Consider the following 169180-nt stretch of genomic DNA (forward strand, 5'->3'; position numbering starts at 1 on the left):
TATTGACCGAAGAAGAAGAACATCTTCAATGGAATGGTGTGCATTCCTTCTTGGTTAATAACAAGGGAAGGTAATAGATAGTCATTCCAAATCCAGATAATATTTAAAATGGCTACTGTTACTGAAATTGGCTTTAACATCGGAAAAATGATGTGCCAAAAAATCTGCCATCTGTTCGCTCCATCAATTGTGGCTGCTTCATCTAACGACTTAGGTATTCCTTGTAACGATCCATGATATAAGAAAATCGATAAACTACTACCAAACCCGAGATACATTAAGATAATTCCAAAACGATTTAATAGTTCTATTTTACCAAATAATGATACTAGCGGAATCATAACTGATTGAAACGGAATTAACATGGCTGCGATAAAAAGGAAGAAAATCAATCCACTTATTTTTCCTTTTCGACGGTTTAAGGCATAAGCTGCCATCGATGAGAAGAAGATGATGACCACAACACCTAATACCGTAATCAGTACAGAGTTAAAGAAAGTACGGATAAAATCAAGCTCTTCAAATGCTTGAATATAATTATCAAATGTAAATACATCTGGTAACTTTAGCGTATCAGTAAAAATCTCACGTTTTGTCTTAAAAGAGTTTACTATCATTAAGTAGAAAGGGGAGAGCCAGAGTAGGCCAAGGACAACACCTACAATTTCAAGTAAATATAATTTTCTTTTTTTACTTTTCATTACATCTCGACCTCCCGTTTCTTATTAATGTAAACCTGTGTTAAAGAGATAGCGGCTACGATTAAGAAGAAAATAATCGCTTTTGCCTGTCCGTATGCATAGTTGTTCTCTGAGAACGCCGTTTTAAAAATTTCCATCGCTACCATTTGTGTTGAATTATAGGGACCACCGCCTGTTAAGCTTAAGTTTTGGTCATATAATTTAAATGTATTTGATAGAGTTAAAAACAAACTTACTGTAAATGCTGGTGCAACAAGAGGGAATGTAACATTTTTAAAACGTTGGAAGCTGTTTGCTCCATCGATCTCTGCTGCTTCTAGCAATTCTTGCGGTACACTTTCCAAATAGGAAATGTAAATGATCATGATATAACCTGCCATTTGCCAACTCATTAGAATAACCAATGCCCAAAAACCAGTAGTATCCGTAGATAACCAGCCTTTAAATGCCGCAATACCCGTTATATCTCCGATGCTTGCAAATACCTTCATGAAAATAAACTGCCAGATGAACCCAAGGATGAGTCCTCCAATTAGGTTCGGCATAAAGAAGATTGTTCGTAAAATTTTGTTAGTTTTCAGCTTTTGCGTTACGAGCAATGCTAGTGAAAGTCCAAATAGATTAATCAAAAAGATGGACACTACTGAAAATTTCACTGTAAACCATAGAGAGTTCAAAAATTCTTTATCCTGGATAAGCTTTTGATAATGTTCAACTCCTACAAACTCGGTGATCTTGATTCCGTTCCAGTTTGTAAACGAGTAATAGGTTCCAAAAATTAATGGTACGACTACAACAACACCAAGTGCCACAAGTGTAGGTGCTAAGAATAACCAATACCACAGATTCCGGTTTCGCATAGTATAATTCCTCCAATTGCTCGAAGTCCGAAAAATTTTTATTTACGTTCTTCTAAAAATAGAAAACAAAGCAACCCCATGCTGCCTTGTTTTCTATTGTAAGGTCTGATCTATTATTTTCTAGAGTCTTCCCAAGCTTTTTGAGATTCCTTCACAAGGTCATCCCAGCTCATTTCGTCACTGATGTATTTTTGAATATTAACACCAAGCTGTTGCTCTCCCCAACCAGTAGGGTAGCCCATGAATACCCAAGGAATGGTTCTTCCTTCAGTTGCATATTCATATACTGCTTTTCCTAGTGGATCAGATACTTTTGAAGCGTCAAAGCCATCGTACGCAGGGATAAATTTGAAGTCCTCTAGTACAGCTGTTTTTCCTTCTTCAGATGTATATAACCAATCTAGGAAATCTTTTGCTGCCTTTACTTCGGCATCATCTTTTTGACTATTTACAGCCCAGTACATTGGGATACCAACTGGGATTGAGTCTTCTTTGTAGCCTTCAACAGGAATTGGCAGGATGCTAACGCCACTGTTTGCAAGCTCTTCATCAATACCTGCGATTGAACCATATACCCAGTTACCTTGTTGAATCATTGCCACACGTCCAGTAGAGAATAACTCTTCTACTTGCATTGCATAATCTAAGCTTACTGTCGGTTGAACAGAATACTCATTTTGTAAATCTAATACTTTCTTAAATGCATCACCATATTTAAAGTCTACAGATTTAGCATCAAATGTTCCTAATACATTTCCTTCAAATTCAGGTGATAAGAATGCATTTGATAAATGTAAGCCTGTCACCCATTTTTCTTTACCAGGTAAGGCAAACACAGCATCTAAACCTAGTTCATCTTTCTTGCTATCTAATGTTTTAACCGCTTCTTCTAAAGCAGCGTAAGTTGTAATTTCTTCTGGATTGATTCCAGCTTTTTCAAATACTGCGGTATTGTAAATTAAGCCATAGCCTTCTTGGTTAAAAGGAAGTCCTAAGACTTTGTTATCTTGTGTAACACCTTCTAGTGTTCCTTCTAATGCTACTTTAGCTGCTGCTGTATCAGAAAGATCTGCTAAGTTATCAGTCCAGTCTGCAACGTCTTGAGGTCCGCCAATATTATAAATAGTTGGTTCTTCACCAGAAGCAAACTTTGAACGAAGTGCTGCTCCGTAATCTTCCCCGCCACCAACAGTTGTGATGTTGATCTTTACACCCTCATGTGATTCTTCATATTGCTTTGCAACTGCTTCAAATTGATCTTTAAACTCTACTTTGAATTGGAAGATATCCACTGTTGTTTTTGAACCGCTTTCACCTTTACTTGAGCCTTCTTCTTTTGAAGAACATCCTACTAAAGCAACACTTAATAGCAATAAGAGTGTCATTACTGTAGGAATCAGTTTCTTTGCTTTCATGGTAAAACCCCCATTTATTCATTTTTTAAAAGGAAGGAACCGTTGCACCGGATTTTGGCAATCGTTTGCATAATTTTAGACAATTTTGTCGAAATTAAGATTATTACCCTCTACTCTCTACACATTACCATTAAGTTATAAAAGTAGATTTCATTGAATATACTGCGTTTTACATCATTTTATTTCTTTGCACAACTTTGCGCAAGCGGTTGCATTCCTCTTACAAGATTTATATTAGCATGGGGCAAATTGAATTACAACAAAAAAGTTTAATCGTTTTCATAATTTCCATGATCTCTCCTTTTGAATGGATACTTGCAATATAGTTTTTGTTGTGATATATTTTTCGTTATAAACCAAATGACCAATTTCCTCATTTGGTCAAATTACTAAGAATGGGGTGATCTACGTTGGCGATTGATAGAAAACAACTCATCATTGAAGCTGCTACAAAATCATTCTCTTTATTCGGGTACAAGGCAACGACAATGGATCAAGTTGCAAAGCTTGCAAATGTCGGAAAAGGCACAATCTATAGCTTTTTTAAAAATAAGGAGGAATTATTCGACGAGATCACCAGTACGCTCATTCAGGACATGAAGATCGTAGCCGAGGAAGCGATGGATAAAAACAGTACCTTTTATGATAATGCACACCGGGTGCTCTTTCGATTGCTCGAATTTCGAAAATCCCATCAGTTAACAATTAAGCTTTTTCAAGAGGAAAGGGATATCGGGACGCAAGCTGTTGTTGAAGTCGTACAACGTGTTGAGGAAGCAATCATCAACTATATGAAGGGCATCATTCAAGAAGCGATCGACCGTGATGAGATTAAGCCATGCAACCCTGAAATCACTGCTTTTGTCATGTTAAAGCTGTATGTTTCGTTAATTTTTGACTGGGAACGAAATCACAAACCGCTTGAAAAAGAAGAAATATCACATTTATTTAAGCTGTATTTCTTCAATGGATTAGAAAAATAGCCATATCAAGGGTACTCAATTTGAGGACCCATTTATTTGGTCAAAAATGACCATTCGAACAAAACAGTCAATTATTTAGGAGGAATTTTATATGAAGGGATCATCCTTTTTTGCTGAATTAAAAAACATCCTTTCCAATCGAAAAATCCTTATTCCGATTTTAGCAGTGGCCTTTGTACCGGTCCTATATGCCGGAATGTTCCTTTGGGCCTTTTGGGATCCGTATGACCATATGAAGGATTTACCGGTTGCGATTGTAAATCAGGATGCTGGAGCTGATTTTGAAGGGGACGAATTACAGCTTGGACAAGAGCTGACCGATAAGCTTTCTGATAATGCCACCTTTGATTTTCATATGGTATCAAAGGAAGAAGGTTATAAAGGGCTTGAAAACAGAGATTATTATTTGCTCGTTGAGATTCCTGAAGACTTTTCAATGAATGCAACGACTTTGTTAGATAGCCAACCGCAAAAATTAGAACTTAAATATGTGCCAAACGAAAGCACAAACTTTTTATCTTCACAAATTGGAGAAACAGCGATTGAAAAAATCAAAGCTGAAATTTCAAAGAATGTCACAGCTACCTATGCTGAGACAATGTTTGATAAGGTTCAAGTTTTAGCAGACGGGTTAACTCAAGCAAGTGATGGGTCCGAGCAACTTGCTGAAGGTATAGCAAAAGTAAATGACGGCTCGAAAACATTGGAAGAAAATTTAGCCTTATTAGCTTCAAAATCTATTGAATTCACTGACGGTGTGGAAAAGGCCTCTTCCGGCGCAACCGACCTTGCTTCTGGAACAGATCAAGTAAAAGCTGGGCTTGAGGAAATCAACGGGAAACTTCCAACTTTAGTAGATGGTACAAACCAAGTTCAAGACGGAGTTGCCCTTATGAAGGAAGAACTTCCCAAACAAATTGCTGCGGGTGTTTCTGCCCAGCTTAACGAAAGTGTTAACCAAGTTGACGTTGGTCTTGATGAGCTAGAAACAAAGCTTGGCACTGGACTATCCGAACAGCTTACAAATGGAATTGCAGCTAGCTTGTCTGAAAAGTTGGCCGGTCAAATGATTGCTTCACAAACACAGCAATTGGGTCAGCTAAAAGCTGCACTTGAAAGTTCATTAGGCAGCGAGCAGGCTTCTGCAATTATTGCGCAAATGGCTCAAGGACAGCCGACGAAAGAACAATTGCAACAACAACTGGAACAACAATTAGCGGGGCAACTTAAACCAGGCATCTCATCTGGAATTGCAAGTGGATTAGATCAAGGTTTTAGCCAATTCAAAACGGGTCTTCATCAACAATTAGGTGCAGCAACAGCTGGTTTAGAAGACCAATTAAAAACACAAACAAGTCCTTCTTTTAACCAGTTATTAGCCGGACTTCAACAGGTGAATAATGGTCAAATCAGTTTACAACAAGGAATTAGCCAACTGTATAATGGCTCTGTTGCACTTAATAACGGTGCCCATGATTTAACAACTGGTATGGGCCAATTAACAAACGGCGCTGGTCAATTACAAAATGGTGCCGGACAGCTTGCAGACGGATCGAAGCAATTAGAAGAAGGTACCGTTCAACTAGCTGATGGTTCGACTGAACTTGCTGAAAAATTGTCAGAAGGTGCAGAGCAGGCAAATTCGGTTGAAGCTAACGACGAAACGTATGACATGATGGGTGATCCTGTTACGGTTAAAAAGCAGGAAATTAACACCGTGCCTAACTATGGAACAGGATTCGCACCTTATTTTATCTCACTTGGTTTATTTGTTGGCGCATTGCTAATGTCTATTGTGTTCAAACTTAAAGAACCTGTGATTCAACCTAAAAATGCATTCCGCTGGTTCTTTAGTAAATTTGGTGTATTGGCCATTATCGGGGTCGTTCAAGCAGCACTTGTCGATGTCATTTTACTAACAGGTTTAAAAATTGAGGTCGCAAGTTTGCCATTATTCTTTGTCACATCCGTGATCACAAGCTTTGTTTTCTTAACGTTAGTGCAAATGCTTGTTTCCATGATGGGTGACCCTGGACGCTTCATTGCAATTGTGGTCTTAATTTTACAATTAACAACAAGTGCTGGAACCTTCCCGCTTGAGTTAATTCCAAATGTATTACAACCACTCAACGCATTGTTGCCAATGACCTATTCCGTTCAGTCCTTTAAGGCGGTAATATCAAGCGGTGATTTTGCCTACATGTGGCATAACAACTTGATTCTCTTAACCTATACGGTAGCATTCATGGCCGTTACTATTGGGTATTTTGCTATTCAGATGAAAAAGGAAAATGTTCAGGTTGAAATGAATTAAAGGGTATGCGAAAAGCTAGGGATGCTGGTCCCTAGCTTTTCTTTGTATTATTATCAGATTTTATTTTCCTAACCTTCTCAGGTGTTAATCCAACCTACCCCTTATAAAAATTGCTAGTGTCAATACTTTCCAAGTCCTTCCCTTTAACTAGTTTTAACGTCGCAACGATCAGAAAGCTTACAATTACTAACAGAAGCCACGAACTCACTTTTCCTAGATGAACCAGACTCCAGGCTTGGGCTTGGGTTTGATTTGGATACTGCCATGCCCCAAAGAAAGTTGCGATATTTTCAGCTACCCAAATAAAAAATCCAATGAGTACAAAAGATAGCGCAAGTGGCATTCGATAACAAGTACCACCTACCTTGTATGTGACCCATGATTTCCAAAAAACAATAATAACTAAAGCTGATAACCACCAGCGTACATCAATCCAAAAATGATGGGTGAAAAAGTTTAAATATATCGCAGCTGCAAGAGGTACCACGATCAAAAATGGTGGCACTTAACTAGCTCGACATCAAGCCTCCTCCACGCCTGACAGAGATAACTTGCTACACTCGCGTACATAAATCCACTATACAAAGGCACTCCAAACACTTTGAAAAATCCTTCCTCTGGATATGACCAGGACCCCATATGTGTCTTGAAGATCTCTAAAGCCAGACCAATTAAGTGAAACAATGTTATGACTTTCAATTCATCCCGTGTTTCAAGTCCAGATCGCACCATCGCCCACTGCATCAGAAGACAGATGATAAGCAGCCAATCATACCTTGGTAGGAAAGAAGTGGGATTATTTGAGTTAAGGCCAAGGAGGCAAAAATAACAACAGGAAACAAACAAGATAGGGTCGCTCCCAACCAAACCGAATTAACTGTTTTACTGCTTTAATCATTTGCGTCTCCTTTTTTGTGGTTTAATGATCATTTCATATTGATTTTAATATAAAATTTATCGTTTTGTAATAAAATAATATTGATATGAAACAAATAAGCATTTCTCATTAGAGAAATGCTTATTTTCGCAAACTATTTAACTGAATCTTACGGGACATTTTGTAAATAATAAGAATGTAAAAATTGATATGGAGGAGGATCCTTATGCCTAAAAACCAACCTAATAAGAACACAACGCAGACAAATGTCGCGGGGACTGATCCACAAAAAGTGAAACAAGAAATTCAAAATGATGTAAGCCAAGGACAAGGTGACATCACTTCCCGCGAAGCTGGAGCATTGCGCGATTAAAAAACCACTTAAAGTGGTTTTTTCTTTCTTAGTACTATTTTACAGGCATGAACAATGACAGATATAGTTCTTCACTTTCAACGACAATTGCTGTTAATCCAGTCTTCGTTTTTGTTTCGTGCCATTCATCCTTTTCCCAAAAAGATTCATACCCCTATTAATCATCCTGCGTTTTTTATAAGTTTCATATTTAATTGATCAAGCATATCTTTTGTCATTGTTTCAAGATTGTACTGTGCCTTAAAACCCCATTCTTCCTTTGCAGCTGTGGCATCGATTGAATTTGGCCAACTCTCGGCGATAGCTTGGCGAACTGGGTCAACCTTATACTTCATCGTAAATTCAGGAATATGCTTTTTGATTTCTGCCGCAATTTGCTCAGGCGCGAAGCTCATCGCTGTTACATTGAAAGCATTCCGGTGTTTCAACTTGCACTCATCTGCCTCCATCAAATCAATGATGGCTTGAAGCGCGTCTGGCATATACATCATATCCATATACGTTCCTTCTGCGATATAAGATGTATAGCTTTTATTTTTAATTGCTTCATAGAAGATCTCCACTGCATAATCCGTCGTACCACCACCAGGTGGTGTCACATACGAAATAAGTCCTGGAAAACGTAACCCTCTTGTATCAACACCAAATTTATGGTTGTAATAATCACAGAGTAGTTCACCGGAAACCTTATTCACGCCATACATCGTGGTCGGGCGTTGAATGGTGTCCTGTGGTGTTCCGTCCTTTGGTGTTGACGGACCAAATGCACCAATAGAGCTTGGCGTAAAGAATTGGCAACGTAGTTCACGCGCAACCTCTAATGCATTCACGAGACCGCCCATATTTAAGTTCCATGCCAATAGCGGCTTTGCCTCAGCTGTTGCAGACAGCAATGCGGCCAAGTGAATTAATGTATCTGCGTCGTATTTTTTCGTAATGTCATACATGGCTTTACCGTCTGTTACATCTAGGAGTTCAAATGGACCTGAGTGAACAACATCGCAATCCACTTTCCGAATATCTGTAGCGACAACATTTCCAGCACCATACACATGACGGAGCTTTGTAACAAGCTCTGACCCAATTTGGCCAAGGGCTCCTGTAACAATAATTTTTTCCATTACGCATTCCCCCAAGATGATCATTTGATCAGCTTTTAGATAATGTTCATTTCCTTGCCTACTTTTACATAGATTGCAACCGCTTGATCTAGCATTTCCTTCGTATGTGCAGCAGTTGGCATATTACGAACCCTACCCGTTCCTTTAGGGACAGTTGGGAAGACAATCGATTTTGCATAGACGCCTTCTTCAATTAATCTCTTACTAAATTCCTGCGTTTTTACTTCATCACCAACAATAACTGGTGTAATCGGTGTTTCACTTTGGCCAATATCAAAGCCTTTTTCCTTTAACTGCTCCTTGAAGTAGTTTGCGTTATCCCATAATTTGTCGTGTAGCTCCGTACTATCCATTAAAATCTCGATTGCTTTTGTTGCAGCAACCGCATCAGCTGGTGTCACAGCAGTCGAGAATAAGAACGGTCTGCTTCGTACCTTGAGCCAATCGATTAATGCCTTCTTACCCGCTACATATCCACCAACAACCCCAATGGCTTTTGAAAGTGTACCAATTTGGAAATCTACTTTATCAGAAAGGCCGAAATGCTTAACTGTTCCAGCACCTTTTCCTAATACACCCGAACCGTGAGCATCGTCTACATATGTAATGAGATCGAACTCTTCAGCAATTTGTACGATTTCAGGTAGTTTCGCAATATCACCGTCCATGGAAAATACACCATCAGTGATAACCATTACTTTGTTATATAAGCCTGATTCTTTTGCTTCTTTAGCCTTTGCACGTAAATCATCCATATCTGAATGCTTAACACGGATAATTTTCGCCTTTGAAAGACGGCATCCATCGATGATTGATGCATGGTTAAGTTCATCAGAAAGGATCGCATCATTTTTATCCATAACAGCAGAGATTGCTGCCATATTACAGTTAAAACCAGATTGATAAGAAATGGCTGCTTCAGTATGCTTGAACTTCGCAAGTGTTTCTTCTAGCTTTATATGAAGGTCAAGAGTCCCGTTGATTGTACGAACTGCACCTGCTCCAACCCCATACTTATCGACAGCTTCTTGTGCAACTTCCTTTAGGCGCTCATCCGTAGCTAATCCTAAATAGTTGTTAGAGGAAAGGTTAATAAGCTCTTTCCCGTTAATTGTAATGATGGGTCCGTTTGCCCCTTGAAGAGGATCGATTACATTATAGAGACCTTTTTCCTTTAATTCCTCCAGATTTTCATGCAAAAATGAATCTAACACCTTCGACATGTGAATCCTCCTTTGTATGTTTAAAAAACACAAGTGTTTTTCTGAGAAACACAATATTGTTTTTATAAATCCTTTTATAACAACATTTACACTACATACTTTATCACATTATTCTTCAAATGTTTATACCCAGAGGACACTTTTTCTTACTATTATTATATTATTTGTTTGTTTTGGATTTGTGATTCAAATATATTAGAATATAATTTGCGGCACATGTGCCCGAAGTAAGAGTTTGAAACGATTGACTAACCCTCTGACTCAAACACAAAAAAAACAGAGACCACAACATGCCCCTCACAAACCGGGACTATAGATCTCTGCATTTGGCTTTAATTATTTTGAAGAAATATAAACTAGATGATTATTTTTCAAGAACAAACCATTTAAAATTTCGACTCATAACAGGAAACTGACCCTACTCTACTTAATCTTCAACCCAATGCAACCTAAACTTAGTACCACCACTTATATTCGCTAATAGCGGCAAGTCTTCATCAATTACTTTTCCTATCACATTTACTTTTGTATCTATTGGTAAGTTACGTTTTGTAATTTGAACTTCCCCTTGATATCTACCATAATCACTGTTATCCACGGTAATGGATCCCGTTGGACGTTCAACAGTGTTTTCCGCCTTTACTGGAAAATCCCCTATTAATCCATATAATCGAGACTCCGCAGCTCTAATTACATCCCTTGCAGCATCTTGCCTATTGGACAGAACACAATTAATCCGCTCTAGGATTTTTTTATCTGTTGTTACACTTTTCGCTCTAAGTTCAATCACACCTTCTTTGAGGCTTTCAAATTGTTTCTCCGACCATTCACTTATTGTCGGGTCACCAATTAGGACTTTATCGACAAATGGATTTTTCAGAAAATCCAGGTATGCTGCAAAGGCCGATAATTCTCTATGGTCCTCAATCGTTGGTAGCCCTTTGAAAAGTGGCCCTCTTTTTTCGCCGTCACCTGGAATAAAAGCCATTACCTTTATCCCTTCAGCTTTCAGCCATTGATTCCTTAAGTTGAATTCCTCTAAATCCAAGCCCGTTTCAGGACGTGGGTAAAAATTATGCCAAGCTTCAACAGAAGATAGTTGGATCCCGTATTCTTTTAATTTACTAATACCTTCAATTGTAAGGGTACTTGCATTTAAAGCAATCTTCATTTTTTTTGAAAGATTTGCAATCACTTCCTCAGAAACTCCATAATCAACCCTTACACCTGATAAACCCCAATCTTGTAAATACTCTGCATTTTCCCATGTGTACCCCAAATATTGCAGTGACTTAGGAGAAATATCGGCAAACAATTCCATATTATATTTTCTTGCCAATGAACCAAGTACTTTTAAACGGTCCGTATACAGACTAGGATCGTCCTCTGGAATATGAAGCGATGTAAAAATACTTTTAAAACCAATTTCACTCATTTTTTTAATGTATAACTCTCTTTGTTCCGTAATTTCTTCGTTTAAATACATTGATATTCCAAGCATTTGTTATCTCCTTTCGACCATCATTAATCGTGTAAATCTACTCAGAATTTAAAAAGGGGAGAAATGATGCTTCCCCCCTTAATTGATTCATTAAAACTATGACACTACCAATTCTTAAAAGTTATCATCCATTTCTTTCTTGTATCCAAAGAAGTAAGTGAATAAGAATCCTGCAGAATATGTGATTACTAGTCCCAAAAAGTAAATAAAGTATTTGTTATCAACAATTAATGGGATTAATGGTATACCCGATACTCCAATACCACCTGCCGCTGTATGCATAACCGCTTGGAATGCTCCACCGACCGCAGCACCTAAACATGCTGTAATGAATGGACGACCTAATGGTAAGGTAACACCATATAATAACGGTTCACCGATACCTAAGAAACCTGTAGGAAGACCACCTTTGATTACGTTTTTAATGCGCTTATTTTTTGTCTTTACTAAAATTGCAATGGAAGCACCAACCTGACCTGCTCCGGCCATCGCTAGAATCGGAAGTAAAGCAGTTGATCCAACAGTGTTAATTAGCTCCATATGAATTGGTGTTAAACCGTGGTGAAGACCTAGCATAACTAGAGGTAGGAAGAAACCTGCCAATAATCCACCAGCTACCACTCCTCCAACATCTAAGACTACATGAATTCCGCTTGTGATAAGATCTGAAAGTAGTCCTGCGAATGGTTGAACAGCAGCAATCGTTAAAATACCAACTGTTAAAACTGTTAATAATGGCGTTATAATAATGTCAACTGAATTCGGAACAAACCTTCTGTACCTTTTCTCGAAAAATACCATCAACCAAGCTGCAAACATCGCTCCAAACAATCCACCCCGTCCTGGAGTTAAGTTTTGTCCAAATAGAACAATTTCTGCTAAACCAGGGTGCATGGTAATGATACCAGCGATAGCTCCTAGAACAGGAGTGCCGCCAAATTCTTTAGCTGTATTCCAACCAACGACGATTGCTAAATATCCGAAAATACTTCCACCAAGAACCGTTAAAATTTGCATCCAAGTTAATGTTGGATCGACACCTGCGTTTTTAGCAAAACCGGCAATCCCGTTAATAATACCAGATGCAACCAGTCCAGGAATAAGCGGTATGAAAATGCTTCCAATTTTTCTTAACAAGTTTTTAACTGGGGTGTTATTTTTCTTTTTAAGTTCACTCTTTTTCAAACCAACAACATCATCATTATTAGCATCTATGGTTTCGCCCATCCTAATACCTGTAATTGAAGTAATGTGGTCAGAAACTTTATTTACAGTACCTGGTCCCACTACAATTTGTAGTGTGTCATCTTCAATGACTCCCATTACACCATTTAACTCTTTTAATTCTTTAATACTCGCCTTGCTATCATCCTTTAAATTAAGACGAACCCTAGTCATACAATGGGTGAAGGAACTGATATTTTCTCCACCGCCAATATGATCTAATATACCTCTTGCTAGTAACTCTTCCTTTTTCATTGTATCTCCCCCTAACTATTTTTGTATCTATTTTGTATATCTAATAAAGCCTTTTGATACGTCCAATCTGACTAAAGCTTCTTCATATGAACAATTTAATAAAATCATTACAATTGCTGGCTTCACTTGCTGATGTGCTTCTTCGAAATAGGATTGAGCTGCTTCATAATCAACACCAGTTGCTTCCATTATGATTTTCTTAGCGCGCTCTACTAATTTTTTGTTTGTCGGTTGGACATCCACCATTAAGTTTTCATATACTTTTCCAATCCCTATCATCGATGCAGTTGTAATCATATTCAATACAAGTTTTTGAGCCGTTCCAGCCTTCAACCTAGTTGAACCGGTTACAATTTCCGGACCAGATACTACTTCAATTGCTACATCTGCGATTTTACCTATTACTGAATGTTTATTATTGCTTACGCTTGCAGTTGCAGCCCCGACTTGTTTCGCATAGTTTAGAGCACCTATGACATAAGGAGTTCTTCCACTCGCTGCTATCCCAACAACTACATCCTTTTCAGTTAACGATATAGCTTTTAAATCATCGCCTCCTAAAATATCATCATCCTCTGCACCCTCAATTGCGGTTGTAATCGCTTTCTCCCCACCCGCAATAACACCACGTACTAAACCTGCATCCACCCCAAAAGTTGGCGGACATTCTGAGGCATCCAATACACCAAGACGACCACTTGTCCCTGCCCCAACATAGATTAGTCTGCCGCCATTTCTAAATGCTTCAATAGTTAAGTTGACAACGGTTTCAATTTTATCAATTTCTTGCTTGATAGCTAATGGAACCTTCTGATCCTCTTCATTCATCAACATTAATATTTCTTTAACGGACTTTTTATCTAAATCCGTGCTATTAGGGTTTCTCATTTCTGTAGTTAATTTATCTAGCATTATCTCACCCTCGTTTGAAATTTTATTTCTTGATTATATTATAACTCGGAGAAATTAAAAGTCAACATAGTTGTATATATGTGCGAAGTAAAATTTCATAAAGTGGTCACTTTTATTATGAACTTTGATCATATAAAGAAAGAGCCCTCTTACCTACGTAAGCGGACTACTTCATCTCTTGCCTCTCGATATTGATTAATCACACTTTCTCCTTTTGAATGGAAAACACTTAAATATAATGCATCAATTATTGTCAACTGTGTCATCCTAGAAGGTATGCTACCAATTCTATAATCATGCTCTACCTTAGGAGTACATAGAATAATATCCGCTTCTTTATAAAGAGGCGATTTATCTATATTCGTAATTGCAATAACTGTTGCCCCTTTTGATTTTGCAAACCTGGATAATTCCAAGACATCCTTTGTTTTCCCAGACATACTAACAGCAATAAATACAGACTCAGAGTTTAAATACGGGATTGCTGACAGCAAGTAGTGAAAATCATGTTGGTTGACACATTGATAGCCGAGTTTTGTGAACTTATAATACCCATCTAAGGCAGCAGTCGCAGAACCACCTACCCCATAAAACACCAGTTTATTCGCATTAGCTAATACGTCCACGGCCTTTTCAAATTCCTTTCGATCTAGCGAAGCTGGTGTTGCTTCAATAGCAGCCTTATTTACATAAGTTACCTTTTGAAATAAGTCATACGGTTCATCTTTTTTATGCAATATATTAAAATCAGTCAAGTTCATATCTGTTAGCGTAATATCTTTTACAAGCTCAAGTTTAAAGGATTTGAAACTTCCAATTCCGATAGATTTACAAAACCTTATGACAGTCGACTCACCAACTCCACTATTCTTTGACAAATCCTTCGTTGTCATATTAGGCACCATTTCAGGTTGTTTCAAAATATATTCGCCTATTTTTCTTTCCGCTTCTGATAATCTGCTCAAATGTTGCTCAATTCTTAACAGTAATGAACTCATTTCTGATTACACCTCTACTTAATACAATATTTTAGACAAATATAATTTGTGAAATTAAATTTCATGATCTATTCTTTTATTATAGCCGAAAAACTCTAATTTTGAATAGGACTGTCAATTAAGAATGGATTTCCCTTTAAATTTAGAGGATTTTTTAGAGCAAGTCCAGAATAATTATTGTATTCAACATAAGGAGGAACTTACCTTGAATCAAAATATTCAGAGCTACTTAGCCGAAAATAGAGAATCTCATCTGCAAGAACTCTTTGACTTACTTAAAATCCCAAGCATTAGTGCACTACCTGAACACAAAGAAGATGTTAAGCGTAATGCTGAATGGATTGCTGAGGCATTACGAAGAATTGGTATGGAAAACGTTAGTATTCATCCGACAAAGGGGCACCCCGTTGTCTATGCTGATTGGCTTCATGCAGAAGGAAAACCAACGGTATTGATTTATGGGCATTATGATGTTCAACCAGTGGACCCGCTTCATTTATGGGACAGCCCTCCGTTTGAGGCAGAAATCCGTGATGATAAAATTTTCGCCCGTGGAGCAAGTGATGACAAAGGACAAACGTTCATGCACCTTAAGGCATTAGAGACCATTCTAAAAACGGAAGGCACATTGCCACTAAACTTCAAATTCTGTATAGAAGGTGAAGAAGAAATTGGAAGCCCGAACCTTCCAGCTTTCGTTGAGGAAAATAAAGAATTGCTTGCTGCTGATGTAATTGTTATTTCAGATACAAGCATGAACGAACGTGGTAAACCAACGATTTGTTATGGAGTACGTGGACTGGCTGGCCTTCAAATTGACGTAAAAGGCTCAACTAGTGATCTACACTCCGGGCTATATGGCGGTGGTGTACATAATCCAATTAATGCGCTTGTTCAATTATTAAATTCCTTCCATAGTGAAGATGGAAAAGTAACGGTTGAAGGCTTCTATGATGATGTACTACCATTAACTGACGAAGAAAAACAAGCATATGAGGCACTTAATTTCGATGAAGAAAAACAACGTCAAGAGCTAGGTGTTCCAGCACTTTACGGGGAAAAAGGGTACAGCTACCTCGAGCGTACATGGGTCCGCCCAACCCTTGATATCAACGGAATTTATGGTGGGTTTCAGGGTGACGGCATCAAAACGGTTATTCCTTCTGAGGCACATGCAAAAATCACATGTCGTCTCGTGCCAAATCAAGACCCTGATGTTATCGTTGAACAACTGAAACAACATATTGAAAAAAATAAACCAGTGGGCGTTGAAGTCAGCTTGCAGCTTTTCGACAAAGGTGCGCCATATGTAACACCATTTGACCATCCGGCAATACAAGCAGCGAGTCGTGCTTATGAAGAGGTGTACAAGGTACCAACATCATTTACACGAGGCGGTGGATCCCTGCCAATCATCGCTACGCTAGATGAAGTTCTTCATGCGCCAATCGTGTTAATGGGCTTTGGACTTCCAACTGAGAACTTCCATGCACCAAATGAGCATTTCCACCTTGAAAACTTTGATAAAGGGTTGGAAACTCTTTGCACATACTGGTTTGAACTAGAGAAATCATTGTAAGTGAAAAGGAGGATTCCCGTTTCGGGGATCCTCCTTATTCTGTACCTAAAAACGCATGGACTTGTTTAATGCTTGGCAATGCGGTCATTGCTCCTTTTTGTGATACCGCAAGCGCTCCAGATACACTAGCAAAAGTTGCAATTTCCTTTATTTCGTCAAGAGTATAGTCTGTAATCCTTTTATCTCGTTTGCTGAACTGATAGAGCAGACCAGATACAAATGCATCTCCTGCCCCTGTTGTATCAACACTTTGCACTTTTCTTGCTTCTACAAAAGTGGACTCCCCATTGTAGAAAGCATGTACTCCATCCTTACCAAGTGTGATAAATAGTAACGGAATATTGAACTGTGCTAACTTTTCAACTCCACGTTCGATATCCGTTTCACCTGTAATGAACTCTAATTCGACTTCAGATATCTTGACAATATCCGCCTTACTTAACATCGAAGTGATTTTTTGTTTCGCTGTGTCTAAATTTTTCCAAAGCATTGTTCGTAGATTCGGATCATACGATACGATTAAGCCCTTTTCCTTGGCTAGTTGGATGGCCTTTTTTGTTGCTGATTCTACTGGGTCCTCTATTAATGAAATAGAACCGAAGTGAAACACATTATGCTCATCAAACAGAGATTCCGGTATCTCTTCTGGGGTTAAGAACCGATCTGCGCTCTTTTCAATATAGAACGAAAATTCACGTTCTCCGTCTTCGCCCAATGTGACAAATACAAGCCCGGTGCGGACTTCCTTTGAGAGGTACATCGCCCCTGTTTGGACATTGTAATTTTCCAGTGTTTGTTTTAAAAAGTTGCCAAGAACATCATCTCCGACTTTTCCGACGAACGAAGATTTCAGACCCAGTCTAGCTGCTCCCACTGCCACATTTGCTGGCGCTCCACCAGGACTCTTTAAAAACTGCATATTGTCTTGGTCAAGCGGAATAAAGTCAATCAATGCTTCACCTAAACATATAACTCCCTGCTTCATTGCTTCACTTTCCTTTGTTTAGTTTCGAATGCTCTAAATTCCATTTTTTCAACTGGAAGTGTACCATCGTATCCGCAGAAAATGTAATGGATTCATTCTCTACTTCCGGGTAGTAGCGTGCTGTAAATACTTCCGCTCCATCATTTACAAAAATCTCAACCGACGAAGTATCCAGAAAGATCTGTAGTTTGTTTATTTCGTCGATCTGACAATGGCGTGACTCAAGACTTCCATCCTTAAAGCTTTTGCGGTAGAGACTCATCTTTTGTTCTTTTTCAGAAAATATAAATCTTGCATCCCCACGAAAACGGATTTCAAAAGAACCATTCTCACACTGAATCTCTTCAAGAAGGAGTTCAAGTGAAGTCCCTTCTATCCCTTTAAGAGTTACATCAATTGTCCTTATTTGAACATCATCGTAAGATACTTCGTCTTTTCGCATTTGTTGTAATTCTTCCACTGGCTGCTGGTAAACTTGTTCACCTTTTAATGAAAGTACTCGTGGTAATGTCATCGCATGAATCCAGCCCTTTTTAATAGTCGGCTGATATTTTTCATTCTCGTCTGTAATCCCCATCCATGCAAATAACAATCTTCTTCCTTTTTCATCGACAGTCGTTTGTGGCGCGTAGAAATCAAAACCGCGGTCTAATTCTGTAAAAGTGCCATGTTTGTAGAACGGGGTGTCGTAACTTAGCTTACCTACGAAATAGCCCGCTTGGAATAGATTTTGATACAAATCGCCCTCAGGTTCAAGTCCTTGAGGAGAAACAAGCATAACATCCTTCCCATCTAACTCAAACATATCAGGACACTCCCACATATAACCAAACGACCCTAGCCCGTTCATTTCTGACCCTGTAATATCACCGTGAAAATTCCATGTTTTGAGGTCAGATGATGAATAAAGAACAACCTTTCCCTGTTCATCTACACTCTGGGCACCTAGTACCATATACCACGTATCATCTTTTTTCCATACCTTTGGGTCACGAAAATGTGCCGTATACCCTTCGGGGAGATGTATGACCGGCCCTTTTTTCTCAAATGTTATGCCGTCATCGGAGATTGCCATACATTGATATGTTTCACGGTTGTCATTCTCATCCTTTACATTACCTGTATAAAATAACACCATTTTTCCTTCGTGCTCCACAGCACTTCCTGAATAACACCCATTTTTTTCGAACCATTCACTTGGAGCAAGCGCAATGGGCTTCATCTCCCAGTTTATAAGGTCGGTAGAGGTATAATGTCCCCAGAATTTGGAACCATGGCTAGTTTCAAAAGGATTCCACTGGTAAAAAAGATGGTACACTCCTTCAAATTGAATAAACCCATTGGGATCATTTAAAAGTCCTACGGGTGGCATAATGTGAAACTGAAGACGGTACGGGTCACTTTCAACAGTATTCTTATTTTGAGCAACTTCACGACTTGCTTTTTCAATTAATTCATGCTGATTCATGATGGACTCCTTACGTAAAGAAGGCAAGTAATTACTTGCCTTCCTGCATTTTATCTGAGTAACCGAACATCCAAGTAAGTGCGAATGCAACTGCTAATGCAACCACGTTCACTAAAATATACATTAAGATTTGTCCGTTTAAATAGAGTAACGTTCCTGGAATAACGGTGATCGCCATTCCTGTAGCTTTAAGCCCGAAGATTGAAGCTAAGAAACCACCTACTCCACCACCGATAAGTCCCATAAGAAATGGTTTTCCGTAACGTAAGTTAACCCCAAAAATAGCAGGCTCTGTAATACCTAACAAAGCAGATAATGTTGACGGTAATGCTAAAGCCTTCAATTTTGTTGATCTAGTCTTTAACCCAACCGCTAATGCTGCACCAGCTTGTGCTGCTGTTGAACACGTTACAATTGCGTTGTACGGGTTAAATCCAAAGTTTTCAAGCAATTGTATTTCTAATAAGTTAAATACATGGTGAACCCCTGTAATAACGATGACCTGATTTAGCGATCCAATAATAATTCCAGCTAAACCAAACGGCCATTCAAGAACTGCAACAGTAGCATCCAATATGAGATTTTCTACTGTATGGAAAACTGGGCCAATTGCAAATAGCGCTAATGCAATCATAATTAACAGTGTCAAAAATGGAGTAACAATTAAATCTAGCGCTTCTGGAACACGCTTGCGGATCCATTTTTCTAGTTTTGCACCAACTAAACCTGCAATAAAGGCTGGTATTACGGATCCTTGGTAACCAACAACTGGAATAAACCCAAAGAACATTATTGGGTCAACTTCACCACCAGCTACACCCCAGGCATTAGGAAGTGATGGACTTACCAGCATTAACCCAAGGATAAGTCCAATTGTTGGGTTTCCACCAAATACACGGAATGTTGACCATGCAACTAGCGCTGGTAAGAAAATAAACGCTGTATCTGTTAAAATTTGTGTAAACAATATGAAGTTTTCAGAGATATCAGCCGGAGTTAGTCCAAACCATGAAAGGATTTGTTCCTGCATTACTAAGCCTCGAAGACCCATAAATAAACCAGTTGCGACTAACGCTGGAATGATTGGAACAAACACATCACCGAAGGCACGAATAGCTCGTTGTAAAGCATTTCCGCTTTTCGCAGCCTCTGTTGCTTGATCTCCTTTTGTTGTTGTTTCAATTCCAAGCTTTTCAACTTCTTCATAAATACGGTTGACGGTTCCAGTACCGAGAATGACTTGAAATTGCCCTGAATTAAAGAATGCTCCTTTAACCTTCTCGATGTTTTCAACTTTTTCTTGATTTATTTTTTCTTTATCTTGAACCATAATGCGTAATCTTGTTGCACAGTGTGCGGCAGATGCGATGTTTTCTTTTCCACCGACTGCTTCAATAATTTCCTCAGCAATCCGACGATTTTCTGACATTACAATCACCTCTAAAATGTAGTGTTTGTATGGAATCGATTACATATACATTAAAATCTTATAGCCTTTTTCGACTTCAATTTAATAATTTTATGATAATAACGGAGGTAGGTAATCGATTACATATTGTTTTAAAAAAATGTAACGAGGTGTGTAATCGATTACACACTCATTACGAGATTGATTATATACTATCTCTAATTATTAGTCTATAGTCAATTTGTTTTTTTTCAGAGGAAGTGCCTTCCTGTAAAATCTGCAACAATGTTTTAGCTGCTTCTGCTCCAGTATATTCACTTAGTAAATCAACAGTAGTTAAAGTTGGCACGACATACTTAGATAAGTCAGACGCACCCATCCCTGTAATAGCCACATCATTTGGAATATGCAATCCTTGTTCCTTTAGGTATTCCATTGCTCCGATCGCCAAACGATCTGTGACTGCCACAATAGCAGTCGGTTTTTCTGACGACTGTTCAAAGACCTCTTTTGCCATTTGATATCCTGATTCGATGGAAAACTCACCTTTTTGAATCCATTGGTCCACAACATCAATTGCATTTTCCTCTAATGCATCCAAGTATCCTGCTTTGCGCTTATAGCCAACCTCATAATCGGCCTCGTCAACACCGATAAAAGCGACTTTTTGATGGCCCTTATCGATTAATAATTGCGTGATATCCTTCGCAGCTTGAAAATTATTATTAATTACCGAAGGAACACCCTGCAGTTCTTGTCCGGTTGCGACGAAAGGTATACGTAATTTTTTAATTTCGTCTTGTAACTCCTCGCCCCTATTTGTTGCAAGAAGAATAATACCGTCCACTTGTTTACTTTTTAACAGCTTAAGATATTCAATCTCTTTCTTTGGATCAAGATTAGTATTGGTTAACAGGATTTGATAGCCATGTTCTGCAAGTTCCTCACTGATTCCATTCACTAATCGACTCGCAGTCTCTGTGCTCAGTTTTGGCAGGATGACCCCAATGACATTTGACTGCTTTGTCCGTAATGCTTTAGCGTGCTCACTTGGAATATAGCCTGTTTCGTCAATTATTTTTAAGATGCGTTTTCGAACGTCATCACTCACATACCCTGAATTGTTCAATACGCGTGAAACAGTTGCACTAGACACGTTAGCCAGCCTCGCAATTTCTTTCATTGTCACCATGACATATCCTCCATTACATTTCGTTTCCTCTCTATTTTACACAATTCTTACTAAGTCTAAAGAAATTTATGCTTTAATAAAAGTGTTTGTATGCTAAGTGTTCAAAATCCATTATAATAAATTCAAAAAACTGGTAAAGGTTGCGGGGAACATGATATGTAAGCTTGAGCAAGTTGAATACACTAGTATAAAACCACTCCTGAATGATTTAGCAAACCATCCTGTGATTAACGGTGTCATCGAGGGTAATAATTTAGGGGAGATTTACGTGGACCTTCGTGATTACCCCCAAACTGCACTCATTTGGGCGAAAAATGAAATGTTTTACTTATGTGGAAGAGTTGATAATCGAGAGTTTAACCTCGAACTAGAGGAATATATTGCCTCAGTGATAAGATTGGAAGCACTTTTCGATGAGGACACGTTAAATCTGGAGGTTTATCCAACTCATGAATGGGATGCACCGATAGAGTCTATTTTTACACGAGTTGCACTTCTGAAAGGAGAACGAGTTCCGTTTGTTTTTCAGAAGGATCGGTTTGCCTTTGATGATTACGAGGTATCGTCGGGTTACGAAATTAAAAAAGTTGATCAAACTCTCGTAGAACTCGATTCACAGCAAGTGATTAAACAGGAGATTACGAAGTTTTGGGACCTTGATTTATTTTTTCAAAAAGGAATTGGATATGCTGTTATGCAAGGCTCCACTGTTATCGGGACATGTCTATCTGTGTTTGTCTCAGGGAACGAATACGAGATTGGAATTAATACATATGATAAAAGCCACCGCGGCAAAGGCCTGGCTACGGCAATGGCGATAGCCTTTATCAAGGAATGCTTGCGACGAGGTGGCACTCCTCATTGGACAACAGAATCTTTTCGCAAGGATTCCATCGTGATCGCGAATAAACTTGGCTTCAAACAACTCGAGAATTATCCTGTTTATTACCTACCGTTTAAACAATTCGTGATTAAGTAAGAGGTACATTCGATTTGCGCATGGTTTTTTAAGGTTGGGTGTTAAAAACCATGCGTATCTTCCGTTTGCGCATGCTTTTGTCGATGACAGCTAAAACACCTCACGCGCAACTGCCATCTTCTGGGGAAAACCGCATCAAAAGTAGCTAAAAATTCCATTTTCTACTACTTGCGCATCTTTTCTACGGAATAGCACGGTAAAACCATTCGTATATTCGGTTACCCCGTGCTTTTATCTGTAATCGCTACTCAAAAACAAGCGCATCTTACAATAGGAGGATAATGCAACCTTAATAGCGACTGAAACTGTAACATTCTTCCACCTTCGCATCATAACTAAGTAAAACGCACCGTAAAACCATGAGTATGTCCAAATCTAATGCTTCGGCTTTTTTCTAATTATTAACTGGTTGAGCACCTCTGAAAGTACGAGTCCGAATGCAATAGAGCCTGAGATCATAAAAGCTCTCGCTGCCAATGGTAAGGCAGTGGAATAGTCATTCTCAACAAAATTACGCATTGCGTCGTACGCTATCCCACCTGGCACCAACGGAATAATTCCAACAATACTATAGATAATAACAGGGTTTTTGTACGTCTTTGCTAAAACATGACTGATGATTGCGACTAAAAAAGAAGCAGCTAGTGTCGCATATACGGCATCAACGCCATTTAAAAACAGATAAATATATACCATCCATCCAATCATTCCAACAAGCCCACATTTTAAAAGGGACCTTTTCGGGACATTGAAGATGATTCCAAATGTACTTGATGCAACAAAGCTTGTAATTAAATGGGAAAGCATTTTAAACTCCTTTCTTTAGAAAATCGATAGTACAACAGCGATTCCCGTACCAATCGCAAAGGCTGTTAAAAACGCTTCGGCACCCTTTGCAATTCCTGACATTAGGTGTCCTGCAATTAAATCACGTACTGCATTTGTTATTAACAATCCCGGTACTAGTGGCATAACAGAACCGATAACGATTTTATCAAGCTCCAATCCAATCCCTGTGACGATAAAAATATAAGCGACGATTCCGATTACAAAAGACGCGATAAATTCAGCGAAAAATTTAATGCGAACAATATGATGAATATACACAAAAAAAGCAAAGCCTACTCCTCCAGCGACACACGCAGGTAAGAAGTCAACCCAACTCCCTAGAAACATAATCGTAAAACATCCACTAGCTAGTGCAGACGCTAAAATTTGAATCCAGACCGGATATAATAGATCCTTTTGACTCAGATCTCGAAGTTGTTTCCTAGCCTCCGCTAATGACAGCTCGCCACCGCTGATCTTGCGGGAAATGCTATTAACAAGCACGACCTTCTCCAAATCCGTTGTTCGAGTTGAAATACGTACTAAATTGGTTTTTTCTGTCTCGCTCGTTGAAAAAATAATCCCCGTTGGCGTTACATAGCTATGAGACGTGGAAATCCCAAAGGCGGCGGCCATTCTGTTCATCGTATCCTCCACTCGATACGTTTCGGCCCCGCTCTCAAGCATAATTTTGCCTGCCAATAAGCAAACTTCAACAATTCTACTCTTCTTATCCATTTATCACCGCTCCGATGTTAATTAAGTACACCTTGGCGTATTTGCGCCCAGATTTAGGACCACAGGAAGTGGGTCTTAAAGACGTTGCCACAGGATGTGGCGTTTTTAGTCTTTGTTCTTAATGTCGAAAAGCCTCCTCTAAAAATCTGTGGCATCCGCCGGGCTTAACTTTATTCAGTAGTCTTAGGTCATCAAAACAATACCTTATACATTTATCCTTTAGAATAATGATGAAATTGTCTTTTTTTGAATAAAGTTATTTTCATATTGTAAAGCTTAAATGAAAGATACCCTCATAATCAACATTATCTTTGGTAAACATGAGATTAATGGCATTTATTCTGGTTTTATGATATATTCATCAATTATAGTACCGTTCAAAAAGAAACGAAAGAAACGCCTTTCTGATACTTTTTGAATGCTAGTAAAGGCTAACGAAAGAGGTTATGGACGTGGATAATAATAACGTTTCAAATTTCATTAGGAATATCATAATCGACGATTTAGAAACTGGGAAGCGCGACCATGTCGTGACTCGCTTTCCTCCAGAACCAAATGGGTACCTACATATCGGACACGCTAAATCAATCGTGCTAAATTTTGACTTAGCCGATGAGTTTAAGGGTAAAACAAACCTTCGTTTCGATGATACGAATCCATTAAAGGAAGATATTGAGTTTGTAAACTCCATTAAAGAAGATGTAAAATGGCTCGGCTATGACTGGGACGGTTTATTTTTTGCATCGAATTACTTTGAAGAAATGTATGACCGAGCTGTCTTATTGATTAAAAAGGGACTAGCGTATGTGGACGATTTAAGTGCTGATGAAATCCGTGAATATCGTGGGACCTTGACAGAGCCTGGAAAAGAGAGTCCATACCGTGAGCGTACAATTGAGGAAAACCTCAATTTATTTGAAAATATGCGTGCTGGAAAGTATGGAAACGGTGAAAAAGTGTTACGTGCAAAAATTGATATGAAATCACCTAACATCAATTTACGTGACCCTGTTATTTACCGAATTTCTCATACATCACATCATAATACAGGTGATCAATGGTGCATCTATCCATTGTACGCTTTTGCACATCCAATTGAAGACGCCATTGAAGGTGTGACTCACTCTATTTGTACAATCGAGTTTGAAGATCAACGACCTTTTTACAATTGGGTTGTTGAACATTGTGAAATGGAAAGTAAGCCACAACAAATCGAGTTCGGCCGTATTAATTTAACAAATACAGTGATGAGTAAGCGTAAGCTAAAACAACTAGTTGAAGAAGGCTATGTAGATGGATGGGATGACCCACGCATGCCTACAATTTCAGGGCTACGTCGAAAAGGATATACACCGGAAGCCATTCGTACCTTCTGCCGTGAGCTAGGGGTAGCAAAAAATAACGGAACAGTCGATACTCAAATGCTTGAGCACTTTGTTCGTGAGGATTTAAAACTAAAAGCACCACGTACAATGGGTATCATTAATCCGCTTAAAGTAGTCATCACTAACTATCCAGAAGGACAAGTGGAGATGCTAGATGCGGAGATTAATCCAGAGAATCCGGAAATGGGCATCAGACAAATTCCATTCTCACGCGAAATTTATATTGAGCAAGAGGATTTCATGGAAGACCCACCGAAGAAATACTTCCGTCTGTTCCCTGGTAATGAGGTGCGTTTAAAGCATGCGTACTTTATTAAATGTGAAGAGGTTATTAAGGATGAGGAAGGTAAAGTAATTGAACTTCGTTGTACGTATGACCCTGAAACAAAGAGTGGTACCGGCTTTACAGGTCGTAAGGTAAAAGGAACCATTCATTGGGTTGAAGCTACTCAAGCCGTGCCTGCAGAATTTCGTCTGTACGAGCCATTGATTCTAGATTCAGATGAGAATGCGGAAGACGCGGATAAAACGTTCCTGGATTATGTCAATCCAAACTCTCTTGAGATTTTAAATGGATTTGTTGAGCCGAACATGAAAGATGTGAAACCTCAGGATAAGTTCCAATTCTTTAGACATGGTTATTTTAATGTGGATCCAAAACACACTACAGAAGAACAAATCGTCTTTAACCGAATTGTATCCTTAAAAAGTTCGTTTAAATTATAAAAAATAAAGACTCGTGCTGCGAAAATTGCACGAGTCTTTTTTCATTATTATTTATGATTGGTACTGTACCTGATGAAGATTAGCAAAGATGCCGCCTTTTTCAAGTAACTCATCATGACCACCTTGTTCTGCAATTCCATCCTCAGTGACAACAACAATGCGATCCGCATTACGAATCGTTGCAAGTCGATGGGCAATCACAAGTGTTGTACGATTCTTGGACAGCTCTGTTAAGGCTTTTTGAATAATTTTCTCCGTTTCCGTATCTAGGGCAGATGTTGCCTCATCTAAAATTAAGATTGGTGGATTTTTCAAAAACATCCTTGCAATTGCAATCCGTTGTTTTTGGCCGCCTGAGAGCTTAAGTCCTCTTTCCCCAACCTGGGTTTCATATCCATCCGGAAGGCCTGCAATAAACTCTTCTAAATGAGCACGTTTTGCGGCTTCCTCTATTTGCTCATCCGTTGCTCCAAGCATTCCATAGGCAATATTTTCACGAAGAGTTCCAGTGAACAAGAAAACATCCTGTTGGACGATTCCAATCTGTGATCGTAATGATTGCTTTGTCATTTTCCGAATATCCATTCCGTCAATTGAAATCAATCCGCTATCAACATCATAAAAGCGCGGAATCAATGAACATATCGTAGTCTTACCGGCTCCTGATGGACCAACGAACGCCACTGTCTCACCAGCATGGATTTTGAGATCGATATTCTTTAGGACTGGTCCCTGCTTTTCATCATAACCAAAGGTTACTTGATTAAAAACAATATCACCTCGAAGCGAAGAAACGGAAACCGCATCCTTTGCATCTACAACTTCCGGCTCCATATCGAGCAACTCCGTAAATCGCTTGAAACCAGCCATGCCTTTTGGATACAACTCCAGTAAGGCACTAATTTTATCAATAGGCTTAAACAAAACATTTACATACAGCACAAAACCAACTAGTTCACCGTAAGATAGTTGACCATTAAAGCTTAGCCACGCACCAACAACTAACACGATTAACACAAATAGACGTGTCATTAGATAAATACCTGCAGACGTTGAGCCCATCACTTTGTATGCACTAAGTTTTGAGCGACGAAACTTGCGATTATCTACAGTGAAACGAGAGATTTCAAATTCCTCATTTGTAAAAGATTGAACAACTCGTGCTCCAGCAACACTGTCCTCGACTCGTGCATTAACGTCAGCAATATTCGTATACATGGACTTCCACGCGCGATTCATTCGAACGTTAGAAAAAGCTATGAGCCAAATCAAAAACGGTACAACAATAATGGCAATTAGCGCAAGCTTCACATTAATCGTAAGCATAATCCAAAATGCCCCAACAAATGTCATAACTGCAATAAATAAATCCTCAGGACCATGATGGGCTAACTCACCAATATCAAACAAGTCATTTGTGATTCGACTCATAATATGGCCTGTTTTTGTGTTATCAAAAAAACGAAACGATTGCCTTTGTACGTGTTGAAATAACTGCTGCCTCATGTCCGTTTCAATATTAATTCCAAGCTTATGTCCCCAATACCCTACAATAAATTGAAGTCCCGAACTGAGTAGATATAAAATCAATAGCCCAATACTTATCCATATAATCGCCGACCAGTTTTTCGTAGGTAGCATGGTATCGATTAAATATTGAACCGCAAGCGGAAAGGCCAGTTCTAGAATTGCAACCACAACCGCACAACTGAAATCGATTATAAACAGTTTGCGGTGCGGCTGATAATATGTAAAAAAACGCCGAATCATTCTTTCTCTCTCCTTCTATTCTCTTATGCCTACTCGAATTATAAGCCTCTTCACCTAAATTTGCCAAACTATTTTGTTACTCGAAATAGTGATCAACGTACGATTTGAATACTTACAACAGGCGAACCGTCCCACAGGTCCTTGAATAGGATATAGAAAAACGAACATGGGATGGTGATGAACTTAATGGACCTACCAACAATATTGTCTGGACCAATTCTACGTCGCGTTGAGCCTTCTCACATCTATATTTGGATTGCACTGAGCAATCGACACAAGCTTAGTGCCAAGCTTTATCATATTGAAAGTACTGAGGGTACAGAACACGAGTACCATGAGATAGATTGCGATTCTGAAACGACGACCTTTCGCGCCGGAAAACAGCTATATATTAGTCTAATTAAACTAACACCAAATGGGAGCACATTCCCGGTCAACACACTCCTTGGCTATAATCTTCATTTTCAAAAAAACGCTAAGGTTCTAGATCTTCAAGATTTCGGATTACTTGGTCATAACCTACCCCACTCCATCACTTATGGTGACCTCCGTTTTCCAAGTTTCTATATTCGAGATCCTAAACAACAACAGACCAATATTCTTTATGGTTCATGCCGAAAGCTACATGGGAAAGGAGAAGATACCCTTAGCCAAGGTGATGTAGCGGTTGAAAATAACTACCTAGACCTTGAAAATCGACCTGGCACTTTATTTCTATTAGGGGACCAAATTTATGCTGATGATGTGCCAGATCCGGTATTTCCTATTATGACTGACGCTGGTAAAAGGCTGATTGGAAAAGAGGAAAATCTTGCAGAGATCGAGCCTCGTCTCAATGAAAAACCTTTTCATACATCACTCAGCCAAACCCGCGGTAGACAATATATTATGGAACGCTTTTGTAAGTTTACCTCCTCGCATTGTCGGAATCATGCTATGACACATGGAGAATATGCCGCTCTCTATCTATTATCCTGGTCACCTGAGCTTTGGGATTCATATACAGACAATTGTACCTTCCCTACATTTAATGAAAGCAATAAGAAGAACCAGATTTATTTTATCTACGAAAACAATGAACGTAACAAAGAAGAAAATGTGTACAAAAAGGAATATGAAGAACAAGTGGAAGATGTGAAGGAGACCTATAAAACACTGTCCAAGATACGTAGGTTACTTGCAAACATTCCAACTTATATGATTTTTGATGACCATGATATAACAGATGATTGGAATATTAGTCATCACTGGAAAAATAACGTCTTTCAATCAAATCTTGGCCGACATGTTGTTGCCAATGGATTAGCGGCATACTGGTTATTCCAAGGGTGGGGCAATGACCCGGACCAATTTAATGATTCATTTTTAAAGACGATGTGGAAATATTGCAGAAGCTATGATGCCCGTTCAGCGGCACATGGTGCATGGGAGGAAATGCTTTGGAATTTTGATCAATGGAATTTCGTTGCACCAACAAATCCTACTTCTATTTTTCTCGATACACGAACACAGCGAAAGTATGATCATTCTCCCCTTCCCGTTTCCCTTGGACGTACCATCGAGGAAAAGGATCGGCCTCCACAACTTATAGGTGAGCGTGGGTGGCAGACCATCACAGACTGTTTATACACGAGTGGATGGAAAAGCGGAGAGGCACTCCTTATTATCTCCCCTGCTCCTGTCTATGGAATCGGCCTAATCGAGTCATTTCTAAATCAATATATTTACCCATTAAAAACGATTGGAGTACCTGTGACAACAGCTTTTGATTTCGAATCTTGGAAATATAACGGAGAGGGCTTTAGTGAACTCCTGTATCAGATCAAAGAGTGGAACCCGAGTCACTGCTTCATTTTATCGGGTGATGTTCACTATGCTTCTGCAGTAACTACAAATGTTGAATTTCCTGATCATGATAAACTATGCATCTACCAATTTACCAGTAGCCCGATGAACAATATGAGTTTTTCCGGAGTTCAAGGAGGGTTAATGAAGGCGATTGTAACGATTAATGCAGCAAAACGGAGGAATAAAGAGATTAACAGATATTGTGATGCGAGTTACGATATTGTTAAACAAAAAAGAAATACTCCATGTCCTGACGATTTTACTTGGAAAGAAAAAATACGATACCTCTCTTCAAACCGAGGTCCGATTATTGAAACTGATAATAATCTCGGCCATCTCGTCATCACACCTACTTTTGTCCAAAATTCCCTATTACAGGCAAAAAAAGAAATCACCTATGCACCTATCACACTGTCATAAAAATACCCCGTGCTTTTATGTAGCACGGGGTCTATTCATTATTTAACAGGTTTTTTCAAGAATCCAACTAATAAGGCTGTTATCACTGTTCCAATAATAATTGAAAGTACATATAATGCCCAGTTACCCGTTACAAACGGAATAACAAAGATTCCACCATGTGGTGCCGGAAGGCCAATACCAAACGCAAGCGTTAATGCACCTGTAATCGCAGACCCAATCACCGCAGATGGTATAACACGACCAGGGTCAGCAGCTGCAAACGGTATCGCCCCTTCTGTTATGAAGGATGCACCCATGAAATAAGCTGTTTTACCTGCCTCACGTTCTTGCTTTGTAAACTTATGTTTAAACAGTGTAGTGGCTAAGGCTAGTCCTAGTGGTGGGGTCATTCCACCCGCCATAATTGCTGCATGTGGTGCATAGTTTCCAGCATCAATCATCGCAATTCCAAAGGTAAATGCTGCCTTATTGATCGGGCCACCCATATCAATTGACATCATTCCACCTAAAATTAACCCTAGAACGACTAAATTCCCTGTACCTAATCCTTCAAGCCAGCCAGTCAATCCGTCCATTACAGATTTTAACGGGCCAACGAGTACATACATAATGGCACCTGTAATCAAGATTCCAAAGAACGGATATATTAGCACTGGTTTCAGTCCCTCAAAAGAGGATGGTAAACTTGAAAATGCTTTTTTAATTAAGAGCACAACATATCCGGCTAAGAATCCAGCAATTAATCCTCCTAAAAATCCAGCATCGCCAGTTGTCGCCATATATCCACCGATCATACCTGGAGCTAAACCTGGTCGGTCGGCAATACTCATCGCAATAAATCCAGCCAACACAGGGATCATTAATTTGAATGCATTGGCACTACCAATCGTCATCAATGCTCCTGCGATTGGATTATAAGATGGATCATTAGGGTCAGATGCATTTATTCCAAAGATAAATGAAATGGCAATTAGTAGCCCGCCTCCCACAACAAATGGAAGCATATTAGAAACACCATTCATTAAGTGCTTATAAAAACCACTTTTTTCTCCATCTTCTGTTTTTTCCTTTTTAGTCTGTTCCGCTTTGTAGATTGGCGCATCCTGGTTTACCGCTCTAGTTAATAATTCCTCTGGTTTACGAATTCCTTGAGCCACTGGTACCTGAATCACCTTCTTGCCATTAAAACGAGCCATCTCTACTTGTTTATCCGCGGCAACAATAATCACTAAAGCTCCATCAATTTCTTCCTGGGTTAACTTATTCTTCACCCCAGTAGAGCCATTTGTTTCAACTTTTAAATCAATGTTCATTTCTTTCGCTTTTGCTTTCAAAGCATCCGCAGCCATATACGTATGAGCAATACCTGTTGGACATGCAGTTACGGCAAGAACCTTTTGTTGACCTTCCGTTTTCACCTCAACCGGTGCCTCGTCTTCTTCCGACTCACTTTGCTTGTCATCAATAGCTCGAATAAGTTCCTCTGGACTTTTAACTTGCATTAACTTCTCTCGGAAACCAACATCCATTAATAGCGAAGACAAATTTGATAATGTTTCAAGATGTTCATTATTCGCCCCTTCACTCGCGGCAATCATGAAAAATAAATGACTTGGTTGTCCATCTAAGGATTCATAATCGATTCCCTTTGTAGAGCGACCAAACGCGATTGCTGGTGTTTTCACGGCAGCCGTTTTTGCATGTGGAATTGCAATCCCTTCGCCAATTCCAGTTGTACTTTGGCCTTCCCTTGTTAATATAGCTTGTTTATATTGCTCTTTATCTTGAAGCCGTCCAGCTTCATCAAGTTTTGAGACCAACTCATCAATAACATCAAGCTTTGACGTAGAAGAAAGTTCAATAATGACCGTTTCTTTCTTCAACAATTCTGTAATTCTCATACTGCATGTTCCTTTCTATAATTCATTCACTTGTACTTGTGAAATCAATTCATTAATTTTCTCTGCTGTCGCTAAACCCTCCGAATAGGCTGTAGCACTGCCAGCCGTCGCCCCAAACCGGAATGCTTTAATTACATCCTGAGTTTTCAAATATGATGCTATAAAACCAGCAACCACAGAATCTCCAGCTCCAACCGAATTAACAAGTTTTCCTTCTGGAATTGACGCATAATATACCTTTTCATTTACAAACAGCAAGCTACCCTTATCGGCCATTGAGACGATTACATGCTGTGCTCCCATTTCAATCAACTTTTTACCGTAAGGAATTGCTTCTTCGGCATTGTTTATCTCAACACCAAAAATTTCTCCTAATTCATGATGATTTGGTTTAATTAAAAACGGCTTATAAGGAAGTACCTCGACTAATAAATCCTTGGTCGCGTCCACAACAACCTTTACTTCCTTGTCTTGTAATTTCATAGTTATTTGTTGATACAATGTAGAGGGTAACGAAGAGGGAATACTTCCTGCGAGTACTAGAACGTCCCCTTTTTGTAGTTGATTAATCTTCTCTACTAGTTGCTCAAGCTTAAAAGTGGTAATGTTCGGACCAGCCCCATTTATTTCGGTTTCAATAGTTGAATGTAGTTTTACATTAATTCTTGTATCACCTTCAACGTTGACAAAATCCGTCTTGATATTCTTTTCAGTTAAGCTATCAATAATAAACTTGCCCGTAAAACCTCCAATAAACCCTAATGCAACACTGTCTAGCCCGACATTTTGCAGAACTGTGGAAACATTAATACCCTTTCCACCAGGTCTTTTCCGTTCAGTTTTAATTCGATTCAGACCTCCCACCTCAAAATCATCTAACTCGATAAAATAATCGATGGAAGGATTTAACGTAACTGTATAAATCATGTTGTCACGACCTTTATGTTGATATGTCCCTGATAGGATTCTAGTTCGCTCTTTGTTAATCCATTATCAGTTATTAACACAGCGTCCTTTAATGAAGAAACTTTAGAAAAAGAAACTTCATTAAATTTCGTGTGATCTGCTAGAATATAACATTCACTAGCTAAGCCCATTGCAGTTTGCTTAATCAATGCCTCTTCTGGGTCTGGTGTTGTATACCCATACTTTAAGTCAATCCCATTCACTCCTAAAAAGCACTTATCAAATCGATATAAGTTCAAACTTTCTAGAGCTCGGCTCCCGATTAAGGCTTTCGTTTGTGGCTTCACCACTCCACCTGTTAGGTAGGTAGTAATTCCTTTTTCAAGCAAAGGCTCAATTAAATTGACAGCGTTTGTCACAACTGTAATACCCTCATGATTAAGAAAAGGAATCAGTTCCTGAGAGGTTGTCCCCGCATCCAAATAGATTGAATCACCTTCATGAATAAGTTGTGAAGCATACTGAGCAATTGCTCGTTTTTCCTTTATGTTCTTTGATGATTTTTCTATATAACTCGGCTCCACTCGATTTCCTTGTACGAGGGAAGCACCACCATGAATCCGTTTTAATATATTCTTATCCTCAAGTTGAACTAAATCACGGCGAATTGTCGATTCAGATGAGTTCGTTCTTTCAACTAACTCTTGAAGTTTTACGACTCCATTTTCCTTAAGCAAGGAGATGATAAGCTGATGTCTTTCTGGAGTTAACATCCTGTCACTTCCTTAGTGATAGATTGTACTCTCATTATATTGAAGCCTCTTTCATAAATCAATCAAAAACATTCATTTTCGTTCACAAACAGTCACAAGTAAATTTTCCCTCTTCAATAGAAAATCCTCATGTTGTATAATAAAGACAATCGAATAAAAGGTTTTCTAGGGTTCCGTAGCATTTGCTAGTCTGGTCCGAGAGAAAACTCATAGCTATAGAGTATGTTCAATAGTTCGGTGAACCTACCAAACTTGCTATGCCACGGAGGGACAAAAGCCTGGGAGATTATACATTGTTATAATCTCTTAGGCTTTTCTTTTTTATCCGGAAACCTCAAGGAGGAGAAAAAAATGAATTTAGATTGGGTAAAGGTCTTTTTTGCGGCCTTTTTTGAAGTATTTTGGGTAATTGGATTAAAGCATGCGGATAGCTTTTGGACATGGGCGGGTACAGCGGTTGCGATTTACGTTAGTTTTTACGCTTTAATTGCTGCTGGAAAGAAATTACCTGTTGGAACGGTTTATGCGGTCTTTGTTGGACTTGGAACTGCAGGAACCGTATTATCCGAGATTTTATTTTTTAATGAACCAGTCAAAATTACAAAGCTTGTATTAATCGGGCTGCTACTTATCGGAGTTATCGGCCTTAAGCTTGTTACAAAGGAAAAAGAATCAGAAGGAGTTGAGGGATAATGGCATGGTTCTTACTAATACTTGCTGGCATTTTTGAAATGTTAGGGGTTGTGATGATTAATCGACTTCACGCTAAGAAGGATTGGCAATCTCTTGTGCTCCTTCTCGTCACATTTGGTGGTAGCTTTTTGTTCCTAAGTATGGCAATGAAAACTTTACCCATGGGAACTGCATATGCTGTATGGACTGGAATTGGTGCATCAGGTGGAGCCATTTTAGGGATGATTTTTTATGGAGAGCCAAGGGACTGGAAACGTTTCGTGTTCATTGCACTAATTATTAGCTCTGCTGTTGGACTAAAGCTTGTAGGATAAAAAGGATAAAAAGGGGCTGTTTTGTACAATTCAGCCCTAGAGTTATGAGTATATTAGTATGATCTATTTGAAGCTACATCTACTTTATTTGCATCAATCATTAAGAAAATGGCAGAAAGAATATGCATGGTCATACCAACAAATGGTATCCACCCAATGCACGATGTTATTATGCCTAGAATACTTCCTACATATGAGCCTCCGTCCTTCTTAGTAAGTACTAGGGTAATAATGTGGAGAATCAACATGATACCTAGCGGCGCCCAGAAAAAACCTATGATAATTGAAGCCCCTAAAAATGGTATTCCTAAAATTGCCTCAAGACCACCTGTCACCCACTTAAGTATTCTCGAAACAGACATCTGTTCACCTCCTACTGTTAGTATTCATTTCTATTACTAAATTAACCGTTCATGCTGTTTGCTATATGCTCGACATAATACTTCCATTTCCGAGGAAATACAACAACAGTTAATATTGAAACTTGTCTAAAAATGAGAAATAATCCTTTAAAAAATCATAAAAAAGTTGTTCTGTTGGTAGCAATTTTCTCTCTTTGGGGATAATAATCCCAACGGAACGTGTTACTTCAGGATGAACCACCGAAACTTTAACAGTAGAATGAGGTACATTTTCAATTAATGTCACTTCAGGTATAATTGTTACTCCAAGTCCTGCTGAAACCAGACCTTTTATTGCATCAATATCTTCTCCTTCAAAAGAAACTCTCGGTTGAAATCCAAGTTGATTACACGCTTTTACAATAATGTCTCGTAGAACATATCCGTTTGGAAATAATACAAATTGTTCTTCTTTTAATTGACTTAAGTTTAATGACTTATTTTTTGCTAATGGGTGGGAACGAGGTAACAATGCCACCATTTTATCAGTAAAGAGAGTGGTACCCGTTATCTTTTTTTCTTGGTTCGGCACTGGTCCTAGAAGTGCCATATCTATTTCTCCTGTTTTCACTCGCTCAACCAAAGAATAATAATTTCCCTGGGACAACGAAAACTTTACTTGCGGATGGGCATCACGAAAAGCCGATACGACTGTTGGAAGAGTATGTGCCGCTAAGCTACTTGGAAATCCTATTCGAATGGTTCCTCGTTCTGGGTCTAAATATTCTTCAATTTCTCGTTTAGCATTATCCAGGACATTTAACGCCTGCTCAACATGGTCTAAGAATACCCTTCCGATGGGAGTCAGTTTTACATTTCTTCCATCTCTTATAAATAAATCTACGCCTAGTTCGGCTTCTAAATTGAATAACTGTCTACTTACAGCGGATTGTGCTATATGCATCGAATTTGCTGCTTCTGTGACATGTTCACGTTTCGCAACTTCGATAAAATAGGTCAGTTGTCTAAGTTCCAACGGGCTTTTCCTCCATTCATCTATTTTTGGCATTAATTATATCTTTTATTAATATTGTTTAGATTAATTATTCATTATAAAATGATAAATATCAAGAATTTACAGATAAAAACCGTCCGGAGATTTTGACAAACAAAATATATAGCAAAGAAAGGGTGAATGTACACGATGGCTATGATCGAAAAGTCAATTCCTGTACCAGAGTTAAAAGAAGCGACCGATTATATGAACAAAGTATATGAGGAGGTAAAGAAGAGAAACCCTCATGAACCTGAGTTTCACCAGGCTGTAAAAGAAATCTTTCTATCCCTTGTACCTGTGTTTGCTAAGAATCCCAAATATATGAAGTATGCAATTTTAGAAAGAATCGTTGAACCAGAAAGAATGATTACATTCAGAGTACCATGGGTAGATGATCAAGGACAAATTCATGTAAATCGTGGCTATCGTGTTCAGTTTAACAGCACGCTTGGTCCATATAAAGGCGGATTGCGTTTCCATCCTTCCGTAAATACAAGTATCATTAAGTTCCTCGGATTTGAACAAATCCTTAAAAATTCCTTAACTGGACTTCCTATTGGCGGAGGTAAAGGTGGATCTGACTTTGATCCAAAAGGCAAATCAGAAAATGAAGTGATGCGTTTTACGCAAAGCTTTATGACCGAGTTAGCTAGACATATCGGTCCTGATATCGACGTACCAGCTGGAGACATCGGCGTAGGGGCTAGAGAAGTTGGTTACATGTTCGGTCAATATAAAAGGCTTCAAGGTAGCTTCGAAGCAGGCGTTCTTACCGGCAAGGGGCTCGGTTATGGTGGAAGCCTTGTTCGTACGGAAGCAACTGGTTATGGTACAGTCTACTTTGTCGAAGAGATGCTAAAAGAACAAGGTCTTTCTTTCGAAGGAAGTACTGTAGTTGTATCAGGTTCTGGTAATGTTTCAATTTATGCGATTGAGAAAGCTCAGCAACTTGGCGCAAAAGTTGTAGCATGCAGTGATTCAAATGGATATATTTATGATGAAAATGGTTTATGTCTAGAAACAATTAAACGCATTAAAGAGGTTGAACGTAAACGTATCAAGGAATATGTCTACGAGCACCCTACTGCAGAATATATGGAAGATTGTTCAGGCATCTGGTCAATTCCTTGTGATATCGCGCTACCTTGTGCAACACAAAACGAAATTGATAGTGAATCTGCACAAACTCTTATTTCAAATGGCGTAAAAGCAATTGGTGAAGGTGCTAACATGCCTTCTACATTAGAAGCAATCGATTTATTCCTCGAAAGCAAAGTTCTTTTCGGACCTGCTAAAGCTGTAAATGCTGGAGGAGTTGCCGTTTCTGCGCTAGAAATGTCACAAAACAGTATGAGATTATCTTGGTCATTTGAAGAAGTAGACAGCAAGCTACAGGATATCATGGCTTCTATCTATCGAAATAGCATGGATGCTGCCGAAGAATACGGTCATCCTGGAAACCTCGTATACGGTGCTAATATTGCCGGCTTCTTAAAAGTAGCAGATGCAATGATCGCTCAAGGGGTTATCTAATATAATACAACTTTTACGCTGTTTTCCTTGTGAAAACAGCGTTTTTTCATACCTTTACACAAAAGAAAGGCACATGCTCCTTAATTGGAACATGTGCCTTTTTACTTCTATGTCTAGCTCCAGCCTTACAAGGGCTTGCGCTTTTCTTATAATCAACCTTCTAATAATAGGTCTTCTGGGTCTTCTAATAATTCTTTTACTTTTACAAGGAATCCGACAGCGTCTTTTCCATCAATGATTCTGTGGTCATAGGATAATGCCACGTACATCATTGGACGTACTTCAACTGTGTCATTGTTGTCTACAACGACAGGACGTCTTTGGATTTTATGCATTCCTAAAATACCAACCTGCGGTGCATTGATAATCGGCGTTGAGTTCAAGGAACCAAATGTACCACCGTTTGTGATGGTGAATGTGCCACCTTGAAGATCACTTAAACCTAATTGGTTGTCTCTTGCTTTTACAGCTAAGCGTCCAATTTCAGCTTCAATTCCCGCAAAGCTTAATGTATCAGCATTGCGTACAACTGGTACAACTAAGCCTTCATCTGTGGAAACAGCTACGCCGATATCATAGAAATTCTTAAGTAGAATTTCGTTTCCTTGGATTTCAGCATTTACGTATGGGTAAGCCTTTAACGCTCCGATAACAGCCTTTGTAAAGAATGACATGAAGCCAAGCTTTACACCATGTTTTTTATAGAAAGCATCCTTACGACGAGCTCTTACATCCATAACAGCCGTCATATCGACCTCGTTGAACGTTGTAAGCATAGCAGCGGTTTGCTGAGCTTCAACAAGACGTTTTGCGATTGTTTGACGACGTCTAGACATTTTAATTCGTTCTACTCGCGGATCATCATTTACCACTGGAGCTGCCGCAGGTTGCTTTGCAGAAGGAACTGGTGTTGGTGTCGCTTGTGCTTGCTTATATGCTTCCACTCCCTCAACACGTACACGTCCTAGTGGATCCTTATATGGAACTTCACTTAAATCAATGCCAAGTTCTCTTGCTCTTTTTCGAGCTGCAGGAGAAGCAATAGCTGGCTTACCTTTTTCTGCAGATTCAACAGCAACTGTCTCTTCTTTAGCTTCTGGAGCTGGCGCCGCTTTAGGCTCTTCTGAAGGCGCAGCATCTGGAGCTGGTGCTGCCGCGCTTGATTCAGAACCATTTTCATCAAGTTTTGCGATGACTTGACCTACTTCAACATTATCGCCGGGTTGAAATAAAAATTCTTTAATAACACCTGTATGCTCACTATTAATTTCAACATTTACTTTATCTGTTTCTAATTCAGCGATTGACTCACCTTTGGTAACGAGTTCGCCTTCTTTTTTTAACCATTCAACAATTGTTCCTTCTGTTATGGACTCAGCTAATTCCGGTACTTTAATTTCGATCATTGCTGATTCCCTCCTTTGTCTGTAAGCAATGCATCTTGCATAATCCAAGCTTGTTCTTGTTTATGAATGTCTGGGTCACCTGTAGCAGGACTAGATCGCTTTGGTCTTCCCACATAATCTAATGTAATTTTTTCAGATAGAATATCCATTAGTACTGACTGAAGTGCCGGCCATGCCCCCATGTTCTTAGGCTCTTCCTGAACCCAAACTACCTCTTGTAGATTTGGATATTGGCTTACTAATTCTTCAAGTTCTTTCTTAGGGAATGGATACATTTGCTCCACTCTTGCTATATGCAACGTATCAACGTGTTCTTCAGGTAAATTTGTAACCTCGTTCGCTAAATCAATTGCTACTTTACCAGTACAAAGAAGTAAGCGTGTTACTTTGTCTTTGTTCGTTCCCATTCCTGGTTGCTCAAGTAATGGCTTAAAGCTTCCATTTGTTAAATCCTCTAATGATGAAGCTGTTTGTGGATGACGTAGTAGACTCTTTGGAGTCATTACGATCAACGGTCTTGCTTCATCCGTAGAAGCTAGTAATGATTGACGTCTTAATAAATGGAAGTATTGAGATGCACTAGTTACATTCGCAACAATCCAGTTATATTCTCCAGCACCGTTTAAGAATCGCTCAACTCTTCCGCTTGAGTGTTCTGGACCTTGTCCTTCATACCCATGAGGTAATAGCATCACAAGTCCCGACTTTTGACCCCATTTTGCATGACCAGAAGAGATGAATTGATCAATAATTGGCTGTGCTACGTTTACGAAGTCGCCGAATTGAGCTTCCCAAATGACAAGAGCATTCTCATCTTGGACACTATAGCCATATTCGAAACCGAGAACAGCCGTCTCAGAAAGTGGGCTGTTATAAATAGAGAATGATGCCTTCGCTTCTGGGATATTGTGTAATGGAATATATTTTTCATTTGTTTCAAAGTCATTTAGGGCAACATGACGATGAGCAAATGTTCCTCTTTCACTATCTTGGCCTGTTAAGCGAACCGTTTTTCCTTCCGCAAGCACAGATCCAAATGCGAGTGTTTCAGCTAATGCCCAGTCTACTTTATTCGCCTCATCTAATGCTGTTTCACGTCTTTTTAGAATACGCTCAAGCTTTGGATAAACCGATAGTGAATCAGGCCATTGTAACAGCCCCCTGTTGATGCTTCTTAATAGGTCAGCAGGTACTGTTGTATCGAATTCTGGAATAGCAGATAATGCTTTAGGCTTTTTCGGCTTGACACGCTCTTCGTTTTCCGCAAAGTCATCAAAAATGGATTGAAGACCTTGCATAAACTCATCACGCTTTTGCGTTAATTCCTCTTCTGTCAATACGTTTTCAGCTACAAGCTTATAACCGTATTTATCTGCAATCACAGGATGGTTTGCAACTTTTTTATATAATAATGGTTGTGTTACGCTTGGGTCATCCATTTCGTTATGACCAAAACGTCTATAACCAATTAAGTCAATTAAAATATCTTTTTCAAAACGCTTACGATACTCATATGCAAAGTGAATGGCTGCAAGACATGCCTCAGGATCATCTGCATTAACTCGTATGATTGGGATTTCATACCCCTTCGCAAGATCACTTGAATAACGAGTTGAACGAGAATCAGTGTTATTTGTTGTAAATCCAACCATATTGTTCGCAATAATATGAACCGTTCCACCAGTTTCGTAACCTTTTAATCTGCTTAAGTTTAATGTTTCAGCCACTACACCTTCACCAGGGAATGCAGCATCACCATGGATTAGAACACTGATTGCACTTTGCTTGTCCTGAACTGGATAACCAGCTTTTCTTGTGTTGTCTTGTGCTGCTCTAGTAATCCCCAAAACAACTGGGTTTACAAATTCCAAGTGACTTGGGTTGTTTGCGAGATTTATATGTGTTACATGCTCCTTAGGACCTTTATACGTACGATCTGCTCCTAAGTGGTACTTCACATCTCCAGACCAACCATAGTTAATTCCTCTAGAACCTTCTGAAGGAATTAAATCTTTATTTGGTGAATGGTGGAATTCAGAGAAAATGAGTTCATATGGCTTATGCAGAACATGTGCTAACACATTTAAACGGCCGCGGTGAGCCATACCGATCATAATATTGTCGGTACCATCACTACTGCCTTCTTGTATTAATCGTTCTAGCATTGGTACAAGCATATCTAACCCTTCGATTGAGAATCGCTTTTGACCGACAAATGTTTTGTGTAAAAATTTCTCAAAACCATCAACATTCATGAGTCTTTCTGCGAGTTGTTTCTTTTCCTCTGCAGTAAGCTTTAAGTCAATGCCATTTACCTCAACTTGCTGTCTCAACCACTGTCTCTCATCTTCCAGGTCAACATGCGCAAATTCAAACGCAATTGTTTGAGTATAAACAGATTTTAATTGTTCATATGCATCCCAACCATTTTTAACAGTTGGAGGTGCTTCCTCCCAAATATACGATGCTGGGATGTCCATTAAATCTTCTTTTGTTAAACCGTAGTAACCAGGTTCTAAAATGCTGGTATCTGGCATCGGTCTAGTGCGAATCGGGTATATATCTGCAGCTAGATGTCCGTATGCACGAATGTTTTTTATTAGTTTTGCTCCTGATGTAATCGTCTTGATAGTCTTCGGTGAGATACCCCCACTTACTACCTCTGCTGTTGCCGCCTGCTCGTCTGCTGGTGGTGGCCCAAGTTCCTCAAAAAGCGCTTTCACAGAAGGGTCGACTGAACTCGGATCATTCTTGTAATTTTCATACATGTCAAAGACATAACCCATATTCGGGCCATAGAATGATTCCCACACATTTTTCCTTTGTTGGTTATCCATTTTTGATTAGCCTCCATATTACATGTTGTAATATTTACATAGACAATATTGATGTTTCATAGGATTATGATGTCTACCCCTACTATACCTTATTTTCCACTGATTTCTAGTAAAATGCTTACATTGGAAAATACTCAAAAAAATACCGAAAAAACAGGCAAAATAAGAGTTTTTTAATAGTCAAAATCCTTACTAAATATGTTATTCTTATCTTATAGTCGAAATCAGAAAGTTTCCTTGATTTAAATCAAGTTTTAAAAGGAATTTTACTGTAAACAAAATATCATTAGATTTGGAATAACATAAAGTGAAACTCTATTGTAGTACATCATTCCTCTTGAAGTAAAGGAATGTAAAAAGGAATTCATTACCCTTACACTTTTGAAAAGAAAAGTCCGTTTAGACTTCGGCAAGGTAGGTAAAAAATAGTACAACAGGAGTCCGCATTTTATGGGCATTTGAAAGGAGAAAAAGTGTTCTGTATGATCAGCAGTCCACATGATCCAAGCTTTATACGTCTAGTACCTATTTTTCAAGGTTTAAATGAGGAGGAATTGGGCCTTTTACAAAAGGTTACTCAAGTCCGTGATTACCGTAAAGGGGATGTGATTTTTCGAGAAGGAGACCCTTCCGACACTCTTTATATCATTGGTGAAGGCATTATAAAAATTACAAAAGTCGCAGAGGACGGAAAGGAACAAATAGTTCGTCTTTTATTCCCAGATGATTTTTTCGGCCAATCCGCCATGCTACAATCGGAAAATCATTACGCGAATGCGGTAGCAATTAATGATACCGTTATCTATATTATTCAAAAGCAGGACTTTTTTAATACATTAGAGCGAAATCATAAAATGGCCCTTCGCTTTATGAGAGCGTTAAATGAGCGAATTTATCAGGCCGACGAGTGGATGAGCCTACTAAGCCTAATGGAAGTCGAGCAACGGTTGGCAAGCGTACTTCTTTTGTTCAATAATCGCGTTCGCTCAGAGGATGGACGATTCACTCTTCCTATAACGAAAAAAGTACTGGCGTCTCTAATCGGTACAACACCTGAAACCATTAGTCGAAAATTCGTCAAGTTTGTTTCTGAAAATCTGATTGAAATGAATGGTCAACGAGAGGTTCATATCCTCGACCTCGAGGGGTTAAAAAAGAAGGCAAAAACAATATAAATTGTTATTAACCCACTGTATAGAAGTGGGTTTTTTCTTTGAAAAGGATTTGATAATAAGGATCATTTTAATTATAAGGGATTGAATCTTCTTTCTACTAATTTCAGATTCTATGGTTTATAACCCCATAAAAAGGGCCTGACCAATCTTATGGTCGGGCCCTTTCATTATCAATATGACACGTATCGTAATGGATCAACTGCGTTTGAATGGGAGGCTTGATAAGGACCATCATAAATTTCAAAATGAAGGTGCGGCCCTTTCGAATCTCCAGTATTCCCCATATAACCTATTAAATCGCCCTTTTTCACTTGGTCATACTGGCCAACAAAGCGTTCTTGTAGGTGTGCATACAGAGTTGTCATCTGGCGTCCATTGATATAGTGAGTAATTATGACGATATTTCCATAGCTACTACTAAAGTTTGATCGTGTAACTGTACCGCTAGCGGCCGCATAAATAGGAACATTTCCTTGACGACCACCTTTCCCAATATCAATTCCATAGTGCATTCTTCCCCAACGCATTCCAAAACCAGAGGTTAATCGTCCCGTTGCTGGGTTCATAAACGCTCCATTGTCCACAACAGGCGGTGGAGATGATGGTGGAGGTGTAGAGCCTTCAGCTTCAGCCTTTTTCCGTTCTTCCTCAGCTCTTCTTTGTTGTTCCTCTAGTTCCTTTTGCCTTTTGTTCCAAGCTTCTATCTCCATTTGGATTGCCTTTTCCTGCGCAGCTAATAATTCTCCAATATTCTCCAATTCATGGAGCTCATCATGCATCTTTTGCTCCTCAACCTCCAGCTGAGCCATTACTTTATTTTGTTCTTGAATTTGTGCTTTAAGCTGGATCTCTAACTGGTCAAGTTCCTTTAACTGGGCTTCCTGCTTTGCAAGTAAGACTTTTACTTCATCTTTATTTGCTTCAAGTTGTTTAACGTCCGTTTCATGTTCGTGCATAATTTCACGGTCTGCTTGTACAAAAGCTGATACTGCACTGATCCGGTTTATGAAGTCATTAAAGGTTTTAGCACCAAGTAAAACGTCCACATATGCAACGACTCCACCACTTTGCTGAAGACTTCGCATCCGCTCTTTGATTAGCTCATCCCGCTTTTGAATCCGTTCTTCAAGAACTTTCATTTCAGCCTCAAGAAGTTCAATTTCCTCTTTTCTTTCTTGGACTTGGGCTTTTGTGTTTTCAATTTTACCTCGTGTTTCACCTACAGCAACATCAAGTCTATTAATTTCATCTTTGACAGTATCTTGTTGTTGCTTAATGTCATTTAGAGTACCCTCTTTTTGAGAGATTTCTGACTCTAGTTCTGACTTCTTACCCTGAATTTCTTTTTTTTCATTTTCTAATTTTTCATTTTCTTGAACAGCTAATGCAGTATCAGGCATAGGTATCAATAAACTTCCTAGTCCTATTGATATACCCATCCAAACCATTAGAAGTTTTTTCTTCAACTTACGGTATCCCCCTTCTACTAACCTAGCAATCTCTTATTTTCATAAGGGAAATAGTATACATCCCAAGCTATAAGTATCATATTTTGCTATATATTATCACGTTTTGTATTATAACATAAAAATTTGTCTCAAAACGTCAAAGTATTATTACAGTTTTATTTCAATAGAGTTTGAAATTACTGGCTTTTGTAAAGCTTTTCCGTGCCAATATTTTCCGCACTCCGGTTTATCTTCTTTTGTGTTGTACCCGAGTCCACGATGTGATAAATTTGAATTGCTAAAACACTTCTTATAATCGTACAATCTGACTTCATAACATTATAAAAGTAGTTTGAATTTCTTTGTCATATTTTGTATGATAAAATCGACTGAAAAAAATTTCTAAGGTTTGAAATATCTGTGTGTTTTTTCATCTTTTTATGTGAAAGTATGCACTTTTGGTTAATTTGAAGTGGATATATCAAAATTCGCATTTTATGCCTTTTTTCTGCTTTGAAAAGAGGTCTTTTTATTTTTTTAGATGCGCTACTTAAGTTATCCACTATAGATGATTCTTGGTACAATTGATTTCATTAAAAGCTAGTTTCCAGAGAGAAAAAAAGGATTATACTTATACTTATTAAAGTTTTTAAAACGGAGGTTCTACACATGTGCGGTTTTTTTGGATTTCTTCCTAATAAGGATATTGAGATAAATGATTATTCACTTATGAAGGAAGCAACAAATATTATTCATCACCGTGGACCGGATGATAACGGTTTTTTTGAAAATGAGAATGTCTTTTTTGGATTTAGACGATTAAGTATTATTGATATAGAAGGTGGACATCAACCTTTATCCTATTTAGATAATCGCTATTGGATTATCTTTAATGGTGAAATTTATAACTATTTAGAACTGAGGGAGGACCTTGTTAGAAAAGGTCATGAATTTAACACAAGTTCAGATACCGAAGTTATTATAGCTGCATATCATGAATTCAAAGAAGATGTTGTTAATCATTTACGAGGAATGTATTCCTTCTTGATTTGGGACAGCCTTGAGGAAGTACTATTCGGAGCAAGGGATCACTTTGGAATTAAACCTCTCTATTATGCACACACATCACTTGGTACTTTCTTTGGCAGTGAGAAAAAGAGTATTGACTATGTATTAAAAGACATTCAATCGTTAGAAATAAATAAAGTTGCACTACATCACTATATGACATACCAATATCCTCCTGAACCATATACAATGCACGAGGGAGTAAATAAACTGCTACCTGGACATTATTTTAAGCTAAAAAGAAGCGGCAATATGGAAGTTGAACAATACTTCACGCCGAAATTTGAGTCAAAAGAGATAGACTTTGAAGATCTGAAAAACCAAGTGTTAGAAACACTGCGTAAATCAGTTCAAATCCATATGAGAAGTGATGTTCCGGTTGGAAGTTTTTTATCAGGTGGGATTGATTCAAGTATCATTGTAGCACTCGCAAAAGAAGTTAATCCAAATATAAAAACCTTTACCGTTGGATTCGAACGAGAAGGATTTAGTGAAATTGATTTAGCAAAAGAAACTGCTGAATACATCGGTGTTGAGAATATCCATAAAGTGATTACAGCGCAAGAATTTTTGGAGGAACTACCTAAAATTGTTTGGCATCTTGACGAACCAGTAGCAGACCCTGCCGCTATACCTTTGTATTTCGTTTCAAAAGAAGCAAAAAAACATGTTACTGTCGTCTTAAGTGGAGAAGGCTCCGATGAGCTTTTTGGAGGGTATAACATTTACCGTGAACCACTTGATCTTCAAAAATTCACTAGTCTACCAAAGCCAATTCAAAGTGGCTTAAAAAGAATAGGAAAAATTATTCCTGAAGGTGTAAAGGGTAAAAGTTATCTAGAAAGAGCGAGCCAAACAATTGAAGAACGGTATGTAGGAAATGCAAAGATTTTCCTTGAAGTTGAAAAACAAAGTTTATTAAAGAATTACGATGATACTCTTACTTATGATATATATACAAAGCCGTTTTATGATGAAGTTGAAAACTACGATGATCCAACTAAGATGCAATATATCGATATGCATACATGGTTAAGAGGAGATATTTTGGTGAAAGCTGACCGGATGACAATGGCGAATTCACTAGAACTTCGTGTACCATTTTTGGATAAAGAAGTATTCGCATTGGCATCAAAAATTAAAACGGAATATAAATTAACAGAAAGTACAACAAAGTACATTTTACGCCAAGCAGCAAAAGAAATTATTCCTGACGGTGCAATGAATCGTAGAAAACTAGGGTTTCCTGTACCTATACGTCATTGGATGGCGGATGAATGGTTTAATTGGATTAATACGCTTCTAGAAGAAGAAAAAGAAAACCCATTTGTAAACACAAATTATGTAATAGGATTATTAAAAGAGCATAAAGAAGGAAGAATTGATCATTCAAGAAAAATTTGGACGGTAGTTATTTTCTTACTATGGTATGCTCTACATGTGCGAGAAACCAGTTTGGAAGAGCTTCAATCTAAATTGATGAAGGAAGTAAATGTTACTGTTTAATAGAGCCTATTCCAGAGGCTCTTCATTCTTTTGAAAAGAAAATCCACTTTTGACTATTACAATGGGATTCTTTTTTAAATGTATTGTTTAGTGATGAACCGTAAACAATAAAAAAATTCTCATTCGTATTTGATATCATCCCATAAACCTTTGAGGAGTGAACTTTGTGAGATTAAAAGAATTAACGGATAAACTGTTAATTAAACGGATAAGAAACGAACAAGATACTGAAATCACTGGTGTACAGTATGATTCTAGGAAGGTTGAATCAGGTCATCTTTTTATTTGTTTAAGAGGGTATACTGTTGACGGACATGACTTTATTGACCAAGCAATTAATCAGGGAGCAATTGCATTACTTGTAGAAGAAGAAGTAGAAGTTCCTGGCCATATTACGACTATTCAAGTTCCTGATACAAGGCGAGCAATGGCGATTATTGCTGAAACGTTTTACCAATCACCAACCGCTACGTTACAAGTAATCGGCATTACAGGTACAAATGGGAAAACGACTACATCTAATATCATTCAACATATTTTAAACCATAATCAAAAACCAAGCGGTTTAATTGGTACGATTAATATTAAGTATAGTGATGTGGTGATTGAATCAAAAAATACTACACCTGACACATTGGAATTGCAGCAGCTTTTCGATGATATGAAAAAGCAGAAGATGTCTCATGTTGTTATGGAAGTGTCTTCTCACGCATTATCACTTGGCCGTGTACGCGGAACAAACTTTAAAACTGCAATTTTCACCAATTTAACACAGGACCATCTTGATTATCATGAAAGTATGGAAGAATATGCTAACGCAAAAGGATTATTATTCTCTGGTTTAACAAACGAAAGCGTTGCAGTCCTTAATAATGATGATCCTATTTCTGAAAAGTATTCTTCAATTACATCAGCCCAGGTAATTAAGTATGGCATTGATAAGGAAACAGATGTATATGCCACAGATATTAAATTGACACCAAAAGGCACAACGTTTACGTTACACACTTTTAGGGGCAAAGCTGAAGTAACCACTAAACTCATCGGAAAGTTTAATGTTTATAATTTATTAGCTGCTATTTCAGCATGTTTGGTTGAGAACATTGAATTAGAGGCAATCATAAAAACAATTGAACAAATTGATGGGGTACCGGGCCGATTTGAAACAGTCGATGCTGGTCAAGACTTTACCGTTATCGTTGATTATGCACATACACCTGATAGTTTAGAGAATGTGTTGAAAACAGCACGTCAGCTGTCAAAAGGTAAAATTACTTGTGTAGTTGGGTGCGGAGGAAACAGAGATGCTGGAAAACGCCCAATAATGGCTAGTATTGCAGAACAGTATAGCGATTATGTCTTTTTAACAAGTGATAATCCTAGAAAAGAAGATCCTCTCCAAATCTTAAATGACATGGAAAAAGGAATGGAAGGCAAAAACTATTCCAAATTAGTTGATAGAAAGCAAGCAATTGAGGAAGCTTTATCTCGTGAGGCTACTACTAAATCAAAAGACGATTGTGTCATTATTGTAGGTAAAGGGCATGAGACCTATCAAATTATTGGGGATGTAACCAATCATTTCGATGATAGAGAGGTCGCTCGTGAGTTCCTTCAAGAGCGCATAAAACGAAAAGACGAATCAATCGTGCAGTAATTAGAGAAACTTAACTGTTGTCAGATAATCATTTCTCAAAAAGGTTTTGGATCTCATAACGGTACCAATTCATTGTTCAAAACACATCAAAGCGTGAATTCATTTGAATTCACGCTTTAACTTTTATTGCAAACATAAACCTTAAGAGTTAATTGCAAAACGAAATTCTGGATCATTTTCTCCTTTAGCCGAAAACGTTCGTTCAATATACTCTACCTCAGTATCTGACATTAATAATACGGTTGAACTTCTTGTCCCGTACCCATCCGTTTGAATAAATAACGAAGAAAGTATCCGTTCCCATTCAAGTGATACACCCGTTTTAGGCAGATGGCTGTCTTTTGGTCGATCTGTGTTTTGAAGTAAAGTAAAAAGGTTCTCTACTAAATTCTCACCTTTGATAATTTCAGCGAGGCCCTCTTTACCTTTTTCAACCTTTGGCCAGTTTGTATCTAGCAAATGGTTACTAAGGCCATGGATACCAGCCTTCACCTTAACAAGACTTTTTCCTACATTCGAATAATAATAGAGATCGTCTAAGTCTCCAACTAGAAGATTATAACCAGGATAGTCAGTATTTGTTTGTTCTAGTTGTTTCGTATAACCATCTAATTTCCCTTTATAAGTAAGAGCTTCTTTAACAAGACTTCCTCGAGATACTTTGCCTTCACTGCTCTCATTTAGGTCACGATAATTCGTTACGGCAGCAAACCGTCCAACTTTGGTAACACCCATCCAAGTTCCCTTTTTTTCAAGATCTCTTCCAGCTAGTAGATTCGGTTCATCCTCCCAGAAATGGGCCGGAGCCGTTAGCCTCTCGGTAAATTCATCCCTGTTTGCTGCAACGATCAACTTATAGACCGGATGTGCTTGATAAGCAAACACGATTAAGCACATGTAATCACCGCCCCTTTTCACAAATTATACCATCATCCTATAAGCTTAGTAATGTCTTTATTTCAAACACAAAAAACAGGGGCCTTTTGCCCCTGCCATTAACTCACTACTTCTTTTTCTAATTCACGTTTTTTTAACTCTCTTCTTAAAATCTTCCCACTGATTTTAGTTTTTGGAAGTTCCTCTAACACTTCGATTTCCCTTGGTGCAGCATGAGCAGCAAGATGCTGTTTTACAAACACACGAATGTCTTCTAATAATTCCGGAGAAGAGTTGTATCCATTCTTCAGAACGATAAATGCCTTTACAATTTCCCCTCTTATCACATCAGGCTTTCCTATAACACCAGCTTCAGCAACCGCTTCGTGTTCAATCAGTTTGCTTTCGACTTCAAACGGTCCGATTCGCTCACCTGATGAATTAATCATATCATCGCTTCGCCCTTGGAAAAACACATACCCATCCTCATCAAGAATGGCTAAGTCGCCGGAGATATACCACCCGTTAATGAAATAGGAGTTATATTTTTCTTCATTTTTCCAAACTTCTCGCATGATGGATGGCCAAGATGCCTTGATGCCTAGGTGGCCGACTTGCCCATTTGGAAGTGGATTTCCGTCATCATCTAAGATCGCTACTTCAATTCCCGGAAAAGGTCTCCCCATCGAGCCAGGTTTGATAACCTCTGAAGGAAGATTAACAATTAATTGGCCTCCAGTTTCTGTCATCCACCATGTATCATGAATTCTTTTTCCTAGTTCTTCAATCCCCCAGACAATAACCTCAGGATTTAAAGGTTCACCTACACTTAATATGTGACGTAATGAACGTAGGTTGTATTTTTCTAACACTTTATTCCCTTCAGCCTTCAACATTCTGAACGCCGTTGGAGCACTATACCAAACTGTAACTCCTGTCTTTTCAATCGTCGAGTACCAGGAATCTGCATTAAATCTACCGCCATTTACAACGATTGATGCACGATTTAGCCATGGAGCAAAGATTCCATACACTGTACCTGTTACCCAACCGGGATGTGCTGTGCACCAATATATATCATCCTCTTTTATATCGAGAACCCATTTTCCGGTTTGATATTGTTGAATCATTGCTCGATGCGCATGGACAATTCCCTTTGGTTTCCCAGTTGAGCCACTTGTATAATGGATATTAAGTCGATCATCTAAATCGAGCCATTCAACGATATCATCCTCTGACTCTGTTTCAGCCAATACCTTTACAAGTGAGATTTCATTCTCCTGACACTTTTCAGGTTCTTCAGTAATAAAAACGGTTTCCAGTGAAGGTAATTCCTGTTTCGGTACCCGTTTTACCAACTCTGAGTCAGTAATAAGATAACGACCTTCACAGTCCGCAATACGATCCCGAACCGCATCCTCCATGAACGCTTCAAATAGCGGACCCGCAACTGCTCCAAGCTTAACCGCTGCAATCATCGCGATATACATTTGCGGATTCTTTGGTAAAAAGATAAATACGATATCACCTTTTTTGACTCCGAATTTTTTCAAAACTGTCGCAAGGTGGTCAGACTTATCCTTTATCTCTTTAAATGTATAAATTTGTTCCTCTTCCTCGTTAACATAGTGGAGGGCAACCTTCTCTCCGTATCCCTCTGCTACATGTCTATCGATACACTCATAGGCCATGTTTACTTGACCTGTTTTCTTCCAACTAAATTCCTTTTCAACGTTCTCCCAAGAAAAGTGCTGGTAGACTTTCTTATAATCTTGAAGATTATAGTTTCCATCAACAGGTTTTATGGCGTTTAATTGCGTGGTTGTCAATTCACCTCTCCCCTTTCCGTTAACTAAGTAGTGCTAGTATTTCTGCTTTTAGCTGCGCTAATTTTACATCCCCACGGGATCTTGGTTTTGGCTCTTCAACTTGAATCGTTTGATAGAGTTCCCCAGGCTGTCCTTTTAAAATAACAATTCGATCACACAAATAAAGTGCTTCATCGATATCATGAGTGACTAAAATCATTGTCGATTTGTATTTCTCCCAAATCGTTAAAAGCAAGTCCTGTAACTGCATTTTAGTAAAAGCATCAAGTGCACTGAATGGCTCATCTAGGAGTAGTACTTCTGGTGCTGTAATTAGTGCCCGTGCGATTGATACTCTTTGTGCCATGCCACCAGATATATCCTTTGGATAGTGATTTTCAAAACCCTGTAATCCAACTAGTTTTACATATTCTTGTGCCTTTTCATTCTTCTGACTATCATTCTTTAGTCCAAATGAAATATTTTCTATAACCGTCAACCATGGCATTAAACGAGATTCCTGAAAAATGACACCGACCTTCTCATGAACAGACTTAATTGTGTCACCATTGATTTTCACCGTTCCTGTATAATTCGAATCTAACCCTGATAGGACACGCAGTAATGTGCTTTTTCCACATCCACTTGTACCTAGAACACCGATGATTTCACCTTGTTTTGTTTCAAAGTTAATATTCTTAAACCCCGTTGCACCATCTGAAAAGGTTCGTGAGACATTTTGAACTGCTAGCATTGTTTTTCATCCTTTCAGGCTTTCTTCGCAAAGCTGTCCTGCCAGTGAAGCGTTTTTTCCTCCGTTTTCTTTAAAATGGAGTCTGTTATCTTACCTAAAATTGCAAACAGGACAATGCTTGCAATGACCGTTTCTGGGGAGTATGAATTTTGACCAACGACGAGCAAATACCCAATCCCTTGACTTGCTCCCATTAATTCAGCCGCAACAACAAACATCCAGCCAAGCCCCAACCCACTCCGAATTCCTACTAGGAAGGACGGCAGTGACGCAGGCAGTATCACTTTTCTAATTAACTCCAGTGTGGAAAAATTATAGATCTTTCCGACCTCAATTAATTTTCGGTCAACACCCTGAATGCCAGACACAATATTTAAATAAACTGGAAAGAATACTCCGACCGCAATGAGGGTAATTTTTGAAGGTTCTGCAATTCCCATCCAAAGGATAAATAGGGGTACCCATGCCAGAGATGGAATGGAACGGAAGGCTTGAAACATTGGATCTAATAGTTGTTCAGCTATTTTAAAATAACCCACCAATGAACCAAATATGACCGCCGCAACGACCCCAATCAGAAAACCAAAAAAGATACGATATAATGTAATTCCAATATGTCCCCAGAGAGTACCATTTCCAGCAAATTCAATGATCGTCGCTAGAATGACTGTAGGCGCTGGCATTAAATGCCCTTCAAGTACACCGATATGGCTTAAATACTGCCAAACTACTAGTAAAACCACAGGTATAATACTTCCAAGTAGGATAATTTTTAAATTTCCTGACAAAGCAAACTCACGCTTCGATTTCACTTTTATTTGTCTTGCTAACGTTTCACCTTTCGTACTCATTTTTACCTCCTCCTATCCCTCGGATTGCCATTTCTAGATAAACTCTTTGCGCCATGTCTTTTGGTTTAAAACCTTCAGCCATCAGCGCATAGAGTTAAACGTTTAAAAAGGCACATTCCTCTTATTGTTTAATTACTTTTTTTGCAAATGATGGATTAATCAATTCGTCAACGATCGTATCTAACTCAACATCCTTTGAGATGATATCCTGTGCCTGGAGTACCTTTCCAGCTTCTGTTAACGCCTCAATTTGAGCATCACCTGGTACTGGATTTGAAAAATCATTCCGTTCATTTAGTTGCTTATTTGCAACCTCTATATCAATATTTGCCGATTTCGCTAAGATATCCGCTGCCTCTTCTGGATTTTCTAGCACCCAGTTACGTGCCTTTTCATAAACCTCAATAACTTTTTCAACGTATTGAGGGTATTTTTCAGCAAACTCTGAACGGACATTTAATGTCCCGTACGTATTAGAATCAGCATTTCGATAAAATAGTTTTGCACCTGTTTCTATTTCAACTCTTGCCATGTGAGGATCGAGCCCTGACCATGCATCTATCTGATTAGAAGATAAAGCTGCTGCACCATCTCCATGCTGTAAATTGACGATTTCAACATCCGATGGGCTTAATCCTTCTTCGTTTAAGGCGCGCAATAGGAATATATAAGGATCCGTTCCAATAGTTGCTGCTACCTTTTTTCCTTTTAAATCACTTACACTTTGAATATCTGAATCTTTATTTGCCACTAGTGCAGTCCATTCCGGTTTTGAATAGATATAAACAGATTCAATCGGTGCACCATTTGCTTTCGCCATTAACGCAGCTGCCCCTGCAGATGAACTGAAGTCCGCACTTCCACTGTTTAAAAATTCTAGTGCCTTGTTACTCCCTTGACTAAGAACAAACTCAACTTCAATACCTTCTTCTTCAAATACTTCTTCAGCCCAACCGAACTCTTTTAAAACTAGGCTTGTCGGTGAGTAAAATGCGTAATCCAATATAATCTTCTTTGGCTTTTCGTTCCCATCGCTAGCTTTACTTGAACTATTCGAACAACCCACAATGCCGACTAACAGCAATACTGCTATAAAAATGACACTTATTTTTTTCATTCCATTTTCCCCTTATGTTAGATTTCGCAAGCAAACGTTACAATCGTTCCTCTTAAACGCTGTGCTTCCTTATAGGTACAGCGGTTGTGAATAACATTTATGCCTGCTTCAGCTGCAATTTGTGCGGCAATTGGTGATATAACTCCTTCTTGTAGCCAGAAAATTCTCGGTTTCACCTCAGTAGCTTCTCTAGCAATTTCAATTGCTGCTTCTGGACTTCTAAATACTTGAACCACATCAATCTCAAATGGCACATCCTTTATACTTGCGTATGCCTTTTCCCCAAGAACTTCTGTCTCTCTCGGATTAACGGGAACAATCTTATAGCCTAAGCGCTGCATTTTTCGTGCCAATCGGTTACTTGGTCGTGCCGGATTGCTACTTAAGCCAACGATTGCTAATGTTTTCGCTCTTTGAGTTTCTACACCATTTATTTCCTCACGAACAATTGGTGACTGTAGAGCCCAGCGGATAACTCCTTCATCGTTAACTACAACTTCACCCTTTTCCTCACCCTTAGAAGAAAGACCAGTCGCTTCATAAAATGCATGGTCTAGATCATTTTGTAGATCCCGAACGGATTCAATTCCGACTGATAGACGGATGAGATCCTCTGTTACCCCAGTTAGTAGCAACTCTTCGGCACTTAACTGTTGGTGGGTTGTTGAAGCAGGGTGAATAATTAAGGATTTTGCATCCCCTACATTGGCTACGTGTGACCAGAGCGCGATATTGTCGATGACCTTTTTCCCTACATCACGACCACCTTTAATTCCGAAGTTCACAATTGAACCAAAGCCATTTTTCAAGTATTTTTTCGCCAATTCATAAGAAGGATGATCCTCAAGTCCCGGATAAGATACCCATTCCACTGCTGGGTGATTTTTCAGATAGTTTGCTAATTCCAATGCATTCTGATTATGTTTTTCAATTCGAAGATGCAGTGTTTCAAGTCCTTGTAAGAGATAAAATGCATTTTGTGGACTTAGACACGAACCGAAATCGCGTAAAAGCTGTACACGTAGCTTTTGACTGAAAGCAAGTGTTCCGAAATCAAATGCATATCTTACCCCATTGTAGCTTCGGTCAGGCTCTGTAAAACCAGGGAATTTTGGATTATTCCAATTGAAGCGCCCTCCATCTACAACAAGACCACCAATGGTTGTTCCATGACCACCAATCCATTTAGTAGCAGAATGGACTACAATATCAGCTCCCCATGTAATTGGTTTGCAAATATACGGTGAAGCAAAAGTATTATCAATAATGAGTGGAATCTCCGCTTCGTGTGCAACTGCTGCAACTGCCTCTACATCTAAAACCTGCAAGCTTGGGTTTCCAATAATCTCTGCATAGACCGCTTTCGTCTTCGGCGTAATTGCTCTTCTAAAATTGTCTGGATCTTCTGGATCTACAAAGTGCACCTTAATTCCGTATTTAGGTAATGTTGTAGAAAATAAATTATATGTACCACCATAGAGGTTAGTAGCTGCAACAATTTCATCACCCGCTTCAGCAATGTTCATAATAGCTAGCGCGATTGCCGCCATTCCTGATGATGTCGCTACTGCCGCAACTCCGTCTTCTAATAGTGCAATTCTTTTTTCCAATACATCTACAGTTGGATTTCCGATTCTCGAGTAAATATTTCCAGGCTCATCAAGTGCGAATAAACTCCGTGCATGCTCTGAATTATGAAAAACATAAGAACTTGTTTGGTAAATAGGAACTGCTCGAGACCCAGTTGTTGGATCCGGTGATTGTCCTCCGTGTAATAATAATGTCTCTAGGTCGTAGCTTTCAAATTGATGACTCATCTATATTCCCCCATTAATTTTATTGGAAAACTAGGAATAAAAATTACAAATCCTCGAACACTTGAAATCGTCCAAGTCATAAGAAAAACCCCCTTCAAGAAAGAAGAGGGTTTTTTCCTCCTCTTATCTCCCAGGTCTTTACACCTGATGGAATTAGCACCTTTTCAAGATTAAACTTGAAGGTTGCCGGGTTTCGTAGGGCCATGTCCCTCCACCACTCTGGATAAGAGTCTTTATTAAGTTAATGCGTTCCTGTTTTGCCTTATAAACGGATTATAGTACGGTATTTTACCAATGTCAACACTTTTTAAAATATTTTACCTTATTGGAAAATTCACTTTGAGTTAATCTTCTTCTATGAAATCTATGTAAACTCCGTACATATAAGACTTAAATTTTTTCCCTACGACTATTGCTTTTATTGTAAAAACATTGTATATTAAGAGTGTAGAAAGTTAGTGAAAAATTTCACAAACTTACTATAAAAAGCTGGCAGCTCAAGCAATTATATTTTTTTATAACATCTTGTGAAAAGTTTCACATTATAAGTTAAAAGGAGCGATTAGAAGCGATTAGAATGGGAACATTCTTAAAAGGACCTAAAATGGCAGTTATTTGGACAGTATTACGTGTATGGTTAGGTATTCAGTGGCTAGAAGCCGGTTTTCATAAACTAACTGGGGGCTTTGACGCAAGTGGCTTCCTACAAGGTGCAATGGCTAAAGCAGGTGGTGACCACCCCGCAGTAGCAGGTTGGTACGCAACATTTCTAGAAGGCTTTGCTGTTCCAAATGTGGAACTATTCAACACCCTTATTCCTTGGGGCGAAGTACTAGTTGGTCTTGGTTTAATTATTGGATTTGCAACAATTCCAGCATTACTCGCAGGTGCATTCATGAACTTAAACTTCTTACTAGCCGGAACAATTAGCACAAACCCAACACTTTACACTGTAGCAGTTATTCTCTTATTCGCAGGCGCAGCAACATACTACTACGGCGTAGACAGATTCACAGTGCCTTACCTTACAAAGCGATTTAATGAGAAAAAAGAAACAAAAACGACAGCAAACATTGCGTAAATAAAAAGTGTTCCTCCTAAAAGTTAGGGGGAACACTTTTTTCTATTCATCATCGATCTCGCCATCACCAATCTCATCTTCCTCTTCTATTTCTTCAATATCCTCGCCCTCTTCAGGTCTTTCGTCATCTCCACATCCCATTAAGAAAAACATTGGGAATGACAACAATAAGATCATTAACCACTTCTTCATTACAAAACCTCCTTTTTTCTAGACTTTCCAACCAATACCGAAATATGTAGACTAGAAATAGGAAAAGGTAAAAGTAGTCTAAAATTGGAGGTCTCTCAACATGAGAAAAATAAGATTAGGAACTAGCTCACTAGAAGTACCTGTTGTTGCGGTAGGTTGTATGAGGATTAATTCGTTGGAGAAAAAGGAAGCAGAAACGTTTGTTCAAACAGCCCTAGAAGTTGGGGCAAACTTCTTTGATCATGCTGATATCTATGGAAGTGGTGCATGTGAGGAAATTTTTGCGGATGCAATACATATGAGCGATGATGTACGAGAAAAAATTATACTTCAATCCAAATGCGGAATCCGTAAAGGAATGTTTGATTTTTCAAAAGAGCATATCATCACTTCGGTTGAAGGAATTTTAAAACGACTTAAAACGGATTATCTTGATGTTTTACTTTTACATCGCCCAGATGCACTTGTGGAACCTGAAGAGGTTGCGGAAGCCTTTGATGCACTCGAATCCTCTGGTAAGGTTCGAAACTTTGGTGTTTCCAACCAAAAACCAATGCAGATTCAACTATTGAAAAAATATGTAAAGCAGCCAATCGTTGCGAATCAACTGCAACTTAGCATTCCAAATGCACATATGATTGCAAGTGGTGTTACAGTTAATATGCAAATTGATCAATCCATTAACCGTGATAGCGATGTACTAGATTTCTGCAGATTACATGATATTACTATTCAACCTTGGTCACCATTTCAATATGGTTTTTTTGAAGGTCCTTTTCTAGGCAATGAAAAATGTCCTGAGTTAAATCAAAAAATTGATGAGATTGCCGAGAAATATGGTGTTTCTAATACGACGATTGCAATTGCCTGGCTTTTAAGACACCCTGCGAATATGCAACCAATTATTGGAACCATGAATCTCGAACGTTTAAAGGATTCTGTGAAGGCTAGTGAGGTACAACTAACAAGAGAAGATTGGTACAGTATTTTTCAGGCTGCTGGTTATTTGCTTCCATAAAGCGGAATTTGCAACTACTCACTAGAAACCAATCAAAAAAGGATTCACAAGGGAAACCAACTGTGAATCCTTCTTTTTTAATCGCGTTTTACATTTTATATACCTAGGGAAACATATTTTACTTCTAGATACTCTTCAATGCCATAATGTCCACCCTCACGACCAAGTCCACTTTGTTTGTAGCCACCAAATGGTGCTTGAGGCGTCGACGGTAGACCATCGTTTAAACCGACAATTCCGTATTCAAGACCCTCTACGATACGAATCCCTTCAGAGATATTTTCTGTAAAGACATAAGCCGCAAGTCCAAAAATGGAATTGTTTGCACGTTGAATGACTTCTTTTTCATCCTTGAAGATAGTGATTGGCGCTAGTGGACCAAAGGTTTCCTCCGTCATGCATAGCATATCGTCACTGGCATTTGATACAACAGTTGGTTCAAAAAACAGCCCATTTGCCGCTTTTCCTCCCGTTACTACTTTAGCTCCCTTTTTGATTGCATCATCTACATGAACTTGTACCTTAGCAACAGCCTCAGCATCAATAAGTGGTCCTATTTCTGTACCTTCTTCTAATCCATTCCCCATTTTTAGGTCTTTTACCTTAGCAGAGAACTTCTGAACAAATTCCTCCTCCATGTCCTTATGTACATAGATTCGATTTGAGCATACGCATGTCTGACCCGCATTACGAAATTTTGCGGCAATTACGCCGTCTACTGCTTTTTCGAGATTCGCATTTTTTGTAATAATAACTGGCGCATGACCGCCTAACTCAAGTGAAATCTTTTTGACCGTGTCTGCTGATCCTTTCATTAACAGCTTTCCAACTTCGGTTGACCCTGTAAAGGTAAGCTTTCTCACACGGTTATCCGCTAACCAAACCTCACCAATTTCCTTCGCATCTCCGGTAATAACATTAATGACTCCCTTTGGAATCCCTACTTTTTCTGCTAACTCCGCTAGTTTCAAGGCGGTAAGTGGTGTTTGTTCAGCCGGTTTCACCACAACCGTACAGCCTGCAGCAAGGGCTGGTGCCACCTTTCTTGTAATCATTGCGGCTGGAAAATTCCATGGGGTAATCGCTGCAATTACACCCACAGGCTGCTTGATGACAAATATCCGCTTGTTGCTTGTTGTCGCTGGAATTGTTTCGCCATAAACTCGCTTTCCCTCTTCTGCGTACCATGAAATAAACCCATTTGCGTATTGAACTTCTCCGAGCGCTTCTTTCAATGGCTTTCCTTGTTCAATCGTCATCGTTTTGGCTATTTCCATTTCATTTTCTTTTATCAGTTCAAACCAAGCACGAATATAGTTACCACGATCATATGCAGATAAAGCTGCCCATTTTGGAAAAGCATCGTTGGCTGCATCTACAGCTAAAGCTGCTTCATTCCTTCCACCAAACGGTACAGTCGCAACCACATCACCAGTAGCCGGATTATTCACCTCAAGAACAGAAAGGTCATTTCCGATCCATTCTCCATTGCAATACATTAAGTATTTTTGCATCAATGTTCACCTCGTTCCTATCGACGGATAGTATTTCCTTACCTTTAAAGGGGTATGAAAGAGTAGGAAAACTCCACTCATCAGCACCCTACTTATTTCACATTATTCCGTAAAACCAGTAGCTATTACAGTAACAATAATCTCGTCTTTTAAATTATCGTTAATGACTGATCCAAAAATCATATTTAAATCCTCATGTGTCGCTGATGAAATGACATCAGCTGCTTCTTGAATTTCAAATAAGCTTAAATTTCTACCGCCCGTGATATTTAAAATTACCCCACGTGCTCCACTAATGGAAGTCTCAAGTAATGGGCTATTAATTGCCTTATGGGCTGCTTCAACTGCACGTCCTTCCCCTGCTGCCATACCAATTCCCATTAATGCCGTTCCACGATGGGACATGACCGTTTTCACATCAGCGAAGTCAAGATTGATTAAACCGGGTACAGCAATTAAGTCTGATATCCCTTGAACCCCTCGAAGAAGAACATTATCAGCTTCGCGGAAAGCTTCAATCATCGGTGTTCGCTTATCAACTATCTCCAATAATTTTTCATTTGGAATAATGATTAATGTATCCACAGCTTCCTTCATTGCATCAATACCAGCGTCCGCATTAACAGCCCGTTTACGCCCTTCAAATCGGAATGGACGTGTCACTACACCGATTGTTAAGGAACCTATCTTTTTGGCGATTCTTGCTATTTCAGGTGCGGCACCAGTTCCTGTGCCTCCGCCCATACCGGCAGTTACAAAGACCATATCCGCTCCCTTTAACGCTTCCTCAATCTCCCTCTCACTTTCTTCCACTGCCCTCATACCAATTTGTGGGTTTGCACCAGCACCAAGCCCTCTTGTTAGGGATGCTCCAATTTGAATGGTTTTTTCTGCTTTAGATTGATTTAGGGCTTGTCCGTCCGTATTAACAGCAATGAACTCTACCCCTTCCACCCCTGCTTCAATCATACGGTTTACAGCATTATTGCCACCGCCCCCGACACCCACTACCTTGATTTTTGCAAATTGATCTATGTATGGTTCAAACTCTAACATGTCATTTCCTCCTTACCGTCCATTCCCTTCTTCTTAAGAGAAGTCGGATTTATACTTATATACTTCGTAGTACTACTTCTCTTTTTGTCATGAATTTCCTCTAAAAACTAAAAAGAACCTGTTCTGGCACTTTATGAGCATAATATTAAATTTGTATTACAAACTAATCATAATAAATAGTGAAAGGATATGTAAGCCATGCGAACTAGTATTGCATTACTAATAGTACTTTCTATTAGTTTCTTGTTTTCACATTCAGATGCAAATGCAAATAGAAGCGATAATACCTACGTCATTCAGGCAGGTGATACATTACCAGGGATTGCTAATAAATTTGAAACTACGGTAGATGAGTTAAAATACACGAATGGGTTACAATCCGATTTATTATTCGTTGGTCAAAAGCTTTGGGTACCCATTTCCTATGAGGTTTTGGTTGGTGACACCTTACAGGAGATTGCAACTATGTATCATTCCTCCCCTGAACAAATAAAAGCGACAAATAAGCTTTCTTCTGAGAAAGTCATCCCTGGTACGGTTCTCAAAATTGCCCCTAAAAGGCTTAACATGCAAGGGGAACATATCTTAATGACAAAAGAAGAGTTCAAGAATTGGCTTTTCAACCAAAAAATCAAGCGTAAAATAAGCCTTATTCAGCAGCATCACACATGGATTCCAGCTTATGACCGCTTCAATGGAAATAATCACTTTGAACTATTGAAGGGAATGGAAAACTTCCACAAAAACAATATGGGCTGGAAACATATCGCCCAAAACATTACGACTTTTCCAGATGGGAAAGTTGCTGTTTCAAGGCCCCTATATATGGCACCAGAAGGTACAATAGGGAAAAGGGCAAATTCTGTTGGAATTGCTATTGAACATGTTGGAAACTTCGATACCGGGCACGATAATATGACAAAAGAACAAAGCGAGACAATTATCTATGTTAATGCTGCATTAAGTATCCATTTCGGTTTGACACCTTCAGTTGATAGTATCACCTACCATCATTGGTGGAATATAAAAACCGGCGAAAGAGTATTGGATAAAGGGCCAGACTACAATGTAAAAACCTGTCCAGGAACAGGTTTCTTTGGAGGAAATTCCACAACTAGCGCCAGGAAAAACTTCTACCCGCTCATCATTCGTAAAATGGAAGAGCTCCAAAAGGAAATGAACTAAAGCAAAATCCACTCACCTATAATGGGCGAGTGGATTTTTTTTGTTACACGGTCATTGTTTCAACTTTAAAATAATCAGGCTTTTCTCTCTTGAAGTCATATATATGAGCAATGCCCTTTGAAATATGTTCATCCACAACTGCTTCTGCTGTTAAGATATCTTTATTGTTTAAAGCTTGATATATCAATCTATGTTCATCGACAATATGTTCCCAGATTGTTGTTTCTGTTGTTATCAAACGAAGCATTCTTACCCGCTTATATTGCCCGTTCATCTGATCAATTCCATGCCATATACGATCCATGCCTAATCCTTTATAAATGAGTTCGTGAAATTCGTCATCACACGTCAAAAAGTCTTTGCTGTTTCCCTCTCGTAGTGCGATTTCCTGCATGATTAAATTCTTTTCCATTTTAAATAATGTTTCAGATGTTAATCTTTCCGTTGCCTCTCGAATCACCGCTAATTCAATTGCTCGCCTCATAAATCTAGATTCCTCAATTACTTTTGAGTCTATTAAGGATACAAACGTCCCAATTTGAGGTCTTATTTCAATTAAATTTTCCTTTGCGAGTTGCATCAAGGCTTCTCTAATAGGTGTTCGACTAACATTTAGCTGGGCACCAATTTCACTTTCAGAAATAAGCATACCTGGTTTTAATGATAAATCGATAATCTTACCGTATAGATATGAATAGACAAACTCTCTTCTAGTTCCTCTATCATTTTTTCTTAATTGATTGTAATCCATCGTTACCCTCTCCTTGAACGATTCCCACCATCTCTTATTGAAAACGCTTCCTATTATATTAGTATAGTAGCATACAACTAATATACTAATCAATTTGATATTTTCATTTTTTTACAACTTCCGAAAAAAATATGGTGTTTCAAATATATTTTTCTTTACTGTATATTAAAATGTCTTCCATGAAAGATAGTGTGAATACACTTTCGAAGAGTGACTACCTTAAACTTCAAACAACTTGGTTTGCTCATCTTTTATCTAATGGCTAGAAAACTTATAGATAACAGCCACAATAAACGACCGCTCATTGGCGGTCGCTCGTTATCTTCCAATTAGTTTTTGGCGATCCTGTGCTTGAGGAGGTTCCTCCATCCAACCGTTCTTAATCATGATATTGGCACCATCCTCTGCATATAACGATATTTCAGGGAGCATAGTTGCATATTTGACACCTAAATCTTTCCTCGGGCTCGCACCCATAGCCATTCCATAGTTACCGATTCCCGCTGCAATCATTCCCGATACATGAAACATAATCAATTTTTCAGAGAAAACAGTAGCGGTTGTACTAGTAATTGAGGTATCCCATATCATTGGAGCAGGTAAATTATCCTTTTTTAAGAAGTCGCTAAAAATATCAATATGCTTTTGAGCAATTTGTGAACCCCTCACAAGATAATCTTTCACTTTCGGGTCGCGAACGGTCTGAGCAAAACCAATCATGAGCGCCTTTCCAATTGAATTCGTTTGAATATTTAAGTACAGGTGGGTTACCTCGTGCGCAATAAGGGGCCTTTTCTCCCCCAAAAACCCCGTTAAGAAGCTTTGTTTTTCTACAAAATCAACCTTTTCAGGGACCGATATATATGGTGGCTTAACATACGTACCTTGCTTTAACATCAAATCACGTAGCATATCTTGAAGCATCACACTTTCATCTAATACACGTTTATGAAATTCAACGATATCCGGACGTGTAACGATTCCTAAGGCAGCTCCACTTGAAGCCATTGCTAGAATAGACATATGACGGTAATACATCGAGATGAATGAGTCAGAAAAAAGCCTTGGTGCTTTCGGATTTACATCTCCATCTGTAAATCCAATCGGGATTGGAAACCGATTCTTTTTAAAAATATCTTCTAATATCGAGAGATGTGATTGTGAGACCTGCAAAACCTTCTCGCTAATTGGACGAATTTCTGGATCTTCTACCTTCTCTATAAAATATTTACTTACACAAAGAGCAAGTGAATCGTTCATATATTGCATCCATAAGGTGGACATTTCTGCAACTGTTAGCTGGATTTTCTCCTTATCCTTCATCTATGAAATTCCCCTTTTGATTTATAAAGTATATGTAGTATTTCCCAAAAGGAATATTTCTATTAAATTGTCTATACTTGTCCAATCAACTTGAAAAGGACCCCAGCACATAGCTGAGGTCCGAATTGTTATACGTTTAGAAACTTCACACAAACTGGATAAGGTACTGTAATATCGGAATCCACTAGGGTTAATTTTCCAGTTTCGATATTTCTAGAATAAAGAACGAGGTTACTTGACTCTTGGTTCGAACCGACAATGAATCTTTCTGTTGGGTCAAAGACAAAGTCACGTGGCCAATTACCTTCTGATGAAACCCTTTCAATTAAGGTAAGTTCACCGGTTTCCTCATTTACTTGGAAAACCGCTATACTATTATGTCCACGATTTGAAACGTAAACAAACTTTCCATCTTTAGAAATGTGTATCGCACTACCCTGGCTATTTTCAGTAAAGTCTTCAGGAATCGTTGAAATATATTGAAGTTCAGTAAAACTGCCATTGCTACTGTCATAGGAGAGAGTAATTACTTCGTTACTTAACTCTGTCATTACATAAGCATGCTTTCCGTTTGGATGAAATGCAATATGTCTTGGCCCACTTCCTGGGCGAACCTGCAAACTTTGTGCCTCTTTTAGAGCCCCATCGGTAACTTCATAGGTAATAACTTTATCTATCCCTAAATCAACAGCTACCGCATACTTTTCGTCCGGAGTAAAGCCTGAAAAATGGGTATGAGGCTTTTCCTGCCTTTCATGTGGGCCTGTACCTTCATGTGCAACTACTGATTGAGATGTTCCAATCCTTCCCGTCTCAGCATTAACTGAAATAAGTTCAATTGTACCTTTATGATAGTTGGCCGTTAATACTTGGTTATTCGCCTTATTTACACTAACATGACAAGGTGATGCACCTTCAGATACATAATGGTTTAATCGGTTTAATCCTCCATTTTGATTATCCATTTCATAAGCAGCAACACCACCAGATTCTCCGTCCTTTACAACTGAATAAAGAAAACGATTGTCCTGACTAATTGTTACATATGTAGGATTCTCCAAGGTTGCTGCGAGCCTAACATTCTCTATCTTTTGTTCGTCCGTATCCAATGTAAACGAATAAACACCTTTACTATCTCCTTTTGTATAGGTACCAACATAGCCAATAAATTTACTCATAACTCTACCCCTTTCACACTATTTCCTATTCTATCAAGCACTATAGTACCTATACTTTACCATTACCTCACAATGAAATGAAGTCCTCTGGATTTGTATTTCAAAGTTAAGCAAGGTACTATTATTGTGAGAAGACAATTTTGCATAGAGGTGTTAACATGAAACTTATAGCTTCTGACATGGACGGAACACTATTAGATGATCAAAATCAAATTAGTCCTGAAAATGTACAAGCCATTCAAAAAGCAATCGAAAAAGGGATAAAATTTGTTGTTGCAACTGGGAGATCCTATGACTCTGCCATTAAGCCACTTCAAGCCGTTGGTTTGTCATGTCCTATTATCACTTTAAATGGCGCAGCCAGTTTTGACCTAAACTCTAAACAAATTCGAGATATTCCATTACATGTTTCAGTTTGCAGAAAAATTTTAGAGGTCTGCAAGAACGCTGACATGTATGTTGAATTTTTTACTGATGACGGAATTTACTCAACAGGAAATGAACAGTTTATGGACATTATGATAAAAATGTTTAAAAACATTCATACTGAATCAACAGAGGATGAAATACGCGACATTATTGAAAGACGATTCCAAGAGGAAAAAGTTGAATATGTTAAGAACTATGAAGACCTTCTTTCTAATACAACTATTAAAATATATAAACTACTAGGCTTCTCGCTCGACGAAGACACATTAAATCAAGCATATCAGCAACTCGAACATGAATCTGGCATTGTTATTACATCATCTGGTGAATTAAATCTCGAATTCAACCACCCTGATGCACAAAAAGGGATTGCATTAGAAGCTTTAGCTAATAGCATGGGTATTGAAATGAAAGATGTGATGGCATTAGGCGACAATTTAAACGATAAAAGCATGCTGCTTTCTGCAGGTAGAGGTGTTGCAATGGGAAATGCAGTCGACGAGATAAAGAGCGTATGTACGTTTACGACGAGAACGAATAATGAAAATGGAGTTGCTTATGCAATAGAGGAAATGTTGAAAACATATAAAGAATAGGAAGGTTCGCTACTTGTGGCCCCTTCCTTTATTAATTAAGTAGCGAACTTTTGACGATCGGCAACTCGATGAATATGAACTGTTAAATAAATCTTGTCATCTAACGAAATTTCCCTGTTAAAACTTTGCTGTAAATAAGTAGCTATTTTTTCCATGCAAGCAAATGCCTCTGGAAATTTATACTGAGTTTGCTCGTAGAAAAAGTCATCGAGTGCAGGGGACACGTTTTCATGACGAACGAAGTCTGCAGCTAATAGTCGTAGATGCGATATAAAACGTTCATAGTTTACTGTGGTTTCTTCCAATTCCATATTAAAGTGATTCTCTACAATTTGTATGATTTGATTTACAATCTCCGTCATTTGAAAGACACCTGCTACATTTTTAGATGACAGTTGACTATTTACTAAATGCAAAGCAATAGAAGCAGCTTCATTTTCATCAAACCTAAAACCCGTTTCTTGTTCAATGATGTCAAGAGCCTTTAATGCAATTTGAAACTCTGGTTTATAATATTTATGGATTTCCCAAAGCATCGCATTCTTCAAATGAATCCCTTGTTTATATCTTGTTATTGCAAAACTGATATGGTCTGTTAACGCAACATATAAATAATCATCTAATTTATTGGGAAGTTGTTTTTTGGCAATATCGATAATCTTTGATGAAATATTTAAGTAGACTTCTGAAGTATCTTCTAGTAGTTTCGCAAGTTTTTCGAAAACTCCGTGTCTTTGCAAGACAAAGGTCTTTTCAATTTTTGACGTATCAATTGTATCTCCAGATTTCCTTTGAAAGGCTAATCCCTTACCCATTACAACTACTTCTTGACCTAATTCATTCATAGCCATGACTACATTATTATTCAATACCTTTTCAATTTTCACCAAATCCACCTCCTTCAACTTGCATTCAAGAATACCACTTATATCTTTCTATCACAAATAAATAATACTACTACTTTTTGGAACAAAAAAGGCTATTTACGGTAATCTCCTTCACCGTAAATAGCCTTTATTTTTTTAATCAACCTTATTCCTCAACTGGCTCTGGATTTAGAACCCCAGTCCTAATGATGCTAATTAAATATCCGATAACCCCGCCGATGATTGCTGGAACTACCCAACCCAACCCAACGGAATATAAAGGAAGAACAGCTGCAAACAAGTCATTGACTGCAGCAATTTTAACACCTGCTGCATTTAACCCATCATTAACACTTAGAAGGAAGGTAACAAGAATACTCACTTGATATACTTCCTTACGACCTTTAAATAATGGATGTAAGAAGGTTAGCGCCATTAAACAGATTGCTAAAGGATAAAGAGCAACTAACACTGGCACAGAGAAACTAATAATTGAATTCAAGCCAAAGTTAGATATAACCGCACTAAATAATGTAAAGATAACCGCCCATTGTTTGTAAGAAAGAGCCGGAACTAATTTTGTGAAATAAGATGCACAAGATGTGATAAGCCCGATACTTGTTGTTAAACATGCTGCTACAACGATTACAGCTAATATAACTTTACCGTACCATCCAAAAAAGTGTTGTGACGCAGCAGCTAAGATAGAACCGCCATTATCAAGCAAACCAAGCCCTTCAACACTAGTTGCTCCCAAGAAAGAAAGTGAAGAATAAATGACAGCTAGTAAAACTCCTGCTACTAATGCAACTTTACCAGTTGAAATCATGATCTGGCGTTTGGTAGTTGCCCCACGATCCTTCATAATATTAATAATAATGATTCCAAATACAAACGCTGCTAGAGCATCCATCGTGTTATAGCCCTCTTGGAAGCCTTTAAAGAAGCTATTCGTCATATAAGATTCTGCAGGTTCTTGAATCGCACCAATTGGATTCACAAACGCTGCTATAATAAGAATAGCAATTACTGCTAATAAAATTGGTGTTAACATTTTCCCAACAACATCAACGAGCTTACTTGATTTCAAAGAAAAATATAATGTAACTCCAAAGAAAACAATAGTAAATAATAATAATGGCCAATAGCTTGATTGATTCTCTAAGAATGGCACAATTCCAATTTCATATGCAACAGTGTTCGTTCTAGGTATTGCAAAGAAAGGACCAATTGTTAGATAGAGTGCAACGGTAAAGAAAATACCGTAAATTGGATTCACTCGGCCTGCCAAAGATTCCAAATCACTTTTACCTGAGAATGCTAAAGCTAATATACAAAGAACAGGTAACCCTACTCCTGTTATAACAAAACCGAGATTTGCTGAAAAGACATTACTTCCAGCTAACTGGCCTAATTGTGGTGGGAAAATTAAATTTCCTGCTCCAAAAAACAATGCAAATAACATGAATCCTACTGCAACTGTGTTGCTAAATGATCCTCTAGTTGACATATCTATTCCTCCTAAAACACCTTAGAAAATGTACTTTAGTTAGTATTTCCCAATCATATTATCTAAGGCTGTAAATTATTCTAGTAAATTTAGAAAATTTATAAATGCTGTTTGATAGGAACTAATATATCACATGAAAAATTCAAAATCAACACTTTTCAGAAAATAAAGTTATATCAAAATATTTTTAAATAGTTTTTGTAAGTATTGGAATATAGTTCCATATACCTATTCGTGTGCTCCTTTTCCCGATCTATCTTTAAAAAAGAGAAAAGAGGCTAATCAATTCGGTTAGGAATTAATTGGCCTCTTTAAAATAATACTTTTGAAAAAATCCACAAATCAAACGTATTTCTCAACTACAGTATTGGCCCCACCTTCGCCAAATACCATGATGACCACACATGTCATCCACCTGACTTTATTATAAATGACAACGCTTACATTTTCAAACAAAAGCATTCAACAAGTTTCGACAATTAGTTATAGCAAATTTTTTTGGTGTTGGTTCTGTCCACAGAGTCAGCTTGTTCCGAGCCTTTTATAGTTGTGTGCTTGTCTATCTCTAATCCTCTGGAATGTCCAGATCGAGAATCCAATCCAAGTAGCACTCGCAAAATATCCACCAATTATATCTGTCGGATAATGTACCCCTAAATAAATTCTGCTTATCCCTATTCCTAAAATCATTGTTCCACTAAAGAATAGAAGAACAGTACGCCCCCACCTTTTTGGAATATGGCGCCATAACAAGAATGTCGTTATTCCATAAAACGTGAAGGCATTCATTGCATGCCCACTAGGAAAGCTATAGCCTGAAATTTCAACTAACCGGTGAAAGTCTGGTCTTGCCCGCTTAAACAATGTTTTCAAGATGAAGTTCAACATGGGTGATCCCACCATCACACCGATAAACAAAACAAACTCTTGTCGATGCTTCAGTCGTTTATATAGAAACAATAAAATAAAAAGAGATACGATGATAATTACCGGAGCTGAACCAATAAACGAAAGAAGTTCCATAAATACTGTCAGGTTAATAGTTTCCAGTCCTTGTACAAGTGCAATAATTTGACTATCAACACGAACAATGTCATGACTATGTACAAAATGTGCTAATAAGCCAAATACAATCAGTGAGAAAAGGCTAAAGACAAAAGCTATCGATAACTGACTTTTTAATTTCATATTCCCACACTTCTTCCATCTTAATACTGTTAGTATTTTTTGATGGAAATTGTTTATTCATTGCAGGTGGTTTAATTTCCATAGAAATGTTCACTAGTTCCATCGCCATGGTTCTTAATAATCTCGACAAACTTTGTTGATGCCGGTGATAGCGGTACATTTTTCATATAGCAGATGCCGATGCTTCGTTTGGGGATGCTTTCTGTAAGTTGGATTTCATGCAAGATACCTTGTCCTATATATTCTAGAGAAAACTCCTTCGTGACGCAGGCAATCCCTAGATTGCTTTTAGCAAACTCCAATAATAAATCATGAGAGCCTAGTTCGAACTCAGGCGAAATTCGCAAACCTTTGGTTAACAGGAATTCCTCCACATATTTTCGTGATATTGTTTTTGGTTCAAGAAAAATCAACGGATAGTTGATCAATTCATTTATATTGACTGCCTTTCCCAAAAGGTTCTCATAATTCTTTCCACATACAAAAATGTCCTGAATATCCAAGCAAGGAATCTGCGCCAAGGTAGGATCACTGATTGGAAAGTTACATATGGCTATATCGACCTCTCCAAGTTTGAGTAAAGAAATAAGTTCCTCTGTCGTCCCATTTACAATTTTGAACTTTATATTTGGATATTCTATATGGAAGGTTTCCAAATGCTGAAGCAAAAAATATTTGGATATCGTATCCCCTACCCCAATCCTCAACTCACCCTTTGTCAAATTTTTAAATTCTAGAATCATTTCTTCGCCGATAGTAAGTAGATTCATCGCTGAATGTACATATTCGAATAATAGGTTCCCTTCGTTTGTTAAGGTAACTCCTTTTGGTATACGATTGAACAACCTAACGTCAAGCTCTCTTTCTAGCTGCATCATCGCCTGACTGACTGCAGGTTGTGTCATATAAAGGTCCTTTGCAGCTTTTGAAAAGCTACCACATTTGGCTACCATACTAAAAACCTTATATAAATCTAGTTTGCTTATCATATAAATACTCCTTATACCCAATATTAGATATATTAATTTTACTTATATCACATAATAATTGTATAGTACTATTAGATACTATTTACATTATACATATCAGCATGTAGGAGTGATTGTTTTGGAAAGAGTAGTTGGAACAGTTGTAAGGGGTTTGCGTGGCCCTATCATCAATAAAGGAGACAACATTGAGCAAATCGTTGTAGACAGTGTTTTGAAAGCGTCTGAAGTTGAAGGGTTTGCTATCCAAGATCAAGATATTGTGACAATAACTGAATCCATTGTTGCACGTGCACAAGGGAATTATGCAACAATTGACCACATTGCAAAAGACGTAGAATCCAAATTTGGAAATGACACAATCGGTGTTATTTTTCCAATCCTAAGCCGTAACCGTTTTGCTACTTGTCTTCGTGGAATTGCAAAAGGGGCAAAAAAAATCGTTCTTATGTTAAGCTATCCTTCTGATGAAGTGGGTAACCATCTAGTTGACCTTGATTTACTAGATGAAAAAGGAGTAAATCCTTGGACAGATGTATTAACTGAACAGCAATTCCGTGAACTATTCGGACACAATAAACACACTTTTACTGGCGTTGATTACATTGATTACTATAAATCAATAGTTGAAGAATATGGTGTTGAGTGTGAAGTTATCTTCTCTAACAACCCGAAAACAATTCTAGACTATACTAAGAGCGTTCTAACGTGTGACATCCACACAAGATTTCGAACAAAGAAAATACTCAAAGCAAATGGTGGAGAAGCAGTTTATAGCCTTGATAATATTCTTTCTGAGTCGATCGATGGAAGTGGCTTTAATGAAGAGTATGGGTTACTTGGCTCTAACAAGGCTACTGAAGGAAGTGTTAAGCTCTTCCCAAACAACTGCCAACCTATTGTCGATAATATCCAAGCAATCCTTAAAGAGAAAACAGGAAAAACTGTAGAAGTGATGGTTTACGGTGATGGTGCATTTAAAGATCCTATCGGGAAAATTTGGGAGCTTGCTGACCCTGTCGTTTCACCTGCCTACACAGCTGGTCTTGAAGGCACTCCTAATGAAGTAAAATTAAAATATCTTGCAGATAATAATTTTGCTGATTTAAAAGGTGAAGAACTTAAAAAGGCAATCTCTGAGTTTATCGCAAACAAAGAAGGTGACCTTGTTGGACAAATGGAAGCTCAAGGTACAACACCTAGAAGACTAACTGATTTAATTGGTTCACTCTCTGATTTAACCTCTGGTAGTGGTGATAAGGGTACTCCATTCATCTACATTCAAGGATATTTCGATAACTATACAAAATAAGTAATAGTAAGCTCCCTGTTATAGGGGAGCTTTTTTTACGAATGAATGTTTGATATTTGCAATTTGTGGTATCCTCTTACTAGATAAAAAAGAGGAAGGATGATATTTTGTTTGATTTCGTAAACATCAATTGGGAGGTACTCCTTCTAAGCGCTGGTGTAACTCTTTTAAAAATAATTGGGATTTTTATTGCGTTCTTTATTGTTAAAAAGATAGGTAATAAAGTCATTGGTCGGACCTTCACGAAATTACAAGATAAACAGAACATTTCGTTAGGACGAGCTCAAACGCTTCAGAAATTAATGGAAAATATACTTTCATATGCCTTAATTTTTATGTTGGTTGCCTCCATCTTTGGAATATTTAACATCCCTGTTGCCAGTCTGTTAGCAGGTGCTGGAATTGTTGGACTTGCAGTTGGATTTGGGGCACAAGGACTAGTGAGTGATGTTGTAACAGGTTTCTTCTTACTGCTGGAAAAGCAAATAGATGTTAATGATTATGTTACAATCGGGGCTATGGACGGGGTTGTCGAAGCCGTCGGCTTACGTACCACTCAAATTAGAGGATTCGATGGAACCTTACATTACATTCCAAATCGTGATATTACGAGTGTGAGTAACCATTCTAGAGGAAATATGCGTGCTCTTGTTGATATCGGTATTGCCTATGGTGAAGACATTGATAAAGCGATAACTGTCATGCAAGAGGCCTGCGACAAGGCTGCTGCAGGTAATCCAATGATAGTTGACGGCCCTAATGTCATTGGTGTTCAAGCAATTGGTACCTCTGACATCATCTTACGCGTGATTGCAAAAACAGTGAACGGTGAACAATGGGGAGTGGAGCGCCAACTTCGAAAAGCGATTAAAGAAGCCTTTGACGAACATAGCATTGAAATTCCATTCCCACACCAAGTGACAATTCATAAAAATGGTGAAAATCCGCAAAAAATGAGACAGGCATAATGATCGAAGGGGCATCCAACAAACTGGATGTCCCTTATCTTTTACTTATTAAAATCAACTGTTTCCGTTTTTTCTAATGTAATCATTGTTTCGCTTGGTTTGGTTTCAGCAATGATGTTACCATTTCTAAATGAATAGCGAACCTTTGCCTGTTTGCGAATTGTCTCATATTCATTTTCAGCAGACATCACAATGAAGTTTGCTGGCTTTCCTACTTCAATTCCGTAGCGATCTTCAATATGCAGTGTTTTAGCACTATTTGCCGTAATTAAGTCGATTGAATTTACAATTTGCTCATATCCCATTAATTGTGATGCATGAATCCCCATATGAAGAACTTGAAGCATATTACCAGTACCTAGTGGGTACCATGGGTCAAAAATATCATCATGACCAAAGCAAACATTTAGATTCGCTTCTAGTAGTTCTTTTACACGGGTTAGGCCCCTACGCTTTGGATACGTATCAAATCGTCCCTGCAGGTGAATATTTACCAGTGGGTTTGATACAAAATTGATATTTGAAAGCTTTAAAAGGCGAAACAACTTATATGTGTAGGCATCATTGTAAGAACCCATTGCCGTAGTATGGCTTGCTGTTGTACGCATTCCAAGTCCTCGCTCATATGCCTCTTTCGCCACTACCTCAACGAATCTTGATTGTTCATCATCAATTTCATCACAATGAATGTCGATTAAACGATCATATTTTTCTGCTAAATCAAATGCTACTTTCATTGAATCTACGCCATATTCACGCGTGAATTCAAAATGTGGGATTCCACCAACAACATCTGCACCCATTTTTAACGACTCTTCAAGCAACTCTGTCCCATTTGGGTAGGATAAGATCCCTTCTTGCGGGAACGCTACAAGCTGGATGTCCACGTAATTCTTCATTTCTTCCTTTACTTCTAGCATTGCTTTTAGTGCTGTAAGTGTTGGGTCAGTAACATCGACATGGGTACGAACATGCCCAATTCCTTGTGCAATTTGCCATTTTAATGCTGTTTTTGCACGTGTTTTTACATCCTCATGGGTTAAGGATTCTTTACGTTGTGACCAGCGTTGGATTCCCTCAAATAAAGTCCCACTCAAATTCCACTCAGGCTCACCAGCGGTTAAAGTCGTATCCAAATGGATATGCGGCTCAATGAAGGGTGGTAAAACGAGCGATCCACCCACATCGATCACTTCTTCATTTTCTGTTACTTCCTCTAGTTCTTGTGTTATTTTTTTAAATTGACCGTTTTTTATTATGAGGTTCCAAAGTCCATCTTTACCTCGTAGGGTTGCATTTTTAATAATCAACTGAAATCACCTTTGCTTCTTTTATTTTTCTTGCTTCCGCTAGTTTCATGAATACAAAATAGATGACGGCTGTCCCAAGTAAGGCATTTAGTGGTGTAATCCCTGGTGCTACTTGCGCAAATCCCATACCGACTGCCCATGCAGCAATAGAAACCCAGTTTACTTGTTTGAATGTCATTTTTTCAAAAGCAGCATACTCTCTTCGTTTCACGAAAAAGTAATCCGTTATGATGATAGCACCGATAGAAGGAATCGCCGCACCTAGTAGTGTTAAGAATCCAACAAAGTTGTTATACATCCACATTGCAAGCATTGTCCCAACTAAACCATTCACTACTACAAATACCTTTTTAGGGATCTTCGTGATATTTGCAAACCCTAAGCCTGATGCATATAGGGCATTGTCATTTGTTGTCCAAATATTTAACCCAAGAACGATAATAGCCGGTATCATTAACCCTTGTAGGAACATAACCTCTGAAATATCTCCTAATCCATAAGACATTGAGCCGATTGCACCGAATAAGAACATTAAGGAGTTTCCTAGAAAAAAGGCTATTACAGTTGCGATAACTGCTGACCGTGACGTTTTTGCAAATCGCGCAAAGTCAGGAGTTAACGTTCCTGCACTGATAAATGATCCGATACAGATCGTGAGTGCTGCTGATAGTGTAATGGATACAGTTGGTTTGTATTCCATTAGAGCACCTAGCCCACCTAAGCTATTGGTTGCTTCAACCGCAGAGTAACTACCTAGAACTGCAATTGATGGTACAGCTATAAATCCTAAAATAACCAGTGCTTTCATTCCAAAAATTGAAGTTGCTGTCATTGCCAATCCAAAAATAAAGATTAAGGCATATACATTCCAGTCCATTGCATTTGCAACCGGGACTGCAAACATTGCTACCCCAACTCCAAACCAGCCAACTTGTGTGAATCCAAGTAAAAAGGATGGTAGATAGGAACCTTTATCTCCGAACGCATACTTTGCTAAAAGATGTGTTGATAATCCAGTCTTCGATGCGATATAAGCTAGGGTACCTGTGAAAATTCCTAGTGCTAAATTCCCAGCTAACACAATTACGATAGACTCTGAAAATGTTAATCCCATCCCTATTTCTCCACCAGCAAGCATACTTGCTGAGAAGAAAGTAAGACCTAGCATGACCGATAACATTTTCCAAAACCCATTTCGACTTGATTGTGGCACTGCTTGCCATGAAAACTCTGAATCCATTTTTTTCATGAATGACTCCTCCTGAATGATCATTTTCTGATACCAGAAGCAAGCAGAAAAAAAGAGGCTAATCACCAGTTATCCTGACAATTAGCCTCTTTATCTATAAAAAGATGCACAGGAATAGTTCACACATATCCCATGTCTTTAAATAGAATCCGCCGTCCTTGTCAGCCTCTCTGGACTGAATTAAAGGTACCAGTTATTTAATTAAAATTATTATTGCAAATATATACTATTTCGTCAATAAAAATATTATGAATGTTATGGTAGAAAATCATTTCCCCGAAAATAATAAAAGCCCCTCGCGGTTAGTGATGAGCATTTACCCGATGTTACACCAACCTCCGACACACCCGCTATGTTCTTACATTCGACTGTTCTAATATTTTCTTAGTTTATCTCTCTGTGGATTTTATAACTTTGATTATTATTGTTAAGAAAGTAGAAATCGTATCCGTTTATATGACAATTGATCTGCCTGTAACCCAAAACGTTAAACAGGTGAAACCGTTCTTTTTAGATTTGCTTCCGAAGCTCTGATGCTAGAAATAGCATATCTTCCAGGAGCAGTGGGTATAGGTTTGGTCTTCTTCTAGCTGCAAGCGGATGGTAAGCGACGGTTGTTTGATATCCATTCACCTGATAGAAGTTCCCTCTCAATCCCTTAACCTCTAGCTCTGGATTATCAAAAAATGATTGAACCGCCACATTTCCGAGACAAATAATAAGCTTAGGCTTCTGCTTTTCTAGTTGTCCCTGTAGGTGGTTCATACAGATTTTCCGTGTCTTCTCTTTTTCATAGGAACCTTTTGGCTGCCTTTTTAAAATATACGTGACATAGAATTGCTCCTTATCCAGTCCTGCTTCATGAACCGCTTGTTGCAATGTCTCTCTTGTTCCACAAACGATTGGGTTTCCTTCACGGTCTTCCCGAGCACCTGGATTATCCAAAATAACCATAATCGGTGCTTCTGGGTTTCCCTCTCCCCAAATCATCCGAGAGCCTTGCTTATACAGCCCACAATCCTGGCAATTCTTATGTTCTTCAGGTGTTGGATCCTCTAGCCACATAACCGGACAAAATGAATTCACTTTCAACACACTCCCTTTTGTTTAGAATAACCAATTTGGAGTGTGAGAATTAATAAGATTTAAAGAGTGGTAATCAAAACAGCCCCGCTTAGGTGCGAGGCTGAAGGTATTTCGTACTTTATTATTGCCGTACGGTACTTTCCCGGAGAATAAACTGACTGTCGTACATCTCAAAGTAAACCCCTTTTTTCGCCAGTAGTTCTTGGTGTGATCCTGACTCAATAATTTCACCTTGATGGATAACTAAGATTCGATCAGCATTTTCAATAGTCTTCAGTCGGTGAGCGATAATAAAGCTCGTTCTCCCTTCTGTTAACCGATTAATTCCTTTTTGAATCTCGATTTCAGTAGTTGTATCTATACTTGAAGTAGCCTCATCCAGAATTAAAATATCTGAATCTGCTAGGATCGCCCGTGCAATTGCAATTAATTGGCGCTGTCCTTGGCTCAAGTTTCCCCCACCTGAAGTTATGTGAGTATGATAGCCTTTAGGAAAATGCTTAATAAATTGATGTGCAGAAGCCATTTTAGCGGATGTAACAACATCGTCATCTGTAGCTCCCAACTTTCCATATCTGATATTCTCCATGATAGTACCAGAGAATAGGAACGTGTCTTGCAATACAACCCCTATCTTCTTCCTCAATGAACTAATTTGGTAGTCGCGAATATCTCGACCATCTACCTTGAGTACACCAGCAGTCACATCATAAAAACGCGACAATAAATTAATAATCGTTGTTTTACCAGAGCCGGTAGGACCAACAAGTGCAATTTTCTCACCAGCTTTTACGCTGAAATCAATATTCTTTAAGATTGACTTACCTTCATCATATCCGAAATACACATGCGAAAACTCCACGTTACCCTTTAATGAATCGACAACTTTGGCATTCCCTTTGTCCTCGATATCCGGAGTTTCATCCATTATTTCAAATACCCGCTCTGCACCGGCAATAGCCGATTGAAACATATTTAATAGATTTGAAAGCTGATTAATTGGCCTAAAAAACTGCCGAGAATAAAGCACGAAAGCCCCAATTATTCCTACACTTGCAAAATCATAAACGGTCAATACCGCTCCAACCGCTATGACAAGTCCAAGGCCAAGATTATTTATGAAGTTGTTCACGGGACCCAAAAATCCCGACACTGTATCAGCATCCATAGCCGATTTCCGTAGACGCTCATTGATTTCCGAAAATTGTTGGTTACTTTTTTCCTCTACTCCAAATAATCGTATAACTTCACTACCTGCGATAGATTCCTCGATTACTCCATTTAATTCTCCTAAATCGCGTTGTCTTTTAATAAAATGACTACTACTATATTTAATTAGCTTTTTTGTTGTAAAGATCATTAAAGGAATCACAAGTAGCGTTACAATTGCAAGCACCCAACTAAGTGAAAACATCGCAATAGATACTCCTGTAATCGTTAAAGTCGATGAGAGAATTTGAATAACACTTTGACTTAATGCATTGTTCAAAGTATCGATGTCATTCGTCACCCTACTCATTAGATCACCGTGTGTCCGCTTGTCAAAGAATCGCAAGGAAAGTGTTTGTAGTTTATTAAATAGATTTTGTCGTAAACTACGTATTGTTTCAATCGATACTCGTACCATCATGAAGGTCTGTAGCCAAGTGAATAAGGCAATTCCTATATAAACAACTGCGAGTATCCCTAAAAAAATAACCGTACCAGCAATGTCTTTTGGAATGATATAACCATCGATAATAATACCGATTAAATAGGGTCCAACTAGCCCAAGAATTGTGGATAGGATAACAAAAATAATCGAGGTAACCAATGCCACTTTTTGTTTCTCCATTAGATCCCATATTCTTTTAATCGTACCCTTCCAATCCTTTGCTTTTTCGACAGGACCACTTAATCCTCGCGGTCCACGTACACGGTTCATCATATTGGAAGTCGACTGTGAACTCGTTTTACTCATCCATGATCAACCTCCTTTCCACTCTGTGTCGCATAAATGGCTTGATATGTTTCACTGATTTCCAGTAATTCAGCGTGTGTGCCGCTAGCCTCAATTTCTCCATCTTTCATCACCAATATTTGATCTGCATTAATGATGGAAGATATCTTTGAAGAAATAATAAATACGGTTGTATTTTTGTATGATTTCCGTAACGCATGTTGAACTGCGCTTTCAGATAAGGCATCGATTGCGGAGGTTGAGTCATCAAGCACTAATATAGTCGGCCTGCGAATAAAAGCACGAGACATTGATAGACGTTGCTTTTGGCCACCCGATAAATTAGTTGCACCTTGCATCAAGGAATGGGCAAACTTATCGTCGAATCTCGATATAAACTCACTTGCAGCTGCTGATTCAACCGCCTGCTCCAACTCACTACTTGTAGCATATTCCTTTCCGAAACGGACATTCTCTTCAATAGTCCCAGAAAACAAGGTCGCCTTTTGTGGGACGAAGCCGATACTAGCACGCAAATGTTCAAGAGGGTAATTCTTGATATTAATTCCATCAATAAGAATTTCACCTGAATCTGGGTCATAGAGGCGGGGTATAAGTTTTACTAGAGTTGATTTACCGCTTCCTGTGGTGCCGATAATTCCAATTGTTTTTCCTGACTCAGCTGTAAACGAAATATTCCGAAGTACGTTGTTTCCATTTTTACTATAACTAAAATTCACCTGTCTAAATTCTACTTCACCCTTCAGTTCACTTTTTCTAAAAGACTGAACGGGTTCAGCTATGTCAATTTTCGTTTCAAGAGTTAGAAGAATTCTCTCTGCAGAAGGAAACGAGCGTGCAATTTGCATTAATACATGACTACTACTAATCAACCCATTCATCATAATGTTAAGGTAATTAATAAATGCTAGGATGACACCCACCTGAAGTGTACCTTCATTCACCTTAATTACCCCTAACCAGAGCCCCGCAACTACTCCTAGATTGACAACGAACATCATAATTGGCATAAGCGTTAAAATAAGTTGTTCAGCAGACATCAGTCTATTCGACAGCAAACGATTCACTTTATTAAAGTTTTCCTTTTCGTACTCTTGTCGGTCAAATGCTTTAATTACACGAATCCCCGCTAACGTTTCCTGAAGCTTTGTATTTACCTTATCCATCGCTTTTTGCACCTTAGCGTACAGCTTCCCAGACTTCATTGAGAAAAAATAGATAAAAGCAATCAGAACCGGAATTGATACTAATAGAACCGGAAACAGTTCTCTTGCTGTAAACCAAACGATTATGACTGAACCGATAAATAATAAAGGTCCTCGAACAAATATACGCAAAGTCATGATAACAGCCTGCTGTAAAGTCGTAATATCGTTCGTTGTTATCGTAATTAATTTACCTGTTCCAAACGAATCGATATTCTGATTTGAAAATTGGCCTATCTTTCTAAATACATCACGGCGGATGTCCGTAGAAAAATTCACAGCTGACTTCGCTGCATAGATTGAACTACCCATTCCACCAATTAAACCAATAATTGCACACAGAAGCATGAGTAGTCCTAGTTTAATGACATATCCGTTATCTTGATTCGCAATTCCTGTATCTATCATCTTCTGCATAATATTTGGCTGGAAAAGGTCCATCACCACTTCTATACACATAAAAAGCGGTGCTAAGATTACATACCAAAGATATGGTTTAAGATACCGTATTAATTTTTTCATGGCTTTCATGAAAACTTCCCCTTACTTCTTGCTTTTCTTTTTTAATTGCTCGGTTACTCCATCAATAAAGGTAATTAACTCCGTTACCTCCTCAGGATTTCCGCGCGTTTTTTTGACAACATTTCTAACCTCTTTTTCCCATCGCTCCATTGCGGACTTAAGCTTTACAAATTCTTTGGAGTTTCTCCAAGTCATTCTCTCCTTCCACTCTTCCCAAAAATCCCCATCATGTTTTATTTCTTCCAATCTATTTAAACCACTGGTATTGATTGAATAAATTTTTTTGTTCCCATGCACATCCTGCCTTATTAAATCTTGATCTTCTAATTCTTGAAGGGCTGGGTATACTGTACCAGCACTTGCAGAATATGCACCATTTGAACGATCTTCTAATTCCTTCATAATTTGATAACCATGCATAGATTCTTGCTTTAACAGATGTAATATTGCTAACTGAACAAACCCTCTTTTTCTTCTCATTTTAGCCTCCTTATTTATATCGGTAATTATAATCGATATATCGATATTCCTCAATCGTAATCAAATAAAAAGTGGGTTCTTGAATAATTGCACACATTTTCCAAATAATACAACGGTGGGATAGCTTTCCTTGGATATTAAATATCGAAATGGTTAAGGGGGAATTAAATCTATGTTATTTCGAAGGCATGTAGTCTTTAACATTCTAATTGTTTTGTTTCCATGGCTAACATTGCTATTAATGGGGAAGCGAGATGTAAAGCGTTATTCATTTGCTGGTATCTTTATTATCTTTTTTGAGATACTCAACCATATGTATGGTTACAAACAGAAGTGGTGGAAGTTTTACGATAGACGCAGGTCATTTTTCAAGGATGAACTTCCGTTTAGCATTGGCCCTTATATGCCTTTGTCTATGTGGCTACTTAAGCTTTCATTTGGAAATTTTAAAAAGTTCATCACTCTCAATGTAGTTTTTGATGGCATCTTTGCTTTTTTCATTATGGATGTTTTTAAAAAATTTAAGATTATTAAGCTTAATAAATTATCCCGTTTACAATTTTTCTTCTATATTCATTACAAAGCATATCTTCTATATGCCTTCCAGTACGTATATGAAAAATACAAAAGATATATTTAAAACAGAGAGGCTACTTGATCCATTCAATCCAAGTAGCTTTATGTATTTTTTAGTCAGTATTATACTTAAGCCGAAAAACATTCAATCTATAAAAGACGAAAATTTTCTGTTTTAGATTATGTATATGAATCAGTTCAAATAATAAAGCGGATATTTAGGAGCATTCTGGATATATAGTTCGGAAATTGCTTCTATTTTTAAGAAAACGGGATATTATGTCGACTAGACATGGCTTTATGCGGTTATATCACCGAATCTATTATTATATCACGTTTGCTACTATGCTAATATTGTTGATATGATTATATTCAGTTAATCGAACTGAAGAGTTTAGTTACCAATAAAACATATTTGTGAATTTATTCACAAATAGTAAAAGAGGAGTTGATAGGATGGGAACTGATATCCAAGCAGATCAAAATCACGATGCAATGAGTGATGATTATTCATTGGATAGGGTACCACTTAACAAGAGAAATATGGGTTGGTTAAGTATAACAAATATCACTTTCGGAATTGCTACAGCTATTTTTTATTTTCAAATGGGAAGTGTAATGGCACTTCAATTTGGTGCTATTAATGCCATCATTTCAGCTATTTATGCGATTATCGTAGCCGGTATTCTTGGTACATTCATTGCTTACTTATCTGCAAAGTCAGGTATGAATGTCAATTTACTATCAAGGGGTGGCGGATTCGGATATATTGGCGCATCATTAACCTCCATCATTTATGCCACAAATTTCATCATGTATTGTGCACTTGAAGGTTTAATTCTAGTGGCAGCAGTCCACGAATTTATACCTACTATTCCTGAGTGGGCCTTAATTCTTTTCTTCGGAACCATTGTCATTCCATTAAACTGGTTTGGAATCAAACAATTGGATAAATTACAGAAATGGTCACTGCCTCTTTTTGGCATCTTTTTAATTGCCGCAATTATAATGGCTGCTATGACACCTTCTGTATATAATGGGAGCTTCTGGTCCTATATGCCAGAGAATGTACAAGTTGGAGGTACTGCTCTCTTGTTATGTATTGGTATGCAGCACGGCATTATGGGATTGACCCCCCTACTTGCATCTGATTACGCACGGTTCTTAAAACCTAAAGATTTGAAAATTGGGGCATTTGCAATTGGGTTCGTCCCACAAATTTTCTGTTTTGGCGTTATGGGCGGATTAGGCATTTGGTTCGGTGTCCGACTGGGTGAACCAAATCCTGGTGTGTACATTGTCACCCTTCTAGGCATGTGGGGAGCTTTATTTACAATGATTACCCAAGTTCGAATTAACGTTACGAACATATATAGTGGTTCGCTATCTCTTTCAAACTTCTTTGAAAACATGTTTCACTTTAAACCTGGAAGACGTTTTTGGGTTATTGTAACAGGAGTATCTGCCATCATTCTAATGCTTACAGATATCGTAAATCATCTCGGAACAGTTTTAACATTTCAAGGTGTCTTCTTATTGTCTTGGGCGGCAATTTTAGTTACGGATGCTGTCTTTGTTAAAAGAATATTAAAAATTGGCCCTGGGTATTATGAAGCTAGACAAAAGAATTTATTTAAATGGAATCCCGTAGGTGTAACCGCATTGTTAGTTTCAAGTGCCCTTGGGACTATCGCGGCACTCGGTTTTATGGGAACCTTTTTACAAAGTACAGCTGCATTCTTTGCAGCAATACTTGCATCTATCCTCACAATACTAGTAGCAATAGCTACCAAGGGAAAATATTATATAAAACAAGAAGCAGCGGACATTAAAAAAGAAGAATACGTTGCTTAACGGCTTTTACCCTCTACTTTATTGTAGAGGGTTTTTACTTATTACTTATCCGAATTCGTAAATTCTTCGTCAATTCTGCTCATGAATTCCTCTGCAGCGTTATATCCTTGTTGCCTTAGATACCAGTTGTTTGCGGCAGCCTCAATTAGACCTGCTACATCACGTCCAGGCTGTAACTGTATTTCAATTGATGGGATCTTCACACCCATATATTCCATTGTGTTAATCTCCTGGTCTAGATCATTATACAAGCCGTCCTTTTCCCATTTCGTTAAATGAATATCTAAGGAAATACGTGTTTCATCTTGAAATGCTTTACGTCCATACATCCGAACCACATTTAATAGGCCAATGCTTCGTAAAGCCAAGAACTCCTTTGTCTTTTCGTCATGTGTTCCTAAAATGGTTTGTGGACTTAGTTTTTTTAAAACAACAATATCATCCGCTACAAGTCGATGGCCTCTGCGAATCAGTGTATGTGCTGTCTCACTTTTCCCCACACCAGAGTTCCCACGAATAAGGATTCCTATCCCCGACACATTCATGCAAACCCCATGCACCGCAATTTGCTCAGCTAATTCCTTTATCAAAAAAGAATCTAATTTAACAATAAAATCGGAAGTTACCTCAGGTTCATTTGTAACTAACAACGGAATTCCTTGCTCTAAACAATGATGTGTTAAATAGGTGAGTCCTTCCTCACCACACGTCACAATGAAACAAGGTGGGCGATATTGAACAATATTCCCTATTCGGATTCTACGTTCTTCTTTTGTTAGCTTATGTAAATAGGTAATTTCCTTTTTTCCAAGGATTTGAACTCGTTCAGTTGGAAAAAAGTCAAAATGCCCTACGAACTCTAGACCGGGCCTATGTACCCTAGATTGTGTAATATTATGATGTAACTGGTCTTCACCAGCCAATACCTTTAATGAGAACTTACGAACCAAGTCTCCTACCGTAACCTGTTTCAACCGGCCACTCACCGCCCCATTTTGCTTATTTACATGAAATTATACTTTATCAGCAGTGAAAACGTCATCTAGATGTTACTAAAATCTCTGAAAACTAATTCTCTTTCCCCTTAGATACAGGGTTTTCGTGATAAGAAATCCAATCGCTATAACTTCCAGCATATAGTCTTACGTTCTTAAACCCCGCCATTTTTAAAGCTATATAGTTGGGAGTGGCTGTTACACCTGAACCACAATATACGATAATTTCAGCCTCTTCGTTGAGGTCTGTGAATCTCTTTTTCTGTTCTTCATTATCTTTAAATGCACCTTGATCCAATCCCTCAAGCCAACACTTATTAAGGGCTCCTGGGATATGCCCCGCGATTCGGTCAATGGGTTCAACTTCTCCAAGATAGCGGCTTTCATCTCTAGAGTCTATCAATATCGATGATGGAGACTTCTGGGCGACTATTTGTTTTACTTCCTCATAAGAAGCAAGCATATCCTCTTGAATATCCTCTACAAACAGAGCCGGTTTTACTTCAGGTACTTCGCTCGAAGTTGGATAACCCGCTTCTACCCAGCCTTTAAAGCCTTCGTTAAGAACATAAACCTTGTCATGACCTATGTATGTCAACAACCACCAAAAGCGAGAGGCAAATTGGCCCTCTCCTCCATCATAGGCAATGACTGTTGTTGTATTATCTATGCCCACCTTCTCAATCTCACGCTTAAACTGCGCCATATCCGGAAGCGGATGTCTTCCCCCGTGCTTTTTAACTGGAGCAGAAAGTTGCTTTTCTAAATCAAAATAGAATGCCCTTGGGATATGACTCTCGGTATAGAGTCTTCCTCCTTCTTCAGGGTCTCCTAATGCAAATCGGCAATCGATTATTCTTACATTCTCGTTATGTAGTTGTTCAACTACCCATTCTTTATTTACAACAAAATTCATATTACTCCCTCCTTTATTTTGTTTGGGAAAGACCTCAATAGATCTTTACTAAAAATAATCCGTACTTCTTCTAACCATTCAGCTTCTTGATAAATACAACCTTAAGGTAGTTGCCCTCCTTGAATGACTGTAAGGTTTGGAAATCCTCTGGTAAAGAAAATTCCTCTACCAATTTATATGTACTGTTACTTTCCTTAAATGCCGTATCAATAAATCCTTTGAATTTCTTCATGTCAAATGATGCACTATTTGTGGAAGCAACAATTACCCCATTTTTCTCCGTAATGGCAATCGCTTCTATCAATAGATTTTTGTAATCCTTTTCAGCACTAAATGTAAATTTTTTCGACCTTGCAAAACTAGGTGGGTCAAGAATCACCACATCAAATTTCAAATTCTTTTTACCCGCATATTTAAAATAACGAAAAACATCCTCAACAATGATGTCATGTGCTTCATAATCGATTCCATTTACACTAAATTGTTCAATGGTTTTCGGTAGACTACGATTAGCCAAATCAACACTTGTTGTCTTTGTCGCACCACCCAATGCCGCATAAACAGAAAATGCCCCTGTATATGAAAAGGTATTTAACACTGTTTTCCCTTTTGCATACTTATCACGTATGGTCTTTCTCACATTACGCTGGTCAAGAAAAACCCCTACCATTGCTTCTTCGTTAAAATAGACAGCAAAGTGAACCCCATTCTCTTTTACAATAATCGGAAATTGACCTCGCTCTCCTGCTACAAACCCATCTTCTTCTATAAACTTTCCTTCCGCACGAAACCTCTTTTTCTGGTAAATAGCTTTGTACTCAACTATATTTTGAAGCGCTGCTAGAATATCTTCAAAAAATGTATAAATTCCTTTACTGTACCAATTTATTAAGTAATACCCATCAAAGTAATCAATGGTGAGACCTCCAATTCCGTCTCCTTCTCCATTAAAAACCCGAAAGGCATTCGTATCCTTTTCAACAAAGAATGACCTTCTTTTATCTAATGCAGCTTTAATCTTCCTCTCAAAAAATCCCTGATCAATCTTCTCATTCTTATTCTTGGTTAGGACCCAGCCATATCCTTTGTTTTGCTTGCCGTAATATCCTTTTGCTATGAATTGATCCTTTTCATCGACCAGGTTAATTAATACGCCCTCTTCTATTGAATTTATCTGTTCCATCACTTGTTTTGTGATAAGGGGGTAACCGCCTTTATACTTATTAGCGTATTTTGAAGGTACCTTTATATGTAATTCTGTTTCCATTATCTTCATCCCATTCTATGGTCTTCTTTTCACCTATCATACAATTATCTTCACTAAAATCAAAGACGTCTTAGTGATTTGCTCAAGTTCACGTCCATAGAACCTCGAGGCCTTCCGCTGGAAAATTAAATAGGGCCATCCTTCGCTACCTTCAAGTAACGAGGTACTGACCCTACTTCTAATTAGTGATTACTTATTCATGGCAGAAAGAAAATCCCCAAGAAGACTGTCTAAATCAGTGTCTTCCGTGGCCTCTTCCTCATTAGGTACTTCTTGTTTTGCCGTTTCCCACTTAAAATTATCTAAATCATCATCAAAGCTGTCAACCTCACTCGTCGCAGCAACTTCATTGTGTGATACTTCGTCCTCAAGTGATGGTTGAACTTTATGTTCCTCTACTGATATTTCCTCTTGAAGGTATAAGGCTTCATCCAAATCAACCGACTTACTATTTAACGACGCAAGAAGTGCAGTTGCACGTACTGGATCCGATAGAAGCTGATGTATGATACTTCCTAGTAACGCCTCTGAATGTTCATGCTTTAACCAATTGCGTTGTGATTTACTTAATTTGTGAGGAAGTGGCACAGTAATAACTTCTCGCTCTCTTGAATAGGACTGGCCGACACCCTGCATGACATACTCCGCTATCTTACTTGAAAAGTTTCTACGCTCTGTTTCTTTTAACTTTTGGAGGTGTTTTAATAAATGATCAGGTGTATCGGATGGTACACGGAATGAAATGGCTTGGCCCCTTTTGACCTCAGTTGAGGTAGACTTTCTCATAAGATCACCTTATCTCATTTTTTAACTGGCTCTTGCGGTACTTTTTGCTTCTCCGTTTTTCTTACGAAATCTGTTATGAGCTTATAATAAGCATTGGCCATCATCCAAATACTCTCTTTTTCATCCTCAAAGAATTCGATATTGTAGCCATCAAGGTTATTGTTCAAGGTCTTCATATAGTCCTTTAACACATTTGATCCACCACCAACAAAATAGCAGATTTCAGTTTGCGAGTTTTTTAGCCATACATTACGTAGCAAGCGATATTGTTTTTTTGCTAAATCCAAGAGAATTCGATCTGTAATATCATGTACACTTGTCCGACTTCCTTTTACCATAATATGATTGCGATTATTTTTTCTTGTAATAATATCAACCACATCACGGCGACTGTCTAACTCGACTCCATGTTTAGACCGAATTTCTTCTCTGATTGCTTCTAATGATTCAGATACTCCAAGGTTAAATCCTTGCGCCTTATCATCATCGACAGTTCGATTACGAATCACTGCAATATCAGTTGATAATCCGCCAATATCCTGAATTAGGATTCGTTTATCGATTAAATCTTTATTAATTACTTTCAAGTCATTATCCATAACAAGATTAATATAAGCAGCAAATCCTTCTGGATATATTTTGACCTCATTAAATTTAATATTCACCTTTAATCCTTGATATCTTGGAGTCACGAGAAACTCTACCTGGTGAACAGAACCTGTAAGTTTTGATCGATATCCTGCATCCTTACCTTCCTTTACTTCACGAAGTGGCAGACCGGTTCCAAGTGTATAATTTGCATCAATTATATTTTTTTGACGAGGGAAAGTTGAAGAATTTTCCTCCCTAACCGCATCCAATGCCAATGTTGCAAATAACATAATTAATGTCTGGTCCTCTTCTGATTTACTACTTCCCGGGTCCAACTCTGAAGCACTACCACTCTTTGTTGCTAAATGACCGACACGATAAATAACGTTATTATCCTTTAGGGCAGGGGAGTGGACCCTGATGTGAATTCCTTCAAGTGGATCCTTGCTATTTAACTCTTCTATTCCAATGACCGGACGGTCCTCAATATCTCTTGCAATAATATTAGGTATGTTTAATTCGTGCTCTAGCTCTCCAAAGATCGCCTTAATAGAGTCATTTCCAACATCAACTGCTGCAATTCTAGACTTAGACATTCAAACATCATCCCTTCAACTTAGTAGATTATTTTTTTCTGTATCTCTTTATTTAAAGGGTAGTAGAGATTACTAGATTCCACAATGACTACTAGTAAAAAGAAATATAATTGTAAACCTGTAAACACCTTGTAAACATGTCGTTATTTGTAAACATTTCTGTATACAATGATTACAAAGGTGTACACATGTCGTCACGCCGGGTTGTATACTACTTTGTAAACAAGTAAACGGTATTGTATACAATCTGTTTACACTTTATATACACGTAAACAAAAATGTATACAGCAAAAAAAGAGAGGGTATTTCCAAATTCATAGAAATACCCTCTAGCTTTTATCCTCTATTATTACTTTATTTGCCCATTTCCTCTAATCGTATATTTGGTAGAAGTTAATGCTTGTAACCCCATTGGTCCACGAGCATGGAGCTTTTGTGTGCTTATTCCAATTTCAGCACCAAACCCAAATTCAAAACCATCTGTGAAGCGAGTTGATGCATTATGATAGACTGCTGCAGCATCGACCTCTGTTAGAAATTGCTCAACATTTTCAGTTGATTGAGAAACGATTGCTTCTGAATGTTTTGTTCCATATTGGTTAATGTGGGCAATCGCCTCGCCTACATCTTCGACTACTTTTATGGCTACCTCTAGACCTAAGAATTCCCTTTCCCAGTCTTCCTTCGTTGCAGGAACTATATCATTTCCTATCTGTTGGACTCTATCATCTCCGTGTATACGGACGCCTTCAGCCTGTAGAGTCGTGATTAACTCACCTAGATATGTGGTCGCCCAATCCCTTTGAACGAGTACATTTTCGATTGCATTACACACAGAAGGCCGTTGGGTTTTGGCATTTACCGTAATCTCGAATGCCATCTTCGCATCAGCCGTTTCATCTATATATACATGACAATTCCCTGCACCTGTTTCCAGTACTGGAACCGTAGAATTTTGAACAACTGTTTGAATTAACTTTGCCCCACCTCGTGGAATTAGCACATCCAAATACTCGTTTAACTTAAACATTTCAGATGCCGTTTCACGACTCGTATCTTCTAGTAACTGTACAGACTCAATTGGTAAACTGCTTAATTCAAGAGCATGCTGAATGACTTTTACGATTGCTTTATTCGAATGAATGGCGGTTGAACTACCACGTAATAGCACTGCATTACCAGTTTTTAAACACAGACTTGACGCATCTACGGTTACATTTGGCCTCGCTTCATAAATCATGCCGACAACACCAAGAGGTACCCGAATCTGTGTAATCTGAAGGCCATTCGGACGCTCCCACTCCTCTACCACTTGGCCGATCGGATCATTAAGTTTTGTTAACTGAATCAGAGCATCTGCTATATCATGAATCCTCTGTTCGTCTAATTTTAATCGGTCTAGTAGGGATTCGCTCATACCATTTTCTTTTCCAGCCTGTAAGTCCTTTTCATTTTCTTCCATAATAAAAGCTTGTTCCTTGATAAGTTGTTCAGAAATAATTGAGAGTGCATGATTTTTTTGTTCCGTTGTCGCTTTTGCTAAGATTTGTGCAGCCTTTTTTGCCATTTTTGCTTTTTGAATTAACTCACTCATACTCCATTCTCCTCTCTTTTTGACTTACCCAGTTATCTCTATGAATCACAACTCGTTGGTCACTGTTTACTTTAACCATCGCCTTTGTGCTTGATAGTCCTTTAATTTCTATTAATTGATCAGAAGAAAAATTCACTTTTCCTTTCCCGATAATTTCTCCCTTTAGGTTTACAACCTCTACTACGTCATTGATTTTAAAATTCCCGATTATATTTGTAACCCCTGCTGGCAGGAGACTTTTACCTTGTCGTAATATAGCCGCAACGGCTCCTTGGTCGATCTCAATTTTTCCATTTGGAATTGAATGTAATGCGAGCCACTGTTTTGATGCTTTCATTCCTGGATGTGAGGAATTACCAATATAAGTTCCATCTCCCTTTCCAGCAAGAATATCAACCAATTTATCGTCTCCTGTTCCAGACCCTATAAATACTTTAACCCCCAAGCCCAATGCAGTCCTTGCCGCCTCTATTTTCGACTTCATTCCGCCAGTCCCTACCTTAGAGCCTGGTTCCGTAGCACCACTAACTAATTCTTCATGTATTTTATCAAGGAAGTTATACCTTTTTGCATCTGGATGTGTTCGTGGATTTTGATCATAGATTCCATTGACATCCGTAAGAATTACTAAAAAGTCAGCATGGACCAGACCACTTACTAAAGCAGATAACATGTCATTATCTCCGAAGTTTAATTCTTCTAGTGATACAGAATCATTTTCATTAATAATGGGAACCACATTTCGTTTTAGTAACTCAGAAAGAGTTGCATGCGCATTGTTGTATTGATCCTTGTAGAGAAAGTTCTGCCTCGTTAACAGTAATTGTGCGACAACGACCCCATGTTTTTTAAACTCCTCCGTATATCCTCTTAATAAAAGCCCTTGGCCAACTGCCGCCGCAGCTTGTTTGCCCGCTACCGTTTTAGGGCGGGACGGATAACCAAGGTCCATAAAGCCTGCTGCAACAGCTCCAGACGAAATGAGAACGACCTCATGTCCTTTTTCCTTTAACAGTGCTATTGCGTTAACATGCTCACGTAATTTCTCAATACTGAGGCCACCATTTTGATTCGTTAAAGAGCTACTGCCAATTTTGACAACAATTCGTTTCTTCTTCACTTCATTCACCCCGGATTGATAATCAACTACAATTTCAAACAAATCCTCTGTATATAAAAAAAGGCCCTTCCATCCCTATAAAAAGGACGAAAAGACCATATAACCTTTCGTGGTACCACCTTTATTGATACTGGATGCTCCAGTACCCACTCAATAGCCTTTAACGCGGGCAACGGCTAGGTTTTGCCTAGCAGTTCAAGGGACAGGTTCAATAGCATTGCAGGCGCGTAAAATCTTTCAGCCCATGAATTTTACTCTCTTTTACCTGAGGACTATCTACTGGTTCCCTATCATTACTTCATATTTATAATAAGTGTCACTTGCCGTTTATTAGATTAGGAATATTATGAATCAATTTTATATCGATGTCAATGGATGCTTTTAAATCAAAATTACCATTTATGAGCGGTATTATTTTTTTCTAAAATCCTAATAATAAACTGCAGTGCCTTGTCCATCATATTAGTTGACATAGGTATTAACATCTATATAATAATTAGTATAAACAAGTAATAATTATAGATTTTTTAGTCAATAATGCTAATAATCTATTTTTAAATATTTTATTTGGAGGAATTTACTATGTCACTTATTGGAAAAGAAGTACAACCATTCACAGCACATGCTTATCATGCAGGTTCAGGCGATTTTATTGAGGTTTCTGAACAAAACTTAAAAGGTCAATGGAGTATTTTCTGCTTTTACCCAGCTGACTTTACTTTCGTTTGCCCTACTGAACTTGAGGATCTTCAAAATCAATATGCAACATTAAAAGAATTAGGTGTTGAAGTATATTCTGTATCTACTGATACTCACTTCACTCATAAGGCATGGCATGATCATTCTGATGCTATCAGCAAAATTGAATATATTATGATTGGTGACCCTTCTCAAAGAATTACACGTATCTTTGACGTTTTAGACGAAGAAGCTGGTCTTGCAGATCGTGGAACTTTCATCATTGATCCAGACGGTGTTGTACAAGCACTTGAAATCAATGCAGGCGGAATTGGCCGTGACGCAAGCACTCTTGTTAACAAGATTAAAGCTGCACAATACGTTCGTAACAATCCAGGTGAAGTATGCCCGGCTAAATGGGAAGAAGGCGGAGAAACACTTAAGCCAAGCCTAGACCTAGTCGGCAAAATTTAAGGGGTGCTATAAATGGTATTAGATGCTGATATTAAGCAACAATTAACTCAATATCTTCAACTATTAGAAAATGATGTACTGCTCAAAGTCAGCGCTGGATCCGATGATGTATCAAAGGACATGGTTTCACTCGTTAATGAATTGAAAACAATGTCACCGAAAATTAAAGTTGAGGATTCTCAATTAGAACGAACACCTAGCTTTAGTGTCAATCGAATTGGGGAAGATTCAGGTGTAACATTTGCTGGTATTCCCCTTGGACACGAATTTACTTCCTTTGTGTTAGCTCTTCTACAAGTTAGTGGACGAGCTCCAAAGGTTGAGCAGAAGCTAATAGATCAAATTAAAGACATTAAAGGTGAATATCACTTCGAAACTTATGTTAGCTTAAGTTGCCATAACTGTCCTGATGTTGTACAAGCACTTAACTTAATGAGCGTTCTCAATCCTGGTATTACACATACTATGATTGATGGTGCTGCATTTAAAGAAGAAGTTGAGAGCAAAGATATCATGGCTGTTCCTACCGTATTTTTAAATGGAGAGAATTTCGGCAACGGTCGTATGACCCTTGAAGAAATCCTCGCTAAAGTTGGTAGTGCTCCTGATGCTTCAGAGTTTGCTGATAAAGATCCATTTGATGTTCTTGTGGTTGGCGGCGGACCTGCTGGAGCAAGTGCAGCAGTCTATGCAGCTCGTAAAGGCATTCGTACTGGTATTGTTGCTGAACGCTTTGGCGGTCAGATTATGGATACCCTTGGCATTGAAAACTTTATCAGTGTTAAGTACACAGAAGGCCCTAAGCTAGCAGCTAGTCTTGAAGAGCATGTAAAAGAGTACGATGTAGATGTTATGAACTTACAGCGTGCCAAACGCATTGAAAAGAAAGACTATATTGAGGTTGAACTGGAGAACGGTGCTACTCTAAAAAGTAAAACCCTCATCCTTTCAACAGGTGCACGTTGGCGTAATGTTGGCGTACCTGGTGAAGTAGAGTTCAAAAACAAAGGTGTAGCCTACTGTCCACATTGTGACGGTCCATTGTTTGCAGGTAAGGACGTAGCCGTTATTGGTGGCGGAAACTCAGGTGTAGAAGCTGCCATTGACCTAGCAGGTATTGTAAAGCATGTAACAGTTCTTGAATTTAATTCTGAACTAAAGGCTGATACAGTGTTACAAGATCGTCTCTTCAGTCTTCCAAACGTTACTGTTATTAAGAATGCCCAGACAAAAGAGATTACTGGTACTGACAAAGTAAATGGAATTACGTATACTGACCGTGAATCTGGAAAAGAACATCATGTTGAACTTCAAGGTGTATTTGTCCAAATTGGTCTCGTACCAAACACAGATTGGCTTGATGGAACAATTGAACGCAACAGAATGGGTGAGATTGTTGTTGATAACCATGGTGCAACAAGTGTTCCTGGTGTATTTGCCGCTGGAGATTGTACAAATAGTCCATATAAGCAAATCATCATTTCAATGGGATCAGGTGCAACTGCATCACTAAGTGCATTTGACTATATCATCCGAAATAATTGGGATACAAATACAGATGAGTCTGGTAAGAAAACACTAGTTCATCAATAATAATTCAAAGCAACTTTACTACCTAACCAGGTGTAAAGTTGCTTTTTTCGTATTATTAGTAAAAGACACTTTTACTAATATTTTCTATTTAATTACCTTCTTCACCATGCAAATAGGTAAAATGTAAAATTTTGTAAATAATACTTGTCAAAGGTTTTTCTAGCTCTTTACAATAGAAGTAGTGACAACCTACATAAGAAAATGGAGGCTAGGGCCTTGGATTATATTAAACCTAATCAGTTAATCGAAGATGTTGCACAAACTGGTGCTTATAAAACCACCTTGAACATAAGTGATATTTTAATAAAAGGGATCTTATCTGGTGCCTTTTTGGGTTTTGCTACAACACTAGCCTTTACAGCTACAATTGAAACAAACTTGAGTATTGTAGGAGCTATAGTCTTTCCTGTCGGGTTTGTGCTTGTATTGTTATTAAGCCTCGAGCTGGTGACTGGCAACTTTGCGATGCTACCACTTGCAAGGATGAGAGGTCTTACTTCTAGTAAAAGGATGGTTTACAACTTTTTTTGGGCCTTTCTTGGAAATCTTCTAGGAAGCATTTTGTATGGAATATTATTTTATATCGTAGCAACAAAATTGGGACATATCACTCAAGGGGCGATGATTGACAAGATTATTACTGTAGCTGAAGGGAAAACTCTTGCATATAAAAGCCTTGGTGGAGATGGAATGATTGTTGTTATTACCAAAGCAATATTATGTAATTGGATGGTTACTTTAGGAGCTTTTATGGCATTTATTTCGAGTTCTACAATTGGAAAAATTGCTGCTATGTGGCTTCCTGTGTTTTTATTTTTTGCCCAAGGTTTTGAGCACGCCGTCGTAAATATGTTTGTCATTCCAACAGCTATATTTATGGGTGCAGATCTTACATTAGGTGATTGGTGGCTGTGGAATCAAATTCCTGTTACTATCGGAAACTTTATTGGTGGATTTATTTTTACTGCGTTGGCACTTCATTTAGTTAATAAGAAAAAGGTAACAAAAACCGAAGCCATAATACTTAACTACCCCCATTTGAAGGATAAAGAAATATAAATATATACAAATGGCCCTCCTATTAACTAGGGGGGCTGACTATCTTATTATCTATCAATATTAATGATCGTGATTATTACCATCTTCAGGCAAAATGGTTGGAACTTGTGACTCAGTGCCAGGTTCTACTAATAAGAACTGCCCCATCATGCCTTGATCCTCATGAAGCAATAAATGGCAGTGATACATAAGTGGAAAATTAGGGTCGGCATAGTCCCCAAACTCAACAACAATTCTCACCTTTGAACCATTGGGAACAAACACGGTATCCTTCCTTCCCTTCTCGTAATCAGAGGGAGCCTTTCCATTTATGTCCAATACTCGAAAAGCTGCATTATGAATATGGAAATTATGAGACCATCCAAAATTATTTATTTCCCATATTTCTGTTGCACCCGCTGGAACAACCTCATCAATTCGGTACATGTCCATTAATTTATCATTAATCTTATTCTCCATTGTGAGTTTAAATTGACGGACTCTTGCATCTTCTGGTACCTCAATTGGTGGGACAGTTGATAGCTTTCCGTCAATTGGAGTCGAATCTGTTAACTCTGAAGCTGCAACAATTTTCAACAATTCAAATTCCCCATTGTCTAAACCTGCATTCCCCTTATAGCTGTGAAGAATCGTTTCATCGCCAGGCTCAAATTCAACTACAATTTCTGCACGCTCACCTGGACTTAGCATTATACGATCTAATGTTACTGGCTCGTTTAGAAGCCCTGCGTCACTTCCTACAAGTTGAAACGACCTGTCATCTGAAAAACCGAAATTATAGGCCCTTGCGTTTGAGCCATTGAGAAGTCGAAAGCGAACTTGACTTGCTGTCACCTTCAGAAAAGGGTCATATGTTCCATTCACAAGTATTTCATCGCCCAATGTACCAAATATACCCTCATCATCCATTGTTAACTGCCCATCATCTGTAAACAATTTGTCTTGTATAATGAGAGGAATATCATCTACCCCGTAGGTTGAAGGCAGTTTCTTTGAATCCTCATCGTCAATAATGAACATTCCAGCCAGTCCACTATAAACATGCTCCGCAGTTTTACCGTGTAAGTGTGGATGATACCAAGTAGTAGCGGACGGCTGGTCAATTGTCCAATGCGGCGTCCAGGTTTCCCCTGCCTCAATCATTTGGTGTGGACCTCCATCCATCACCGCAGGTAATAACATACCGTGCCAATGAAGGGTCGATGTTTCATTCATATTATTAGTAACTTGAAAAGAAACTTTGTCACCTCGTGAGGCTCTTATCGTTGGGCCAAGGTAGGATCCGTTGATTCCCCGAGTGTCTGCAAGCTTACCAGGTAGTAGTTCTGTTGTTCCTTCTTGCAAGGTTAACATAAAGTTTTTGGTACCATCTGGTTCAATTGTAGGGTCCACAAGTGGTGGAATCCTTAGTGGTTGTTCAAACTCTAATTCCCCCACATTTGTCATAATTTCTTCTTTGCCACAAGCTGTTAATAGTACAAGTAACATAAGTGATACTGTAAAAAATCTATAATTTAATTTCAATTTCTCCCTCTACTTTCTTTTCTTTCAACTGGTGTTTCGAAATTTTATCTTATTCTACTATTTTACCATAGTCTTTTTTAGTTCCCGAAATTGTCATTAAATCGACACACATTTATGAGAACAACTCAAAACCTTCACGATTCATTAAATCTCTAATCAGGTGGTACTTCTTTCTAATGAAACCAACTAGTATATCTAGTAACCTCAAAGATTCTGAAAAAATTAAAGAAATACACTTGACTTATTATTAAGATAAAGGTAATATCAGAATATTAATTTTAATAATTATTCTCTTATAAAGAGTGGCAGAGGGACTGGCCCTGTGAAGCCCGGCAACCATTCATATTTTCCGTTAAATATGAACAGGTGCTAAATCCTGCAAAATACTATGTATTTTGGAAGATAAGAGAGGTATTTACTATTCAAGTATAATTATACCTCTCATTATGAGAGGTTTTTTTATTTCCTATTAAATGATGAGAGGAGGAATTACTATGTCAAATGCGATTGTTAAAGGTGCACCTGGTCATTACCGGATCGGTGAAGGAACATTAAAGGAATTGAGTTTACATTTATCTGACCTCAATATCAAGAATATTCATATCGTATGCGGAAAACGTGCATGGAACGCTGTACAGCCATACTGGCCAGAAGAAATAACGGAATTGGCTGGGACAAATTTTACCACAGTAGAAGGTCATTGCACGTTAGCAACAATTGATTCTATTTCAGAAGACTTGATAAATACTTCAGCAGATGCGGTTATAGGAATCGGTGGTGGGACTGCTCTAGATATTGCAAAAGCTTCAGCTGTAAAAGCTGGAATTAAATCCATCCTAATACCGAGTATTGCTTCAACCTGTTCAGCATGGACTCCCCTAAGCGTGTTCTATGACGAAAATGGTTCGTTCACACATTACACTGAATATCCTGTTGCGAATACCCTTGTACTAGTCGAGCCAGCCGTGATTGCCGAGGCACCAATACAATATCTACGTGCAGGTATAGGAGATACGTTAGCAAAGTATTATGAAGCTGATGCTTTAGTCTCTTCACTTTATAAGGACAGAGAACACCCTGTTTGGCTGAAAGTGTCTCAATTCTCAGCAGCTATATGTCGGGATGTACTTCTTAAGGACAGTACGGCTGCAATTGAAGCAGCTCTCAATAACACCGTTTCCGAAGAGTTAACAAGAGTTATTGAAGCTATCATCGTCACTGGTGGAATGGTAGGTGGATTTGGTGGAAAAGCAGGAAGAATTGCCGGTGCCCACACCATACATAACGCCTTAACAGTGACAAAGGAAGCTAGGAACTTTTTACATGGAGAATTAGTTTCCTATGGCATTTTGGTTCAACTTGCCCTTGAAGGAAAAAATGATGAATTGAATAAACTGTTAGATTTGTATGAGGAATGGAGTTTCCCTGCAAGCTTAAAACAATTGGGAATTAATTATAAGAATCAAGAAACTCTAGAAAAAATCATTGATAGAGCTCTCCTTCCCCAAGAATCTATACATTTCATGGATACGATTGTTACAAGTGAAAGTTTACTAGAGGCAATAAGAAAACTAGAAAACTATGAATCAATAATTAATGCTTAATCAATTTAATACTAACACCAAGAAAAGAGGAATTTTATAATGAAAAAATGGTTATTATCAATCTCAGTTTTATTACTTATTTCTATTTTAGCAGCCTGTGGAGGTAGTGATTCCAGTGGTTCTAAAGAAGAAGCAGACGGATTACTTAGTGATGGCAAGTTAGTAGTAGGAGTTACAGCCGGGCCACATGAGCAAATTACAGAAAAAGTTAAAGAACTTGCTGCAGAAGAGGATTTAGAAATTGAGGTAAAAGTTTTCACGGATTATGTTATGCCTAACGTTGCCCTAGACGAAAAGGAAATTGATATGAATAGTTTCCAAACTGAGCCTTTCTTTGAAGCTATGAAAGAAGACCGTAATCTTGACCTGGTAAAGGTGGGAGACACTGTTACGTTCCCAATGGGAATCTACTCAACAGCCGTTAAGGGCATTGAGGAACTTGAAGACGGCGCAAAAATTGGATTACCAAGTGATCCAACAAATAGTGGCCGTGCCCTTCTACTCTTTGAAAAAGCTGGGTTATTAAAATTAGATCCTGAAAAAGGCCTTAATTCAACAGTGAGAGATATTGTAGAAAACCCTAATAATTACGAATTCATTGAGCTAGATTCAGCACAAATTGCTCGCCAGTTGGATGAGCTAGATGCAGCAGCAATTAACACAAACTTTGCAATGGAGGCAGGATTTGTCCCTTCAAAAGATGCTATTTTTATAGAGTCCAAAGATTCACCTTTTGCAAACCTAGTTGCTGTTAGAGCAGAAAATAAAGACGACGAAGCTATTCAGAAGTTTTTAGATTTATACCATTCAGATGAAGTAAAAGCATATATTGAAGAAACATTCGAAGGATCTATCATCCCTTCTTGGTAATATGTTCTCAACTATGAGTGGAGCGATTTTATAGAGATCGCTCCACTCATGCTAATTTGGTTAAACGAAAAGGAGTGACCTTCCAAATGATCGAACTTAAAGGAATCTCGAAAAGCTTTATAGGGAAAAAGGGATCAATTGATGCATTAAAGGATGTATCAATTTCAGTAGAAAAAGGACAAATATACGGTGTAATTGGCTATAGTGGTGCTGGTAAAAGTACTCTTATTCGCTGTGTAAACCTATTAGAAAAGCCTGACACAGGTTCTGTACTCGTAAACGATGTTGATTTAACGAAATTATCACCTGGAAAACTTCGAGAAGCACGCGGAAAAATCGGGATGATATTCCAGGGCTTTAATCTACTAAAAACGGCTACAGTATATGAAAACATTGCACTTCCGTTAAAATTAACTGGCTTAAGTAAACAGGAAGTTGAAGAGAAAGTAACAAAATACTTAAAAATTGTTGGACTTGAGAATAAGCACCATGCCTATCCTTCTGAGTTATCGGGTGGACAAAAGCAAAGAGTAGCGATTGCTCGTGCACTTGCGCATGAACCAGAGGTACTCCTTAGTGACGAAGCTACAAGTGCCTTGGATCCTGATACAACAGAAGCAATTCTTGAATTATTATTAAAAATTAATCGTGAGCTTGGAATTACAATCTTACTTATTACCCACGAAATGAATGTCATCCAAAGAGTTTGTGACCGTGTTGCAGTAATGGAAAACGGTGAAGTAATTGAGGAAGGTAAAACAAGAGATATCTTCACATCTCCAAAACATACTACAACGAAAAAATTTGTTAATAGCCTATTCTCACATAATATCCCTAATGATATCCTGACAAGCTTAAAGGAAACGGGGCACGTTGTTTCCCTATCCTTCTTTGGAGAGTCTTCAGGAGAGCCAACCCTTGCACTAGTAAGTAAGAAATTTGATGTTTATCCAAACATCCTATCAGGCAGTATTACCCAATTAAAAGATGAATCATTTGGTCAGCTTTTGATTCACCTAAAAGGTGACTTCGCAGAAATTGAAAAAGCTGTATCATTTCTAAAACAACAACAGGTACTGGTAGAAGGAGTGGATTTAGATGAAGGAAAAAATAAACGAGTTTCTTGAACTTTGGGGTACTGACCTTTGGGACTCTACTCTCCAAACCTTTCAAATGGTGGGAATTTCCCTAGCCTTCTCTGTTATAATTGGGTTACCGTTAGGAATATTACTTGTCCTGACTCGTCCAGGAAAAGCGTTAGGCAATAAATATGTTTATCAAGTACTAAATGTCGTTATTAACATCGTTCGCTCGATTCCATTCATTATCCTACTGTTCTTTATTCTTCCTTTTACAAAGCTAATTGTAGGCACATCAATCGGTGTGAAGGGTGTAATTGTTCCATTAGTTGTATACACTGCTCCTTATATTGCTCGATTAATGGAAACTGCATTATTGGAAGTGGATCGTGGAGTCATCGAAGCATATGAAGCAATGGGAATCAAGACAAGACATATTATTTGGCATGTATTAGTTAGAGAGTCACGTTCGTCTATTGTTCTCGGATTAACGATTGCAACCATCGGATTAATCGGAGCAACGGCAATGGCAGGATTAGTTGGTGGCGGTGGGCTTGGCGACCTTGCCTATCGTTATGGACACCTACGATACGAAGTGGATGTTATGTATATAACCGTTATCCTGTTAATCATCCTTGTTCAAGGACTTCAATCAGCTGGTAATCGAATTGCAGCTCGATTGAAAAAAGACTAAAAGAAAAATAACGATAACCTAGTGGAATAGCATATGGCTACGCTAGGTTTTTTTATTGGAAACAATTCATTACTAGGCTATCAACCTTCTATGATAGTATAATAGTTTAGTAGTTTTGAGCATCAAGGAGGCTTCATGATGAAAGTAAATAAGGGAATATTGTTTGTATTATTGGGTGCAGGTTGCTATGGTTTTACACCTATTTTCGCAAAATTAGGATTTAGCTACGGTTACTCACTAGGGCAAATTAATATCGTTCAAATGATCATTTCCTCTGTGTTATTATGGTCTATCACTCTAATTAAACGCCCAAGTTTTAAAGGGCTAAGTAAAAAGAATATCCCGCAAATTATGATGACCGGTTGTTTTACCGGATTAACAAGTATCTTTTATTACGGTGCGATGCAATACTTACCAGCATCCTTAGCTATTATTTTAATGTTTCAGTTTGTTTGGATTGGTATTATTCTGGAGTGGATTTTCAGCAAAGTAAAACCTACTCCTATAACCGTCCTGTCCATCGTAACCATCTTAATCGGGGTCTTTTTCGCTTCCAATATAGTAAGTGGCAATATACAGGGATTACCAATTAAGGGCCTGCTTTTTGGGATCCTATCTGCATTCACTTATGCAGGATTTATTTTTGCTAGTGGAAAAGTCGCGGTAGATGTCGACCCGTTGACCCGAACGACTATAATGGCTACTGGGTCTACTATCTTAATACTGATCGTTTTCATCCGAGATATTCCAGCTGTATTTCCTTTAGAGACGAATCTTTTTACGACTGCAGTTGGGGTTTCACTATTTGGAGCAGTCCTTCCCCCATTATTCTATGCAGTTGGAGCCCCACAAGTTTCCGGTGGAATTGCCAATATATTAACATCGATTGAATTACCGATTGCTATTTTATCGGCTAGTATCATATTGTCAGAAACAGTAACGGAACTACAGTGGCTTGGTACAGCGATCATAATAGCAGCAATTGCAATAAATGAACTTGGTAACAAAAGGTATAATGTTCGTAGACACATTGATGTGTAGCATATTTGCTGTTACAGATTTTATGAAATTGTAACTGACCACTTTAGCTAAAAAAAACGAAACATGAAAAGGCCTAGAATCATCTTTGAAGATGTTACTAGGCCTTTTTTAAAGGTATGTCAAAAGAATCCTCTGTCTTTATATTATCTAGCATATGTTTCCTTAATGGTAGACACAGATAACGCCCCTATAACAAGAAAGACTCCTGAAATTAAGATCATCCCTGGCATTGATGAACCGAGCGCTGGGAACAATGCAAAACTTATACATGAGGCAATGATTTGTGGTAAGCAAATACTTCCATTAAAAAGACCTAGATACATCCCCATATTTTTCCCAGATAACGCATTTGTTAGCATTGTAAATGGGAATGTCATCATAGCTGCCCAAGCAATACCAATTAAGCTAAATGAGATAAATAAGGCAACCTGGTTATGCATAAAAAATACGGAACCAAAACCAATTCCACCTAATAGTAAACTAAGTGCATACCAAGTCTTGCGTTTATCATTTGCTACACGCGCCAACACTAGTGACCAAAGTACAGCTGCAATTGATTGTACAGCTGAGAGTATTCCGAACCAGTTCCCGGCTTCCTGATATGCTGGGCTAGCAGGATTAACAGTGTTCCACACGTTCTCAGCAACTGCTCCCGTACCATACGTCCATAAATACTGAAATCCCATCCAGCAAAATAATTGAACCAACGAAACAGTCCAGAATACTTTTGGAGCACGACGAAGTAACGTAAACACATTACTTTTTTCTTTTTTATCTTCATTTGTAATACCATGATAAGCAGCGTATTCTTCTGGTGTATACTCTTTTACTTTAAGTATGGTAAAGAGACTACAAATAATGAGAATAACTGCTCCCGCATAGAAGGAAATAACTACGGACTGTGGTACAACTCCTTTTGGAGCACTGTTTGAAACACCTAAAATGGTTAATAGAAATGGGAAAATACAAGCTAGCACTGCACCACTATTCGATAGAAAACTTTGTATAGAATAAGCGAAGCCTTTTTGTTCCTCATTAACCATATCACCAACCATCATTTTGAATGGTTGCATGGCTACGTTTGATGAAACATCCATAAACAAAATAGCCACTGCTCCAAAGGTAAGAGCGGCTACTGGACCAAAACCAAAGCTCCCTGCATTAGGTAATAAACACATCACAATTACTGCTACAATAGCACCTACAAGTAAATATGGGATACGGCGGCCAAGTCTTGGCATCCAGGTTCTATCTGAAAAATAACCTACAAGAGGCTGGACAATCAGTCCCGCTAGTGGCGGTAATATAAAGAAAAACCCTAATGTATGGGGATCAGCACCAATTGTTTGAAAGATACGACCCATATTTGAACTTTGCAAAGAAAATGCCATTTGAACACCCAGGAACCCAAAGCTTATCATCCATATCATATGAATCGGAAGTGTTGGTAACTGCTGTTTAATGGATCCCTCATTATTTTTATCTCGTTGACTTGCCAACTTAATAACCTCCTAAAATACTATAGGCTCTAAATACTGTTTTCTTTTTCTAAGAAAGATACCTTTTGCGCAATCGTTTGCATAAAAAGTAAAGGTTTTCAAGTGTCTTTAATAAACAATTTAGTTTCAGATTTAATAACCCTTATGAACAAACTACATTAAACACAAAAGTAATACAGCCTTAACATCTTCAATAAAAACATTTCTTTATTATAATATTGATTTAAGTTATGCGCAACCGTTTGCACTCATACTTTTTTTATTTTACGCAACTTAATTCAACCATATTAACTCTCTCTAACCTATCTTTAACCAATTTATCTGGATTTCTCCCCTCCTCTTTTATAGTTTAAATAACAATTCAAAGATTGTTCAATATTTCACAATATACTTTCTGATTTCCGTGATATTATTAATTTGTAAATGGTAAAGCATTTACTCTTCACTATAACAGTTAAGACAAAATGCAATTAGTCAAGGGAGAGATTGCACATGAAGGCTGTAGTAGTTAATTCAACTAACAGAGCAAACATTGAAGTTATTGAAAAGGAATTACGCGCACTAAAATCAGGCGAAGCTTTAGTAGACGTTGAGTATTGTGGTGTATGTCACACTGATTTACACGTTGCTGCCGGTGATTTTGGTAATGTAGATGGCCGTATCCTAGGACATGAAGGAATAGGTGTCGTATCTAAAGTTTCTGAAGATGTTACTAGCCTAAAAATTGGCGATAGAGTCAGTATTGCATGGATGTTTCAATCATGTGGTAGGTGTGAGTATTGTGTAACAGGTAGAGAAACATTTTGTCGTAATGTTAAAAACTCAGGTTATAGTGTTGATGGAGGAATGGCTGAACAATGTATCGTAACCGCTGATTACGCAGTAAAAGTACCTGATGGATTAGAACCAGCACAGGCAAGTAGTATCACGTGTGCCGGTGTTACTTGCTATAAAGCCATCAAGGTTGCTGATATTAAAGCTGGTCAATGGATTGTTATTTATGGCTGTGGTGGATTAGGTAATCTAGCCATCCAATATGCTAAACATGTATTTAACGCAAAAGTGATAGCAGTAGATATCAATGACGACAAGTTATCACTAGCAAAAGAAATAGGTGCGGATATCACGATAAACCCTATCTCCCAAGGAGATGCGGATACAATTATTCAAGAACAAACTGGTGGAGCACACGCTGCAGTGGTTACGGCAGTTTCAAAAATTGCATTTAACTCTGCAGTCAATGCTGTACGTGCTTGTGGTAAAGTCGTCGCAGTAGGTTTACCATCTGAAACAATGGATTTAAATATTCCTCGTTTGGTTCTAGACGGTATTGAGGTAGTCGGATCACTAGTTGGTACACGTAAGGATCTAGAAGAGGCTTTCCAATTTGGTGCTGAAGGTAAAGTAGTACCAGTTGTGCAAACTCGTTGTTTACATGAAGTACAAGATGTATTCGAAGAGATGGAGCAAGGTAAGATCCAAGGTCGCATGGTAATTGACTTTAAACAGCACAAGTGTAAAGCATAATCTCTTGATAAAATTACACCCATTTTATAGAGTTTAATTGGATTGAAGGCGACAAAGAAATAGTACATTCTTTGACGCCTTTTTCATTTCCTAGTTCTTGGTTTTACTATCCTAATTACTTTTTAACAAATTCAGATTTGAGTTTCATTGCTCCAAATCCTTCAATTTTGCAATCGATATTATGGTCTCCTTCTACTAAACGAATACTTTTCACTTTTGTACCCTGTTTTAATACTGACGAACTTCCTTTTACCTTGAGGTCTTTAATAACAGTTACAGTATCCCCGTCGTTTAATACATTTCCATTAGCATCCTTAATTACCTTATTGTCGTCATTTGCTTCTTCCGAGCCCAACGCCCACTCATGATTACATATTGGACATACTAGAAGTGCTCCATCTTCGTATGTGTATTCGGAATTACATTTCGGGCAATTTGGTAGAGTACTCATATTATCTCCCCCTAGTAAATTTTGGTATCTCACATACATCGTATCATACTTTCTACTCTATTATTTTCAATATAATTGGGAAAACAGAATTCTTATAGGTAATTAGTTTGGAATCGAAATACTTTTGCAATATAATTGCCACGGATGTAACTAATTTAAAACCTGCCTGTTCTTTTTCTACGGAAAATCTATGATACGATTAGTTAAAATTAGCAACTAAAGAACATGGAGGGCAAATGAATGCTTAAAAAAATGGTAGCAATTTTGGCAGGTACTGTACTCTCAGTTACAGTTAGTGCTAATGTACAAGCATCTACAATTACGGTAGAAAAAGGTGATACACTTTGGGATTTATCACGAGCAAATAACACAACCGTAAAAGATATTAAAATGGTAAATTACCTTACTTCAGATCTCATTCATCCTGGTGATGAACTAACAATAGCAAATAAAAAACAATATTCAGTTAAGCAAGGTGATACATTATGGGATATAGCAATGGCCCATCAAGTATCTGTTTCACAAATTAAAGAATGGAATCAATTACATACCGATCTCATTCATCCAGATCTAAATCTAGTAATCTTTGAAGAAGTAAAATCAACTACTGCTAGTACCAATGCTGAAAAACCTGTACAGACAAATGCAGGCTCAGTCAAGGAAAATATACATGCAGTAACAACTCCTAAAACCCAAGAGCAAGTGACAAGTAAACCAGCAGTACCCGCTGCAAAAACAGAAAAGGAAACAAGTAAACCTGAAGCGCCACCTACACCAACTAATGATGCAAGCGCAAAGGAAGTCACTGTAACAGCTACTGCTTATACAGCTTCATGTGAAGGATGTTCCGGCATTACGTCAACAGGTCTTAACCTTAAGGATAATCCAGATGCGAAGGTTATTTCAGTAGATCCGTCTGTTATCCCTCTTGGCAGCAAAGTGTATGTAGAAGGATACGGAGAAGCGATTGCTGGCGATACCGGTGGAGCGATTAAAGGAAACAAAATTGATGTCTTTATCCCATCTAAACAGGATGCAATCAATTTCGGTGTAAAACAAGTTAAAGTAACGATTTTAGACTAATAATAGATTTTGAATAACAAGACCCTTTAAAAGTAAAGGGTCTTGTACTTATATATAGAGATATAATCAAACGACAACAGCATAATATTTTATAAACGATTGGAGTTGAGCTATTCTTTGAGTAAATTTACTCCTGAAAAGTTAACAGTAGAATACTTCGATGGTACTACAGCCACCGAACCTCTTTTTCCAAGACGATATACACTTACACATTCCGATGAAACTGCACAGCTTTTTTTAACTATCGGTACTCAATATGCATGGAATAAAATCAATCCTACAAGGGATGAAGTATTAGGCGAATGGGGAGTAAGTGGAGGTTATCTTTGTTATTCTGTGTATGTATATATAGATCAAGGTGAATACGACCCAACCACTTCTGCTAAACGAAATGAAATATTTAGACGTGAACTCCCCCTTGCTTTAACTGCTATTAGATATGGTGATCGATTTTTGTTTAACGCTTTTCCCTTTTTAAATGACTCTCCTATCATTATTCACTTTAATTCCTCCTATCCCCAGTTTGCTAGGCAGGAAAATTGGGGAGCCTTTAAACGATTTGCAGTCTAAAGATCTTCTATCCAATTGTCCTGGATAAGTGTTTCTTCTCTTTGCAGTCAAACCTACCTATGGAACCCTTTAAAAAAGCTATCCCATCAACATGGAATAGCTTTTTCATTTAGAGGACAACCTGTTCTGTATCTGTGTCCTTATCCAATTTGAAGTTTACCTTCTTTCCACCATATAAAATCTCATAGTCACCAAGGAATCCTTCAATTGACACCATGCCTGCGTCATCCGTTTTAGTAGTTATATTTGTATACCAGTCACCTTTTATTAATTTCTTTAAAACCTCGTAAGCCGGTTTAGGACTGTTATCCTTTCTAATAAACCCAGCAGGAGCTCCAAGCCATGCACCGTCATCACTAAACGACCAGTTCGTAATCGATTCAACAAGAGGATGTTCAAACAAAATAGAATACATTTCCTCTACCTCTTTAGCCTGACGTTCTTCGAATTCTGGTGTAGATGGCCATTCAGGAATCTGATAATCATTCAAATCTACAATTTCTGCTGGCATTATATGGCCTGATGGCAATGTGTTTTCTGTAAAATGGAGTGGTAATCCGAACTGTGAGAAACGTTCTAATACTTCTTCTAGCTTTTCACGCCCCCAGTATCCTTGATGTTGATGTGACTGAATACCAATTGCATCAATTTGGATACCCGCGTTTAAACAACCATCTATTAAGATTTCATAATTAATAGTCGTGTTAAAGTCATTTAATAATAGAGTTGCACCTGGATTGATTTCACGTGTTTTTGCAAACATTTCTTTTATAATACCAACACGACCAAGGTCTTTACTGATTCTTGTAATGCCATTATCATACTTATCAAAGATTGGCATGATCACCACTTCATTGATTACATCCCACATATCAATGAGCCCTTTGAAGTCTAGTACATCACGTTCAATTCTAGCAAACTGTGCTTCAAGGATCTCTTCATTGCTCATATCAAGAAGCCATGGAGCAGTTAAGGTATGCCAACAAAGTGGATGTCCTTTTACAGTGACGTTTCTTTCTTTTAACCACTGAGCAGCTTCCTTTAGTTCCTTTGTTCGCGGTTTTCCTTTTTCAGGTTCAAACATCCCCCAATAGAAAGGTAATGTAGCAGCATTAAATACATCTAAGAACTTCTCCACCTTTGCTTCCTGAAACGCAAGTCTGTTTGCTGATACATTTTTATTTGCTACATCGATTACATCAAATATCCCGCTACCAAATAGGAACTTATGATTAGTCTGTTTAATTTCGATTTCCTCTCTTACGATAGGGTTTCCAGATACATCTACAAGTTTTATAGTTTTACTATTCATACGGTGTGCCAGTCGATTCGATTGCCTCATTCATTTACCTCCATTTTTTAAAAAGGTTCTTTTAAGAAAACGCTTTCTTTTATTGTCTTAATCTTAGCAAGCTTCTTCCAGCAAGAAAACAAAGTAGACTATACTTTTTGTTTAAAAAAATAAAGGTATTGTTATCCTAAATATGATTCCTATTATGCTTTAGTCCCCAAACTATCCTTTTTCCTATATCCGTTATATCTAAATATGAGTTTGTCATTCACCTATAAAATAAAGTATAGTTAGTATCTAATAAAACAATCATCTGATTAAGGTTGTGTTAACATGCGTATTAATAAATATATAAGTGAATCTGGAAAAGCATCTAGACGAGGTGCAGATAAATTAATCACCGATGGTAGAGTTACTATTAATGGTAAGCGTGCAACAATAGGTAGCCAGGTTGAACCTGGAGATGACGTTCGAGTGGATGGAAACCAAATTCGAGTGGCAAGGAATAACGTCTATATTGCCCTAAATAAGCCTGTAGGCATTACAAGCACAACAGAAAAAGGGGTTAAGGGGAATATTGTTGATTTAGTTAATCACCCATTAAGGATATTTAATATTGGGCGTCTGGATAAGGATTCGGAAGGCTTAATACTTCTTACGAACGATGGTGACATTGTTAATGAGATTCTACGCTCTGAAAATAGGCATGAGAAGGAATATATTGTTTCAGTTGATAAGACAATTACTCCGGAATTCTTAAAGAGAATGTCTGAGGGTGTCAAAATATTAGATACGAAAACTCTTCCTTGTGAAGTTGTTCAATTATCAAAGTTTGAATTTCGGATTATTTTAACACAGGGGCTAAACCGCCAAATTCGCCGCATGTGCGCGGAATTAGGATACGACGTTTACCGATTGCAAAGAATTCGAATCATGAATATTCATTTGGGAAACCTACCCCCTGGTCAATGGAGAGACTTGTCTAAGAAAGAACGAACTCAGTTATTTAGAGAACTAGACTATGAGCCAAAAGAATGGTAAAAGTGCCCAACTAGAGATGATATTCCACTTCTTAGTCTGTCTTTCCAAGAAAGAGGCATAAAAGTTCTATCCCTACTATATTTACTATGCATATAGTTAAATGTCAATTTATGTAAAATAGTTATTGCGATAGACATAGTAACTCATTACAATAAAAGAGGAAATGGGATAACCCCGTTTTCTCTTTTTAATATTTCAAGTATCCCTAAAAACTATGAAAGTGAGTTGATTTAACTTATGTCCAAAAGAATTTGAAATGAGGTATCGCGGACTCCTTGAGTATTATGGAAAGGATTTTATTGCCTACAAGAAAGAGAAACCCTCTGACAAAAAGCGCAATGAGTTTCTTCGTATCATTTCAAAATTCATGACCCACTACATAGAAGATGACTGCCCACCCTCTTGGAAACAATGTCCGGCCTCATTCTGGGAATTATTCATTTTCTCCTTTTATCCCGATCACATCAAACTTTCACCAACCGAACAAGAAGTAGAAATTTTTCTGTACCAACTAAAAGAGTTTGTTCGTTGGCTAGATAAGCGGAGTGGCACATCTTGGAGTCCAATAATCGAGCAATACTCATTAGAAGCTTTTCCAGAACTAAAAATCTGTGAACGATCCATTAATTGGATTTTCCTAAGGGGCTTTCCCCGAATTCATCATAATGATTGGAATCTTGAACAAGATCACATGTACCCAGCTACCAATATGAACACCTAAAAAAGAAAATTTACTGTAAATTTTGTAGTTCCTTTCTGGTTTCTTTACAAAACAATATTTTTGTTTGTGATAAGTGTGGAGAGCCTGAAACTATAGAAGATGCTATTCTACGCAACATTAAGGAATTTCACCTATTATTCCCTGAACGAAAGTTTAAGACCACAGATATTTATGAGTGGTGCAACGTTAATTTATCGAAAAGGAAATTTTGCAGAGTTTAAAGAAAAACTTTAATGCCTTTGGAAAAACAAGTGATTCCTATTTTACATAATTTTATATTTTTGTAATCGTCAGAGCTCCTTCGGCCACATCATCGTTTTTTCACGCGGCTCCTGTCCGAGGTTTACTCGGCTTCGGACTCAACAACGCCTTTTTACGCGGCCCCTGTCCGAAGTTTACTCAGCTTCGGACTCTACCTCGCCTTTTTCCCTGGCCCCTGTCTGAAGTCCACCCGACTTCAGACTCAACCCCACCTTTTTCCTCGACTTCTGTCCAAAGCTTACTATGCTTTAAAAGCAGATAAAATGAAGGGCCCTCAAATGTAAGGAACAAGTATTAATTAAAGTCTATCTTGTGAGATAAATCACAATCCAGCATTATTATAAATGCTATCATTATTAATAAAGATAGATAATATTCACCTAAAGTGAGGTTTTTTTCTTTACTATTCCAATATCCTCTCATAAAGGAGTGTTCTAAATGAATGAAAATAAATTGTCTGAATTAATTAGTCCTGAAGCTATCATAAACTTTGAAACTGGCGCAATTAAAGCGAGCACGTTGGATTCGATTATTAATCTACTACCTTTCGAAATGGGTTTTTGCGATGCTAACGATATTTTCCGCTGGTATTCAAATAATCCTAACCGCGTCCATGGCCGTCGTAAAGAAGCAATTGGTCGCAATGTGCTTGAGCTTCACCCAAGAATGGCTCATCACGTTGAAAAATTGTTGAATGATTTCCGTTCAGGAGCACGCGACGATTGGGAATTTTGGTTTCCAAAACGCTCCGGAGAAGAAACCGGTCAAATCTACCAAAAGTTTATGGCTGTACGGGATGAAAACGGAAAATACCTTGGATGTATGGATGTGACCGTTAATATCGACCTTTTCCAAGGAAAAGAAGGTAAACACACCCCCGAAACGATTGATGAATTTATAGCTGTGACACCTTGATAGAAAGAAGCTCTCAACCATAAAAAACACATTGAAATGAAAGTTCAATGTGTTTTTTAGTGGATGTATTTATTTAAACAAAATTCTACAGTTTATTAATGAACTTCTAGAGTAACATCAATATTCCCTCTTGTTGCTTTAGAGTAAGGACATACTTGATGTGCTTTATGAACTAGATCTTCTAACTGCTCTTTATCAACATTAGTTCCCTTTACTTGCAAAGTAACGGCTAACTTAAAACCTTGGTCTGCTTCATCTTTAGTCAAACTAACATTTGCAGTGACTTCCGATTCAAACTTTACACGTTCTTTTCTAGCAACTAATTGTAATGCACTGTCGAAACAAGCAGCATATCCAGCCGCAAATAATTGTTCTGGATTAGTTGCATTTTCCAACTTTTTAGCTCTTGGACTTCCTGGCATAGCTGTATCTAAGCTAATAACCTGATCTGATGATTGAACTCTTCCTTCTCTTCCTCCACTGGCTGTCGCAGTTGACGTAAATAAAATTTCTGACATAACTATCATCTCCTAATTAGCTCATAATCGTATTTATCATTTTCATAACGTAGGCATTTATACACTTTGGTTGATTATCCTTGTGTATGCTGGTAAGCCAAGATGCTTCTTAAACATTTACCGATTATATTTGTTCTTTACTTACTTTGGTTTTCATTTTTTTGCTTTAACTTCATTTGAAGAATACTTAATTGACTCATTAAGTTCGCATACTCTTCAAATTCTATGTTGCATGAATTAACCTGAGCAGCAATGCTTTCTATTATCGCTTGTTTTTCCTTTTTAGCTTTCGGTTGAAGAAAAATCGAGACCCTCCGTTCATCGATAGTTGAGCGTTCTTTTTTTACCCAACTATTTTCCTCCATCCTTTTAATCATTGGTGTTAAGGTTCCAGTACCTAATTTTAATCTTTCACCTAATTCCTTTACGGTAAGTCCGTCCTTTTCCCAAAGTACTAATAAGGCTAAATATTGTGGGTAGGTGAGACCAAAGGAATGAAGTACTTTTGAATATAATTTATTAAATTGACTACTCACTTCATAGATTGAGAAGCAAAGCTGATTTTCTAGAGTTAAAAAGTCTTTCAATATGCTCATCCTTTTTACAATGATAACTGCTTCTTTATTTCACTCTCTATTTTACTAGGTTCTGTAGTCGGTGCATAACGATCTACAACTTTTCCATTTTTATCGACAAGAAACTTTGTGAAATTCCACTTTATATTTTTTGAAAGAATACCGCCTTTTTGAGCTTTCAGAAACGTAAATAACGGTTCTTCTTCTTCTCCGTTCACATCGATTTTCGCAAACATAGGGAAGGTTACCCCATAATTTAACTGACAAAATTCAGTTGTTTCTCCAATGTCATCAAATTCTTGATTGTTAAATTGGCTACAGGGGAATCCTAATATCTCTAGCCCTTGCTCATTATACTTTTCATATAATTCTTGTAGCTCTTTAAATTGACCCGATAGCCCGCACTTACTAGCAGTATTCACAATAAGCAATGTTTTCCCTTCAAAGTCTTTCAATGACCTTCTTTCACCATTTGTTTTCTTTATAGTAAAGTCATAAACTGTCTTCATTATGTTACCCCCTTGTCACTAATTAAATCGATTGTGATTAAATCGTACACGATTAATAAAAAGATTTCAAGTTTAAAAGTAAGTGTTCAAAATAAAAAACCGCACCTACTTATGGTACGGTTTTCCTCATCTATCTAATCAGTTGCTCTAACCTTTTACTCGTTCAGTTTCATTTCTATAGAAATAATCTCAACAACTGTATACGGTTCACCATATCTGATTAAATAAAATTTACAAACTAGATTATTTAATCAAAGCTAATTATTCTTGAGATCAATTATTAACCCTAAGTCACTCATAAATAAAATCAAGGAATCCCATAAAAGGCAATTCTATATCCGCTTCACAATAATCGCTTCACGCATCTTCTCCAATGCTTCTTGCCCCGCTTTTCCCCTTTTTATCATAATATTTACATACAATGCATCGATTAACGTAAGCTGGGCAATTCGTGAAGACAGTGCCTCTGGGCGATAGGTAGTTTCCTCAGAAACTGTATAGAGAGGAATACTAACACCCGTACTTAATGGCGATTTTGCATGATTTGTTATCGATATTGTTTTTGCACCTGTAGATTTAACTACATTTAGAATTTGCAGAATATCTCTCGATGATCCTGAATGCGAAATGAGTATAGCACAATCTCTCTCATTCATCTGTGACGCTTCCCCAAGTTGGAAATGACTATCAAGCACCGTATTTACTTTTAAGCCCGTTCGCAAAAACTTGTGGTAGCCATCAAGTGCCACAACACTTGATCCCCCACTGCCAAAAAACTTTATGGACTCTGCAGCTAATAACGTGTCTACCGCTACTTGCAATCGTTCCTCATCCGTGATCAATAATGTTTCCTCAAGTGTTTTCATATTCGCTTGAAATACTTTGGAAGCAATGGTATCAACGGTATCTTGTACCTCAACCTTTTCATGAATATTCTCTGTAGGCGAAACGATTTCTGAAGCAAGCGCAATTTTCATTGCCTGATACCCTTTGTAGCCTAACCGCTTACAAAAACGAAAAACAGTTGAGTCTGCCACACTTAAATCCTCTGCTACTTGGTTAATGGATGAATGAATTATTCTGTTTGGGTATTTTAATATATAATCAGCAATTTTTCTTTCGGTCACACTGAATCTTGGATATAGTGTACGAATCGTCACTAAACAAGGCTTTTGTTGACTTTTCATGTACTTCTCTCCTGATAAGGGCTTTTTTTTTATTATACTAAAAAATGCTATAAGAAAAAATATTTTTTCGAAAACGGTTGCATAAAGAAATTTTTTTCTTATAATAGACATGACAGGAAAATTTATTTCGAAGAAAGTTAGGATGATAAGAAGTGCAAATCGGAATAATTGGATTAGGAAAAATGGGATATCAACTTAGTCTAAATTTATTGGATAAAAAGTATAATGTTGTGGCGTATGATGTAAATCCGGAAGCGGTGAAAAACATTTCCTCCGAAGGAGCACAGGAGGCAGATTCGATAAAAAACCTCGTAAGTCAATTAACAACACCTAGAACTGTTTGGATGATGGTTCCTGCCGGAAAAATCACTGAGGCCGTTATTGAAGAACTACTTCCCCTACTTGAAGAAGGAGACCGAATCATTGATGGCGGGAATGCTCATTATCAAGACTCGATAAAGCGCAATGAACGCTGTGCTGAAAAGGGCATTCACTTTTTCGACTGTGGCACGAGTGGCGGAGTTGATGGAGCTCGAAACGGTGCTTGTACGATGATTGGCGGAAATGCTGAGGCCTTTCTTGAAATTGAACAGATCTTCCGTGACTTAACTGTACAAAATGGATACCTCTACTCCGGTCAGGCTGGTAGTGGGCACTTTTTAAAAATGGTCCATAACGGAATAGAATATGGCATGATGCAAGCGATTGCGGAAGGCTTTGAGATTTTAGAAAAAAGTGATTTCGATTATGACTATGAAAAAGTCGCAAGAGTGTGGAATAATGGCTCAGTTATTCGCTCATGGTTAATGGAACTCACTGAAAACGCCTTCTCCAAAGATGCCAGACTCGAAGGAATAAAAGGAATTATGCAATCTTCTGGTGAAGGGAAATGGACAGTTGAAACAGCGCTTGACCTTCAAACAGCCGCTCCCGTCATTACAATGGCATTGATGATGCGCTATCGTTCCCTAGAAGCGGATACGTTTACTGGAAAGGTTGTTGCCGCCCTTCGAAATGAGTTCGGCGGACATGACATCATAAAAAATTAAATCAATTACTAACTTTATGGTTTCTGTTTTTACTTGAAAATTATTACATTCACATGAAAGGTAGTGAAACATCATGTCAGACCAGATGTTAATTCTGATTGCTTTAGCAGGAATTTTCCTTCTATTATTTTTAGTCATTCGAACAAAATTACATGCATTTGTAGCATTATTATTAGTTAGTTTACTTGTTGGGATTGCAGCAGGCATGCCATTGAATGAGGTTGTTAGCTCAATCGAACGCGGGATGGGAGGAACCCTAGGTTTCGTTGCCGTTGTTGTTGGTTTGGGTGCAATGTTTGGACAAATGCTTGAGGTCTCTGGTGGTGCAGAAAGATTAGCACAAACACTAATAAAAAAATTCGGTGAAGATAAATCGCAATGGGCACTAGGTATTACTGGTTTCCTAGTCGCGATCCCCGTTTTCTTCGATGTTGGTTTTATTATTTTAGTTCCAATTGTTTATGGGTTAGCAAAGAAAACAGGAAAGTCCTTGCTTTACTATGGAATTCCCTTATTAGCAGGTTTGGCTGTTACACATAGCTTTATCCCGCCAACTCCAGGACCAATTGCGGTTGCTGATTTAATTGGAGCAGATCTTGGTTGGGTAATTCTGTTTGGTGCAATTGCTGGTATCCCTGCAATGATCATTTCTGGTCCATTATTCGCAAAATACATTTCAAAAAAGTTACATGTTATGGTTCCAGATTATATGAACTTGGAAGATATTGAGTACGATAAAGAATTACCTAGCTTTAAATTAATATCTTTTTTAATCTTGATTCCTTTAGTATTAATTTTATTTAATACTGTTTCCGGTGTGTTATTGGAAGAAGGTCATATTATCAGAGTCATTTTAACCTTTCTTGGGCACCCTTTTGTGGCGTTAACAATAGCAACAATCTTAACTTTCATTTTCCTTGGGACAAAACGCGGTTACTCTCGTCAAGAAGTACAAGACATTGCAACGAAAGCGTTAGAGCCTGCTGGGATTATCATTCTTGTAACAGGTGCCGGTGGCGTTTTCAAACAAGTATTGATTGATTCAGGTGTAGGTGAAGTACTAGGAGAAATGATGGCTGGTTCTCCTTTACCTCCAATTTTACTTGCCTTTTTAATTGCTGCAGCTGTTCGTGTTGCACAAGGTTCAGCAACTGTATCTATGGTTACTGCAGCTGGATTAATGGCCCCACTGATTCAGATGCTGGAAATGGAAGGCCCCGTACTTGGCTTGCTCGTTATTGCTATCGCATCAGGTGCAACTGTGTTATCTCACGTCAATGACTCTGGTTTCTGGTTAGTTGGACGCTACTTCGGATTGAGTGTAAAAGATACATTAAAATCTTGGACAGTGATGGAAACGCTTATTGGATTAGTTGGCGTTAGTGTAGCACTGATTATTGGAATATTTATATAGTACTATCTTGCTAGGTAAGTCCTTCTCCTTGTGGCGGTGAAGGACTTATTTTGTTTTATCTTAAAATCTTTGGCCTTCTTTGGTGGACATGTGATCCTTTTAGTTAATTACATGTTTATATCAAATCTTTTTATATCTCCACTATACTTAAGGTTCAGTTTCTGTGCCTTTTTATCACTTTTATAAAACCACACTTATTTGTGATACGGTTCATTCCTAATAATTCGAAAGGCTCGGTATACTTGCTCCACCAATATCAATCTCATTAATTGATGGGGGAAAGTCATTTTTGAAAAGGACAATGTATCATTTGCCCGCTTCATGACACCTTTACTTAATCCAAGTGATCCACCTATTACAAATGCGATTTTGCTTTTTCCGTAGGTTGCTAGGTTTTCAATGTCACTTGCGAGTTGCTCTGACGATTTCATCTTGCCTTCAATGGCCAAAGCGACTACATGAACATCATCAGATAACTTTGCTAAAATTCGTTCTCCCTCTTTTTGCTTTACTTGCTCCATTTCCGTCTCACTTAGATTTTCAGGCGCCTTTTCATCCGCGAGCTCAATTATATCAACTTTTGCATAAGCGGTTAATCGTTTTAAATACTCATTAATTCCTTGTATTAAATATTTCTCTTTCAATTTACCAATTGTTACGATTGTGATGTTCAACTTTATCCCCACTCCACTCACATTTTACAAACACGTTATCCACATTAGTTATCCACATATCCACATTTTCTATCCACATCTTGTATGGGAATATTAGTTCCCTACAAGATATACCGCCTTATTTTGACAAAATTCACAGTTTGTTGATAAGTTTTCATCCTCTATTTTTGTCATATTTGGTGGAACCTCGTGTTCATCTACGACAATATCCAATGCCAATTCGACATGTTCATCACAACATTTAATCATTTTCTTAATCCTCCATTTATTTTATCCACAAACGTAAATGATTTTATGGGTTTAAATTTCATTTTTCCTTCATCCACATGTGTTTATCTTTACCATTTTAGCATAAAAGTTTTATCCACAAAGCTTTGAATAATTTCTATCGCTAACTAACGCATTCAAGCTATATTTACAAGCCTTTTAATCAATTTTACCCAAATTGTAAATAATTCATGACACACAAAAGGCAGGGATTCATTTCCCTGCCTCTTCCCAACTCAACCTTAAGAGTTTCTTCGTTCCATCACATTAATGCCGATACCAATTAGCACAACTCCCATTAAGGTCATGATGCTGATTGGATATAACAAATCATCCATAGATGCTCCGTAAATAGTTGCTCCTTTTAATCCTTCCATTGCATGTTTAATAGGAATAAAATCAGAAACCATTAATAAAAAATCGGAGCTTACTATTTCCAATGGCCAATATGCGCCACCGAGCATCGCCATACTAACAGCAACAAGTGAAATAATAGCATTAAAGTGCTGCGTGCTTTTAACTACACTAACTAAAAACATATTTACTGCCACAATTGAAAATACATATGGTACTAATATAAGTAGAGTTTTTTCAAATCCCCCATAAAAGTCTACCCCAACCACATACCGAAATACCACAAAAATAAGGGCAACCTGAACATAACCTGAGAGAAAACTATATATTAAATTTCCTGCATACATTTCCCACTTTTTAAGTGGTGATAGAATCATCCGATCCCATACACCCCATGTTTTCTCCTGTAAAATATGGTGAACGTTATAGGAGATTGTATAAATTACAAAGAACAAAGTAAATCCAAAAATCGTCTGCAACTGGTTATCAATAATAACAGTATCATCACTACGAAAGGAAGCAGCCTCAATTTGAAATAACGGATTCTTTTCCTTTTCCTTTAGTTCATTCATGATTGCCTCTGTATCAACACCGTCATTACTGTTTGTTAGTATCCTTTCCTCCATCAATAGGTCTCCATAGAAGGTTTGTAGATATGTCTCTATCAAACGAACATTAGGTGTTTCTGTCACAATCACAATTGTGTAAGAATCCTCTTCTAGCTTTACAGCAGTCTCGGCATCGCCCTCACTGACCATTTTCTTTGCTTCTGTTTCAGTCATTGAAATAAACTCAAAGCTTTGTGACTTAATAAGTTCCTTCCATAGGCCAGTCTCCTCGATATTCTCTATATCTGAATAAACTGGGATATTTATATTTGTATAGTTTGCGCTACCTAATAGCAATGCAAATAGTATACTCATCACGGTCATACCGATCATCAGCATGGGCTTTCTCATAAATAATCTACATTTTGCCCGTAGGATACTTATCATATGGCATCACCTCGTCTTGGAAAGCTGAAAACGGCAGCAGTTAGCATAATAAGACCAAATACAAGTAGATAGTAGATATGGTGAGAAATAGCTGAGATTTCTGTTCCTTGAAGCAACTGTAGTAAAGCGCTCATTCCTGCACCATTTGGTGTAAAATTCCCCAACATTCCAATTACAGAGGAGGTTTCACTAATGGGGGTAAAGCTCCCACCTAAAAAGGCAAAAATAGAGACCATAACATTACCAAAAAAGCTAGACACTCCTTCTGAATCAATTCGGAAATTAAGTGCCGTTAATAAAGCTCCTACGCCTCCTATTGCAAAGCATAAAGAGATATTTACTACTAAAAACCCAATCATATCCTTCCATACCACATCAAATACAATCGATGTAATACCATATAAAATCGCTTGCTGAGCAATACCAATTACTATAATCGAGATAAAAATTCCTCCAAGATAAGACCATCTAGAGGTATTTGATAAAATAATACGATTATACACATGCAATTGTTTTTCCCGATAAGCAAATGAACTTAAATGTGATGCAATAAACATAATAAACATGACGCTCATACCTACAGTATAATATTGCAGTGAATTAATAGGGTCTCTTTCCGTAACGGTTTCAATCTTTCCTAGGTTCGCACTGCTCACAGCCTCTAACTGAATCCCCGCCTTAGAAATAACAGTCATAGAAGTAAGTTGTTTTTGAAAATTAAGAAGGACATCCTCTATCACTTTAGGGGAGACTTCTTTTCCTTCGTTCTTATATAACTTCATGGAAGTTGTAGACGGTTCATCGAGTAAAGCAGCTGATAAAATATCTAGAGTATAGTATTCTGGTATCTCAATCACTGCAGAATAGCGATCATCATTTTTTATTTCATCTATCTTTTCCGGTTCTACTTTTTCTAGCTCCACGATTTCCTTTAATTCCTTATCACCAAACACTTCTTCTAACAAAATTTGAACTGGACGAAGCTGGTTTGCTCCCTGTACTAAAGCTTTCTCAGCCTCCACAGGCATTTCCACAGCTTCTACCTTTTCAATAAAAGCGGCCACATCCTTTTCTTCATCACTATGATCTATAAAAGCGACCTTAGCTGATATCGTTGATGTATTGCCCCCCATCACGCCACCTAAGGCAAATCCAAGGATGCCAATAAGGATGAGTGGCATTAGGACCAGCACAAGTAATTCTTGAGGATTCCTTAGTAACACCAATAAATCCTTTTTAATAAATGGAATAATCATCTACTCACCTCCTAATCACGTAGTGCTCTACCAGTTAAATGAAGAAAGACGTCCTCAAGTGTCGGTGCCTTCACCTCAACCGAAATCAATGAAGTACCTGTTTCTTCTGCCAGTTGAGAAATTTTTTGAAACAGATTATACTCCTTCGGAACAATTACCGTTACATCATGGTCATGTACTTTAACTTGGCGAATCGTTATATCGGCTTCTAGCAATTCAATAAACTCCTCTTTTACCCGCTCTACTTTAATAGAAATTGTATTTTCAGAGGAAAGAATATTCTTCAATTCTTCTTTTGTGCCTGATGCAATAATGTGACCTTTATCCATTATATAGATACGGTCACATAAAAACTCGACTTCCTCCATGTAATGACTCGTATATAAGACCGTCATTCCTCGTTCTTTATTAAGACGCTTCACTGTTTCTAAAATATAGTTACGAGACTGTGGATCAATGCCTACCGTCGGCTCATCCATAATGATGATTTCCGGGTTATGCAACAAGGCCACCCCGATATTCAACCTTCTTTTCATCCCCCCTGAAAATGTTTTAACGATATCCTTTCTTCGTTCAGTTAATCCAATTTGATTTAAAACCTCTTCAATACGTTGTTTAAGTTTGGCACCTTTTAATCGGTAAATCTCACCGAAAAAACGCAAATTTTCTTCTGCTGATAAATCTGTATACAAGGCTATCTCCTGTGGAACTACACCCAATATCTTACGTATATTCTGTGGCTGCTTAGTAGTGCTTTGGTTCATTAACCTCACATCACCAGAAGTCGGTACAACCAATGAAGAAAGCATCGAGATTGTCGTCGACTTTCCTGCTCCATTCGGTCCAAGAAGCCCCACAATCTCTCCCTTTTCCAAAAACATGTTTACTCCTTGTGCAGCAAACTTTTGTTTATATTTCTTCGACAGATTGATAATCTCTAACATATCCGTTCCCTCCCTTATATCTCTATCATAATCACTCATGCATCCGTACAGCACTATCTCACGTCACTTGTTTATGTAATAACCATGACCTTAGTCATGAATCCAAACAAAAAGGGCATCCTTTGGATACCCATTTGTTTATGTAAGATCATTTTTCACGGCAAAAATGGCTAGTTGAGTTCGATCCCGAAGTCCTAACTTATGCAACACCTGCGTGATATGGTTTTTGACTGTACCGACTGATAAGAATAGCTCATCGGCAATTTCCTTATTTGTTTTTCCCTCGCCTACTAATCTTGTAATATCTAACTCACGAGATGATAGTGGTAATTCTAGTTTTTTCTCCAATTTATGTAATAATCGTGGCATAACCTTTGCTACGACTTCTTCGTGAATTGGTAATCCCCCTTGAAAACAGCTGTAGACGGCATGAATTAAGGCATGTTGATCTGATGTTTTAAGTAAAAAAGCATCCGCACCATTTTTTAATGCTTGAATGGCATATTCATCGTCATTAAAGGTTGTAAGGATTAAAATCTTTACATGAGGCCAGCGTTCTTTAATCTTTCTTGTTGCTTCGATACCATTTATAATAGGCATTCGAATATCCATTAGCACAACATCAATGACATGTGCCTCCATCTTATTAATTGCTTCTTGCCCGTTCTCAGCCTCAGCTACTACTCGAATCCGGCTATCCTGTTCTAACATGAGTTTTAAACCCTGCCTTACTATCGACTGATCTTCTACAATCAACACACTCCACATGTAAGCTTCCCTCCTTACTTCTTTATAATAGGAATCATACCCTTAATTACAAACTCGTCATCCGTTTGGTAAACAGCAAGGTTACCGTCTAATTCCTCGACACGGTTTCTCATATTTGAAAGCCCAAACCCCTCTTGAAAAGGTTTCTTCTTATGAATTCGGTTTTTAACGACAAACTCCAAGTTACCATGAGCGGTTTTACCAAGAACCACCTGTACTTCACGTGAATGGGCATGGCGCATAGCATTTGTTAATCCTTCCTGAATGACCCGATACAGCACAACACTTTGTACATTTGTGAGTTGCTCTGAAAGTATTCCCTGTTTTGTTGTAAACTGAACCATGATATGGCTTTCTACCTCAAGCTTTTTTATGAGCTGTAAAATGGTTGCAATCCCTTCATGTTCCTTGTCCTTAAGCGTTCGAACTGCAAATCGTGTTTCCTCTAAACTCTCCTTCGCCAACTCCTTTAGCTCCTTGTATTGTTCCGGTCCATGCTTAATTGCGAGGATCTCTATCTGCATTAACAGTGCTGTCAGTTTATGACCTACCGAATCGTGAATATCCCTTGCGATTTTGGTTCTCTCCTGATAGCGAGCCTCCTCTTCAGTAATAAGTGCAGCCCTCTTTACCTTTCGATATTCCCCGAGCAATTCTTCGTAAAGATTTCGTTGTTCTTCACGCTTTGCCCATAACTCATTAACCTTAAGGGTAAGAATATAGAATAAGAGAAAGTAAACATAGACTGCTAGCTCCATTTTTGTCCACATCAGGACCCCAATTAAGCATACTGCTGTTAAAACCACGAGTAATTTAAATTGTGCACTATATAGTTGATTTGCTGCCATCAGGGAAACAAACATGATTAATAAATATGTATATGAGTTATTCGCTTCAACGACTCCCAGTAACACCAATAAAGCAGTAATTGCAATATATAAGTGTAGTGGTTTTGCAGTGACTCTTAGAAAAAAGTACAATGTCATCACTAATGCACAAATCAATATCGAATATGCAGTTGGCATTATTTTTTCGTAAAGAAAGAACAAACCCCAAAGAAGCATTAACCCTGTGGCTTGTATTAGAAAAGTTCTCATAGCACCCCTACTTTCCACCTACTTTCAAATTACTAGAATAGCGTGGAGACAGCAAGTATTTTCCAAAATAAAAGCTCATCTGATATAAAATCAAATGAGCCTCTTTATTGAATTCCTCTAGGTACTCTGGAGATTTAGTTGAATCCTATTATCAAAAAGCAATATTCTTTTATCTAATAAGAATACTATTATTAAACATAAGCCAACTTGGTTGGAACTTTTGGATCAGTATCAAATAAATCGAATTGTTCTCCCACAACATAACCCTTACTTTCAAGGGTTTGTTTCACCGACATACGAGCTAAGTCTTTTAAATTATTGTCTTTACTCAAGTGTGCCAAGTAGATGCGTTTTGTACGGTCTCCAATCACATCTGACATCGCTAGAGCCGCATCCTCATTCGAAACATGCCCCACATCACTTAATATACGTCGCTTGATGCTCCATGGGTAATGACCCATTTGAAGCATGGATACATCATGGTTGCTTTCAAAAATATAAGCATCGGCGTTTTCTATTGTACCTTTCACTCGATCGCTGACATAGCCTGTATCCGTAATTAACACAACTTTCTTTCCTTCATGATGGAACACATAGAACATGGGTTCAGCTGCATCATGTGATACGCCAAAGGATTCTACATCCAAATTTCCAAATGTTTTTACCGCTCCCATCTGAAACGTAAACTTCTGCTCAGTCGGAATCTCACCAATATTGCGCTCCATTGCCTGCCATGTCTTTTCATTTGCATAGATAGGAAGCTTGTACTTTCTCGCTAGAACACCAAGTCCCTTAATATGATCACTATGCTCATGTGTCACAAGAATTCCAGAAAGATGCTTAATCTCTTTATTTATTTCTTTAAATAATAGTTCTAGTTGTTTACCACTTAATCCGGCATCTACAAGCAATGAATGCTTGTCTGTTCCAACATAGAACGCATTTCCAGTGCTCCCACTTGCAAGCACACTAAAATGCAACCCCATAGTCGTTCACTCCGATTTATATATAATTTGTCCTTCAATTGCATTTACGTAAAAACTTGTCTTATCATCTATCACAAAATGCCAGGTTGGTGCCAATAGCTGTGACTCAGAATATGGAACTAGCGGGTAATATCCAATTTCCACTTTAGACACATGACTGCCTGATTTTAAATGGTTATTATTAAAAAGACTTTCTAGTGTCTCGATAGGCGTAATTAACGTCTCCATCTCATGCTCTTCAAACTCTGGAATAAAGGTTTGCTCATATGAAATGACCTCTTTATCCTCATTCAGATACAAATATATAACGCCACTTATGTTAACTGACTGTCCAAAAACCTTATAATCTCCATATTTTTGGACAAAGACAACAACCCCAGCTTCTTCATCGACACTCCACATCGTATACTTATCGCCTTCAAATATATGCTCTTTTAAGAATTGTTGAATTTTCACTTGATCTGTTAGTGATAGTTTTACAGGCTCCTGAAACTCACTTTTTAAAACTCCAACGGTCCCAATGTTTACATCTTGATTTTTAAGAGATTTCACATCGTCTTCAGTAAAAATTTTAACTTTCCCACTTATATAGCTTAATTCCTTTGGTTCCTTGGGCAATGTCTCATACGTAATCTCTTCATCTGCTAGTTTCTCGTCGATACTCGCTTCCTTTAATAGGTCAAGTTGGCTACCATCCCTTTTCTGAGCAAGCTGATATCCTAGAAAGATATTTAGAACGAGGAAGGTAATAATAAACAAAGTCTTGGTTTTACTCCAATCCATCTCTATTCCCCCCTGCATCCTCATCCCTTATCTCAGCCTTTATCCAACTACCATTATACCTGTACATCCAAATCGGTTGAAGTGAAACTAATTGGGAATTATCTTCTCTTTCTCTCAGTTCATAGGCAATCGTCACAGATTCTAGCAACTCAGGATTGAAGTTTTGCTTGCTCGTGATTGTCTCCATTACTCTCTCACCTTTAGGAAGTATCGTCTCAACGGTTTCATACTTAATGTTTAGACTAATAGATGGATGAAGATAACTTGCAATATCATTATTTTCCCATTGCTGTATGATATCTGATATCCGGCTGCTACTAAAAACAGGAATATTATCAATATATAGCTTAAAAACGGTTGTTTGATTCTCCTTATTCCAGCTAAAAAAGCGATAGTCATCCGTCCATCCAACATGTTCATTGACATAATCAATGCTCGTTTGAATTAAATCAGTAGTTTCTGACGAATTACCACTTACTCTTGTTGGGTTGAGAAACTGAATGTAGTTTTGATTATGGTAGACACGGAGCAATCTCGTTCCATCAGTATGAACTGTAGCTGTTGTAAGGTCATCTCGTTTTACACGACTTGCGTTAGTAAATAAACGTTCAATAAATGTATCAATTCCAATAACATCTATTAAGTATTCATAGCTATTTGTAGTTGTAACATCCTTCGGCAAATAAAGTGAATCTGTATCAGTTAGTGTATATTCAATTTGTTCAGGATATCTAACGGCTGTTGTATAAAAACTCCTCTTAAATTCCTTTATAAATCCACTACTAACATGCCCCTCATACACCAGGTTTTCACCAGTAGATACAAAGTACACATTCCCTTCTCCATGATTTTCTGAATTCACGTCCACCACTAGTCGGTCAAATGTAAGTAAGGAGTGATCCTTATCATTAATACTTAGAAAAGATTTGTAGAGTTGTAAGGGAATTGGATTTGGAAATTTGATTTCTACATGTCCACTTTGACTTAAAAAATTTGCTAATCCTTGATCTTGTACTTGATGAGTAATGTTTTGAACATCATTAACTTCCCAATATCTAAGTTCTTTCATCACTTTATTTAGTTCTGTTTCTTTAAAAGTGCCAAAATGCTGACCATCAATATGATACAAAATCTTGTTTGGTCTAATAATTCTTTGTGTTTCCTTTGTATTATTTGTGGTCACTTCCTCTACTAAATCATCCGTTCCTAGGAGATCTTTGTATTGAGGCTGATACGTCCACAAAGTCCACGTAAGAATAATGCTTGAAAGTACTAAGACGATTAATACGGTTGTTTTAATGGTTTCATACTTCATCCCAATCATCCTCTAGCCCCTCTTGATTTTCCTCGATTGGCAGAGTAAAGAAAACGGTTGTCCCAATTCCTTCTTCACTTTCAGCCCAAATTCGTCCCCCGTGAGCAACGACCATCTCTTTGGCTATAGCAAGCCCTAAGCCCGTTCCACCTAACTTACGGGTTCGTGCTTTATCAACTCGGTAAAAACGGTCAAAAATACGATTCACGTTTTCTTTAGGTATTCCTACCCCTTCATCACTAACACTTATAATAATTTCACCATTGGACTCCTGCACTTTAAAGGTGACTGTTCCTCCTTCTGGTGAATACTTCAATGCATTTGAAATAATATTATCCAGTACCTGTGTTATTTTGTCCTGGTCTATCTCTAGGTAAATTGCCTTACTAGAAAAATTACGAACAAATGAAACTTGCTGATCCTTGGTCATTTCAAAGCGGTCAATGATTCTATGGAAGTACTTTGTAAAATCGACCAAATCCTTTGAAAAACGGTAATCTGTACTATCAAGCTTGGATAACTGTAACAAGTCATTAACAAGCCTTATCATTCGTTCTGTTTCAGTTTGGGTTACATGTAAAAACTGCGGTGCAATTTTTTCGTCTTTCCAGGCACCATCAGCAAGTGCCTCAAGATAACTTCGCATTGTTGTTAACGGTGTGCGAAGTTCATGTGAAACGTTTGCCACAAACTCTCTTCTTTCACCTTCAATCTTTTCCTGCTCTGTCACATCATATAGAACGGCAATTAAACCATTAATGAAGCCTGATTCTTTCTTAATGACAGAAAAACTGACCTTGATAATGTATTGCTTTTTATGTGTACTAAAATCAAGAATTTCTGTATCAATATCATGTACAAGTTGCTCAAATGTATATTGTTCATCTAAGCCTAAGACAGATACAATTGATTGATCAAGAACTGTTTCACGTGGAACATCCAGCATATTTTCAGCAGGTTTATTGATTAAAATAACTCTTCCCTTTTTATCTGTTGCAATTACACCATCTGTCATATGTGCTAACACTGAAGAAAGCTTTCGTCGTTCCCCTTCAGTTGTCGCCTGTGCATCTTGAATTTTTTTAGACAAATCATTAAAGGTTAAAGCAAGTTGACCAATCTCATCATGGCCAAATACCTTTACCTTCTTTGAGTAATTCCCTCTTCCTAATTCTAATACATGCTTTCTCATCGCTGAAATTGGCCTCGTAATCGTTTGCGCAACAAAAATTCCTAGAATTGCTGTAATCGCCATTGCAATCCCTGTACCCGTAACGAAAATATCATTGATTTCTTTTACATCATCATATACATTTTCCATCTTAGCAATTAAATAGATGGCGCCAATGATATCGCCATTAGAACGAATGGGTGTCGATGAAACATACAACCGATTATAGTTATTATCATCTAGACGAGCGCCATCCAGGCTGTCACCAAGCAATAATGTACGTTTGACCAAATCTACATTCGTTTTTCGTCCAACAATACCTTGGCTATACGGATCTGAACTACCTATTACTCGACTTTTATTATCAATAACCCTAATTTCTTGAATATCCTCTGACTCATAGTCCTGCAAGATGCTTCGGATATCCTTTTCGAGTGAGGAGGTATCTTCCCTCTCCTTAATCATTTCTTGCTCAATACTAAATGCCAACATATTAACGCGTTCGTTTAGTGACACTTTAAAATTCTCTACTAATCGCAGCTCCAATTTTCCGATAAAATATACACCGATAATTTGCATTGCAATTAAGATGAGCAGTAAATAAATGAGTGCAAATTTAAAGTGAATAGATTGTAAAAAGCCTAATCTTTTCATGTTTAAAATTACTCCTGATCTGGGTTTCGCAAATAATAGCCCACCCCACGTCTTGTTACAATCCAAGTTGGGTGACTCGGGCTATCCTCAATTTTTTCTCGTAAACGGCGTACAGTTACATCCACCGTACGTACATCTCCAAAATAGTCATATCCCCACACAGTTTGTAAGAGATGCTCTCTTGTCATTACTTGACCTAAATGCTTAGCTAAATAATGGAGGAGCTCGAATTCACGGTGCGTAAGTTCAATCGTTTCACCGCGTTTGCTTACTACATACGCGTCTGGATGGATTACGAGGGAACCGACCGTAATTTCGCTTGTAGTATCTTGGCTTACTGCCTCAGATATCTGCTGATGCCTTCTTAAGTTCGCCTTCACCCTCGCTAGTAGTTCCCTCGTACTGAATGGCTTTGTCACATAATCATCTGCACCAAGCTCAAGGCCAAGTACTTTATCAATTTCAGAGTCTTTAGCTGTTAACATGACAATAGGCATATCATATTTTTTTCGGACCTCACGACAAACTTCCATACCATCCCTATGAGGAAGCATAATATCAAGAAGAATAAGATCGGGATTTACTTCCTCAACCTTTTCTAATGCCTCATTACCGTCATAGGCGCAAACCACTTTATACCCTTCCTTTTCAAGATTAAATTGTAATATATCTGCAATTGGTTTCTCATCGTCTACTACCAGAATTACTTTTTCCATCGTCTTGTCTCCTTCACTTTGAATATAACTACAGTATTGAAAGTCATCTTTATATAGTTCGAAGTGTTCTACTTATTTTGTACCTTTACTACTAACTTTAGCAGAAAAAGGGAGGTATATCATCAGATGTGCAAAAAAATGAGGTAATGTACATTCACGTATCCCTATTCCATTCTATATATTTATGAAAAAACCTTCAGCATCATGCTGAAGGTTTAGAATGTTATTTATTTTATCCAGTTAATTAGCAGTTACCCTGCTACACATTGACGTTTTATCTTATAAATATTCTAATGGATTTTTAAGCACTCCATTAATATATAATTCGAAGTGCAAGTGTGTTCCTGTGGAGTTACCAGTAGACCCCATTACACCGATCTGTTGACCTTTCGTTACTGTTTGTCCAACACTTACACTAATAGATGATAAATGAGCGTATACTGTTTTCATCCCATTGTTATGGTTAATCACAACTTTGTTACCATATCCACCTGAATAACCCGCTTCAACAACCTTTCCATTGTCGGCTGCTTTAATAGCTAAGTTGCTTGGTCTTGCAATATCAATTCCTTTATGAAGACTTCCCCATCTATATCCCACTTTACTCGAGACATAACCACCAACTGCTGGCCATGCAAGTTGTCCAGATCCTCTTGAAGGTACAACCTTTGTTCCTTTTTCAATGATTTCTGTGATTGGCTCTTTTGTTACTGTTTCATTAAGCTTATTCGTTTCTATAGTCACACCATTGACCGTTTTATATTCATAATGGACTGTCTTTTCTCCATCTTGACCTTCTTGGGTGACCTTTTTGTCGCCTTTAAACATACTCGAGTTTTCATTAACCTTTGTTTCGAACTTGATAGTTTCTTGTTTGTTTTGTTCCATTTTTACAACCACTGTTAAAAATGGTTTATACGCTGTAACATTTAACTCTTGTCCAATTTGAAGAAGTGTGTCTTCTGTCATGCCCGGATTTAGCGCTAATAATTCAGCTGTCTTCAGTTCATGGTCTACTGCAATTGAACCTAGGACATCCCCTTCTTTTACCGCGTACTTTTTCTCTTCTAGTGTACCTTTTTGTAGAAGAGTAACGGTATCAGCAGGATTATTAATTTGATCTGGTGCAATTTTTTCATCGGAAACTGAAACTTTTTCCTCAAACGTAACGTCTAATAAACGAGATTGTCCTTCAGCCAATGCTGGTAGAGGTTCTTCAGAGTCTGCTCTAGCTTCAAGCTCTTGAAGGTCTTCCTCTTTTACATATTGTAATTTTAGTTGTTTAAGAGCTGTATTTGCATCCTCTTCATCTTTTAGGTATGCTACAGGTGCTCCATCAACAGTTATTGCTTTGGCATCTGCTACAACCTCAATCTCAGATTCTAGTTTTTTTACAGTTATTGCATTATTTGATTTAGGTGAGAATGCATGTTCTTCAATAACAGATACATTATCCGCAACTAACGTTAATCCTTGATATTGTTCTTGTAAAGAATCTATTTTTTGTTTGATAACATTTTCAACAACATTCTTAGAATCCACTGTTCCAATTCTTTCGCCATCTATGTATACATGATACACGGTTTGGATTTTTGAATCAGCTGACACAGTTCCAAACACAAGTGTAGAAAGTGCAATTGAAGTTATCGCAACTCGTTTAAATAATGTCATATATTTTCTTGGTGTTTTCTTTTCTTTATTTTGGTTTGACACGGTCTTTCCTCCCTGAACATAGGTTGCTTGTCCGAATTATTCGTTCATCTCACCCTGTGAGTTGAAAAGCGTTGTCTTACAAAATACGCCAAGACGTATTCAACAGTTCGACAATAATCTCTATTTTATACCTTTTTTAATTTACCATAGAATTATAAAAATAGTACAGTAGTTTTCAAGATGTAATACAATTGTAGTATTACTGTCATATTTTTACATGAATTGTGTAGATTTTTGACATTAAATTGAGCCTTTTGTCACAAACACCTTTGAATATTGCAAAGACACATGTCGTATTTTCACAACGATAGACTTATAAGCTTTACTTATTACATAGTTAAATTGGCTTAAAACTATTAGATTTTCAATCCATAGAAAAAGACATAGCCGGATATCCAACTATGTCTTATTTCCATTAATTATAGATAGCTTGCACAACGTTTGTTTGTTTTCTGTCTGGTCCAACAGAGAATATCGTTAATGGTATGCCTGTTAACTCAGATACACGGTGAATATAGTGACGAGCGTTATCTGGTAGATCGTCTAAACTTTTTGCACCTGTAATATCCTCAGTCCAGCCTGGAATATTTTCGTAAATTGGTTCACATTCTGCAAGGACTTTTAAACTAGCTGGATATTCATTGATTATTTCTCCTCGGTAACGGTAAGCAACACAAATCTTCAGTGTCTCTATTCCTGTCAAAACATCAATTGAGTTTAATGATAAATCAGTAATACCACTTACCCGTCTTGCATGACGAACAACGACACTATCAAACCAGCCCACTCTTCGTGGACGACCTGTTGTTGTTCCATACTCACGACCAACCTCACGGATAAGATGGCCAATTTCGTTATTTAATTCTGTTGGAAACGGGCCATCTCCAACACGGGTTGTATATGCCTTTGATACACCAACAACATGATTAATTCTAGTTGGACCTACGCCTGATCCAATTGTAACTCCGCCCGCTACAGGGTTAGATGATGTAACATATGGATATGTTCCCTGATCAATATCTAACATCACCCCTTGTGCACCTTCAAATAATACACGACGTCCTTCATCTAAGGCATCATTCAGGACAACTGACGTATCACACACATATTTCGCTAATTGTTGTCCGTATTCATAATACTCATTAAGGATATCCTCCAACTTAAAGCCATTGGTCTCATAAACCTTTTCCAATAACCGATTCTTTTCAACTAGATTATAAGAGAGCCTTTCTTCAAAGACACTTTTATCTAATAAGTCGGTAATACGAATCCCCACTCTTGAAGCCTTGTCCATATAGGCAGGACCAATTCCTTTTTTTGTGGTTCCTATTTTATTTGTCCCTCTGTACTCTTCCTCTACCTCATCTAGCTTTATATGATACGGAAGAATGACATGGGCACGATTGCTGATTCGTAAATTATCTGTATTTACACCCCGTTGGTGCAGATAGTCAAGTTCTGTTACTAATGCCTGTGGATCAATTACCATCCCATTCCCGATGACACAAATTTTATCTGGATAAAAAATACCCGAAGGAATCAAATGTAACTTGTATGTCACTCCATTAAATACAATTGTATGACCCGCATTATTCCCTCCTTGATACCTTGCCACTACCTCAGCCTTTTCTGAAAGAAAGTCGGTAATTTTACCTTTTCCTTCATCTCCCCATTGTGTTCCTACAACTACGACTGCTGACATTTCTATGCACCTCCAGGGTTATTATAAAGAAATTACTGTACTCCACTCAGTATTCTATCAGTTTTTATATGTATTTCCAATAATTTACGAACATTATTTTTAAATAATTGTTTATCATTCGTTTTCAGACACAAAAAACTTACTCTGGATTTTAATTTGAGTAAAATAAAAAGACGTATCAACATCTTGATACGTCTTCGTCCTTTATTTAGAAAAATGGAGGTACATGTAATGGGCCTCCTACGCACCTGGAGGTAGATCTGCATCCTCAAACCTTCGTTCCAAGTTAACGAATTTATTGTATTCCTTTACGAATGCTAATGAAACTGTTCCAACCGGGCCGTTACGTTGTTTAGCAATAATAATTTCAATTATATTTTTATTCTCTGATTCTTTATCATAATAATCATCACGATATAAGAAAGCAACAATATCCGCATCCTGCTCGATACTTCCTGATTCACGTATATCTGACATCATAGGACGCTTGTCTTGTCTTTGCTCTACACCACGAGATAACTGTGATAAGGCAATAACAGGAACTTTCAACTCACGGGCTAAAGCTTTTAAGGAACGTGAGATTTCAGATACTTCTTGTTGACGGTTTTCACCACTCCTGCCGCTCCCTTGAATAAGCTGAAGGTAATCAATTAGAATCATTCCTAATCCACTTTCCTGCTTAAGTCGACGACATTTTGAGCGAATCTCACTAATTCGAATACCAGGAGTATCATCAATATAAATCCCTGAGTTAGATAAGCTTCCCATTGCCATCGTTAACTTGCTCCAATCCTCAGGTGTTAATGATCCTGTACGGAGGTTTTGGGCGTTAATATTGCCTTCTGCACAAAGCATCCTCATAACAAGCTGTTCGGCACCCATCTCCAGACTAAAAATTGCAACATTCTCATCTGTCTTTGTTGCCACGTTTTGAGCAATATTAAGTGCAAAGGCTGTCTTACCAACAGAAGGACGGGCTGCTACAATAATTAAATCATTTCGCTGGAATCCCGCTGTCATTCTGTCGAGTTCAGCAAACCCCGTAGGTATCCCCGTAATATCTCCTACACGATTATGAAGAGTTTCAATATTATCGTAGGTTTGAACGAGAACATCCTTAATATTTTGGAAAGCACCCGCATTCTTGCGATTTGCTACTTCCATTATATTTTTTTCGGCCTCTCCTAAAAGGGCTTCAACCTCGTCTTCTCGTGAATAACCATCTGTTGCAATCGTTGTTGCTGTACGAATTAAACGTCGTAAAATAGACTTTTCTTCTATAATCTTGGCATAATATTCAATATTTGCTGCTGTTGGTACGGAACCCGCTAAGTCACTTAAATAAGAGACTCCGCCTATTTCATCTAAAATCTTAGCATCAGCTAACTCAGAAGTAACCGTTACGAGATCGACTGGCTCACCTTTATCCGAAAGATTAAGCATCGCATCAAAGATCTTTTGGTGGGCTGTCCGATAAAAGTCTTCTGGAATCAATAATTCTGAAGCTAGAGTTAACGAGCTTGGTTCTAGAAAGATTGCACCTAAGACTGCTTGCTCTGCCTCTATATTTTGCGGAGGAATACGATCAGCAAAAATGTCACTCAACTATTCTCCACTCCCTTTACGTTATTATTGTTCACTTTTAAATAGTCTATCTATCTATTATACTTCTCTTTTATTTAAATCCAATGGAAAATGCTTGTTATTCATAATTCATGCAAAAAATAAAAAATGTGATCTTGTATATTACAAAACCACATTTTTCATTCTAGCTGTTTTCTATATCTAATTACAATGGAAATTACTGTTCTTTGACATGTACCTTTACAGTTGCTGATACCTCTTGATGTAATTTTACCGATACATTGGTATATCCTAAGGCTCTAATACCATCAGGCAAATCAAACTTACGTTTATCAATTTTTATACCATGCTTTTTCGCTAATTCATCTGCAATCTGTTTGCTAGTAACAGAACCGAATAAACGGCCACCCTCACCGGCCTTTGCCTGTAATTCAACGGTTAAAGCCTCTAGTTTTTCTTTTAATTGTTTTGACTGCGCAAGCTCCTCGGCAGCCTCTTTTGATTCTTTATTTTTCTTAGCTTCTAAAGTTTTCATATTGGCTGGTGTTGCCTCAATCGCAAGGTTTTGTTTAAGTAGAAAGTTATGTGCATACCCATCAGATACGTTCTTTACATCCCCTTTTTTCCCTTTACCTTTTACATCTTTTAAGAAAATAACCTTCATTTCTTAGTTCCTCCCTCTAAATACTCATCTATTACTAAAAGTAGTTTTTCTTCTGCCTCTTCTATTGTTGTATCCTCTAGCTGTGTAGCTGCATTTGTAAGATGCCCACCACCGCCTAACCCTTCCATAATGAGCTGTACATTAACATCACCCAAAGAACGTGCACTGATCCCCACTCGTAAGTCATGTCGAACAGAAATTACGAATGAAGCTACTACATCATTCATTGTAAGTAATGTATCTGCTGCTTGGGCAATCATCACCTGATCGTATGTTTCACTTTGGTTCCCTTTGGCAATCGCAATTCCATTTTTATAAATAAATGCTGACTCGATTAACCTTGAGCGCTTTTTAAAATAATCCATATTTTCTTTAAGGAATTTCTGAACAAGGACTGTATCAGCTCCATGTGCACGTAGATAAGATGCAGCATCAAAGGTTCTAGACCCCGTACGAAGTGTAAAGCTTTTTGTATCAACGATAATGCCTGCTAGAAGAGCTGTTGCCTCAAGCATATTAATCTTTTTCTGCTTAGGTTGATACTCTAGAAGCTCAGTCACCAATTCAGCTGTCGACGATGCATATGGTTCCATATAAACAAGTAAAGGTGATTGGATAAATTCCTCACCACGACGGTGATGGTCAATGACAACCACTTTATCAATCTTTTGTACAAGCTTCTCCTCAATCACAAGTGATGGCTTATGGGTATCGACAACGACAAGCAGGGTGTCATTTGAAGCGATTTCAAGTGCCTGCTCTGGTGTAATAAAATACGACCATAATTCCGAGTTTTCCTTCACTTCGTCTAGTAAACGTCCTACACCCGAATCGATTTCATTTGGATTTAACACAATGTATCCTTCTTTATGATTCATTTGTGCCACTTTTAGAATTCCAATTGCAGCTCCCACAGCGTCCATATCAGGGTATTTATGGCCCATTATAATGACTTTATCACTATCTGAGACTATTTCCTTTAAAGCATGTGAAATAACGCGTGCACGAACTCTAGTCCGCTTTTCCACTGGATTCGTTTTCCCACCATAAAACTTTACTTTACCATTTGGAAGTTTTAGTGCTACTTGGTCTCCACCGCGACCCAATGCAAGGTCTAAACTCGATTGTGCAGCAGCCCCTAATTCTGGAAGTGTTGAAACTCCAATTCCGACTCCTATACTCAAAGTAACCGCGACACTATCCTTCGCAGTATTTTCTCTTACATCATCCAGGATGGTGAATTTTGTTTTTTCAAGATGCGATAGAATTTCCTCATTTAACACTGCAACAAAACGTTCTGAGGAGGTTCGCTTTAAAAAAACTCCGTATCCATTTGCCCATTCATTTAAAATGGATGTTACCTTGCTATTTAATGAGCTCTTTCGTTGGTCATCCATCCCCTGAGTCACTTCATCATAATTATCTAAAAAGATAAACGCTAAAACAGTCCTCTCAGCCTCATACAATTGGACAATTTCCATTTGTTCGGTTACATCGAAGAAATAAAGCAAGCGTTCTTCTCTTTTTATAATTACCTTAAATTTCTGCTCATTTAATGTAATTGTCTCACTTTCAACTTCTTGCTGAATTAATGGAACGATTAGTTCTTCAACTTCGTATAAAGACCTCCCAACTAACGTATCGGCATCAAGGCAATTTGATAAATAGGCATTTGCCCATTCTACCTGGTACTCATCATTATAGAGCAATATACCAATTGGCATTTCCATTAGTGCCTCTTCGCCAACCTTTTTTAAGCGATAGGAGAGAGTTGATATGTAATGCTCCATTTCCTTTTTGAGATGTGAGTTTGCTTTATACAAAAAATACGTAATTAATCCAAGGAGCAGAAAACTTGCTAACCCAATCACCCAGTGAAAATAAACGAGAATTGCACTAAAAATACTTGTGATGACAAGCAATGCATATAAGGGGTAGCGAAATAACTTCCTATTGTAAAAGTCTGGCATGTAATTTTCAGCTCCTAAAGCTTTGTTTTACTTCTTTTCACTAATTCGATTTCGCAGTTGGAATCCTAAGTCAATTATACCTAAGATTCGAATAATATAAAGGAGAAATGGTGTTAAGACTGTCAGTACAACCGGTACGAATTTAGGGATTTTTTTCTGATGACAGTAAAAATAGATTAAAGACAAACCTTGAATCACCATTAATAACTGCAAAATAAAAAAGAAATTTAAAAAAGCAGTATACCCAAATGAGCCTTTTTCCATCTCAACAAAGCTAATAAGTAAAATCAATAAGTAATACCAGAGAATACTCTTTGGTAAATGTATTTCTCGGAATGGCGGGAACGGATTCATTTTCACCTGTAGTCGTATAAGAATAGGTTTAACAGCTTTAACTGTAATAAATGATAAACCCATGGCCAGAAAAACAAACATACTTGGTAGCATGTATGACGTTAATTCAATTGATTCCTCTAGCTCTTTATAAACCTGGGTATTTACTTCTCCCCCTGTTGCCCTCATTATACTCTCAACCATCGCAATTGATTCTTGAGAGCTTTCTTTTATTAATTCAGTTATATTGACTTGAAGCACAAGCATAACTGTAATATACATCAGCACAATGGAGAACAAATAAGATAAACTAGCTCCTAAAAAGAGTTCAATGCCACTTTTCCCACGGTTGATCATTTCACCTAATAAAACACCTGTAAACCCAAACATTATTGTAAGAATAATCCCCATAACAGAACCCAATAAACCTGATAATAAAAATGCAATAAGGATAAACAGCATGGACTGTTTTATCTTATATTTCACCGTAAACAGAATAAATGGTATGGGTAAAAGGAATGAAAGTACTGTTCCAAGTAGTGGTATGTATAGAGCGAGAAGTAACAGTACACTATATACTGCTAATAGCATGGAGCCTTCTGTTAATAATTTTGTATTTTTCACCTTTTCACCTCGACTTATTTGCAACATCTTTTTATTAAAAATGCGACTATTTAACAACCACCCTCTATTTTAAAGTTTTACAACCAAGTCTTCAACCTTTGGGCTCCATAGGGTGTAATACTTCATTCTTTGCTGCTTAAAATAAAACTTTTTGTTTACTTTTCCCTATTATCTATTATCATAGTAATTAAATACTAAACGTATCCACAAGGGGAGCAATTTTGCTGAGAGTGAGCGATAGAGTTCAGACCCTCCGAACCTGTTAGTTAATGCTAGCGTAGGAATGTGGATTTTCGAGAACTTATACTTTGAATGAAAGTTGTTCTCCTTTGGGGTGCGTTCTGTTTTTTTCATACACTTCAAGGGGGTTTTTTTATGAGAAATATTCGATTACAGGCAATGATTGAAGCAGCGATTTTTGCAGTATTGGCGCTAGCACTGGACATGTTTGTGCCTTCAATTAAAATTGGTCCCTCCATCTCTATATCTTTCGCAATGATACCTGTATTTATTGTCGCACTTAGATGGGGATTTAAATTTGGATTTCTTTCAGGTTTTTTATGGGGACTTCTACAAGTGATATTTGATCCATGGATCATCCATCCAATACAAGGTGCAATTGACTATTTCTTAGCTTTTTCATTCATAGGCTTCGCGGGACTATTTAAAAATACCGTTCAAGACAGCCTAAGTGAAGGAAATAAAGGGAAATCATTACTGTATATAATAATAGCCATTTTTGTCGGTAGCCTTGCTCGTTACTTCTGGCATTTCGTATCAGGGTATGTCTTCTTTGCGGAGCAATTAACAGGATTTGAAGCCATATGGTTCTCTTTAACAGCTAACGGTATTACGATGCTAGGAGCATTTGCTTTCTGTTCGATTATCATGACTTTACTAATACTTTCTTCACCACGATTCTTCGTACTAAAACAGGAGTTGCAAGGACATTTATAATCGTTCTATACTAACAAAAAAAGCGATGATCGCATTAACGATCACCGCTTTTCTTTATTATTCACCAGCTACATATGGTAATAATGCCATTTGACGAGCACGTTTGATAGCAACTGTTAATTTACGTTGATATTTTGCGCTTGTTCCAGTTACACGACGAGGTAAGATTTTACCACGCTCAGAAACGAATTTTTTAAGTAAATCTACTTCTTTGTAATCGATGTGTGTAATTCCATTAGCTGTGAAGTAACACACTTTACGACGCTTTGCACGTCCACCTTTACGTCCGCCTGCCATTTATTTTTCCTCCTTCCGATTTATGTTCTATACGATTGACTTACAAGATTAGAACGGTAGATCATCATCTGAAATATCGATAGGTTGTCCATCATTTGCAAATGGATCCTGATCTACTCTTGTAGGTCCTTGGTTTTGATTTGGGTTCTGACTCTGTCCAAATGGAGAATATCCACCTTGGCCACCGCCTTGGTTTCCACCCTGGTTGCCTCCATAGCCACCTTGGTTGCCATTATAGCCACCACCAAAGTTACCTCCAGGATTACCTCCGCCGCTACGCTGTTGGTCATTTGCATTTCTAGGTTCAAGGAATTGAACACTTTCTGCTACAACCTCCGTAACATATACACGTTTGCCATCTTGGCCTTCATAATTTCTGGTTTGAAGACGACCATCTACGCCTGCTAAGCTGCCCTTCTTAAGGAAGTTTGCAACATTTTCAGCTGGTCGGCGCCATACAACGCAATTAATGAAGTCAGCTTCTCGTTCACCCGACTGATTCGTAAATGCTCGGTTCACTGCAAGCGTAAAGGTTGCAACCGCAACTCCACTTGGGGTATATCGTAATTCAGGGTCCTTTGTAAGTCTCCCTACAAGAACGACGCGATTCATCATCAGAACCATCTCCTTAACAGGATATTAAAACAGAGTCTATACTCTAATAAATTCTTATTCTTCTTCTTTAACAACGATATGACGGATAATATCTTCACTGATTTTCGCTAAACGATCGAATTCGTTAACAGCTTCAGGGTTAGACATTACGTTAAGAATCATGTAGTAACCATCGCGGAAATCATTGATTTCATAAGCTAAACGACGCTTACCCCATTCTTTTACGTTTGTAATCTCCGCACCATTGTCAGTTAAAACGCCATTAAAACGCTCAACTAAAGCCTTTTTTGCTTCATCATCAATGTTTGGACGGATGATATACATAACTTCGTATTTTCTCATCACGTTACACCTCCTTTTGGACTAACGGCCCTTTACCTAAAAAGGGCAAGGAGCAATTATTTCAATTACTCACAGAAAGATATTATAGCACATTAAAAAATCGTAGGCAAGAGCAGTTTTAGTTTCTCACGAATGAGCTTAAATCCAACTAATGTATATTACATTACTCAACAAAAACAAAAAGCAGCCACAAAACGATTACTCATCCTTTGGCTGCTTCATTACTAAACTTACACATTAAATCGAAAATGGATAACGTCACCGTCTTGAACGATATATTCCTTCCCTTCAAGACGCACTTTACCTGCCTCACGCGCTCCATTCATTGAACCTCCAGCAAGTAAATCTTCGTACGATACCGTCTCCGCTCGGATGAAACCTCTCTCAAAGTCTGAGTGAATAATCCCTGCACACTGTGGCGCCTTCATTCCTTTTTTAAACGTCCACGCTCTTACCTCTTGTACACCTGCAGTAAAATACGTAGCAAGCCCTAATAAATGATATGCTGTACGAATCAATTGATCAAGCCCTGACTCCTCAATACCAAGCTCTTCAAGGAACATTGCCTTTTCTTCACCTTCAAGTTCCGCAATCTCAGACTCGATTTTCGCACAAACCACAATAACCTCTGCGTTATCTTTTTCTGCAAATTCACGAACCATTTTCACATATTCATTTGAAGAAGGATCTGCAACATCATCTTCACTAACATTGGCAACGTATAAAACTTGTTTACTAGTTAACAAATGCATTCCCTTTACATACTTCATTTGTTCCTCAGTAAATTCCAATGCACGTGCTGGCTGTTCATTTTCAAAGGCCTCTTTTAACTGTACAAGTACCTCGTGCTCAGCAACAGCTTCCTTATCCTTTTGTTTTGCGAGTTTTGCAACACGGTCAATACGCTTATCAACTGACTCTAAATCTGCTAATATCAACTCTAAATTAATTGTTTCAATATCAGCGATTGGATCTACCTTCCCCGATACGTGTGTAATATTGTCATCTGCAAAACAGCGGACAACATGACATATTGCATCTACTTGGCGGATATGTGATAAGAACTTATTCCCTAGACCTTCCCCTTTACTTGCACCTTTTACAATACCTGCAATATCAGTAAATTCAAAAGTAGTGGGTACAGTCTTCTTAGGTTGAACTAATTCTGTTAATTTATTTAAACGCTCATCGGGAACTTCAACAATTCCTACATTCGGATCAATTGTACAGAACGGATAATTTGCCGATTCCGCGCCTGCTTGTGTAATTGCATTAAAAAGAGTTGATTTCCCTACATTCGGAAGACCAACAATACCTGCTGTTAACGCCATTGATTTTTCCACTCCTCTTATCCGTAACATACTAACCTTCAACAATTATAGATTTTCCTATTGAAAAATACAAGCCGTTTCACTAGAAACGGCTAACATACCATATATCTAAACCTTCTCAATTCCTACAAGGCAATCATATAACGAACTCCCTAATCCATTATCTGAAACTTCGTGAGGAGTTAAACTGTTTACACTACCACCGAAGATGTGCCATTGTCCTTCATCAATACACACAATATTCGGGGACGATTCCTTTAAGATTTGTACCTTCCCTTTTATTTCACCACGTTCATTAAAAACTCTTACTATGTCATTCGGTAAAAGTCCCAAGTTTTCCGCAATATCTTTCGATACCTCAACCTTTACAGTTTGCAAACTCTCAATAAGATGATAATGCTGTGAATGGTTTGAACGTAAAGGGTGAATCGTTAATAAGGAATAAGGGTATTTTCGGGCAAGTTCTTTGTCTGTATACACAGACTCTCGAGGATATGAAAGTTGTAATCGTCCATCATACCCTTTCATCTCTCCTATAGCTGAAGTAAATTCAAATTTACCTGATGGAGTGGTAAATTGAAAATCATGCCACGGAACAAGATTAACAGGTAATGGCATATGACTGTTCTCTTTTATCGTTTCAAAAGTAATCCCTTCGTCCTGTAAAGAACCTAAACCCATTTTAATATACTCTTCTCTCGCGTAATTAAAGTCTTCTCCAAATCCAAGTCTCTTCGCTAATTCTGTCCAAATCCAGACATCTGATTTAGCTTCACCACGTGCCTCAACTAGTTTAGGACCATAGTTTACGTAATGGTGAAACATGGAGGAATAATAGATATCCTCTTCCTCAAAAACAGTTGCTGATGGAAGTACATAATCCGCTAATCTTGCTGTATCTGTCATAAACTGTTCTAGTACCACGATTGAATCAACTGAGTGAAAAGCTTCCTGTACAAGAGCGGTATTCGGCACTTGAGTTAGGGGATTTCCACATGAAACCATAATCATTTTTATTGGTGGTTCAGTAGCGGTTAATATCTTTTCAGCTTGTTCAGTCATTACAAACGCTCTTGATTCTTTCTTCTTTTCAGGAAGAGTTAAAGCTTCACTATCAAAACTTTGACCAACCTGTGTATTTCCAAAATTCGCTCCCCCACCTGGAATGCCGACATTTCCACTTACAGCAACTAGGGCGTCGATTAAACGAATCGTATTTCCACCATTTGCATAACGCTGCATCCCCAGCCCCATATAAGTTGCCGTAGGTCCTTCACTATAAACGTGAGCTAATTTTGTAATTGTTTCACGTGGAACATTAGTCAATTTTTCAACTTTTTGTATTGAAATGGAGTCAATGATTTCTACTAAATCTTCGTATCCAACTGTGTATTTTTCTAAGAAGGTTTTGTCTTGTAAATCTAGGCGTATCAGTTCCTTCATGATTCCAATTGCTAAAAATCCGTCCATGCCTGGAGTTATGGAGATATAAGAATCAGCAATCTTTGCAGTTCCATTATAAATGGGGTCAATGACAATAATCTTAACTCCCTTTTTTCTCACTTCCTGCAGATAACCAAACAAATGCATATTGGTTCTAGTAACATTTCTTCCCCAAATAATGACGTTTTTACTATTATAAATATCTTCAGGAGCATGGCTTGCTGCATTTCCGAAATCCCAATTTTGAGCTTCGATTCCGGAGCCCCAACAAATACTACCAATTAGCTCAGTCGCACCACCAAAACTGTTAAAAAAGCGGTTCGCAATCTTTGTTAATAACCCCCCATTTGCATAATCATGACTATGCAATACTGCAGTGGATCCAAATGTTTGTTTCACATCTGCAAGCTTATCTGAGATTTCAGTTAGCGCTTGTTCCCATGTTATCCTTTGGAATTCCCCATCTATTTTTTTAAGTGGATAAAGAACTCGATCATCAGAGTTTGTTCTTGCTTCTAGCATACGCCCTCTACCACAAATTTTTCCTTTTGTGATTGGATGTTCTTTATCGCCATCTATTTTTACAATCTTCCCATCTTCAACTTCAACAACAAAACCACAGTTGTCCCAGCAATTTAAAGGACATGTAGACTTATATGTGGTCATTCCCCTCATCTCCCAACGCATCTAGAAAACTATCAAACTCATATTTTCTATTATAAATCACTCTCTCAAAAACACTATAAAAATGATTCACAACGAATACGTAAATTTTACCAAAAAAGCATGAGGTTCTATTCCTCATGCTTTACTAGGATTTTTTTCACTTTCCGACTAAATTCTTTTCTCGGAATAAGTACACTATGTGCACAGCCTTCGCATTTAATTCGAATGTCCATCCCTAATCTGATGATTTTCCATTTATTTGTGCCACATGGATGAGGTTTTTTCATTTCTACAATATCATGTAATCCGTATTCTTTATCTACCATGACATTCACCCTTTTACCTTTTATAGGTTGTTCAAGATGGCTGGTGAAAATGACACAGCGAAATTCGTTGTTGGTTTGTTTTTCTATTCATTAAAACTAAACCGCCTTCGAACTTCGACACACAAGATGTACTAGTGTCAGCTTCCCCACAGAACGAGCGCCTTTTCCGACGTAGTCCTTTTCACCCTCTTCTTTGAACACACAATTATATATGTTGTATTGTAACAGGAATTCATTTTAAATTGTAGCGGTTTACGATTGGATTTAGCAAAATAACTGCTAATAAATATAAGTTTGCTATGCCATATATGGGATATAGGATCGATACAAGTGTAGCAAAACCAAACATTGTAAATGGCGCCATGAGCAAAATTAAAATGATGGCAATCATCCACAATGGCATTTTGAGTTTCTCTTTAAAACGTGTTGATAGTCCTAATAATCCTGATGCTGCTGTAGTGAATATCGCACCAAATAACAAGATAGACATGATAAAAACTGCAATATATGGGAAATTCTTTAGTATTACAAACAATGGGATTTCATAAAGCATAATTTCTTGGGCTACCTCAATTAGGGCCTCGTTATAAATAAAAGTAATAATTCCTAAAAATACTCCGCTTCCTATACTTGCAACCCAAGCCTCCCCTTTTGATTTCATTTCACTTCCAATTGCACCAAGTACAGCAACAAGTGGCAAAATATTTAATGCTGTAAATGTAAAGGCAGAGGGCCAATTACTTTGTTCTTGAAGACTGAATGAAAACTCTTTCCCACTTGATGATAAAAATATGAACAGAACTGTAATTAAAAATAGAATCAATGCTGGAATAATCGCCATGTTAATGGAAATCAAGCCATTAATGTTCCATAAAAAAACTAACACTAAAAGAATACCAAATATCAAGATTCCCCACCAAAAAGGAATATTAAATAATTCTAAAGTGGCTCCACCACCCGCTAACATGACAACAGTGGTTGAAAACAAATATAGTATTGTAATGGCGTCATAGACATATGCAACCTTTTCCCCTACAAGTTCTTGTAAAACTGGCACAAAATGTTTTGCTCTTTTTTCATAACTTATTTTCATAATAATGTAGCAACTGACAATAAATATAAAGGTAAAAAAAATGATGGCTAATCCACTTTGTTCTCCATAAAACTGCCAAATCTCTCTTCCAGAAGCATATCCTGCCCCAATTGCAGTCCCTAATATCAGAAACATCCACCTAATCCCTGCTTTAAACATATAACTCCCCCACTTCTTATCATTCCTCTATCTACTAAAACGAATTTTCATCATAGCTACTCTAAGATTCTTCTTCATCGGATGTATAGAATGTCAGATTCTTTCGTATACTGTTACTACAGTGAAAAAGGGGTGAGAACCTATGAATCTTAGAACTAAATTATTTGACCACAAGAAGAACGATTCATTTCGTATTCCACACGATCAAGAATTAGCTGACCATCAAATAGCCTTAAAAATTACTTCTATGCTCCCTACAAAAACAAACCAAGAGATCGTTATCGTTTGCATCGGAACAGACCGTTCAACAGGCGACTGTCTTGGACCATTGATAGGTACAAAAGTTTCCGAAAAAGGACTGTCCCACTTCCATGTATATGGCACATTGGACGAACCTATTCATGCAGTTAACCTTCAAGAGAAAATTGAAGGAATTAATCAGAAGTATCATAACCCCTTTATCATTGGAATCGATGCGTGTTTGGGGCGTTTAAAGAGTGTTGGGTCTGTTACCATTGGAGAAGGTCCTATCAAGCCTGGTGCAGGCGTAAATAAAGATTTAACCCCTGTGGGGGATATGCACATTACAGGCATTGTGAATGTGAGTGGATTTATGGAGTTTTTCGTCTTACAAAATACAAGATTAAGTTTAGTTATGAAAATAGCAAACACTATCGCTGGTGGTATTTGCAAAGCAGACTTTACCTATCATCGAAAATTGGAACTATCTCATCTGGATAAAGGCCGATTCACCTTATAAAAAACCTCTTCTGATTTAGAAGAGGTTTTAAAAAATAGCTTGTGTAAAATGTAAGATTGAATTCCAATAATAAGCGACTGTTACGAGAATCCCTACAACAAGAATACCCGGTAAGAGATTTGCAACTCGTATATTCGTAATACCTAGTAGGTTTGTTCCAATTGCAACAATCATTAATCCACCAGCTCCTGTCATTTCGACAATAAACGAGTCCATTAGCTCCGCTGGAACCCACTTATCAATTTGAGTAGCGAATAACGCTATCGCACCCTGATACAGGATTACTGGAACTGCAGAAAATAAAACACCAATTCCTAAAGTAGTCGTTAAAATTAAACTTGTAAATCCATCTAGAATTGACTTTGTATATAGGACACTGTGATCATTACGTAATCCGCTATCCAATGCTCCGATGATAGCCATCGCACCAATAACAAATATTAAAGTAGCTGTAACAAAACCCTTTGCAATTGTACCTTCGCCAGATGAGCCACCAACCTTCCTTTCAATCCAACTACCTAATTTGTTCAACTTATCTTCTAGCCCCCACCATTCGCCGAGGATGCCTCCAAAAACCAAACTAAAAATTACAATTAGGAATTGTTCACTTTTTAGTCCCATTTGGATACCTAATAAGCAAACAGCAAGTCCAATTCCATGCATAACTGTTGTTTTTATTTGTTCAGGAATTCGGTGTAATACCCTTCCTAGTAAGGTTCCAGCTGCAATACATAACCCGTTAACAATCGTACCTAATAGAACCATGATTCATTTCTCCTATTTTTATCTGTAATAAAAAACGCTGCACGTCCTTATTTTAAAAAGGAATAAAAACATGCAGGTTTTTTTGTTTTCTTATGAGATTTTGGGTGATTCAAGTAGTTCCAGAATTCTTTCAAGGTCATCATTTGAAAAGAACTCAATTTCTATCTTTCCCTTTTTCTTACTCTGTTTAATGGTAACCGATGTACCAAATCGTTCCCGTAAGAAAGATTCTTGTTCTTTAATAAAGATATCTTTTTCCTTTTTGGGCGGTTTGGATGTTTCACGTGGAACATTTTGATTCAGTTGGTTAATTAAATTTTCTAATTGGCGAACATTAAGTTCCTCTGCAATTACTTTTTCAACAATAGCATTCAATTTTTCTTTCTTTTTAAGTCCCAAAAGTGTACGACCATGTCCCATTGACAGTTTTCCTTCAGAGATTAAGACTTGTACATGTTTAGGTAGAGAAAGAAGACGAAGATGGTTCGCAATATGTGGTCTACTTTTTCCTACTCTCTTTGCAAGTTGTTCCTGGGTGAGTTTTAAATGGTCGAGTAAGGATTGGTAAGCAAACGCTTCTTCAATTGGCGATAAGTCCTCACGTTGTAGGTTTTCAAGTAATGCAATCTCCATCATTTGTTGCTCAGTTAATTCACGGACAACAACTGGAACTGTATTTAACTTTGCTTCTTTTGCAGCCCTAAAACGTCTTTCACCTGCAACGATCTGGAATCCCTTAATTGTTTTCCGAACAATTATAGGTTGTAAAATCCCATGTGTAAGGATTGATTCCTTTAACTCAGTAATTGCCTCCGGCTCGAATGTCTTCCTTGGTTGATAAGGATTTGGACGTAATTCATTAATTTTTATCTCTTGGACAACCTCTTCATTTCCAACTTCCATAGAAGTGAATAAAGCATTAATACCTTTACCTAATCCTTTAGCCATTTACAATCACTTCCTTTGCAAGTTCTAAGTAAACTTCCGCACCTCTTGATTTTGGATCATAAATGATGATTGGTTCGCCGTGACTTGGTGCTTCACTTAAACGAATATTCCTTGGAATAATAGTTTTATATACTTTATCTTGGAAATACTTTTTCACTTCTTCAATGACTTGGATACCTAAGTTAGTTCTTGCGTCAAGCATAGTTAAAAGAACTCCATCTATCATCAGTTCTGTATTGAGGTGTTTTTGTACTAATCGAATGGTATTTAATAGCTGGCTAAGCCCTTCGAGTGCGTAATATTCACACTGAACTGGTATTACCACAGTATCTGATGCTGTTAACGCATTTAGCGTTAATAAACCTAGTGATGGAGGGCAATCAATGATGATATAGTCATATTGATCCTTCACTTCTTCTAGTGCTCTTTTCAGACGTACTTCACGAGAAATTGTTGGGACTAATTCAATTTCTGCGCCAGCTAATTGTATTGTTGCTGGAATTATATTTAAATTTTCAACAACTGTTGGGACGGTTACATTTTTTGCTTCAACATCCTCAACAAGAACATCATAAATACATTCATCTATATTTGCTTTTTCTATGCCACATCCACTTGTTGCATTACCTTGAGGATCAATGTCAACAAGTAATACTTTTTTTCCAACATAGGCTAAGCATGCACTAAGGTTAACAGAAGTAGTCGTTTTACCTACTCCACCCTTTTGGTTAGCGATTGAGATGATTTTCCCCACGATGTCACCTACTTTCTACTATCCTACTTATTTTTTGCATAGTGAGGTCTTTATAAAGTGCTCTATTATAGCCCACGGATACTAATGTACCTCGAGAAAGTGTAGCATTCTCTTTGAAACCGTGTTCGAGTAAGTTCCTTTCAAGGCCTTAACTAAGTCAGTCACAGTTTGTGAACCTCTTTTGAACAAGTTAATTCTATCACTTTTTCTATTCTATCATGAAAAAATGATAGGGTTTATCTTTTTTAAATAAAAATTTTAACGAAAATGTTTCACGTGAAACATTTTGATTGAAAGTTGATATACTTCATATGTAAAAAGGAATCAAAAAACATTCCTCACTTTGTTAAGTAAGGAATGTTTATGTTTATTATTTATTTTTTGGAATTCGAATTGTAAATTGATAAAAATCGTCGAATTCTTCTTCTTCAGTATTTAATGAGACACCACTTTCTTCAACCATTGTTAGCGACTGGCGAATGGTATTCATAGCTATTCTCATGTCACGACTTACAGCTTTAAATTTAGGCTTAGGTCGTTTCTGTTCTCTTTCTAATTCAAGTATTTTAACGACACGATCCTCAGTTTGCTTTACATTCAACTCTTTTTCAATGATGTCGTGCATTAACTTGATTTGCTTTTCAGGGTCCTTTAGAGGGATTAGGGCTCTTGCATGACGCTCTGTTAGCTTCTTTTGCATAAGGACCTGTTGGACTTCTTCAGGCAACTTTAATAAACGTAGCTTATTTGCGATTGTCGACTGACCTTTACCCAAACGTTGAGCTAACGCTTCTTGTGTAAGATTATGTAATTCTATTAATCTAGCATACGCATACGCTTCTTCAATCGCTGACAGTTCTTCACGTTGTAAATTCTCAATTAATGCAACGGACGCTGTTTCTGCATCATTGAATTCTTTAATAATGGCCGGTATTGTCTCCCATTCTAATGTTTGAACGGCTCTCCAACGTCGTTCACCAGCTATAATTTCATACTGATTATCATCAAATTGTCTGACAACAATTGGCTGAATAATCCCATGTGTACGTATGGTTAATGCAAGTTCCCTAATTTTATCTTCTGCAAAAACAGTTCTTGGTTGATATCGGTTTGGGACAATTTCAATTATTGGAATTTGTCTTACTTCTTCATTCAGGTGTGTATCTTCATCCTCTATTGAATCATGTAATTGTGTGTCTACCACCTGTTCTTGATCCGTTTGTTGTTTGTCATCATCTTTTTCACCAATGCTAAATAACCGTGAAAATGGATGCCTCATAATTCCACCACCCCTTAGAACTCCCACTAATCAAATGCGCCTTGGCGTATTTTCGCCCGATTTTTTTGGCCCACACGAGGTGGGTCACAAAGACGTTGCCACGGGAGGTGGCATTCTTAGTCTTTGATTTTAAGTTCGAAAAATTCCCATTGAAAAATCGTGGCATTCGCCCGAGGCTTAACTTATATAGTCAGGGGTTGATCCCCTCACGTTAAATCGTTACACTTTACATCCTAATCCTAACCCACCACTTACATAGTGATATTCTATTATATAAAGCTAACAATTCTCTATTCTCTCTCTCATTCCTTCTATTATAACACGGATTTTACAAAAATCTTCTATCTTTCTACTAATTCACGAGGTTATACGAAATATACAAATTGAAATAAAATCGTCCACCAAATGGTGGAACCTATCAAAGATAAGATTACATGATTGGTGAACGATTTGGTGTACCTGGTTTACGAGGGTATTTTTTGGGTGTTGATTTTTTCTTTTCAATGATTACAATATTTCGATCACTATTCTCTAGCGGTAATAAAAAGTGATGTACATCTTTTACATTTCCACCCAGTGTTGCAATAGCCTTCTTGCCATCCTCTAGTTCTTCAGAGACGGATGCAGCCTTCATGGCAATGAAAGTTCCATTTACCTTTACTAGTGGCAAACATAATTCACTTAAGACAGACATTCTTGCAACTGCCCTTGCCATTACAATATCATAAGATTCACGAACCTCACCCTTTTGGCCGAAAGTTTCAGCCCTGTCGTGATGAAATGTCATATTCTCAAGCTGAAGGGATTTTGTGAGTTCCTGAAGGAACGTTATACGTTTTTGCAAAGAATCAACAATCGAAATCTTAAGATGTGGAAAACAAATTTTGAGTGGAATGCTTGGAAATCCTGCACCCGCTCCCACATCACAGATTGAGTAATCATTTGAAAAGTCAAAATAAAACGCTGCTGAGATAGAATCATAAAAATGCTTTAAATAGACCTCAGGCTTATCTGTAATTGCCGTAAGGTTCATTTTCTCATTCCAATCAACCAATAATTTATAATACGTTTCAAACTGATTAAGTTGGGTCGGAGAAAGGGATATCCCTTTCTCCTCCAACATTGATGTAAATAATGATATGTCCATAATAATATTTCCTTTCCTTAATCAACACGGGCAATTTTGCCTTGCTCTAAATATACGAGCAGTATCGAAATATCAGCTGGATTTACACCCGATATCCTTGAAGCCTGGGCAAGTGATAAAGGATGAACCTCCTTTAAATTTGCTCTTGCTTCATTCGCTAGACCAGAAATTGCATCATAATCAATGTTTTCCGGAATCTTTTTGTCTTCCATTCGCTTTAGTTTGTCTACTTGCTGTAAGGATTTTTGGATATATCCCTCATACTTAATCTGAATTTCAATTTGTTCTGCAACATCAGGATGTATTTCTTGATCATTAGGTACCAATAGACTGATATGCTCATACGTCATCTCTGGTCGTTTTAATAAATCACTTGCAAGTATTCCGTCCTTTAGTTCACTTCCTCCAACTGAACGGATGAGTTCCTGTACCTCAGCTGTTGGTTTAATTCTAATACCTTGCAGTCGTTCCATCTCCTGTTTAATCGCATTCTTTTTGTCGATAAATTGTCGATATCTTTCTTCAGAAATCAAACCAACTTCATGGCCTATTTCGGTTAACCGTAAATCTGCATTGTCATGACGCAGAAGTAAACGATATTCAGCACGGGACGTTAATAATCGATATGGCTCAGCAGTCCCTTTTGTTACTAGGTCATCAATAAGTACCCCTATATAAGCATCTGAGCGACTTAGAATGACCTCATCCTGATTTAGAGCACGCCGTCCTGCATTTATACCAGCCATAATCCCTTGGGCTGCAGCTTCTTCGTAACCAGACGTTCCATTAATTTGCCCTGCAGTATAAAGGTTTTTTACTTTTTTAGTTTCTAATGTTGGCCATAGCTGGGTTGGAATAATCGCGTCATATTCAATTGCGTATCCTGGTCTCATCATTTGTGCATTTTCCAGTCCTGGAACAGAGGCAATTAATTGATGTTGTACATCTTCAGGTAAGCTTGTAGAAAGTCCTTGAACATATACTTCCTGAGTATTTCTACCCTCTGGCTCTAAAAAGATTTGATGTCTAGGCTTGTCATGGAAACGAACAACCTTGTCTTCAATTGATGGACAATAACGTGGTCCACTACCCTTAATCATTCCTGAATACATCGGAGAACGATGTAAGTTAGCATCAATAATCTGATGTGTTTCAGGGCTTGTATAAGTCAACCAACATGGAAGTTGATCTGTAATATATTTAGTCGTTTCATAAGAAAAGGCTCTAGGTGTTTCATCACCTGGTTGTATTTCTGTTTTACTATAGTCAATTGTATGGCTATTTACACGCGGTGGTGTACCTGTTTTAAAACGAACTAATTGAAAACCTAATTCCTCTAGATGCTCCGATAACTCAATAGACGGCTGTTGATTATTCGGTCCACTTGAGTATTTTAATTCACCAATAATAATTTCTCCGCGTAAAAAAGTACCAGTTGTAATAATAACTGTTTTTGCTTGATATTTAGCCCCTGTTTTTGTGATAACTCCTTTACACACATCATCTTCAACAATTAAGCGTTCTACCATTCCTTGAACAAGGGTTAAATTTCTTTCATTTTCTAACGTTTTTTTCATTTCATGCTGATAGGAAAACTTGTCTGCCTGTGCTCTTAATGCACGTACTGCAGGACCTTTTCCAGTATTAAGCATCCTCATTTGAATATGTGTTTTATCGATATTTTTTGCCATTTCGCCACCTAAGGCATCGATTTCTCGAACTACCGTACCTTTTGCTGGTCCTCCGACCGATGGATTACATGGCATAAATGCAACCATATCTAGATTAATTGTTATCATAAGCGTTTTAGCACCTTGTCGGGCAGAAGCTAATCCCGCTTCACAGCCCGCATGCCCTGCACCAATAACGATAACATCATAATAACCGGCATCAAAGCTCAATGTTAATTCCTCCTCTATAAGGATGTTAAATGGCGCGAACAAAGGTCATAAACATAAATACCATGACCCATTAAGCCAACTTAATCCTTTTATACTACTTTAGTCTATTTTCCTAAACAGAATTGTGAGAATAGCTGATTAATCAGGCTCTCATGAACTGCATCTCCAATAATTTCCCCTAATAGCTCCCACGTTCTAGTCAAATCTATTTGAACCATATCAATTGGTAAATCAGACTCAGCACCCGAAATTGCTTCTTCAATTGATTTCTTTGCTTGTGTTAACAAAGCAATATGACGTGAATTAGACACATATGTTAAATCATTTGCCTCGACATTACCTTTAAAAAACAAAGAGGAAATCGCTTCTTCTAAATCATCTACACCCTCTTCTTCTAATAAAGAGGTTGTGACAATTGGATAGTTTTTAGCAAGTTGCTTGATCTTTTCCATATTTATTTTTTGAGGAAGGTCTGTTTTATTAATGATAACGATTGTTTCCATACCAGAAACAGCTTCAAATAGTCGCTCATCCTCTTCCGTAAACTCATCTCCATGGTTTAACACTAGTAAAATTAGATCAGCTTTTTTCAAAACCTCGCGTGATCGCTCTACGCCAATTCTCTCTACAATATCTTCAGTCTCACGTATACCAGCTGTATCTACAAGACGAAGCGGAACTCCTCGAACATTAACATACTCCTCAATTACATCTCGAGTTGTACCAGGAATATCAGTAACAATTGCCTTATTTTCATGAACAAGACTATTTAATAATGAGGACTTTCCAACATTCGGCCTACCTATAATAACAGTAGATAAACCTTCTCGTAAAATTTTTCCCTGGTTGGAGGTTTCTAGTAATCGTATGATTTCATCTCGTACTTTACCGCTTTTCTCAAGTAATACACGATGGGTCATTTCCTCAACATCATCGTACTCTGGGTAATCGATATTGACTTCAATATGCGCTAAGGTTTCAAGTAATTCTTGGCGCAAACGGTTTATCAGAGTCGATAATTTCCCTTCCATTTGTCCAATTGCTACATTCATCGCACGATCAGTTTTTGCACGAATAAGATCCATGACTGCTTCTGCTTGTGAAAGGTCGATACGTCCATTTAGAAATGCCCGCTTTGTAAATTCACCAGGTTCAGCAAGCCTTGCCCCATTTGAAAGAACTAATTGTAGTACTCGATTGACCGAAACTAGTCCCCCATGACAATTAATTTCTATTACGTCCTCTCTTGTGAAGGTTTTAGGTCCCTTCATCAACGTTAGCATTACTTCCTCAACGACTTGATTTGTATCTGGATCGACAATATGTCCATAATGAATCGTATGTGATTCAACCTCTTTTAAATTTTTCCCTTTAAATACTCTACTTGCTATCTCAACTGCTTCATCTCCGCTTAAACGAACAATTGCAATTGCTCCTTCTCCCATTGGAGTTGAAATGGCTGCTATTGTATCAAACTCCATTTTATCACCTTCTTATATATAAACATTCAGAATGATTTGTTCTACTTTAATACTTCTTAAAACATGTGAATAACTCGTATTGATTCTTTTATTACTAGTATGACCTATTTATCCACACCGATAACCAGTCTATGTTTTTCCCAAAACAAACTATACTCCATTTTATCTTATCAACATGTGAATAACAATAATAGAGAACTCTTAAATACATAACAAATAATTATCTTTCTTGTACTATAACAGTCGTTTAAACCATTTAAAAAAACAGGCCAAAAAAGAAGCCTAGGCAATTGCCTAGGCTTCTTTTTTCTTATTTTGCTGGAGATATTACAATATGGCGGTTTGGGTCTGAACCACTTGAAGAAGTTTTGACCTGTTTGTGATTTGCCAGTGCAGTATGGATAACCTTCCTTTCATATGAAGGCATTGGCTCCAACTTCACTTCTTGCTTCGTTCGAATTGCTTTATCTGCAAGTCGCTCTGCTAGTTGTATTAAAGTTTCTTCGCGACGGCCACGATAATTTTCAGCATCCACCATGATGTTCAGATAATGATTTGCATATCGATTTGCAACCAATTGTGTTAAATATTGAAGTGAATTTAATGTTTGGCCCCTTTTTCCAATTAAAACAGCAATTTTTTCGCCTGATAATTGGAATGTGACATTCTTTCCATTTCGAGTAACTTCTAATTTAGCAGGTACCCCCATTGATGAAACGACATTTTCTAAAAATTCCTGTGCCTTTTCAACGGGATCAATTTTCACTGTTACTTTAACAACAGCTGGCTTTGTACCAAAAATACCAAATATTCCCTTTTTACCTTCATCGATGATTTGTATATCGCTGCGGTCTCTTGTTGTGTTAAGTTGAGCTAAAGCTGATTCTACTGCTTCATCGACGTTTTGCCCTGTAGCAGTTACTTGTTTCACTTTTTGGCTCCTCCCACATTTCCAGATTTCGCTGCTCTAATATCTGGACCTTTAATTAAAATGGTTTGAACAATCATAAATATATTACCTACAACCCAGTATAATGATAAAGCAGCTGGGAAACTAATCGCGAAGACAACGATCATGATTGGCATTAACCATAACATCATTGCCATTTGAGGATTGTTTTCCATGCCCATCATCGTAATTTTTTGCTGGATAAATGTTGTTACACCTGCTACTAAAGGAAGAATAAAGTATGGATCTGATTCACCTAAATCAAACCATAAAAAATTATGCTCTGCGATTTCTGTTGTTCTCATAATCGCATGGTAAAATCCAATTAAGATTGGCATTTGGATTAATAATGGAAAACACCCTGCTAACGGATTAACACCGTGCTTTTGAAATAACTGCATGGTTTCTTGCTGCAACTTTTGTTGTGTTGCTTGATCCTTTGAGCTATATTTTTCTCGAAGTGCCTTCATCTCTGGCTGAATAGCTTGCATAGCCTTAGAACTTTTTGTTTGTTTAATCATTAATGGTAATAACGCAAAACGTATTAATAATGTAACGATAATAATTGCTAAACCATAATCACTGCCTAGTAGTTCAGCAAAGTATGTAATAAGCCAGGATAGAGGATAAACAAAATATTTATTCCATACCCCTTCACTTTCGGTGGTAATTGGTTCATTAATCTCGGTACAGCCCGATAAAAGAAGTACTATACCAATCAGCGCACTTAGTAGTAATATTCGCCTTTTCAACTACATTTCCTCCCAGTTCTAAATATCTTCAAGGTCAATATTTATCTCATAAACATATTGATTCGTGAAAAAATCAATATGTCCTTTGTATTCTACCATTTTTGTATAAAAATTTCTTTATAACGATAGAAAATTATCAACAATTTTTCTACTTCTTAAACGCCTTTGCCAGCTTTAACACATGAAGGAGACTTTTCTTCACTTCTTCATAACTCATCTCTGCCACCGGCTTCCTCGCAATAACTACATAATCTCTCTCTTTAACTAACATTTTATGTTCTAAAAAGAATTGACGGATTAGACGTTTAATGCGATTTCGTGTAACAGCGTTTCCAATCTTTTTACTAACAGATAGCCCAATTCGAAAGTGATCTTGCTCTTCCTTTTGTAAGACATATACAACAAATTGTCGATTGGCAGTAGACTTTCCTGTTTTAAACACCGTTTGAAAGTCTTGGTTCTTTTTAATACGGTATTCTTTTTTCATTTCCGAACAACTCCCGTACACAAAAACACGTTTAATTTCAATGATCCCTACCCATACATAGTATGGGCATAAGGAAAATTGAAATAAACCTTTTTATTGAAAAAAAGACCACTGACGTTTCAGTGGTCTATGCTGATAATACTTTTCTTCCTTTTCTACGACGACGAGCTAAGACTTTACGTCCGTTTTTAGAGCTCATTCGACTACGGAAACCGTGAACTTTGCTGTGTTTACGTTTGCTTGGTTGATATGTTCTTTTCATTATATGACACCTCCCTGAGGAATTAACTCTCATTTACACATAAGACAGTCTAACTAATTATAGTGAAAACACATAAAAGATGTCAACCTAATTTGAAATACTATATTTTGGATAAGAAGTTTTTTATTACAAAGAATTATGTAGAAATTCTAATTTCTACCTCTCTTGATTCCTTATTTATTATATTAAGGCTGTTTTCGCAAACTTTGTTGTTTTTAATACCCTTGATTTACGCTGTAGGCGGATGCTTTTGACGCACAGGATGTGCTAGTACCGACTTTGCCACAGGACGTGGCGGTTTTTGTCGGCCAGTTTCCTCAATTCTGATCAAAACGTTTCAGCTTTTCTGTCTTGTCCAGCTTCAGCGACTAGAAACTCGAGAAATTTCAACTCCTCCTTCAGAGGCAAAAACTGCCTCTGAGTCGGAGCCTCCAATTTTCTCGTTTCTGAGCGAGTCGCTTCAGCTTTTCTGTATGTGGACAACTTTTTTCGACAGTTTTTTTAATCCACAACATTTATCGACATGTTTTACACATCATCTTGTGTTGTGGATAATTATTTTCCACAAGGTATAGATATTGTGGATAAGTTTTTGAAAACCATTGATTATCTAGTCATAATTTGATATTATAGTTTTGTTTTCACTCGTAATAAGTTATTAATAAAAAACGTTTATCCACAGAATGTGGATATCATGTGGACAGTTTTTTTCACATTGTGTACGATTACTTGCCCACAATCAGTGGATTATGTCGAAAAGATGCTTTTCTACTATATTATATCTTTATTCACAAATTACCAAGAATGTATATTTATAAATTCGTATTCATATTACAAAAAGGTGCTGCATATTACCTTATTTTTATACATTGAATAATAATTCTTAGTAGATGAAGTAAAACTAGGCGTTGAACCCGCCTTAATACTAGAGAGCTAAACAAAGGAGGGAGATTGTTGGAGAATATTGCAGATTTATGGGCAAAGGCGCTCCAAGAGATTGAGAAAAAGTTAAGCAAACCAAGCTTTGAAACATGGCTAAAGTCAACCAAGGCCCATGCCCTACAAAATGACACGCTGATCATTACTGCTCCCAATGAGTTTGCTAGAGATTGGCTTGAATCAAGATATCTGCATCTAATTGCTGAAACAATTTATGACCTAACAGGTGCGGAACTCGGAATCAAATTTATTATTCCTCAAAATCAACTAGATGAAGAATTCGAAATAAAGACACCTGAGAAAAAAGCTACGAAACAAGATGAACCAGCTGAACACTCTCAAAACATGCTCAATCAAAAATACACATTCGATACATTTGTAATTGGATCTGGGAATCGCTTTGCACATGCTGCATCATTAGCAGTTGCTGAAGCACCAGCTAAAGCCTATAACCCACTGTTTCTTTACGGTGGCGTTGGTTTAGGAAAAACTCATTTAATGCACTCCATCGGTCATTATGTTCAAGAGCATAATCCGAATGCAAAGGTTGTTTACCTATCATCAGAGAAATTTACAAATGAATTCATTAACTCCATCCGAGACAATAAAGCAGTTGAGTTTAGGAATAAGTATAGAAATGTCGACATCTTACTTATAGATGATATTCAGTTTCTCGCTGGAAAAGAATCAACTCAAGAAGAATTTTTCCATACATTTAATACGTTGCATGAGGAAAGTAAGCAAATTGTTATATCAAGCGATAGACCGCCGAAGGAGATTCCAACACTAGAGGATAGGCTGCGTTCCCGGTTCGAATGGGGACTAATTACCGATATTACTCCTCCAGACCTTGAAACTAGAATTGCAATTTTGCGTAAAAAGGCAAAAGCAGAGGGACTTGATATTCCAAATGAAGTCATGCTCTATATCGCAAATCAAATCAACACCAATATTCGTGAACTGGAAGGCGCACTTATTCGAATTGTTGCGTATTCATCACTGATAAATAAAGATATTAATGCTGACTTAGCTGCAGAGGCTTTAAAAGATATCATTCCAAGCTCAAGACCAAAGGTAATTACAATATTTGAGATTCAAAAGGTTGTTGGACAACATTATAGTGTGAAACTTGAGGATTTTAAGGCAAAAAAACGTACGAAATCAATTGCGTACCCTCGACAAATAGCAATGTATCTTTCGAGAGAATTAACAGATTCATCACTACCTAAAATTGGTGAGGAATTTGGAGGACGTGATCATACGACGGTTATTCATGCTCATGAAAAAATCACGAACCTATTAAAAACTGACACACAACTACAAAAACAAATAAGTGAAATTATTACCCAATTAAAGGGATAAAAACCTATCATTGATTTCATTATTAATTTTGGACAAGTACTTGTAACGTGAATACTGTGAATAACTTCTTTGTTGTTGCGCACAGTCTGTCCACATGTGGATAGACTGTTTTCATTTGCTTTATCGCAGCTTATCCACATATTCACAGGGCCTACTAGTACTTCTACGATTTTTTCTTTTAAAAAATAAATATATATAACCTAAAAGCATATTCATGTGAAATCAAAAGTAGAACTATCTTTAGGAGGATTTTTGATGAAATTTATCATTCAAAGAGACTATCTTGTACGAAGTGTTCAAGATGTAATGAAAGCTGTATCTTCAAAAACAACGATTCCGATATTAACAGGAATTAAAATTGTAGCAACAAACGAAGGTGTAACACTTACTGGAAGTGACTCTGATATATCAATTGAGTCATTCATTCCTACAGAAGAAGCTGGGGATGAAATTGTAGAAATGAAGGAAATGGGAAGTATCGTTTTACAAGCGCGTTTCTTTAGTGAAATTGTTAAGAAACTACCTAAGGACACAGTTGAAATTGAGGTTCAATCAAATCTTTTAACCATTATTCGTTCAGGTAAAGCTGAATTTAACCTAAATGGATTAGATGCTGATGAATATCCACAGTTGCCACAAATTGAAGGTAACCAAGGATTCAAAATTCCGGCTGACTTATTGAAAAATTTAATCCGGCAGACTGTATTTGCCGTTTCGACATCCGAAACTCGACCTATCCTAACAGGTGTAAATTGGAAGGTTGAAAATAGTACCTTGGATTGTATTGCAACAGACAGCCACCGACTAGCTATGAGAAAAGCACATATTCAAACAGAAACTGACGGATCATATAATGCTGTCATCCCAGGTAAAAGTCTAAATGAATTAAGTAAAATTCTTGATGATTCGACCGACTTAGTTGATATTGTTATAACTGAAAATCAAGTTCTCTTTAGAACAAAACATTTATTATTCTTCTCTCGTTTATTAGATGGAAGCTACCCTGATACTTCAAGACTAATCCCAACTGAGAGTAAGACTGAAGTTATTTTGGCTACTAAAGAATTCTTACAATCCATCGATCGAGCTTCTCTATTAGCAAGAGAGGCAAATAATAATGTCGTTAAATTTTCAACCTTACCAGATGGTGTTGTTGAAGTATCATCAACTTCACCAGAGATTGGAAAAGTAAATGAGGAAATTCAAAGTAAATCCATTGAAGGTGAAGAATTAAAGATTTCTTTTAGTGCAAAATATATGATGGATGCATTAAAAGCATTAGAAAGTTCAGAGATTCGAATAAGTTTTACGGGTGCAATGAGACCATTCTTTATTAAAGCTCTTGATGACGATACCGTTCTACATTTGATTCTCCCAGTGCGTACGTACTAAAATTTGCTTAAAAGACTTAGAAGGTCATATCCATGTGGCAACATCTTAGTCCCCACCAAGTGTGGCAAAACTACTAGGTTTAAAGGACCTAGTAGTTTTCTTTTCTAGATGGGTTTTCTTTAGTAAAATAAAAGAAAGAAGGCGAAAAAATGGCAAAAAAAATAGACATTTCGACAGACTTTATTACATTAGGACAATTTTTAAAGCTTGCAGAGGTCATACAGTCGGGTGGGATGGCCAAATGGTTTCTTGGTGAACATGAGGTCTACGTTAATGGAGAGCTAGAAAATCGCCGCGGTAAAAAGCTAGTCAACAAAGATGTAGTAGATATACCTGGCTTTGGAACGTTTGTCATATCAAATGCTTAAGCAGCGGGGTTAAGCCCTCACGCTTATAGCGCAAAGGGTGAAGCTATTTGTTCATTGAGGAAATTGAACTAACCAACTATCGAAACTACGAGAAGCTGTCTTTACAATTTGAGGATAAAGTAAATGTCATTTTAGGTGAAAATGCACAAGGTAAAACGAATGTGATGGAATCCATCTATGTTTTAGCCATGGCAAAGTCACATCGTACATCAAATGATAAAGAATTGATTCGTTGGGAAGAAGAGTATGCTAAAATAGAGGGTAGGGTTCAAAAAAGGAACGGCCCCCTATCCTTGCAGCTAGTTATCTCTAAAAAGGGGAAAAAAGCAAAGAGCAATCATTTGGAGCAGCAAAAGCTGAGCCAATATGTTGGAAATATGAACGTGGTAATGTTTGCCCCAGAGGATCTAAATTTAGTAAAGGGAAGTCCGCAGGTAAGAAGACGATTTATTGATATGGAAATTGGTCAAGTTTCGGCTGTCTATTTACATGACTTAAGCCAATATCAAAAAATTCTTCATCAGCGGAATCACTATCTAAAGCAGCTTCAAACAAAAAGGCAACACGATCAAACCATGCTTGATGTGCTAACCTCACAACTCATCCAAGCTGCGGCCAAAATTGTAAAAAAGCGGTTTGAATTTCTTGTTTTATTACAAAAGTGGGCGGAGCCGATTCATTATGGAATCAGTAGAGGTCTAGAAACGCTTCAAATTGAATATAAACCTTCAGTTGAGGTATTAGAAACATCGGATTTGTCGAAAATGGTAGATGTATATGACGAAAAATTTGCTAAAATAAGAGAAAGGGAAATTGAAAGAGGAGTTACATTGGCGGGGCCACATCGGGATGACCTTGCGTTTTTTGTGAATGGCAAGGATGTTCAAACCTTTGGATCCCAAGGTCAGCAACGTACGACTGCCCTTTCACTAAAGTTAGCAGAAATAGAATTAATTCATTCAGAGATTGGGGAATACCCAATTCTATTATTAGACGATGTTCTTTCGGAACTGGATGATTTCAGACAGTCCCATTTATTAAATACAATTCAAGGCAAAGTTCAGACTTTCGTAACAACAACAAGTGTAGAGGGGATTAATCATGAAACATTAAAGCAGGCCGCAACATTTGAAGTGTCTGCAGGTGTTATAAAAAAGCTTAAATGAGGTGATGAAGTTTGTTCATACATTTGGGAGACAATGTAATGGTTCGTTCATCAGATGTCATTGCAATACTAGACCGACAGCTTTTAAAATCCTCCTCCATCGTTAATGAATATTTAGATTTTCAGCAAGAAAAAGTGGTAGAATTATCAAATGGGAATACAAAGTCTGTAGTGGTAACAGTAGATAAGGTATATTTTTCACCTTTATCCTCTAGTACATTAAAAAAACGTTCACAGCATGTATCTGATTTTGAAACATTATTAGAAGAAATCTAAGGATTAGAGAAGTTTAAACTCGTACTTTTTTCGTTAATATAAAGTGTAGGTGATATTGGTGGCAATGGAAGAAAAAGAATTACAACAACAAGATTATGATGAGAATCAAATACAGGTACTAGAAGGTCTAGAGGCAGTAAGAAAGCGACCAGGAATGTATATTGGTTCTACTTCAGGAAAAGGTCTGCACCATCTAGTTTGGGAAATTGTCGATAATAGTATTGATGAAGCTCTAGCAGGCTATTGTACTGAGATTAATGTCATCATAGAAGAAGATAATAGTATTACCGTTATTGATAATGGCCGTGGTATACCTGTTGGGATTCATGAAAAAATGGGACGTCCAGCAGTAGAGGTTATTATGACTGTTCTCCACGCGGGTGGTAAATTTGACGGCGGTGGTTATAAAGTTTCCGGTGGATTGCACGGAGTTGGTGCATCTGTTGTTAACGCGCTTTCCACAAGCCTAGAGGTATATGTACACCGTGATGGGAAGATTCACTATATTGGTTTTGAACGCGGTCATGTTGTATCTGAGCTTAAAGTAGTTGGTGAGACTGACCATACAGGTACAACTACACACTTTAAGCCAGATGGTGAGATTTTCACTGAAACTCTAGAGTATGATTTTGATACACTTGCAAATCGCCTACGTGAATTAGCCTTCTTAACGAGAGGTGTTAAAATCACAATTGAGGATAAACGTGAAGAAAACAAGCGTAAAGAATATCATTATGAAGGTGGAATTAAATCGTACGTTGAACACTTAAACCGTACGAAAGAAGTGATTCATGAAGAGCCAGTGTTTGTAGAAGGTGAAAAGGAAGGTATTGCGGTAGAAATCGCACTTCAATATAACGATAGTTATGTGAGTAATATTTATTCCTTTGCAAACAACATCAACACGCATGAAGGTGGAACACATGAATCAGGATTTAAAACAGCCCTTACTCGCATAATCAACGACTATGCACGTCGAAATAATATCTTTAAAGATAATGATGCAAATTTAACGGGTGATGATGTTCGTGAAGGACTCACCGCGATTATTTCAATTAAACATCCGGATCCTCAATTTGAAGGACAAACAAAAACAAAGTTAGGAAATAGTGAAGCTAGAACGGTTACCGAATCTATTTTCTCTGATAAGTTTGAAGCGTTCCTTATGGAGAACCCTTCAGTTGCCCGAAAAATAGTTGAAAAAGGAACAATGGCATCTAGAGCCAGAATGGCTGCGAAAAAGGCTCGTGAATTAACGAGAAGAAAAAGTGCACTAGAGGTTTCAAGCCTACCAGGAAAGCTTGCTGATTGTTCTTCGAAAGACCCTTCTATAAGTGAGCTTTATATCGTTGAGGGTGACTCAGCGGGTGGTTCTGCAAAACAAGGTCGTGATCGTCACTTCCAAGCAATCCTCCCACTTAGAGGGAAAATCCTAAACGTTGAGAAGGCAAGACTAGACCGAATTTTATCTAATAATGAAGTACGTTCTATGATTACTGCGTTAGGAACAGGTATTGGTGAAGATTTTGATATTACTAAGGCCCGTTATCATAAAGTCGTCATCATGACAGATGCAGACGTTGATGGTGCACATATTCGGACTTTATTATTGACGTTTTTCTATCGGTTTATGCGTAAGATTATTGAGCATGGGTTTATCTATATTGCTCAACCACCTTTATATAAAATTCAACAAGGTAAACGTGTCGAATACGCATATAATGACCGTGAGCTTGAAAAATATTTAGCGGAATTACCAGCAAACCCAAAACCTGGTATCCAACGATATAAGGGTCTTGGTGAAATGAATCCTGAACAGCTTTGGGAAACAACAATGGATCCTGATAACCGAACAATGCTACAGGTTACCCTCCAGGATGCAATTGACGCAGACGAAACATTTGAAATGCTGATGGGTGATAAGGTTGAACCTAGACGTAATTTCATTGAAGAGAACGCACAATACGTAAAAAACTTGGATGTCTAATGATATTTTACAGGATAGTTTTGAAATCTAGCTCTAGGTGCCGTCGTTTTGAAGTCATAAGCTAAAAATGCTTATGCTTGTTACCGATATGGTATCTGGCGCCTTTCGTTACTATCCTGTGTTTTGGTTATATATTTGAATGGGTTAAAATAAGAATCCAAATTTATTAAGCATTAACTAGCAGTAAGCCGTACTTCACGACCGAATAAAAGTGAATGAGCAATTGCTATAAATGCACGATTGGTTCGACTAACCTTCAGTGAGGTAGAAAACCCCACTGAAGGAAGTCTCACTTTATTTTATACCCCTGATAAGGGAGGTTTCTTTTAATGTCAGAAAATCAAAATTCGCATATTCACGAGATTAATATTAGCCAAGAAATGAGAACATCATTCCTAGATTATGCGATGAGTGTTATTGTGTCACGTGCTCTACCAGATGTTCGCGATGGTTTAAAGCCGGTTCATCGCCGTATTCTTTATGCAATGAACGACTTAGGTATGACTGCTGAAAAGGCCTATAAAAAATCAGCACGTATCGTAGGTGAGGTAATTGGTAAGTATCATCCACATGGTGATGTTGCTGTATACGATACAATGGTTCGTATGGCCCAGGACTTTAACTACCGTTATATGTTAGTGGATGGTCATGGGAATTTTGGATCAGTTGACGGTGATTCAGCTGCAGCGATGCGTTATACGGAAGCACGTATGTCTAAAATATCAATGGAATTATTACGTGATATAAACAAGGATACCATTGATTACCAGGATAACTACGACGGTTCAGAGAAGGAACCAGCTGTTCTTCCTGCTCGATTTCCTAACCTTTTAGTAAATGGTGCATCAGGTATTGCTGTAGGTATGGCAACAAATATTCCACCACACCAATTAGGTGAAATCATTGATGGTGTACTAGCAATCAGTAAGGATCCCGAAATTACTATTGCGGAATTAATGGATATTATACCAGGTCCAGACTTCCCTACTGCAGGACATATCCTTGGTAGAAGTGGAATAAGAAAGGCCTATGAAACTGGAAAAGGCTCAATTACCTTACGTGCAAAGGTAGAAATTGAAGAAATGAAGAATGGTAAGGAAGTTATTCTTGTAACAGAATTACCTTACCAAGTAAATAAAGCTAAGTTGATTGAAAAAATTGCAGAATTAGTTCGTGATAAGAAAATAGATGGAATCACTGACTTACGTGATGAATCAGACCGAAATGGTATGAGAATCGTAATGGAAGTTAGAAGGGATGCCAATGCGAACGTCCTTTTAAATAACTTATATAAACATACTGCTTTGCAAACAACATTTGGAATCAATTTGCTTGCACTATATGATGGGCATCCAAGAGTACTTAATCTAAAGCAATGTTTACAATATTACTTAGATCACCAAGTTGTTGTAATCAGACGCAGAACAGCATTTGAACTTCGAAAAGCTGAAGCTAGAGCACATATTTTAGAAGGCTTGCGAATTGCATTAGACCATATAGACGAGATTATTGCGTTAATTCGTGGTTCTGAAAACACAGACATTGCTCGTGAAGGTTTAATGACAAGATTTAATTTGTCTGAAAAACAAGCACAAGCAATCCTGGATATGCGTTTACAACGTTTAACAGGCTTAGAGCGTGATAAGATTGAAGCTGAATACCAAGAGCTTGTAGCATTAATTGCAGAATTAAAGGCCATCTTAGCGGACGAAGAAAAAGTTCTAGAAATCATTCGCGAAGAACTATTAGAAATAAAAGAGCGTTTTAACGATGAAAGACGTACAGAAATTGTAGCAGGCGGGCTTGAAATGATTGAAGATGAGGATTTAATCCCAAGAGAGAATATTATTCTCACTCTGACAAACAAAGGATACATTAAGCGCCTACCTGTTTCAACATACCGAAGTCAAAAACGTGGTGGTCGAGGTATTCAAGGTATGGGAACAAATGAAGATGATTTTGTCGAACATCTTCTATCTACATCAACCCATGATACAATTCTATTCTTCACAAATAAAGGTAAAGTCTATCGATTAAAAGGGTATGAAATCCCTGAGTATAGTAGAACTGCAAAAGGTATTCCTATTATTAACCTACTAGAAATCGATAAGGAAGAATGGATCAATGCGATTATTCCTGTATCTGAACTAGTGGATGATTGGTTCTTATTCTTTACAACTAGAAAAGGTATTTCAAAACGAACTCCGCTATCATCATTCGCTAATATTCGAAAAGGCGGGTTAATAGCTGTTGGCTTACATGAAGGTGACGAACTTATTTCTGTTCGCCTTACTGATGGGTCAAAAGACATAATCATCGGTACGAAGGATGGCATGCTCATACGATTCCCAGAGTCAGACGTAAGGTCAATGGGGCGTACAGCTGCCGGGGTTAAAGGGATCAACCTGTCTGAAGATGACGAAGTTGTTGGGATGGAGATACTAGAAGATAACTTAGATGTCTTAATTGTAACTGAACATGGTTATGGAAAGCGAACTCCAGCCAGTGAATACCGAATCCAAAGCCGTGGTGGTAAAGGTCTAAAAACTGTTAATATTACTGATAAGAATGGTAAAGTAATTGCAGTAAAAGCTGTTACAGTAGAGAATGACCTCATGTTGATTACCGCAGCGGGTGTCTTAATTAGAATGTCAATTAACGATATCTCACAAATTGGACGCACAACACAGGGGGTTAAGTTGATTCGCTTAGATGAAAATGAACATGTAGCAACAGTTGCAGTTGTTGAGAAAGAAGAAGAAGTGGACCCTGAATTAGAGTTAGATGATGATGTAGTAGTTGAAGAGCAACCAGTGAATGAAGAAACAGAAAATGAATAAATTTAGTAAAAAGGGAAATGCTGCGGTGCAGTGTTTCTCTTTTTTTGGTAAAATAATACTAGTATTTGAACGAAAGAAGAGGGCGAAGCAGAATGCGTGTAAGGACAAGTCAATTACAAGAAGGATGCATTGTATCGAATGACGTATTTTCCTTAACAAATAAACCAATCATCCCTAAAAAAACTGTACTAAGTACTGAACATATTCAAGTTCTTCATGCATTTTTATTACAAGATGTACAAGTAGAATCTTTTCTAATCAACGGGGATCCGTTCACGCCAACTGAGCAAATCATAGAAGAAATAGAAGTTATTGAAGAAAAGAATACAATAGTGGAAGACTACCTCAAGTCTGTAACTCAATACAAACAATTATTCAGTAGTTGGCAGGCTGGTGCTTTAGTGGATATTGCCAAGGTACGTCAAATTATCATTCCTTTATTTAAACGAATACTCGATCAGCCAGATGAATTATCCACCCTGAACAGATATACAAGTCGAGAAGATTATATGTACCATCATTCTGTCACTTTAGGTTTGCTCTCAGGATATTTAGGTAGTAAACTGCAATATAGTGAGAGTGAATGTTATCATCTTGCAATAGCGGGATTGCTTTGTGACTGTGGAATGGCAAAAATAGACTCTAAAATTCTATTAAAAAACTCTTCACTTACGTTAACAGAATATAACGAAGTAAAAAAGCACCCTCTATACAGTTATCGAATGATAGAAAAGATACCACTTGTAAAGGATAGTGTAAAATTAGCTGTTATCCAGCATCATGAACGAATGGATGGGACTGGCTATATCCTTGGAATTACTGGAGAGAAAATGCATCCATTTGGAAAAATCATTGCAGTTGCCGATGTATATTCAGCCATGACCAGTGATCGTCCTTACAGTAACCGTCAATCTCATTTCAAGGTACTCGAGGAAATTAAACGAGACTCATTTGGAAAGTTTGATATGAAAGTTGTAGATGCCCTAACAACGGGGTTTGGTCAAATCAATATAGGGTTGAAAGTAAAACTTTCAGATGGACAAACTGGAGAGGTGATGTTTATTGATCACTCTCAACCGACAAGACCATTACTCAAACTGAGCGATAATGAATTTCTAGATTTAAGAGAAAAACGGGACATTTATATAAATGAAATTATTTAGTAACCTCCAATCTGGGGGTTTTCTCTTTAAATTCTCTTAAAGGTAAAATTAGTACTTGATTTAATAGACGATTGCATCTATAATTCAAAAGGCTTATTCATTTATCAAATATTATTTTAAAAAAGTAATTGACTTCAATTATGATAATGTGATATATTAATAAAGTCGCTTCAGGGCGATGAAAAAAGTTCTTTGAAAACTAAACATAATACAAGCGTCAACGTTTTTAATTTTGGTAACAAACTATTGAGCAATCAATACTCTTATTGGAGAGTTTGATCCTGGCTCAGGATGAACGCTGGCGGCGTGCCTAATACATGCAAGTCGAGCGAACTTTTGGGAGCTTGCTCCCAAAAGTTAGCGGCGGACGGGTGAGTAACACGTGGGTAACCTGCCTGTAAGACTGGGATAACTTCGGGAAACCGGAGCTAATACCGGATAACATCGAAGACCACATGGTCTTCAATTAAAAGGTGGCTTTTAGCTACCACTTACAGATGGACCCGCGGCGCATTAGCTAGTTGGTGAGGTAACGGCTCACCAAGGCGACGATGCGTAGCCGACCTGAGAGGGTGATCGGCCACACTGGGACTGAGACACGGCCCAGACTCCTACGGGAGGCAGCAGTAGGGAATCTTCCGCAATGGACGAAAGTCTGACGGAGCAACGCCGCGTGAGCGAAGAAGGCCTTCGGGTCGTAAAGCTCTGTTGTTAGGGAAGAACAAGTATCGTTCGAATAGGGCGGTACCTTGACGGTACCTAACCAGAAAGCCACGGCTAACTACGTGCCAGCAGCCGCGGTAATACGTAGGTGGCAAGCGTTATCCGGAATTATTGGGCGTAAAGCGCGCGCAGGCGGTCCTTTAAGTCTGATGTGAAAGCCCACGGCTCAACCGTGGAGGGTCATTGGAAACTGGGGGACTTGAGTGCAGAAGAGGAGAGCGGAATTCCACGTGTAGCGGTGAAATGCGTAGAGATGTGGAGGAACACCAGTGGCGAAGGCGGCTCTCTGGTCTGTAACTGACGCTGAGGCGCGAAAGCGTGGGGAGCGAACAGGATTAGATACCCTGGTAGTCCACGCCGTAAACGATGAGTGCTAAGTGTTAGAGGGTTTCCGCCCTTTAGTGCTGCAGCAAACGCATTAAGCACTCCGCCTGGGGAGTACGGTCGCAAGACTGAAACTCAAAGGAATTGACGGGGGCCCGCACAAGCGGTGGAGCATGTGGTTTAATTCGAAGCAACGCGAAGAACCTTACCAGGTCTTGACATCCTTATGCCATCCCTAGAGATAGGGCTTTCCCTTCGGGGACATAAGTGACAGGTGGTGCATGGTTGTCGTCAGCTCGTGTCGTGAGATGTTGGGTTAAGTCCCGCAACGAGCGCAACCCTTGATCTTAGTTGCCAGCATTTAGTTGGGCACTCTAAGGTGACTGCCGGTGACAAACCGGAGGAAGGTGGGGATGACGTCAAATCATCATGCCCCTTATGACCTGGGCTACACACGTGCTACAATGGATGGTACAAAGGGCAGCGAAACCGCGAGGTTAAGCGAATCCCATAAAACCATTCTCAGTTCGGATTGCAGGCTGCAACTCGCCTGCATGAAGCCGGAATCGCTAGTAATCGCGGATCAGCATGCCGCGGTGAATACGTTCCCGGGCCTTGTACACACCGCCCGTCACACCACGAGAGTTTGTAACACCCGAAGTCGGTGGGGTAACCGCAAGGAGCCAGCCGCCTAAGGTGGGACAGATGATTGGGGTGAAGTCGTAACAAGGTAGCCGTATCGGAAGGTGCGGCTGGATCACCTCCTTTCTAAGGAAACTGAAGTTCTACGAACTTCATAAAAAGACGCTTTGTATTGTGGTCAGTTTTGAGAGTGCTTTTTCTCTCAAAGTCGTTCCTTGAAAACTAGATAACGTAACAAAACATTCATTGAAGTAGTAAAAGTTCTTTTAACAACTTTAGGCGCACGAGAAGCAAGGAGTTCGAG

General features: G+C 37.9%; 143 protein-coding genes, 1 rRNA gene, 2 pseudogenes and 4 riboswitches (1 of these 150 only partly in view). Of the genes and pseudogenes, 48 read left to right on the top strand and 98 right to left on the bottom strand.

Annotation, left to right across the window (positions count from 1 at the left end; translation table 11 throughout):
* The 3 genes from CZ490_RS16820 to CZ490_RS16830 all read right to left on the bottom strand — a co-directional run.
* Positions 1 to 701, bottom strand: partial view of a carbohydrate ABC transporter permease gene (locus CZ490_RS16820; RefSeq protein WP_077619988.1) — the 5' portion only. 121 nt of this gene lie to the left of the window's left edge; only the first 701 of its 822 coding nucleotides appear in the window; it begins with the start codon at positions 699 to 701; its stop codon lies off the left edge, out of view.
* The gene (locus CZ490_RS16825; RefSeq protein WP_077619989.1) at positions 701 to 1561 is read right to left on the bottom strand and encodes a carbohydrate ABC transporter permease; all 861 of its coding nucleotides are present in this window, start codon (positions 1559 to 1561) and stop codon (positions 701 to 703) included. Before CZ490_RS16825 ends, CZ490_RS16820 begins: the two co-directional genes overlap by 1 nt.
* A gap of 113 nt (positions 1562 to 1674) precedes the next feature.
* The gene (locus CZ490_RS16830; RefSeq protein WP_077619990.1) at positions 1675 to 2976 is read right to left on the bottom strand and encodes an ABC transporter substrate-binding protein; all 1302 of its coding nucleotides are present in this window, start codon (positions 2974 to 2976) and stop codon (positions 1675 to 1677) included.
* Positions 2977 to 3386: 410 nt separating this feature from the next.
* Between CZ490_RS16830 and CZ490_RS16835 the strand changes: the two genes are divergently transcribed.
* Positions 3387 to 3959, top strand: coding sequence for a TetR/AcrR family transcriptional regulator (locus CZ490_RS16835; RefSeq protein ID WP_077619991.1), 573 nt, complete (start codon positions 3387 to 3389; stop codon positions 3957 to 3959).
* A gap of 91 nt (positions 3960 to 4050) precedes the next feature.
* Positions 4051 to 6273 carry a YhgE/Pip domain-containing protein gene (locus tag CZ490_RS16840; protein WP_077619992.1) on the top strand — a complete coding sequence of 741 codons (2223 nt, stop codon included), beginning with the start codon at positions 4051 to 4053 and terminating at the stop codon, positions 6271 to 6273.
* A gap of 94 nt (positions 6274 to 6367) precedes the next feature.
* On the opposite strand, the pseudogene CZ490_RS16845 reads toward CZ490_RS16840, so the two are convergent.
* Positions 6368 to 7168 (bottom strand): annotated as a pseudogene (locus CZ490_RS16845) (DUF817 domain-containing protein).
* Positions 7169 to 7376: 208 nt separating this feature from the next.
* On the opposite strand from CZ490_RS16845, the gene CZ490_RS22550 reads away from it, so the two are divergent.
* On the top strand, positions 7377 to 7523 hold the full coding sequence (locus tag CZ490_RS22550) for a hypothetical protein (RefSeq protein WP_200801599.1): 147 nt from the start codon (positions 7377 to 7379) through the stop codon (positions 7521 to 7523).
* A gap of 161 nt (positions 7524 to 7684) precedes the next feature.
* On the opposite strand, the gene CZ490_RS16855 is transcribed toward CZ490_RS22550, so the two are convergent.
* The 6 genes from CZ490_RS16855 to CZ490_RS16880 form a co-directional block, all read right to left on the bottom strand.
* Positions 7685 to 8644 (bottom strand): L-threonine 3-dehydrogenase, encoded by a 960-nt coding sequence (locus CZ490_RS16855; protein ID WP_077619993.1) that lies wholly within the window; start codon positions 8642 to 8644, stop codon positions 7685 to 7687.
* A gap of 35 nt (positions 8645 to 8679) precedes the next feature.
* Positions 8680 to 9867 carry a glycine C-acetyltransferase gene (locus tag CZ490_RS16860; protein ID WP_077619994.1) on the bottom strand — a complete coding sequence of 396 codons (1188 nt, stop codon included), beginning with the start codon at positions 9865 to 9867 and terminating at the stop codon, positions 8680 to 8682.
* Positions 9868 to 10294: 427 nt separating this feature from the next.
* Positions 10295 to 11368, bottom strand: coding sequence for a DUF871 domain-containing protein (locus tag CZ490_RS16865; protein ID WP_077619995.1), 1074 nt, complete (start codon positions 11366 to 11368; stop codon positions 10295 to 10297).
* A 114-nt stretch (positions 11369 to 11482) separates the two neighbouring features.
* Complete coding sequence (locus tag CZ490_RS16870; protein ID WP_077619996.1) at positions 11483 to 12847, bottom strand: PTS transporter subunit EIIC; 1365 nt, start codon at positions 12845 to 12847, stop codon at positions 11483 to 11485.
* 27 nt (positions 12848 to 12874) lie between these two features.
* Positions 12875 to 13759, bottom strand: a complete 885-nt coding sequence (gene murQ, locus CZ490_RS16875; protein WP_077619997.1) for an N-acetylmuramic acid 6-phosphate etherase — start codon at positions 13757 to 13759, stop codon at positions 12875 to 12877.
* Positions 13760 to 13908: 149 nt separating this feature from the next.
* On the bottom strand, positions 13909 to 14757 hold the full coding sequence (locus CZ490_RS16880) for a MurR/RpiR family transcriptional regulator (protein WP_077619998.1): 849 nt from the start codon (positions 14755 to 14757) through the stop codon (positions 13909 to 13911).
* A gap of 205 nt (positions 14758 to 14962) precedes the next feature.
* Between CZ490_RS16880 and CZ490_RS16885 the strand changes: the two genes are divergently transcribed.
* The gene (locus CZ490_RS16885) at positions 14963 to 16336 is read left to right on the top strand and encodes a dipeptidase (protein ID WP_077619999.1); all 1374 of its coding nucleotides are present in this window, start codon (positions 14963 to 14965) and stop codon (positions 16334 to 16336) included.
* 34 nt (positions 16337 to 16370) lie between these two features.
* On the opposite strand, the gene CZ490_RS16890 is transcribed toward CZ490_RS16885, so the two are convergent.
* The 4 genes from CZ490_RS16890 to CZ490_RS16905 all read right to left on the bottom strand — a co-directional run bounded on the left by CZ490_RS16890 (position 16371) and on the right by CZ490_RS16905 (position 21389).
* Positions 16371 to 17321, bottom strand: coding sequence for an aminoimidazole riboside kinase (locus CZ490_RS16890; RefSeq protein ID WP_077620000.1), 951 nt, complete (start codon positions 17319 to 17321; stop codon positions 16371 to 16373).
* Between the two features lie 4 nt (positions 17322 to 17325).
* Positions 17326 to 18789: a glycoside hydrolase family 32 protein gene (locus tag CZ490_RS16895; protein ID WP_077620001.1), complete on the bottom strand. Its 1464-nt coding sequence runs from the start codon at positions 18787 to 18789 to the stop codon at positions 17326 to 17328.
* Between the two features lie 31 nt (positions 18790 to 18820).
* Positions 18821 to 20218 carry a sucrose-specific PTS transporter subunit IIBC gene (locus CZ490_RS16900; protein ID WP_077620002.1) on the bottom strand — a complete coding sequence of 466 codons (1398 nt, stop codon included), beginning with the start codon at positions 20216 to 20218 and terminating at the stop codon, positions 18821 to 18823.
* Between the two features lie 184 nt (positions 20219 to 20402).
* Positions 20403 to 21389, bottom strand: a complete 987-nt coding sequence (locus CZ490_RS16905; RefSeq protein WP_077620003.1) for a LacI family DNA-binding transcriptional regulator — start codon at positions 21387 to 21389, stop codon at positions 20403 to 20405.
* Between the two features lie 151 nt (positions 21390 to 21540).
* Here CZ490_RS16905 and CZ490_RS16910 point away from each other — a divergent pair, with 151 nt between their 5' ends.
* A complete protein-coding gene (locus CZ490_RS16910; protein WP_077620004.1) occupies positions 21541 to 22368 on the top strand; it encodes a GNAT family N-acetyltransferase in 828 nt (275 codons plus the stop codon).
* 375 nt (positions 22369 to 22743) lie between these two features.
* Here the strand turns inward: CZ490_RS16910 and CZ490_RS16915 are convergent, their stop codons facing one another.
* A complete protein-coding gene (locus CZ490_RS16915) occupies positions 22744 to 23175 on the bottom strand; it encodes a threonine/serine exporter family protein (protein WP_077620005.1) in 432 nt (143 codons plus the stop codon).
* A gap of 15 nt (positions 23176 to 23190) precedes the next feature.
* On the bottom strand, positions 23191 to 23934 hold the full coding sequence (locus CZ490_RS16920; RefSeq protein ID WP_077620006.1) for a threonine/serine exporter family protein: 744 nt from the start codon (positions 23932 to 23934) through the stop codon (positions 23191 to 23193).
* A 446-nt stretch (positions 23935 to 24380) separates the two neighbouring features.
* On the opposite strand from CZ490_RS16920, the gene CZ490_RS16925 reads away from it, so the two are divergent.
* Positions 24381 to 26045 carry a glutamine--tRNA ligase/YqeY domain fusion protein gene (locus CZ490_RS16925; protein ID WP_234987255.1) on the top strand — a complete coding sequence of 555 codons (1665 nt, stop codon included), beginning with the start codon at positions 24381 to 24383 and terminating at the stop codon, positions 26043 to 26045.
* A 51-nt stretch (positions 26046 to 26096) separates the two neighbouring features.
* Here CZ490_RS16925 and CZ490_RS16930 read toward each other — a convergent pair whose 3' ends face one another.
* Entirely contained in the window at positions 26097 to 27815 is a 1719-nt protein-coding gene (locus CZ490_RS16930; protein ID WP_077620008.1) for an ABC transporter ATP-binding protein, read from the bottom strand.
* A 186-nt stretch (positions 27816 to 28001) separates the two neighbouring features.
* On the opposite strand from CZ490_RS16930, the gene CZ490_RS16935 reads away from it, so the two are divergent.
* A complete protein-coding gene (locus tag CZ490_RS16935) occupies positions 28002 to 30083 on the top strand; it encodes a metallophosphoesterase family protein (protein WP_077620009.1) in 2082 nt (693 codons plus the stop codon).
* Positions 30084 to 30121: 38 nt separating this feature from the next.
* Here the strand turns inward: CZ490_RS16935 and CZ490_RS16940 are convergent, their stop codons facing one another.
* From CZ490_RS16940 to CZ490_RS16950, 3 genes are read right to left on the bottom strand one after another with little or no spacing between them, the layout of a single operon-like run.
* The gene (locus CZ490_RS16940; RefSeq protein WP_077620010.1) at positions 30122 to 31987 is read right to left on the bottom strand and encodes a PTS fructose transporter subunit IIABC; all 1866 of its coding nucleotides are present in this window, start codon (positions 31985 to 31987) and stop codon (positions 30122 to 30124) included.
* A 15-nt stretch (positions 31988 to 32002) separates the two neighbouring features.
* The gene (gene pfkB / locus CZ490_RS16945; protein WP_077620011.1) at positions 32003 to 32914 is read right to left on the bottom strand and encodes a 1-phosphofructokinase; all 912 of its coding nucleotides are present in this window, start codon (positions 32912 to 32914) and stop codon (positions 32003 to 32005) included.
* Positions 32911 to 33666: a DeoR/GlpR family DNA-binding transcription regulator gene (locus CZ490_RS16950; protein ID WP_077620012.1), complete on the bottom strand. Its 756-nt coding sequence runs from the start codon at positions 33664 to 33666 to the stop codon at positions 32911 to 32913. Before CZ490_RS16950 ends, pfkB begins: the two co-directional genes overlap by 4 nt.
* Positions 33667 to 33820: 154 nt before the next feature.
* Positions 33821 to 33953: riboswitch (guanidine-I (ykkC/yxkD leader) on the top strand.
* 64 nt (positions 33954 to 34017) lie between these two features.
* Between CZ490_RS16950 and CZ490_RS16955 the strand changes: the two genes are divergently transcribed.
* Both CZ490_RS16955 and CZ490_RS16960 read left to right on the top strand, forming a co-directional pair.
* Entirely contained in the window at positions 34018 to 34359 is a 342-nt protein-coding gene (locus CZ490_RS16955) for a DMT family transporter (RefSeq protein WP_077620013.1), read from the top strand.
* On the top strand, positions 34359 to 34673 hold the full coding sequence (locus tag CZ490_RS16960; RefSeq protein WP_077620014.1) for a DMT family transporter: 315 nt from the start codon (positions 34359 to 34361) through the stop codon (positions 34671 to 34673). Before CZ490_RS16955 ends, CZ490_RS16960 begins: the two co-directional genes overlap by 1 nt.
* Before the next feature lie 53 nt (positions 34674 to 34726).
* On the opposite strand, the gene CZ490_RS16965 is transcribed toward CZ490_RS16960, so the two are convergent.
* Both CZ490_RS16965 and CZ490_RS16970 read right to left on the bottom strand, forming a co-directional pair.
* Positions 34727 to 35035, bottom strand: coding sequence for a hypothetical protein (locus CZ490_RS16965; protein WP_077620015.1), 309 nt, complete (start codon positions 35033 to 35035; stop codon positions 34727 to 34729).
* Between the two features lie 109 nt (positions 35036 to 35144).
* A complete protein-coding gene (locus CZ490_RS16970; RefSeq protein WP_077620016.1) occupies positions 35145 to 36050 on the bottom strand; it encodes a glutamate biosynthesis transcriptional regulator GltC in 906 nt (301 codons plus the stop codon).
* A gap of 225 nt (positions 36051 to 36275) precedes the next feature.
* Between CZ490_RS16970 and gdhA the strand changes: the two genes are divergently transcribed.
* Positions 36276 to 37604: an NADP-specific glutamate dehydrogenase gene (gdhA, locus tag CZ490_RS16975; RefSeq protein ID WP_407639814.1), complete on the top strand. Its 1329-nt coding sequence runs from the start codon at positions 36276 to 36278 to the stop codon at positions 37602 to 37604.
* A gap of 152 nt (positions 37605 to 37756) precedes the next feature.
* On the opposite strand, the gene odhB is transcribed toward gdhA, so the two are convergent.
* Together odhB and CZ490_RS16985 are read right to left on the bottom strand one after the other, a co-directional pair.
* Positions 37757 to 39010, bottom strand: coding sequence for a 2-oxoglutarate dehydrogenase complex dihydrolipoyllysine-residue succinyltransferase (gene odhB, locus CZ490_RS16980; RefSeq protein ID WP_077620018.1), 1254 nt, complete (start codon positions 39008 to 39010; stop codon positions 37757 to 37759).
* Positions 39007 to 41847, bottom strand: coding sequence for a 2-oxoglutarate dehydrogenase E1 component (locus CZ490_RS16985; RefSeq protein WP_077620019.1), 2841 nt, complete (start codon positions 41845 to 41847; stop codon positions 39007 to 39009). The genes odhB and CZ490_RS16985 overlap by 4 nt, the downstream gene beginning before the upstream one ends.
* 482 nt (positions 41848 to 42329) lie before the next feature.
* Between CZ490_RS16985 and CZ490_RS16990 the strand changes: the two genes are divergently transcribed.
* Positions 42330 to 43022: a Crp/Fnr family transcriptional regulator gene (locus CZ490_RS16990; RefSeq protein WP_077620020.1), complete on the top strand. Its 693-nt coding sequence runs from the start codon at positions 42330 to 42332 to the stop codon at positions 43020 to 43022.
* Between the two features lie 170 nt (positions 43023 to 43192).
* On the opposite strand, the gene CZ490_RS16995 is transcribed toward CZ490_RS16990, so the two are convergent.
* Positions 43193 to 44488: a murein hydrolase activator EnvC family protein gene (locus CZ490_RS16995; RefSeq protein ID WP_077620021.1), complete on the bottom strand. Its 1296-nt coding sequence runs from the start codon at positions 44486 to 44488 to the stop codon at positions 43193 to 43195.
* A 651-nt stretch (positions 44489 to 45139) separates the two neighbouring features.
* Here CZ490_RS16995 and asnB point away from each other — a divergent pair.
* A complete protein-coding gene (gene asnB, locus CZ490_RS17000) occupies positions 45140 to 47044 on the top strand; it encodes an asparagine synthase (glutamine-hydrolyzing) (protein WP_077620022.1) in 1905 nt (634 codons plus the stop codon).
* Between the two features lie 166 nt (positions 47045 to 47210).
* Positions 47211 to 48701: a UDP-N-acetylmuramoyl-L-alanyl-D-glutamate--2,6-diaminopimelate ligase gene (locus tag CZ490_RS17005; RefSeq protein WP_077620023.1), complete on the top strand. Its 1491-nt coding sequence runs from the start codon at positions 47211 to 47213 to the stop codon at positions 48699 to 48701.
* Positions 48702 to 48842: 141 nt separating this feature from the next.
* Here the strand turns inward: CZ490_RS17005 and CZ490_RS17010 are convergent, their stop codons facing one another.
* The 6 genes from CZ490_RS17010 to CZ490_RS17035 all read right to left on the bottom strand — a co-directional run bounded on the left by CZ490_RS17010 (position 48843) and on the right by CZ490_RS17035 (position 55924).
* On the bottom strand, positions 48843 to 49598 hold the full coding sequence (locus CZ490_RS17010; protein WP_077620024.1) for an NRDE family protein: 756 nt from the start codon (positions 49596 to 49598) through the stop codon (positions 48843 to 48845).
* 98 nt (positions 49599 to 49696) lie between these two features.
* A complete protein-coding gene (acsA, locus tag CZ490_RS17015; protein ID WP_077620025.1) occupies positions 49697 to 51406 on the bottom strand; it encodes an acetate--CoA ligase in 1710 nt (569 codons plus the stop codon).
* 19 nt (positions 51407 to 51425) lie between these two features.
* Positions 51426 to 52139 (bottom strand): ABC transporter ATP-binding protein, encoded by a 714-nt coding sequence (locus CZ490_RS17020; RefSeq protein ID WP_077620026.1) that lies wholly within the window; start codon positions 52137 to 52139, stop codon positions 51426 to 51428.
* A gap of 14 nt (positions 52140 to 52153) precedes the next feature.
* On the bottom strand, positions 52154 to 52990 hold the full coding sequence (locus CZ490_RS17025) for an ABC transporter permease (protein WP_077620027.1): 837 nt from the start codon (positions 52988 to 52990) through the stop codon (positions 52154 to 52156).
* Positions 52991 to 53111: 121 nt separating this feature from the next.
* Positions 53112 to 54107, bottom strand: a complete 996-nt coding sequence (locus CZ490_RS17030; protein ID WP_077620028.1) for an aliphatic sulfonate ABC transporter substrate-binding protein — start codon at positions 54105 to 54107, stop codon at positions 53112 to 53114.
* 17 nt (positions 54108 to 54124) lie between these two features.
* Entirely contained in the window at positions 54125 to 55924 is a 1800-nt protein-coding gene (locus CZ490_RS17035; protein ID WP_077620029.1) for a PLP-dependent aspartate aminotransferase family protein, read from the bottom strand.
* Between the two features lie 120 nt (positions 55925 to 56044).
* Positions 56045 to 56154: riboswitch (SAM riboswitch) on the bottom strand.
* A 347-nt stretch (positions 56155 to 56501) separates the two neighbouring features.
* Between CZ490_RS17035 and CZ490_RS17040 the strand changes: the two genes are divergently transcribed.
* The gene (locus tag CZ490_RS17040; protein ID WP_077620030.1) at positions 56502 to 57005 is read left to right on the top strand and encodes a DoxX family protein; all 504 of its coding nucleotides are present in this window, start codon (positions 56502 to 56504) and stop codon (positions 57003 to 57005) included.
* Positions 57006 to 57047: 42 nt separating this feature from the next.
* Here the strand turns inward: CZ490_RS17040 and CZ490_RS22555 are convergent, their stop codons facing one another.
* On the bottom strand, positions 57048 to 57197 hold the full coding sequence (locus CZ490_RS22555; protein ID WP_200801600.1) for a hypothetical protein: 150 nt from the start codon (positions 57195 to 57197) through the stop codon (positions 57048 to 57050).
* A gap of 100 nt (positions 57198 to 57297) precedes the next feature.
* On the opposite strand from CZ490_RS22555, the gene CZ490_RS17045 reads away from it, so the two are divergent.
* Complete coding sequence (locus CZ490_RS17045) at positions 57298 to 58215, top strand: aldo/keto reductase (protein ID WP_077620031.1); 918 nt, start codon at positions 57298 to 57300, stop codon at positions 58213 to 58215.
* A 95-nt stretch (positions 58216 to 58310) separates the two neighbouring features.
* Here the strand turns inward: CZ490_RS17045 and CZ490_RS17050 are convergent, their stop codons facing one another.
* Positions 58311 to 59729: an NAD-dependent succinate-semialdehyde dehydrogenase gene (locus tag CZ490_RS17050; protein WP_077620032.1), complete on the bottom strand. Its 1419-nt coding sequence runs from the start codon at positions 59727 to 59729 to the stop codon at positions 58311 to 58313.
* A gap of 105 nt (positions 59730 to 59834) precedes the next feature.
* Positions 59835 to 60785 (bottom strand): annotated as a pseudogene (ftsZ, locus tag CZ490_RS17055) (cell division protein FtsZ); the annotation flags it as partial.
* Between the two features lie 198 nt (positions 60786 to 60983).
* On the opposite strand from ftsZ, the gene CZ490_RS17060 reads away from it, so the two are divergent.
* Positions 60984 to 61970, top strand: coding sequence for a LysM peptidoglycan-binding domain-containing protein (locus tag CZ490_RS17060; protein ID WP_077620034.1), 987 nt, complete (start codon positions 60984 to 60986; stop codon positions 61968 to 61970).
* A 43-nt stretch (positions 61971 to 62013) separates the two neighbouring features.
* On the opposite strand, the gene CZ490_RS17065 is transcribed toward CZ490_RS17060, so the two are convergent.
* The 3 genes from CZ490_RS17065 to CZ490_RS17075 form a co-directional block, all read right to left on the bottom strand.
* Complete coding sequence (locus CZ490_RS17065; protein ID WP_077620035.1) at positions 62014 to 62721, bottom strand: GntR family transcriptional regulator; 708 nt, start codon at positions 62719 to 62721, stop codon at positions 62014 to 62016.
* 318 nt (positions 62722 to 63039) lie between these two features.
* Positions 63040 to 64044 carry a DUF3231 family protein gene (locus CZ490_RS17070; RefSeq protein ID WP_077620036.1) on the bottom strand — a complete coding sequence of 335 codons (1005 nt, stop codon included), beginning with the start codon at positions 64042 to 64044 and terminating at the stop codon, positions 63040 to 63042.
* 128 nt (positions 64045 to 64172) lie between these two features.
* Entirely contained in the window at positions 64173 to 65222 is a 1050-nt protein-coding gene (locus CZ490_RS17075) for a lactonase family protein (RefSeq protein WP_077620037.1), read from the bottom strand.
* Positions 65223 to 65380: 158 nt separating this feature from the next.
* On the opposite strand from CZ490_RS17075, the gene CZ490_RS17080 reads away from it, so the two are divergent.
* Positions 65381 to 66247, top strand: a complete 867-nt coding sequence (locus tag CZ490_RS17080; protein ID WP_077620038.1) for a Cof-type HAD-IIB family hydrolase — start codon at positions 65381 to 65383, stop codon at positions 66245 to 66247.
* A 35-nt stretch (positions 66248 to 66282) separates the two neighbouring features.
* Here CZ490_RS17080 and licT read toward each other — a convergent pair whose 3' ends face one another.
* The 4 genes from licT to CZ490_RS17100 all read right to left on the bottom strand — a co-directional run bounded on the left by licT (position 66283) and on the right by CZ490_RS17100 (position 70800).
* Positions 66283 to 67134, bottom strand: coding sequence for a BglG family transcription antiterminator LicT (gene licT, locus CZ490_RS17085; protein WP_077620039.1), 852 nt, complete (start codon positions 67132 to 67134; stop codon positions 66283 to 66285).
* Positions 67135 to 67279: 145 nt separating this feature from the next.
* The gene (brnQ, locus tag CZ490_RS17090) at positions 67280 to 68623 is read right to left on the bottom strand and encodes a branched-chain amino acid transport system II carrier protein (protein WP_077620040.1); all 1344 of its coding nucleotides are present in this window, start codon (positions 68621 to 68623) and stop codon (positions 67280 to 67282) included.
* A 522-nt stretch (positions 68624 to 69145) separates the two neighbouring features.
* Positions 69146 to 69811 carry a phosphatase PAP2 family protein gene (locus CZ490_RS17095; protein WP_200801601.1) on the bottom strand — a complete coding sequence of 222 codons (666 nt, stop codon included), beginning with the start codon at positions 69809 to 69811 and terminating at the stop codon, positions 69146 to 69148.
* 71 nt (positions 69812 to 69882) lie between these two features.
* Complete coding sequence (locus CZ490_RS17100) at positions 69883 to 70800, bottom strand: LysR family transcriptional regulator (RefSeq protein ID WP_077620041.1); 918 nt, start codon at positions 70798 to 70800, stop codon at positions 69883 to 69885.
* 118 nt (positions 70801 to 70918) lie between these two features.
* Between CZ490_RS17100 and CZ490_RS17105 the strand changes: the two genes are divergently transcribed.
* Positions 70919 to 72109: a coenzyme F420-0:L-glutamate ligase gene (locus CZ490_RS17105; RefSeq protein WP_077620042.1), complete on the top strand. Its 1191-nt coding sequence runs from the start codon at positions 70919 to 70921 to the stop codon at positions 72107 to 72109.
* 107 nt (positions 72110 to 72216) lie between these two features.
* Complete coding sequence (locus CZ490_RS17110) at positions 72217 to 73077, top strand: mechanosensitive ion channel family protein (protein ID WP_077620043.1); 861 nt, start codon at positions 72217 to 72219, stop codon at positions 73075 to 73077.
* Between the two features lie 41 nt (positions 73078 to 73118).
* Here the strand turns inward: CZ490_RS17110 and CZ490_RS17115 are convergent, their stop codons facing one another.
* From CZ490_RS17115 to CZ490_RS17140, 6 genes are all read right to left on the bottom strand, one after another.
* Entirely contained in the window at positions 73119 to 74387 is a 1269-nt protein-coding gene (locus tag CZ490_RS17115; protein WP_077620044.1) for a cytosine deaminase, read from the bottom strand.
* The gene (gene codB, locus CZ490_RS17120; RefSeq protein WP_077620045.1) at positions 74377 to 75636 is read right to left on the bottom strand and encodes a cytosine permease; all 1260 of its coding nucleotides are present in this window, start codon (positions 75634 to 75636) and stop codon (positions 74377 to 74379) included. The genes CZ490_RS17115 and codB overlap by 11 nt, the downstream gene beginning before the upstream one ends.
* Positions 75637 to 76146: 510 nt before the next feature.
* A complete protein-coding gene (locus tag CZ490_RS17125) occupies positions 76147 to 76701 on the bottom strand; it encodes a uracil-DNA glycosylase (RefSeq protein WP_077621100.1) in 555 nt (184 codons plus the stop codon).
* A 142-nt stretch (positions 76702 to 76843) separates the two neighbouring features.
* Positions 76844 to 78646 carry an ABC transporter ATP-binding protein gene (locus CZ490_RS17130; protein ID WP_077621101.1) on the bottom strand — a complete coding sequence of 601 codons (1803 nt, stop codon included), beginning with the start codon at positions 78644 to 78646 and terminating at the stop codon, positions 76844 to 76846.
* Between the two features lie 32 nt (positions 78647 to 78678).
* Positions 78679 to 80418, bottom strand: a complete 1740-nt coding sequence (locus CZ490_RS17135) for an ABC transporter ATP-binding protein (protein WP_077620046.1) — start codon at positions 80416 to 80418, stop codon at positions 78679 to 78681.
* A gap of 12 nt (positions 80419 to 80430) precedes the next feature.
* Positions 80431 to 80889, bottom strand: coding sequence for a PadR family transcriptional regulator (locus CZ490_RS17140; protein WP_077620047.1), 459 nt, complete (start codon positions 80887 to 80889; stop codon positions 80431 to 80433).
* A gap of 172 nt (positions 80890 to 81061) precedes the next feature.
* Between CZ490_RS17140 and CZ490_RS17145 the strand changes: the two genes are divergently transcribed.
* Entirely contained in the window at positions 81062 to 81529 is a 468-nt protein-coding gene (locus tag CZ490_RS17145; protein WP_077620048.1) for a hypothetical protein, read from the top strand.
* Positions 81530 to 81921: 392 nt separating this feature from the next.
* Complete coding sequence (locus CZ490_RS17150) at positions 81922 to 83319, top strand: purine-cytosine permease family protein (protein ID WP_077620049.1); 1398 nt, start codon at positions 81922 to 81924, stop codon at positions 83317 to 83319.
* A 41-nt stretch (positions 83320 to 83360) separates the two neighbouring features.
* Here CZ490_RS17150 and hprK read toward each other — a convergent pair whose 3' ends face one another.
* From hprK to proB, 7 genes are all read right to left on the bottom strand, one after another.
* Positions 83361 to 84293: an HPr(Ser) kinase/phosphatase gene (hprK, locus tag CZ490_RS17155; RefSeq protein WP_077620050.1), complete on the bottom strand. Its 933-nt coding sequence runs from the start codon at positions 84291 to 84293 to the stop codon at positions 83361 to 83363.
* A gap of 94 nt (positions 84294 to 84387) precedes the next feature.
* A complete protein-coding gene (locus tag CZ490_RS17160; protein WP_077620051.1) occupies positions 84388 to 85230 on the bottom strand; it encodes a sulfurtransferase in 843 nt (280 codons plus the stop codon).
* Positions 85231 to 85300: 70 nt separating this feature from the next.
* The gene (locus CZ490_RS17165) at positions 85301 to 86497 is read right to left on the bottom strand and encodes a class I SAM-dependent rRNA methyltransferase (protein WP_077620052.1); all 1197 of its coding nucleotides are present in this window, start codon (positions 86495 to 86497) and stop codon (positions 85301 to 85303) included.
* A 189-nt stretch (positions 86498 to 86686) separates the two neighbouring features.
* Positions 86687 to 87283 carry a hypothetical protein gene (locus tag CZ490_RS17170; RefSeq protein ID WP_077620053.1) on the bottom strand — a complete coding sequence of 199 codons (597 nt, stop codon included), beginning with the start codon at positions 87281 to 87283 and terminating at the stop codon, positions 86687 to 86689.
* Positions 87284 to 87297: 14 nt separating this feature from the next.
* Entirely contained in the window at positions 87298 to 88470 is a 1173-nt protein-coding gene (locus tag CZ490_RS17175) for a ParM/StbA family protein (RefSeq protein ID WP_077620054.1), read from the bottom strand.
* Positions 88471 to 88819: 349 nt separating this feature from the next.
* Positions 88820 to 90064: a glutamate-5-semialdehyde dehydrogenase gene (locus tag CZ490_RS17180; protein WP_077620055.1), complete on the bottom strand. Its 1245-nt coding sequence runs from the start codon at positions 90062 to 90064 to the stop codon at positions 88820 to 88822.
* Positions 90057 to 91184 (bottom strand): glutamate 5-kinase, encoded by a 1128-nt coding sequence (proB, locus tag CZ490_RS17185; RefSeq protein ID WP_077621102.1) that lies wholly within the window; start codon positions 91182 to 91184, stop codon positions 90057 to 90059. Before proB ends, CZ490_RS17180 begins: the two co-directional genes overlap by 8 nt.
* Positions 91185 to 91766: 582 nt before the next feature.
* On the opposite strand from proB, the gene ahpC reads away from it, so the two are divergent.
* The 3 genes from ahpC to CZ490_RS17200 all read left to right on the top strand — a co-directional run bounded on the left by ahpC (position 91767) and on the right by CZ490_RS17200 (position 94988).
* A complete protein-coding gene (ahpC, locus tag CZ490_RS17190) occupies positions 91767 to 92336 on the top strand; it encodes an alkyl hydroperoxide reductase subunit C (RefSeq protein WP_077620056.1) in 570 nt (189 codons plus the stop codon).
* Between the two features lie 12 nt (positions 92337 to 92348).
* The gene (ahpF, locus tag CZ490_RS17195; protein ID WP_077620057.1) at positions 92349 to 93929 is read left to right on the top strand and encodes an alkyl hydroperoxide reductase subunit F; all 1581 of its coding nucleotides are present in this window, start codon (positions 92349 to 92351) and stop codon (positions 93927 to 93929) included.
* 216 nt (positions 93930 to 94145) lie between these two features.
* Positions 94146 to 94988: a formate/nitrite transporter family protein gene (locus tag CZ490_RS17200; protein ID WP_077620058.1), complete on the top strand. Its 843-nt coding sequence runs from the start codon at positions 94146 to 94148 to the stop codon at positions 94986 to 94988.
* Between the two features lie 60 nt (positions 94989 to 95048).
* On the opposite strand, the gene CZ490_RS17205 is transcribed toward CZ490_RS17200, so the two are convergent.
* A complete protein-coding gene (locus CZ490_RS17205; RefSeq protein ID WP_234987256.1) occupies positions 95049 to 96512 on the bottom strand; it encodes a multicopper oxidase family protein in 1464 nt (487 codons plus the stop codon).
* A 290-nt stretch (positions 96513 to 96802) separates the two neighbouring features.
* Positions 96803 to 96921, top strand: a riboswitch (SAM riboswitch).
* Positions 96922 to 97006: 85 nt separating this feature from the next.
* Here CZ490_RS17205 and CZ490_RS17210 point away from each other — a divergent pair.
* The 5 genes from CZ490_RS17210 to CZ490_RS17230 all read left to right on the top strand — a co-directional run bounded on the left by CZ490_RS17210 (position 97007) and on the right by CZ490_RS17230 (position 101800).
* On the top strand, positions 97007 to 98116 hold the full coding sequence (locus tag CZ490_RS17210) for an iron-containing alcohol dehydrogenase family protein (protein ID WP_077620059.1): 1110 nt from the start codon (positions 97007 to 97009) through the stop codon (positions 98114 to 98116).
* A gap of 39 nt (positions 98117 to 98155) precedes the next feature.
* Entirely contained in the window at positions 98156 to 98986 is an 831-nt protein-coding gene (locus CZ490_RS17215) for a MetQ/NlpA family ABC transporter substrate-binding protein (RefSeq protein ID WP_077620060.1), read from the top strand.
* Positions 98987 to 99072: 86 nt separating this feature from the next.
* Entirely contained in the window at positions 99073 to 100113 is a 1041-nt protein-coding gene (locus CZ490_RS17220; RefSeq protein WP_077620061.1) for a methionine ABC transporter ATP-binding protein, read from the top strand.
* Positions 100085 to 100759 carry a methionine ABC transporter permease gene (locus CZ490_RS17225; RefSeq protein ID WP_077620062.1) on the top strand — a complete coding sequence of 225 codons (675 nt, stop codon included), beginning with the start codon at positions 100085 to 100087 and terminating at the stop codon, positions 100757 to 100759. The genes CZ490_RS17220 and CZ490_RS17225 overlap by 29 nt, the downstream gene beginning before the upstream one ends.
* A 138-nt stretch (positions 100760 to 100897) precedes the next feature.
* A complete protein-coding gene (locus tag CZ490_RS17230) occupies positions 100898 to 101800 on the top strand; it encodes an EamA family transporter (RefSeq protein WP_077620063.1) in 903 nt (300 codons plus the stop codon).
* Between the two features lie 143 nt (positions 101801 to 101943).
* Here CZ490_RS17230 and CZ490_RS17235 read toward each other — a convergent pair whose 3' ends face one another.
* Positions 101944 to 103230: an SLC45 family MFS transporter gene (locus tag CZ490_RS17235; protein ID WP_077621104.1), complete on the bottom strand. Its 1287-nt coding sequence runs from the start codon at positions 103228 to 103230 to the stop codon at positions 101944 to 101946.
* A 561-nt stretch (positions 103231 to 103791) separates the two neighbouring features.
* Between CZ490_RS17235 and adhP the strand changes: the two genes are divergently transcribed.
* Positions 103792 to 104826, top strand: coding sequence for an alcohol dehydrogenase AdhP (gene adhP, locus CZ490_RS17240; RefSeq protein ID WP_077620064.1), 1035 nt, complete (start codon positions 103792 to 103794; stop codon positions 104824 to 104826).
* A gap of 115 nt (positions 104827 to 104941) precedes the next feature.
* Here adhP and CZ490_RS17245 read toward each other — a convergent pair whose 3' ends face one another.
* Complete coding sequence (locus CZ490_RS17245; protein WP_077620065.1) at positions 104942 to 105277, bottom strand: zinc ribbon domain-containing protein YjdM; 336 nt, start codon at positions 105275 to 105277, stop codon at positions 104942 to 104944.
* Between the two features lie 240 nt (positions 105278 to 105517).
* Between CZ490_RS17245 and CZ490_RS17250 the strand changes: the two genes are divergently transcribed.
* Both CZ490_RS17250 and CZ490_RS17255 read left to right on the top strand, forming a co-directional pair.
* Positions 105518 to 106360: a LysM peptidoglycan-binding and 3D domain-containing protein gene (locus tag CZ490_RS17250; RefSeq protein WP_077620066.1), complete on the top strand. Its 843-nt coding sequence runs from the start codon at positions 105518 to 105520 to the stop codon at positions 106358 to 106360.
* Positions 106361 to 106477: 117 nt separating this feature from the next.
* Complete coding sequence (locus CZ490_RS17255; RefSeq protein WP_077620067.1) at positions 106478 to 106930, top strand: staygreen family protein; 453 nt, start codon at positions 106478 to 106480, stop codon at positions 106928 to 106930.
* A gap of 109 nt (positions 106931 to 107039) precedes the next feature.
* On the opposite strand, the gene CZ490_RS17260 is transcribed toward CZ490_RS17255, so the two are convergent.
* Complete coding sequence (locus CZ490_RS17260) at positions 107040 to 108272, bottom strand: endo-1,4-beta-xylanase (protein WP_077620068.1); 1233 nt, start codon at positions 108270 to 108272, stop codon at positions 107040 to 107042.
* Between the two features lie 282 nt (positions 108273 to 108554).
* On the opposite strand from CZ490_RS17260, the gene rluF reads away from it, so the two are divergent.
* The 3 genes from rluF (at position 108555) to CZ490_RS17275 (ending at position 111159) form a co-directional block, all read left to right on the top strand.
* The gene (gene rluF, locus CZ490_RS17265; protein WP_077620069.1) at positions 108555 to 109262 is read left to right on the top strand and encodes a 23S rRNA pseudouridine(2604) synthase RluF; all 708 of its coding nucleotides are present in this window, start codon (positions 108555 to 108557) and stop codon (positions 109260 to 109262) included.
* A gap of 256 nt (positions 109263 to 109518) precedes the next feature.
* Positions 109519 to 109983, top strand: coding sequence for a hypothetical protein (locus CZ490_RS17270; protein ID WP_077620070.1), 465 nt, complete (start codon positions 109519 to 109521; stop codon positions 109981 to 109983).
* 699 nt (positions 109984 to 110682) lie between these two features.
* Positions 110683 to 111159: a PAS domain-containing protein gene (locus CZ490_RS17275; protein ID WP_077620071.1), complete on the top strand. Its 477-nt coding sequence runs from the start codon at positions 110683 to 110685 to the stop codon at positions 111157 to 111159.
* A 95-nt stretch (positions 111160 to 111254) separates the two neighbouring features.
* Here CZ490_RS17275 and CZ490_RS17280 read toward each other — a convergent pair whose 3' ends face one another.
* The 4 genes from CZ490_RS17280 to CZ490_RS17295 all read right to left on the bottom strand — a co-directional run bounded on the left by CZ490_RS17280 (position 111255) and on the right by CZ490_RS17295 (position 113948).
* Complete coding sequence (locus CZ490_RS17280) at positions 111255 to 111677, bottom strand: organic hydroperoxide resistance protein (RefSeq protein ID WP_077620072.1); 423 nt, start codon at positions 111675 to 111677, stop codon at positions 111255 to 111257.
* A 137-nt stretch (positions 111678 to 111814) separates the two neighbouring features.
* Positions 111815 to 112273 carry a MarR family winged helix-turn-helix transcriptional regulator gene (locus CZ490_RS17285; protein WP_407639792.1) on the bottom strand — a complete coding sequence of 153 codons (459 nt, stop codon included), beginning with the start codon at positions 112271 to 112273 and terminating at the stop codon, positions 111815 to 111817.
* Between the two features lie 5 nt (positions 112274 to 112278).
* On the bottom strand, positions 112279 to 112761 hold the full coding sequence (locus tag CZ490_RS17290; RefSeq protein WP_077620074.1) for a glutathione peroxidase: 483 nt from the start codon (positions 112759 to 112761) through the stop codon (positions 112279 to 112281).
* A gap of 332 nt (positions 112762 to 113093) precedes the next feature.
* Entirely contained in the window at positions 113094 to 113948 is an 855-nt protein-coding gene (locus CZ490_RS17295; RefSeq protein WP_077620075.1) for a MurR/RpiR family transcriptional regulator, read from the bottom strand.
* 152 nt (positions 113949 to 114100) lie between these two features.
* Between CZ490_RS17295 and gnd the strand changes: the two genes are divergently transcribed.
* Positions 114101 to 114997, top strand: a complete 897-nt coding sequence (gnd, locus tag CZ490_RS17300) for a phosphogluconate dehydrogenase (NAD(+)-dependent, decarboxylating) (RefSeq protein WP_077620076.1) — start codon at positions 114101 to 114103, stop codon at positions 114995 to 114997.
* A gap of 73 nt (positions 114998 to 115070) precedes the next feature.
* On the top strand, positions 115071 to 116411 hold the full coding sequence (locus tag CZ490_RS17305; RefSeq protein WP_077620077.1) for a GntP family permease: 1341 nt from the start codon (positions 115071 to 115073) through the stop codon (positions 116409 to 116411).
* A 194-nt stretch (positions 116412 to 116605) separates the two neighbouring features.
* Here CZ490_RS17305 and rlmH read toward each other — a convergent pair whose 3' ends face one another.
* From rlmH to CZ490_RS17395, 18 genes are all read right to left on the bottom strand, one after another.
* Positions 116606 to 117085 (bottom strand): 23S rRNA (pseudouridine(1915)-N(3))-methyltransferase RlmH, encoded by a 480-nt coding sequence (rlmH, locus tag CZ490_RS17310; RefSeq protein WP_077620078.1) that lies wholly within the window; start codon positions 117083 to 117085, stop codon positions 116606 to 116608.
* A gap of 93 nt (positions 117086 to 117178) precedes the next feature.
* A complete protein-coding gene (locus CZ490_RS17315) occupies positions 117179 to 117334 on the bottom strand; it encodes a CxxH/CxxC protein (protein ID WP_077620079.1) in 156 nt (51 codons plus the stop codon).
* Between the two features lie 260 nt (positions 117335 to 117594).
* The gene (locus CZ490_RS17320; protein ID WP_077620080.1) at positions 117595 to 118701 is read right to left on the bottom strand and encodes an ABC transporter permease; all 1107 of its coding nucleotides are present in this window, start codon (positions 118699 to 118701) and stop codon (positions 117595 to 117597) included.
* Positions 118698 to 119957, bottom strand: coding sequence for an ABC transporter permease (locus CZ490_RS17325; protein ID WP_077620081.1), 1260 nt, complete (start codon positions 119955 to 119957; stop codon positions 118698 to 118700). Before CZ490_RS17325 ends, CZ490_RS17320 begins: the two co-directional genes overlap by 4 nt.
* An 11-nt stretch (positions 119958 to 119968) precedes the next feature.
* Positions 119969 to 120901 carry an ABC transporter ATP-binding protein gene (locus CZ490_RS17330; RefSeq protein ID WP_077620082.1) on the bottom strand — a complete coding sequence of 311 codons (933 nt, stop codon included), beginning with the start codon at positions 120899 to 120901 and terminating at the stop codon, positions 119969 to 119971.
* 138 nt (positions 120902 to 121039) lie between these two features.
* Positions 121040 to 121669 carry a response regulator transcription factor gene (locus CZ490_RS17335; protein WP_077620083.1) on the bottom strand — a complete coding sequence of 210 codons (630 nt, stop codon included), beginning with the start codon at positions 121667 to 121669 and terminating at the stop codon, positions 121040 to 121042.
* A 14-nt stretch (positions 121670 to 121683) separates the two neighbouring features.
* On the bottom strand, positions 121684 to 122766 hold the full coding sequence (locus CZ490_RS17340; RefSeq protein ID WP_077620084.1) for a sensor histidine kinase: 1083 nt from the start codon (positions 122764 to 122766) through the stop codon (positions 121684 to 121686).
* A gap of 191 nt (positions 122767 to 122957) precedes the next feature.
* Positions 122958 to 123752, bottom strand: a complete 795-nt coding sequence (locus CZ490_RS17345) for an MBL fold metallo-hydrolase (RefSeq protein WP_077620085.1) — start codon at positions 123750 to 123752, stop codon at positions 122958 to 122960.
* A gap of 6 nt (positions 123753 to 123758) precedes the next feature.
* The gene (locus tag CZ490_RS17350; RefSeq protein ID WP_159439984.1) at positions 123759 to 124535 is read right to left on the bottom strand and encodes a two-component system regulatory protein YycI; all 777 of its coding nucleotides are present in this window, start codon (positions 124533 to 124535) and stop codon (positions 123759 to 123761) included.
* On the bottom strand, positions 124522 to 125859 hold the full coding sequence (locus CZ490_RS17355) for a YycH family regulatory protein (RefSeq protein WP_077620087.1): 1338 nt from the start codon (positions 125857 to 125859) through the stop codon (positions 124522 to 124524). The genes CZ490_RS17350 and CZ490_RS17355 overlap by 14 nt, the downstream gene beginning before the upstream one ends.
* On the bottom strand, positions 125840 to 127675 hold the full coding sequence (gene walK, locus CZ490_RS17360) for a cell wall metabolism sensor histidine kinase WalK (protein WP_077620088.1): 1836 nt from the start codon (positions 127673 to 127675) through the stop codon (positions 125840 to 125842). The genes CZ490_RS17355 and walK overlap by 20 nt, the downstream gene beginning before the upstream one ends.
* An 8-nt stretch (positions 127676 to 127683) precedes the next feature.
* Positions 127684 to 128391: a response regulator YycF gene (gene yycF / locus CZ490_RS17365; RefSeq protein WP_077620089.1), complete on the bottom strand. Its 708-nt coding sequence runs from the start codon at positions 128389 to 128391 to the stop codon at positions 127684 to 127686.
* Positions 128392 to 128670: 279 nt separating this feature from the next.
* Positions 128671 to 130104, bottom strand: coding sequence for a M23 family metallopeptidase (locus tag CZ490_RS17370; protein WP_077620090.1), 1434 nt, complete (start codon positions 130102 to 130104; stop codon positions 128671 to 128673).
* Between the two features lie 415 nt (positions 130105 to 130519).
* Complete coding sequence (locus tag CZ490_RS17375; protein WP_077620091.1) at positions 130520 to 131806, bottom strand: adenylosuccinate synthase; 1287 nt, start codon at positions 131804 to 131806, stop codon at positions 130520 to 130522.
* A gap of 240 nt (positions 131807 to 132046) precedes the next feature.
* Positions 132047 to 133411, bottom strand: a complete 1365-nt coding sequence (gene dnaB / locus CZ490_RS17380; RefSeq protein WP_077620092.1) for a replicative DNA helicase — start codon at positions 133409 to 133411, stop codon at positions 132047 to 132049.
* A gap of 196 nt (positions 133412 to 133607) precedes the next feature.
* Positions 133608 to 134054, bottom strand: coding sequence for a 50S ribosomal protein L9 (gene rplI, locus CZ490_RS17385; protein ID WP_077620093.1), 447 nt, complete (start codon positions 134052 to 134054; stop codon positions 133608 to 133610).
* Positions 134051 to 136024: a DHH family phosphoesterase gene (locus tag CZ490_RS17390; protein ID WP_077620094.1), complete on the bottom strand. Its 1974-nt coding sequence runs from the start codon at positions 136022 to 136024 to the stop codon at positions 134051 to 134053. Before CZ490_RS17390 ends, rplI begins: the two co-directional genes overlap by 4 nt.
* 27 nt (positions 136025 to 136051) lie before the next feature.
* Positions 136052 to 136981 (bottom strand): YybS family protein, encoded by a 930-nt coding sequence (locus CZ490_RS17395; protein ID WP_159439985.1) that lies wholly within the window; start codon positions 136979 to 136981, stop codon positions 136052 to 136054.
* A gap of 199 nt (positions 136982 to 137180) precedes the next feature.
* A riboswitch (TPP riboswitch) is annotated at positions 137181 to 137282 on the top strand.
* Positions 137283 to 137356: 74 nt separating this feature from the next.
* Here CZ490_RS17395 and thiT point away from each other — a divergent pair.
* Positions 137357 to 137938: an energy-coupled thiamine transporter ThiT gene (thiT, locus tag CZ490_RS17400; protein ID WP_077620096.1), complete on the top strand. Its 582-nt coding sequence runs from the start codon at positions 137357 to 137359 to the stop codon at positions 137936 to 137938.
* A gap of 57 nt (positions 137939 to 137995) precedes the next feature.
* On the opposite strand, the gene rpsR is transcribed toward thiT, so the two are convergent.
* The 7 genes from rpsR to CZ490_RS17435 all read right to left on the bottom strand — a co-directional run bounded on the left by rpsR (position 137996) and on the right by CZ490_RS17435 (position 144210).
* On the bottom strand, positions 137996 to 138235 hold the full coding sequence (gene rpsR, locus CZ490_RS17405) for a 30S ribosomal protein S18 (protein WP_077620097.1): 240 nt from the start codon (positions 138233 to 138235) through the stop codon (positions 137996 to 137998).
* Positions 138236 to 138283: 48 nt separating this feature from the next.
* Positions 138284 to 138850, bottom strand: coding sequence for a single-stranded DNA-binding protein (ssb, locus tag CZ490_RS17410; protein ID WP_077620098.1), 567 nt, complete (start codon positions 138848 to 138850; stop codon positions 138284 to 138286).
* Positions 138851 to 138904: 54 nt separating this feature from the next.
* Positions 138905 to 139192 carry a 30S ribosomal protein S6 gene (rpsF, locus tag CZ490_RS17415; protein ID WP_077620099.1) on the bottom strand — a complete coding sequence of 96 codons (288 nt, stop codon included), beginning with the start codon at positions 139190 to 139192 and terminating at the stop codon, positions 138905 to 138907.
* A 230-nt stretch (positions 139193 to 139422) separates the two neighbouring features.
* Positions 139423 to 140523: a redox-regulated ATPase YchF gene (gene ychF / locus CZ490_RS17420; protein WP_077620100.1), complete on the bottom strand. Its 1101-nt coding sequence runs from the start codon at positions 140521 to 140523 to the stop codon at positions 139423 to 139425.
* A gap of 108 nt (positions 140524 to 140631) precedes the next feature.
* Entirely contained in the window at positions 140632 to 142632 is a 2001-nt protein-coding gene (locus CZ490_RS17425) for a molybdopterin-dependent oxidoreductase (protein WP_142255398.1), read from the bottom strand.
* Between the two features lie 128 nt (positions 142633 to 142760).
* Entirely contained in the window at positions 142761 to 142958 is a 198-nt protein-coding gene (locus tag CZ490_RS17430) for a DUF951 domain-containing protein (RefSeq protein WP_077620102.1), read from the bottom strand.
* A gap of 232 nt (positions 142959 to 143190) precedes the next feature.
* Positions 143191 to 144210 carry a YkvI family membrane protein gene (locus CZ490_RS17435; RefSeq protein ID WP_077620103.1) on the bottom strand — a complete coding sequence of 340 codons (1020 nt, stop codon included), beginning with the start codon at positions 144208 to 144210 and terminating at the stop codon, positions 143191 to 143193.
* 142 nt (positions 144211 to 144352) lie between these two features.
* On the opposite strand from CZ490_RS17435, the gene yyaC reads away from it, so the two are divergent.
* Positions 144353 to 144970, top strand: coding sequence for a spore protease YyaC (gene yyaC / locus CZ490_RS17440; protein ID WP_077620104.1), 618 nt, complete (start codon positions 144353 to 144355; stop codon positions 144968 to 144970).
* Positions 144971 to 144997: 27 nt separating this feature from the next.
* Here yyaC and CZ490_RS17445 read toward each other — a convergent pair whose 3' ends face one another.
* The 11 genes from CZ490_RS17445 to rpmH form a co-directional block, all read right to left on the bottom strand.
* Positions 144998 to 145735, bottom strand: coding sequence for a DUF554 domain-containing protein (locus CZ490_RS17445; protein ID WP_077620105.1), 738 nt, complete (start codon positions 145733 to 145735; stop codon positions 144998 to 145000).
* 90 nt (positions 145736 to 145825) lie between these two features.
* Positions 145826 to 146683 carry a ParB/RepB/Spo0J family partition protein gene (locus CZ490_RS17450; protein ID WP_077620106.1) on the bottom strand — a complete coding sequence of 286 codons (858 nt, stop codon included), beginning with the start codon at positions 146681 to 146683 and terminating at the stop codon, positions 145826 to 145828.
* Positions 146676 to 147437: a ParA family protein gene (locus CZ490_RS17455; protein WP_077620107.1), complete on the bottom strand. Its 762-nt coding sequence runs from the start codon at positions 147435 to 147437 to the stop codon at positions 146676 to 146678. The genes CZ490_RS17450 and CZ490_RS17455 overlap by 8 nt, the downstream gene beginning before the upstream one ends.
* Before the next feature lie 370 nt (positions 147438 to 147807).
* Entirely contained in the window at positions 147808 to 148716 is a 909-nt protein-coding gene (gene noc / locus CZ490_RS17460; protein ID WP_077620108.1) for a nucleoid occlusion protein, read from the bottom strand.
* A 430-nt stretch (positions 148717 to 149146) separates the two neighbouring features.
* Entirely contained in the window at positions 149147 to 149863 is a 717-nt protein-coding gene (gene rsmG / locus CZ490_RS17465; RefSeq protein WP_077620109.1) for a 16S rRNA (guanine(527)-N(7))-methyltransferase RsmG, read from the bottom strand.
* A gap of 17 nt (positions 149864 to 149880) precedes the next feature.
* Positions 149881 to 151764, bottom strand: coding sequence for a tRNA uridine-5-carboxymethylaminomethyl(34) synthesis enzyme MnmG (gene mnmG / locus CZ490_RS17470; protein ID WP_077620110.1), 1884 nt, complete (start codon positions 151762 to 151764; stop codon positions 149881 to 149883).
* Positions 151765 to 151868: 104 nt separating this feature from the next.
* Positions 151869 to 153245, bottom strand: coding sequence for a tRNA uridine-5-carboxymethylaminomethyl(34) synthesis GTPase MnmE (mnmE, locus tag CZ490_RS17475; protein WP_077620111.1), 1377 nt, complete (start codon positions 153243 to 153245; stop codon positions 151869 to 151871).
* Between the two features lie 310 nt (positions 153246 to 153555).
* Positions 153556 to 154176, bottom strand: a complete 621-nt coding sequence (gene jag, locus CZ490_RS17480) for an RNA-binding cell elongation regulator Jag/EloR (protein WP_077620112.1) — start codon at positions 154174 to 154176, stop codon at positions 153556 to 153558.
* A complete protein-coding gene (gene spoIIIJ, locus CZ490_RS17485; RefSeq protein ID WP_077620113.1) occupies positions 154173 to 154946 on the bottom strand; it encodes a YidC family membrane integrase SpoIIIJ in 774 nt (257 codons plus the stop codon). The genes jag and spoIIIJ overlap by 4 nt, the downstream gene beginning before the upstream one ends.
* A gap of 148 nt (positions 154947 to 155094) precedes the next feature.
* Positions 155095 to 155433 carry a ribonuclease P protein component gene (gene rnpA / locus CZ490_RS17490; RefSeq protein WP_077620114.1) on the bottom strand — a complete coding sequence of 113 codons (339 nt, stop codon included), beginning with the start codon at positions 155431 to 155433 and terminating at the stop codon, positions 155095 to 155097.
* A gap of 127 nt (positions 155434 to 155560) precedes the next feature.
* Positions 155561 to 155695, bottom strand: a complete 135-nt coding sequence (gene rpmH / locus CZ490_RS17495) for a 50S ribosomal protein L34 (protein WP_010677434.1) — start codon at positions 155693 to 155695, stop codon at positions 155561 to 155563.
* A 954-nt stretch (positions 155696 to 156649) separates the two neighbouring features.
* Here rpmH and dnaA point away from each other — a divergent pair.
* The 9 genes from dnaA (at position 156650) to CZ490_RS17540 (ending at position 169002) form a co-directional block, all read left to right on the top strand.
* Positions 156650 to 157996, top strand: coding sequence for a chromosomal replication initiator protein DnaA (dnaA, locus tag CZ490_RS17500; protein WP_077620115.1), 1347 nt, complete (start codon positions 156650 to 156652; stop codon positions 157994 to 157996).
* 255 nt (positions 157997 to 158251) lie between these two features.
* A complete protein-coding gene (dnaN, locus tag CZ490_RS17505) occupies positions 158252 to 159388 on the top strand; it encodes a DNA polymerase III subunit beta (RefSeq protein WP_077620116.1) in 1137 nt (378 codons plus the stop codon).
* 149 nt (positions 159389 to 159537) lie between these two features.
* Positions 159538 to 159756: a S4 domain-containing protein YaaA gene (yaaA, locus tag CZ490_RS17510; RefSeq protein WP_077620117.1), complete on the top strand. Its 219-nt coding sequence runs from the start codon at positions 159538 to 159540 to the stop codon at positions 159754 to 159756.
* A gap of 47 nt (positions 159757 to 159803) precedes the next feature.
* Complete coding sequence (gene recF / locus CZ490_RS17515) at positions 159804 to 160922, top strand: DNA replication/repair protein RecF (protein WP_077620118.1); 1119 nt, start codon at positions 159804 to 159806, stop codon at positions 160920 to 160922.
* A gap of 23 nt (positions 160923 to 160945) precedes the next feature.
* Complete coding sequence (gene remB, locus CZ490_RS17520; protein WP_327078421.1) at positions 160946 to 161197, top strand: extracellular matrix regulator RemB; 252 nt, start codon at positions 160946 to 160948, stop codon at positions 161195 to 161197.
* Between the two features lie 64 nt (positions 161198 to 161261).
* Positions 161262 to 163184 carry a DNA topoisomerase (ATP-hydrolyzing) subunit B gene (gyrB, locus tag CZ490_RS17525; protein ID WP_077621105.1) on the top strand — a complete coding sequence of 641 codons (1923 nt, stop codon included), beginning with the start codon at positions 161262 to 161264 and terminating at the stop codon, positions 163182 to 163184.
* A 329-nt stretch (positions 163185 to 163513) separates the two neighbouring features.
* On the top strand, positions 163514 to 166024 hold the full coding sequence (gyrA, locus tag CZ490_RS17530; RefSeq protein WP_077620120.1) for a DNA gyrase subunit A: 2511 nt from the start codon (positions 163514 to 163516) through the stop codon (positions 166022 to 166024).
* 92 nt (positions 166025 to 166116) lie between these two features.
* On the top strand, positions 166117 to 167187 hold the full coding sequence (locus CZ490_RS17535) for an HD-GYP domain-containing protein (protein WP_077620121.1): 1071 nt from the start codon (positions 166117 to 166119) through the stop codon (positions 167185 to 167187).
* A gap of 263 nt (positions 167188 to 167450) precedes the next feature.
* Positions 167451 to 169002 (top strand): 16S ribosomal RNA (locus CZ490_RS17540).
* Positions 169003 to 169180: the final 178 nt, after the last annotated feature.

It is taken from the genome of Litchfieldia sinesaloumensis (assembly GCF_900156865.1).
GTDB lineage: Bacteria > Bacillota > Bacilli > Bacillales > Bacillaceae_L > Ferdinandcohnia > Ferdinandcohnia sinesaloumensis.

Bases quoted from the DNA above. Each gene is read 5' to 3' on its own strand.
- CZ490_RS16825 (WP_077619989.1), bottom strand. From the start codon at position 1,561: ATGCGAAACCGGAATCTGTGGTATTGGTTATTCTTAGCACCTACACTT.
- CZ490_RS16830 (WP_077619990.1), bottom strand. From the start codon at position 2,976: ATGAAAGCAAAGAAACTGATTCCTACAGTAATGACACTCTTATTGCTA.
- CZ490_RS16840 (WP_077619992.1), top strand. From the start codon at position 4,051: ATGAAGGGATCATCCTTTTTTGCTGAATTAAAAAACATCCTTTCCAAT.
- CZ490_RS22550 (WP_200801599.1), top strand. From the start codon at position 7,377: ATGCCTAAAAACCAACCTAATAAGAACACAACGCAGACAAATGTCGCG.
- CZ490_RS16855 (WP_077619993.1), bottom strand. From the start codon at position 8,644: ATGGAAAAAATTATTGTTACAGGAGCCCTTGGCCAAATTGGGTCAGAG.
- CZ490_RS16860 (WP_077619994.1), bottom strand. From the start codon at position 9,867: ATGTCGAAGGTGTTAGATTCATTTTTGCATGAAAATCTGGAGGAATTA.
- CZ490_RS16865 (WP_077619995.1), bottom strand. From the start codon at position 11,368: ATGCTTGGAATATCAATGTATTTAAACGAAGAAATTACGGAACAAAGA.
- CZ490_RS16870 (WP_077619996.1), bottom strand. From the start codon at position 12,847: ATGAAAAAGGAAGAGTTACTAGCAAGAGGTATATTAGATCATATTGGC.
- murQ (WP_077619997.1), bottom strand. From the start codon at position 13,759: ATGCTAGATAAATTAACTACAGAAATGAGAAACCCTAATAGCACGGAT.
- CZ490_RS16880 (WP_077619998.1), bottom strand. From the start codon at position 14,757: ATGAGTTCATTACTGTTAAGAATTGAGCAACATTTGAGCAGATTATCA.
- CZ490_RS16890 (WP_077620000.1), bottom strand. From the start codon at position 17,321: ATGAAGCAGGGAGTTATATGTTTAGGTGAAGCATTGATTGACTTTATT.
- CZ490_RS16895 (WP_077620001.1), bottom strand. From the start codon at position 18,789: ATGAATCAGCATGAATTAATTGAAAAAGCAAGTCGTGAAGTTGCTCAA.
- CZ490_RS16900 (WP_077620002.1), bottom strand. From the start codon at position 20,218: ATGTCAGAAAATCGTCGGATTGCTGAGGAAATTATTGAAGCAGTCGGT.
- CZ490_RS16905 (WP_077620003.1), bottom strand. From the start codon at position 21,389: ATGGTGACAATGAAAGAAATTGCGAGGCTGGCTAACGTGTCTAGTGCA.
- CZ490_RS16910 (WP_077620004.1), top strand. From the start codon at position 21,541: ATGATATGTAAGCTTGAGCAAGTTGAATACACTAGTATAAAACCACTC.
- CZ490_RS16915 (WP_077620005.1), bottom strand. From the start codon at position 23,175: ATGCTTTCCCATTTAATTACAAGCTTTGTTGCATCAAGTACATTTGGA.
- CZ490_RS16920 (WP_077620006.1), bottom strand. From the start codon at position 23,934: ATGGATAAGAAGAGTAGAATTGTTGAAGTTTGCTTATTGGCAGGCAAA.
- CZ490_RS16925 (WP_234987255.1), top strand. From the start codon at position 24,381: ATGGACGTGGATAATAATAACGTTTCAAATTTCATTAGGAATATCATA.
- CZ490_RS16930 (WP_077620008.1), bottom strand. From the start codon at position 27,815: ATGATTCGGCGTTTTTTTACATATTATCAGCCGCACCGCAAACTGTTT.
- CZ490_RS16935 (WP_077620009.1), top strand. From the start codon at position 28,002: ATGGACCTACCAACAATATTGTCTGGACCAATTCTACGTCGCGTTGAG.
- CZ490_RS16940 (WP_077620010.1), bottom strand. From the start codon at position 31,987: ATGAGAATTACAGAATTGTTGAAGAAAGAAACGGTCATTATTGAACTT.
- pfkB (WP_077620011.1), bottom strand. From the start codon at position 32,914: ATGATTTATACAGTTACGTTAAATCCTTCCATCGATTATTTTATCGAG.
- CZ490_RS16950 (WP_077620012.1), bottom strand. From the start codon at position 33,666: ATGTTAACTCCAGAAAGACATCAGCTTATCATCTCCTTGCTTAAGGAA.
- CZ490_RS16955 (WP_077620013.1), top strand. From the start codon at position 34,018: ATGAATTTAGATTGGGTAAAGGTCTTTTTTGCGGCCTTTTTTGAAGTA.
- CZ490_RS16960 (WP_077620014.1), top strand. From the start codon at position 34,359: ATGGCATGGTTCTTACTAATACTTGCTGGCATTTTTGAAATGTTAGGG.
- CZ490_RS16965 (WP_077620015.1), bottom strand. From the start codon at position 35,035: ATGTCTGTTTCGAGAATACTTAAGTGGGTGACAGGTGGTCTTGAGGCA.
- gdhA (WP_407639814.1), top strand. From the start codon at position 36,276: ATGAACAAAGTATATGAGGAGGTAAAGAAGAGAAACCCTCATGAACCT.
- odhB (WP_077620018.1), bottom strand. From the start codon at position 39,010: ATGATCGAAATTAAAGTACCGGAATTAGCTGAGTCCATAACAGAAGGA.
- CZ490_RS16985 (WP_077620019.1), bottom strand. From the start codon at position 41,847: ATGGATAACCAACAAAGGAAAAATGTGTGGGAATCATTCTATGGCCCG.
- CZ490_RS16990 (WP_077620020.1), top strand. From the start codon at position 42,330: ATGATCAGCAGTCCACATGATCCAAGCTTTATACGTCTAGTACCTATT.
- asnB (WP_077620022.1), top strand. From the start codon at position 45,140: ATGTGCGGTTTTTTTGGATTTCTTCCTAATAAGGATATTGAGATAAAT.
- CZ490_RS17010 (WP_077620024.1), bottom strand. From the start codon at position 49,598: ATGTGCTTAATCGTGTTTGCTTATCAAGCACATCCGGTCTATAAGTTG.
- CZ490_RS17020 (WP_077620026.1), bottom strand. From the start codon at position 52,139: ATGCTAGCAGTTCAAAATGTCTCACGAACCTTTTCAGATGGTGCAACG.
- CZ490_RS17025 (WP_077620027.1), bottom strand. From the start codon at position 52,990: ATGAGTACGAAAGGTGAAACGTTAGCAAGACAAATAAAAGTGAAATCG.
- CZ490_RS17030 (WP_077620028.1), bottom strand. From the start codon at position 54,107: ATGAAAAAAATAAGTGTCATTTTTATAGCAGTATTGCTGTTAGTCGGC.
- CZ490_RS17035 (WP_077620029.1), bottom strand. From the start codon at position 55,924: ATGAGTCATCAATTTGAAAGCTACGACCTAGAGACATTATTATTACAC.
- CZ490_RS17040 (WP_077620030.1), top strand. From the start codon at position 56,502: ATGGGAACATTCTTAAAAGGACCTAAAATGGCAGTTATTTGGACAGTA.
- CZ490_RS22555 (WP_200801600.1), bottom strand. From the start codon at position 57,197: ATGAAGAAGTGGTTAATGATCTTATTGTTGTCATTCCCAATGTTTTTC.
- CZ490_RS17045 (WP_077620031.1), top strand. From the start codon at position 57,298: ATGAGAAAAATAAGATTAGGAACTAGCTCACTAGAAGTACCTGTTGTT.
- CZ490_RS17050 (WP_077620032.1), bottom strand. From the start codon at position 59,729: ATGCAAAAATACTTAATGTATTGCAATGGAGAATGGATCGGAAATGAC.
- CZ490_RS17060 (WP_077620034.1), top strand. From the start codon at position 60,984: ATGCGAACTAGTATTGCATTACTAATAGTACTTTCTATTAGTTTCTTG.
- CZ490_RS17065 (WP_077620035.1), bottom strand. From the start codon at position 62,721: ATGGATTACAATCAATTAAGAAAAAATGATAGAGGAACTAGAAGAGAG.
- CZ490_RS17070 (WP_077620036.1), bottom strand. From the start codon at position 64,044: ATGAAGGATAAGGAGAAAATCCAGCTAACAGTTGCAGAAATGTCCACC.
- CZ490_RS17075 (WP_077620037.1), bottom strand. From the start codon at position 65,222: ATGAGTAAATTTATTGGCTATGTTGGTACCTATACAAAAGGAGATAGT.
- CZ490_RS17080 (WP_077620038.1), top strand. From the start codon at position 65,381: ATGAAACTTATAGCTTCTGACATGGACGGAACACTATTAGATGATCAA.
- brnQ (WP_077620040.1), bottom strand. From the start codon at position 68,623: ATGTCAACTAGAGGATCATTTAGCAACACAGTTGCAGTAGGATTCATG.
- CZ490_RS17095 (WP_200801601.1), bottom strand. From the start codon at position 69,811: ATGAAATTAAAAAGTCAGTTATCGATAGCTTTTGTCTTTAGCCTTTTC.
- CZ490_RS17100 (WP_077620041.1), bottom strand. From the start codon at position 70,800: ATGATAAGCAAACTAGATTTATATAAGGTTTTTAGTATGGTAGCCAAA.
- codB (WP_077620045.1), bottom strand. From the start codon at position 75,636: ATGAAAAAAATGGATTCAGAGTTTTCATGGCAAGCAGTGCCACAATCA.
- CZ490_RS17125 (WP_077621100.1), bottom strand. From the start codon at position 76,701: ATGTGGCTAGAGGATCCAACACCTGAAGAACATAAGAATTGCCAGGAT.
- CZ490_RS17130 (WP_077621101.1), bottom strand. From the start codon at position 78,646: ATGAACCGTGTACGTGGACCGCGAGGATTAAGTGGTCCTGTCGAAAAA.
- CZ490_RS17135 (WP_077620046.1), bottom strand. From the start codon at position 80,418: ATGAAAGCCATGAAAAAATTAATACGGTATCTTAAACCATATCTTTGG.
- CZ490_RS17140 (WP_077620047.1), bottom strand. From the start codon at position 80,889: ATGAGAAGAAAAAGAGGGTTTGTTCAGTTAGCAATATTACATCTGTTA.
- CZ490_RS17145 (WP_077620048.1), top strand. From the start codon at position 81,062: ATGTTATTTCGAAGGCATGTAGTCTTTAACATTCTAATTGTTTTGTTT.
- CZ490_RS17150 (WP_077620049.1), top strand. From the start codon at position 81,922: ATGGGAACTGATATCCAAGCAGATCAAAATCACGATGCAATGAGTGAT.
- CZ490_RS17160 (WP_077620051.1), bottom strand. From the start codon at position 85,230: ATGAATTTTGTTGTAAATAAAGAATGGGTAGTTGAACAACTACATAAC.
- CZ490_RS17165 (WP_077620052.1), bottom strand. From the start codon at position 86,497: ATGGAAACAGAATTACATATAAAGGTACCTTCAAAATACGCTAATAAG.
- CZ490_RS17170 (WP_077620053.1), bottom strand. From the start codon at position 87,283: ATGAGAAAGTCTACCTCAACTGAGGTCAAAAGGGGCCAAGCCATTTCA.
- CZ490_RS17175 (WP_077620054.1), bottom strand. From the start codon at position 88,470: ATGTCTAAGTCTAGAATTGCAGCAGTTGATGTTGGAAATGACTCTATT.
- CZ490_RS17180 (WP_077620055.1), bottom strand. From the start codon at position 90,064: ATGAGTGAGTTAATTCAAAAAGCAAAAATGGCAAAAAAGGCTGCACAA.
- ahpC (WP_077620056.1), top strand. From the start codon at position 91,767: ATGTCACTTATTGGAAAAGAAGTACAACCATTCACAGCACATGCTTAT.
- ahpF (WP_077620057.1), top strand. From the start codon at position 92,349: ATGGTATTAGATGCTGATATTAAGCAACAATTAACTCAATATCTTCAA.
- CZ490_RS17210 (WP_077620059.1), top strand. From the start codon at position 97,007: ATGTCAAATGCGATTGTTAAAGGTGCACCTGGTCATTACCGGATCGGT.
- CZ490_RS17215 (WP_077620060.1), top strand. From the start codon at position 98,156: ATGAAAAAATGGTTATTATCAATCTCAGTTTTATTACTTATTTCTATT.
- CZ490_RS17220 (WP_077620061.1), top strand. From the start codon at position 99,073: ATGATCGAACTTAAAGGAATCTCGAAAAGCTTTATAGGGAAAAAGGGA.
- CZ490_RS17225 (WP_077620062.1), top strand. From the start codon at position 100,085: ATGAAGGAAAAAATAAACGAGTTTCTTGAACTTTGGGGTACTGACCTT.
- CZ490_RS17230 (WP_077620063.1), top strand. From the start codon at position 100,898: ATGAAAGTAAATAAGGGAATATTGTTTGTATTATTGGGTGCAGGTTGC.
- CZ490_RS17235 (WP_077621104.1), bottom strand. From the start codon at position 103,230: ATGATATGGATGATAAGCTTTGGGTTCCTGGGTGTTCAAATGGCATTT.
- adhP (WP_077620064.1), top strand. From the start codon at position 103,792: ATGAAGGCTGTAGTAGTTAATTCAACTAACAGAGCAAACATTGAAGTT.
- CZ490_RS17245 (WP_077620065.1), bottom strand. From the start codon at position 105,277: ATGAGTACTCTACCAAATTGCCCGAAATGTAATTCCGAATACACATAC.
- CZ490_RS17250 (WP_077620066.1), top strand. From the start codon at position 105,518: ATGCTTAAAAAAATGGTAGCAATTTTGGCAGGTACTGTACTCTCAGTT.
- CZ490_RS17260 (WP_077620068.1), bottom strand. From the start codon at position 108,272: ATGAGGCAATCGAATCGACTGGCACACCGTATGAATAGTAAAACTATA.
- rluF (WP_077620069.1), top strand. From the start codon at position 108,555: ATGCGTATTAATAAATATATAAGTGAATCTGGAAAAGCATCTAGACGA.
- CZ490_RS17270 (WP_077620070.1), top strand. From the start codon at position 109,519: ATGAGGTATCGCGGACTCCTTGAGTATTATGGAAAGGATTTTATTGCC.
- CZ490_RS17275 (WP_077620071.1), top strand. From the start codon at position 110,683: ATGAATGAAAATAAATTGTCTGAATTAATTAGTCCTGAAGCTATCATA.
- CZ490_RS17280 (WP_077620072.1), bottom strand. From the start codon at position 111,677: ATGTCAGAAATTTTATTTACGTCAACTGCGACAGCCAGTGGAGGAAGA.
- CZ490_RS17285 (WP_407639792.1), bottom strand. From the start codon at position 112,273: ATGAGCATATTGAAAGACTTTTTAACTCTAGAAAATCAGCTTTGCTTC.
- CZ490_RS17290 (WP_077620074.1), bottom strand. From the start codon at position 112,761: ATGAAGACAGTTTATGACTTTACTATAAAGAAAACAAATGGTGAAAGA.
- CZ490_RS17295 (WP_077620075.1), bottom strand. From the start codon at position 113,948: ATGAAAAGTCAACAAAAGCCTTGTTTAGTGACGATTCGTACACTATAT.
- CZ490_RS17305 (WP_077620077.1), top strand. From the start codon at position 115,071: ATGTCAGACCAGATGTTAATTCTGATTGCTTTAGCAGGAATTTTCCTT.
- CZ490_RS17315 (WP_077620079.1), bottom strand. From the start codon at position 117,334: ATGATTAAATGTTGTGATGAACATGTCGAATTGGCATTGGATATTGTC.
- CZ490_RS17320 (WP_077620080.1), bottom strand. From the start codon at position 118,701: ATGATAAGTATCCTACGGGCAAAATGTAGATTATTTATGAGAAAGCCC.
- CZ490_RS17325 (WP_077620081.1), bottom strand. From the start codon at position 119,957: ATGATTATTCCATTTATTAAAAAGGATTTATTGGTGTTACTAAGGAAT.
- CZ490_RS17330 (WP_077620082.1), bottom strand. From the start codon at position 120,901: ATGTTAGAGATTATCAATCTGTCGAAGAAATATAAACAAAAGTTTGCT.
- CZ490_RS17335 (WP_077620083.1), bottom strand. From the start codon at position 121,669: ATGTGGAGTGTGTTGATTGTAGAAGATCAGTCGATAGTAAGGCAGGGT.
- CZ490_RS17340 (WP_077620084.1), bottom strand. From the start codon at position 122,766: ATGAGAACTTTTCTAATACAAGCCACAGGGTTAATGCTTCTTTGGGGT.
- CZ490_RS17345 (WP_077620085.1), bottom strand. From the start codon at position 123,752: ATGGGGTTGCATTTTAGTGTGCTTGCAAGTGGGAGCACTGGAAATGCG.
- CZ490_RS17350 (WP_159439984.1), bottom strand. From the start codon at position 124,535: ATGGATTGGAGTAAAACCAAGACTTTGTTTATTATTACCTTCCTCGTT.
- CZ490_RS17355 (WP_077620087.1), bottom strand. From the start codon at position 125,859: ATGATTGGGATGAAGTATGAAACCATTAAAACAACCGTATTAATCGTC.
- walK (WP_077620088.1), bottom strand. From the start codon at position 127,675: ATGAAAAGATTAGGCTTTTTACAATCTATTCACTTTAAATTTGCACTC.
- yycF (WP_077620089.1), bottom strand. From the start codon at position 128,391: ATGGAAAAAGTAATTCTGGTAGTAGACGATGAGAAACCAATTGCAGAT.
- CZ490_RS17375 (WP_077620091.1), bottom strand. From the start codon at position 131,806: ATGTCAGCAGTCGTAGTTGTAGGAACACAATGGGGAGATGAAGGAAAA.
- rplI (WP_077620093.1), bottom strand. From the start codon at position 134,054: ATGAAGGTTATTTTCTTAAAAGATGTAAAAGGTAAAGGGAAAAAAGGG.
- CZ490_RS17390 (WP_077620094.1), bottom strand. From the start codon at position 136,024: ATGCCAGACTTTTACAATAGGAAGTTATTTCGCTACCCCTTATATGCA.
- thiT (WP_077620096.1), top strand. From the start codon at position 137,357: ATGAGAAATATTCGATTACAGGCAATGATTGAAGCAGCGATTTTTGCA.
- rpsR (WP_077620097.1), bottom strand. From the start codon at position 138,235: ATGGCAGGCGGACGTAAAGGTGGACGTGCAAAGCGTCGTAAAGTGTGT.
- ssb (WP_077620098.1), bottom strand. From the start codon at position 138,850: ATGATGAATCGCGTCGTTCTTGTAGGGAGACTTACAAAGGACCCTGAA.
- rpsF (WP_077620099.1), bottom strand. From the start codon at position 139,192: ATGAGAAAATACGAAGTTATGTATATCATCCGTCCAAACATTGATGAT.
- ychF (WP_077620100.1), bottom strand. From the start codon at position 140,523: ATGGCGTTAACAGCAGGTATTGTTGGTCTTCCGAATGTAGGGAAATCA.
- CZ490_RS17425 (WP_142255398.1), bottom strand. From the start codon at position 142,632: ATGACCACATATAAGTCTACATGTCCTTTAAATTGCTGGGACAACTGT.
- CZ490_RS17430 (WP_077620102.1), bottom strand. From the start codon at position 142,958: ATGGTAGATAAAGAATACGGATTACATGATATTGTAGAAATGAAAAAA.
- CZ490_RS17435 (WP_077620103.1), bottom strand. From the start codon at position 144,210: ATGTTTAAAGCAGGGATTAGGTGGATGTTTCTGATATTAGGGACTGCA.
- yyaC (WP_077620104.1), top strand. From the start codon at position 144,353: ATGAATCTTAGAACTAAATTATTTGACCACAAGAAGAACGATTCATTT.
- CZ490_RS17445 (WP_077620105.1), bottom strand. From the start codon at position 145,735: ATGGTTCTATTAGGTACGATTGTTAACGGGTTATGTATTGCAGCTGGA.
- CZ490_RS17450 (WP_077620106.1), bottom strand. From the start codon at position 146,683: ATGGCTAAAGGATTAGGTAAAGGTATTAATGCTTTATTCACTTCTATG.
- noc (WP_077620108.1), bottom strand. From the start codon at position 148,716: ATGAGGCATCCATTTTCACGGTTATTTAGCATTGGTGAAAAAGATGAT.
- rsmG (WP_077620109.1), bottom strand. From the start codon at position 149,863: ATGGACATATCATTATTTACATCAATGTTGGAGGAGAAAGGGATATCC.
- mnmE (WP_077620111.1), bottom strand. From the start codon at position 153,245: ATGGAGTTTGATACAATAGCAGCCATTTCAACTCCAATGGGAGAAGGA.
- rnpA (WP_077620114.1), bottom strand. From the start codon at position 155,433: ATGAAAAAAGAATACCGTATTAAAAAGAACCAAGACTTTCAAACGGTG.
- rpmH (WP_010677434.1), bottom strand. From the start codon at position 155,695: ATGAAAAGAACATATCAACCAAGCAAACGTAAACACAGCAAAGTTCAC.
- dnaN (WP_077620116.1), top strand. From the start codon at position 158,252: ATGAAATTTATCATTCAAAGAGACTATCTTGTACGAAGTGTTCAAGAT.
- yaaA (WP_077620117.1), top strand. From the start codon at position 159,538: ATGGCAAAAAAAATAGACATTTCGACAGACTTTATTACATTAGGACAA.
- gyrB (WP_077621105.1), top strand. From the start codon at position 161,262: ATGGAAGAAAAAGAATTACAACAACAAGATTATGATGAGAATCAAATA.
- gyrA (WP_077620120.1), top strand. From the start codon at position 163,514: ATGTCAGAAAATCAAAATTCGCATATTCACGAGATTAATATTAGCCAA.
- CZ490_RS17535 (WP_077620121.1), top strand. From the start codon at position 166,117: ATGCGTGTAAGGACAAGTCAATTACAAGAAGGATGCATTGTATCGAAT.